The sequence below is a fragment of the Chryseobacterium sp. MA9 genome (assembly GCF_024399315.1).
Classification (GTDB): domain Bacteria; phylum Bacteroidota; class Bacteroidia; order Flavobacteriales; family Weeksellaceae; genus Chryseobacterium.
Genome location: NZ_CP075170.1, coordinates 4267691 through 4475000, shown reverse-complemented (window position 1 = coordinate 4475000; position 207310 = coordinate 4267691). Strand labels below are relative to the sequence as shown.

The 207310-nt window shown below is 36.2% G+C and carries 181 protein-coding genes, 6 tRNA genes and 2 rRNA genes (1 of these 189 only partly in view); 94 read left to right on the top strand and 95 right to left on the bottom strand.

What is annotated here, in order from left to right:
* The 4 genes from KIK00_RS20535 to KIK00_RS20520 all read right to left on the bottom strand — a co-directional run.
* Window positions 1-161: ribosomal RNA gene (locus KIK00_RS20535) — 23S ribosomal RNA — on the bottom strand (it extends 2597 nt beyond the left edge of the window).
* A gap of 153 nt (window positions 162-314) precedes the next feature.
* Window positions 315-388 (bottom strand) — tRNA-Ala (locus tag KIK00_RS20530).
* A gap of 83 nt (window positions 389-471) precedes the next feature.
* Window positions 472-545: transfer RNA gene (locus KIK00_RS20525), tRNA-Ile, on the bottom strand.
* A gap of 196 nt (window positions 546-741) precedes the next feature.
* A 16S ribosomal RNA gene (locus KIK00_RS20520) occupies window positions 742-2258 on the bottom strand.
* Together the 16S and 23S rRNA genes with 2 tRNA genes alongside form the textbook arrangement of a ribosomal RNA operon.
* A gap of 1118 nt (window positions 2259-3376) precedes the next feature.
* Here KIK00_RS20520 and KIK00_RS20515 point away from each other — a divergent pair.
* A complete protein-coding gene (locus KIK00_RS20515) occupies window positions 3377-6244 on the top strand; it encodes a pitrilysin family protein (RefSeq protein ID WP_255814136.1) in 2868 nt (955 codons plus the stop codon).
* An 86-nt stretch (window positions 6245-6330) separates the two neighbouring features.
* On the opposite strand, the gene KIK00_RS20510 is transcribed toward KIK00_RS20515, so the two are convergent.
* The 3 genes from KIK00_RS20510 to KIK00_RS20500 form a co-directional block, all read right to left on the bottom strand.
* On the bottom strand, window positions 6331-7407 hold the full coding sequence (locus tag KIK00_RS20510; RefSeq protein WP_255814135.1) for a GNAT family N-acetyltransferase: 1077 nt from the start codon (window positions 7405-7407) through the stop codon (window positions 6331-6333).
* On the bottom strand, window positions 7404-8405 hold the full coding sequence (locus KIK00_RS20505; RefSeq protein WP_255814134.1) for a polysaccharide deacetylase family protein: 1002 nt from the start codon (window positions 8403-8405) through the stop codon (window positions 7404-7406). The genes KIK00_RS20510 and KIK00_RS20505 overlap by 4 nt, the downstream gene beginning before the upstream one ends.
* A gap of 72 nt (window positions 8406-8477) precedes the next feature.
* Complete coding sequence (locus tag KIK00_RS20500; RefSeq protein ID WP_255814133.1) at window positions 8478-10616, bottom strand: S46 family peptidase; 2139 nt, start codon at window positions 10614-10616, stop codon at window positions 8478-8480.
* Between the two features lie 290 nt (window positions 10617-10906).
* On the opposite strand from KIK00_RS20500, the gene KIK00_RS20495 reads away from it, so the two are divergent.
* Window positions 10907-11395 (top strand): copper resistance protein NlpE, encoded by a 489-nt coding sequence (locus tag KIK00_RS20495; protein ID WP_255814132.1) that lies wholly within the window; start codon window positions 10907-10909, stop codon window positions 11393-11395.
* Window positions 11396-11436: 41 nt separating this feature from the next.
* On the opposite strand, the gene KIK00_RS20490 is transcribed toward KIK00_RS20495, so the two are convergent.
* On the bottom strand, window positions 11437-12084 hold the full coding sequence (locus KIK00_RS20490; RefSeq protein WP_255814131.1) for an MgtC/SapB family protein: 648 nt from the start codon (window positions 12082-12084) through the stop codon (window positions 11437-11439).
* A 148-nt stretch (window positions 12085-12232) separates the two neighbouring features.
* Between KIK00_RS20490 and KIK00_RS20485 the strand changes: the two genes are divergently transcribed.
* The 3 genes from KIK00_RS20485 to KIK00_RS20475 all read left to right on the top strand — a co-directional run bounded on the left by KIK00_RS20485 (window position 12233) and on the right by KIK00_RS20475 (window position 14028).
* Window positions 12233-12790 carry a YdeI family protein gene (locus tag KIK00_RS20485; protein WP_255816689.1) on the top strand — a complete coding sequence of 186 codons (558 nt, stop codon included), beginning with the start codon at window positions 12233-12235 and terminating at the stop codon, window positions 12788-12790.
* 11 nt (window positions 12791-12801) lie between these two features.
* Complete coding sequence (locus tag KIK00_RS20480; RefSeq protein WP_255814130.1) at window positions 12802-13200, top strand: immunity 22 family protein; 399 nt, start codon at window positions 12802-12804, stop codon at window positions 13198-13200.
* A 93-nt stretch (window positions 13201-13293) separates the two neighbouring features.
* Window positions 13294-14028, top strand: a complete 735-nt coding sequence (locus KIK00_RS20475; RefSeq protein ID WP_255814129.1) for a protein phosphatase 2C domain-containing protein — start codon at window positions 13294-13296, stop codon at window positions 14026-14028.
* A 627-nt stretch (window positions 14029-14655) separates the two neighbouring features.
* Here the strand turns inward: KIK00_RS20475 and polA are convergent.
* From polA to tssO, 14 genes are all read right to left on the bottom strand, one after another.
* The gene (gene polA / locus KIK00_RS20470) at window positions 14656-17490 is read right to left on the bottom strand and encodes a DNA polymerase I (protein WP_255814127.1); all 2835 of its coding nucleotides are present in this window, start codon (window positions 17488-17490) and stop codon (window positions 14656-14658) included.
* Between the two features lie 341 nt (window positions 17491-17831).
* Complete coding sequence (gene tssD / locus KIK00_RS20465) at window positions 17832-18245, bottom strand: type VI secretion system tube protein TssD (RefSeq protein ID WP_255814126.1); 414 nt, start codon at window positions 18243-18245, stop codon at window positions 17832-17834.
* A gap of 466 nt (window positions 18246-18711) precedes the next feature.
* Complete coding sequence (gene tssD, locus KIK00_RS20460; RefSeq protein WP_047373784.1) at window positions 18712-19128, bottom strand: type VI secretion system tube protein TssD; 417 nt, start codon at window positions 19126-19128, stop codon at window positions 18712-18714.
* A 345-nt stretch (window positions 19129-19473) separates the two neighbouring features.
* Entirely contained in the window at window positions 19474-20340 is an 867-nt protein-coding gene (locus tag KIK00_RS20455) for a lytic transglycosylase domain-containing protein (RefSeq protein WP_255814125.1), read from the bottom strand.
* Window positions 20341-20397: 57 nt separating this feature from the next.
* A complete protein-coding gene (locus KIK00_RS20450) occupies window positions 20398-22896 on the bottom strand; it encodes an ATP-dependent Clp protease ATP-binding subunit (RefSeq protein ID WP_255814124.1) in 2499 nt (832 codons plus the stop codon).
* 267 nt (window positions 22897-23163) lie between these two features.
* Window positions 23164-23322 (bottom strand): hypothetical protein, encoded by a 159-nt coding sequence (locus KIK00_RS20445; RefSeq protein ID WP_255814123.1) that lies wholly within the window; start codon window positions 23320-23322, stop codon window positions 23164-23166.
* A 92-nt stretch (window positions 23323-23414) separates the two neighbouring features.
* Window positions 23415-24593, bottom strand: a complete 1179-nt coding sequence (locus KIK00_RS20440; protein ID WP_255814122.1) for a hypothetical protein — start codon at window positions 24591-24593, stop codon at window positions 23415-23417.
* A 70-nt stretch (window positions 24594-24663) separates the two neighbouring features.
* Window positions 24664-26511, bottom strand: coding sequence for a hypothetical protein (locus KIK00_RS20435; protein ID WP_255814121.1), 1848 nt, complete (start codon window positions 26509-26511; stop codon window positions 24664-24666).
* Between the two features lie 9 nt (window positions 26512-26520).
* A complete protein-coding gene (locus KIK00_RS20430; RefSeq protein ID WP_255814120.1) occupies window positions 26521-28449 on the bottom strand; it encodes a type VI secretion system Vgr family protein in 1929 nt (642 codons plus the stop codon).
* Window positions 28450-28611: 162 nt separating this feature from the next.
* Window positions 28612-29019 carry a type VI secretion system tube protein TssD gene (gene tssD, locus KIK00_RS20425; protein WP_034697144.1) on the bottom strand — a complete coding sequence of 136 codons (408 nt, stop codon included), beginning with the start codon at window positions 29017-29019 and terminating at the stop codon, window positions 28612-28614.
* A 423-nt stretch (window positions 29020-29442) separates the two neighbouring features.
* The gene (tssR, locus tag KIK00_RS20420; protein ID WP_255814119.1) at window positions 29443-31848 is read right to left on the bottom strand and encodes a type VI secretion system protein TssR domain-containing protein; all 2406 of its coding nucleotides are present in this window, start codon (window positions 31846-31848) and stop codon (window positions 29443-29445) included.
* A gap of 46 nt (window positions 31849-31894) precedes the next feature.
* A complete protein-coding gene (locus KIK00_RS20415) occupies window positions 31895-32806 on the bottom strand; it encodes a PKD domain-containing protein (protein WP_255814118.1) in 912 nt (303 codons plus the stop codon).
* A 48-nt stretch (window positions 32807-32854) separates the two neighbouring features.
* Window positions 32855-33379 (bottom strand): type VI secretion system transmembrane protein TssO, encoded by a 525-nt coding sequence (locus KIK00_RS20410; RefSeq protein ID WP_255814117.1) that lies wholly within the window; start codon window positions 33377-33379, stop codon window positions 32855-32857.
* Window positions 33380-33390: 11 nt separating this feature from the next.
* Window positions 33391-33927, bottom strand: coding sequence for a type VI secretion system TssO (tssO, locus tag KIK00_RS20405; protein WP_255814116.1), 537 nt, complete (start codon window positions 33925-33927; stop codon window positions 33391-33393).
* Window positions 33928-34107: 180 nt separating this feature from the next.
* On the opposite strand from tssO, the gene KIK00_RS20400 reads away from it, so the two are divergent.
* From KIK00_RS20400 to KIK00_RS20380, 5 genes are all read left to right on the top strand, one after another.
* The gene (locus KIK00_RS20400) at window positions 34108-34779 is read left to right on the top strand and encodes a response regulator transcription factor (RefSeq protein ID WP_047373763.1); all 672 of its coding nucleotides are present in this window, start codon (window positions 34108-34110) and stop codon (window positions 34777-34779) included.
* Window positions 34780-35097: 318 nt separating this feature from the next.
* Window positions 35098-35388, top strand: coding sequence for an HU family DNA-binding protein (locus tag KIK00_RS20395; RefSeq protein WP_002984212.1), 291 nt, complete (start codon window positions 35098-35100; stop codon window positions 35386-35388).
* Between the two features lie 366 nt (window positions 35389-35754).
* Window positions 35755-37314 (top strand): ribonuclease E/G, encoded by a 1560-nt coding sequence (locus KIK00_RS20390; protein WP_255814111.1) that lies wholly within the window; start codon window positions 35755-35757, stop codon window positions 37312-37314.
* A 171-nt stretch (window positions 37315-37485) separates the two neighbouring features.
* Window positions 37486-37953, top strand: coding sequence for an OsmC family protein (locus tag KIK00_RS20385; RefSeq protein WP_255814110.1), 468 nt, complete (start codon window positions 37486-37488; stop codon window positions 37951-37953).
* Between the two features lie 213 nt (window positions 37954-38166).
* Window positions 38167-38817 carry a response regulator transcription factor gene (locus KIK00_RS20380; RefSeq protein ID WP_255814109.1) on the top strand — a complete coding sequence of 217 codons (651 nt, stop codon included), beginning with the start codon at window positions 38167-38169 and terminating at the stop codon, window positions 38815-38817.
* 257 nt (window positions 38818-39074) lie between these two features.
* On the opposite strand, the gene KIK00_RS20375 is transcribed toward KIK00_RS20380, so the two are convergent.
* From KIK00_RS20375 to KIK00_RS20345, 7 genes are all read right to left on the bottom strand, one after another.
* A complete protein-coding gene (locus tag KIK00_RS20375; RefSeq protein ID WP_255814108.1) occupies window positions 39075-40586 on the bottom strand; it encodes a carboxypeptidase-like regulatory domain-containing protein in 1512 nt (503 codons plus the stop codon).
* Between the two features lie 11 nt (window positions 40587-40597).
* On the bottom strand, window positions 40598-40801 hold the full coding sequence (locus KIK00_RS20370) for a hypothetical protein (RefSeq protein ID WP_255814107.1): 204 nt from the start codon (window positions 40799-40801) through the stop codon (window positions 40598-40600).
* 39 nt (window positions 40802-40840) lie between these two features.
* Window positions 40841-41962, bottom strand: coding sequence for a CsgG/HfaB family protein (locus KIK00_RS20365; protein ID WP_255814106.1), 1122 nt, complete (start codon window positions 41960-41962; stop codon window positions 40841-40843).
* A 23-nt stretch (window positions 41963-41985) separates the two neighbouring features.
* A complete protein-coding gene (locus KIK00_RS20360) occupies window positions 41986-42396 on the bottom strand; it encodes a curli production assembly/transport component CsgF (protein WP_077414270.1) in 411 nt (136 codons plus the stop codon).
* 11 nt (window positions 42397-42407) lie between these two features.
* On the bottom strand, window positions 42408-43142 hold the full coding sequence (locus tag KIK00_RS20355; protein ID WP_255814105.1) for a curli production assembly/transport protein CsgE: 735 nt from the start codon (window positions 43140-43142) through the stop codon (window positions 42408-42410).
* A 7-nt stretch (window positions 43143-43149) separates the two neighbouring features.
* Window positions 43150-43548, bottom strand: coding sequence for a hypothetical protein (locus KIK00_RS20350; protein ID WP_255814104.1), 399 nt, complete (start codon window positions 43546-43548; stop codon window positions 43150-43152).
* Window positions 43549-43663: 115 nt separating this feature from the next.
* Window positions 43664-44482 (bottom strand): RIP homotypic interaction motif-containing protein, encoded by an 819-nt coding sequence (locus tag KIK00_RS20345; protein WP_255814103.1) that lies wholly within the window; start codon window positions 44480-44482, stop codon window positions 43664-43666.
* A 425-nt stretch (window positions 44483-44907) separates the two neighbouring features.
* Here KIK00_RS20345 and KIK00_RS20340 point away from each other — a divergent pair, with 425 nt between their 5' ends.
* From KIK00_RS20340 to murC, 4 genes are read left to right on the top strand one after another with little or no spacing between them, the layout of a single operon-like run.
* Window positions 44908-45537, top strand: coding sequence for a CoA pyrophosphatase (locus tag KIK00_RS20340; RefSeq protein ID WP_047373747.1), 630 nt, complete (start codon window positions 44908-44910; stop codon window positions 45535-45537).
* A 27-nt stretch (window positions 45538-45564) separates the two neighbouring features.
* Window positions 45565-46371: a 1-acyl-sn-glycerol-3-phosphate acyltransferase gene (locus KIK00_RS20335; RefSeq protein WP_047373745.1), complete on the top strand. Its 807-nt coding sequence runs from the start codon at window positions 45565-45567 to the stop codon at window positions 46369-46371.
* A 16-nt stretch (window positions 46372-46387) separates the two neighbouring features.
* Window positions 46388-46825 (top strand): hypothetical protein, encoded by a 438-nt coding sequence (locus KIK00_RS20330; RefSeq protein WP_255814102.1) that lies wholly within the window; start codon window positions 46388-46390, stop codon window positions 46823-46825.
* Window positions 46826-46831: 6 nt separating this feature from the next.
* Entirely contained in the window at window positions 46832-48169 is a 1338-nt protein-coding gene (gene murC / locus KIK00_RS20325; protein ID WP_255814101.1) for a UDP-N-acetylmuramate--L-alanine ligase, read from the top strand.
* A 44-nt stretch (window positions 48170-48213) separates the two neighbouring features.
* On the opposite strand, the gene KIK00_RS20320 is transcribed toward murC, so the two are convergent.
* From KIK00_RS20320 to KIK00_RS20305, 4 genes are all read right to left on the bottom strand, one after another.
* The gene (locus KIK00_RS20320) at window positions 48214-48822 is read right to left on the bottom strand and encodes a hypothetical protein (RefSeq protein WP_255814100.1); all 609 of its coding nucleotides are present in this window, start codon (window positions 48820-48822) and stop codon (window positions 48214-48216) included.
* Between the two features lie 72 nt (window positions 48823-48894).
* Window positions 48895-49953 (bottom strand): nitronate monooxygenase family protein, encoded by a 1059-nt coding sequence (locus tag KIK00_RS20315; protein WP_255814099.1) that lies wholly within the window; start codon window positions 49951-49953, stop codon window positions 48895-48897.
* A gap of 132 nt (window positions 49954-50085) precedes the next feature.
* Window positions 50086-50790, bottom strand: a complete 705-nt coding sequence (locus KIK00_RS20310) for a DNA alkylation repair protein (protein WP_255814098.1) — start codon at window positions 50788-50790, stop codon at window positions 50086-50088.
* A gap of 105 nt (window positions 50791-50895) precedes the next feature.
* On the bottom strand, window positions 50896-51771 hold the full coding sequence (locus KIK00_RS20305; protein WP_255814097.1) for an aldo/keto reductase: 876 nt from the start codon (window positions 51769-51771) through the stop codon (window positions 50896-50898).
* Window positions 51772-52083: 312 nt separating this feature from the next.
* Here KIK00_RS20305 and KIK00_RS20300 point away from each other — a divergent pair, with 312 nt between their 5' ends.
* Complete coding sequence (locus KIK00_RS20300) at window positions 52084-52518, top strand: GNAT family N-acetyltransferase (RefSeq protein ID WP_255814096.1); 435 nt, start codon at window positions 52084-52086, stop codon at window positions 52516-52518.
* A complete protein-coding gene (locus KIK00_RS20295; RefSeq protein WP_255814095.1) occupies window positions 52519-52986 on the top strand; it encodes an N-acetyltransferase in 468 nt (155 codons plus the stop codon).
* Here KIK00_RS20295 and KIK00_RS20290 read toward each other — a convergent pair.
* Together KIK00_RS20290 and KIK00_RS20285 are read right to left on the bottom strand one after the other, a co-directional pair.
* Window positions 52963-53859, bottom strand: a complete 897-nt coding sequence (locus KIK00_RS20290) for a LysR family transcriptional regulator (RefSeq protein ID WP_255814094.1) — start codon at window positions 53857-53859, stop codon at window positions 52963-52965. The genes KIK00_RS20295 and KIK00_RS20290 overlap by 24 nt on opposite strands.
* 40 nt (window positions 53860-53899) lie before the next feature.
* The gene (locus KIK00_RS20285) at window positions 53900-54646 is read right to left on the bottom strand and encodes a metallophosphoesterase (RefSeq protein WP_255814092.1); all 747 of its coding nucleotides are present in this window, start codon (window positions 54644-54646) and stop codon (window positions 53900-53902) included.
* A 320-nt stretch (window positions 54647-54966) separates the two neighbouring features.
* Here KIK00_RS20285 and KIK00_RS20280 point away from each other — a divergent pair, with 320 nt between their 5' ends.
* The 6 genes from KIK00_RS20280 to KIK00_RS20255 all read left to right on the top strand — a co-directional run bounded on the left by KIK00_RS20280 (window position 54967) and on the right by KIK00_RS20255 (window position 59829).
* Window positions 54967-55584 carry an NAD(P)H-dependent oxidoreductase gene (locus KIK00_RS20280; RefSeq protein ID WP_255814091.1) on the top strand — a complete coding sequence of 206 codons (618 nt, stop codon included), beginning with the start codon at window positions 54967-54969 and terminating at the stop codon, window positions 55582-55584.
* The gene (locus KIK00_RS20275; protein WP_255814090.1) at window positions 55581-56465 is read left to right on the top strand and encodes an NAD-dependent epimerase/dehydratase family protein; all 885 of its coding nucleotides are present in this window, start codon (window positions 55581-55583) and stop codon (window positions 56463-56465) included. Before KIK00_RS20280 ends, KIK00_RS20275 begins: the two co-directional genes overlap by 4 nt.
* 1 nt (window position 56466) lies before the next feature.
* The gene (locus KIK00_RS20270; RefSeq protein WP_255814089.1) at window positions 56467-56754 is read left to right on the top strand and encodes a putative quinol monooxygenase; all 288 of its coding nucleotides are present in this window, start codon (window positions 56467-56469) and stop codon (window positions 56752-56754) included.
* 2 nt (window positions 56755-56756) lie between these two features.
* On the top strand, window positions 56757-57509 hold the full coding sequence (locus tag KIK00_RS20265; RefSeq protein ID WP_255814088.1) for a type 1 glutamine amidotransferase domain-containing protein: 753 nt from the start codon (window positions 56757-56759) through the stop codon (window positions 57507-57509).
* A gap of 167 nt (window positions 57510-57676) precedes the next feature.
* Complete coding sequence (locus tag KIK00_RS20260) at window positions 57677-58660, top strand: aldo/keto reductase (RefSeq protein WP_255814087.1); 984 nt, start codon at window positions 57677-57679, stop codon at window positions 58658-58660.
* A gap of 200 nt (window positions 58661-58860) precedes the next feature.
* Window positions 58861-59829 (top strand): cyclase family protein, encoded by a 969-nt coding sequence (locus KIK00_RS20255; RefSeq protein ID WP_255814086.1) that lies wholly within the window; start codon window positions 58861-58863, stop codon window positions 59827-59829.
* A gap of 245 nt (window positions 59830-60074) precedes the next feature.
* Here the strand turns inward: KIK00_RS20255 and KIK00_RS20250 are convergent, their stop codons facing one another.
* Genes KIK00_RS20250 through KIK00_RS20240 form a run of 3 tightly spaced genes read right to left on the bottom strand, consistent with a single transcriptional unit; the run spans window position 60075 to window position 61593 of the window.
* Window positions 60075-60518, bottom strand: coding sequence for a carboxymuconolactone decarboxylase family protein (locus KIK00_RS20250; protein ID WP_255814085.1), 444 nt, complete (start codon window positions 60516-60518; stop codon window positions 60075-60077).
* Between the two features lie 7 nt (window positions 60519-60525).
* Window positions 60526-60978 carry a DoxX family protein gene (locus tag KIK00_RS20245; protein ID WP_255814084.1) on the bottom strand — a complete coding sequence of 151 codons (453 nt, stop codon included), beginning with the start codon at window positions 60976-60978 and terminating at the stop codon, window positions 60526-60528.
* Window positions 60979-61020: 42 nt separating this feature from the next.
* Window positions 61021-61593, bottom strand: coding sequence for a Crp/Fnr family transcriptional regulator (locus KIK00_RS20240; protein WP_255814080.1), 573 nt, complete (start codon window positions 61591-61593; stop codon window positions 61021-61023).
* A 65-nt stretch (window positions 61594-61658) separates the two neighbouring features.
* Between KIK00_RS20240 and KIK00_RS20235 the strand changes: the two genes are divergently transcribed.
* The 4 genes from KIK00_RS20235 (at window position 61659) to KIK00_RS20220 (ending at window position 65497) form a co-directional block, all read left to right on the top strand.
* A complete protein-coding gene (locus tag KIK00_RS20235; protein ID WP_255814079.1) occupies window positions 61659-62024 on the top strand; it encodes a DUF1304 domain-containing protein in 366 nt (121 codons plus the stop codon).
* Window positions 62025-62561: 537 nt separating this feature from the next.
* Window positions 62562-63812, top strand: a complete 1251-nt coding sequence (locus tag KIK00_RS20230) for a glycine betaine/L-proline ABC transporter ATP-binding protein (protein WP_255814078.1) — start codon at window positions 62562-62564, stop codon at window positions 63810-63812.
* A 1-nt stretch (window position 63813) separates the two neighbouring features.
* A complete protein-coding gene (locus KIK00_RS20225; RefSeq protein WP_255814077.1) occupies window positions 63814-64641 on the top strand; it encodes a proline/glycine betaine ABC transporter permease in 828 nt (275 codons plus the stop codon).
* Window position 64642: 1 nt separating this feature from the next.
* Entirely contained in the window at window positions 64643-65497 is an 855-nt protein-coding gene (locus tag KIK00_RS20220; protein ID WP_255814076.1) for a glycine betaine ABC transporter substrate-binding protein, read from the top strand.
* Window positions 65498-65561: 64 nt separating this feature from the next.
* On the opposite strand, the gene KIK00_RS20215 is transcribed toward KIK00_RS20220, so the two are convergent.
* Window positions 65562-65951 (bottom strand): helix-turn-helix domain-containing protein, encoded by a 390-nt coding sequence (locus KIK00_RS20215; RefSeq protein WP_255816688.1) that lies wholly within the window; start codon window positions 65949-65951, stop codon window positions 65562-65564.
* A gap of 114 nt (window positions 65952-66065) precedes the next feature.
* On the opposite strand from KIK00_RS20215, the gene KIK00_RS20210 reads away from it, so the two are divergent.
* Together KIK00_RS20210 and KIK00_RS20205 are read left to right on the top strand one after the other, a co-directional pair.
* Complete coding sequence (locus tag KIK00_RS20210; RefSeq protein WP_255814075.1) at window positions 66066-67055, top strand: NADP-dependent oxidoreductase; 990 nt, start codon at window positions 66066-66068, stop codon at window positions 67053-67055.
* Between the two features lie 3 nt (window positions 67056-67058).
* Window positions 67059-67535 (top strand): cupin domain-containing protein, encoded by a 477-nt coding sequence (locus tag KIK00_RS20205; protein WP_255814074.1) that lies wholly within the window; start codon window positions 67059-67061, stop codon window positions 67533-67535.
* Between the two features lie 500 nt (window positions 67536-68035).
* Here KIK00_RS20205 and KIK00_RS20200 read toward each other — a convergent pair whose 3' ends face one another.
* Window positions 68036-68314: a hypothetical protein gene (locus KIK00_RS20200; RefSeq protein WP_255814073.1), complete on the bottom strand. Its 279-nt coding sequence runs from the start codon at window positions 68312-68314 to the stop codon at window positions 68036-68038.
* Window positions 68311-70380: a TonB-dependent siderophore receptor gene (locus tag KIK00_RS20195; RefSeq protein WP_255814067.1), complete on the bottom strand. Its 2070-nt coding sequence runs from the start codon at window positions 70378-70380 to the stop codon at window positions 68311-68313. The genes KIK00_RS20200 and KIK00_RS20195 overlap by 4 nt, the downstream gene beginning before the upstream one ends.
* Window positions 70381-70503: 123 nt before the next feature.
* Between KIK00_RS20195 and KIK00_RS20190 the strand changes: the two genes are divergently transcribed.
* The 8 genes from KIK00_RS20190 (at window position 70504) to KIK00_RS20155 (ending at window position 79948) form a co-directional block, all read left to right on the top strand.
* Window positions 70504-71655, top strand: a complete 1152-nt coding sequence (locus tag KIK00_RS20190) for a homogentisate 1,2-dioxygenase (protein WP_255814066.1) — start codon at window positions 70504-70506, stop codon at window positions 71653-71655.
* Window positions 71656-71827: 172 nt separating this feature from the next.
* The gene (locus KIK00_RS20185) at window positions 71828-73339 is read left to right on the top strand and encodes a succinate CoA transferase (protein WP_255814065.1); all 1512 of its coding nucleotides are present in this window, start codon (window positions 71828-71830) and stop codon (window positions 73337-73339) included.
* Window positions 73340-73559: 220 nt separating this feature from the next.
* A complete protein-coding gene (locus tag KIK00_RS20180; protein ID WP_255814064.1) occupies window positions 73560-74834 on the top strand; it encodes an acetyl-CoA hydrolase/transferase family protein in 1275 nt (424 codons plus the stop codon).
* A gap of 138 nt (window positions 74835-74972) precedes the next feature.
* Entirely contained in the window at window positions 74973-75764 is a 792-nt protein-coding gene (locus KIK00_RS20175; RefSeq protein ID WP_255814063.1) for a hypothetical protein, read from the top strand.
* Window positions 75765-75996: 232 nt separating this feature from the next.
* The gene (hppD, locus tag KIK00_RS20170; protein ID WP_047382674.1) at window positions 75997-77127 is read left to right on the top strand and encodes a 4-hydroxyphenylpyruvate dioxygenase; all 1131 of its coding nucleotides are present in this window, start codon (window positions 75997-75999) and stop codon (window positions 77125-77127) included.
* A 70-nt stretch (window positions 77128-77197) separates the two neighbouring features.
* The gene (locus tag KIK00_RS20165; protein ID WP_255814062.1) at window positions 77198-77662 is read left to right on the top strand and encodes a hypothetical protein; all 465 of its coding nucleotides are present in this window, start codon (window positions 77198-77200) and stop codon (window positions 77660-77662) included.
* Window positions 77663-77714: 52 nt separating this feature from the next.
* On the top strand, window positions 77715-78962 hold the full coding sequence (gene fahA, locus KIK00_RS20160; protein ID WP_255814061.1) for a fumarylacetoacetase: 1248 nt from the start codon (window positions 77715-77717) through the stop codon (window positions 78960-78962).
* 161 nt (window positions 78963-79123) lie between these two features.
* Complete coding sequence (locus KIK00_RS20155) at window positions 79124-79948, top strand: flavin reductase family protein (RefSeq protein WP_255814060.1); 825 nt, start codon at window positions 79124-79126, stop codon at window positions 79946-79948.
* 201 nt (window positions 79949-80149) lie between these two features.
* On the opposite strand, the gene KIK00_RS20150 is transcribed toward KIK00_RS20155, so the two are convergent.
* Window positions 80150-80635 (bottom strand): hypothetical protein, encoded by a 486-nt coding sequence (locus KIK00_RS20150; RefSeq protein WP_255814059.1) that lies wholly within the window; start codon window positions 80633-80635, stop codon window positions 80150-80152.
* Window positions 80636-80684: 49 nt separating this feature from the next.
* The gene (locus tag KIK00_RS20145; RefSeq protein WP_255814058.1) at window positions 80685-81527 is read right to left on the bottom strand and encodes a S9 family peptidase; all 843 of its coding nucleotides are present in this window, start codon (window positions 81525-81527) and stop codon (window positions 80685-80687) included.
* A gap of 61 nt (window positions 81528-81588) precedes the next feature.
* Here KIK00_RS20145 and KIK00_RS20140 point away from each other — a divergent pair, with 61 nt between their 5' ends.
* The 5 genes from KIK00_RS20140 to KIK00_RS20120 all read left to right on the top strand — a co-directional run bounded on the left by KIK00_RS20140 (window position 81589) and on the right by KIK00_RS20120 (window position 87100).
* Window positions 81589-82845 (top strand): PKD domain-containing protein, encoded by a 1257-nt coding sequence (locus tag KIK00_RS20140; protein ID WP_255814057.1) that lies wholly within the window; start codon window positions 81589-81591, stop codon window positions 82843-82845.
* A gap of 15 nt (window positions 82846-82860) precedes the next feature.
* Window positions 82861-83634 (top strand): HipA family kinase, encoded by a 774-nt coding sequence (locus KIK00_RS20135; RefSeq protein ID WP_255814056.1) that lies wholly within the window; start codon window positions 82861-82863, stop codon window positions 83632-83634.
* Window positions 83621-84004, top strand: coding sequence for a DUF3037 domain-containing protein (locus KIK00_RS20130; protein WP_255814055.1), 384 nt, complete (start codon window positions 83621-83623; stop codon window positions 84002-84004). The genes KIK00_RS20135 and KIK00_RS20130 overlap by 14 nt, the downstream gene beginning before the upstream one ends.
* A gap of 22 nt (window positions 84005-84026) precedes the next feature.
* A complete protein-coding gene (locus tag KIK00_RS20125) occupies window positions 84027-85064 on the top strand; it encodes an alpha/beta hydrolase (protein ID WP_255814054.1) in 1038 nt (345 codons plus the stop codon).
* Between the two features lie 194 nt (window positions 85065-85258).
* Window positions 85259-87100 (top strand): carbon starvation protein A, encoded by a 1842-nt coding sequence (locus KIK00_RS20120; RefSeq protein WP_255814053.1) that lies wholly within the window; start codon window positions 85259-85261, stop codon window positions 87098-87100.
* Window positions 87101-87174: 74 nt separating this feature from the next.
* On the opposite strand, the gene KIK00_RS20115 is transcribed toward KIK00_RS20120, so the two are convergent.
* Both KIK00_RS20115 and KIK00_RS20110 read right to left on the bottom strand, forming a co-directional pair.
* Window positions 87175-89943 (bottom strand): TonB-dependent siderophore receptor, encoded by a 2769-nt coding sequence (locus tag KIK00_RS20115; protein WP_255814052.1) that lies wholly within the window; start codon window positions 89941-89943, stop codon window positions 87175-87177.
* Between the two features lie 212 nt (window positions 89944-90155).
* Window positions 90156-92486 carry an ATP-dependent helicase gene (locus KIK00_RS20110; protein ID WP_255814051.1) on the bottom strand — a complete coding sequence of 777 codons (2331 nt, stop codon included), beginning with the start codon at window positions 92484-92486 and terminating at the stop codon, window positions 90156-90158.
* Between the two features lie 305 nt (window positions 92487-92791).
* On the opposite strand from KIK00_RS20110, the gene KIK00_RS20105 reads away from it, so the two are divergent.
* From KIK00_RS20105 to secG, 3 genes are all read left to right on the top strand, one after another.
* The gene (locus tag KIK00_RS20105; RefSeq protein WP_255814050.1) at window positions 92792-94105 is read left to right on the top strand and encodes a pitrilysin family protein; all 1314 of its coding nucleotides are present in this window, start codon (window positions 92792-92794) and stop codon (window positions 94103-94105) included.
* Between the two features lie 52 nt (window positions 94106-94157).
* Window positions 94158-96188 (top strand): pitrilysin family protein, encoded by a 2031-nt coding sequence (locus KIK00_RS20100; RefSeq protein WP_255814049.1) that lies wholly within the window; start codon window positions 94158-94160, stop codon window positions 96186-96188.
* A 134-nt stretch (window positions 96189-96322) separates the two neighbouring features.
* On the top strand, window positions 96323-96676 hold the full coding sequence (gene secG, locus KIK00_RS20095; RefSeq protein ID WP_255814048.1) for a preprotein translocase subunit SecG: 354 nt from the start codon (window positions 96323-96325) through the stop codon (window positions 96674-96676).
* A gap of 51 nt (window positions 96677-96727) precedes the next feature.
* Here secG and KIK00_RS20090 read toward each other — a convergent pair whose 3' ends face one another.
* The gene (locus KIK00_RS20090; protein ID WP_255816687.1) at window positions 96728-97567 is read right to left on the bottom strand and encodes a glycosyltransferase family 2 protein; all 840 of its coding nucleotides are present in this window, start codon (window positions 97565-97567) and stop codon (window positions 96728-96730) included.
* Window positions 97563-98174, bottom strand: coding sequence for a recombination mediator RecR (gene recR, locus KIK00_RS20085; protein ID WP_047373685.1), 612 nt, complete (start codon window positions 98172-98174; stop codon window positions 97563-97565). The genes KIK00_RS20090 and recR overlap by 5 nt, the downstream gene beginning before the upstream one ends.
* 252 nt (window positions 98175-98426) lie before the next feature.
* Here recR and KIK00_RS20080 point away from each other — a divergent pair, with 252 nt between their 5' ends.
* From KIK00_RS20080 to KIK00_RS20055, 6 genes are all read left to right on the top strand, one after another.
* Entirely contained in the window at window positions 98427-99032 is a 606-nt protein-coding gene (locus KIK00_RS20080) for a hypothetical protein (RefSeq protein WP_255814047.1), read from the top strand.
* 24 nt (window positions 99033-99056) lie between these two features.
* Window positions 99057-99548: a hypothetical protein gene (locus KIK00_RS20075; RefSeq protein ID WP_255814046.1), complete on the top strand. Its 492-nt coding sequence runs from the start codon at window positions 99057-99059 to the stop codon at window positions 99546-99548.
* A 166-nt stretch (window positions 99549-99714) separates the two neighbouring features.
* The gene (locus KIK00_RS20070) at window positions 99715-101157 is read left to right on the top strand and encodes an aminoacyl-histidine dipeptidase (protein ID WP_255814045.1); all 1443 of its coding nucleotides are present in this window, start codon (window positions 99715-99717) and stop codon (window positions 101155-101157) included.
* A gap of 67 nt (window positions 101158-101224) precedes the next feature.
* Window positions 101225-102190 carry a hypothetical protein gene (locus KIK00_RS20065; protein WP_255814044.1) on the top strand — a complete coding sequence of 322 codons (966 nt, stop codon included), beginning with the start codon at window positions 101225-101227 and terminating at the stop codon, window positions 102188-102190.
* A 1-nt stretch (window position 102191) separates the two neighbouring features.
* Window positions 102192-102773 carry a TIGR00730 family Rossman fold protein gene (locus KIK00_RS20060; protein ID WP_255814043.1) on the top strand — a complete coding sequence of 194 codons (582 nt, stop codon included), beginning with the start codon at window positions 102192-102194 and terminating at the stop codon, window positions 102771-102773.
* A gap of 163 nt (window positions 102774-102936) precedes the next feature.
* Window positions 102937-104070 carry a serine hydrolase gene (locus tag KIK00_RS20055; RefSeq protein ID WP_255814042.1) on the top strand — a complete coding sequence of 378 codons (1134 nt, stop codon included), beginning with the start codon at window positions 102937-102939 and terminating at the stop codon, window positions 104068-104070.
* A 57-nt stretch (window positions 104071-104127) separates the two neighbouring features.
* On the opposite strand, the gene KIK00_RS20050 is transcribed toward KIK00_RS20055, so the two are convergent.
* Window positions 104128-104457: a ferredoxin gene (locus KIK00_RS20050; protein WP_255814041.1), complete on the bottom strand. Its 330-nt coding sequence runs from the start codon at window positions 104455-104457 to the stop codon at window positions 104128-104130.
* Between the two features lie 12 nt (window positions 104458-104469).
* Complete coding sequence (locus KIK00_RS20045; RefSeq protein WP_047373677.1) at window positions 104470-105525, bottom strand: NAD(P)/FAD-dependent oxidoreductase; 1056 nt, start codon at window positions 105523-105525, stop codon at window positions 104470-104472.
* A gap of 153 nt (window positions 105526-105678) precedes the next feature.
* Between KIK00_RS20045 and KIK00_RS20040 the strand changes: the two genes are divergently transcribed.
* The gene (locus tag KIK00_RS20040; protein ID WP_255814040.1) at window positions 105679-106449 is read left to right on the top strand and encodes a DUF3108 domain-containing protein; all 771 of its coding nucleotides are present in this window, start codon (window positions 105679-105681) and stop codon (window positions 106447-106449) included.
* Between the two features lie 278 nt (window positions 106450-106727).
* Here the strand turns inward: KIK00_RS20040 and pheS are convergent, their stop codons facing one another.
* Together pheS and KIK00_RS20030 are read right to left on the bottom strand one after the other, a co-directional pair.
* The gene (pheS, locus tag KIK00_RS20035) at window positions 106728-107738 is read right to left on the bottom strand and encodes a phenylalanine--tRNA ligase subunit alpha (protein WP_047373674.1); all 1011 of its coding nucleotides are present in this window, start codon (window positions 107736-107738) and stop codon (window positions 106728-106730) included.
* A 126-nt stretch (window positions 107739-107864) separates the two neighbouring features.
* Window positions 107865-108524: a YceI family protein gene (locus tag KIK00_RS20030; protein WP_255814039.1), complete on the bottom strand. Its 660-nt coding sequence runs from the start codon at window positions 108522-108524 to the stop codon at window positions 107865-107867.
* A gap of 75 nt (window positions 108525-108599) precedes the next feature.
* On the opposite strand from KIK00_RS20030, the gene KIK00_RS20025 reads away from it, so the two are divergent.
* Complete coding sequence (locus tag KIK00_RS20025; RefSeq protein ID WP_255814038.1) at window positions 108600-109535, top strand: sulfate/molybdate ABC transporter ATP-binding protein; 936 nt, start codon at window positions 108600-108602, stop codon at window positions 109533-109535.
* 289 nt (window positions 109536-109824) lie between these two features.
* On the opposite strand, the gene KIK00_RS20020 is transcribed toward KIK00_RS20025, so the two are convergent.
* On the bottom strand, window positions 109825-110169 hold the full coding sequence (locus KIK00_RS20020) for a zinc ribbon domain-containing protein YjdM (RefSeq protein WP_223601198.1): 345 nt from the start codon (window positions 110167-110169) through the stop codon (window positions 109825-109827).
* Window positions 110170-110498: 329 nt separating this feature from the next.
* Between KIK00_RS20020 and KIK00_RS20015 the strand changes: the two genes are divergently transcribed.
* The 14 genes from KIK00_RS20015 to KIK00_RS19950 all read left to right on the top strand — a co-directional run bounded on the left by KIK00_RS20015 (window position 110499) and on the right by KIK00_RS19950 (window position 124435).
* The gene (locus tag KIK00_RS20015; RefSeq protein ID WP_047373670.1) at window positions 110499-111704 is read left to right on the top strand and encodes an RsmB/NOP family class I SAM-dependent RNA methyltransferase; all 1206 of its coding nucleotides are present in this window, start codon (window positions 110499-110501) and stop codon (window positions 111702-111704) included.
* Window positions 111705-111890: 186 nt separating this feature from the next.
* A complete protein-coding gene (locus KIK00_RS20010) occupies window positions 111891-113558 on the top strand; it encodes a GLPGLI family protein (RefSeq protein ID WP_255814037.1) in 1668 nt (555 codons plus the stop codon).
* A 320-nt stretch (window positions 113559-113878) separates the two neighbouring features.
* Complete coding sequence (gene asnB, locus KIK00_RS20005; RefSeq protein WP_255814036.1) at window positions 113879-115546, top strand: asparagine synthase B; 1668 nt, start codon at window positions 113879-113881, stop codon at window positions 115544-115546.
* 294 nt (window positions 115547-115840) lie between these two features.
* Window positions 115841-116683: a hypothetical protein gene (locus KIK00_RS20000; RefSeq protein WP_255814035.1), complete on the top strand. Its 843-nt coding sequence runs from the start codon at window positions 115841-115843 to the stop codon at window positions 116681-116683.
* A gap of 138 nt (window positions 116684-116821) precedes the next feature.
* Complete coding sequence (locus KIK00_RS19995) at window positions 116822-118225, top strand: MFS transporter (RefSeq protein ID WP_255814034.1); 1404 nt, start codon at window positions 116822-116824, stop codon at window positions 118223-118225.
* A 142-nt stretch (window positions 118226-118367) separates the two neighbouring features.
* Entirely contained in the window at window positions 118368-119243 is an 876-nt protein-coding gene (locus KIK00_RS19990; RefSeq protein WP_255814033.1) for a pirin family protein, read from the top strand.
* 142 nt (window positions 119244-119385) lie between these two features.
* Window positions 119386-119697, top strand: coding sequence for a GNAT family N-acetyltransferase (locus KIK00_RS19985; protein WP_255814032.1), 312 nt, complete (start codon window positions 119386-119388; stop codon window positions 119695-119697).
* Window positions 119698-119755: 58 nt separating this feature from the next.
* Window positions 119756-120655 (top strand): pirin family protein, encoded by a 900-nt coding sequence (locus KIK00_RS19980; RefSeq protein WP_077414039.1) that lies wholly within the window; start codon window positions 119756-119758, stop codon window positions 120653-120655.
* Between the two features lie 21 nt (window positions 120656-120676).
* Window positions 120677-121216: an NADPH-dependent FMN reductase gene (locus KIK00_RS19975; RefSeq protein ID WP_255814031.1), complete on the top strand. Its 540-nt coding sequence runs from the start codon at window positions 120677-120679 to the stop codon at window positions 121214-121216.
* Window positions 121209-121787 carry a TMEM175 family protein gene (locus KIK00_RS19970; RefSeq protein ID WP_255814030.1) on the top strand — a complete coding sequence of 193 codons (579 nt, stop codon included), beginning with the start codon at window positions 121209-121211 and terminating at the stop codon, window positions 121785-121787. Before KIK00_RS19975 ends, KIK00_RS19970 begins: the two co-directional genes overlap by 8 nt.
* Window position 121788: 1 nt before the next feature.
* The gene (locus tag KIK00_RS19965; protein ID WP_047373661.1) at window positions 121789-122007 is read left to right on the top strand and encodes a (4Fe-4S)-binding protein; all 219 of its coding nucleotides are present in this window, start codon (window positions 121789-121791) and stop codon (window positions 122005-122007) included.
* Window positions 122007-122402, top strand: a complete 396-nt coding sequence (locus KIK00_RS19960; RefSeq protein WP_047382583.1) for an OsmC family protein — start codon at window positions 122007-122009, stop codon at window positions 122400-122402. Before KIK00_RS19965 ends, KIK00_RS19960 begins: the two co-directional genes overlap by 1 nt.
* Window position 122403: 1 nt before the next feature.
* Window positions 122404-122691 carry a GNAT family N-acetyltransferase gene (locus KIK00_RS19955; protein WP_255814028.1) on the top strand — a complete coding sequence of 96 codons (288 nt, stop codon included), beginning with the start codon at window positions 122404-122406 and terminating at the stop codon, window positions 122689-122691.
* Window positions 122692-122875: 184 nt separating this feature from the next.
* Entirely contained in the window at window positions 122876-124435 is a 1560-nt protein-coding gene (locus tag KIK00_RS19950; protein ID WP_255814027.1) for a sodium:solute symporter, read from the top strand.
* Window positions 124436-124507: 72 nt separating this feature from the next.
* Here KIK00_RS19950 and KIK00_RS19945 read toward each other — a convergent pair whose 3' ends face one another.
* The gene (locus KIK00_RS19945; protein ID WP_255814026.1) at window positions 124508-126745 is read right to left on the bottom strand and encodes a reprolysin-like metallopeptidase; all 2238 of its coding nucleotides are present in this window, start codon (window positions 126743-126745) and stop codon (window positions 124508-124510) included.
* A gap of 327 nt (window positions 126746-127072) precedes the next feature.
* Between KIK00_RS19945 and KIK00_RS19940 the strand changes: the two genes are divergently transcribed.
* The 3 genes from KIK00_RS19940 to KIK00_RS19930 all read left to right on the top strand — a co-directional run bounded on the left by KIK00_RS19940 (window position 127073) and on the right by KIK00_RS19930 (window position 129528).
* Entirely contained in the window at window positions 127073-127591 is a 519-nt protein-coding gene (locus KIK00_RS19940) for a hypothetical protein (RefSeq protein ID WP_255814025.1), read from the top strand.
* Window positions 127592-127701: 110 nt separating this feature from the next.
* Window positions 127702-128553 (top strand): transketolase, encoded by an 852-nt coding sequence (locus tag KIK00_RS19935; protein ID WP_255814024.1) that lies wholly within the window; start codon window positions 127702-127704, stop codon window positions 128551-128553.
* Between the two features lie 30 nt (window positions 128554-128583).
* The gene (locus KIK00_RS19930; protein ID WP_047382572.1) at window positions 128584-129528 is read left to right on the top strand and encodes a transketolase family protein; all 945 of its coding nucleotides are present in this window, start codon (window positions 128584-128586) and stop codon (window positions 129526-129528) included.
* A 192-nt stretch (window positions 129529-129720) separates the two neighbouring features.
* Here KIK00_RS19930 and KIK00_RS19925 read toward each other — a convergent pair whose 3' ends face one another.
* The 5 genes from KIK00_RS19925 to KIK00_RS19905 all read right to left on the bottom strand — a co-directional run bounded on the left by KIK00_RS19925 (window position 129721) and on the right by KIK00_RS19905 (window position 132445).
* Window positions 129721-130239 (bottom strand): hypothetical protein, encoded by a 519-nt coding sequence (locus tag KIK00_RS19925; protein WP_255814023.1) that lies wholly within the window; start codon window positions 130237-130239, stop codon window positions 129721-129723.
* A complete protein-coding gene (locus KIK00_RS19920; RefSeq protein WP_255814022.1) occupies window positions 130217-130696 on the bottom strand; it encodes a hypothetical protein in 480 nt (159 codons plus the stop codon). Before KIK00_RS19920 ends, KIK00_RS19925 begins: the two co-directional genes overlap by 23 nt.
* Window positions 130697-130769: 73 nt before the next feature.
* Window positions 130770-131321 (bottom strand): hypothetical protein, encoded by a 552-nt coding sequence (locus KIK00_RS19915; RefSeq protein ID WP_255814021.1) that lies wholly within the window; start codon window positions 131319-131321, stop codon window positions 130770-130772.
* A gap of 14 nt (window positions 131322-131335) precedes the next feature.
* Window positions 131336-131872: a DUF4375 domain-containing protein gene (locus KIK00_RS19910; protein ID WP_255814020.1), complete on the bottom strand. Its 537-nt coding sequence runs from the start codon at window positions 131870-131872 to the stop codon at window positions 131336-131338.
* Between the two features lie 39 nt (window positions 131873-131911).
* Complete coding sequence (locus KIK00_RS19905; RefSeq protein ID WP_255814019.1) at window positions 131912-132445, bottom strand: DUF4303 domain-containing protein; 534 nt, start codon at window positions 132443-132445, stop codon at window positions 131912-131914.
* An 886-nt stretch (window positions 132446-133331) separates the two neighbouring features.
* Here KIK00_RS19905 and KIK00_RS19900 point away from each other — a divergent pair.
* From KIK00_RS19900 to gwsS, 5 genes are all read left to right on the top strand, one after another.
* Window positions 133332-133544 (top strand): TIGR04139 family peptide modification target, encoded by a 213-nt coding sequence (locus tag KIK00_RS19900; RefSeq protein ID WP_255814018.1) that lies wholly within the window; start codon window positions 133332-133334, stop codon window positions 133542-133544.
* A 103-nt stretch (window positions 133545-133647) separates the two neighbouring features.
* Window positions 133648-134544, top strand: a complete 897-nt coding sequence (locus tag KIK00_RS19895; protein ID WP_255814017.1) for a hypothetical protein — start codon at window positions 133648-133650, stop codon at window positions 134542-134544.
* Complete coding sequence (gwsG, locus tag KIK00_RS19890) at window positions 134541-135443, top strand: grasp-with-spasm system ATP-grasp peptide maturase (RefSeq protein WP_255814016.1); 903 nt, start codon at window positions 134541-134543, stop codon at window positions 135441-135443. Before KIK00_RS19895 ends, gwsG begins: the two co-directional genes overlap by 4 nt.
* Entirely contained in the window at window positions 135440-135619 is a 180-nt protein-coding gene (locus KIK00_RS19885) for a hypothetical protein (RefSeq protein WP_255814015.1), read from the top strand. Before gwsG ends, KIK00_RS19885 begins: the two co-directional genes overlap by 4 nt.
* A complete protein-coding gene (gene gwsS, locus KIK00_RS19880) occupies window positions 135616-136686 on the top strand; it encodes a grasp-with-spasm system SPASM domain peptide maturase (RefSeq protein ID WP_255814014.1) in 1071 nt (356 codons plus the stop codon). The genes KIK00_RS19885 and gwsS overlap by 4 nt, the downstream gene beginning before the upstream one ends.
* 86 nt (window positions 136687-136772) lie before the next feature.
* Here gwsS and KIK00_RS19875 read toward each other — a convergent pair whose 3' ends face one another.
* The 3 genes from KIK00_RS19875 to KIK00_RS19865 form a co-directional block, all read right to left on the bottom strand.
* Window positions 136773-137150: a hypothetical protein gene (locus tag KIK00_RS19875; RefSeq protein ID WP_255814013.1), complete on the bottom strand. Its 378-nt coding sequence runs from the start codon at window positions 137148-137150 to the stop codon at window positions 136773-136775.
* A gap of 69 nt (window positions 137151-137219) precedes the next feature.
* On the bottom strand, window positions 137220-137690 hold the full coding sequence (locus KIK00_RS19870) for an Lrp/AsnC family transcriptional regulator (RefSeq protein WP_034696982.1): 471 nt from the start codon (window positions 137688-137690) through the stop codon (window positions 137220-137222).
* A 134-nt stretch (window positions 137691-137824) separates the two neighbouring features.
* Entirely contained in the window at window positions 137825-142615 is a 4791-nt protein-coding gene (locus KIK00_RS19865; protein WP_255814012.1) for a translocation/assembly module TamB, read from the bottom strand.
* Between the two features lie 4 nt (window positions 142616-142619).
* On the opposite strand from KIK00_RS19865, the gene tsaD reads away from it, so the two are divergent.
* From tsaD to KIK00_RS19850, 3 genes are read left to right on the top strand one after another with little or no spacing between them, the layout of a single operon-like run.
* Window positions 142620-143636, top strand: coding sequence for a tRNA (adenosine(37)-N6)-threonylcarbamoyltransferase complex transferase subunit TsaD (gene tsaD, locus KIK00_RS19860; protein ID WP_255814010.1), 1017 nt, complete (start codon window positions 142620-142622; stop codon window positions 143634-143636).
* A complete protein-coding gene (locus KIK00_RS19855; RefSeq protein WP_255814008.1) occupies window positions 143633-144028 on the top strand; it encodes a hypothetical protein in 396 nt (131 codons plus the stop codon). The genes tsaD and KIK00_RS19855 overlap by 4 nt, the downstream gene beginning before the upstream one ends.
* Complete coding sequence (locus tag KIK00_RS19850; RefSeq protein ID WP_255814007.1) at window positions 144025-144720, top strand: 16S rRNA (uracil(1498)-N(3))-methyltransferase; 696 nt, start codon at window positions 144025-144027, stop codon at window positions 144718-144720. The genes KIK00_RS19855 and KIK00_RS19850 overlap by 4 nt, the downstream gene beginning before the upstream one ends.
* A gap of 84 nt (window positions 144721-144804) precedes the next feature.
* Here KIK00_RS19850 and KIK00_RS19845 read toward each other — a convergent pair whose 3' ends face one another.
* Window positions 144805-145485 carry a TrmH family RNA methyltransferase gene (locus KIK00_RS19845; RefSeq protein ID WP_370647718.1) on the bottom strand — a complete coding sequence of 227 codons (681 nt, stop codon included), beginning with the start codon at window positions 145483-145485 and terminating at the stop codon, window positions 144805-144807.
* A 161-nt stretch (window positions 145486-145646) separates the two neighbouring features.
* Here KIK00_RS19845 and KIK00_RS19840 point away from each other — a divergent pair, with 161 nt between their 5' ends.
* The 4 genes from KIK00_RS19840 (at window position 145647) to KIK00_RS19825 (ending at window position 148561) form a co-directional block, all read left to right on the top strand.
* Window positions 145647-146663, top strand: coding sequence for an asparaginase (locus KIK00_RS19840; RefSeq protein WP_255814005.1), 1017 nt, complete (start codon window positions 145647-145649; stop codon window positions 146661-146663).
* A gap of 55 nt (window positions 146664-146718) precedes the next feature.
* Window positions 146719-146805 (top strand) — tRNA-Ser (locus tag KIK00_RS19835).
* Window positions 146806-146994: 189 nt separating this feature from the next.
* Window positions 146995-147405, top strand: a complete 411-nt coding sequence (locus KIK00_RS19830) for a hypothetical protein (protein WP_149388399.1) — start codon at window positions 146995-146997, stop codon at window positions 147403-147405.
* Window positions 147406-147643: 238 nt separating this feature from the next.
* The gene (locus KIK00_RS19825) at window positions 147644-148561 is read left to right on the top strand and encodes a DUF2490 domain-containing protein (protein WP_255814004.1); all 918 of its coding nucleotides are present in this window, start codon (window positions 147644-147646) and stop codon (window positions 148559-148561) included.
* A gap of 123 nt (window positions 148562-148684) precedes the next feature.
* Here the strand turns inward: KIK00_RS19825 and KIK00_RS19820 are convergent, their stop codons facing one another.
* The 10 genes from KIK00_RS19820 to KIK00_RS19775 all read right to left on the bottom strand — a co-directional run bounded on the left by KIK00_RS19820 (window position 148685) and on the right by KIK00_RS19775 (window position 168040).
* Window positions 148685-149380: a hypothetical protein gene (locus tag KIK00_RS19820; RefSeq protein WP_255814003.1), complete on the bottom strand. Its 696-nt coding sequence runs from the start codon at window positions 149378-149380 to the stop codon at window positions 148685-148687.
* 254 nt (window positions 149381-149634) lie between these two features.
* Window positions 149635-151167 carry a M20/M25/M40 family metallo-hydrolase gene (locus tag KIK00_RS19815; RefSeq protein ID WP_255814002.1) on the bottom strand — a complete coding sequence of 511 codons (1533 nt, stop codon included), beginning with the start codon at window positions 151165-151167 and terminating at the stop codon, window positions 149635-149637.
* Window positions 151168-151648: 481 nt separating this feature from the next.
* Complete coding sequence (gene map, locus KIK00_RS19810) at window positions 151649-152413, bottom strand: type I methionyl aminopeptidase (RefSeq protein WP_255814001.1); 765 nt, start codon at window positions 152411-152413, stop codon at window positions 151649-151651.
* A gap of 714 nt (window positions 152414-153127) precedes the next feature.
* Window positions 153128-156574, bottom strand: a complete 3447-nt coding sequence (locus tag KIK00_RS19805) for a DUF6443 domain-containing protein (RefSeq protein ID WP_255814000.1) — start codon at window positions 156572-156574, stop codon at window positions 153128-153130.
* Between the two features lie 8 nt (window positions 156575-156582).
* The gene (locus tag KIK00_RS19800) at window positions 156583-159903 is read right to left on the bottom strand and encodes a hypothetical protein (RefSeq protein ID WP_255813999.1); all 3321 of its coding nucleotides are present in this window, start codon (window positions 159901-159903) and stop codon (window positions 156583-156585) included.
* Between the two features lie 5 nt (window positions 159904-159908).
* Window positions 159909-161504 (bottom strand): T9SS type A sorting domain-containing protein, encoded by a 1596-nt coding sequence (locus KIK00_RS19795; protein WP_255813998.1) that lies wholly within the window; start codon window positions 161502-161504, stop codon window positions 159909-159911.
* 277 nt (window positions 161505-161781) lie between these two features.
* Complete coding sequence (locus tag KIK00_RS19790) at window positions 161782-163230, bottom strand: TolC family protein (RefSeq protein ID WP_370647754.1); 1449 nt, start codon at window positions 163228-163230, stop codon at window positions 161782-161784.
* On the bottom strand, window positions 163211-166402 hold the full coding sequence (locus tag KIK00_RS19785; RefSeq protein ID WP_255813996.1) for an efflux RND transporter permease subunit: 3192 nt from the start codon (window positions 166400-166402) through the stop codon (window positions 163211-163213). Before KIK00_RS19785 ends, KIK00_RS19790 begins: the two co-directional genes overlap by 20 nt.
* 21 nt (window positions 166403-166423) lie before the next feature.
* A complete protein-coding gene (locus KIK00_RS19780) occupies window positions 166424-167506 on the bottom strand; it encodes an efflux RND transporter periplasmic adaptor subunit (RefSeq protein ID WP_047377896.1) in 1083 nt (360 codons plus the stop codon).
* Window positions 167507-167653: 147 nt separating this feature from the next.
* On the bottom strand, window positions 167654-168040 hold the full coding sequence (locus tag KIK00_RS19775) for a hypothetical protein (protein ID WP_047377865.1): 387 nt from the start codon (window positions 168038-168040) through the stop codon (window positions 167654-167656).
* A gap of 636 nt (window positions 168041-168676) precedes the next feature.
* Between KIK00_RS19775 and KIK00_RS19770 the strand changes: the two genes are divergently transcribed.
* Complete coding sequence (locus KIK00_RS19770) at window positions 168677-169069, top strand: multicopper oxidase domain-containing protein (RefSeq protein WP_047377864.1); 393 nt, start codon at window positions 168677-168679, stop codon at window positions 169067-169069.
* Window positions 169070-169105: 36 nt separating this feature from the next.
* The gene (locus KIK00_RS19765; RefSeq protein WP_255813995.1) at window positions 169106-169540 is read left to right on the top strand and encodes an META domain-containing protein; all 435 of its coding nucleotides are present in this window, start codon (window positions 169106-169108) and stop codon (window positions 169538-169540) included.
* Window positions 169541-169607: 67 nt separating this feature from the next.
* Here the strand turns inward: KIK00_RS19765 and KIK00_RS19760 are convergent, their stop codons facing one another.
* The 9 genes from KIK00_RS19760 to KIK00_RS19720 all read right to left on the bottom strand — a co-directional run bounded on the left by KIK00_RS19760 (window position 169608) and on the right by KIK00_RS19720 (window position 180200).
* Complete coding sequence (locus KIK00_RS19760; protein ID WP_255813993.1) at window positions 169608-169868, bottom strand: SemiSWEET transporter; 261 nt, start codon at window positions 169866-169868, stop codon at window positions 169608-169610.
* 35 nt (window positions 169869-169903) lie between these two features.
* The gene (locus KIK00_RS19755) at window positions 169904-170938 is read right to left on the bottom strand and encodes an FAD-binding oxidoreductase (RefSeq protein ID WP_255813992.1); all 1035 of its coding nucleotides are present in this window, start codon (window positions 170936-170938) and stop codon (window positions 169904-169906) included.
* 54 nt (window positions 170939-170992) lie between these two features.
* Window positions 170993-171931, bottom strand: a complete 939-nt coding sequence (gldN, locus tag KIK00_RS19750; protein ID WP_255813991.1) for a gliding motility protein GldN — start codon at window positions 171929-171931, stop codon at window positions 170993-170995.
* 22 nt (window positions 171932-171953) lie between these two features.
* Window positions 171954-173546 (bottom strand): GldM family protein, encoded by a 1593-nt coding sequence (locus KIK00_RS19745; RefSeq protein WP_255813990.1) that lies wholly within the window; start codon window positions 173544-173546, stop codon window positions 171954-171956.
* Window positions 173547-173598: 52 nt separating this feature from the next.
* On the bottom strand, window positions 173599-174297 hold the full coding sequence (gene gldL / locus KIK00_RS19740; RefSeq protein ID WP_047377858.1) for a gliding motility protein GldL: 699 nt from the start codon (window positions 174295-174297) through the stop codon (window positions 173599-173601).
* Window positions 174298-174350: 53 nt separating this feature from the next.
* Window positions 174351-175775 carry a gliding motility lipoprotein GldK gene (gene gldK / locus KIK00_RS19735; RefSeq protein WP_047424201.1) on the bottom strand — a complete coding sequence of 475 codons (1425 nt, stop codon included), beginning with the start codon at window positions 175773-175775 and terminating at the stop codon, window positions 174351-174353.
* Between the two features lie 108 nt (window positions 175776-175883).
* Entirely contained in the window at window positions 175884-177737 is a 1854-nt protein-coding gene (gene glmS, locus KIK00_RS19730; RefSeq protein WP_255813987.1) for a glutamine--fructose-6-phosphate transaminase (isomerizing), read from the bottom strand.
* Between the two features lie 38 nt (window positions 177738-177775).
* Window positions 177776-179416: a DUF4270 family protein gene (locus tag KIK00_RS19725; RefSeq protein ID WP_255813986.1), complete on the bottom strand. Its 1641-nt coding sequence runs from the start codon at window positions 179414-179416 to the stop codon at window positions 177776-177778.
* Between the two features lie 13 nt (window positions 179417-179429).
* Entirely contained in the window at window positions 179430-180200 is a 771-nt protein-coding gene (locus KIK00_RS19720; protein WP_255813985.1) for a glycogen/starch synthase, read from the bottom strand.
* Between the two features lie 171 nt (window positions 180201-180371).
* Between KIK00_RS19720 and panC the strand changes: the two genes are divergently transcribed.
* Window positions 180372-181220: a pantoate--beta-alanine ligase gene (panC, locus tag KIK00_RS19715; RefSeq protein WP_255813984.1), complete on the top strand. Its 849-nt coding sequence runs from the start codon at window positions 180372-180374 to the stop codon at window positions 181218-181220.
* 320 nt (window positions 181221-181540) lie between these two features.
* Here the strand turns inward: panC and KIK00_RS19710 are convergent.
* The 3 genes from KIK00_RS19710 to KIK00_RS19700 all read right to left on the bottom strand — a co-directional run bounded on the left by KIK00_RS19710 (window position 181541) and on the right by KIK00_RS19700 (window position 181859).
* Window positions 181541-181613: transfer RNA gene (locus tag KIK00_RS19710), tRNA-Lys, on the bottom strand.
* A gap of 54 nt (window positions 181614-181667) precedes the next feature.
* Window positions 181668-181750, bottom strand: a tRNA-Leu gene (locus KIK00_RS19705).
* A gap of 36 nt (window positions 181751-181786) precedes the next feature.
* A tRNA-Lys gene (locus tag KIK00_RS19700) sits at window positions 181787-181859 on the bottom strand.
* A 115-nt stretch (window positions 181860-181974) separates the two neighbouring features.
* Between KIK00_RS19700 and KIK00_RS19695 the strand changes: the two genes are divergently transcribed.
* On the top strand, window positions 181975-182490 hold the full coding sequence (locus tag KIK00_RS19695) for a shikimate kinase (protein WP_255813983.1): 516 nt from the start codon (window positions 181975-181977) through the stop codon (window positions 182488-182490).
* An 18-nt stretch (window positions 182491-182508) separates the two neighbouring features.
* On the opposite strand, the gene KIK00_RS19690 is transcribed toward KIK00_RS19695, so the two are convergent.
* A complete protein-coding gene (locus tag KIK00_RS19690; RefSeq protein WP_255813982.1) occupies window positions 182509-182946 on the bottom strand; it encodes an RNA-binding S4 domain-containing protein in 438 nt (145 codons plus the stop codon).
* 55 nt (window positions 182947-183001) lie between these two features.
* Between KIK00_RS19690 and KIK00_RS19685 the strand changes: the two genes are divergently transcribed.
* Entirely contained in the window at window positions 183002-183775 is a 774-nt protein-coding gene (locus KIK00_RS19685) for a TrkA C-terminal domain-containing protein (RefSeq protein ID WP_255813981.1), read from the top strand.
* An 86-nt stretch (window positions 183776-183861) separates the two neighbouring features.
* Here KIK00_RS19685 and KIK00_RS19680 read toward each other — a convergent pair whose 3' ends face one another.
* The 5 genes from KIK00_RS19680 to KIK00_RS19660 form a co-directional block, all read right to left on the bottom strand.
* Window positions 183862-185379: an FMN-binding glutamate synthase family protein gene (locus tag KIK00_RS19680; RefSeq protein WP_255813980.1), complete on the bottom strand. Its 1518-nt coding sequence runs from the start codon at window positions 185377-185379 to the stop codon at window positions 183862-183864.
* A 53-nt stretch (window positions 185380-185432) separates the two neighbouring features.
* On the bottom strand, window positions 185433-186779 hold the full coding sequence (mtaB, locus tag KIK00_RS19675; protein WP_255813978.1) for a tRNA (N(6)-L-threonylcarbamoyladenosine(37)-C(2))-methylthiotransferase MtaB: 1347 nt from the start codon (window positions 186777-186779) through the stop codon (window positions 185433-185435).
* Between the two features lie 66 nt (window positions 186780-186845).
* Entirely contained in the window at window positions 186846-187436 is a 591-nt protein-coding gene (locus tag KIK00_RS19670; RefSeq protein WP_255813977.1) for a DUF1572 family protein, read from the bottom strand.
* Window positions 187437-187524: 88 nt separating this feature from the next.
* Complete coding sequence (locus KIK00_RS19665; protein WP_255813976.1) at window positions 187525-189627, bottom strand: T9SS type B sorting domain-containing protein; 2103 nt, start codon at window positions 189625-189627, stop codon at window positions 187525-187527.
* 190 nt (window positions 189628-189817) lie between these two features.
* Window positions 189818-190615 (bottom strand): hypothetical protein, encoded by a 798-nt coding sequence (locus tag KIK00_RS19660; RefSeq protein ID WP_255813975.1) that lies wholly within the window; start codon window positions 190613-190615, stop codon window positions 189818-189820.
* Window positions 190616-190819: 204 nt separating this feature from the next.
* Between KIK00_RS19660 and glgP the strand changes: the two genes are divergently transcribed.
* On the top strand, window positions 190820-192484 hold the full coding sequence (gene glgP, locus KIK00_RS19655; protein ID WP_255813974.1) for an alpha-glucan family phosphorylase: 1665 nt from the start codon (window positions 190820-190822) through the stop codon (window positions 192482-192484).
* Between the two features lie 70 nt (window positions 192485-192554).
* On the opposite strand, the gene KIK00_RS19650 is transcribed toward glgP, so the two are convergent.
* Complete coding sequence (locus KIK00_RS19650; RefSeq protein ID WP_255813973.1) at window positions 192555-192743, bottom strand: DUF6496 domain-containing protein; 189 nt, start codon at window positions 192741-192743, stop codon at window positions 192555-192557.
* Window positions 192744-192754: 11 nt separating this feature from the next.
* Entirely contained in the window at window positions 192755-193228 is a 474-nt protein-coding gene (locus tag KIK00_RS19645; protein ID WP_255813972.1) for a hypothetical protein, read from the bottom strand.
* 126 nt (window positions 193229-193354) lie between these two features.
* Here KIK00_RS19645 and KIK00_RS19640 point away from each other — a divergent pair, with 126 nt between their 5' ends.
* Together KIK00_RS19640 and KIK00_RS19635 are read left to right on the top strand one after the other, a co-directional pair.
* The gene (locus KIK00_RS19640; protein WP_255813971.1) at window positions 193355-193576 is read left to right on the top strand and encodes a hypothetical protein; all 222 of its coding nucleotides are present in this window, start codon (window positions 193355-193357) and stop codon (window positions 193574-193576) included.
* Between the two features lie 94 nt (window positions 193577-193670).
* Window positions 193671-195800, top strand: coding sequence for a S9 family peptidase (locus KIK00_RS19635; RefSeq protein WP_255813970.1), 2130 nt, complete (start codon window positions 193671-193673; stop codon window positions 195798-195800).
* Window positions 195801-195866: 66 nt separating this feature from the next.
* On the opposite strand, the gene KIK00_RS19630 is transcribed toward KIK00_RS19635, so the two are convergent.
* The 3 genes from KIK00_RS19630 to KIK00_RS19620 all read right to left on the bottom strand — a co-directional run bounded on the left by KIK00_RS19630 (window position 195867) and on the right by KIK00_RS19620 (window position 198523).
* Complete coding sequence (locus KIK00_RS19630) at window positions 195867-196679, bottom strand: GLPGLI family protein (protein ID WP_255813969.1); 813 nt, start codon at window positions 196677-196679, stop codon at window positions 195867-195869.
* A gap of 8 nt (window positions 196680-196687) precedes the next feature.
* Window positions 196688-198250, bottom strand: a complete 1563-nt coding sequence (locus KIK00_RS19625) for a vitamin K epoxide reductase family protein (RefSeq protein ID WP_255813968.1) — start codon at window positions 198248-198250, stop codon at window positions 196688-196690.
* Between the two features lie 72 nt (window positions 198251-198322).
* Window positions 198323-198523, bottom strand: coding sequence for a TIGR04149 family rSAM-modified RiPP (locus tag KIK00_RS19620; RefSeq protein WP_255813967.1), 201 nt, complete (start codon window positions 198521-198523; stop codon window positions 198323-198325).
* Between the two features lie 264 nt (window positions 198524-198787).
* Between KIK00_RS19620 and KIK00_RS19615 the strand changes: the two genes are divergently transcribed.
* The 5 genes from KIK00_RS19615 to recG all read left to right on the top strand — a co-directional run bounded on the left by KIK00_RS19615 (window position 198788) and on the right by recG (window position 206939).
* A complete protein-coding gene (locus KIK00_RS19615; RefSeq protein WP_255813965.1) occupies window positions 198788-200443 on the top strand; it encodes a peptide MFS transporter in 1656 nt (551 codons plus the stop codon).
* 132 nt (window positions 200444-200575) lie between these two features.
* Entirely contained in the window at window positions 200576-202330 is a 1755-nt protein-coding gene (locus KIK00_RS19610; RefSeq protein WP_255813964.1) for a peptide MFS transporter, read from the top strand.
* A 275-nt stretch (window positions 202331-202605) separates the two neighbouring features.
* Complete coding sequence (locus KIK00_RS19605) at window positions 202606-204117, top strand: peptide MFS transporter (protein ID WP_255813963.1); 1512 nt, start codon at window positions 202606-202608, stop codon at window positions 204115-204117.
* Window positions 204118-204158: 41 nt separating this feature from the next.
* Window positions 204159-204692 carry a thioredoxin fold domain-containing protein gene (locus KIK00_RS19600; RefSeq protein ID WP_255813962.1) on the top strand — a complete coding sequence of 178 codons (534 nt, stop codon included), beginning with the start codon at window positions 204159-204161 and terminating at the stop codon, window positions 204690-204692.
* A 159-nt stretch (window positions 204693-204851) separates the two neighbouring features.
* Window positions 204852-206939 (top strand): ATP-dependent DNA helicase RecG, encoded by a 2088-nt coding sequence (gene recG / locus KIK00_RS19595; RefSeq protein ID WP_255813961.1) that lies wholly within the window; start codon window positions 204852-204854, stop codon window positions 206937-206939.
* Window positions 206940-207310 lie beyond the last annotated feature (371 nt).

The following is a 207310-nucleotide window of genomic DNA, read 5'->3' as shown; positions in this document are numbered from 1 at the left end:
TCCCCTAAGGGATGACTGGTCTTCAACCAGACGGGTTGCCCCATTCGGACATCTGCGGATCAATTCGTGTGTGCCAATCCCCGCAGCTTTTCGCAGCTTACCACGTCCTTCTTCGCCTCTGAAAGCCTAGGCATCCGCCATACGCCCTTAACGATTTCTTTCCTATTGGTTACTCAAGCGCTTTATGCGCTCGGTTTTCTCTTTGTGATGTCTTTACCGTTAATGTCAATGATCTTAATGTCTTCTTGTTCAACTGATGAACAGATGTTGTTTTTGGCTCCATCCGTAACTTTTAAATCAGTCTTCCAAAACTGTGGAGAATAAGGGAGTCGAACCCTTGACCTCCTGCGTGCAAGGCAGGCGCTCTAGCCAGCTGAGCTAATTCCCCCTCTAGGTGCTGTTGGCGATTTGCTCCTTGCTGTTGGCTTTATTGCCTTCAGCTATAAGCTATTTGCCAGCCGCTTTAATTAGTAGTCTCGGGCAGGCTCGAACTGCCGACCTCTACATTATCAGTGTAGCGCTCTAACCAGCTGAGCTACGAGACTTTGTATGAGTAATGATCCATGAGTAATAAGTAATCCCTTTTCCTCTTCTGCATTTCTCAATCTCTTTCCCTTTACTAATTTCTAGTGGGTTTTGTATTGTTAATATAACCAACCAAACAAAAAACTAAAGCTTTACTTTAAGTAAGTACTTTGTACTTGCGTACTAATTTTGTTTATCGTCCCTAAAGACGCTCTAAAATGAGATGTTCCAGCCGCACCTTCCGGTACGGCTACCTTGTTACGACTTAGCCCTAGTTACCTGTTTTACCCTAGGCAGCTCCTGTTACGGTCACCGACTTCAGGTACCCCAGACTTCCATGGCTTGACGGGCGGTGTGTACAAGGCCCGGGAACGTATTCACCGCGCCATGGCTGATGCGCGATTACTAGCGATTCCAGCTTCATAGAGTCGAGTTGCAGACTCCAATCCGAACTGAGACCGGCTTTCGAGATTTGCATCACTTCGCAGTGTAGCTGCCCTCTGTACCGGCCATTGTATTACGTGTGTGGCCCAAGGCGTAAGGGCCGTGATGATTTGACGTCATCCCCACCTTCCTCTCTACTTGCGTAGGCAGTCTCACTAGAGTCCCCAACTTAATGATGGCAACTAGTGACAGGGGTTGCGCTCGTTGCAGGACTTAACCTAACACCTCACGGCACGAGCTGACGACAACCATGCAGCACCTTGAAAAATGTCCGAAGAAAAGTCTATTTCTAAACCTGTCATTTCCCATTTAAGCCTTGGTAAGGTTCCTCGCGTATCATCGAATTAAACCACATAATCCACCGCTTGTGCGGGCCCCCGTCAATTCCTTTGAGTTTCATTCTTGCGAACGTACTCCCCAGGTGGCTAACTTATCACTTTCGCTTAGTCTCTGAACCCGAAAGCCCAAAAACGAGTTAGCATCGTTTACGGCGTGGACTACCAGGGTATCTAATCCTGTTCGCTCCCCACGCTTTCGTCCATCAGCGTCAGTTGTTGCTTAGTAACCTGCCTTCGCAATTGGTGTTCTAAGTAATATCTATGCATTTCACCGCTACACTACTTATTCCAGCTACTTCAACAACACTCAAGACATGCAGTATCAATGGCAGTTTCACAGTTAAGCTGTGAGATTTCACCACTGACTTACACATCCGCCTACGGACCCTTTAAACCCAATAAATCCGGATAACGCTTGCACCCTCCGTATTACCGCGGCTGCTGGCACGGAGTTAGCCGGTGCTTATTCGTATAGTACCTTCAGCTACCCTCACGAGGGTAGGTTTATCCCTATACAAAAGAAGTTTACAACCCATAGGGCCGTCGTCCTTCACGCGGGATGGCTGGATCAGGCTCTCACCCATTGTCCAATATTCCTCACTGCTGCCTCCCGTAGGAGTCTGGTCCGTGTCTCAGTACCAGTGTGGGGGATCACCCTCTCAGGCCCCCTAAAGATCGTAGACTTGGTGAGCCGTTACCTCACCAACTATCTAATCTTGCGCGTGCCCATCTCTATCCACCGGAGTTTTCAATATCAAATGATGCCATCTGATATATTATGGGGTATTAATCTCCCTTTCGAAAGGCTATCCCCCAGATAAAGGCAGGTTGCACACGTGTTCCGCACCCGTACGCCGCTCTCTAGATCCCGAAAGATCTATACCGCTCGGCTTGCATGTGTTAGGCCTCCCGCTAGCGTTCATCCTGAGCCAGGATCAAACTCTCCATTGTATGTTTGTCTGACTCACTCAAAGTTTTTTAACGCTTTAGTTTTTCCTTACTTGGTTGTTATATTGTATGTCAATGATCTTTATATCTTTCGCTTTGTAACGAAGCACTCTCTTCTGTCAGTGGCGCTCCGTATTTGCGAGTGCAAAAGTAAAACTTTATTTTGATTTGACCAAATGTTTCTGAAGAAAATTTTAAAGTTTTTTAAGTAACCTTAATCCTCTTCCAAAACCTCAATCTCTATACTCCTGCGCTCCCTGTAATTGGGACTGCAAAGATACAAACTCTTTTTAAACCCGCAACTCTTTTTGTGAAAAATTTTAAAGTTTTTTTGCCCGTCTCTTCTGAAGTATATAATGTTTTATGCTTAGCTAAAAGCTCCTCTGCGCTACTGTTATACTCTCGTTTTTCAGTGGGGCAAAGATAGAAACTTACTACACACCACGCAACTTTATTTAACATAAATTTTACCTTTACGTAATATTAAGCCCTAATCAACTGGAACGCAGTGAGAAAAATTTTAAACATTTGTTTGGAGGGAGGAGGGATGCGGGAGAGGCGTGGAGAATGGGTGGGGTGGAGAGTATTTGTAATGGGTAATGAAAGGTATACATATATATAATAGCTAATGCTGTTTTAAAACAAACATGCTTTAGATAAGTTGGGGATAATGTTCCTTCTATTGAATAGAATGAACCCGGTATTTTGTAATCTGATCCTCATAACACGAACCCTGGATCATCATTCATAACTTATCATTCATAATTCGTCTCATACCCTAGCCCTGATAGAAATGATTACCCCGCAGCAGAGATTAGAGAGATGAGGGCATGAAGGGCGGGAGAGCAAAGGCGCGAGGAGTAAAAATGAATAGCAGGATGGAGCTCCTATAAAAGCAAATATAATAATGTATCATAAATGTTATACCTATATATAGTGATGAAATATTATTTGAAAAGAAATTCTTGCCAGGAGCCTTTATTTACTTGTTATTTCATCCTTATGATTCACCTTTTCAACTATAACAATAGATGTAATAGTGATAAAAACTAGTCAACATTTTTTTTGATTCCTTACATTTGTAGCGCATTCCGGATTCTAAGGAGTGAAATGAGTTTTATATGACAGACAGAAAATATAAGGAAACGGTTCATACTGATAAAAGCCAATACGAATATATTACGGTAACCCACGACGAAAATAATGTCAGAATCTATACTTTGAAAAATGGATTGAAAGTTTTTCTTGCTCAAAATTTTGATGCTCCGAGAATACAGACTTTCATTCCTGTAAGAACAGGAAGCAATAATGATCCTGCAGATAATACAGGACTGGCTCATTATCTTGAACATATGATGTTTAAAGGAACTTCAAAAATCGGGACCCAAAACTGGGAAAAGGAAAAAGAACTTCTGGACCAGATATCAGCATTGTATGAAGAGCATAAAGCAGAACTGGATCCTGAAAAGAAAAAAGAGATCTATAAAAAGATTGATGAAGTGTCTCAGGAAGCCAGCCAGTATGCCATTGCCAACGAATATGACAAAGCTATTTCTTCTTTGGGAGCTACCGGAACAAACGCACATACCTGGTTTGATGAAACCGTATATAAAAACAATATTCCAAACAACGAGCTTGAAAAGTGGCTGAAAATAGAAAAGGAAAGATTTTCTGAGATTGTACTTCGTCTTTTCCATACGGAACTGGAATCTGTATATGAAGAGTTCAACAGAGCTCAGGATAATGACACAAGACTTGTAAGCTATGAATTGATGAATGCTCTTTTCCCTACACATCCTAATGGCCAACAGACAACACTGGGAAGACCTGAGCATTTGAAAAACCCTTCAATGAAGGCTATTCACAAGTATTTTGAGGAATATTATGTTCCTAATAATTATGCTATGGTTCTGGTTGGTGATCTTGATTTTGAAGAGACCATTCAATTAGTTGATCAATATTTTGGCACTTTGCCGTATAAAGAGCTTCCACAAAAGACACCGATTATTGAACAGCCCATTACAGAAATCGTTACAAGAACAGTGAAAAGCCCTACTACTCCACGCACTCAGCTTGCATGGAGGACAGAAAGCTATGGAACAAGGGATGCTATGCTTGCGGATGTTGTTGCCAATATCCTTAGTAACAGAGGCGAAGCCGGATTATTGGATCTGCATATCAATCAGACTCAAAAAATGCTTTGGGCTCAGGCTTTTTCTGTAGGTTTAAGACAATATGGATATTTTTCTATTGTAGCCGTACCTAAAGAAAACCAAACTCTTGAGGAAGCAACGAACATGGTGCTGGAGGAAATTGAACTGATAAAGAAAGGCGATTTCCCGGACTGGATGCTTCCAGCAATCATCAATGATTTCAAAATTCAGAGAATGAAGGGTCTTGAAACAGCGGAAGGACTTGCTACTACCCTGTATGATTCTTATATAAAAGGAAGAACATGGGAGCAGGAACTGAATGAGATGGATGAATACGCTGCTTTTACTAAGGAAGATGTGGTGAATTTTGCTAATGATTTTTTCAAAGAAAATTATGTTGTTGTCAATAAAGAAAAAGGAGTCAACGATTTATTGATCAGAGTTGAAAATCCAGGTATTACGCCAGTTAAAATCAATCGTGATACCCAGTCTGAGTTTTTAAATGGAATTTTAGCGGATAAGACTGAGGATATTAAACCTGAATTTATCGACTATCAAAAAGAGATTGCCACTGATCAGCTTAACGGAAAGAAATTGAGTTTCGTAAAGAATAAATATAATGATATTGCACAGCTGCATTTCATTTTTCCTTTTGGGAGTGACAATGACAGAGATTTAGGAATTTCCACTCAGTTGCTGCAATACCTGGGTACAGATACTCTTTCGCCTGAAGATTTAAAAAAGGAATTTTTCAAAGTCGGAATCAGTAATGATTTTAAAACTACGAATGACCAGCTGATCATTTCTCTAAGCGGGCTGGAAGAAAATATAGAAAAAGGTATTGCTCTCCTGCAGCACTGGATGCATGATGTAAAACCAGACCAGGAAATCTACAATCAGTTTGTGGGAACTGTACTGGAAAACCGACAGGCCATCAAGAAAGATAAAAACCGTATTATGACAGCCCTGACCAATTATACGAAATTGGGCGCTCACTCACGTTTTACGGATATTATTTCTAAAGAGGAATTGGAAGGCTGTAATTCTGAAGTCTTCACCGACAGAATGAAAAAGCTTTTCAAATATCCTTATCAGGTATTCTTCTATGGTAAAAATTTTGAAAATTTCAAGGCATATATTGGTCAGTATATAGAAACTGAAAGTCTTCAGATCCCGGAAGCTAAACAATATCCTGAGCCCGCTACCGGAGGAAACGTAAATTTCATCAATTATGATATGGTTCAGATGGAAATGAGCAAGATCGGAAAAGGAAATCTGGTGAACCCGCTTCATTTTGGAAAGATCAATGTATTTAATGAATATTTTGGGCGGGGATTATCATCAATTGTTTTCCAGGAAATCCGTGAAAGTAAAAGTCTTGCCTATTCAGCCTATGTTTCTTACGCAGCCAACTCTGAACTCAACCATCCTGATTATGTGACTACTTATATCGGAACTCAGCCTGACAAACTTATGATAGCTGTGGATACGTTGAATGAACTGATGAATGAACTTCCTGAAGTGCCTATTCAGTTTGAAAATGCAAGAAATGCGGCTCTGAAGCAGATTGCTTCAACAAGGGTTACCCGGAATAATATATTTTTCAATACATTAAGATTGAAGAAACTGAATATTTATTATGATTTCAGGAAAGATATCTATAAGCAGATTCAGGATCTGAAATTTGAAGATATCAGACATTTTTATCAGACAGAAGTCAAGTCCATAGATTTTAATACAGCCATTATCGGTAAAAAAGAAAATCTGAATATGGAAGCCGTCAATAAAATGGGAACATTTAAAGAAGTAAGTCTGAAAGACATTTTCGGACATTAAAAAGCAAACCGCCCGATAGAATTATCGGGCGGTTTGCTTTTTATAAATGATAAATACTGATTGATCAATGATCCTTCATAATTTACTTATGTCATCATACAATCCCCGTCTCCGTCCTGATAGTTGGGGTTAAAATTGTCAGGAAGTAATTCCAACAGCTGTTTATGAAACAGATATTCTCTTTTAAAATCACGGTCATGGATATGAGAAAATGTTTTTGACTGCTGTATTTCCTCATTCAGTCTGGTCTGATAACTGGTAAAACCTTTCACTTTATTGGTAACTATGAAATAATTTAGAAACCGGACAACCTCAGCTAAATCAGAGGTTGAAAAAAGGTAAGGGATTTTGAGGTATCCGTCGCGGAGCTGTAATAGTAAGCAAGATTTGAGTTGATTATTCTTATCGAAAATCTTAATCCAAAAGTATGTAAATGTATCAGCAAAACTTGAAAAGAAATATTTTTCATCTTTTTTCCCTTCCAACACCCACGGATTATCTATAAAAGTATTGATTTCACCTGCATTGCGCATCCCTGAAAATTCAGTCATAAAATCATCACTTTCTTTATCAATACGATGAAGAACTTCATATTTGAAATCCGGTTTCTGTACCGGTAAGTTCTTTATTGAGATTAATAAATTGGCAGCAACATCCAGAGTTTGAAAAAGAGGTTTCAATGGCTGTGTTCCAGGCTTTTTTTCAGGAATCAGTTTAGCTGCATCAGTTTTGAAGTAATACCTTTTCCCATCTTTAGGAAAGACATATTCAAAAACACCCAGAATGTTGTAGAGGGCTTCTGCTTCTTTGGTAAATTCTGTAATGGCAATTCTGCCTTCATATTCTTCAAAAACTTTTTTCAGCAATGCTTTTGCAGGTCTTTTCTTTCTGTATTCCGGGTTTACATATAAGGTACTGAGCCAGGCATATCTGATTTCTTTGCCATCAACAATAAAACAATCCGGAAAACATCCCACATAACCAATGAGCTTTTCTTCAAAAAATGCCAGAATAAGAAGGGTATCTTCCTCTGTCGCTTTAGGATTCTGAATATGTGACAGTGCACGATGTTTTGTAATAGGAAGAAAATCATACTGAAGGAAAGCTCCGGATGATATAAAATCTTCCAGCTCTTTTCTGTTGAATGTTTTCAGTACTATCATTTTCTTAGAATAGTATTTTTATTAATCAGTCTTTTCAGTTTGAAATAAGCAGTTTCTCTTTTCAGTATTTGTTCTCCGCTCTCACCCATTTCCATTGGAATTCTTTGAAAATTTTTCTTCACACTATCCAGCTTTACCCCTGCACAACCAAAGCTGCAGTAGATTTCTTCATTTTTAAAGAGCTCATCAAAAAAGTCTCTCTGTACTTCAAAATCAGTAAACGGAAATGCAAAGCTTTCATAAAGGAAGCCATTTTCTTTTAAATAAGCAAAAGTTTTATCCGTAGTTTCCATCTGTTCTTTCAAAGATAAATCTCCATATTTCGGGTGATCCCAACTGTGAGAAGAGATTCCAAAACCTTTTCTGGTAAGCTCTTTTAAATCTTCTGTACTTAAATAGGGTTTGAATTCTTTTGAATAAGCTTTAAAATCCACTTCAAGTTTTTCTGCAAGCTGATCAAGCATATCCTTTCCCTGATAGTTAACCTGTAAAATATTCTTTTGCAAAACGCCTCTATCTACTTGGTTGTCAAGAGAAAACACATGATAAACCTCAGGATCTATAATTTTGTTCTTTTCAACTGCATCTGCAAGAAGGCTGGCCTTGCATCTGAACATCATGTCTTTATTATCAATGAAAGCCGGATTTACAAAATTGCAGGCATAAATTCCCTTTCGTTCCAAAATGGGAGTGGCAACATCATAAAACTCTCTGAAACCATCATCAAAAGTTAGCAAAGCAATCTTTTTCTTAGGTTTGAAATTTCCGGATGTAAATTCTTTAAACCCTTGCCAGTCTACAAACTGAAAATTCTTTGCTAGATGATCGAGATCTTCTTCAAACTGTTTTGTGTTCTTATAACGGATCACATGTTTTATATGGGGAAGCTCTCTGTCGGAAACACTGTGATAAAGCGGCAAACAGTAATCCAGCGGAAAAGATTTCCCGATATTATCAGATTCGAAAGCTGCCAAAACATTGATGATCCTATCTTTCATCTTATTTAAAATAAAAAAGAATCTATTCAAAACTCAATTCAAATAGATTCTTAAAGGTATAACTTTTAAAAATTATTTTATAATCTTCATTTCATCAACAAGCCACTTTGAGTCAGCGAACTTCTCAATGATGAAAAGGATATATTTTGTATCTACCATGATGTTTCTGCTGAAACGAGGATCATAGTTGATATCACTCATTGTTCCTTCCCACTGTCTGTCAAAATTCAATCCTACAAGGTTTCCGTTGGCATCAAGAGCAGGGCTTCCTGAATTTCCTCCTGTTGTATGGTTTGTTGCAGTAAATCCTACAGGAACGTCACCTGTTTTATCTTTATAGTTTCCGAAATCTTTTTTGTTGTAAAGATCAATCAGCTTTTTTGGAACATCAAATTCATAATCTCCAGGAATGTATTTTTCCATTACTCCTGCCAGGTGAGTCTGGTATCCGTAAGAAACCGCATCTCTAGGAGTAGAACCTTTTACTTTACCATATGTTACACGAAGCGTTGAGTTAGCATCCGGGAAGAATTTTCTGTCTTTATCCGTCTGCATCTGCTGAGCCATGAACTTTTTCTGTAAAGCATCAATTTTTGCCTGCATTGAAGTGTATTGCGGATCTGCAGTTTTCATATATGTTTCTTTCATAGAAACATACAGCTGATAAATAGGATCTTTTTTTAAGGTCTTGATCAACTTATCCTGGTTAGAAAACGCTTTATCGATGTCTGTAGTTAATGTTCCTCCATTCACAGCAGTTCTTCCTGTGATAATAGAGTTTTTAGACATATCTTCTATTACAGGAATATTCTGGTTTTCATCTTTATATTTACTGAATCCTGCCGGCAAAAACTGTGGCGCTGTTTTATTAACGTACAAAGCTAACAGTTTTGCAGTTACTTTAGCATCAAGTTCTGCACTGTAGTCTTTATAGAAAGAAGTTAATTTTGTCTTTAACTTGGAAAGTTCCTTTTCATCCATTCTTCCTGCTTCTACAGAAGCTACGAAATCATAATAATCTCCGGCAAGTTTCAAAGTCTCTGCATTTCTGATTACTTCTGTGTAATAAGCATTGTTTAATGCATAAGGAGCCTGATCATTGTACAGTTTATTCAGCTGATCCAAAGTAGTCTTGATTTCAGGGTTCTTAGCTACCAAAGAACCTTCGTACATTACTTTCTTCTCTACAGCATTGGATTTTTTCAATCCTTCTACTTCACCGATCCATTTTTTCCAATAGTTCGCTACTGAAGCATATTTTGAAGCATATTTAATACGCGTTTCATTGTCAACACGCATTTTTTCGTCTAATGTTTTCAACGCAACATCACGTACAGCAATTCTTGCAGGATCAATATCCTTCATTATTTTCTCTACACCTACTGCAGGAAGATATTCTGTAGTTCTTCCCGGGAATCCGAATACAAAAGTAAAATCGTTTTCGTTTTTATCTTTTATAGAAACCGGTAAGTAGTGTTTTGGAACGTAAGGTACGTTGTCTTTTGAATATTCTGCAGGCTTATTATTCTTGTCTGCATAGATTCTGAACATAGAGAAATCTCCAGTATGTCTAGGCCAAACCCAGTTGTCTGTATCACTTCCGAACTTTCCGATACTTTGAGGCGGAGCTCCTACAAGACGGATGTCTTTATAGGTTTCGATTGTGTAAGCATAGTATTTGTTTCCATAATACATAGGCTTTACCATGATCGACTGGTAAGATTCAATTTTCTGAGCGTTTTTGTAAACCTCAATATTGTTGTTGATCCTTTTAGTAAGTTCCGGCTCTGTCAGATTGTCCGTCCCTTCTAAAATCTGATCAGTAACTTCTTTTATATCTACAATAAAATCTACTTTTACTCCTGGATTAGGCAGTTCTCCTTGTGTATTTTTTGCCCAGAATCCGTTTGAAAGAAGGTCATTCTGAACGGTAGAATGCGCCTGAATCTGACCGAAACCACAGTGATGATTGGTTAAGAGCAGTCCTTTAGGCGAAATAATTTCTGCAGTACATCCGCCGTTAAACTGTACTACCGCATCCTTTATGCTTGGTTTCTGAGGATTGAAAATATCTTTTGCAGAAATCTTCATTCCCAAATCCTTCATTTCCTTTTCATTCAGCTCTGTAGGAATCCACATTCCTCCATATTGTTGTGCAAATGCCATTGCAGCCGGCAAAAGAAATACAGATAAAAGTATCTTTTTTGTCATAATCAAAATTTTGCCCGAATTTACAAAGAAAAATAAGAATAGACCTTATAAAACGGGCGGAAAAGTTGCTAAAAGGTCGTTTTTAAAAAGAGAGATAGTCAATAGTGAATTTTGTTTCACAAATGAAAGGTGAATATTTGTTATTAGACGGCACTTCCAATTAATCATAAATTCATTAAAAATTGACAAGCAGGGAGAATTGTCTATTCACCATTCCCTCCTACCCTATGGCTCAGTTTTTGTTCATTGGAAGTAACTTTATTTATTAAAACATACTTAAATTAATTATTATGATGAAAAGCAAAATGCTCATGTTGGGAATGGGAGCTGTTCTGTTCCTTACTTCATGCTCTAAAAAAGAAACGACTGAAACAACCGGTACAAACACAGATTCTGCAACAGCTGTTCAACCCATTGCTACAGACAGCATCACTAAAGCGACGCCTACTGCAGCTGGTGACACTTCTGAAAATGCATTAGACTGGGCCGGTACTTATGAAGCGACAGTTCCCTGTGCTGACTGTCCGGGCATCAAAACTTCTTTAACACTGAATAATGATAAAACATTCAGCATTTCTGAAGAATATCTTGACAGAAATTCAAAGAATCAGGATAAGGGATCTTTCTCATGGGATGCAACAGGAAGTATGATCACTTTAAAAGGAAAAACAGCAAACTATAAATATAAAGTTGGTGAAAATATGCTGATCCAGCTGGATATGGAAGGAAAAGAAATTGACGGTCCCAACAAGGATCTTTATATATTCAAGAAAAAATAAAAATAAAGGCTCAGGCCTTTATTTTTTTGCTTTTATACCCTCTAAAACTGATAAGCTGTAATCTTCGGATCATCTACCAACCGTTTGATGACTTCTTCATGATGGGTATTTTTGCCTGTTAATCTCCATATTACCGCTAAACTCCCTTGTGAGTACTGCTGTTTGATCATCTGATAGTTTAAATGCTGCTCTTTGAAAATACTTTCACAATATCTAATATCTCCTGAATTGGTAAGTGTTATTCTGTACTCTCTTACTTTGTGATAATTGTCAATAAAATTCTGAAGATAGGTTAAGGCACTCAAAATGATCAGAACCAAAGCTGTTCCTAACAGTGCAATATAAACATATCCGGAACCTACCGCCATCCCTATTGAAGCCGTTGCCCAAATAGTGGTTGCTGTAGTAATGCCTTCAATTTTATTGTCTCCTTTGAAAATCACTCCTGCTCCCAAAAATCCGATTCCGGTAATAATATTGGCTGCAAGACGGTCCGGATTCGCCACTCCTATTTTAATGGAAAGAATAGTAAACAGACAGGCTCCGAAACATACCAGAATGAAGGTTCTGAGACCAGCAGATTTATTTCTGTATTCACGTTCAGCACCAATGAACAGTCCTAAAATAACAGAAATAAGAATAAGCAGCAATTCATTTTTGACAGTGTAATGGTCTTGAAGAAAATCCATTTTTTTCAATTTAAGCGTAGAATAAAATTACGACAAAAAATTTATCTGTAAGGCTATCATTAAACTTTGTTTAAGGCAGGAAGATTTTATTGGACTGAAAAACTTTCGTAATATTACAGATTAAATGGAAAAGGCAAGTACAGGAGTTATGAAACCTACATTTTTTTCGACAAAAGAAGAATTCAGAGAATGGCTTGAGAAGCACCATGAAGATGCAAAAGAACTTTTAACAGGGTTCTACAAAACCGGAAGCGGAAAACCTTCTATGAGCTGGTCTGAATCTGTAGATCAGGCTTTGTGCTTTGGCTGGATAGACGGAGTGAGAAAATCAATAGATCACGAAAGTTATTCTATACGTTTTACTCCGAGAAAGTCTTCCAGCATTTGGAGCAACATCAATATCAAGAAAGTTGAAGAGCTCACCAAAGCAGGACTGATGACTCCTGCAGGGCAAAAAGCATTTGATCTCAGAAAAGAAAATAAATCCGGAATTTATTCTCATGAAAAAGCGGATGTTTCTCTTGATCCGGTTTATCAAAAACAGTTTATGGATCATCATGCTGCCTGGGATTTTTTTGAAGGACAGGCTCCATCCTACAAAAAGGTGATCATACACTGGATCATGAGTGCCAAACAGGAAAAGACAAGGCTTTCACGACTTGAAAAAGCTATCGATATAAGTAAACAATCAAAAAAATTAGAATAAAAAATAGTATTATGGATAAAGAAATTTCACACTTCTGGTTAGGATATTTCAAGAATGAAGAAGATTTTTACAGTTTCGTAGAAGAGGATGAAAATTATTATATAGAGGAAGAAACTGACGATCAGTATGTTTCCAAATTTGCAGAATCCCAGAACATCAAATGGTTTGATGATGATTTCATAGAATATGGCTTTGAAGATGAAAACCTTGGGCTTTATGATAAGTTTGCAGAATATTCTTATGCTGACCAATGGCTTCCGATCCTGGAAAGAAAACTGAATGAATTAAGTCTGGACACTCCTGTGAATGCTATTATTTTTGCGACAAGGTTTGTAATTCCGAATCCGGTTTCTGTAGAAAATGATGATTATTCACTTCACTATGTGGGTGAAATAGAATACAATATTTAATATCAGGAATTTTTTCCATTGATAACAAGTGGCTTCATTTAGGGATGGAGTCACTTGTTGTTAATAAAAGAAATAGAAGTAATTTTGCATCTGATGAAATTATATTCTGCCTTACAAATCGGGGATTATCACATTAATCATTGTGAAGATTATTTGCTTATTAAAAAAGTCGATTCTGATAAAATTGTATGTGCTGTTATGGACGGTTGCTCTACAGCGATGGACAGTCATTTTACCTCAGCACTTTTTGGAAAGCTTTTACGTAAAGTTATCATTGAAAAAGGTTATAAATCTTTATACGACAAAAATATTCAACGCAGCTTAGACGAAGATCTCAAAGAAATAGTTGAAGGCTTATTCAAAGAACTTGTATTTAGTAAAAATTATATGATGCTGGATGAAAAAGAGCTGTTAACCACTCTTATCATCTTGGTTTATAACAAAGCAAAGGACGAAGGAATAATCTTAGCCATTGGTGACGGCGTTATTTGTATCAATGGAAAGATCACGGAATTTGATCGTAATAATAAACCTGATTACCTTGCCTATCATCTTCATGAAAACTTTGAAGACTGGTATTCTCATCAATCTCAGAAAATAATTTTTAATGATCTGAATGATATTTCCATTGCTACTGATGGTATTTTGAGCTTTTCAAAAATTAAAAAAACAGATTCTGATGAAATGATCAATTTTGCAGAATATTTGATGATTGACCGTCAAAATAGTGATACTGAAGAAATGCTTAACAGAAAGCTTAAACAGCTAGAACATCAATATGGAGTAAAACCTACAGATGACTTAGCTATCGTTAGAATCATAAAATAATTCATACATTTTGAATACTATGAAACAATCTAAACCACATCGGTTCTATTCATTCCTGAAAAGGCTGTCCATCAACGCTGTCCTAATTTCCGCGGTCGCATTTGTACAATTTTACTGGTCAATGGGAACCTTTTCAGATCGTATGTCAAGCGGCTGTCTGGAATGTTGGTTTGTTGAAGATGTATTATTTATGTCAATGATAACCGGCATTTTTCTTTCTGTGATCTTTTCTTTGTTTTCCTTTATTAAAAAGGTGTTGGTCAAAATGAGCATTGAGTTCTTATTGCTGTCCTTTGTCTGGTTATTTTGGAATTATTCCATATTTGTAGACAGAGAATCCTCATGGAGTACTTATGAATTCAATACAGAGATTCAATATACACTATCGCTTTCTTTTTTTCCGGTTATCTTTCTGGGATGTTTGTGTGTTTCACTTTTACATTATAAGGAAATAAAAGCTAGATTTATATCTTATAAAAACAAACACCATTGAAAAAACCGGATTATGTTGTCAGTAATGCATACGATTCTGTAGAAAAAAAATAAAGGTATCCTAATTCTAATAAAAATAAAACTTCCGCCCAAAAGACGGAAGTTTTTTATTTAAGGTATGATTTACAGTATTGATTAATGCGCTTCCAGCCAGTTATCTCCTACTCCAATTTCTACTAACAATGGAACCTGCGTTTTTAAAGCGTTTTCCATTTCAGTTTTAATCAGTTTTGAAGCGGCTTCAATCTCATCTGTTGGAGATTCGAATATCAATTCGTCATGTACCTGAAGCAGCATTTTTGTTTTTAGCTGTTGTTCTTTAAGTTCCCTGTCTATCTTAATCATGGCAAGCTTTACAACATCTGCGGCACTTCCCTGAACCGGTGCATTTACAGCATTTCTTTCTGCATGTCCTCTTACCACGAAATTGTTGGAATTAATATCTTTCAGATGACGTTTTCTTCCTAATATAGTTTCTACAAAACCAAGCTGACGTGCTTTATTCACCTGCTCGGCCATGTATTCCTTCAGTTTTGGATAGGTTTCAAAATACGCTTCGATCATCTGCTTGGCTTCTGTACGGGATAATCCGGTCTGTTCTGCCAATGCAAAAGCTCCCTGTCCGTAAATAATACCAAAGTTTACAGTCTTTGCCTGACTTCTCTGGGTTTTGGAAACTTCTTCCAGAGGAATTTTAAAGAGTTTTGCTGCTGTGGAAGCGTGAATATCTTCTCCATCCTGGAATGCTTTGATCATATTATCTTCTCCTGAGATTTCAGCAATCAGACGAAGTTCAATCTGTGAATAATCGGCAGAAATAATTTTCTTTCCTTCTCCTGAAACAAAGGCTCCACGAATCTGCTGTCCTCTCAATGTTCGGATCGGAATATTCTGCAGGTTCGGATTTACACTTGCCAGACGGCCTGTAGCAGCTGTAGTCTGTGAGAAATTGGTGTGTACTCTGTTATCTTCTTTATCAATCTGTGAAGGCAGAGCATCTACATAGGTTGATTTTAATTTCTGGTAGGTTCTGTATTCCAGAATATGCTTGATGATCTCGTGTTTTGAACTTAACTTCTGAAGAACATCTTCCGAGGTTGCATATTGTCCTGTCTTTGTTTTTTTGGCTTTCGGATCCAGCTGCATTTTTTCAAACAGAATTTCTCCCAACTGTTTTGGTGAATTCATATTGAATTCTTCTCCGGAAAGTTCAAAAATTGTGGTTTCTAACTGTTTCAGGTCATTTTCAAGATCTATACTTTCCTGCGCCAGCCATTTTTCATCCAGAGAAATACCTGCCAGTTCCATTTTTGCCAGTACTTCCATCAGAGGCATTTCAATGTTGTAGAAAAGCTCTTCCAGATTTTCTTTTTTCAGCTGTGGGGCAAAAAGCTCGTACAGCTGGAAAGTGATATCTGCATCTTCTGCTGCATAATCTGTCTGTGTTCTCAGATCCGCATCTCTAAAGCTGCCCTGTTTCTTTCCTTTTTTTCCGATGATGGTTTCTATGGATACCGGTTTATAGTTCAGGTATACTTCTGAAAGATAATCCATACCATGTCTTCCGTCCGGATTCAACAGATAGTGGGCAATCATGGTATCAAACATCGCCCCTTTTACAGTGATGTCATATTGTTTTAAAACTTTGTAATCGTATTTCAGATTATGAGCAATTTTCAGCAGGTTTTCTTTTTCAAAAAACGGTCTGAAAATCTCCAGTGTCTGCAAAACCTCGGCTCTGTCTTCAGAAAGCGGAATATAATAGGCAAGCCCTTTTTTATAGGAAAAACTCATTCCTACCAATTCTGCTTCCAGCTCGTTTAATGAAGTGGTTTCTGTATCAAAGCAAACAACCTGTTGCTTCAGAAGATTATCTACCAGTTTTCTCTGTGCTTTCGGATTGTTGATGAACTGATAAAGATGATCGTTCTGCTCAATAGTAGATTTTGTAGAAGTAGCCTGTTCAAGCTCCTCAAAATTGGCAAAAAGATCCAGCTGCATCACCTGACCTTTTATTTCTGTTCCAGTTGGAGTCTGCTTCACTTCCATCTCACTCACAACTACTGTTTCTGCAGGAGCGGGCGCAAAAGCTCTGTAAAGGTTTTCGTACAGCCTTCTGAATTCTATTTCATCAAAGACTTCTTTTACTTTTTCAAAATCAGGAGTTTCAAGGTCATACTGTTCCTGATGGAATTCTACAGGCGCATCACAGATAATGGTTGCTAATTTTTTAGATAAAATACCACGTTCTGCGGATGCTTCTACTTTCTCTTTCAGTTTTCCTTTCAGCTTATCGGTATTGGCTAATAAAGTTTCAATATTTCCGAATTCTTTAAGGAACTTCATCGCAGTTTTTTCTCCCACACCTTCCAGACCAGGGATATTATCTACCGCATCTCCCATCATGGCAAGGAAATCGATAACCTGTTTAGGGTCTTCAATCTCGTATTTGGCCTTTACTTCATCAACTCCTAGAATTTCGATATCACCGCCTTTTAAGCCTGGTTTATAAATTTTAATTTTATCTGTTACCAACTGTGCAAAATCCTTATCAGGTGTTACCATGAAAGTGGTATACCCTTCTTTTTCTGCTTTGCATGCAATGGTACCTATTACATCATCCGCTTCATATCCTTCAACTCCTAAGCGCGGAATATGCATGGCTTCAAGAATTCTGTGGATGTATGGAACAGCAATTTTAATCGCTTCAGGAGTTTCGCTTCTGTTGGCTTTATAATCCGAATAATCATCAGTTCTTACACTAGCCTGTCCTACGTCAAAAACTACTGCCAGGTGGGTAGGTTTTTCTCTTCTGATCAATTCGATCAAAGAATTGGTAAAACCAAAGATAGCAGAAGTATCCAGTCCTTTGCTGGTGAGTCTCGGATTCCTGATTAATGCGTAATATCCTCTGAAAATCATCGCATAGGCATCGATGAGAAACAGCCTTTTATCTTGTGTTGCGTCCATATTTTGAATAATGAACAAATATAAGAAAATAGGAGTAAAAGTTGGTAGTCTGGGGAGGGGATTCAGGATAATGAGGTTCAGATTATGAAATGAGTTATCAATTCGTTTTGCTTTTCAATTTTATGTAACATTAATCATTTACAATTCATTTTCCAGCAGTCATGATTTTCAAAGTTTACCTGTTCCATTTTGTAACTGAAGAGAAAGAAAAGATATAGTCAAAAAGAGAATAAATAGAATTTGTCCGAACCTTTTTGTTTATTTTTTTGATGGTTATTAATTACTGATAAAAAAAGAACAGTATACCAATGGCATACTGTTCTTTTTTAAGTTGTATTGGATTATTTACTTGTAGAAGGCCATAGTCCAGCGTACTGAGAAGTACCGTAGTCAATAGTTTCAGCACTGATTACGAAGCTGATCAGCATACTGTTGCTATCTACTGCATCGAAATCTACTTCGTGCTGGATTACATATCCGTTCTCCCATTTCAAAGTAATTAATGTTCCTTCTTCGTGAGATTTGTTGAATGTGATTTCTCCTACTGTTGGCTTGTATTTACCGTTTAACAAGCTTTCAAGGATGTCAGATTTTTCAGTAGCTTCTACTGTTACCTTGATTAGTGCGTTAGAAGGGTCTGATGCTACACGTCCTGAAACATCTGTAGATCTTGATACACTGTAGTTCATTTTTAACAGTTTCTGTCCTTCACCGTTGTTGAATTTTAAGATTCCTCTTGAGTTTCTTTCTGCCATGATTGTAAATTTTAATCGTTAGTAATAAATTGTTATTCAATAATTATATAACAAAGATAACCTCCTTGGTTTTGAAAAAAAAGCATTTGAACAGAAATATGAAAAAGTGTAGTAATTATACGATTTGGTGTCGTAGTTCTACGATTTCATGTCGTAATTCTACGACAAAAGACTTAAAACAAATCATAACACACTATAAATAAACATATTAAATATTATCAGAAAACAAGAAAGTTTTGCTTACTATCACACCAACAAGAGAAATAATATGTTAAAAAAGTAACTTTAAAGGAATCAAAATCACTCTATTTATTCACTAAAAATACACACAGGTTGAGACTGGGAAATATTTATTATTATTTCCTCTTATAAAACGGTTTGATCTTATATAAAAAAACAGAACAGTAAACCCGGGTGAGTATACTGTTCTGTACCAATTTTATTTTTACTAAGATGATGAATAGGCTTAATTACTACCTGTAGAAGGCCATAGTCCAGCGTACTGAGAAGTACCGTAGTCAATGGTTTCAGCGCTTATTACAAAGCTGATTAGCATACTGTTGCTGTCTATTGCATCAAAGTCTACTTCGTGCTGGATTACATATCCATTCTCCCAGTTTAAAGTGATTAATGTTCCTTCTTCGTGAGATTTGTTGAATACAACTTCTCCTTTTGTAGGCTTGTATTTACCGTTTAACAAGCTTTCAAGGATGTCTGATTTTTCAGTAGCCTCTACTGTTACTTTGATCAATGCGTTAGAGGGGTCTGATGCTACACGTCCTGATACGTCTGTAGATCTGGATACACTGTAGTTCATTTTTAACAGTTTCTGTCCTTCTCCTCCGTTGAATTTTAAGATTCCTCTTGAGTTTCTTTCTGCCATGATTGTAAATTTTGATCGTTAATATTTTGTGATTCGGTGATTGTTTAGCAAAGATAGAGGCTCTTTAGTGCTAAAAAAAACTTTTCAATATAAATCTGAGAAATTGTAGTAGTTCTACGATTTCTTGTCGTAATTCTACTACAATTGATTTAACAAACCCACTAAAACCGGCACCAGTAAAGGATTTCAACTTATTGAAAAACACGAAAAAAATGAAAATTTTCCACATAAGTGAGAAATATTAAGATTCCTTTAATATAAAGTTGGCCTATTTTAACAGATCAATTTTTCAAAAAAATAGCAACCCGTTAAAAACCGATTGCTATTTTATGTATTTGAAGTTATTTACTGCTGAGTACTTGCACCTTCTTTGATGGAACGGACCAGTATTTTATTTTTTCTTAGCAGGAAATCAGGCATCAGATCAACCGGAAGATAGAAAGAGCTTTCTCCTTTTTTCTGCAGTTCTTCTACGATACCGGGATTCCAGGTGAGGATTTTATCCATGTCTACGTTAAGTTCATCAGCGACAACTTTCAGATTGAATCCGGCATTGATTTCCGTTTCTGAAAGAGCGGCAGTGGTGGCTCGCCTGCTCCCATCCTCAAAGAAAATTTTGTTGATCCTTGAAGAATTATAGTTACTTAAAACACTCTGAAGTTCTCCGGTAGCATAGCATGCATTAAGGTATTTCTTCACATGGTTAATGGTTTCTCCGGGAAGGTATTTAGAAAATTCGTGGTATTGGGAGGAGCCTGCAGCTTCCATCGCTTTGGCAATGTTTCCTTCGCCGCAGTTATAAGCTGCAACAACGGTTACCCAATTGTTATATTTTTTATAAAGGTTTCCTAATGAGATAACAGCTGTTTTCGTACTTTTATAAACATCGGTGCGATTTTGTTCTGTAAGTCCGTATTGGTTAGCATGTGCAGTCATCAACTGCCATATGCCTACTGCTCCGGCTCCGGAGGTGCTATTTCTGTTGAAATGGGATTCTATCAGTGCCAGGTTTCTCAAATGCTTGGGAAGACCTTTCTGAAGAAGTAACTGTTCAATAAATTCTACAAGATCTTTATTGGCATTAATGATGCCTTTATATTTTCTCACACTGCTTTCCGAAGTATCAGAAGCGGCAAGAAACTGTCCGTTTACACAAATAACAGTTCCCAATAATAGTATGCCTGTAAAAATATTTCTGACAATGGTTTTCATTTTATTTGTATTTATAATCGAAAAGGTAAATTTATTTTTTGCCTTTTCGCTTCCTAATTAATCTACTTTCCAGCTGGTTTTTTCTTCGTCATTATTCCAATCTACATGAATGGTCTGCCCGGATTTTACTTCTTCTCTAACAATCATTTTAGAGATCGGTCTGGCGAGCTGTGCACGGATTACTCCTGAGATCTGTCTTGCACCATACTTACTGCTGAATCCTCCTAATGCAAGATTTCTTACTGCATCATCACTTATTTTTAAAGCAATTCCCAATCTTGTAAGTGAAGTATGAAGTGATTTCAACTGAATATTGAAGATTCTTTCTGCAATAGATTCTGTAATCGGGGCAAAAGGAATAATCTCTGTAATTCTTGCTAAAAACTCAGGTCTGAATCGTCCTGAATTTGACATAATCTGCATCAGTGAAGATGATTCAGGAACTTTTCCTTCTTCAAACTGTTTTACAATTTCTTCGCTTCCGATATTGGAGGTAAACAGGATTAATGCATTGCTGAAATCTCCTTCTTTCCCCAATTTATCGTGAACTTTTCCTTCATCCATGATCTGAAGGAATACGTCAAAAACTGAATGGTGGGCTTTCTCAATTTCATCAAATAAAACAACGGTATACGGCTGTTGTCTGATTTTATTGACAAGCATACCTCCTTCTTCATATCCTACATATCCCGGAGGCGCTCCGTATAGTAAGGCTGCAGAATGTTCTTCTTTAAATTCTGACATATCAAAACGTACCATAGCCTTTTCATCATTGAAGAGTAGTTCTGCCATTGATTTTGCCAGCTCTGTTTTACCGGTTCCGGTAGGTCCCAACAGGAAGAATGATCCGATAGGCTGCCCCGGTTTATTCAATCCGCTTCGGTTTTCAACAATAGCATCGGAAAGGATTTTTAATGCATGATCCTGTCCTACTACCCTGTTCAGCAGAAGAGATTCCATATTCAGGAGTTTTTCTTTTTCCTGGGCCTGGATCTTTCCAATTGGAATATTGGTTTTGGCGGCCATTACAGCTGCCAGCTCCAGTCTGTCTACTTTTTCTCTTTTCTTCGCGGCATGCTGTAGAAGTTCGGCATATGTATCTTCAATAACCTGCTGAATCTGATCTACCGGCATAGAATTGTCAATGGCAGGCTGTTCACTCAGCGAACCCCATAGAATTGGGCTTATTTTATCTCTCAACAGGTTGTAAGTCCAGATCAGTTCGTCTGCTTTATCTTTGCTGTCTGCATATTCTTCTTTTAAAATAGCATCATAGCTTTCTTTCCAGCTATTGAGTTCTTTTTCTGACAATTCATCAAGCATTTTGATGGCTGCCATTGTTCTGTCTAATAAATCAATAGCGGCATCAGGTAGTTTTTTACCTTTTGCATATCTTTTAGCCAAACGTACACATTCCGGAATTGCTGTTTTTTCCACTTCAATACCGTGGTGTTTTTTATAACCTTCAAGAAGTACGTCAATCATTTTCACACAGGTCTTTTCATCCGGTTCGTGCACCGTTAAAACCTCAAAACGGCGGTTGAAAGCCTGTTCCGGCTCAATAATTTTTCTGTATTCTTCCTGAGTTGTAGCTCCGATTACGGTAATTTCACCTCTGGCAAGCTCAGGCTTCAAAAGGTTGGCTACGTTTCCGATGCTTCCTTTAGGGTCTAAAAGGGTGTGAATTTCGTCAATGAAAAGAATGGCTTTTTCAATTTTCTTGCATTCATTGATAACTTTTTTCAGGCGGTCTTCAATTTCGCCTTTATAAGAAGTTCCTGCTAATAATGCTCCGGTATCCAGTTCTAAAAGGGTACCATTTTTAAGCATTTCAGGAACATTTCCTTTGATGATTTCAGTAGCAAATCCTTCTACCAAAGCTGTTTTACCAACTCCTGGTTCTCCAATGATAATTACATTCGGTTTGCTTCTACGGCAAAGAATTTCTACCAGCATTCTGAGTTCTTTGTCTCTACCGATAATATTTTCAAGGTCTCCTTTTCTTGCCTGTGCTGTTCTGTCTACACAGTAGCTTTTAATGGAAGGAAAGGAAGAATCTGAATAGTCTGAACCATTATTTGAAAATAGTGATGAAAAATCACCATCTTCCGAAACGGTAAACGGTGTATCTTTTCTATACAGATTGAAGATCTCATGTTCTCTCAACGGAAGTGATTTCAGCTGCTGAAGTGAAAATACAACCTGTGGTTTTACGATGGCTGTAAGAATACAGATGGGGGTTATCTCATCCAGTCCTAATTTTAAACGGATATCATCTGCTTCTTCCACAAGGGTATCCACAGCATCATCCTGACCTACTTCATCCGGAAGGTGGTTGGTCTTTGGATATTCTTCAATACGGACATCTGCCCATTCATAGAAATACCCGGGATCTTTATCTATACTTTTCAGGAATTCATTAAGTCCGATATCTTTATGCATCAGAGCCTGCAGAATATGCGGGCCTCCATAGGTTCCATTATAATTTTCTTTTGCTATTGACTGAGCAATGTGAAATAGTTGTTTTACGGTTTCGTTGGTTACTAGTACTCCCATTTATAATTTTCTTATATTAATATATTTGCGTTCTGTTGTATGTGCTTCAGATTTGATGGTATTAATCTGTATTTTTCATCCCTTTCTGTCAGAGAATCAAAAGTTCTTCTTTTTTTGTGTAGCTAAAATTAAATATTTTATTCTAAACGAGATAAAGATAGTTAATTCTTCAATTAGAGAAGTAACAACGGTGTTTTTTTGTTTTTAAACCTGATTCTGATGGCCGAATTTTATAACAAATTACCATCCTAAGTCTTCTTTTTTCTTTTATATATTCAAAAAGTATAATAAAATCAAACTGAACCATTGAAGTCCGATGTAGACATAGAATAACATCGCCGAAGGTTCTGCCAGCTCATGCAGTTTTTCAATCAAAGTAGTTTTAATAATTTCGGAAAAGTCTGCATTATTATCTCCCAGTTTCAATTCGTCGAACTTTATCTTATTTAAAGCGTAGCGGTTTTACGTTGTTTTTTTTAATAGTTAAGGGCTATTTAAATTGTTGTTGAAGATATAATTCAATAATAAAACACTTGTACTTCTGATGTGTTTTTTTGGGTATTATTAATTTCTTTCTGGGTTATTCTTCCGTTATTATCCAGTGTAAACTTGATTTTTTCAGCGTTGGTAAGTTCTTTATTTACTTCTGTTTTACCATTTTTAAAGTGATTGGAAAAATTGTAGGTATTGATTTCTGTAGTAATTGCTTCTTGTTCGTATTTATATTTTTTTTCAATTCCTGACAGCGGTGTTTCAGATTCTTCTTTAAATTTTTTCCAGCCTAATGTTTTCTGTTGTTCAACAGTTATTGGAGTCCATTTTTTATCTACAAGAACCGAAGCATTTACAATCGTATATTCATACTTTTTCTCTTCGCTAATCTGATCTTTAGCATACCTATAGGTTGTCTTCGTAAAATGATTCACCCATTTTTTAGCATCAGATTTATCTGAAGCTCCATAGTATTCAACAACACTCATGAGTGCATTACCTGCAAGGTCATACTGAAATTCAATAATATGATTTTCATTTTCAGTATATTTCCTTACAATTTGTCCTTTATTATTATATTGATAGAGTAAGGTATAAGCTTCATCTTTTACTACTTTTCCGTTAGGTGCTATTTCTTTTTCTTGTATGTTTTCTTTTAGAATATTATCATTTTTATCATAAGTAAATTCTCTTTCTGACTGTATATCTTTGGTATTTTTCTTTTGAGAAATAAGTCTTCCGTTTTCATCATATGTATTCTCTAACAGGATTTTGTCAACCATTTTATCTTCAGCTATCCTCAGTAGCTGCCCATATTTATTGTAGTGATATAAATATTTGTTTTTAGCATCCGGGAGATTTTTTTCAATACTTTTAATGAGTCCAAGTTCATTAAATTCTATGAGTGTAAAAAAATCACCTCCTGCGGTTCCGCTTCTTCCAATAGGATATTTATAAAAGGTAGAATACTTTTTGGGAGAAAAATATTTGAGATGGTTAATCTCCAGCAGGTCATCCGTATTCAGAAACTTTGAATTTTGTATATCAAAAACATGCGATTTCAGATCAACCTTTGCATATATTTCATGTTGTTTGTCGGGTGTGTAAAACAATACAATATCTCCATTTTTTTCATAAGCATTCTTCTGGTTTGGATACAGTTCTTTAACATTAAACTTCTCAACCTCTTTATTATATTCCTGCATATTTTGACTATTTGAATGACAACTTATTACTATGCCTATAAAAACTAACATCTTAAAGATGATTGACTTCTTATTTTTCAGTTTCATTTTTTTTCGATTTATCTATTGCTTTCATATCATCTGTGTCTTGATGAATTCTATCCCATTGCCACTTCCAAAAAGTGATCAGTACATCTCCATAAATATAATCCATTACATTTTCTGTAGTCCCTTTTTTAAACAGGTGCCCTGATTTGAAAGCATCTTCAACGAAGCCTGCGAATTTATTTGATCCCATATCAGGGAAAGAATGAGCCAGACCTAACGAGTGAGCAACTTCATGAGGGATCGTTATCCAATCTTTTTTCGCCATGATGGCAGGGCCTACAATTACATTATCAGCTCCTGCAAATATACTTTCAGATTTACCAAATAAATCATCTATATCAAAAGGAACAAAAAATACAATGGTATCTTCATAATCAGGATTATTTTTCCTGTATATTTTTTCTAAATAGTTTTGAACATATCCTGCATCTCCTTTATCAGAAAATATTCCGTCTTCCATTAATTCCCAGGTAGCACCATTTTTTTTCAAATATAAATCATCATCCATATCATCAAAATCCACCTCCATATACTCATCCTTATCAATTTTGAAATGACTTAATGTCTGAGCAAAGGTATCTTTGATTTTCTGTTCATAGGTCTTCAAAAATGAACTGCTGAATCTAGTTTCCAATGTGTTAAACTCATACGTATTCAGCTCCTGGTTTATTTTTAATCTCGCTTTATTCTGAATATCAATTTTAAGAATGGCTTCTTCTTTTTCTGCAATTTTCTTCAACAATGTTTCTTCACTACTGCTGAACCAGCCTGTTTTACCACTTTGCACCTCTGCTAATTCGGCTTCAAGTTCGGCTTTTTGTTTCTGGAGTTTCTGCTGTCTTTTAATAATATCTTTATCTTCAAAATAATCAGGTGTGGCGGTACCGTTTCTTTTTGACAGATATATTTTCTCATCATATCCATCCACTTTGATCCATCCTTTAAAGTGAACTTTTACATAGCGAACATTCAAATCATATTCGATGCTGTTGTTATACACATTAAGAATTCCCATCAATTCACCTGCAGTTATATAAATAGTTGGCATTGAACTAACTGTTTTCCCTGCAGCCTTGTCTTCCTTCCATTGTTTTTCTGCGGCTTTTTCCTCTTCAGACTTTTTATGAAACGTAATGATTATACATGTATTTTCCGTTATATAATCCAAAAATGTTATTTTAACATTTTTACTAAACTTGTTTGGAGTACTTTCAGAAATCTCAAAACCAGGACTACCTTCATCAGTAAATTCTAATTCTATCCCTTCATTCCCACTATCTATTTCGATTCTTCCTTCAACAGGCTCTTCAATATTGAAAAAAACTTCAAGTTCATAGCTTTTACTGTTTCCTGATCCGTCTTTTGCAAAACCAGAAAACCAAGGAACATAATAGGGTTTTCCATTTATATTTAAACCAGATTTCCCACTGTTAGAACCTGCATTAATATAACCAAATTCTCCTAAAGAGATGTATTTTAAATGAGGTGTGTATTCTTTTTTAAGACTATCAACACCATCCAATACCAGACTTTCATAATTAAGCGGTTCAGTATAGGCAGTCTCATAATTTTCTCCGGCATACCAATCAAACCCAAACTCCGGTTTATTAGCATAATTACTTTTTCTCCGAAAAATAGCCAGTCCTTTTATTGAGTTTTTAAGTTTTCTTTCATCTCCCGGAGGATTTGCGTAAGTAACCCCTGCCTGATCTCCTTTTTGTTTAACGAATCCCGAAGCAAAATTGCTTATAAAGTTTCCGGCATTATTTTCAATCTCCTGGGTTGATAATTCAGATATCTTTCCTCCTGCTATTTCTGTAATATTTCCCATAATATCAGATTAATAGTTAGCTCCTTTTTCTCCGCTATTATTTTTAACTTCTTTCTGGGCGTTATGATGAATGGTACCCTCAGCAGAAATAACTTCTATATCTTTACTTGCGTTTCTTTTCACATTTGTTGATTCAGAAGAGATATCACCTTTTGCTACTTTTAAAATATTAGCTGCCATTAAAGAATAATCCAATACCGCATTCTGCATCATCATCCCTCCTGCGGTACTCATATGATTTACTCCTGCTCCTTCGGTAATATTTAACCCTGCAGTAGAAGTAATATTCTCTGAAGCATTGATATTTATATTTTTTGCATTGATATTAATCGTCTCTGGTGCTGTAATGTTAATATTACTTCCTGTAGTATCCAGGTGAATCTCATTACCACTTTTATCTGTAATAATGATGCTTTCATCTTCTGTGAAAACGATTCTGTGACCGCTTCTCGTCTGGATAGATTTTACACGGTTGTCTGCACCTCCGCCAAGGCCAATTCCTCCATGGAACATTCCTCCCATAACGAAAGGTCTGTCGGGATGGCTGTGTACGAAATTAACCATCACCTGATCTCCTACTTCAGGAATGGCAACATAACCTCGGTTTTGAGTGATTTGATCGGTTCCTCCCGCATCCGGGCTCATTACCCGAACAAAGTGAGTGGTATCATTCATCTGCCAATCAAATCTTACCTGAACTCTTCCCTGTCCTTCCGGGTCTGTATTTGAGATTACAGTTGCGATCTGTGGCTGTGCAGCAGGTATTGTAAATTCCGGTTTGGGTAAAAACCCAGTATCTGCAGCAATAGATTCAAAAGTTCCTGAATAATGTCCGATCGTATCAATTTCGTGAACGGCTTCTGTTACCATCACTTTGGTAAAATAGGACGTTTCATTGCTGTCCTGCTTTCTCATGTGAATATCCACAATACATCCGGGGTGCAAAAACGGAACTGTTGTAGATCCGGAAACAGAAAATACATTTACCGCTCCACTTCCTGAAGTACTTCTTTGGGAGTGTTCTACATCCAGATGGGTAGATGCTTTAATAGGTGCAACCTGAAGCGCGGGAGTTTTATATATTTTATCGTTATGGTTGTATGCTGTACGGGCAAGATCACCCAAATGACTTACAGGAGTTTCTCCGGAAGTCAGTTTTTCATTTTTACTGCTGTTATAGCCATAGTATTGAGGTTTCGTATGCACGGCTTTTAACTCTACTCTAACGTTATCCGCATTGCTTCCGTAAAGCAGTTTTATAGGTTTATTCTGTGGAGGAAGTTTTCCGAAGTGCAATACCTCGCCATCGTAATAGAATTGTTCCCCATAAGCTTCTGCCATTCTTGCCAGATAATTGTAATGGGTTTCATTGTATTGGCTGCTATAAATAATCTGGGAATAATCATTTGTATCAATTCTTATATCAAATCGTTCTTTATCAATTCCCTGTTTGATTACTTCTTCAGCTATTATTCCTATATTAACCGGTTGTCCGCCGCCAAAACTCTGGATATGCGGAGCTCCGTCCAGTAAAATTGTTGGGCTGTAGCCGGAAAGCACTATATTTCCAAGACTCATTTTTTCCTGGCTGAATCCTACTTTGGTAATGATGCCCACAAAGTTTCTTTCAGGGCTTTTCTCAATATCTTTGTAAGAAATAACCGCAGTAAGGCGTTTTCCTAAAAATTTATTAGCTTCTTCAAGGGTATGGCTCTGTCTGTTTCCCAATGCGTCATGGGCAAGGGTAAGACTGAATTCATGGTGGTGGTTAGCTTTTTGTTTAAGAGTGAAGTGCTTGTAGTACTTAATAATTTTACCTTCCACTACCAGTGACAATTTAACCAATCGGTTAATTCCTGCATGATGATTCTCGGATATTCCGTCTGCATTCTGTGACGGGCGGAAGGAAAATCCTTTTGTCTTTGATTCGGTTTTCATATGCTTTGTGTTTGTATTAAAGATAACAATATTTTATATAACAGGTATTATATAAGTATGTTAGAGTAAAATTTTCTGGCTTCAATTTTCATCAGGCAAAAAAAGACCGCCTTAAATAGGGACAGTCTTTTTTCTTATGAATGTTGATAATGTGTGTAAATTTTAGCTGGATGGCCATAGACCAGCATATTGAGAAGTACCGTAATCAATTGTTTCAGCACTTATTACAAAGCTGATCAGCATACTGTTGCTGTCAATAGCGTCAAAATCTACCTGATGCTGGATTACATATCCGTTCTGCCAGTTTAGAGTAATTAATGTTCCTTCTTCGTGAGATTTGTTAAATGTAATCTCTCCTACTGTCGGTTTGTATTTACCGTTTAACAGGCTTTCAAGGATATCTGATTTCTCAGTAGCTTCTACTGTAACCTTTATTAATGCGTTAGAAGGATCTGATGCTACACGTCCTGACACGTCTGTAGATCTTGACACGCTGTAATTCATCTTTAACAGCTTCTGTCCTTCACCGTTGTTGAATTTTAAGATTCCTCTTGAATTTCTTTCGGCCATGATTAGTAAATTTTAATCGTTAGTAATATTTTGTGATTCAGTGATTGTTTAGCAAATATAGAGGCTCTTCTTCGCTAAAAAAAACTTTTCAATATAAATCTGAGAAATTGTAGTAGTTCTACGATTTCTTGTCGTAATTCTACGACAATAGATTTAAACACTACATCTCAACACTCACCAACACAGCAATTTAAATTAAATCCCATTTTTAAGATAAAAAACAGTTTTACACTATGGAGAGAAATAATTGAGAAATTACAGGTGAATGATGAATGATCAATTCGCTTTGCTGTGAATTTTGGGTTCAAGATTCAAGGTTTAAAGTTTAAGGTTTATTCGATTCAACTTTTTTACTTTCGGTTTTGGACAAAAAAAAAGCAGAAGTGTGTACTTCTGCTTTTGATATTATAAAAAATGAATTTCTTAATGCTTTGTATATTCCGGTTGTTCCGTCGGAATTCTTGAAGGAGTAAAGTATTCATTAAGCCAGTAGAAAGTCTGCCCGTTCTGCTGAATCTTTACAGCTGGGTTATTTCTGTTGGCAAGCATTCTGTCTGCTAGATTTTTGTAGTGATAGAAATAGTTTTTCACGGTCTCACTAGGGACAACCTTCGATTTTTTCCAACCTTTCAGTTTGTACTTAGCCATCAGTTCCTCTTCAGAAAGATCAAATCCTGTACTCATTCCAATAGCATAAGACATTGGCTGCTCATAAAGAGCTCCTTTATCCAGGAATTTTATAGTCGGGTTATATTTCTTCAGCAGCTTCACATATTCTTTCACTGCTCTTGCCTGATTAAAGTCTGGACGGTCTGCCTGAGTATTTCTGTATACTTCGGTATAGAAAGCTTTTAAGTTGTCATATTCCGATTCAGAAATAAGGATTCCTTTTTCTATTCCAGGAGTATAATCTTTCAGATCTTTTGGAATGTATCCTTTTACAAGGAATGGGCTTCCGTAGTTGATCAGCTGTGCCGCAATTCCTGCAGATACTGGATTGGTAAGCCCCGGATACAGATATTTATATTTTACATCAACATCTGTTTTTCCTGCTCCTACCGATGAATGGAAATATTCATTAAGTGATTTATCAATATTCTGGTTATCTAAAGTAACCTGTGAAATAAGGCTGTCAACAGATTTTTTCAGGAATCCGGGAGTTGTAATATCACCTTTTTTAGGGAAGATAACAAATCCCTGAGACATACTCTGTTTAGGGTAAGCCAATGAGAAGAATCCTGCATCACCCTCTACCAGACTGAAGTTATTTTTAGTAAGAACATCATACTGGTTGATGATCTTTTGCTTTTTAAGTTCAGCAATATTTTTGGCTGTATTGGTAACAACATTTTCTGCCATCAATACGAAATCGTTGTAAGTATCAGATGATCTTGCACTTGTCTGGAACATGATCAGTCTTGCCTGAGCCTGAGTAAGTGAGCTGATTACACTGTACATATTTCCACTTTGGTTGGCAGAAGTTCCCACAGTGACTACAATATTGGTTTCATCAGATACGTTTGAAAGAAGATTCCCGGCTGCAGTAAGAGCTTCACCTACCGGCTGATATCCGCTATTGCTTGCACAGTTCATCTCATTCGTTTTCTGATCAATAAATGTCGTCATCTTGCTGTAGTCTGCACTTAAGTTGGATACAGAAATATTTTCTCCGCAAGGATTATTTTTATATAAAACCACTCCATATTTAACATTGTTAAAATAAGATGGTTTTTCAAATCTAAGCTGAAGATCCTGCAGTAATGACTTTACAATAGGTGCATAAGGTGCATTCCCTGCACTTACATCCAATGCAAAAACAATATTAATATTTTTATCTCTTTCTGTGATCTCTCTGTAACGGTCAAAATAAATAGGTTCACCCAATACGTTCGATACAAAGTTCTTGCTGTAATCTAAAATATTGGTAAAATATTTTGTTTTCGAATCCGGGGTTGGAGCCTGTTCCAATGGAAGGTTTACAGGAAAGATATTCTCAAGCTGTGTTCTTTTGTTAACATCTGTAAGAAGAACTGCTTTTTTATTTTCGGCATCTGATCCAGATCCTCCCGGATATCCTTCATAGATTCCTAACGTAGAATCGTTGATCCCTGTTGTATTTTTCAGTTTAATTGCAGAACGTTCTCCCCAGCTGGAAATCACGTTAGAGCTTACCCATCCGTAAAGCCCCTTGCCGATGCTGTCTATATCAATTGAAGGTTTTTTACCTACTAAAAATCGTTTGTTGTTTTCAGCCTGTTTGTAGACATATACAATTTGTCCGTTTGGAATCTTTACATTGGCTGTTTCAATAAGACTTGGTGAATTAAACACCATAATAGAGTCATTCTTATAGTATCTTTCGGCATTTTTGATGACTTCGCTGTTACTTGGTACTACGGCTACTCTTACAGGATACCCTGTTTTTTCACTTTTTAAAGCGTTGTTCCAAAGAAGAAGATCAGATTCCGGAATCCATCCATATGTTTTGATAGATTTTGACGAGACTTTTTTCATTAAAGCATCCGGAACATATTCCGCTACTTTTACCATTCCGTCTCTATGTTTTAAAACCATTAAAGGTTCAAGGAATTTTACTTCTTTGTAAGATTTCTCATCATCTTTATCCAGATAAGCTGTATTTCTCGATCTGTCTGAAATAACGATCCATGGCGCTGATTTTTTAGGATAACCGTTAACGACAGGGGAAGCATCCACCTGCCCATACTGTGACGGCTCCGGGGTTTTCTTTGATGGCAGTTTTACCTGGCAACTCGTTAATAATACTGATAACCCTATATAATATGCTGCTAGAGGAAATTTATTTTTCATCCTATTTATCTTTAATGATTGGCGCATCCGTAAAAGCCGGATGATATTATTTGCTTTGGTTGATTTCTACTTTAGTTACACACTCCTGTTTATCATCCAGGTTCACTTTCACAGTCTGAATCACCGTGTTTTTGTCAAACTGAAGGCCTGCACAATACATGTAAAAGTTGTTCACTTTGCTGTCATTTACTTTTACTACTGTGTTTTCATTGTTACACAGATAGGTTTTCAACAGGTAATTGTAATGCATATTGAAACTATTTCCATTGGCGATCTGCTGCAGGTGATATTTGAAATCACTATCTACCCTAGCATAAGAATCTTCTACTGACACTTCCTCTTCTGCAAGAGCATCATAAGCCGGAAGGATCTTGATATGGTGATAGATAGGCTCCTGACTTTCTTCTGTGTATAGCGTTACCACATAATCTCCGGGCTTTTTATAAGAATAGATCGTAAATTTATCTTTAGAATCTGTATTCCCTGTTTCTCCGAATTTCCATGCAAACACTTTTGCATCAGAAATGGCACGGAAAGATACACTTTCATTTTGCATAGCCTGAGCTACAGCCTCAATAGTAGTTGCATTTTTTGCAGTATCTCTTGCTTTCTGAACGCTTCTTGCGCTTACCATTACAGGGAAAGATTTCGTATACTTATTGTCAACGATCAAACTTACCTGATAGTACCCCGGTTTATTATAGAAGTGAATCCCACTGTTTTTATCTGAAGTTGTACCGTCTCCGAAATTCCATCTTTTGGTTTTCGCAAACTGGGTTTTGTCTTCAAATAAAAGTGTGTCTCCTACCGCCAGTGAAGACGGATAAACTACCCCAACAATATCATCGGCTGAATGGATAACTTTTTTCTGAAGCCATAAAGCAACCAATGCTGCGATGAGCAAAGTTGCAACAACACCGATAATAATGTTTTTCTTGTTCTTTTGAAAATAATTCATAGTTAATAATTGTGATGTGTTTTATATAAAATTCCTGGTATTTAGTATTTATTGTACTCTCGCCTTCAAATCCTGCTCACGCTGATAAAGCTTATTTTGTTTATCCTTAAATCCGATTCTGCATTCATCCACCTGTTTCTGAAAAACTTTAATGTCTTCCGAAGTGGTTGAAATAACTTTTTTGTCATCATAGTACATTTTATAGAATTTTGCAATCTGAGGATAGGCATCTTTTCTGATATCAATAACATCGGTACTGCTAAAATAGCTGTTGATATCATTAACCCCTAACTGAATATTATTTTCTATAAAAGGCTGTGGACTGTCATCGGTAAGCTTTGTGATCATCGTATAAGTACTGTCCATAATAGGAATAATAATTTTTTGATGATGCTCAAATTCAGCTTTCTGTTCAAGATTCTGAATCCCTCTTACATCTTCGTCAGAAAATGGAGATACAAAACCTTTTAAAAAGATTACTCCCAAAAATAACATGGCAGTCACAAGCATCAGTATTAAATAAAAAAACTGATAATGCCTTTCTTTCTTTGATAATGTGATTTGTCCTTGCATATCTTTATTTTTTATCTTCTTCTTTTACTTCCTGTAAAATTTCTTGTAGGGTCTTTTCTAAGCTCATTATTGGTTACTTTTATTTTACCCATGCATTCATCCAGATCCCTTAAAACGGTTTTTTTCTTATACTCTACCTCAATGATCTTAGCCTTTAAGGTCATCATAGGCACTATCTGCTTCATTAGTATGGCATAATGCTTAAAGTTCTGCGCACTGTCTTTACCCATAATGTTTTTGGCATCTCTCACGTTATCCATAATGCTGGTTCTGAGGAATAGCTCATTCTCCACCTTATTAATACTAAGCTGGTTCATTTTGTCATAAATATCATCAATGTGATCTTTCAGAACGTCACTTCTAAGCATCAGTTCTTTATAGGCTTCAGCTTCCCGGCTTATCCCCTCACGTTGTATATCATAACTCTTAAAGAAGAGAAATAAACACGTAAAAGTTACAACCGACAAAACAACAAAAGACAGAATAAACTTCCAAATGCCTATTCTGACGTCAGATTTGTTTAATTTTTTTTCCCTGTTAGAAGACATAATTTGCGATTTGTTTGGCCTGTGAAAATATAAAAAAAAAAATTCATGCACAATACGTAGTTTCCCCAGACCTGTTTCGTGAAAACCCTGATTAAATTAATATTAATTTTCACTTTGATAAGTTTTTCATAAATTAGACCTCTAAATTTTAAATATCATTCGCCAAATCGATCATTAAGAATGAGTAAAATATTATCCAATACCGTACGTTTTTCTATTGCTGACAGTGATTTTTATTTTAAAAAAATAATGATCAAAACACTCATGGAGAATCCTTTCTATATGCTTCTGAATGACTGTAACAATGGACACGAGCTGGTAAACAGAATCTACAGAAGACAGGAGGATGTGTTCATCATTGAGCTATTTATGCCGGTTTTAAGCGGAATTGAAGCCATCAAATACATCCGAAAAAACAACACAGAAACTCCTATTATTACCTATTCCGGCACTTACCAGGAAGATATGGCTGAAATTCTTTCAAAAATTCCTAATATATATTACTGTCAGAAAAAAAGCACAATAATAAAAGATATTATTAAAGGAAGTATTGCTTCCGAAGACTTTGATTACCAAACATATTCTAAAGAATGGGAGCAGCAGCCCCTTGCCGTACAGGAATATATGGACAGGCAGAAAAAGGGTCAGGAAGAGCTTTCTCCGGCTGAAATCCAGCTGATGAGATTCTGCTATGAAGGATTCAGCAATAAAGAAATTGCAGAAAAACTTAACCTGAGCACAAGAACTATTGATACTTATATTAACCGTCTTACAGAGAAGCTGGGACTGAAAACCAAGCTTCACCTTATACGCTTCTGCGTAGAAAACGGATATTACAATTCCAGTTTATAAAAATTCTGATTTCAGATTTAAAAATTTAAAATTCCGGATAACTGGTGGAAACTGAGGGGGCTTAAGAATACTTAATACAAAGTAAGAAAACCCTGCAAAACCTATCACTACGGGCATATATTAAATTTTGTTCATTATATTTTTTGTACCTTTATACCGCTAGATTATTTTATTGTTAAATTATTATAATCCCGCCTTAATATAGCATATACATTAAAAGCTCAACGATTTGAATAAAAATATTTTGCCACTAATTTGCTAGTATTCAATTTTTTTAACTAAATTTGCACACCTAAAATTTAAAATTAAAATAAGGAAATGACAAAGGCAGAATTGGTAAACACCATCTCAAATAAGTTGGGAACAGAAAAGAATGAAACACAGAAAGTTGTAGAAGCTTTTATGCAGGAGATCAGAACTTCTATGTATAATGGGGATAACGTTTATCTAAGAGGTTTTGGATCTTTTATCATTAAAACAAGAGCTGCTAAAACAGGAAGAAATATTTCTAAAAACACTGCAATTGAGATTCCTGCTCATAACATTCCTGCTTTCAAACCTTCAAAATCTTTTGTTGAGAAAGTAAAAACTAAAGTTGCAGTAAAATAAGAACATTAACTGAATATTAACTAGTTACTAAAAAATTAAAATTATGCCAAGCGGAAAGAAAAGAAAAAGACACAAGGTTGCTACTCACAAAAGAAAGAAAAGAAGAAGAGCAAACAGACATAAGAAAAAATAATCTCTTCTTCTCGAGATTTACAATATAATAATATAGTTGGTGAATTTAAATTCTTAAAGTTCACTAACTATATTTTTGTTTGCAACTATAAGATTCCGCGGAAAGCAGATGGTTTCAAATATTATTTTGATAAACATATAATGGTTTTCATTCAAAATCCTTATATTTAATAGATGAATTAATCGAGAAAACATCCACTTCCTATAATCTTAACAATTTTATCTTATTAAAAAATGAAGAAAGAACTAATAGTTTCGCATGAAGATGATCTTACAAAGATTGCACTACTGGAAGACGGAAGACTATGTGAACTTCATGAGCAAGAGGACAAAAGCGATTTTATAGTTGGAGATCTGTTTATAGGAAAAGTAAAAAAACTGGCACCTAATCTGAATGCAGCATTCGTCAATATCGGATATGACAAAGATGCATTTCTGCACTACCAGGATCTGGGACCTCAGTATCTTACATACAGAAAGTTTTTAAAAGATACTATTTCTAAAAAACAAAGCACTTCAAGCTTAAAGAATTTCGAGATACAACCCGAAATAGACAAAAATGGAACGGTAGATAAGGTGATCGCCAAGGATGATATAGTTCTTCTGCAAATCACTAAAGAGCCAATTTCTACAAAAGGCCCAAGAATATCTACCCAAATCTCTCTGACAGGACGCTTTCTGGTTCTGATCCCTTTCGACAATAAAGTTTCTATTTCTAAAAAGATCCGAAGCTTTGAAGAAAAGGAAAGGCTAAGAACCCTTATTGACAGCATAAAACCTGAAGGTTTCGGAGTAATTATCAGAACTGTAGCCGAAGGAAAAAAAGTAGCGGATCTTCATAATGACATGAACCAGCTGGTTCAGAAATGGGAAACCACTTTTAAAAACATCCAGAGAAATAAAGTTCCGTCCAAAGTTTTAAGCGAAGAAGACAAAGCTTCAGCTATTTTAAGAGACAATTTTAATCAGGATTTCGTTAATATCTTTTGCGATGACGAGCAAATGGTGAATGAAATGACAAATTACGTGGAAGTAATTGCCCCTGAAAAGAAAAATATTGTCCAGTTTTATGATTCCCATATTCCTCTTCTGGAATATTACAATGTTGAAAAACAGCTTAAGCAGAGCTTCGGAAAACACGTTAACATTCCAAGTTCCAAAGGCGCCTATCTTGTTATTGAACACACAGAAGCACTTCACGTCGTTGACGTCAACTCCGGTAACAATATTACCACCGGAACAGCTGTCAATAAAGAACATGCACTGAAAGTGAACAAAATGGCTGCTACTGAGATCGCAAGACAACTTCGCCTCCGCGATATGGGAGGTATCATCGTAATCGATTTCATAGACATGCCGAATTCTGATCACAGAAGAGATCTCTACGAGCATCTGAAAGAGGAAATGAAGCGCGACAAAGCACGCCACAAAATCCTTCCTCCTAGTAAATTTGGGCTGATCCAGATCACCAGACAAAGAAACCGTCCGGAAAAGCAGATCGACACCAAAGAAGAAAACCCGAACAAAGACGGAGAAATTGTAGCTCCTATTGTTATCGTGGAAAGAATGGGTGAAACCTTAAGAACCATACTGCAGAAAGAAAAAGGAAAAATTTACCTGCACGTACACCCATTTGTGGAAGCCTACCTTACAAAAGGCATCAAAAGTATCCAGATGAAATGGTTTATCAAATACAAAAAATGGGTAACTATCGTTCCAAGGGATTCTTTTAAATACCTAGAATACAAAATCTACAATGCTAAAAAAGAAGAATTGATAGAATTCTCTAATTAAAAAATTTAAAACCTTCAGTTGTACTGGAGGTTTTTTTTATTACTCCTTTGAGAACCTGAAGTATGATTTATAATGTAAGTTTTGGCTAAAGCCGGTGAATTTCTTACTTTTAAAGGTGGACTAAAGCCCACCTCTATTGAATTTTAACAACATATCTTTTATCTTTTAATTATGAAAAACCACCATTACAAAATCACCATCCAATGGACAGGAAACCAGGGAACCGGAACCAGTGGATATAGAAATTATGAAAGAAGCCATACTATTTCAGCAGAAAACAAAGCTGTTATTGAAGGTTCATCTGATCCGGCATTCCGCGGTGATAAAACGAAATACAATCCGGAAGAGATGTTTCTATCCTCACTTTCTTCCTGTCATATGTTGTGGTATCTTCATTTTTGTTCCGAGGCTGGCATTATTGTAACAGATTATACCGATGAAGCAACAGGTATAATGGCAGAAACAGCCGGCGGAAGCGGATATTTTACAGAAGTAACTCTACATCCTACAGTAACCGTTGCAGAAGAATCTATGAAGGAAAAAGCAGAACAGCTTCATCATACAGCCAATGAATATTGCTTCATTGCCAACTCGGTTAATTTTCCGGTAAAGCATATCCCTACCATGTTAGTTATATGATACCACATTTGAAAGCAAACTTCAAAAACAATGATGAATAATACGTTTTAACAATAATAACTCCAAAAAATTCCACCAAAAGAGAATTATTTATTAAATAACTAATAAAAATAACATTTTACCACTAACAAAAACAACATAAATTAAAATTATTTAACAATTTTGTTTAAAATATGAAGTTTTTTTCCTATTTTTATATAAACAAAACAAACCATGATGAAACCAAGATTGACCATTTTTGATGAGCCCATGCTTTATACCGAGGGATTATCAAGACTGCTTACACAAAGCAAAATTTTTAGCACAATTGACATTTGTAATTCTTTAGAAACCCTCTCCAAACACTTAAAAGAAGAACCACCGGAAATGCTTGTCATGAGCTCAAACATGCTCATGCTTACTGAAATCTGCAAGTTGGTAGAAAGCATTATTTCTGAACATAAAAACACCAAAATCATTCTCATAGGAAGCTCTTATGACGTGATAGATATGCGGAAGCTCTTCAACAAAGGCATCAAAGGTTATCTGGACAAAAACTGTACATATGATGAGTTCCTGAAATCCATTAATATTTTACTCCTTAATGAGATCTATATCAGTGATCATGCAAAGGAAAAAATGATGAATTTCATCAGCAGTGAACAGGGAAAACAAAATCCCCACATCAAAGAACCCCTCACCCGCCGTGAAATGGAAATCCTTAAACTGATCTGCGACGGATGCAGCAGTAAAGATATCTCTGAAAAACTTTTTATCAGTATCAATACGGTAGAAACACACCGAAAAAGAATTCTTTTGAAACTCAATGCGAAAAACTCAGTCGGAATTGTAAAATATGCTATTGAGAATCATATTATCGACTGAAATTTCCCAATGAAAAACTCAAAAAATTCCAGACTTTACAGCCTGGAATTTTTTTATGCCTGAACTTGTTCTTATGGATTGGAATCAGGCACAACTTATTATTAATCCTTATTCAAAGATTAGAAGTGAGACATAGAGATCAGAAACTGAGCTATGAAAAAGCTTATATAACTTTGACCGTATTGTTTATCTGCAAACAACTCAAATCTCTAATCTCCGGCTCACAACTGGAACTTTAAACTTTAAAACCCTGAACTCTATTCATAATCCGGCATCTCCCCGTTGCTGAAAAGCACAGTTCGGGTAAGATCTGTCAGACTATTGTTAAGATCAATTACCATTACATTCCTTTGCGAAATATTATCATTGGAGGTGTTCATAAAAATGATCTGTGCATTATTGGGTGAAAACCTTGGGTCAAGGTCATTGGTTCCCATCACTTTTTCGCTTTCAGCGGAAATATCACTTACTACATCTGTGACCAGATTGTAGATGAAAATATGAGAATCAAGCTGTCGGTAATTTCCGCTTCCATCCAGATATCCCGAAACATCTCTGGTAAAGAGAAGAAGCTGTCCGTCTACGGAGAAATTCAATCCACCGCTGGCTCCTGGAGAGCCGGACAAAACGGTTTTAAGGACACTTCCCGTCATGTCTATAACATAAACTTTAGTGTTATAGCCATTATAATCATTGGTTTTCAAAGCTATTTTACTACCATCGTAGCTCCAGTCGCATTCGGATATCATACTTCCGTCTGGGGTGGTATATACCAGACTCAGACCGCTGCCATCTTTATTGATCCTGTATAATTTATTGAAATTAGAATAAATAAGTTCCTTACCGTTTGTACTCCAGGCAAAATCCATTTCATAATTATTAAAACCTGCTACAGCAACAGTGGTTACTTTAAAAGGATTGGAACCGTCAGGATTAGCTGTATAAATATGAGTACTTCCGCCTTCTGTACGAAGGAAAGCAATGAGACCTGCATTATTGTTCTTACGCGGTCGCCAGCTGTTGTAGGAGGAATTGGTAAACTGAAAATTATTTCCCTGATCATCACTGGAGATGATAACAAAGTTCCCATTCTGTTTTTGTGTATAATGATACCTGTTGGCTGGCACTGTATTGGTGGTAAATTTACTGATAGAGCTTAAAACTGGCTGGTGAATGCCGTCCGAAACAGACACCTGCCAGAAGTAACTTACACCAAACTTCAGATTTGAAAGCGTATAATGATTAGCTGTCAAATCATTAACCTGAATCACATTAGTGTCAAGATTATTTTTAATTGCCAAACTGTATTTTAAAACATCCGCTGTATCCGGATCTGTTGCGCTCCAGGTTAATTCGACGCTCAAAGGTTGATTTACTGCGTTATCTATCGGACTTAGCAACTGTGGTGTAGCGGGAGGAGAATTCAATGACGTATCATCATCCATCTCAAAAACTGCTGTTACCACTTGATTTTGATTCTGTATATTGACAGACTGAAAGCTGGTAATATATCCTGAAAGCTCTGCTTTTACAGAATAATTTCCTACCGGCATGGCTGCGATTTCAAAAGAACCGTCTGTACCACTGAAAACCGTCTGAGTTGTAGGATTGGTAAAGATTTTCACATTAGAAAGCGGCACATTACTGCCTCTTTTTACTACTTTTCCTTTTAACATTCCTGTTTGAGCCTGTTCTACAAGGTCTTCATTGCATGAAAACAGACAAAAAGCAAAGATGAATATGCTTAGTATTTTAATTAAAGTTTTCATAATTCGTGTTTTTATTTGTTTCCGAAGTAAAAGTTGATTCCTATACCAAAGCGTAAGGCCTGATCTTTCCTTTTCCCATTCACAAGGCCTTCCCAGTTATCTTTAAAGCCCAGGTCATATTGAGCTGAAGCTCTCAGTGAAACATTCCGGCCGATCATATATTCCAGACCTCCTCCGAACTGTGCTTTATATTGGGGTTTATATTTTGAATACATGGCTCCAGCTCCACCGTAAATGTATGGGCTGAATCTGTATTAAGGAAAAAGCACATATTCCAGGTTCACTTCGGGACCAAAATAGTTTCTTTTCACAATATTTGAATTTTCAAGAGTAAAATAACTGCCATTCACTTCTACATTCAGGTAGGGAGTAAGGAAATATTTGAATCCTATTTTGCCTCCAACGTTCATTTTAGAGCCTACATAATCATCTTTCACTTTCTGTCCTTCAACATTGGCAAATACTGAAACTTTCTGTCTGTAGTTCTCCGGATATTTGCCACCCACTGCTCTTCCGTTATTTTGCTCCTGCTCTCTGTTATATTCATTGATTAAAGTCTCGTATCCTCCATTGGTATCCACTGCTTTCCCCCATATTTTGTCTCTTATTCCTTCTACGATAAGAGATTTTACAGCTTTTTCAATAGCCTCTGTTACAGCAAGCTGAACGGGCTCATTCTGGGTGAGACCAACCTCAGCTTCAAGAAGCCTTTCTGTATCAATATATCTGAAAAAACTTCCGTTGACGCTGGTGGAAAGGATAGTTTTAGAGGTATAAACTGTTTTAAGAATTTCTCCATTAAGGGTAGAGACAGCACGAAGGTAAATAGTAATTCTGTCCTGACGGTATTGTGTAGAAGCACCAATTCCGAAATACCTTGCTCCAAGCCCTCCGGTGAGAATATTGCTGTCATAGGAGATTACGCCGCCTTCAAGAAGAATTCCGGCATACAAAAGAGGAGGAAGTGCCTGACTGTTTTTATCTGCATCCTTTATATATTCCTGTCGTGTGGAACGGATGATTTGTCTTTCATTGAGAAGATTCGCAATATTTTCCCTTTCAATAGGGATAAACCAATGGCTGTCTTCCAGTGCTTTGATAAGAATGGTGGTGGTTCCCTGAGGGACTGCCGTGCTCCAGTTGTTTCCGTTTTCAGAAGGTTTATACTGGCCGGTCTGGTCCCGGAATTTGTAGACCCCTATTACAATTTTCTCTTTGGGAAGGGGAAGGTTTTTCAATTCTGCGGTAGAGGAAGTAACCTCACCCATTGTTGGTTTTTCGGGATCCGAAGGTAAACCAAATATTGAACTACAAGCCTGCAGAATGCATAGCAGGAAACTACAGAAAAAGATTCTGGTGTAAGTGTAGGTTGTCATGGTAAGTTTATTTTTAGTTATTCCTATTTCGGAATTACGATCTCGGACTGATCGCCATTACTGGTATCCAAAATATTGATTAAAAGTCCCTGATTAGTATTGGTAATCTGTAAATAAAGCGATCCGAAAAGATAATTTCCGGGCTTTATATTTCCGTCACCAAACTGTTCATCAAACAGTTTTCTTGAAAGTTCACTGAGAATCTGTCTGTTGAGACTCTGGGTAAAGCTGTCAAGAGAATTTACACGATCCAGCAAATCGCTGAAATCATTTTTTTCGTCAAATTGGTTTTGTGCATTGGCAGAGCTTAAAAGCCACTGGTAATTAAATGTATCTCCTCCAAAAGCCGGATTGACCGGTTTGTAGACGAGCTGCTGAGATTTTCCGTAGAAAATACCCGCAATAAAGGTCAAAATAATGATAAAAGTTTTCATGGCGGACATTTTTAGTAGATAAATTCATTTTTAATAAGGTTTTTCTTAGCGTTAAATTCTTTGATATATTTTAAGCTGTAGACAAGCTGCTCTTTTAAATAATCTTCTGCAGGATTGGTCATAAAACTGTAAATAATTTTATCCTCAATCTGGATATTGATCTGGCCGCTTGTTCCGCGAAGGGGAAGTTCTGTAATCGTAACGGCACTGCTGCTTTTATCCGGAAGCTGGCTGTATTGCATATAAAACAGATCATAAAAATCTTTTCCAACCTTGGTTTTGGTTTCATCAATCGTAAGTCCTCTCAGTTCATAAGCCGCATCTTCTTCAACCTTTGCTGTTTTCTTTTTAAAAAGATCACTGTTAAGCTCCAGGCTGTCTTTAGCAACCAGCTTTTGTGTTTCCTCATCTCTGATATAAAGAAACGCCTTCAAAGCATCTTTTGATTCAAGATTTACACTGATCTCCGATAATATTTTGACTTCATTGGGATTCACAGAAAATTTACCATTCTGCTGATTGTTTGAAAGGTTCCCGCCGTTTCCTTTTTTAATAGAAACCAAAAGATAATTCAGTTCCTTATAAACAGGGGTATTGTTCATTACAATTGCTTTCAGTATAACCTGATTTTCAAGGAGGCTGCTCTCTATCCTTGCGTTTATTTTTTTATCTTCCTGCCCATAAGTCCATACAGACAGGAAGCTAAAAAATGTGCTCAGGCTAAGGGAATATAAAAGTTTCATCATTTGTGTTTTAATAGTTTCTCATGAAAACTGTTTTATTGTCTCCCTTTACATTGATCTGAATTCCATCCGAAATACTGTTGTTTCCCGTGACATCAATAATATTATTGTTTCCTTGTGCAGTAATGGCAGCTTTAGTTTCTTTATCTGTAAATGAATTGATAAAATAAAGCGTATTAAAGTCTCCCAGTTGTTTTACGGCAATATTAGTTCTGGCATTAAGAGAAAGCTCGGCATTGTTATAATCACCCATCTGAATGATATTGGTACCGTATGAAGTCTGATCAATCTGCTGCCTGGCTATAAGATTAAAGATTGTATTGCTGTTGATCTTATCCCAGTCTATTTCTTGTGCCTGTAATGGCAATAATATGAAAAGAGCAAAAACACTCCATCTTAAAGTAAACATGGCCTCTATGTATTAAAGATACTGATGCAAACCGGAGAAAACTGGAGGTAAAAAAGGAGAAACCCTGTAGTTTCTCCTTTACAATTTCTAAGATTTACAGTATGTGTTATAGGGCTTAATTGGATTGATTCACAATCATTGAGTTTCCGTTACCTACCTGAGCTCCTAAGTGGAAATGGCCAGTACCACTTTGAGCTACCCAGGTAAAGTTACCATTACCCATCTGAAGGTCAATAGCTGTATTGGAATCTCCTATCTGGAACTGATAAAGCTGATTGGCACTACCTATCTGTAATCCAGCAGATGTATTATCATCTCCTACCTGAACTGAAGCGGCAATATTACCTGATCCGACTTGAGCATGAGTAGCACTGTTATCATTACCATCCTGATACTGAACAAGGACATTGTTGGCTCCTATCTGAAGTCCGCTGGCATCATTTCTTCTTCCCAACTGAATTTGATAAGCGTCATTACCACTACCTAACTGAATTGCTGAAGCATCATTTCTTCTTCCGTCCTGATATTGAACGACAGAGTTACCTAATCCTACCTGTACCGAAGAAGCATCATTTCTTCTTCCGATCTGAGTTTGTTCTGTAGAGTTAAGAACTCCAAGCTGCCATGTTGAAGCAGAGTTTCTGTTTCCAAGCTGCATTACTTCGTTTGAATTTCCGATACCTACCTGATCTACATCTATAGAGTTTCTGTTTCCGATACTTTGTGCAGTATTAACGTTCAAAATACCTACCTGATCAATGTCTGCAGTATTACGATTCCCTGTCTGTGTCAAAGAGTTGATATTCAAAAGACCAGTTTGATCCACAGTAGCAACATTTAAGTTTCCTGTCTGGGTAGTCACATCAATATTGAATTGTGCGAATCCGAAACTCATGGCGAATAGTGTAAGTACACCTGTAAGTAAATTTTTCATCTTAGTAAAAATTAATTGGTTAATAGTAAGGCAAAGGTAGCCTCTGTATAAAAATGAAAAACCACCATCAAAGTGTAAATTTCAAAAGTCACTGTTTATAGTTGTAAGGGTCACTATTTACCGTTGTACGGAAGTCATTGTTTTCAGTTACGGAAAAATACGGGAGTCTTTTTCAGAACTATAAACAGCTCATTCAGTGGTGAATACTTCATTTTCTCCGGCTGCGATTTTCATTCATTTTTCAAAATTCACCATGAGCATTAAAACTTCACAGTTCCTGGTTTTAAACTCTTTACGATCACCAACAACTCACCTTTCATCTGTGAGCTAAAATTCACAACTACTCACCTTTTCATCCTAATATTACATAGGTTAATTAATGTTAAGGCCCTTATTTCTTCAAGATATATTGTTAAATTTGAGGTATGGAAAATTTTGGAAAAGATTTATTACGAAAAATAAAAAGTGTAGAACTTCCCGGTGAACACGCCCATGGAGTTTTCTCACCTCCCTCCCGCCCTGTTTTTACTTATGATGAAGTATTGGCAAAGAATCCCAAATTTGCAGCTGTTAATATCGTTCTGTATCTGAAAGACAACGAGTGGTATTTTCCATTGATTCAAAGAACGATTAATGAGCACGACAGACACAGTGGGCAGATTTCACTGCCTGGAGGAAAGCGTGAGGAGATGGACAGAGATTTTGCGGAAACCGCAGTTCGGGAAACTTCTGAAGAAATCGGAATAGACAAACATTATGTAAGGATCATCAGAGAAATGTCTCCTATTTATATCCCACCGAGCAATTTTTATGTATATCCCTATATTTCTTATACTAAAAAGAATCCTGCCTTCGTTCTTCAGCAGACGGAAGCTGTGGAAACCATAGAATTTCCTATCACTTCCTTTCTCAACCTGTCTGATACCCCCGAAATCATGGCACTGCCCAATGCAAACGGATATGAGGTTCCTGTGATCAATTTCAACGGATACATTATCTGGGGTGCTACAGCGATGATATTAAGTGAATTCAGCCAGTTGCTGAAAAAAATGTAACTTTGCACTACCGTGTTTAATTGAGAGATGGCGAAGAAAAATATTTTCACCGATGCATTCGGAACACCTTATTTTTTGAAAAGGTTTATTATTTTTATTTTAGGAGTTGTATCATACAGAAGATTCAACGGCTTTAATAAGTTAAAGATAACCGGAACAGAACACCTTGTGGATCTTCCGGACTCTAACGTACTTTTTGTATCCAACCATCAGACTTATTTTGCAGATGTGGCAGCAATGTACCATGCTTTCTGTGCTGTAAATAACGGATATTTAAACACGATAAAAAACCCGATCTACCTATTGAACCCTAAGATCGATTTTTACTATGTAGCAGCTGAGGAAACCATGAACAAAGGTATTCTTCCCAAAATTTTCAAAATTGCAGGTGCTGTAACGGTAAAAAGAACATGGAGAGCTGAAGGGAAAAATGTCAACAGAATGGTAGACATGAGTGAGGTAGACAATATTATGAAAGCATTGGACAATGGCTGGGTAGCGACTTTCCCTCAAGGAACTACTTCCGCTTTTGCACAGGGACGAAGAGGAACAGCCAAATTGGTGAAAAATCAGCGTCCTATCGTAATTCCGATCAAAATAAACGGATTCAGAAGAGCTTTCGATAAAAAAGGGCTCCGCGTAAAGGTAACCGGTGTAAAACCTACGATGGAATTCAAAGCCCCTTTGGATATTGATTATGATAATGAAAAAGCACCGGAAATTTTACTGAAAATCATGACTGCCATTGAGCAGACAGAAGATTTCAACCTATTACACAGTTATGATGAAGAACTTAAAGCTAAAAAATTAGAACAAAAGGACTCAAATAATTAAAGTAATGACAAAAATTATGAACAAAATACTTGGAATCTTATTCGCAATCATAGTATTAGTTTCATGCAACAGCCAAAAGGTATATTCGGATTTTGATATCAGCTATTCGAAAAGTGGAGGCTATGCTCCTATATATGAAAACATGCTTATAAAGGGTAATAACGTACACTACTCTTTTGAAGGACAGGGTAAAAAATATAAACAGGACTTTAAAATTTCTGATGAAGATTTAAAGAAACTGGATCAGGTGCTTTCTCAGAATAATTTCAGAAGAATACAGGAAGACCGAAAAAAATTGTACGACAATATTTCAACTTCCATCAATGTTAAGAAAGGTCCAAATGAAGGAAGTAAATCAGATGCCAGCATGATCATCCCGAATTATCAGACCAACTGGAACAACATTCTTGAAGCTTTCCAGCAGGTCATTAATACTAATGTTAAAAAACAGTAAATACAATTGAAAACCCACTTCATTGCCATTGGCGGAAGCGCCATGCATAATCTTGCGATTGCATTAAAAGACAAAGGATATCAGGTGACAGGTTCTGATGATGCCATTTTTGAACCTTCAAAATCCCGTTTGGAAAAGAAAGGAATTATGCCTCAGGAAATGGGCTGGTTCCCGGAAAAGATCACTCCGGATATTGATGCTGTTATTCTTGGAATGCATGCCCACCAGGATAATCCTGAGCTGGCAAGAGCAAAAGAACTGGGTCTGAAAATATATTCTTATCCTGAATTCCTGTACGAACAGTCAAAAAATAAAACCAGAGTTGTCATTGCAGGATCACATGGTAAAACAACCATTACTTCAATGATCCTTCACGTTTTGAATTTCCACCAGAAAGATGTGGATTTCATGGTAGGGGCTCAGCTTGAAGGTTTCGACTGTATGGTAAAACTGACTCAGGATAATGATTTCATGGTTTTGGAAGGTGATGAATATCTTTCTTCTCCTATCGACCTTCGTTCTAAGTTTTTACTGTATCAGCCGAATATTGCATTAATGAGCGGTATTGCCTGGGATCATATCAATGTTTTCAAAACATTTGATGATTACATAGATCAGTTCAGAAAGTTTGTAGCGAGTATTACAGCAGGTGGAGTTCTGGTATACAATGAAGAAGATGCTGAAGTAGTGAAAGTAGTGGAAAATGCAGAGAACTATTTCAGAAAAATCCCTTATAAAACTCCTGAATATGAAATCAATAATGGTAAAGTGTATTTAAAAACTGAAATGGGAGATGTTCCTCTTTCTGTTTTTGGGGCACACAACCTGTTGAATATGGAAGGAGCAAGACACATCTGCCGACAGCTTGGCATTATGGATGAAGACTTTTATGAGGCTATTATGAGCTTCAAAGGAGCATCCAAGCGTCTTGAAAAAGTAGAAAGAGAAGATAAAGGAACACTTTATAAAGATTTTGCCCATGCACCAAGCAAGGTGAAGGCAGCTGTAAAAGCATTCACGGAGCAGTTTAAAAATGATAAGAAATACGGATTTCTGGAGCTTCATACCTATTCCAGCTTAAATCCGGCCTTCCTTGAGCAGTATGATCATGCAATGGATGGCTTGAATGAAGCTATCGTTTTCTACTCTGAAGATGCTTTGAAGATCAAGAGAATGGAACCTATTTCTCCTGAGTTTATTAAAGAAAAATTCAAGAATGAAAATTTAAAGGTTTTCACAAATGCTGAAGATCTTCATGCCTATTGGAATACATTGGATAAAACGGATGGTGTTTATCTCATGATGAGTTCCGGAAATTTTGGTGGTCTTGATTTAACAAAATAAACAAAAAGCTTCAGAATAATCTGAAGCTTTTTTATTAAATATTATCATTCAATTTTCTTGTTATTGGTCAGTTCAATATTTTTTATGGAGCCCAACGGTGTTATTTTTATTGTTTTATTTCCTTTTGCCAGATAAATATAATACATGCTGTTGGATCCTATCAGATGTACCTGTTCAAACTTATCATCACCATAGTTTAATCTATAGTCATATTTAAGTTTGTTCTCCCTTATCTTTCTGGTAAGCCCAAATCCTTCTCCCAGGCCTATTCCTACAAAGAAAGACAGCAGCATCATGGCCAGAAACTTCACAAACATATTGGTAAAATGATTCTCAATAGCCTCTTTGCTCATATTTTCATGTCCTTTGAGAGATGCCATCTGGAATGCCCAACGTTTATTTTTACTGGCCTGTTTTGATAAAAAAGAGGGAAAAGCAAATGAAAATATAATGATACCGATGAGGAGAATCAATATCACAGGATGAGCCGTTAAGGTAGCAATCGGACTGATTAGGATGTCCATAATTGTTGAGTATTTTAGAATATTAATGCCTATCTGGTAATAGAAGACACTTTCTTTTAATATTCCCATTACGACAAGAAACAGGTAGCCGAACGGAAGTGATCTCTGAATTCCCTCTGAAAATTTCATTTATTTTCGCTGATTTTAGTTTTTATCTTTCACGAAAATAGAAAATTACAGGCAAATTGAAACTATCCTGATCTATCTTTCACATTCTTTGATCAGATTTCCCAAAATTTCTTCTGTAGAAAGTTCACTATACTGATGAATAGACTGCCCAACCCAGATTCCTACAAATTCCGGATTTTGCAAAGATTTTGCTGCTTTACGCAATGCATTGGTCAATTTGTTCTGATAAGGATAGGGTAAAATATATTCTGAATTTTCAACCGTTTCTATAAATTGATTTTTCACTCCTCTGGCATATCTTCCGGAGAAACTTTTTGTTAAAACAATTTCTTCTTCTCTTACTTTTTTCAGTCTTTCCTTTTCAAAAAGCTGTAAAGCACTTTCCTGAGAAGCCAATAGAAGATTTCCCACCTGAAAGCCCTGTGCTCCTAAATCCTTAACAGCTTTCAATGTTTTAATTCCATAAATTCCCCCTGCATAGATCAAAGGAACATTCACATGATCATACACCTGTGACAGCAAAGATAAACCTCCGATCTGCAGAATATGCTCTGCCTCAAAACTTCCTCTGTGGCCTCCAGCCTCTATTCCCTGAACACAGATAATATCAATACCAGATTTTTCAAGTTGCAAAGCTTCATTCACAGATGTACAGGTTCCGATAAGAGTAACGCCGTTATCTTTTAATTTCTGAATACTCTGATCATCAAGATTCCCGAAGGTAAAACTTAAGATCTTACAGTTTTCTTCAATGATGGCATCTACCTGCTCATGATAAGTGTTTATACTGATCGTCTCAAGTTCCGGAAACTCTACTTCAATATTATTTTCTCTGGCCAGCTGCTCAAGAAACTGCTTGGTTCTAATAAATTTTTCTTTTAAAGCATCGGTCACTTCAGGAATGTGATGTACAAATATATTTGCTGCAAAAGGTTTATCAGTCAGTTTTTTCGTTTCCCTGATCAATTCAACAGACTGGTCCGCAGAAAGATCTCCCAGCGCCAATGATCCCAAACAATCTGCTTTTGCAGCAGCAGCCACCATATGTACCGTACTTACTCCAAACATCGGAGCCTGAATAACAGGGTATTGTATCCCTAGTTTTTTACTGATTGTATCTGGCCAAAACATAAGAATTATTTTTATTAAAATGTACGAAGAAAGCAGCAATACTTTTTATTCAATGATATGATATTGCTCAGAATATGCTTTAGGGTTTAAGGTTGTTGATAAACATCCATTGTACATATTACAAAGCAAGATTTATTTTGATTTCCTGAGTTCTTTATAATGTAATTTTGATGTTGGTTCAAGCTTTTCTGTTGCATAAGAAAATGTAATGGCAGGCATTGTTTTCACATAGGTAGTGAGAAAATGATTTAATTTCTTTTTATCTTTTTTTCCAGCTTCTCTTATCCAGCTTCCCACCGCTTTATTCACCAGCTCATTCGGGTCATGAACAAGGACTTCAGCAATGGCAAAAGTATCTTCCACATCATTTTTTCTGATAAATGCATGAGTGCTTACAATGGCTGTCCTTCTTTCCCATGGACTTTCGGAATAAGCAAGTTTATATAAAATATCCCTGGGTTTGTCTATAAGATATTCCCCAATAATATTTCTGGCCGCCCTGTCTACAAAATCCCAGTTATTCAGACGGTCATGGCGTTTCAGATACAGATTAAAAAGGTCTTTTTTCTGATCTTCAGTTGTTTTTTTACTTCTGGCCTGAAAATCCATGATACTCACGGCACCCATTCTTATTTCATAATAATCACTGTCAAGAAGTTTGTTGATCTCATCCAAAGGCATCGCAGAAAACTCTTTAGCAATAGTAAAGACATCTCCGAATTTCACACCGAAGCTCTTTGTAATTCCATCATTTCCTTTGAAAAACTTCTCAGCTTTATTGAGTTCTTTTTCATTTTTAAATAATGAAAGCGTTTCTATGAATTCTGCTGCAGTCATGGGTTATTATTTATTAAAAAAATCCCGCAGGTTTCACAATAACTCAGATTCCTGATCTGTACATTCATGAAAACTGCGGGAGTTATTCTATTTGTATTTTTTAAATTAAATATCCGCTACGGAATTCAACATTTTTTGTTCCCATTCAGGATCTTTAGGATCAAAGAATAGCCTTTTTCCTGTATCTAAAGAACGGACAACATTCATTTCATCTTCTGTCAGTTCAAAATCAAATACATTAAAGTTTTCTTCAATTCTCGATGGCGTCACAGATTTTGGGATCACTACAAATCCCTCTTGAAGGTGCCATCTCAGAATTACCTGAGCTACGGTTTTACCATATTTTTCAGCAATCGCCTGCAGGTCAGGATTGCTTAAAAGTTGGGCGTTTCCATTTCCAAGCGGACTCCAGGGCTGTGTTATGATATTATTTTCTCTGTCATATACCTGTAATTCTTTTTGCTGGAATACAGGATGTAGCTCAATTTGGTTGATTACCGGTAAAACTGTTGAATTGGCCTTTAATTCTTCCAGTTTCTCGATCGTAAAATTACATACGCCTATAGCTTTGATCTTTCCTTCCTTATATAATTCTTCCAAAGCTTTCCAGGTTCCTAAAAAGTCCCCATAAGGCCAGTGGATAAGATACATATCAAGATAATCCATCTGCAATCTGTCTAATGTTCTCTGAAAAGCACTTTTAGCTTTTTCATACCCATGATCCTGAACCCATACTTTTGAAGTGATAAACAAAGCTTCTCTGTCTACTCCACTATTTTTTACTCCAGCACCTACTGCTGTTTCATTCTGATAAATAGCAGCAGTATCAATCATTCTATATCCGCTCTGAATAGCTTTTATTACTGCATTCTCACACTCTTTCAGGTCTTCCATCTGCCATACTCCAAAGCCTAAAGCAGGAATATCCACTCCGTTATTTAAGGTTACCACAGGCTGCCCTGTATAGGTTTTCTTTTGCATAAGTCTTTATTTTAATTATTAATATAAAGTGATAAACAAATTTGCAACAAAAATTTGAAAACTCTGCTTACCAATTTTACTGTTCCTGTTAAAAAATTGTTATTTGATGGGTGATTAATAATGTGTGAAAATTTGTTCCGTTAAACTACCCCGTATTTTTACTTTGCAAAAATCCACCCCTTCAGAGAAGGGGAATAAGTGGTCATTAAAACCTACCATACCCAGTTCTACCTTCCATCTTCCATCCTCAAATTCACTTCCCCCTAGCATCACACCTCTATTTTCCCTATTTTTGTTTAAATTAAAAAAATCATGTCACAATACATCAGACTGGCTACTGCAGAGGATTATCCGAGAATTATGGGAATCTGGGAATCAGCAGTAAAAGCAACTCACGATTTTCTTTCTGAAGAGGATTTCAATTATTTTAAAGAAGTTATTCCAAGAGACTATCTTCCTAACCTGGAAGTTTATTTAATTACTGAAGACAACGAAGCTAAAGGATTTGCCTCCGTTGCAGAAGGCAACCTGGAAATGCTTTTCATTCACAATGATACGCGTGGAAAAGGCTATGGTAAAACATTGTATCAGTTTATGAAAGAGAAAACCGGACTCACCAAAGTGGACGTCAATGAACAGAATCCTCAAGCGATTGGATTTTACGAAAAAATGGGTTTCAAAAAGATCGGAAGATCAGAAAAAGACGGCTCAGGAAAGGATTATCCACTTATTCATATGAGTCTGTAAATGGAATTTTTTTCATTCAACCAATTACATTCTGATTCGGAAATCCCTTATCATTTACTGCTCCTGGCAGATGAAACCAAAGAAGCTATTGACCAATATATTTTCAAATCTGACATTTATCTTTTACATGACGGCATCAAAAACATTGCGGTGATGGCATTATGCAAAATCAGTGATACAGAACTGGAAATCAAAAATGTTGCAGTGATTGAAAGCTACAGAAGCAAAGGAATCGGAAGCATTCTGATGAATAAAGCTAAGGAAATTGCCAAAGAAAACCATTATAAAACACTGACTGTTGGAACGTCGGATACCGGCTTCCAACAGATCAGATTTTATGAGAAAAACGGTTTCATCAAAAGTGGAATTCTGAAAGATTTTTTTATTGAAAATTATCCAGTCCCCATCTATGAAAACGGTTTACAAATGCGGGATATGGTTTTACTAACCCATCACCTGACGGAATAAGCCTTTAATATGCTCTATTTCGGTTTGGTAATTCGTTTTCTTACGACATCCGAAATACAGTGTATTTTCCAGCTTTTTCTTTCCTTCCCAGATCAGTTTCACCTCACCGCTTTCAATATCATTCTTGCATAGGAAATCGGGAACAACAGCTAATCCTGTTCCCCCTTTCAGACATCGGATAATTGAATTCAGGTTGGGAACTATATAATTCGGACGGAAATTCGGTTTATGACCAAAATTCAAGGTCCAGAACTGGAAAAGGTGTTCCATATCTCCGGTGGTTCCGTACCATTTTTCGTTCTTCAGCCATTCTTCAATCTGCTCTGCGTCTTTTGTTTTTAAAACTTTACTGAAAGCTGCAGTATCTACATCCTTCCCACCTACCAAAATAATCTGCTCAGAAGAGAAAGCTTCATGTTCTATATTGGGTGAAGACCCTTTTTTCGGGGTGATAATAAGATCCAGAATTCCTTTATCCAGCTGATCCAGCATTTCAGGATACTCTCCAAAACTGATAATCAGGTTAAAAGGCAATGAAGAAACATATTGTTCCAAAGTCGTCTGAAAAGTTTCAAAACACATTCCAACACTAATGGTAGGCGTATGTTTTTCTGTAGATTTCTGGAAGTTTTTTTCTACATCTTCCAGTTTGGTAATAGGTTCAGCAACGGCATTAAATAGTACTTTCCCACGCTCTGTCGGGATCATTTTTCTACCGGTCCTGTCGAATAATTTGTATCCTACATAAGCTTCCAATGAGCTTAAATGCAGACTCACTCCCGGCTGTGATATGAATAAAGCATCCGCAGCTCCAGTCAATGTCCCGGTTTTATATATCGCCTTAAAAGTACGATACCATTCTAAATTGACCATAATTTAATTATTAATATTCTGATGCAAAATTACAAAATAATTATAATATTAATACATTTTCATTCTTTAGAAATGATGCATAATAATCCGGAATCCCACTTTCACGTATCTGACGGATCGTTTCATCAATCGGATACGGTAATTGTACAATTTCAGGTGTTATTTTTTCTTCATCCAAAGTGAATATGACATAAGAAGCCAGTCTGTTCTCTTCTTTAGAACGGCCCACGGAGCCACAATTGACTGCCCATGTATTATTCCTAAACTGTTTTTTGAATGATAAATGGGTATGCCCCATCACGACCACATCAGCACCAGCACTTTCCAGCATCATCTTAAAAACCTCATCATTTTCTGATTCATACAAATAGGTATCATTGCTTTCAAGACTGGAATGAACCAATTGAATATTCCAGTGTTTCTCCCCTACTTTATAGTTTAATTTTAAATGAAAAGGCAGCTCTGATAAAAATTTTTTATTATCTTCTGTAATATATTTTTTAGAATGATCGATCGCTATAAATCTGGCATTCGTCTCTTCTTCCGAATGTTTGGACAAAGGAACTACTGAAATATCAAAAGCGATTCTTTCATCATGATTTCCCATCAGACAGGGAATGTTCAGGTTTCTTATTTGTTCTATCACTTCATTTCCCCAGGGTGCAAAATCCACCAGATCTCCTAAACAGAACTTCTGTCTGATTCCTCTCTTCTCTATATCTTTCAACACCACTTCCAATGCAGGAAGATTCCCATGCACATCACTAAAAACAGCTACCTGTATCATTGTCCTTCAATTTGTTAAACAAATTTACATGACAGAAGGGTATTTCAGTTCAGATATGATATGACATTTTACCATGAAAACGGAAATGGTCAATGGTAAATTTTTGTTGTGCAGAGTCAATCGTGAATCTATAATTACAAAAATTCACAAGCGAAACGAACTGACTTTTCACCATTCACTCCCAACCTTCAACTTTAAACCCCAAACATTGAATCTTATTAACTATAATTTTAATAATACATACCTATGATTTATATTATTTTTATTATACAATCATCCATCCTAACTTTGCAGAGTAAAATTTAAACAATCATAAAAAAATGAAAAAAGTACTAATCATCAACGGAGGACAGAATTTCGGACATTCCGGAGGAAAATATAATCAGACTATTGCAGAAAATACATTAAAAACTCTTAAAGAATTTGATAACGTAGAAGTAAAGATAACCAATGTAAGTGAAAACTACGACAAAAATGAAGAAGTGCAGAAGTTTGTATGGGCAGATTACATCATTTACCACACTCCTATCTGGTGGTTCCAGCTTCCAAACGGATTAAAAAAATATATTGATGAAGTTTTCACAGCAGGTCATGCAAAAGGAATTTATATGAGTGATGGAAGAAGTGCTGAGAATCCTGAAATAAACTATGGTACAGGAGGAATGCTTGGTGGAAGAAAATATATGCTGACTACCAGCTGGAATGCTCCTGCAACAGCCTTCACGCTTCCCGGAGAATTCTTCAGTGAAAGAAGTGTAGATGATGGACCGTTATTTGGTTTCCATAGAATGAATGCCTTTGTCTCATTAGAGAAAATGGAAAGTTTCCACTTTCATGATGTGGAGAAAAATGCCAATATAGAACGTGATATGAAGCTTTACAGAGAACATGTAAGAAACGTATTTGAAAAAGAATTAAAACCAGAATTAGTATCATGAAAAAAATATTGATAACAGGTATTACCGGCTATATTGGCGGGACTATCGCAAAAAAACTGCTTGACAGAAATTATGAAGTAACCGGCTTAGTTCGTAACGAAGCTCATGTACAGGAACTGGAATCATTGGGAATCAAAACCATTATCGGGAATATTTACAATGAAGATTTAATAAAAACAGCCGTTGATGGTGTTGATGCAGTAATCCATAATGCTGATTCCGCAGATGATGCCTATGCTGTGGATAATTTTATCAAAGCAATGGAAGGAAGCCATAAAACATTCATATTTACTTCAGGGTCTGCTATTTTCGGAGGTAAAGAAAATGGTAAAAGAAATGATTTTGTTTTTACGGAAGATTTTCCTCTAACACCAAGACTGGAAATGGCGTCAAGAGTGCTTATTAACAATTATGTTCTTCAATCTGTTCAAAAAGATATAAGAAGTATCGTTATTGTTCCTACCATGGTTTACGGAGAAGGTCTGGGAATAAAAAAAGACAGCATCCAGATTCCGGCTTTGGTTAATTTTTCCCAGAAAAAAGAACATGGTATTTATTTTGGCGAAGGTGAAAACATCTGGTCCAACTTACATATTGAAGATTTGGCAGACCTGTATGTGCTGGCTCTGGAAAAAGCAAAGGGAGGTTCCATCTATTATGCAGAAAATGGTTCTTCCTCTTTAAAAAACATTGCAGAAGTTATCAGTAAAAAATATAATCTGAAACCAGCACAATCTTTAAGTATACAGGATGCTGTTGACAATTTCGGTCCTGCGGGCGGCTACTTCGGTTTTGCATCCAACAGCAGATGTAATGCGGACAAAGCCAAAACAGAACTGGAATGGAAACCTATCTATAACTCAATTGAAAATTTTATTTAATATGAAAATTCATCTTACAGCAATTATAAAAGCCAAAGAAGAGCATCAGGCAGAAGTATTGGAAGTTCTTCAGAATATGGTAAAAGAAACAAGAAAGGAGGAAGCATGTGAGCTTTACAATCTTCATCAGGGCATTGAAGACAAAAACCAGTTCGTTTTCTACGAAATCTGGAAAAGTGATGAAGGACTGGCTCAGCATAATCAACAACCTTACATCCAGGCTTTCGGAGCTTTGGTGGATGAAAAACTTCAGGAAAAGCCACAGATTTATATCACCAATATTATTTAATAATGAAAAAATTAGCGTTTTTAATGCTGGCGATCTTCATGATAGGATTCGCTCAGGCACAAACCAAAAAATCAAAAAATATGAAAAAGAAAATATTATTCGTCGTAACCAGCCATGATAAAAAAGGCAGTACAGGTGAAGATACTGGATATTATTTGGGAGAAGTTTCCCATCCATGGGAAGTTCTTCACAAAGCAGGATATGAAATTGACTTTGTAAGTCCGAAAGGCGGAACTCCTCCGGTAGACGGCTTCGATTTGAAAGATCCTGTAAACAAAGAATTCTGGGAAAACCAGGAATATAAAAACAAGATTGATCATTCTATGATCCCATCACAGGTGAACCCGAAAGAGTATTCAACCATCTTTTATGCAGGAGGGCACGGAGCCATGTGGGATTTTGCAGACAATAAGGAACTGGCAGATATTGCTTCTAAAATTTATGAAAACGGAGGTATTGTAGCGGCTGTATGTCATGGTCCTGCAGGTTTAGTGAACATCAAATTGAATAATGGAAAATATCTTGTAGACGGAAAGAAAATCAATGCTTTCACCAATGAAGAGGAATCTGAAGTAAAATTAACCAACGTTGTTCCTTTCTTACTGGAAGATAAACTGAAAGAAAGAGGAGCAAAATTTGAAAAGTCAGGGCTTTGGCAGAATCATGTGGTAACAGATCAGAGAGTGATCACAGGACAGAATCCGCAATCTGCAAAAAGCGTTGGAGAAGCAATAGTAAAAGAATTAAACAAATAACATATAATTTTTAACCACAAAAGTCACAACAGTATTCATACACTTAAGTTCTTAAAAGTGTCACCATTGAAACTGCGATAATTCCCCTCCTCCGGAGGGGTGGCGAAAATTCAAATAATTTTTGACGGGGTGGTTTAATATAACAATCAAGTATAAAAACAAACAAAATGGAATATAGAAAATTAGGAAACACCGATTTAGAATTATCAACCATCACCCACGGAGCTTTTGCTATCGGTGGAAACATGTGGGGCGGTAATGAAAAACAGGATTCCATCAATTCTATTCATGCATCATTAGATCACGGAGTAACTTCTATCGATACAGCACCATTCTATGGTTTCGGACTGAGTGAAGAAATGATCGGTGAAGCCATCAAAGGAAAAGATCGCTCAAAAATCCAGCTTTTAACAAAATTCGGACTGGTATGGGACAGAAGCAACAACGGAAAAGGCGAATTTTTCTTTGACGCTGAAGACGAAGGAAAAACAATTCCCATATATAAATTAGCTTCCAAAGAAAACATCATCAAAGAAGTTGAAGAGAGCTTACAAAGATTAGGAACAGATTATATCGACCTTTTACAACTTCACTGGCCGGACAGTACTACTCCTATCTGTGAAACTATGGAAGCCATGGAACTATTAATCCAGCAGGGAAAAATCCGTGCTGCAGGGGTAAGCAACTATAGTGTAGCTCAAATGGAAGAAGCAAACAGAACTTTAAAGCTTGCCAGTAACCAGGTTTCTTACAGTATGCTGAACCGTGCTATTGAAAACGATCTTGTTCCTTATTCTTTGGAAAACAATTCAGGAATTATCGTATATAGTCCAATGGAAAGAGGTCTTTTAACCGGTAAATATTTTAAAGAAACCCAATTAAAAGATAATGACCACAGAAATGGATATTTCTCTCAGTTTGATCTGAATAAAGTAAAAACTTTTTTAGAAAAAATTGAACCTATCGCTCAGGAAAAAGGGGCAAGCCTTTCTCAGCTGGTATTAAGATGGACTACTCTACAGCCGGCAATTACAGTAGTATTGGCAGGAGCAAGAAATGCTCAGCAAGCCATAGAAAACGCAAAAGCAATGTCTATTGACCTTTCTCAGGAAGAATTAAACTTCATCAATTCAGCATTGAGCGAAATTTGATGTAAATGCTGGAAGATGGAGGATGGAAGTCAGAAGAAATAGCAGGATAATAATAGCTGTCAGCCTTTTTCATTCAAATGAAACGATAACTTATTCAGTTGTTATCAGACCTCAATAACCTCCCTCTCCCCTCTCCCCGCTCCCCTCTCCCCGCTCCCCGCTTCCAGCATCCCTCACCTAACCCTCAAACCTTATAAAAAATGAAAAATAATCTGATCAAAATGTTCGGGTTAGCAACTCTGCTGACTATAAACAGCAAGAGTTTAAAGGCTCAGACACTTGTCAATCCGGAAGATAAATCATGGTTTCCTTCTGCTTATGGAGCACAGGACGAAATCGGAGCCGCTAATTTATTGACTCCTGAAGTTGTAAAGCAGGCTCTGAGACTTGTGAAACAGGGTAAAACCTTAGCTCTTGCCGTTCCTATTGATAAAAATCTCCCGGCTTTCAGACACAGAAGCTTCAATTTATACAATATTCAGCCCGGAGAACAGGGTGGAAAAAGCATCGGTCCCAATAAATTTACATTTAATGATGAACTTGTAAATGGATGGACAGGAGTGGGAACACAGCTGAACGGTATTGGACATATCGGAATTGACAACACTTACTACAACGGAAACAAAGCGGCAGATTTTGTAACCGTAGAAGGCGTGAATAAATTAGGAGTTGAAAAAATACCTCCTTTCGTTACCCGTGGTGTAGTCCTTGATATGACAGCTCATTATGGTAAATCAATAGTACCCGGAGGAACAGAATTTACTGTAGAAGACATCAAATCTGTTTTAAAGAAACAGGGACTTACCCTGAGAAAAGGTGATATTGTTCTTTTCAATACCGGATGGCTAGAATTGATCGGTAAAAACAACCAGCAATTCTTAGAAACAGAACCTGGAATCGGAATGGATGCCGCAAAATGGCTTGCCGATCAGGGAATCGTAGCTTTTGGAGGTGATACCTGGGCTTCTGAAGTCTATCCTAATCCGAAAAGTAAAGAAGAATTTCCCATCAACCAGTTTATGCTGGCCAAAAAAGGAATTTATAATCTGGAACTGATTGACAGCCGTCCATTGGTGAAGCAAAAAGCCTGGGAATTTTTATTCGTGCTGGGGCAGCCTCTGTATGTAGGTTCTACTCAGGTGAATGTGAATCCTGTGGCTATTTATTAATTTAAATACTAAAAACATCATCTGAGAAACGAAGAGACAATGTAATTCCGGTTTTAAAAAATAAAATTAACCTTAGAATTTATTTTTAGAATTAATACCAAACTGTGTTACATTGCCACTTTGCATCTTATACTAAAACGGCCTTTCAAAATTTGAAAGGCCGTTTTTAAATAAAGTAAATATCCGTAGATGATGCAGTCTTCATCAACTTCCATCTTCCATCACCCATCTTCACTGCTTTCCAATTACTTTGCAATCGGAAGGTGGGTACTTACTGCAATTCTGTTCCATGCATTGATGGTAATGATAGCCATGATGATCTGAGCGATCTGATTATCATCAAAGAAAGACTTCGCTTTCTGATAAGTTTCTTCGGTTAATCCTTTGTCGCTTATCAATGTAATTTCTTCTGTCATCGCTAATAGTACCTGCTCTTCTTCAGTGAAAAATTCTTTTGCTTCCGTCCATCCGTTCAGAATGAAAATTCTCTGAGGTGTTTCACCATATTTGATAGCATCTTTGGTATGCATATCAAGGCAGAAAGCACATTTATTGATTTGTGAAGCTCTGATTTTAATCAGCTCTTTCTGAATGTGTGTCAAAGAAATAGTTTGTAAATACCCTTCCAATCCAAGCATTGCTTTGTATGCTGCTGAATCTACTGTTGCAATATTCAATCTTGCGCTCATAATATTATTATTTTTTGGTTAATTGATCTATACTTAAAGAATAATGTTGTTGTACCGCCAGTAAAAGCGCTGCAGCACTTCCCACCCATACAGAATAGTTCAGTGGGGCTTTGGGTCCTGATGCAATGGTCATGGATATGGCAAAAATCAACAGCAGGATACTGCTTCCATATGCTGCAATTTTTGTTTTAAATCCAAAAATCAACATCAAAGGAAAAAGAATTTCTAAAAAAGTAGCGGCATACGCTGAGACCGTGCTTAAAGCTTCCGGAAGGAAAAATGTAAGCTGTCTTGTATATTCTTTAAAACTCTCCATGTTTCCCCATGACGAATTTTCTTTGCTCCATAATCCGAACCGGTCTGCTACTGCAGAAAGCATGGTAACCGCAAGAGCAAGTCTTAAAAATAGCTGTGGAAATTTATTTTTGGCATCTGTCATTGCATTGGCTTTTAATAACATGACAAATTTCCGGTTTCTGATCCGTAAAAATCTTAAACTGGTTTAAGATCGTAGCTTCGCCCTGATTTCACTTAAATATTCTGGGGTAAAACCTAAAAAGGAAGCAATTAAATATTGTGGAATTCTCTGTATAAACCAAGGATACAACGTACTGAAATGCACATAATATTCTTCTTTCGTCATCTCATAAATATAACGGATTCTTTTTTCGGCAGCAGCATAAGCTGTTTGATACACCATTCTGAAGTAACGTTCCATAACCGGGTGTTTTTTCAGTAAGATTTCTTGAGACTGAAAATCAATGGCTAAAATGCTGGAATTTTCTACAGCCTGGATGTTAAAGCTCGATTTCATCTGTTTTTCAAAAGCAAAAGTATCAGACATCCACCAGTTTTCTATAGCAAATTCTGTGGTCTGTTCTACCCCTTTTTCGTTGACAAAAAACTTTCTCAGGCATCCTTCCAATACGAAATATTTAAATTTACAGATATCCCCTTCAAACATCAGATTTTCTTTCTTTTTTACTTTTAAAATCTGAAAAAAAGAAATGATAGAAGCAAATTCCTCATCGTTGATCGTAATGAATTTATCTAAATGCGCCTTAAAAGTGTCCATTGTAATATTTAGTAATCAAACTTAACTTTATTTTTTTAGTTTTACAATGAGAAAAATATTTAATCATGGAAATCGTTGCTAAAATTCTGATTGCGGTCGTTGCGCTGGAACACCTTTATATTCTTTGGATGGAAATGTTTGCATGGGAAACCAAAGGAAAGGAAGTTTTTAAAGCGGCTTTGCCTGCAGAAATGTTTAAACCAACCAAAGGACTCGCTGCCAATCAGGGACTTTATAATGGATTTCTGGCTGCCGGGCTGATATGGTCGTTTTTGATTAAAGAACCGCAATGGCAGACCAATGTGGCGCTATTCTTTTTAGGATGTGTAGCTGTGGCTGGAATTTATGGAGCAATTTCTGCCACAAAAAAAATATTCTTCGTACAGGCACTGCCCGCAATATTGGCAATTATTGCCGTTTTACTGAAGTAATTTCCATCACTCATATTGTAAAGATCTCCTTTAAAATATTTACAGTATCATACGCTCTTATCTTTAATGGTAAGGGAAAAGTTTCTTTGTATATCTCATTACCTGACTTAAAACCAGCTTCTTACGTCCAAAAAAATCCATTTAATATAAAATTCGTAAATTTGCATCGTCATAAAAAATTGATATACAGGTTTTTTATGCTGATCTGCATTTTGATGAAATGTAGAAATTCAAGTTGTTCAGTACACATATCTGTAATTACCTCATCCGTAATTTAATTGTAGAATTTATGTAAAAGATTAACCTCTTTTTACATGCTACACTCTTTTTCTAGAGTATAATCTAATTGAAATATTTAAAAATAAACATAAGGCCAGATGGTCTGTATGCTCTTATTTTTTTGTTAAAAGCTTTTATCACTATAAGCTCTGCAAATTATTTTGCACTATCGTCATCAGCAGAACAACAAAGATTAAACGTATATAATGAATTGGTGTACAATTTTTTATAGCATTTATTAATTCAAAAATTCTGAATATGGAAAAAAATGAAAACAGTAGAAAAGTAAAACTTAAAGTTGAAGATCTGACTATTATTTTTGGCAAAAACAAAGAAAAAGCACAGGAACTTTTAGACAAAGGCTTTTCCAAAAAAGAAATTCTTGAAAAAACAGGCTGTACCATAGGAATCAACAAAGCAAGTTTTGAAATCTATGAAGGTGAATTCTTTGTCATTATGGGATTGTCAGGAAGTGGAAAATCTACACTGCTGCGCTGCCTTAACAGGCTGAATGAGCCCACTTCAGGAAAAGTATACATCAATGACGATGATATTACCAGCAAAAATAATAAGGAACTTCTGGAAGTAAGAAGAACGGAAATGAGTATGGTATTTCAGAAATTCGGATTACTGCCTCATCATACTATTTTAGATAATGCAGGTTTTGGATTGGAAATCAGAGGTGAAAGCAAAGCTTCTCGTGATGAAAAAGCACAGAAAGCTCTGGATATTGTAGGATTAAATGGTTTCGAGAACCAGTATCCTTCTCAACTTTCAGGAGGAATGCAGCAGAGAGTAGGATTAGCAAGAGCTTTGGCAAACGATCCCGAAGTATTACTTATGGATGAGGCTTTCTCCGCACTGGATCCTTTGATAAAATCTGAAATGCAGGACCAAATGCTTGAACTGCAGAATACACTGCAAAAAACCATTGTCTTCATTACCCACGATTTGGACGAAGCTATTAAAATCGGAGACCGTATCGTCATTATGAAAGATGGAGTCATAGAACAGATAGGAACAGCTGAAGATATTTTAACCAATCCTGCAAGCGACTACGTGAAAGCTTTCGTAGAGAAAGTAGACCGTAAAACCATTATCACCGCAAGATCTCTCATGTTCGACAAAGCTACGGTAGTACGTTTCAGAAAAGACGGTCCTGAAGGAGCTTTAAGAAAAATGAGAGCTACAGGTCTGGAAAACTTACCTGTGGTAGATTTTCAGAATAAATTTCTGGGTTTTGTAACCCTGAATGATGTTGTCCGTATTGCCAAAAAGAAAGAACCTACAGTGGAATCAATTATCAACAGTAACGTCCCTTCAGTTTACCCGGAAGTTACTGTAGAAGAAATGTTACCATTAATTTCCGGAAGTAAATCAGCCATTGCTGTGATTGATGAAGACAATAAATTTTTAGGTCTTGTTACCCAGTTATCTCTTGTCATAGAAGCTACTAAGTTTAACGAAGAAGAGATTATTGAATTAAAAGAAATCGCAAACAACCAATAAGATGAATAAAACTATAGATATAGGTCAATATGTAGAAACTGCAATCAATTGGCTCACAGAAAATGGAAAACCTGTATTTGATGTCATAAAACATGTAGGAAATTCCTCTATTATGGGAATTGAATGGGTTCTCACAAACACACCCTTTTATGTTATCATTCTCTTTTTTACGCTGCTGGCATTATGGAAAGCTGGAAAAGGCATTGCTGTAGTCACTGCAGCCGGATTGAGTTTAATATTTCTAATGGGACTATGGAAAGAAACTATGGAAACACTGGCGCTTATATTTGTGTCCACCATTACAGCTCTTATCCTTTCTATCCCTTTGGGAATTTTGGCTGCTAAAAGCAAAATAGCAGAAAAAATTATTCGCCCTTTACTGGATTTGATGCAGACAATGCCCGCATTTGTCTACCTGATTCCTGCTGTATTATTTTTCAGTATTGGTAAAGTACCTGGAGCTTTTGCAACAATCATTTTTGCAATGCCGCCCGCTGTACGATTAACAACATTGGGAATTGAAGCCGTCCCAAAAGACATTGTAGAAGCGGCAAGGGCTTTTGGAGCCACCAACCGTCAGATTTTGTTCAAGGTAGAGCTTCCTTTAGCGATGAAAACTATTTTAACAGGGATCAATCAAACCATACTGTTATCCTTATCCATGGTCGTTATTGCAGGAATGATTGCAGCAGGCGGTTTAGGAGAGAAAGTACTGGAGGGAATTAATAATCTGGATATTGGATTAGGATTTGAAAGTGGTTTATCCGTTGTGATTCTAGCCATTATCCTGGACCGTATTACTCAGGGATTTGTAAAGAAAAAGCAATAAGATGAAACAATTAAAATATCTGTTTTTCCCCGTTTTAATGTTCATATTTGCGGCATTAAATTCGTGTGAAAATATAAAAAACTCAAAATACATTACCATAGGAATGGTAGATGGCTGGGCGGAAGATGTTGCAATGACACATGTTGCTAAAGCCATTCTGGACCAGCAAGGGTATCATGTTATTATTCAAAAAGCCTCTACGGATATGATTCTGGCTTCGATGAATAATGAAGATACAGACCTTTTCATGGGAGTATGGCTTCCTTACACCCACGCTAAAAAATTAGCTAAATTTCCGGAATTGACTCATCTTGGAACCAATTACGATAACGGCCGTATTGGATTAGTTGTGCCAGAATATGTTCCAATTAAATCCATTGAAGAACTCAATCAGTATAAAGATCAATTTAATCATAGGATCATTGGAATTGAAAAAGGAGCCGGATTAACAACCGGAACAGATAAAGCTATTATTGATTATAAGCTGGATTATCAACAGATCAACTCTTCTACCATTGCCATGATCACCGAGCTGCAGAATGCCATACAGCGTAAAGAATGGATCGTGGTAACCGGATGGCAGCCCCACTGGATGTTTGGCAAGATGAAGCTCAAGTTTCTTGATGATCCCAAAAAGATATTTGGTGAAGCAGAGCAGATTAAAACATATGCCAGAAAAAGCTTTGGTAAAGATCATCCGGAGCTGGCCAGGTTCTTTTCCAAAGTCCATTTTGATGATGAAAACATGTCTAATCTTTTAATGAAAATGGAACAGAGTAAAAATAAAGAAACCACTGCCAAAGAATGGGTGGAAGATCACTCTGAGCTGGTACAATCGTGGTTAGATAAAAATTAATAAGCAATACAATTGGGTATTACTAAAAATCCTCAACTCTACACGGGTCTGAGGATTTTTTAATTTATATATCAGAAGAACTCATTGATTCTTTGATTTTCTCCCGATGAAGTATCCCCCAATTGACCAAAGTTTCTGTCACAGGAAATACTGATTTCCCATATTCGGTCACAGCATACGTTACAGTGATAGGTTTCGTATCCTGGATGGTTCTTGTGATCAAAAGATTGGTTTCCAGTTCTTTTAATTCTTTGCTCAGCATTTTAGCGGAAATTCCTTCGATGCTTCGCTCCAGTTTTTTAAAATGAATCATCTGATCCGGTCTGTTGGTCAGATACCGTAAAATCATAAGTTTCCATTTTCCTCCCAATACATCCAGGCTGTCCCGCATAGCGAACAGTTCTTCTGTACAGCTGGCTTCTCTTTCGATGCCGTTTTCAATGATTTTTGCCATAATAGTTTCATGAAGGTAACTAGTTACCATTAGTTAACTAGTAGCAAATATAAACTATTCCCTCTTTACATTTGTGTATCAAAATCAGACCTAAGAAAAAATAAACATCAACATATGAAAGCAGTTATTTTAAATGAAAATGGAAAGCTGGAAGACGGATTTGCCAAGCAGCCCCAGCCCAAAAGCAATGAAGTGTTAATCCAGATTAAAGCAAGCGGTTTCAATCCCATAGATTACCAAATGCTGGAAAACGAGCTCGAACGGAAACTGATCAGTTCCCCCATATTAGGAAGAGAATTATCAGGAATCATCGTCGACAAAGGTTCCGAAGTTACGCAATTCAACATCGGTGATGAAGTCTATTGTGGCAGCGGCTCCATGGGAAGCAACGGTACCTATGCAGAATATATTGCTGTCCCAGAAGCTATTGTTTCTTTTAAACCTCATAATATCTCGTTTGAACAGGCGGCTTCCATTCCTTCAGCAGGGCTTACTTCTTTACAGATCTTTAACCGTCTGAAATTAAATCCGGAAAATACACTCCTTATCACTGGTGCAGCTGGAGGCGTTGGTTCATTTTTGATCAAACTTTTATTGGCACATAACATCCGGCAGATCATCGCAACCGTTGGTAGTGAAGAAAACAGACAGATGCTTCTCAATTTAGGATTAAAAAGCCATCAAATTGTTAATTACAAAGATGAAAATCTTATTAAAAACATTTTAAAAGCCAACAACGATCAGCCCTTCGAGTTTGGAATTGACCTGGTTGGAAATTACATGTCGGAAGTGACTGCAGAGGTTTTAAAAATTAACGGAACTTATGTGGATGTGACAGCCTTAGTCACTAAAGATGCTCATGAAACATTGTTCAACAAAGGAACTTTGATTATGAATATCTCCAATTATACTTATGGAATGATTAAAAAGTATGAGTATTATAAAAACAGTTTACTTGAAATAAAAAACCTTATTGAAAATGGAAATATACTTCCACCACAACATAAAGTAATAGGAAATCTTTCTTTGGAAACTGTTCTGCAGGCACATGCTATTTTAAAAAATAATCAAACCCAAGGTCATAAACTTATCATGAAACATTAATCTATGAACACAATACCAAGACGAATCGTAACAGGAATGAAAGACGGAAAATCCATCATCATAGAGGATCAGCAGGTAGAAAATGCAGTGGAACATTTTCCGGGATTGATAATTTCAGACGTGTGGAATACACAAGAGATGCCGGCAAATTTGAACTTTGAAACCAGAATTCCCAATACCGGATTTCCACAAACACCTAAAAATGGCACCTATTTTCGATATGTAGTTGTTCCTCCTGATAAAGATTTAGGGATTGAATGGAAAAAGAATGAACCTCATCCAATGATGCATCAAACGCCAACGCTGGATTATATCATTATTCTTTCCGGTGAACTCTATCTCATCATGGAAGAAGGAGAAACGTTTCTAAAACCGGGAGACATCGTCATTCAGAGAGGAACGAATCACGCGTGGAGCAACCGCTCTGATCAACCTTGCATTCAACTGGCTGTGTTGATCGATGCAAGTGGTCAGGGGTAAAATAATTGAAAGATTTAATTATTTAAAAATTTAAAGAATAGAATAGTTTTCACAAATTAAAAAAATACATTAAGCAAAAAATCTGTGTAATCTGCGAGAAATAAAAAGAAGTCTTTTTAAGTTTGGACAAACGCAAAGACGCAAGGAAAATAAATAATATGTTGTTTTAAGGTGCAAGAAAATCAAAGATTTTCAGCAAAGAATGATCTATAAAGTGTTAGGAATATACAATTTTATCAAAGATAAAATCCTTACAACTTAAAACATAAGAAAGAAAAAAACTTTGCACCTTTGCGTTTCCCAACAAATCACAACTTACAAAGCCGAAATTTCCAACAGCTTCTGCTTCATTTTTTCAGGGTGTCATCTGCCCTTCCTGATAATACACCAGATTCTGATGCTTATCCAGGAACACCCATAAAGGATAAACAGGCTGATTTTTATTCTTAGATAAAGCCATCGCCAACTCATGAATTCCGGAATTTCCATTCTGCAGGTACTCAAACTCCCTGATTCTGGAAATGAATTTTTTCCTTCGTTTTCTCTGCTTCAAAATTGATAAAATAGAAATGATCATTCATCATATCTACCAGCTCTTTATTTTTATTCATACGGAAAGACTCAATCTTACACACCGCACACCAATCGGTATAAAGATGGATCACAACCGGCTTTGGATTTTCTTTCTGCTGAACCTCAAGATCAGAAAAAGTGCCTGTCTTCATCTGAGACAGATAAAAACAGGACACTAACATTAAAAATAAAGTTATTTTTTTCATTTTAAAGTATATTTTATTCCCAGAAAACCTCTGATACGCTGCATTGGGGCATACCCGTATGCTGTATCAAAAGTATAATGATTAGGATTGTTGATAGGATCATCAACATGTTTGTCAAATGGGTCAAACGATCTCATCAAAGGATCTTTAGGGGTAAAATTGAATAAATTTTTAATTCCGCAGTACACTTCAAATCCTGATTTGAAACTCTTGGACACCTGAATATTGGCCAAAGAATAGAATGGTGAATATTCAGGGCGATAATCATTCTGCAGAACAGGAAGCCTCATCGGTCCATAAAATTGTCCTGTAAAATCTATAGTCAGGTTACTTGGGAACTTATATGTAAGGTTATAGGTTCCACTCCATTTTGGAGCATGCAGCTGTTGTATTTTTTGATTTTCGTTATCAAATTTCTGATATACATCAAGATAAGTCACTCCAAGATTGACACTCAAGGGAAATTGAAAACTAAAATCCACGTTCAAAGAAGCTCCTCTTGAAATTCCGTATCCGTGAAGATTATCATAAATAATTTTATTAGGATCGGAATCAAAATCACCTACAATTTTATTGCTGAAATAAGTATAGAATGCAGAAGCATCAAGATTCACCAGACGGTTTCCTACAGGAATTTTCCATATATAATTCAGGTTTCCGTTCACTGATCTTTCCGGTTTAAGATCAGACTTTACCACCACTTCTCTTGAACCTGTCAGTGCAGCATGATCTTCAGTAAATAAATTCACCACTCTGAAGCCCGTTCCAAAATTGAAACGCAGGGTATGATACGGATTGGGTGAAAACTTCCATGCTAACCTCGGCGAATGTACAGAATGATGTACTTTATCATAGTCATATCGGTATCCAAGCAATAAAGTATTTTTATCATTGATTTCCCACTGATCCTGGATAAAGGCACCCCAGATAGGAGATTTCATTGGTGCATTCGTGATACCGTCTGCGGCTAATGTTCCGGGTGTATTGTCATCGTAAAACGTTCTTTTGAAAGTAAGCCCGGCAGTGATATCATGTTTCCCGAAGCTTCTGTCCCAATACGTCTGTACGAAAGCTACTTTTTGTGTGGCATTGAAGGGGTTTGATCCGTAAAATGAGTTCTGGTCATGATAGTTATAGGAAAACTGTGTCACAATATGCTCCTTGATAGGCCATTCATACAATCCGAAAACCTCCGCTCTGTTGGTATAAATGCTTTCTCCATACACTTCATCACTGCCGCGGAAAGATTTATTCCATTGCATTTCTCCTCCAAAACGGTCTTCATACAGATACCTCATTGCAAAACTTGCCTGTCTGTTTTCTTTTCTTTTAAAATTCCATTTGTTGAAAACTGAAATTCTGCTTTGTAAGGTAGCATCTGTAAAATTATCTTTATTCTGGTCTATTCTTTCTTTAAAACTGAAATAATTCAAACTTAATAATGAAGCGGCATTCTTTCCTGCATTGAACTTGGTTGAAAGATCCAGATTATTCTCACTCCAGGTACTCGTCATCATATCTACGCTTAGCTTAGGAGCGGTCAAAGCATTTTTAGTAATAATATTAATTACTCCTCCCATTGCTTCAGAACCATAAATGGATGATGCAGGCCCCTTTACCACTTCTATTCGGTCTACCAGACTGTTCGGAATTCCACTCAATCCATATACCGTAGAAAGTGAACTCACAATGGGCATTCCGTCAATCAGAATCATAGTGTAGGGACCTTCCAGTCCGTTGATATGGATATCTCCCGTATTACACACAGAACAATTCAGCTGAGGTTTTACTCCATTCACCATAGCAATGGCTTCAAAAATACTGGGAGTCGGGTTTTTCTGAAAGAATTCCTGGCTGTAGATCTCTACTGCTACAGGACTTTTTGATCTGCTCATCGGTTTTATGGTACCGGTCACCACTACATCCTCGATGTTACTTGTCTTGATTTCCCTCTTCATAACTTTTGCAGAATCCAAAGTTTTAGATTGTTGTAAGCTTAAACTGTCTGTCTCCTGCGCAAAACAATAGGTTGATAAAAAAGTAATAGAAAATAATATTCGCTTCATGAAATTATAATTGTTAGACAAATCTAACAATTATTTTTTAAATACAAAACTTAATCTTAAAAATATAGGTTGAGTCAATTCATGAAAAATGATTAAATTTGAGAAACTACATAAGAAAGTAAAATGAGATATCATTTAGCGGGAAATATCCCACCAAAAAGACATACGATCTTTAAGTCTCCGGAAGATAAATTTTACTATGAACAGCTCTTCGGTACAGAAGGCTTCCATGGTATTTCTTCTCTGTTATATCATATCCACCGCCCTACGCAGATCAAATCTATCGGTGAACCGAAAGATGTCACGCCAAAAATAGCTGTGGAAAAAAACATCGCTCCAAGAATGTTTAAGGGGATGAATGTTACTCCTGAAGAGGATTTCATGGACAGCCGAAAAATCCTTTTGATGAATAATGATTTGAAAATGGGATTGGCTAAGCCGAGAAAATCGATGGATTATTTCTACAAAAATGCGGAATGTGATGAACTTTTATATGTTCATCAGGGAACCGGAATTTTAAAAACTTTTGTAGGAGATCTTGAATTCGTTACCGGAGATTATCTTATAATTCCGAGAGGAACCATTTATCAGGTAGAGCTGAAATCTGATGATACTGTATTTTTTGTATTGGAAAGCCACTCTCCTATTTATACTCCGAAAAGATACAGAAATGAATTCGGACAGCTTTTGGAACATTCTCCATTCTGCGAGAGAGATATGATTGCTCCTACTTATAAAGAACCTGTTGACGAGAAAGGAGAATTCCTTATTAAAGTAAAAAAAGAAAACCAGATTACAGATTTCATCTACGCAACACATCCGTTTGATGTAGTAGGCTGGGACGGATATTTTTATCCTTATAAATTCAATATTAAAAACTTTGAACCCATTACCGGAAGAATTCACCAACCGCCACCGGTTCACCAAAATTTTGAAGGACACAATTTCGTAGTATGCTCATTCTGTGCAAGAATGTATGATTATCATCCACAGGCAATTCCTGCACCTTACAATCACTCCAATATTGATTCTGATGAGGTATTGTTCTATACAGAAGGGGATTTCATGAGCCGTAATCATATTGACTTGATGGACTTTACCCTTCACCCTGGAGGAATTGTACACGGACCTCATCCGGGTGCTATGGAAAGAAGTATTAGTAAAAAATTTACGGAAGAATATGCTGTAATGGTAGACCCTTTCCGTCCTTTAAAAATCACCGAAGAAGCTTTAAAAGTGGAAGATCCTTCTTACAAAACTTCTTGGCTGGAATAAAACAGTAAAATTTCTCAAAAAGTATTACTGAATAGAGACAAAAGACGCTTTAAATCCTTTATTTAAAGCGTCTTTTTTCGTAAATTTGTAAGGTATGGTTAACATATTTAACCATCATTATTTTTCATGACGCATCCTAAGTAATGGTGGTTTAAAACAAAATCAATATTACATGTTAGAAAGAATCAGATTAGAAAGTTTACACCAAAAGGTAACAACAGCTGAAAACGCTGTAAAAATTATTAAAGACGGTATGACCATTGGGTCCAGCGGCTTTACAAAAGCAGGTGACAGCAAAGCTATTTTGCCGGCACTGGCGGAAAGAGGAAAAACAGAAGACCTAAAAGTCACTTTGATGACCGGGGCTTCACTGGGGCATGGTACCGACGGAAAACTGGCTGAAGCCAATGTTCTAAAAAAAAGAATGCCGTTTCAGGTAGATACTGTCTTAAGGAACAAAATCAACAACGGTGAAATTCTCTTCATCGATCAGCATTTAAGTGAAAGTGCCGAACTTCTTCATACTAAAAACCTTCAAAGCATTGACCTAGCCATTATTGAAGCTGCTTATATTGAAAGAGACGGAAGCATTGTTCCTACTACTTCTGTAGGTAATTCAGTGACATTTGCGGCTTTGGCTAAGAAAGTGATTATTGAAATCAATACCGAAGTCCCGGAAGAAGTTTACGGAATTCATGATATATACCAGGCAGAAGATTATCCTTACAGAAATGTGATTCCTATTGTAGCTCCATGGAATAAAATTGGGAGAAAAAGTATTCCTGTAGATCCTGAAAAAATTGAAGCGATCGTTTTTACCAACCGTAAGGACAGCCCCGCTGATATTGCAGAACCGGACGAGAAAACAACAGCTATCGCCAAACACCTTCTTGCATTCTTTGAAAATGAAGTTCTTTTGGGACGCCTTACAGACAGATTACTTCCTCTTCAGGCAGGTATCGGTAAAGTGGCCAATGCCGTTCTTACAGGATTCAAAGACAGTAATTTTTATGACCTGACGATGTTTTCGGAAGTGCTTCAGGACAGTACATTTGATCTGATAGATTCCGGTAAGCTAAGTTTTGCATCTGCATCTTCCATTACAGTTTCCCAAGAATGCTATGAGAGAGTTTTAGGAAACCTTTCAAAATATAAAGAAAAGTTCGTTTTAAGACCGCAGAATATTTCCAATACTCCCGGGTTGATCAGAAGACTTGGAGTAATTGCCATCAACACAGCAATTGAGTTCGATATCTATGGAAATGTAAACTCTACCCATATCGGAGGAACAAAAATCATGAATGGAATCGGAGGTTCCGGAGACTTCGCAAGAAATGCTTATTTAAGTATTTTTGTAACTCAGGCCGCTTCAAAAGGCAACAATATTTCTCACGTTCTTCCAATGGTCTCTCATACCGATCATACAGAACATGATGTAGATATTCTGGTAACAGATATCGGATTGGCTGATTTAAGAGGATTGGCACCGAGAGAAAGAGCACAGAAAATCATTGATAATTGTGTTCACCCGGATTATAAAGAAGAGTTACAATCCTATTTCGACAGAGCATGTGAAAGAGGTGGACACACCCCTCATTTGCTTGAAGAATCTTTCAGCTGGCATCTGAGATTTTCCGAAACAGGAAGTATGAAACAAAAAACAGCTGTTGAAACCGACAATTAAGATTTTCGACAAGACAATAAATGATATAAAAAGGACTGAATGCCAATGCATTTGGTCCTTTATCTTTTAAATTGAATCTGGATTATTTATATGACAAAAGTCTCTACAATATCCTTAAAATATTTATATGAATATAAAATTATAAAGATTATCTTTGAAAGAATAGAAGTTTTTTATGTAATAAAAAATGCTCTCAACACCCTTTCAAAAAAGACAAAATATGAATAATTACATCAGCGCAGAAGAAGCAATATATACGATAAAAAGTGGAAACCGAGTATTTTTTCACGGCAGTGCATGCACTCCCAACTACCTGATTGATGAGCTCGCAAGACAGTCTCACCGATTGCAAAATGTAGAAATGGTTTCCATTACCCAACAGGGCAATGTGGAAATTGCAAAACCGGAATACAAAGACAGTTTTTTCATCAATTCCTTATTTGTTTCCACTCCTGTTCGTGATGCCGTGAATTCTGACAGAGGAGACTTTGTGCCTGTATTTCTAAGTGAAATTCCTATTTTATTCAGAAAAAATATTCTGCCTCTAGATGTAGCAATTGTTACGGTTTCTCCGCCGGACAGACATGGTTTCTGTACGTTGGGAACTTCTGTAGATATTGCAAGAGCGGCTGTAGATACCGCAAAAAACATTGTTGCAATCGTCAATCCCAGAATGCCGAGAACCCATGGAGACGGAATGATCCATATCAGCAGAATCCATAAACTAGTTTGGCATGAAGAAGAACTTCCTACCGTAGATTATGGCTCAAAAGTAGGTCCTGAAGAAATGCTTGTAGGAAAAAATGTGGCTGAACTTATTGAAGACAGATCTACCCTTCAGATGGGTATCGGGACCATTCCTGATGCTGTTTTAAAATGCCTTACCAACCATAAAGATCTGGGAATTCACACCGAAATGCTGAGCGATGGTGTTATTAACCTAATTCAGGATGATGTGATTAACAATAAATACAAAGGGTACAACGATAATAAAACCATTACAAGTTTCTGCTTCGGAACCAGAAAACTGTATGACTATGTGGATGACAATACTGTATTTGCTTTCAGAGACGTAAGTGAAGTAAACTTCCCAATCAATATCATGAGAAACAAAAAAATGGTTGCCATCAATTCTGCCATCGAAATAGATCTCACGGGGCAGGTATGTGCCGATTCTATCGGAACAATGCAGTACAGCGGAATTGGAGGACAAATGGACTTTATGCGTGGTGCTGCATTAAGTGATGACGGAAAACCTATTATAGCTATTACTGCAAGAACAAAAAAAGGAATTTCCAGAATCGTTCCTTTTCTTAAACAGGGAGCTGGTGTGGTAACCACAAGAGGACATATCCATTATGTTGTTACTGAATACGGAACGGCTTACCTGTATGGGAAAAACCTTCGACAGAGAGCGCAGGAACTCATCAGCATTGCCCATCCCGACGACAGAGAAATGCTGGAAAGAGCAGCTTTCGAGAGATTTAAACACTAATAATCAAATAATAAGGATTTCCAAATTGTTTTTTACTTAAAATCTCAAAACATATTTTGAACCCACATCCACAGAATCATAAAAAAACGCTACTCTTTTGGCAGTATTTTTGATAAAACTCATTCAAAAACAAGGAAATTGAAAACTATATATAATTCGATACGAGAAGAAGTTATAAAGCATTCTAAAGTAAGGAATTCTGTTCTGGGGAATGTGAATGAATGGAAGAGAAGCCATTATATTATTCTTTCCGAAATCATTAAAGATGAACTCTCTGAAGCTGAAGAACTGAAAGGAGGGAAAAAATTTGAAATCGGAAATACCATTTCACATGTTACCCTGCAGCGTTTTTTTGAAAATGATTACCAGGATAAAACCCACAATGATCTCAGGTTTCTTAAAACATTAGATAAAATCTGTATTTTCTTAGGCTACAAAGATCTTAACGATTATATCTTATCTGTAAGATACAAAAGACAGGACAATGAAGATATTGATAATCAATCATATCTTACGCAGATGGTTTACGATTACTGTGCAACAGCTTTTGAGTTTTATAAGCTGTTTCCCACTCACAATACTGAACTTTTAAAAGGTCTTGTATTTGAGGATTCTCCTTTCTTGGAAAGAGCATCACAATTCAGCAAAGAGCTTTGTGACAAAGACTTTCATCTGGTTACTAAAAACAACCGGTCCAATTATGAAGTATTTGATATTCATATCGTTACAGATGAACCAGACAAAAAGATACTGGAATCTCAGGAATTCTGGAATCTTCTGTTCAAGGTAGGAGAAACAGGAGAAGAGCACTTTGTCAATCAGCTGAGTACCCAGATCTACTTCATCCGGAAAATAAATAATACCTGGAAGATATGGGATAATTATAATCCCGATGCCGGAATGTTAAACAGAAAGATTGAAACAATATAAAAGAAAGCCGCAGAGAATCTCTACGGCTTTCATGTTTCGAAATATTTTTTCACTTGTCTTTTGTATTACAAATGTAAGTAGCCAATTTCAAACGTAAGAAACTTAAATATACTTAAGTAAACTCTTCTTTAACGTTATGTTAAATATATTCAATGAATCCAAGGGAATATTTTCGCAATGTCTAAGTTTTTTGTAATTTGCATACCAATAAAATAAAAGTAAAAGAGAAAATATGTCAACACTTACATTTGCCGAGAAAATAGCTCAAGCAGAAAATTTCTTACCGATCAACGGTACAGATTACATTGAGTTTTATGTAGGAAATGCAAAACAGGCTGCCCATTATTACAAGACCGCTTTCGGTTTTCAGTCTGTAGCTTATGCGGGTCCTGAAACAGGAGTAAGGGACCGTGCATCTTATGTGCTTCAACAAGGAAAAATCAGACTGGTATTGACTACCGGGCTTAAGTCTGACTCTCTTATCAGCGAACACGTAAAAAAACATGGTGACGGAGTAAAAATTTTGGCACTTTGGGTAGATGACGCTTATGCAGCTTTCGAAGAAACAACTAAAAGAGGTGGTAAGCCATATTTAGAGCCTGTAACTTTAACTGATGAACATGGTGAGGTAAGAATGTCCGGTATCTACACCTATGGAGAAACCGTTCACATGTTTATAGAAAGAAAAAATTACAAAGGAGCTTTCATGCCTGGATATGAAAAGTGGGAAAGTGACTATAAGCCTGAAGAAGCAGGTTTATTGTATGTAGACCACTGCGTAGGAAATGTTGACTGGAACAGAATGATCCCGACAGTGGAATGGTATGAAAAAGTAATGGGATTTGTAAACATCCTTTCTTTTGATGATAAGCAGATCAATACAGAATATTCTGCATTGATGTCTAAAGTAATGTCCAACGGAAACGGATTTGCTAAATTCCCTATCAACGAACCTGCTGAAGGTAAAAAGAAATCTCAGGTAGAAGAATATCTTGATTTCTACGAAGGAGAAGGTGTACAGCACATTGCTGTTGCTACAAAAGACATCATCCATACCGTAACTGAATTGAAAAAACGTGGTGTAGAGTTTCTTTCTGCTCCACCAGAAGCTTATTACGACATGGTTCCTGAAAGAGTAGGCCATATTGATGAAGATCTTAAAAAACTTCAAGATTTAGGTATACTTATTGATCATGATGAAGAAGGGTACTTGTTACAGATCTTTACCAAGCCTGTAGAAGACCGTCCTACTCTATTCTTCGAAATTATTGAAAGACACGGTGCACAGAGTTTTGGTGCCGGAAACTTCAAAGCTTTATTCGAAGCATTAGAAAGAGAGCAGGAAAGAAGAGGTAATCTTTAATTTTACATTTAAAATATAGGTTTTGTCAGAATACAGTATTCTGGCAAAACTTTTTTATAAAACACAGTATATGAGAAAACTTTTAATTGGGATTTTCCTTTTGGGAACACTCGGGCTTAAGGCTCAATATGGTTCTCTGAATGAAATCCTTAACAGACTTGAACAAAGAAAAGGCATCAATCAGCATCTTGAAAATGTAAATATTGACAACAAAAAGTTCGTTTTCATCAAAGATGAGGCTGATCATACGGAACGGGACTTTATTATTATCAAAGGGAACAATGCCACTTATGTAGAAGTTTTCGATGATAAAGCCACAGGAGAAAGCAGCTCTAATGTTTTCACCGGTGATATCATCAGGAAAAAAAATATTATTTCTTTAAGAGCAGACATGCTTGAAAATAAAAAAATCCCAATGCCTGTTACCAAGACTTTATTGTTGACACAGCAGGATAATATTCTGTACCTTATCGATGTCAATACCAAAGACAGATGGATAGATGAAGCATCTTACTCAACAAAAAAGGCAAAATAAATGTTCCGGGGAAATGCTCTGGATGATATGAATCTAACTAAAATCTAAACTTATGAAATCATTTGTAGACTATTCCTCAAATTCGGATTTTTCTATACACAATATTCCTTTCGGAGTCGCAGTTTTTAACAAAGAATACATCGGATGCTGTACAAGAATCGGTGATCAGGTAATTGATCTTGCTACCTTGTACGATCTTGGTTATTTTGAAGATATTGAAGGATTGGACGACAATGTTTTTGAAGCTTATACCATCAACGAATTTATCGAACTGGGTAAACCTGTTACCAACGCTGTTCGTACTAAAATTCAGACATTATTACAGGAAGGATCAATATTATCAAAAGATCAGAAAACCATCGAAGAAGCTTTCTATGATCTGGATAAAGTAAAAATGATGATGCCTGTTCACATCCCGAATTACACAGACTTTTACAGCAGTATTGAACATGCTACTAACGTAGGAAAAATGTTCCGTGATCCTGCAAACGCTTTATTGCCTAACTGGAAACATTTACCGGTAGGTTACCACGGAAGAGCATCCTCTATCGTAGTTTCCGGAACGGAGATCAACCGCCCGAAAGGTCAGATGAAGCCTGCAGAAGCAGACAAGCCTGTTTTCGGACCATGTAAACAATTGGATTTTGAATTGGAAATGGCTTTCATCATCAACAAAAATACAGAGATGGGAGAAAGTATTTCTACGAAAGACGCAGAAGATGCTATCTTTGGAATGGTAGTTTTCAACGATTGGTCCGCAAGAGATATTCAATCTTGGGAATATGTTCCGCTAGGGCCATTCCTTGCGAAAAACTTTGGTTCTTCTATTTCTCCATGGGTTGTTACGCTTGAAGCTTTAGAGCCATTCAGAACAGCATCTCCAGTACAGGATCCTGAGGTTTTAGATTATTTAAAATTTGAAGGTGATAAAAACTACGATATCAACCTTGAAGTATACATTCAGCCTGAAAACGGAGATCAAAACCTGATTTCTGAAAGCAATTACAAACACATGTACTGGAATATGGCCCAGCAGCTTGCACACCACACGGTAAACGGATGTAATGTGGAAGTGGGAGATTTATATGCCAGCGGAACCATTTCGGGAAGCGATCCAAAATCTTTCGGTTCTATGCTTGAACTGACATGGAGAGGACAAAATCCTTTATCATTAAGCAACGGCGAAGAAAGAAAATTCATTGAAGATAATGATACCGTGACTATGAAGGCGTGGGCTGAAAAAGATGGTGTAAGAGTTGGTTTCGGGGAAGTTTCCGGTAAAATTATTCCTACAGTTTAATATAAAAATTAATCATAAATGCTTCGGCTTCGCTCAGCATGTCATCGCTAGAAATATACTGCTAAACAGTTAGTATTAGAAGTGTCATGCTGAGCGGGGTCGAAGCATCTTTTTAATATCATTTGAATACTTAAGTTGAATTAAGTGTTAAAAGCAAAAACATGAAAACAGTAATCCCTTCCGAGATAACCTCCGTACAATTACAAACCATCATGCAGACGGCTGTTTCACCACGTCCGATTGCATTAGCTTCCACTGTAGATAAAGACGGTAATAATAATTTATCTCCGTTCAGTTTTTTTAATATGTTCAGTACGGTTCCCCCGATTTTGATCTTTTCACCATCAAGAAGAGTACGTGACAATACCACAAAACATACGCTGGAAAATGTTCTTGAAGTACCTGAAGTGGTAATCGGAACAGTGAATTTCCCGATTGTACAGCAGATCTCTTTAGCTTCTACAGAATACGAAACCGGAGTCAATGAGTTTATCAAATCCGGACTTACCATGAAAGAGGCGGATCTTGTACAGCCCAAACTGATTGAAGAATGCCCGGTCAACTTTGAATGTAAAGTTTTAGAGGTAAAATCATTGGGAGATCAGGGCGGTGCTGGAAATCTTGTGATCTGTGAAGTTCAGAAAATTCATATCAGAGAAGAATACCTGAATGAAACCGGAAATCTCGATCAGAAAAAACTGGATATGGTAGCCCGTTTGGGCAGCAACTGGTATTCCAGAAGCAATGAAAACAGTCTTTTCGAGGTACCCAAACCTTTGGTAACAAAAGGAATTGGTTTTGATCTTCTTCCGGATGCCATAAAATACAGTAAAGTATTTACAGGAAATGATCTTGGAATGCTTGCCAATACGGAAGTTTTACCTGCCGGAGATTTCCATGCTGATGAAAACATTCATACTGATGCCCAGAAATTACTTCTGGAAAGCAAAGTTGAAGAAGCCTGGGTTTTACTTACGGTAAAATAAAAAAAGAAGCCTGAAATTTCAGGCTTCTTTTTTTATGCTCGAAGTTGGAGGCTGGGAGCAGGAAGTACATAAAGTCTTATGAATAACTGTTTTCCAAATTAATAACCTTTTGGAAAACAGTTTTATTTTGATTTCAATAGATATGGAAAACCATTAATAACTCCCAACCTCCAGCTTCCCTTCTTATATTTTACTTCGCTTTCAATGATTCTTAAAATATAATTTTCTTTCATCAAAGTTTGTGACTTTACCATTTTTATCAATGGAAACACTTACTTTGTCATTTTTAGCGTCATAGTAAATGCTTGTAGCAAATCCTGGACAATCATGCTGTTTACATCCTGTCAGCTTATAAATTCCGTTTTCTGAAGAAATAGGACTTTCTACATCGAAATTCTTTACCATCTCATCATACTGGGCACCAGTTAGTTTTCTCAGTCTTTCTGTGATCCTTTTATCTTCGAAGAACTTAATATCGTGAGGATATTTACCCACATTTTTAGTGATAATATAGTATGCAGAGGCTGAAGGTATTGCAGTCGAATCTGTTTCAGATGAAGCTATGGAATCCTTAGGTATTACTGTAGCCAAAGTATCTGTACTTATAGAAGACTCTGTTTTCGTTTCTTTTTTACACGAAATAACAAACAATGAAAGCGCGAAAGCGCCTGCAATAATTTTTTTCATAATTATACTGATATGGTGATTAATTTATAATAACGCCGTTTTAAACGTTTTATTTCAATTTTTCTTTGATGAAATCAATACATTTCCCGGTTACAGTATTCAGATCTTTTGGTAAATTATTTTCTGTCCATGGTTCTTTTGCCCCAAAAGTATGATTGGCATTTTCAATCAGAAACAGTTCAGAATTTGGATGAAGAATATGGAGATGTTCGGCCTGCTTTACCTCTACTGCTTCATCATCTGTTCCATGAATAATCAGCATATGAGCTTTTGCCATTTCCGTTGCCCGTTCTACATCAAAACGGTAAACATTCTGCTCAAAATCCTCATAAAACTGATAATAATGGGGCATTTCCTGTTTGGTACGTCCGTTCAGTGCATAATAAACCCCGTTACTTTTCCAGTTCTCAAAAGCTTCCTCTTTTGGAAAACGATCTAAAGTATCAACACTGGCTAAGGTAATCAAACCGTTGATTCTTTCATCTTCAAAGGTTTTAATGATAGAAATTCCTCCTCCTCTGCTATGGCCTATCAGAACGATTTTTTCATCATCCACATGTGGATCTTTACTAAAGTGATCAATCACCACTCCAAGGTCAGAAAGCTCTTTGGAATAATTGTTATTAACAAAGGCTTCAAGATCTCCAAAGTTATATGGATCTTCCGTCGTTGTTCCATTATGGGAAAAATTAAACTTGACGAAGAAAAAGCCTGCTTCAGCAAACTTTTCAGCCATCAGATTCCAGGCTCCCCAATCTTTATAACCTTTATATCCATGAACAAATATTACCAGCGGAAGTTTTTTTTCAGTATTCGGATAAAAAATATCAGCAAGAAAACCTTTTGTTTCTTTATTTTCTAAGTATATATTCTTTTCACTAATCAAATTCATAAAACAAATGGGATTTATTTAATATTATTTATATTTATGGAATCAATTTAAATTGAAATTTATGAAAAAAACTCTACTTTTTTTATTTTTAATTACTTTTTCTTTGATCCTGAGCCAGACAACCAAAAGGGTTTTCTTTATTGGGAACAGCTACACTTATGTTAATAATTTACCCGGGCTCATCCAGAGTATTGCTGCTTCTAACGGCGATGTACTGGAGCATCACAGCCATACACCGGGAGGGTCTACACTTCAGAATCATTCCAACAATCCGGATGTGATTTCAACCATTAATCAGGGAAACTGGGATTATGTTGTATTACAGGAGCAGAGCCAGCTTCCTTCATTTCCGGATTCTCAGGTTCAAAACCAGGTATATCCTTATGCACTTCAGCTTTCAAATCTGATTAAAACGTCCAATCCCTGCGGAAATATAATCTTCTATATGACCTGGGGCCGTAAAAACGGTGATTCGGGGAATTGCCCGGGACTTCCCACTGTCTGTACCTATCAGGGAATGGACACTCAAATTTATAACCGCTATATGGAAATGGCAGCCTCCAATGAAGGTATTGTTTCCCCTGTAGGTAAAGTATGGAGAACGATCAGGGAGCAAAACCCGGCTATTGAGCTGTATGATCAGGATGAATCACATCCGAGTTACATTGGATCTATGGCTGCTGCTTATACATTTTATACTATTTTATTCAAGAAAGATCCTACACAAATCCCTTTTAATGGAAATCTTAATTCGGCACAGGCACAGTTAATCAAGGATATCGTCAAAACAGAGGTTTATAATCAGCCTGCCAAATGGTTTGTAACGAGCAATGATGTTCACAGCAGATTCACCTATCAGCTTACCGGAGCCAATACCGTTCAGTTTACGAATACAACACAAAATGCGGCTAATTATTCATGGGATTTTGGTGATGGTACAACTTCCACTCAGGAAAATCCGGCACATACCTATCCTGCAGGAGGAAGTTATAATGTAAAGCTGACAACAGATGCCTGCGGAGCCACTACCACCAAAACAAAGCTAATTGTCGTAAACACTTTAAATATAGCAGAAACCGCTATTGAAACTCAAGTTCAAATTTATCCTAATCCTGCCCAACACCTTATTAACATTATTTCTAAAAAGAAAATTGAAGTACTTTCACTTACAGATGCTTCCGGAAGAATGGTTCACTATCATCTGAATAAAACAGATTCAGGATATATTCTACCGATTCAGCATTTGACCAGCGGAGTTTATTTTTTACAATATAAAGTAGGTGAAAAGGAATTCACTAAAAAGATTATAAAAAAATAACCTTATTTTTGCTTCATGCAGAATTTAAGAACTGTAACCGTGATGCGTTACATTCTGCCACTGAGAGAGGGAGGATCTCTTCCCGCTCTGGCAGAAGCTGATGATGATTTCAAATATGTATTAAAATTCCGTGGTGCAGGCCATGGGGTAAAAATGCTTATATCTGAACTTTTGGGTGGGAAGATTACCGAAGCATTGGGACTAAAAATTCCTGAACTAGTTTTTATCAATGTTGATGCCGATTTCGGGAGAACAGAAGCTGATGAAGAAATACAGGATCTTCTGAAATTTTCTGAAGGTCTGAATCTTGGTCTGCATTATCTTTCCGGTTCCATCACTTATGATCCGGGAGTAAGTGTAGATCCCCTTCTGGCTTCAAAAATAGTATGGCTGGATGCCTTTATTACCAACATTGACCGTACTTTTAAGAACACCAATATGCTGATGTGGAATAAAGAGCTTTGGATTATCGATAATGGTGCTTCGTTCTATTTTCACCACTCCTGGCAGAATTTTGATACAGCGGCAAAAACACCTTTCAAATATGTGAAAGACCATGTACTTCTTCCCAAAGCAAAAATGCTTGACGAAGCAGATCAATTTGCCCACAAAGTACTGAATGATACACTTTTCAGAGAAATTGTTAATACGATTCCTGAAGACTGGCTGCATTGGGATGATGCTGATGAAACGCCTGACGAAATTCGTGATATCTATTTTCAGTTTATGAAAACCAGATTAGAAAATTCTCAAATCTTTGTAAACGAAGCTAAAAATGCAAGAGGATAAAATATATGAATATGCGGTAATACGCTTGGTACCTAAAGTTGAAAGAGAAGAATTTTTCAATATCGGACTGGTAATGTTTTCCAAAAGGGAAAAATTCATCAGGGTAGAATTTTATTTGTGTCCGGATAAATTTAAACTGATGCAGAGCAAACTGGACTATGAAGATATTATCCAGAATCTTGAAAGCTTTCAGAAAATTGCCAATGGGGATAAAGACGGTGGTCCTATTGCCCTGCTTGATATTCCTGAGCGTTTCCGCTGGCTGACAGCTGTAAGAAGTGCTGTAGTGCAGACTTCCAGACCTCATCCTGGAAAATCCAAAGATTTAAATAGTACTTTTGGTAAACTTTTTGAGGAGTTAGTAAAATAACATACCTTCTAAAAAATTTATTATGAGATCACCTATATACAACATATCAATCTACAGGTTTTTTACAAACCTGTTTTTTGTTTTATTTTTAAGTGTTTTCACATTAAGTTTTTCACAGAACTTTTCACAAGTACAGGTTAAGGCTGCACCTGTAAAAAGTACATTACTCCCGGAAATAGCTAATTTATCTGAGGACATTGTATATAAAGCCAACAGAAAGGGTAATGCCGTTAAACTGGATATTTTTACACCCAAAAATGCTCCTGCAGGCCAATTACTCCCAGTATTGATCTATGTTCACGGAGGTGGATGGATAGAAGGTGATAAGGTGGTTCACGCGGATAATTATCTGGAAACTACCATTGCAAAGCTGATGACAAAGCAATATGCTGTAATCAGTATTAATTATACCCTTTTGAATGACAGTACTCATTTTCCATTACCTTTGGAAGATACCAAAGATGCAGTAAGATGGGTAAGAAAAAATGCAGAACAATATCATTTTGATACCAACAATATTGGGTTATTTGGAGCTTCAGCCGGAGCTCATCTTTCCCTGATGGCAGCTTATACTCCGGATAATACTTATCTGGGCAGCCCGGAACTTTCGTCTTATTCTGCTAAAGTAAATTATGTAATTGATCATTATGGTCCTGCAGACCTCAATAAGCTTTTCTACACAAAGTTAGGTACGATTCCAGTAGCCCTGATCGGATTAATGTCAAAAAAAATTGTCGGTTTACAGGAAAATCTTGTGAAAGGAATTTCAGGATATGATATCAGAAAAGAACAGGACAGAGCCATTGATTATCTAAAAACTATATCTCCTATTAATTTTGTTTCAGAAGGTGTGCCTACTTTAATTGTTCAGGGGAATAATGATAAAATTGTTCCTTTAAACCAGTCTAAAAAGCTTCACAGAAAATTAAACAGAGCGAAAATTCAGAACTCTTTAATTATTGTTGACGGTGGAGTCCATGGATTTGGTACGACTGATAAGGCTTATCTGGATAACCTTACGGATGAGATGGTGGATTTCGTTATTTCACAAAAGAAATAATATACATTTATCTATTTAAATACAAATCAAAATACTATAAATCAACACAATAGATTCAAAATCAACAGTAAATTTGCTAGATTGATATACATATTGATGTTTTTTCATTGAGAATTAATTACCTTGGCTATTGTTTAAATTATTTACAACAAAAATGCTAATAAATTAATTTTTCATCAATAAAAGTAAGAAATATGGAATCTTTAAACAATATCAATGCGCTTACGCTCATATTTGCATCTGTTCTTATTTTTGCAATAGCTTATCGTTTTTATGGTATTTTTATTGCCAATAAAGTACTCAGGCTTAACGACCAAAATATGACCCCGGCTGTAGAATTTGCAGATGGTAAAGATTATGTTGCTACTAATAAAAATGTCCTTTTCGGACATCATTTTGCCGCAATTGCCGCCGCAGGGCCATTAGTAGGACCTGTTCTTGCTGCTCAGTTCGGATATCTTCCGGGTGCATTATGGATTCTGATTGGTTGTGTATTGGGAGGCGGAGTGCATGATATGGTTGTACTCTTTGCTTCTGTAAGGCACAAAGGCCAAAGTCTCGCGACTATCGCCTCAAAAGAAATCGGAAAAGCCACCGGAACTGTGGCTGGTTTTGCAATCCTTTTCATTCTGATTCTTACGCTAGCCGGTTTATCACTGGCCTGTATCAATGCGATGCATGAAGCCTCATGGTCTCTTTTTACAGTAATCATTACCATGCCTATTGCCATTATCATGGGACTGATTATGCGTTATAAAAAGAACAGTGTTTTGTTTGCTAGTATTTTAGGCGGTATACTTTTGATTGCCGGAATCATCGGAGGTCACAGTCTGATGCAGAATCCTACCATGAATAATTTATTTTCCTGGGATATTAAAACAATTTCTATTGCTATTCCTCTGTATGGTTTTATTGCTTCTGTATTACCGGTATGGTTGCTTCTGGTTCCAAGAGACTATCTTTCTACTTATTTAAAGATAGGAACTATTATTATGCTGGCTATCGGAGTAATTGTCATCCATCCTACCATACAGATGCCTGCTATCACGGCTTTTGTTAATGGCGGAGGACCTATTATTGGCGGACCCGTGCTTCCTTTTATTTTTATTGTGATTGCCTGCGGAGCTATTTCAGGTTTCCATGCTGTGATTGCTACGGGAACAACACCGAAAATGCTTAATAAAGAAAGAGAGATACTTTTCGTAGGTTACGGAGCAATGCTTGTGGAAGGTTTCGTAGCATTGATGGCACTTATTGCGGCATGTACACTGATGCCTGGTGATTATTTTGCAATCAATACTCCTAAGGAAGCTTATGATTCATTTCTTGCAGCACATCCTTCCCTGCATGGTGTAGACATCGATTATTATTCACAGAAAATAGGAATTGATCTGTATGGCAGAACAGGAGGTGCGGTATCTCTGGCTGTGGGAATGGCTCATATCTTTAATAAAATCCCATATATGGATCAGCTGACGGCTTATTGGTATAATTTCGCAATTATGTTTGAGGCGGTATTTATTCTTACTGCTATTGATGCAGGAACAAGAGTGGGACGCTTCTTCCTACAGGAGATGCTGGGTTCTGTAGTTCCAAAATTCAATGATAAAAACTGGATTCCGGGAATTATTATCAGCAGCCTTCTTTTCACTTTTGCCTGGGGATACCTGGTATATACCGGAAATGTAAACAGCATCTGGCCTTTATTCGGAATCAGTAATCAGCTGCTGGCTGCCTGCGGACTTATCGTCTGTACAACAATGCTGATAAGGATGAACAGGGGAAAATATGCTTTATGCTCAGCTGTTCCGGGAGTTTTCATGGCAGGAATTACCTTCTGGGCAGGTTATATTCAGGTAACTGCCATCTATATTCCAAAAGGACAGTACTTACTGGCTGCGTTAGCGGCAACAGCAATGATTCTGATGCTTATTGTATTTATAGGAGCTTTCAGGAAATGGTATCAGCTTCTTCGGATCAACACAACGGAGATTGATCATTATGGTGAACCTGTGAAAGAGCTTGTAGAAAGATAAAATTCATATTAAATAAAGAAAAACAGTTCAGAAATTCTGAACTGTTTTTTATAAGCATTATCGGTAATTTTTATTTAAAAATTGAAATTAAGTCTTGCGAAGACATATCTACCATTTTGTCCAAATTGCGAAGTGGAACGTGAATAGATGAATTGGTCGTTATTGGTAGAAGCAGTAAGGTTTTTCGTTGGATAGATATCAAACAAATTATTCACACCTAAAGTTAATCCTACATTTTTAGTAAACTGATAAGCAGCAGACAAATCAGTAATGATCTTATCTCCAATCTGCTGGTGTTCATTAAAATCAATAATTCCGTCTCCGTTTACATCAATAATATCAGCTCCTGTTACTTTTCCAAAATAAGTATTTCTCAAATAGAAAGTGGCACTCTTCCATGAAAGTGTGTGAGAAAGACTCGCTTTTACTCTAGGTACAGCTTCTTCCAGATATACTCTTGATTTTTCAGAGAAGTATACTTTTTCAAGCTGTGGCGATTGTAAAAGCCCTGCAGAATGGATATCTCCTACCTGCTTGGTTTTATTAAGGTTAATGGCAAAGTTGTTATCTAGCTTAAATCCTGAAAATCTTGCATTATGTGAAATCACTATATCCAAACCTTTTGTTTCTGTATCAATAGCATTCGTAAAGAACTGCGCAGCGTTGATTCCCAACTGATCATAAGCTTCCTGTGCTTTCTGAGGAACGCTTGCTCTTAAAAACTGGTCGGTAAGAATAATACGGTTGTCAATTCTTGTGAAATATCCGTCTGCTGTAAAGCTAAGCCCAACTGAAGGAATTCTGTAAGTAAATCCTACACTTGCTGATTTAGAAGTTTCCTGCTTCAGTTTTGGCATATCCAGTAATCCTGCCAGCTGAGAATCATTACTGAAAGTTCCCACTTCCAAAAGCTGATTATTAGTAAACAATGTAGACGTTACATTATAATAAATCTGGTGAATAGATGGCGCTCTGAATCCTGTAGAACCTGCAAATCTCACATTGAAATTAGGGGCAACCTTGATTCTTGAAGCTAATTTATAATTGAATGTCGATCCAAAATCAGAATAGTTTTCATATCTGGCCGCAGCATCTACCAGTAACCAGTTTGTAAAGTTGAATTCAACATCTGCATAAGCTGCCACCGACTGTCTGTTTTTATCAACAGCATTTCCAGGCTTGAATCCGTTGAATACCTGTGATCCTCCCGGAAGCGCTGCTCCAAAGAAATCCGTAGGTCTCACAGAGTTTCCGTTCCATACATTCCCGGAAGCATCATACGTTGCATAGGAAGCTTCTTCACCCTGGGTAATTTTAAAATTCTCGTAACGGTGCTCAGCTCCAAATGCCACGTTGATTCCTTCCCATACATCATATTTTTTAGAGAAATCTAAATTGATTGTATTTTGGGAAAATCTTAGGCCGCCTGCATTAAACTCCCTTGGTGAAGCAAAGCGTAAAGAAGTATTTCCTGTATTTTGGATGTTATAGGTAAATGAGTTTTGTCCGTATGTATTACTGAAATCAATATTCCAGCCGTCCCATTTTCCTTTGATTCCTGCAGCCAGTGAGATATCCTGAATATCTGTCCCAATCTGCGGAAGATAACCATTAGGGTATAAACCTGTAAACGTTCTGCTTTCACTTGGTCTTCTGTAAAATCCTCCTGAAGTTCCGTGTCTTATGCTGTATCCACCAAACGTATACACTTTCCAGTTGTCACTTACAGGGATCTCGGCATTCACAAAAAGTTGGTGATTGTTAAGCTTAGACTGTCCTACCTGCATATTAAAATCCTTTCTCGTCTGCCCTCTGTAAGCCAGTTCCTGATCTGTGATATAATTAAGCTGATCTCTGGTAAAATTCGCAGATTTCAAAACATTCTGTAAAGCAGAAATGGTGTTAGCTCCCTGGATGGAATTTTGCAAATCAGGAGAAAAATAGTTTACTCCCTGTGCATACTGATGTATATAATTCACAAGCTGCTGTGAATTTGGAGTATTGTTTATATTTGTAAAAAGAGAAGAAAGGTTCACTCCGTCATTTAATGCACGTTGTTCAATGGCATTATAAGCGTTGTAAATAGGACCACTTTCTGTTCCTGCTCTGTAAGTTGGGTTTCTGAACTGTGAAGACCAGGTAATATTAAAGAAACCTCCTTTGGCTCCGATTTTATTACCGTAGTTCAGATCCAGCTGAATATTCTGACCGTCAAAATCTCCGGTATGATCATTAGCTGTTGGGGTCAGGTTTCCTCCGTAGCTGATCTGCCCTGCCAGTTTTCCCGTATCTCTTTTCAGATCAAGGTTGATCACTCCGGCAATGGCATCAGATCCATATTGTGCCGCAGCTCCGTCTCTTAATACTTCTATTCTGTTCAAAGCAAAAGAGGGAATAGCATTCAAATCGGTTCCTACAGTACCTCTTCCCGGTGTTCCGTTTACATTTACTAATGCTGAAGTATGTCTTCTCTTTCCATTAACCAAAACCAAAACCTGATCAGGTCCCAAACCTCTCAACTGGGCAGGATCCAAGTGGTCTGTACCATCTGAATTGGTTTGAATTGTAGAAGTAAATGAAGGTGCTACAGCATTCAGAATTTGTCCAATATTGGTCTGAGGAAGAATAATTGAAGATTCTTTTACATTGAATACATCTACGGGAACCGGACTGTCTACTTTAGATCTGGCTCCGGCTCTTGAACCTAATACAACTACTTCTTCTACATTATTGGTTTTTATGGTATCCTTATTTGTTTTTATGCTGTCTTTTTCCTGTCCGTAAGTATATACGCCAAGAAAAAATAAAACAGAGGCCGAAAGAATAGTTTTTTTATTTCTCATATAGTTTAATTTGATTGAACATTTATGTTTTTACAGGGTGCAAATGTAAAATATATTTATTAGTCCACAAAATCAATAGACTTTGTTTTTATAAAAAAAGATTATTGTTTCTTTCTATCCCTCATTTAAAGTTAAGATAAATTAAAGAAATCTCAATAAAAAAACGGATTCAAAAATTGAATCCGTTTTTTTATATCTTTAAATATTTGAAATTAAATCTTAGTCAGTTTAGCATATTTCAGAATCAGGTTTTTCTCTCCTTCATGGATGAAAATAACTTTTGCTTTGATATTCTGAGGATCTGTTCCATCCAGGAAACTAACTTCTCCAATTCCGAAACGGTCATGTCTCACTTTATCTCCTACTTCAATATCCTGGGAAGAAGCTCCGCTTGGATTGATAATTTTAGCTGTACTTACAGGTTTCAGTTTTCTTACTTCAGGCGCCGGTTTTGAAGTATCTCCTCTGTCAATTGTTTTTTTCTCAACCTTTTTGAAAGATTTCATTTCGGAAGGATGTTCATCAAAAATATTGGACTTCACCCCTGAGTTATTGATAAATCTTTTTTCCAAAGCAGGATTAAGGAATTCAATATATTCATCATCAATTTCACTTAAGAATCTTGAAGGTTCCGCATCCGTAATTTTCCCCCATTGAAAACGGGAAACAGCATATGAGAAAAAGACCTGTTTTTCAGCTCTTGTCAATGCCACATAAAATAGTCTTCTCTCTTCCTCAAGATCTTCTCTGGTTGCGGAACTCATAAAACTTGGGAATAGGTTTTCCTCAAGTCCTACTAAGTGAACTACCGGGAATTCAAGTCCTTTTGAAAGGTGAATGGTCATCAAAGAAACCATATCATCTTCCAGATTTTTATCCTGAGTATCTGCTGAAAGTGCAATATTTTCAAGAAAGTTGGAAAGACTCGGATCTCCATCTTCAAGCTGCATCTGTTCTTCAATAAACCCTTGCATGGAGTTCATCAATTCCTGTACGTTTTCTACTCTGGAAATTCCTTCAGGAGTCTGATCATCTTTTAAGAATTTGATTAAACCGCTTCGCTTAGCCACTTCCATAGCCACGCTGTAAGCTGTTTCTGTTTTCAATAATACCTGAAAAGCCTTGATCATGGACCAGAAGTCGTTCAGTTTGTTCAAAACTCCGTTATTCAGCCCTAATTGTGGTGCATACATTGGAAGATTTTCCAATACTTTTGAAACCGCAACATTGTGAGCATCTGCAAAAACGATCAGCTTATTCTGTGTTGTTTCTCCTATTCCTCTTGCAGGATAGTTGATGATCCTCATCAATGCTTCAGAATCGTTTTCATTAATCAGAAGACGCAGATAGCCAATAAGGTCTTTTACTTCTTTTCTTTGATAGAAAGAAAGTCCTCCATATACTTTGTACGGAATATTTTTACGTCTCAGCGCATCTTCAAAAGCACGTGTCTGAGAGTTTGTTCTGTATAAAATTGCAAAATCACTGTATTTTCTCTGGTCACGGTTACGAAGTTCCCAGATATTTCCTGCTACGAAATTGGCTTCATCAGCATCAGAAAGAGACCGGTAAATTTTGATCTTATCTCCTTCTTCATTGTCACTGAAAACATTTTTCTTAAACTGCTGTAAGTTTTTTGCAATAACTACATTAGCTGCATTTACAATATTCTGTGTAGAACGGTAATTCTGCTCCAATGATACCGTTTTAGCATCCGTGTAATCTTTTTTAAAGTTTAAAATATTGTAAATATTTGCTCCACGGAAAGAATAGATAGATTGCGCATCATCCCCTACCACGCAGATATTCTCAAATTTTGAAGCTAATGCTTTTACAATAAGATACTGAGAATGGTTGGTATCCTGGTACTCATCTACCATGATATATCTGAACCTGTCCTGATATTTTGCAAGCACTTCAGGAAAACGGGTCAGCAGCTCATTGGTTTTCAACAATAGGTCATCAAAATCCATAGATCCGTTTCTGAAACACTGATCCACATATTTCTGATAAATCTGCCCGATGAATTTCATATTTGCCTTTTCATCCGCTTCCATCAGTTCCGGATTGTTGAAGTAAGCTTTTACCGTAATCAGATTATTTTTATAAGTTGAAATTCTTGCCTGAACTTTTTTAGGTTTATAAAGATCTGCATCGATATTCATATCCTTCAATACTTTTTTGATCACATTCAGGGCATCCTGCTGATCATAAATGGTAAAATTGGAAGGATACCCAAGATAATGAGACTCAATTCTTAAAATTCTTGCAAAAACAGAGTGGAAAGTCCCCATCCAAAGGCTTCTTGCATTGCTGTCTCCTACTACTTTTGCAATACGGTCTTTCATTTCACGAGCCGCCTTATTGGTAAAGGTAAGCGCCAGGATATTGAAAGGGTCTATTCCATTATGTATTAAATGAGCAATACGCATGGTAAGTACACGCGTTTTCCCGGAACCTGCTCCGGCAAGTACCATCAAAGGCCCTTGTAAAGAGGTAACGGCTTCATATTGTGATTCATTAAGTCCTTTCAAATAGTCCATACAGCAAAAAATTTTGGGAACACAAAATTAATGTATTCAGAGGAGAATTCAAACTTTCATAGAGAAGTTCGAAATTTGAAGTACTGAGATTGAATTAATAGTATGAGCAATAGCCAATTTTGCTTCACAAATTTAAGTCTGAATAGATTGATTTAAATTTATCCATAGACATGATTTTATATTTACCACCCCGTAACACGTAACCAAAATCTCTAAAAATTTCCCCTTTGCAATCATATATTTCTGTAAACTTTGTAACATTTAATTCACTTTTCGTACTAATTGATAAACAATTTCTAAATTTTATGAAAAAGCGACTTCTTTCTGCTGCTGCCGTAGCTTTCTTCGGGCTAATGCTGAATGCACAGCAAATCAAATTCGAAGAGTATGACCTTCCCAATGGTCTTCACGTAATTCTTCATCAGGATAATTCGGCGCCGGTTGTAACGACAGGTGTAATGTACCACGTAGGTGCAAAAGATGAAGTAAAAGGCAGAACAGGTTTTGCTCACTTCTTTGAGCACCTTTTATTCGAAGGAACTCCTAACATCAAGAGAGGAGACTGGTTCAAGATTGTTTCTTCAAACGGAGGACAGAACAACGCCAACACTACCAATGACAGAACTTATTACTATGAAACATTTCCTTCCAACAACGAACAGCTTGGACTTTGGATGGAGGCTGAAAGAATGCGTCATGCTGTCATCAACCAGATTGGTGTAGATACCCAGAGAGAGGTTGTAAAAGAAGAAAAAAGATTAAGAATGGATAACCAGCCTTATGGAAATCTTTTCACAACGATTCAGAAAAATTTATTTACCAATCACCCATACAACTGGCCTACAATTGGTTCTATGGAAGATCTGAACTCTGCTAAATTAGAAGAATTCCAGGCGTTCTACAAAAAATATTACGTTCCGAATAACGCTACTTTGGTTGTTGCAGGAGACATCAAACCTGAGCAGACTAAAAAATGGATCGAAACCTACTACGGAGGAATTCCAAAAGGAACATTATATCCAAAAGACTTCCCGAAAGATACTCCTATCACTCAGGAAAAGGAAGTTACTGCAACAGATCCGAACATTCAGCTTCCGGCTTATGTTTTCGCGTACAGAACTCCGGCTAACAAAGAGAAAGATGCTTATGTTTTAGATATGCTTTCTTCTTATTTAAGCAGTGGTAAATCTTCAGTTTTATATAAAAAATTAGTAGATCAGGATAAAAAAGCGCTTCAGGTAGCTGCTTTCAACCAAGGGCTTGAAGATTACAGTATTTTTGCATTCTTCGCGATCCCAATGGGACAGACTACAAAACAGGCTTTGCAGACTGACATTGATGCCGAGATCAAAAAGCTTCAGACTACGTTAATCTCTGAAGACGATTATCAAAAACTTCAAAACCAGTATGAAAACCAGTTTGTAAACGCCAACTCAAGTATTCAGGGAATTGCTGCTTCATTGGCAACCAACCACGTATTGATGGGGGACACGAATTTGATCAACAAAGAAATCGACATTTACAGATCTATCACAAGACAGGATCTTCAGAATGCTGCTAAAAAGTATCTTAATTCTAACCAAAGAATAATCATTAACTACGTACCTGAGAAAAAGTAATCATTCAACTTTTTAGGTTACAGTATGATTATTAAAAATTAAATTTTTACAAATGAAAAAGCAATTAACATATATAGCTGCAGCATTTTTCTTTACGGGAATGGTTTCAGCACAAAAAATAGATCTTAATGCAATGCCGAAGCCGGGACCTACTCCTGCCATTAACATTGCTAAGCCAAAAACTTTCCAGCTAAGCAACGGTCTTACGGTAATGGTGGTTGAGAACAACAAACTTCCAAGAGTAAGCGCAAGCCTTTCTATGGACAGACCTCCGTACAACGAAGGAGCTGTAACCGGAGTAAGCGAAATTATGGCTGAACAGTTCGAAAACGGAACAACCAATATCAGCAAAGATGATTTCAACAAAAAAGTGGATTATCTTGGAGCGAATCTTAATTTCTCTTCAGGAGGTGCTTCTGCCAATTCACTTTCAAAATATTTCCCTGAAGTTTTAGGCTTAATGGCGGATGCAATTATCAATCCTAAATTCTCTGCTGAAGAAATTCAAAGTTCTAAAGAAAGAGCTATCGAAGGATTAAAGTCTGAGGAAAAAAATGCATCTTCTATTGCGGAAAGAGTTTCCAACGCTTTGATGTATGGAAAAAATACTTCAAGAGGTGAGTTTGAAACCATTGAGTCTATCAACAAAATCCAGCTTGCTGACGTTCAGAATATTTACAAAAAATACTACGCTCCGGACAATGCTTATTTAGTTATTGTAGGAGACGTAAAATTTGATCAGGTAAAACCTTTGATCGAGAAAGCTTTCAGTGGCTGGAAAAAAGCGAACACTCCTGTTGCACAGTTAGAACCGGCTTCTAATGTTGCTAAAACAGAAATCAATGTAGTGGATGTTCCTTCTGCAGTACAGTCTGTTGTTTCATTAAACAACCTGAACAACCTGAAGATGAAGGATGCCAACTATTTCCCTGCAACAATCGCTAACTACATTCTTGGTGGTGGTGGTGAAGCAAGACTTTTCATGAACCTTCGTGAGAAAAACGGATTTACTTACGGTGCGTATTCTAGTATGGTTGCCAGCAAGTATTCTCCACAATTCTCTGCAAGTGCGAGCGTAAGAAACGAAGTTACAGACAAAGCCGTTAAAGAATTCATGAATGAACTTAACGCTATTTCTACTGTGAAGCCGGAAGAACTGGCCAATGCTAAAGCTAAGCTGAAAGGATCTTTCATCATGTCTTTGGAACAGCCGGCTACTATTGCAAGATTTGCTTTAAATCAAAAAGTTCAGGACCTTCCTGCTGATTTCTACACCAATTACTTAAAGTCTATCGATAAAGTAACCGCTGCAGATGTTGCAAATGCTGTAAAAGCTACTATTTTACCTAACCAAAGCAGAATTTTCATTGCAGGTAAAGCATCTGATATTTCTGAAGGATTGGAAAAACTAGGCTACCCTGTAAAATATTTCGATAAGGAAGCAAATCCGGTCACTAAACCTGCTACACAGAAAGTAGATGCAAGTGTTACCATTGGCTCTGTTGCTGATAAATACATCAACGCGATCGGAGGTCTTGCTGCTGTTCAGAAAGTAACTTCTATCACGACAGATGCTACTACAAAAATCCAGGGTATGGATATGACGATGAAACTGATCCAGGCTAAAGGAGGAAAAATGGCAATGGATATGAAAATGATGGGAAATACCGTACAAAAAATCATTTTTGATGGGAAAGACGGATACATGGAAGCTCAGGGACAAAAAATGCCTCTCAATGAAAAACAGAAAGCTGAAATGTCAAATCCGGAACTTTTCCCTGAACTTACTTTTGCTAAAAGTGCAGAATACAAACTGGCAGGAATCGAAAAGTATAATAACGAAGACTCTTACGTAGTAAAAGGAACTAAAGACACTTACTATTACAGTGTAAAAACTGGCCTTAAGACAGGTGAAGTGAAAGCTGGAGAAGGTGGATCTATTCCTACAAGCTATGCAGACTACAAAGATGTTTCAGGAGTGAAACTTCCGTTTACCATCATCCAGAATATGGGTGGAATGGATATCAACCTGGCTGTAAAATCTTACCTGATCAATCAGGCTAAAGATTCAGATTTCAAATAGGAACCTCTTATTTTTATAGAAAAACGGCAACAATTGTTGCCGTTTTTCTATTTTTATCAACATTTGGCGACATCTTTCTTTGTCATTCAGTAAAAAAAGATTAAATTTGCCCATTCAAAAAGATATAAGAATTAATGGATACTATATTTACACTATTGATGGTTCTTGTTATGGTTGCCAGCGTTTTATTGGTAATTATCGTTATGGCACAAAACCCAAAAGGAGGAGGCCTTTCCAGTACATTCGGAGGTGCATCATCTGCACAGTTCGGAGTACAGAGAACCAATGATTTCATGGAAAAAGCAACATGGACTCTAGGCGGAACTATCATCGTTCTTATCCTTTTAAGCGTTGTTATTACAGGAAAGCCTTCTCAGGTAGCTCCTACACAGAAACAACCAGTGAAGAAAGAAGCTCCTGCAAAACAGACAGCTCCTGCTTCTTCTACAACAACTCCGGTAAAAGCTCCTGCAGCACCGGCAAAATAAGAAGAATATCATCTTATATAAAACAAGAGCAACTCAAATTGAGTTGCTTTTTTATTTTAGCTTGATCTTTTCAATCTTATGGCGCAACTTCAGTCCTGCCTTTAAAAATGAATATTGTACAGGCTTTGATTCTTTATAATATTTATCAATAAAGATCTGCATAGCTCCATAAAACCTGTTGAGATATACTTCATTCTTAATGGTGCTTTCTCCTTTGTGATGAAGAATTGAAACTTTACCATAATAGAAGTTTTTGTAGCCGTTTCTTAAGAATGTATAGCAAAGATCAATATCTTCTCCATACATAAAGTAAGCTTCATCCAGCCCTCCTATTTTTTCATAAACATCTTTTTTAGCCAGTAAAAAAGCGCCTGTCATTACTTCTACTTCAGCAACCGCATTTTCTTCAATATCATTTCTGTAATAAGACTTAGAATTATTCTTTTTGAAATTCGTAAACAGTTTTTCAAAAGAGTTAAACATATCCGGAACAGAACGCTTACTTTCAGGAAGAAAATTCCCTTCTGAATCATGCATCCTCACTCCCAGACATCCGAATGAAGGCTGAGCGTCTGCAAAATCCAGGAGTTCCTTCATATAAAACCCTTCCAATTCAGTATCAGGATTCAAAAGTAAAATATACTCTCCTTTCGCTGTTTGGATCGCCTGATTATTGGCTTTTGAAAAACCACCGTTTGTTTCAGAAGCAATAAAGTGTACGTTGGGAAACTCAGGAATAAGATCTCTCCAGGAATTGTCTGTAGAAGCATTATCAATAACAATCACTTCATAGTCTATCTCCTGTATATATTTCTGAAGTGACAGGAGGCAGCTTTTGAGCAATTGGCCAACATTATAATTAACAATAATAACAGACAGCTCCATATTAATCCTTTTCGTTGTATGGCAGCCTATTGATAATGGATCTTCCTAGAGAAATTTCATCAGCATATTCCAATTCATCTCCTACTGAAATTCCTCTTGCAATACTTGAAAAATTCACATTGAAACTTTTAAATTTCTTGTAAATGTAATATGCTGTTGTATCTCCTTCCATGGTAGCACTCAAGGCAAAAATAAATTCCTTCACCTTTCCCTCATTCAACTTCTTTTCAATACTTGAAATATTTAACTGCCCAGGGCCTACTCCTTCCATTGGAGAAATTTTCCCGCCAAGGATCAGATACTTGCCCGTGTATTTTCCGGTATTCTCAATAGCAATCACATCCCGTACATCTTCAACGATGCAGATCAGTTCACCATTTCTCTTTTCGTTACTGCATATTTCACAGATGTCAAAATCTGAAAAATTATGACATTCTTTACAGTATTTTATTTCATTGACAAGGTTAATCAGGGAATTTCCAAGACTTACAGCTCTGGAATTAGGCTGTTTCAACAAATGTAGTGCTAACCTCAAAGCCGTTTTTCTTCCAATCCCGGGCAATCCCGAAATCTCATCTACCGCTTTTGCCAATACTTTACTTGGGTAATCCATAGGTACAAAAATAAGGATTAAAGTTGATAATTGATAGTGAATGGTGAATCATCAATTTGCTTCGCTTGTGAATTTTTATTGAGTGATCATTGACTATTGACTTTGCTTAGCAAAAATTGACTATTGACCATCAGCTATAAATCCAGTACCATAATGTCCCGTTATGAGATTTTAAATTTCTCCCATACCTGAGAACTCTAAAAAAACCTCTATATTTGCGGCTTAAATTAAATATGAAAAAAATTAACTAACATGGTACTTAACAATCTCAATTATCCTCTGGATTTCAAATTCAAAATCACTACTTTAGCAAGTGACTTCAATATTACTGACAGAAACGGAAATTATGTAGCGTATGTTCGTCAGAAAATGTTCAAGTTGAAAGAAGATGTTATCGTTTTCAATGATGAGAGCAAGTCTAAGGAACTTTTCAGAATCAGAGCAAATAAATGGATAGATTTCAACGCTTCATATTCTTTGAATGATCTTATTGACAATAAAAACTTTGGGAGATTAGCCAGAAAAGGAATGCGTTCTATCTGGAAAGCAAGCTATGATATTCTGGATGCTCATGATCAGCCTAAGTTTAAAGTTCAGGAAGACAGTGCATGGGTTAGATTCTGGGACAGCTTTGTAGGGGAATTACCTATCATTGGAATGTTCACTGGGTATTTCCTTAATCCATCTTATACAGTAACAGGTATTGACGGGAAAGCTTATTTTAAACTGAAAAAAATGCCTTCATTCTTCGGAAGAAGATTTCAGCTGGACAGGCTGATTGATATTGATGATGAGGAAGAAAGTTTAGTAATTTTATCCTTATTAATGATGACACTTCTTGAAAGAGCAAGAGGGTAAGAAAAATAATAAAACCACAAACACATGAAATATTTAATCATTTTATTTTCCGCATTTTTATTGGTAGCCTGCAAAAAGGAAAAAGAAACGGTTTCAGGTTCTGCTTCTGCCGATTCTTTACACATCACTAAAGATTCTGCTTCAACAGATCCTTCTTCCGGAAATATTCTGGTAGGAACAATTCCGTTCCCTAAAGAAATCAAAGAATGCTCCTGCTATTTTGCTGTAAGCAAAGCTGATTTTGAAAATGAAAAATACATCTACGCAGATGATGCCGGAAAAACAGCTTACATGATGCTGGATGGCAAAAGACTGGCTCTAAATCTCATTTCTTCAAGTGATATGGAGGCAGATGAATTGCTTACCAAGGAAATAGAAAATGATAATTACAAAATTTCTGTAAAAGGTAAAAAAATAAAAAACGAAGAAGCTTTACTGTTTGAAGGTACTTTAACTATTGAAAAACCGGATGGTACTATCTTCACAACTCCAATCTATGGAGAATGCGGATGTTAATAAAGATAAAATAGTAAAACAACCTAAAAGACGGAACAGAAGAAGGTAAATAAGCACATTTGTGATTTTACCTCTTCCCATTTTCCCCTTTAGCTAATGATAAAAAATGCTTCTGTATCCCACGGAAGCATTTTTTATTTCGTAAATTTGAGAAAAATAAAATTCAATGGAATTATCTAATATAGAACCGCAGATCATCTGGAAAAATTTCTCCAAATTAAATGCTGTTCCAAGGCCTTCAAAAAAAGAGGAAAAAGTAATTGCTTTCATCAAAGGGTTTGGTGAAGATTTAGGACTTGAAACTACTGTAGATGAAGTAGGAAATGTTATCATTAAAAAACCTGCGACTGCAGGAATGGAGAACCGTAAGTCTATCGTGCTTCAATCGCACCTTGACATGGTTTGCCAGAAAAACAACGATGTTAACTTTGATTTTGAAACTGAGGGAATCAAAATGGAAATTGACGGTGATTGGGTAAAGGCAAAAGGTACTACTCTGGGAGCAGACAATGGTTTGGGAGTAGCAACTATTATGTCTATCCTTGAAAGCTCAGATATTCCACACCCTGCATTGGAAGCTCTTTTCACTATTGATGAAGAGACAGGAATGACAGGTGCTTTAGGATTAAAACCAGGCCAGCTTACAGGACAAATTCTATTGAACCTTGATACTGAAGAGGATGATGAGATTGATATTGGCTGTGCAGGAGGTGTTGACGTAACAATCACTCAAAACTATGCTGCAGAAGCTCCAAAAGGACAAATTGTAAGAATTGAAGTAAAAGGTCTTCAGGGAGGACACTCCGGAATGGATATTCATAAAGGTTTCGGAAATGCAAATATCATTTTGGGAAGGCTCCTTTACAGCGGACTGGAAAACCAGAATATTGAATTGGTTTCTATCGACAGCGGAGGTCTGAGAAATGCGATTCCAAGAGAAGGTGTAGCCATTATTTCTGTGAGAAATGCTCAGGAATTTATAGAAAATATAACTATTCTTAAGAAAGATATCTTAGAAGAATTTGCGACTGTAGAGCCGGGAATTCAGATCAATATTGAGAATTCCACGTCTTCTGACAAAGCAATTTCAGAAGGAGATTCTAAAAAGGTAATACTTACTTTAAAAGCCCTTCACAACGGAGTATACAGAATGAGCCCGGACGTGGCTGATCTTGTAGAAGCTTCCAACAATGTAGCAAGAGTGGAACTGAAAGGCGGAGAACTTAAAATTTTAAATCTTACGAGATCTTCTGTAGATTCTTCAAAATATTCAGTGGCAGAACAATTGAAATCTGTAGCAGAATTGGCTGGAATGAATGTTGAATTCAGTGGTTCATACCCTGGATGGAAGCCAAAACCAGGTTCAGAAATCGTACAGCTGATGGAGAAGCTTTATACAGAGAAGTTCAGTGAAAAACCTCATGTAGTAGCTTGCCACGCAGGTCTTGAGTGTGGTATCATCGGTGCCAACTATCCAGAAATGGAAATGGTAAGTTTTGGGCCAACCATCAGAGGAGCCCACTCTCCTGATGAAAAAGCGAACATTCCTTCAGCACAAAAATTCTGGAGCTTCCTAAAAGATATTTTAGCGAATATTCCTCAGAAATAGAACATTAAAATTACTATATTGAATATCCAAAGTCTTATGATTTTGGATATTTTAATTTTTAAATAGGATGAAAAAAATATTATTTATACTTTATCTGATAATCTGTATTAAAACTTTCTCTCAATCACAGAAATTAAAAGGTGAATGGATTTTAGATAAAATTGTACAACCTGACGGAAAAAATTTAGAAATAAATAATTCCAAATATTCCTTCAAGCTTTTTTACAGAATTAATCAAGATGAATTGGTTATTTATAATCAAAAGTTCAAAGCAAAATTTTATAATGATAAGATAAATCTTGAAAATCGTATGTTCAAATATTGGTTTGAAGATAATTATCTGGTTTTACAAGAAGGAAATGAAATATCATTATTATTAAAAGAAGAAGATTTTATAAAAAAGTATCCGGAATTTAAACCCAAAATTGAAGTAAGAAAGAATGATAGCTTATTGGTTGCCAACCAGGTAATTCGTCCGATATTTAACCATGAAAAAACTTTTGACGACTTCATAATTCCCTTAATGAAGCAAGAAAACTCAAAAGATATGGATGACTTATATTTTAAAATTGAATATATTTTAACAAAAGATAATAAGATTACTAATATTAAAATACTTGACAAGCGTACTCCTCAATATGATACACAATTTGTACAAGCATTAATGCAGGCAGAAAAATATTTTAAAAATCCATATGGAGTAAACATGTTAGTAACCGAAGAAAAACATTTTTTAAAATTTTTTCAAGATTTGAGTGACAAATCAGAGAAAGATTTATACCACATTATTGGAAATGGTTTTGAATACTATAATAACAACCAATTTGATAAAGCGATTGAAAACCTCAGCAAGCTGGATAAATTACAAATTAAAGACAACCGCTTCATCTCAAGATTTCGTGACGGATATATTAAACTAGGAATATCATATCTTGCTGTTGGAAAAAATGAACAGGCATGTACCAGCTTCAGAAAAGCTGGAGATTTAACAACTTTTGAAGTTAGAAATTATTTAAAAGATTTTTGCAAATAATATGAAAAGTATCACCGTATTCTGCGGCTCAAGCTTTGGCACAGATAAAATTTATGAAGAACAGGCATTCCTGCTTGGGCAAACCCTAGCAAAAGAAAATATGCAACTGGTTTATGGCGGCTCGGAAACCGGCTTAATGGGAACGGTAGCTAATGGAACTTTAAGTGAAAAAGGTAAGGTAATAGGAGTTCTGCCCCAATTTTTACAATCCAAAGAAATTGCCCACAAAAATCTGACAGAGCTCATCATTGTGGAAACCATGCATGAAAGAAAGACCAAAATGAATGAACTTTGTGACGGAGTCATTGTTCTGCCAGGCGGTTATGGAACACTGGAAGAACTTTTCGAGATGATCACATGGGCGCAGCTTGGCCTTCACAAAAAGCCTATCGGGATTCTGAATATTGACGGGTTTTATGATGACCTGATCAAACTGGTTCAGACTATGGTGGACAAAGGATTTTTAAAGCAAATAAACAGTGATATGCTGCTGATCAGTAATACGATTGATGAACTGCTGGAAAAGATGAGAAATTATCAGGCTCCTACGGTTGGAAAGTGGATTTCTAAGGAAGAGATTTAATAAGAAAAAGAGGTATTCATGAATATCTCTTTTTTATTGAAAAAAAACAAATAAAAGACTAATTTTATCCCAATATTCAGAACTATTTTAATTGATAAACAGTCCGCTGAATACCAGAAAAGACGTTCTGAAATACATCTGCAACATCACAATAATCTGATATATGAAAACAATTACAAATTTCTTTTGTCTGGCATTATTTCTCAGTTTCTTTTGGAGTTTTTCACAGAATCAAAATATTCTGCAGGATAGAAATACCATAAAAACAGACAATCCATTAAAATCAGAACTTGATCTGGAAGTAGATCAATATGTAAAAAAATACTACGAAGACCCAAAAGCGGTAGGACTTTCTATTGGAATCACAATAAAAGGCAAAGATTATTACTACAATTATGGACAGTTAGAATATGGAAAACAAGTGCTTCCCAATAATAAAACCATCTATGAAATAGGTTCCATTACCAAAACATTTACGGGAATTCTCACTGCCCAGGCCATTTTAGATAAAAAAATAAGAACAGATGATGATATCTGGAAATACCTTCCTGAGAAGTATCCTAATTTACAATATAATAATCATCCTATTAAAATAATACACCTGGCCAACCATACTTCAAGAATTACAAGAATTTTTCCTAATCTTTATGAAAGACAGGACTATATAGAACTTAATCCATTTAGCAACTACTCTAAAAAAATGTTCTACGAAGGACTGAAAAATATGAAAATGGATACGCTTCCAGGCGTAAAATATACGTATTCTAATATGGCCGTGAATTTATTAGGATATATTCTTGAGGATGTTTATCATGAAAACTATTTTTCATTGGTAAGAAAATATATTCTAAAACCGCTGCAAATGAACAGTACAACTGTAAGCCTTGAGGACGCTGACAAAAATAACATTGCCAAAGCCCATAACAATAACAGAGAGGTAACACCCTATTGGGACTTCTCTGAATTGGTAGCCACGGGAGAATTAAGATCAAACACCAACGATATGATTAAATATATCAAAGCCAATATTGCCGAAAAACAATTGAATATTTCATTATCTCATAAGTATACATTTGAAGGAGAAGAAGGCTCTCTGGGGCTCAATTGGTTCTTTCACACCACTAAAAACGGAAATATAATGTATGAGCATACCGGTGGAACAGGTGGATCAAGAAGTTCTCTGGAATTCTTTCCGGGGCTTCAGTCAGGGTTTATTATTTTAACCAATAATCTTGCTAACAGAAAAATCTTAGAAAAGGATCTGTCTGCGTTTGTTGAAAAAATATCTTCAAAATAAATAAAAACCCGTCCGGAAAATCCAGACGGGTTTCTTATTAAGATAAAAAAATATTTTCTAAGGATAAGGAGCAATTTCCACTTCGAGCCCTTCCATGGCATCGGCAATATGCAGCTGACATCCTAATCTGCTGTTATCTTTCACGTGGAAAGCTTCACCCAACATTGCATCTTCTTCATCTCCCATTGGTTCCAGACCAGGATCATTAATTACATATACCTGGCATGAAGCACACATTGCCATTCCTCCACATACCCCAATAGTACCTTCTTCTGCCAATTCATAGGAACGGATAATTTCCATTAAGTTCATGGACATATCCGTAGGAGCTACGACATCATGGGTTATCCCTTCTCTGTCGGTAATTTTAATATTAACATCTGACATAATTCTGCAAAATTAGTCAATTTTTTTCACAACTGCCTTCTCTGCTTCTTTACGGCTTCCATCGAATCCGTCAACACCACTTACCGTTGTATATTTCAATACGAATTTTTTACCCGGGTTCAATCTGTTGTAAACACTCTGACACATCAAAGTAGCCTCATGGAAACCACAAAGAATTAATTTCAGTTTTCCAGGATATGTGTTGATATCTCCGATTGCGTAGATACCATCAATGTTCGTCTGATAATCTAAGGCATTATTTACAACGATTGCATTCTTTTCGATATTTAATCCCCAGTTTCCGATCTCCCCTAGTTTTGGAGTCAACCCGAATAATGGAATAAAATAATCTGTTTCAATATCGTAAGCTTCCTCACCGTCTACTTGTACCGTAATCGCTTCTACTTTTCCATCACCTTTAATAGCTGTAACTTCAGCTGGAGTGATTAATTTGATCTTTCCTTGATTCTTCAGATCCTGAACTTTTTCCACAGAATCCAAAGCTCCTCTAAATTCATTTCTTCTGTGAATCAATGTAACTTCGCTTGCAACATTTGACAAGAAAACACTCCAGTCAAGAGCAGAATCACCACCTCCGGCAATCACTACTTTTTTATTTCTGAAATGCTCAGGCTCTTTCACAAAGTACTCAAGACCTTTTTCTTCATAATCTGCAATATTATCCATTGTAGGTTTTCTTGGTTCGAAAGTACCCAAACCACCAGCAATGGCAATAGCTTTACATCTGTGAACAGTTCCTTTGTTAGTAATTACTTCAAACCACTCATCATCCACTTTAGTATAAGAGACAGCTGTTTCTCCCAAAGTAAAACCAGGCTGAAACTGCTTGATCTGTTCCATCAAATTATCTACCAATTCTCCAGCATTCACTGAAGGATAACCCGGAATATCGAAGATAGGTTTTTTAGGATAAAGTTCCGCCAACTGCCCTCCCGGCTGTGGAAGCGCATCAATAATATGGCACTTCATTTTTAACAAACCAGCTTCAAAAACTGCAAAAAGTCCTGTAGGTCCCGCACCTATGATCAATATATCTGTGGTTATCATAATATTTAAGATAATTTAATTATACATGTAACTGCAAATTTACTAATTTTAATGCGAAGCATATTTAATTGATTCTAAATAAAAACCTGAGATTTGTCAAATATCTATCATTTAAGATTTTAAATTTGGCAATGTTTTTGTAAATGTCTTGTTATGAAGAAAATTTTAAACCTTTTTGCAGTATTTATATTCTTTTTAGGCTCGGCCCAGATTGATAACATCGCAGACGGCGAATCTATCACTCTCAGAATACATTACGGCTTCCTTAATGCAGGAACAGCAAACCTTACTACAAAACAGACCAATTACAAAGGAATACCCCATCTGTATGTAAAAGGAACAGGGCAGACTACCGGCGCCGTAAAAGCATTCTTCAAAGTGGAAGATTTATATGAAAGTTTCATCAATACCCAAACGGGATTACCAAGTTTTTATGTAAGAAATGTACGTGAAGGAAGCTATCGCCAACATTTTGAAACGGTTTTTAATCACGATAACAATACATTAATTTTAACAGATAAAAAGACTCCAGCTAATGGTTCTAAAGTTTTAAAATCAGTAAAAGGAGTTCAGGATATGCTTTCTTGTTTTTACTATTTAAGAAGTAAAAGCCCGGATGAATTGAAAGTGGGAACAGTAATCAATATGAACGTATGGATTGATGATGAGATGTTTCCATTTCAGTTAAAAGTAACAGGAACAGAAAACTTAAAGACAAAGTTCGGCACCATTAATTGTTTGAAAATTATCCCTTCGGTAAAAAGCGGAAGAGTGTTTAAAGAAAAAGAAGGTGTAACCATGTGGGTTTCCAATGATGCCAATCATATCCCAATGCTGTTGAAAGCTGAACTGGCAGTAGGTTCATTGAAAGCCAGTATTGATGATTATAAAAATGTGAAATTTCCTTTAAAGTTTAGTAAATAACAATCATCATTTTTTTAAAAATACAGCCTGTAAATTTTACAGGCTTTTTTATGTTCAATGTAATATAATGTTAACATTGATTGTCTTAATTATAGAGGCAGACAAAGAGCTGCAGCATGTCAATACTTCAAGAGGTACCTATCGGATTTGAACCGAAGTATGGACATAAGGAACAGACACGTGTAAATTTTTCAATAAGATCAGTTTTTAATTACGTTTTGTTTCTTAGGTCAGTAATTAAAAACAAAAAACCTCCGGAGCTCCGGAGGTTTGATTTTTTATAGTGTTTTGAACTGTTCCAGTGTTCTGATATCGTTCTCAAAGAACATTCTGATGTCACTCATCTGGTAAAGAAGCATTGTAATTCTTTCAATTCCCATTCCGAATGCATATCCTGAATATTTCTCAGAATCAATATTCACATTTTTCAGTACGGCAGGGTCTACCATTCCACATCCCATAATTTCCAGCCATCCTGTTCCTTTCGTAATTCTGTAATCTGTTTCAGAGTTTAATCCCCAATACACATCAATTTCAGCACTTGGCTCTGTGAACGGGAAAAATGAAGGTCTCATTCTGATCTTAGATTTTCCGAAAAGTTCAGTAGTAAAGAACTGAATGGTTTGTTTTAAATCTGCAAAGCTTACATTCTCGTCAATATACAATCCCTCAATCTGGTGGAAAATACAGTGAGAACGTGAAGAGATTGCTTCATTTCTGAAAACCCTTCCCGGAGATAAAATTCTGATTGGCGGCTGGTTTTCTTCCATAAAACGAGTCTGTACGGAAGAAGTGTGTGTTCTCAAAAGAATATCAGGATTCTGCTCAATAAAGAATGTATCCTGCATATCTCTTGCCGGGTGATATTCCGGAAGATTAAGCGCCGTAAAGTTATGCCAGTCATCTTCAATCTCTGGTCCGTCTGCTACTGCAAAACCAATAGATTTGAAGATTTCAATAATTCTGTTTTTTACCAGATTAATCGGGTGTCTTGAACCCAATTCCAATGGAAATGCAGGCCTTGTAAGATCTTCTTTTTCTACGACAATAGAAGATTCAGAAGAGTTTTTCAAATCTTCCAATTTTACAGCAACTGCTTGCTTCAAAGTATTGATCTTCTGTCCGAATTCTTTCTTTTGGTCGTTAGGGACTTCTTTAAATTTTTCAAAAAAATCATTAAGAACCCCTTTTTTACCGTTGTACTTGATTCGGAAGTTTTCGATATCTTCCTTAGAGGTAGCATTGAAGCCATTTACTTCGACCAGTAATTCTTCTATCTTTTCTATCATTGTTTTACCCTTTCAAAATGTTTTGCAAAAATACGATTTTAAGTTGAATAATAAGTCCGTCAAAAAAAAATCTGCCTCTTTTTCGGGAGGCAGACTTCAATCACTTATTTCACTTAAATAAAAAAATTATTTCTTTTCTAAAGCTTTAACGTTGATCTGAAGAGTCACCTCGTCTTTAATCACACCGTTTTCAGCAGGAGCCTGGAACTTTACACCAAACTCTTCTCTCTTGATATCTTTCGGTTCAGTAGCTACACTTACTACTCCATCTTTCACAGAAACATTAGCTTTAAACTGAACGGTTTTTGTAATTCCTTTAATCGTTAAATTACCATCCAAAAGAGTATTGTAATCACCTTCTGTGGCCGGAGTAACTTTTGTAATCTCATAAGAAGCTGTTGGAAATTTTTCAACTTCAAAGAAATCACCGCTCTTCAGGTGGCCATTTAATTTTCCTAAATCTTCCGGACTGTCTTTCAAATCCACAGAAGTTAATGAGTTCATATCAGCAACGAATTTTCCGCTTTCCAGTTTTCCGTCTTTCACCGTCACATCTCCACTTTCAAACCTGATTATTCCAAAATGGCTCGTATTTTCAGATTTAAATACTTTATATCCCTTCCATTCAACCTTACTGTTTAGCGTATCCAAAGTGAACTGGCTACCTTCTTTAGTAGTTGTCACCTCATTACTCTCACTGGTAAGCGGTTTATCTTTTTTACAAGAAACCATTACAGCAGCAACGAATAAAGCAGGAATCGCTATCGAAAACAGTTTTTTTCTCATTTTTGATTTATTTTTATTAGTTCCGCTAATATAATAAAAAAAATTATGTTTTCATAAAAACCTTACATTTGTAATATGCTATTAGAAATAAACAATTTATTTTTCTCTCACAACAAAGAAAATCCCCTGTTTCAGAACCTTAATCTAAGGTTTGAAGAAAACAGAATTATAGCTCTTGCCGGTGAAAGCGGATGTGGAAAATCCACTCTTCTCAGCCTGATTTATGGTCTTCTTGATTGGGAAAGCGGAGAAATTATTTTTAACGGAACAAAGCTTTTGGGACCGAAAGGAAATCTTGTTCCCGGAGAGCCGGAAATGAAATTCGTGGCACAGAATTTTGATCTTATGCCTTACGCTACCGTTGCTGAAAACGTAGGAAAATTTATTTCTAATATCAATTTAAAACAAAAAAAAGAAACCGTAACGGAACTTCTGGAAGTGGTAGGTCTTCAGGAATTTGCCAATGTGCTTCCCAAATATTTAAGTGGCGGGCAACAACAGAGAGTGGCTATTGCCAGAGCATTGTCTGTGCTTCCAAAGCTCCTGATTTTAGACGAACCATTCAGTAACCTGGATTTTCCGAGAAAAATTGAGCTTAGAGAAAGACTTTTCAGATATGTAAAGCAGCATGGAGTTTCTTTGATCATCTCTACTCACGAACTCCAGGACATTATGCCATGGCTGGATCAGATTGTTATTCTTCAGGACGGAAGACTGATTCAGAATGACAGTCCGGAAGAAACCTACAAACACCCTTACAACTCTTATGTTGCGAAATTATTCGGAGAAGTGAATATTTTCAGTGAAACCGAAGCCGAAGATTTTCAGCTTCCCCAATTCTCCTATTATCCTAAAGAAATCAAAATCACAGAAACCGGTCTCGAAGCCGAAGTTCTGGAAAGCAGATTTGCAGGAAATTATTATTGGAATAAGCTAAGAACAAAGGAAAAAGAACTTGTAGTTTATACGGATGAGAGAATATCCGGGTCTATAAATATTTCATTTATTTAAAGGCAAAAAAGGTAAGATCATTATTATAAACGGGACATTTTCCCTTTTCTCTATGCTTCATATAACTTATACATTTACTTACACTTATCTATAAAAAAATACAAACATAAGAATTGGTTATTCAAACTTTTTCTTACATTTGTACTTCCAAAGCTTAAGGAAATTTTTGGTTATTTCTCTTTCTGCCTTCCAGACGGACATTAGCAATCTTGCAATTAAGTCTTAGAAAGATTACACTGTCCAATTTTTTCCTTTTCTTATTTTTAGAGTATAAGAAAACAGCATTTTCTTACGCCTTCTTTACAAACTCTGATTTAAGAGCCATTGCCCCGAAACCATCAATTTTGCAGTCAATATTGTGATCACTTCCTGGTCTCAGACGGATATTCTTCACTTTGGTTCCAGCTTTCACCGGTTTTGGCGCCCCTTTTACAGGAAGATCTTTTACTACGACTACAGAATCTCCATCCTGAAGTTCATTTCCGTTTGAATCCAATATTTTCCCTTCATTTGCTGCTTCAGAAGCTACTTCTGCAGGGTCCCATTCGTAGAAACACTGGGAACATACCATCATATTATCACTCGGGTAAGTAAACTCCGAGCTGCATTTTGGACAAAGTACTGTATCACTCATATTTTTATTTTTTGCAAAGGTAGAGCTTTTTGGAGGTTGAAGTCAAGAGGGAATAGCAGGACTGGCAATAAGTCAATTTTTGCTTCGCAAAGTGAATGGTGAATGAGCAACCTTTCATTAGAAAATTTCTCTGTCATAATATCTTGATTATTCATAATCTCGGACCTCGGACCTCACACTATGCAACCCAAATAAAAAAATTAACACTCGAAGCGGATTGACCATCCACGATCCACCACCACTCCTCCTATTCTCAAACTCTCTCACCCAAATCCTCAACTCTCAATTAAAAGTCGTATTTTTGCAGATTCAAACAGCGAAGCAAACTTATGGAACTTATTCACAGAAACTTGGCAATCGGAATTCACGATGCCTTACAGGAGACATTTTTTGAGAAAAACAAATATGCAGATAAAGTTATTGAAAGACTTTTGAAAGCAAACAGAAAATGGGGAAGCCAGGACAGAGCCGTTGTTTCTGAAATTTTTTACAATATTATCCGTTGGAAAAAACGCCTTGAATACTATATGGGTGAAGGTGTGAAACCCAACAATATCTACAAACTGATCATTGCATATTTACTTTGGAGTAAAACCAATTATAAAAAATTTGAAGAATTTGACGGAATCAAAATTGCCGACATTCTTACCAAGCTTAAAAAGAATACAGTTCCTACAAAAGCAATAGAACATTCTATTCCTGAATGGCTTGCTGAAACTCTTGAAAAAGAACTTGGAGCCAAATGGGAAAGAGAAATGACTGCTTTGAATGAGCAGGCACCCACCGTTTTAAGAGCAAATTCTTTAAGAACAACAACAAGGGAACTTATTTCTGACCTTTCTGATGAGGGTGTTGTTGCTTTCCCTATTAAGAATTATCCTGATGCTGTTCAGTTGGAAGAGAAGAAAAATGTTTTTCTTACAACAGCTTTTAAAGAAGGATTATTTGAAGTTCAGGATGCTTCTTCTCAAAAGATCGGTTATTTCCTTGATGTACAGGAAGGACAAAGAGTAGTAGATGCATGTGCCGGTGCGGGAGGAAAGACACTTCACTTGGCAGCATTAATGAAAAACAAAGGTCAGATTGTTGCCCTGGATATTTTCGAGTGGAAACTTGCCGAATTGAAGCGTCGTGCCAAAAGAGCCGGAGCTCACAATATTGAAACCCGTATGATTGCCGATAATAAAGTAATCAAACGTCTTCATGAAAAAGCTGACAGACTTTTGATTGATGCACCATGTTCTGGTCTTGGAGTTTTAAAAAGAAACCCGGACAGTAAGTGGAAAATTGATCAGGACTTTATTGACAGAATTAAAAAAGAACAACAGCAAATCCTTCAGGACTATTCTAAAATGCTTAAAAAGGGAGGGAAAATGGTGTACGCAACATGTTCCATCCTTCCATCTGAAAATAATCTGCAGGTAGATGAATTCATCAAAAACAATCCCGGATTCAAAATGATTAAGGATGAAAAAGTAATGCCTAGTGAAGGTTATGACGGATTCTACATGGCTTTGATTGAGAGAATTTCTTAATCTAAACCCAACTACAATACATAAAACTACTCTATTTTCTGGAGTAGTTTTTTTTTGTTTAAAATCTTTTCTAAAAAGTGTAACATTTTTTGTAACATTTAAAGCATATTGTCTACTAACTGTATAGCTTAAACCGTTTTGATGCTGTGGAAACTTTAGAATAACTTTGCAGCAAACTCATTTTTTATGCATACAAGAACTGTTTTCAATTTCCTGACCGTCTTCTTATACTGTCTGTTTTCTGCACAGACCTATGAAATTCAGTATACCAGTTCATATAACGGAAAAACAACTGCTGACCAACCCTCCACCATCATTTGGGTTAATGAGAAAGAAAATTATATTCTCAACAGTACCATCAAAGCGCAAAAGAGCAGCTTCCCTTACGAAATCACTAAGGTAGAAAAGCCATCAAATACTATTGTTTCGTATGCTTTTTTAAAACCTGAATCCATTATTTCAACATCAGATGCCGAGTCTGTAGGAAAACAGGATTTTGAACTTACCAATGAAACTAAAAAAATTTTAGGATACAACTGTAAAAAGGCTGTAACAAAGGTCAACTCAAACACCATTGAAATCTGGTATACAAATGATCTGAAACTAAAAGGTGGCCCTTCTGTTTTAGGACAGAATTTAGGGCTGGTTCTGGAAGTCGAAAGAAATAAAAATTCCTTAATTACGGCCAGTTCGATTAAAAAAATCAAGAATACAGGAATTGAAAATATTGTAAAAGGAAACATACAGACAACGGATCAGTTGGGATATAAAGATTTGCTTTGGAAAAGCAGATTTACTACGCTGAATGTTTTTGAAAATGAAACCATCAATTTCTCTGATGCCTCAAAATCTGATGACCAGATAAAAAGATATGCCAACGGAACCATCATTCTTAAAAAAGTAAAATTCCCTGCGATTACAGAAGGAGAAAATATTTTTGTAGAACTGAAACAACAGTCGAACGGAGACGCCTATGACAGAACCGGAACTGTATTTTTCATTCCTCAGGATAAAGAAAAATCTTTTTTTGATGGATTGGAAAAGGGAGCAAAAACACTTCCTGTCTACGAAAATGGAAACGGAAAGCAATATTACGGAGTAACAACCACGGACAGCTATAGTCCTGCCGTGGAAATGATGAGATTCTTTACCGCTTTTGGAATCCAGAAGTTTAATCACATTCAGCTTAAAGGAAAAAACTGGCAGACCATCAACCCTTACCGACAAGATATCACAGAGCTAAAACCTGCATTATCAGGAAAAGAACTTTGGATAGGTACATTTATTGGCAACTATGACAAAGGAGGACATAAAGTGAGTCTTGATATCACCATTCACAAGAGTGATCAGGCAGTTAATAAAAATAATACAGCGATACCATTATTCAATACTTTAAATATTATGGAAATGGCCGGACAGGACTACTCAACAATGTTCAATCAGGATAAAGGGCTTCTCGTTAATTTCACTTTGAATAAAGATTTAAAAAACGCTCAGCTAAGATATACCACTACCGGACATGGAGGTTGGGAAAATGGGGATGAATTTGTTCCTAAGGCCAATTCTATTTTTGTTGATGGAAATCTGATATTTTCATTCACCCCATGGAGAACAGACTGCGGTTCATACCGTTTGTACAATCCGGCTTCAGGAAATTTTCAGGACGGACTTTCTTCATCAGATCTCAGCAGATCAAACTGGTGCCCGGGAACGGTTACCAATCCTAACTTCATTCCTCTTGGAGACTTGAAAGCAGGAAAACATACAGTTCAGATAAAAATTCCTCAGGGAGCTTCCGAAGGCTCAAGTTTCAGCTCATGGAATGTTTCGGGAACGTTACTTGGAGTACAATAAAAACAAAACCTTCTTGCATGAGAATTGCAAGAAGGTAAAAACACAAATGATGAAAAAAAATTATTTCGAGCCACAAAGTAAGGGTTAAAATTCATATAATTAATTACCATAGATTAATAAATATGTCATTTTTATTTTGTATGAACAAATCATCAATTTTGGCTCAACGAAAAAAATTAATCAAAAACATGTTAATTTCAATAAATAATTAAAATTTTTAATTTTAAAACACTTATTAATTAAAAATTTTCGTTTTTAAATATTTTTCATTGTTATTTATAAACATCCCTTCTACTTTTGTTCCATAAATAATAAAAATCATGTGTGGAATTGTATGTTTATTTGATGCCAAACAGAAAACTGAAGTATTAAGACCTCAGGTTTTGGAAATGTCAAAAAAAATCCGTCACAGAGGACCGGATTGGAGCGGAGTTTTTCAGGACGAAAAAGTAATTTTTTCTCACGAAAGACTTGCCATTGTAGATCCTACTTCTGGTAAACAACCTTTATTTACAAAAGACGGAAAAGTAGTATTAGCCGTAAACGGTGAAATCTACAACCATAGAGAATTAAAAGAAGAATTTCCTGATTATGAGTTTCAGACTCAGTCTGACTGCGAGGTAATCCTTGCACTTTACAGAAAGTACGGAAAAGATTTCGTTGAAAAACTGAACGGGATTTTCGCATTCGCATTATACGACACTGAAAACGATATCTACCTTATTGCCCGTGATCATATGGGAATCTGCCCTCTTTATCAAGGTTGGGATAAAAACGGAAACTATTATGTAGCTTCCGAATTGAAAGCCCTTGAAGGAGTATGTAAAAAAATAGAAACATTCTTACCGGGACATTTCGTTTACAGTCCGGACGGCGCTGAGCTTCAGCAATGGTATACAAGAAACTGGGACAGCTTTGATCAGGTGAAAGAAAATGAAACAGACATCGCAAAATTGAGAAAAGGTCTTGAGGATGCTGTTCACAGACAACTGATGAGTGATGTTCCTTATGGCGTACTTCTTTCCGGAGGTTTAGATTCATCAGTGATTTCAGCGATCACTGCAAAATTTGCCCGTCAGAGGATTGAAAGTGGAGATACACAGGAAGCCTGGTATCCAAGACTTCACAGTTTTGCTGTAGGACTTGTAGGTTCTCCAGATCTGGCTGCTGCACAAACAGCTGCAAAACACATCGGATCTGTTCATCATGAAGTTAACTTTACCGTTCAGGAAGGGCTGGATGCTGTGCGTGATGTAATTTACCACCTGGAAACCTATGATGTAACAACAATCAGGGCATCCACCCCAATGTATCTTCTCGCAAGAGTAATCAAGTCTATGGGGATAAAAATGGTACTTTCAGGAGAAGGTTCTGATGAATTATTCGGTGGCTATTTATATTTCCATAAAGCTCCCAATGCAAGAGAATTCCATGATGAAACAGTAAGAAAATTAGGTAAACTTCATCTTTACGACTGCTTAAGAGCCAACAAAGCGCTAATGAGCTGGGGAATTGAAGGCAGAGTACCTTTCCTTGACAAAGAATTTATGGATATTGCCATGACTCTTAACCCAAAAGATAAAATGATCAATATGGCTGAAGGGAAAATCGAAAAATGGGTATTGAGAAAAGCATTTGAAGACATTCTTCCTGATTCTATTGTTTGGAGACAGAAAGAACAGTTCTCAGATGGTGTTGGATATTCATGGATCGACACTTTAAAGGAAGTTGCTGAAAAAGAAGTGACGGATGAAATGATGGCTAATGCAAGATTCAGATTCCCGTTGAACACTCCTCAAAATAAGGAAGAATACCGATACAGAACTATTTTTGAAGAACATTTCCCAAGCGAAACAGCAGCGGCTACCGTACCATCTGTTCCATCTGTAGCATGCTCCACTCCTATCGCTTTAGAATGGGATGAAGCATTCAAAAAAATGAATGATCCGAGCGGAAGAGCAGTGAAGGTACATGAGACTTCATATTAGAAAAGGGATTGATTATGCTGCGCTTGTCAATTTGTTACGTGGTTAGAGTTGCGTGATTCGAGGTTATTAACAATCAATATAGAGAAGTTTTATAATCAGCAGTTAATCATTCACCATTCACTTTGCGAAGCAAAAATTGACTATTGCTATTTAATTTCATCACTTCAAACCCCTAACTTCCTCAGTTATAATTTATCAATCCTGTAGCAATACAGGATTTTCTTTTGAATTAACAATAACAATATGGCATAATTTAACTGACAATCCAAAATAATATCTAATAAATAATTATATTTGGAAAACGAAAATATCAATTATAAAAAAATGAGAAGAAACCTTACTGTTTTATTTGCCTTATTAGCCATAAGTTTTGCTTTTGGACAAGGAAAATATGGCAAATATCTGAATTCAAAGAAGCTTGCTTTGGCTTACAAGAGTGTGAAAGATCAAGATAAAGATGATTACTACCAACAATTCTACTGGCTTGTAAAAGCAGAGCAGCTAAAAACGTATCCTCACCTTAAAGATATAAAACCTGTCGTTTTATATGAATTTGTAAAATATGTAAACCCTCAGAATCCAACAAAAAAATTGGATGCCAGAGGCAAAGAGCTTAGAGCAACTGCAGAATTATCTTTGAATCAATATTTTAAAAATAAGAAATTTGAAAACAATTCTGTTTTGATGTATAATCTTGAAACTTATGTAGATCCTTTAAAGGGCCAGTATTATACTAAGGTTGATCCTGAGAAAATCAAGGAACTTGTACCGAAAGAATTGTTTGCTTTCAACTCTTTCAACAGAAATATGGGAGAAGAAAAGACTTACTACCTTTGGATTGACAAGAAAAAAGATGATTTGAATATTGTAGATATCATTCCTAACGAAAAAGAAGACAAAGCTTTCTACGCAAGACTGAAACAATATCTTCCAAGCTATAAGTTTTCAAAATATGTTCCTAGTGTAAAAAAAGGAAACAAATCTGATAAAACAGATATCGAATATTATTACATCATGCCGTTCGAGCAGAACACTGATAACATCGAATACAAAACAAAGGATTTTAAAACTTTCACTTTAAGCCAGTATAGAAAAGCCGGTGATGAATGGAAGGGAGTAGAAAAACCTAGAAAATAAATCAAAAAGTCCTGTGAAATCTCACAGGACTTTTTTAATTTTATATGGATTTCTTTATCTAAGGATCAAACCGCTTAAAGCAAGCAGTTATTCAAATCAAATAAGTTTGGGAATTTTTTACGACCCAGCCGATACAAAATGACAGAAGCAAATACATCACAGACATCCATAAAAAAAATACTTCCCTTAATTCTGGCCACTGCTATTTTTATGCAGATGCTGGATTCCACAATCCTTAACACTTCCCTGCCCGCTATTGCAAAAGACCTGCACGAGTCTCCGCTTAATATGCAGAACGCAATTATCAGTTATGTTCTTACATTAGCTGTTTTCATGCCAGCCAGCGGATTTTTGGCAGACCGGTTCGGGACCAAAAAAGTATTTATATTTTCGTTGGTATTGTTCAGTCTGGGCTCTCTGTTTTGTTCCATGTCTCAAAATCTTACTCATTTAGTAATTTCAAGAGTCATCCAGGGAGTTGGTGGAAGTTTAATGACTCCCGTTGGAAAGCTGGCATTAATCAAAACGTTTGATAAAAGTGAGTTACTTAAAGCGATGAACTTTGCCATTATTCCGGCACTTATTGGGCCCGTACTTGGGCCTTTAGTGGGTGGTTATATGGTAGATTATCTTTCATGGCACTGGATATTTCTGATCAATATTCCGATCGGTGTTTTGGGAATTCTTTTAGGATTAAAATTTATGCCTAACTATAAATCCAATGATGTAGATTTTGATTTAAAAGGCTTTTTAATTTTTGCAGCCGCCTCTCTCCTGCTTTCGGTTTCACTGGAACTTTTTGGAGATATGCAAAATATCACTCCTGTTTTACTTGTATTTATCATGGGCTTCCTGTTCCTGTATTATTATTACAAACATGCAAAAAGAGGAGGAAATCCTATCTTTCCATTAAACCTTTTTCAGGTAAGAACTTTCCGGGTAGGTATTGTGGGAAACCTCGCCACCAGATTAGGAATAAGCTCAGTTCCTCTACTGCTTCCATTGATGATTCAGATTGCCTACAAACAGTCTGCAGTAACTTCCGGATGGATTATTGCGCCTATGGCTTTAACTGCTATCTTCGGGAAATCATATGTGATTAAAATTTTAGATAAATATGGCTACCGTCAGACTTTAATGATAAATACGTTCATCATCGGAACACTGATCTGCCTTCTTGCCATTCCTGATATTCACACTTCTCTGTATTGGTTTGTTCCAATCATCGCAGTATTGGGTTTTTTCAACTCTATCCAGTTTACTTCCATGAACACGATTTCCATTGCTGACCTTCGAAACTTTCAGACGAGCAGCGGAAACTCCTTACTCTCCGTCAATCAACAATTAGCGATCGGTTTCGGAATTGCATTTGGACTGATTGTTTTAAAGCTGTTTGAAAATACAGATCTGATCAAAGGAGAAATTCACAATGCCTTTCGACTTACATTTCTCATGGTAGGAATATTAACGATTTTATCAGGATTTGTTTTCAGAAGACTGCACATTTCGGATGGAAAGAATATGAAATCGAAGGAAGATTAAATACACAAAAAGATGAAACTTCAAAGGACAAATATACAGTTTCACTCTTTACACTTCGTCTTTTCACCTTCTACGAACTTAACACAGATCAATGCTTTTCGCATATAACTATGGTAATTTTGTTTACATAATCAACAATGTGATGGCAACTAAAAAAATAGAAATCGTAGTATCTCCAAGACCTGCACACTTTGTAGGCGATGGATTCAGGGTTCACAATTTCATTCCGGGAGTACCTGGATTGGATATGAAAAGAATGGACCCGTTTATTATGCTTGATTACAATTCAAAATTTCATTTCAATGGTTCCGACAGACCAAGAGGAGTTGGAGTTCATCCGCACAGAGGTTTTGAAACAGTAACAATAGCGTATAGTGGAAAAGTAGAACATCATGACAGCGCTGGCGGCGGCGGCGTTATAGGAGAAGGTGACGTTCAATGGATGACCGCAGCAAAAGGAGTTCTTCATAAAGAATACCATGAAACGGCATGGGCAAAAGAAGGAGGGATTTTCCAGATGGTTCAGCTTTGGGTGAATCTTCCCGCAAAAGACAAAATGAGCTGCCCGAAATATCAAGCTATTGAAAACTCTAAAATGGAAAGAGTAGATTTAGGTGAAAATGGTTTCGTAGAAATAATTGCCGGCGAATATGACGGTCATAAAGGCCCTGCAAGTACTTTTACTCCGGTTCATATGATGAACGCCAAACTTAAAGCAGGTGGAAAAGCTGATTTTAATTTTCCGCCTCATTTCAATACCGCTGCTTTGGTTATTGAAGGAAGTATTATCATCAATGGTGAAGAAACGGTGAAGGCTGATCATTTTACATTGTTTAAAAATGAAGGTGAAACTTTCACTATTGAAGCAAAAGAAGACACTGTAGTTTTGATCATCAGCGGTGAGCCTATCAATGAACCTATCTATCCTCACGGCCCTTTTGTAATGAATTCCAGAGAGGAAATCATGCAAGCTTTTGAGGATTTCAATACCGGAAAGTTCGGATACCTGGAAGATTAAAAGAATTAAATTTATCTTAATCTTAGATAATTCCTTTTTTATTAACTTTATATAATAACAAACCTTCCTGGTTTTGACAACCTGGAAGGTTTAACTTTTAATTCTGTTTATTGAAGAAAACAGCCCCTTAATGCAAAATATTATGAAACCAGAATTTGAAAATATACCTCTCGTAAAAACCGAAAAAAGATTTAAAATAGAGTTCAACGGAAATTATGCATTTATAGATTACCGTGAGACAGCACATCAGATTGCTTTGGTACACACTGAGGCAGATCCTGAACTGGCGGGAACAGGTGCAGCAGCTGCTGTGGTAGAGAAAACCCTGAATTATATTGAAGAAAGCGGGAAAAAGCTTCTTCCATTCTGTCCTTATGTTTTTGCTTTTATCAGGAAGCATCCTGAATGGAAACGTATCGTAGATGAGAAATTTGAAGGATATGACAAGCTTTAAACCTTCAGCAGAATCACTCAGTTTATTTAAATAACATTAAAAAAAGTATCACATCATCATGTCAAATATTGGACTTATTATAGAAGAAAAAGCAGCAGATATCGGAAATTTCCTGGTAGGAAGACTTCTTCCTTTCCGTGAGAAAAGAGCAGTTGGCCCTTTCGTTTTTATCGACCACATGGGACCTTCAGAATTAAAGGATTACCAGAACCTTGATGTTCCTCCACATCCGCATATCGGTTTATCTACGTTAACTTATCTGCTGGAAGGCTCTATTTTCCACAGAGACAGCATTGGAAGTGCTCTTGAGATAAAACCGGGCGCTGTGAACTGGATGACTGCCGGAAAAGGAGTTGTACATTCAGAAAGAACTCCTGAATATTTAAGACACACAGATAAAAGACTTCACGGATTCCAGATCTGGGTAGGGCTTCCGAAGCACCTTGAACAGTCAGAACCTACGTTTCATCATATTGAAGCAGATGAGATTCCGGTTTGGGAAGAAGATGGTATTCAGTATAAATTAATTGCCGGTGAAGCATTTGGCAGAACATCTCCGGTTCCTGTACACAGCAAGTTATTTTTTATCGAAATAAAAACAAAAGAAGCTAAGAAAATAAGCATTGGAAAAGATCTGTATGGAGAAGCGGCAATGTATGTTCTGGATGGAACTGTTACCACAGAAGGAAATTCCTATGGTTCAAAACAGCTGATGATTGCTAAAGATACTAAGCTTTGCGAATTCGATATGAGCGAAAACGGAACAGTTTATCTTTTCGGAGGCGAGCCATTCGATGAAGAACGTTTTATCTTCTGGAATTTCGTTAATTCTGATAAGGAATTACTGGATCAGGCAAAAGTAAACTGGAATGACCAGAATCATGAAGCATTTCCTTTGGTTCCGGGCGATGAAAATGAATACGTTCCGCTTCCTAAGGCTATTTTAAACAGAAAATAATTTCAGTTCAGATTATCAAACATGAAAATATTAGCATTTGCCGGAAGTACATCTTCCACTTCTATCAACAGAGAACTGGTAAAATTTGTTCTGAAAGATTTTCAGGATGAGGAAATCAATCTGATTGACCTCAACAATTTTACTATGCCCGTTTTTTCTGTAGACCTTGAAAAGAAAGGTTTCCCGGATGAAGCTCATCAGTTTTTGAAAGCTATTGAAGAATGTGATGTGATTATCTGCTCCCTTGCGGAACACAACCGTTCTTACAGCTCAGCGTTTAAAAATCTTTTTGACTGGTCTTCAAGGATTAATGTAAAAGTGTTTCAGAATAAACCGATGCTTCTGATGAGCACCTCTCCAGGAGGCTATGGCGGCGGAAATGTAATGAATACGGCAAAAACATTTTTCCCACAGTTTGCAGCAGATATCAAGGATACTTTTTCACTGCCTAAGTTTTATGAAAATTTTGATATGGAAAGCGGAGTCATCAATCCGGATATGCTGAATGATCTGAAGGCTAAAATACAAAACTTTAAAAATCAGGTTAAAGCGAATGACTAAAGGAAGATTAGAGGCATTCAGTGATGGTGTCCTTGCTATTATTATCACCATTATGGTACTAGAATTGAAAGTACCGGAAGGAAATAGCTGGGCCAGTCTCAAACCTCTCCTTCCTAAGTTTCTGGCTTATATTTTCAGTTTTATTTATGTAGGAATCTACTGGAACAATCATCATCACTTGTTTCAGACAGTAAAAAGAGTAAATGGCAGCATTCTTTGGGCCAATCTCCATCTGCTCTTCTGGCTTTCTCTGATGCCTGTTGCTACGGAATGGATAGGAACCACCGGTTTTGCTAAAAATCCTGTAGCTGTGTATGGTATCGGACTCATTATGGCGGCAATTGCCTATACTATTCTGGAGCATGTCATTATCCGGTGCGAAGGAGAAGATTCAAAGCTGAAAGAAGCCATTCATTCAAAATATAAGGAATATATCTCTATTGTATTTTATGTTCTGGGAATCGCCACTTCATTTTTTTATCCTTATATTGCCATAGGTTTTTATTATATCGTGGCTCTCATATGGCTGATTCCGGACAGAAGAATCGAAAAATCATTAAAAGAAAATTGATATGGAAACACACGAATATCCCAACGGTAACATCACCGTCATCTGGCAGCCTCAAAAGTGTATCCACTCGGCTGTATGCGTAAAATTGCTTCCCAAAGTCTATAATCCAAAAGAAAGACCTTGGATAAAAGCAGAAAATGCAAGCCCGGAAGAACTCAGAACACAGATAGACCAATGCCCTTCAGGTGCATTAAGTTATAAATTCAATACAGAAAAATAATGGCGGTAACGGTAAAAGCAAGTTTAGGAAAAACAAAATATTATACAGAAGTAACAGCCGGCGAAAATAAGATCATTACGGATGAACCGATTGATAAAGGCGGACAGAACAAAGGTCTTAACCCAATGGAAATTCTGGCTACCTCATTGGCAAGCTGTACAGCAGCTACATTGAGAATGTATATTGAAAGAAAGGAATGGGATGTAGAAAACATCAATGTAGAAGTAGAGCTTGAAAATTTCCCATTAACAAAAAGAGCGGTTTTCAAAAGAGACATCAGCTTTGAAGGTATCCTGGATGATGAGCAGCTGAAAAGACTGCACACCATCGCTGATGCATGCCCGGTTCATAAAATATTAACCAACGACATAGAAATACTAACTAAATTCTCATAACATGATCGAAGTAAAACAAAACAACGACGAGAAACACGGAAGTTTTGAAGCTTTCATAGATGGAAAACGCGCAGGAGTAATGACATATACCTGGGCCGGAGAAGAAAGATTTATTATAGACCATACCGAGGTGGAAGAAGCCTACAACGGAAAAGGTGTAGGCAAGGAAATGCTTCTGGCAGCGGTAGATTTTGCCAGAAAAAATGAAAAAAAGATTATTCCCCTCTGCCCTTTTGCTAAGGCAAGTTTCCAGAAAAGTGAGGAACTTCAGGATGTTTTAGTGAATTAGCCACTGTTTCCACCCTTACAATACAATCCTTTCAGAGATCTCTCTGGAAGGTTTTTTATTTTTATGCAAATACAGACTGTAAAGCAAATTCATAATCATAATTTGTTTTGAAACCAACAGTATTTCAAATTCATGATTCACGACTGATCTTTTTTATATATTTGCTAAAATTTAAAAATCAAGCATGAATTCAGGAACTATCCTTTTGCTATTTGTTTTCATCTATTTTATCGGCCTTTTGGTGATTTCTTATTTCACCAGCCGGAATTCTGATAACCAGTCATTTTTTATCGGTAACAAAAAGAGTAAATGGTGGCTCGTTGCATTTGGGATGATAGGAACCAGCTTAAGCGGGGTTACTTTTATTTCTGTTCCGGGTACGGTAGGAAAGATGACCGGTTCCGAATATATCTACGGAGGTTTTGAGTACTACATGATGGTAATCGGGTTTTTCATCGGATATTTTATTGTTGCAGCAATACTGCTCCCGCTTTATTATAAGATGAACCTGACGTCTATTTATACCTATCTGGGGAAAAGATTCAATGTGGAAGCTCATAAGATTGGTTCTATCTTTTTTATTATTTCAAGGGCAATTGGTGCTACAGCAAGATTATACCTGGTGGTGAATGTTTTACAGATATTTTTACTGGAAGGGCTGGGAGTTCCGTTTTGGGTAACTTCTCTTGTTCTTTTGCTGATGGTACTTCTGTATACCTTTGAAGGGGGTGTAAAGACGATTGTCATTACAGATACACTGCAGACTTCTTTTATGATTATCAGTCTTGTTGCATGTATCGTTTATATTTTATCAAACCTGAATTTATCATTTGGGGAAGCTTATACTATTCTGGAACAGAAAAACTATACTCATTTCATCAATTTTGATCCTAATTCCAAAACCTTTTTCCTGAAAACAATTCTCGGCGGAATTTTTATTACAATTGCTATGACAGGGCTGGATCAGGAAATGATGCAGAAAAATATCTCTGTAGATAATCTTCAGAATTCAAAGAAAAACATGCTGACTTTTGCAGGAACACTTCTTATCGTGAACCTTGCATTCTTATTCCTGGGAGGATTATTATACCTTTTTGCATTGCAGCACGGAGCAGAATATGGAACACTAAAATCTGAAACTGTAACGAATATTTTCGGATTTAAAGATACTGCAGGAAATATTAAAAATATAATGGGAGACGACCTTTTCCCGGCTTTATCACTTCAGGGATATTTCCCAATGACAATTTCTGTTATTTTCATTATCGGATTGATCTCAGCATTATTCCCTTCTGCTGATGGTGCTTTAACAGCTGTAACAAGCTCGTATTGTGTAGACTTATTAAACCTTAATGAAGATAAAACCAAAACTGAAAAAGAGAAGAAACGCCTTCGTATGAAAGTGCATTTGATTTTCACAGTAGTTTTCTTTATCCTTATCATGGTTTTCAAAGCATTAAATGACAAATCTATTGTTTATCTGATCATGGAAATTGCCGGATATACTTATGGACCGCTTTTAGGCCTTTTTGCTTTTGGAATTTTCACGAAGTTTCAGATCTCCAGAAAATACTCCATCCTTGCTGTGACTATTTTAGCACCTGTACTCACTTATCTGATCAACCTTGCAGTTACAACTTATACCGATTACAAAATCGGTGTGGAATTGATTGTTCTTAACGGATTGCTGACTTTTATTGGTCTGTGGCTGGTAAAAAACAAAAACTATTTAAGAGTTGTTTAATCAATCTTTATAAAAAAATAAAAAAGGCTGTCCTCAATTGAAGACAGCCTTTTTATTTTAGTGAATCTATTTTTATTCTTTAATCCACTTGATTGTTTTCTCTATATTCTTAGATTTAACTTTAATCAGATAATCACCTTTAACCAATCGTGACAAATCAAAAGTACCTACTTTATCATGGTTCAATTTATTATTAGCCTGGGTAAATACTAATTTTCCGCTTACATCATATACTGTTATATCATATACTTCATTTGAATTGGTAAATTTAATATTCAGGAGCCCTTTACTTGGATTAGGATATACTACAAATACATCTTTATTTGAAGCTGTTTCGCTCACTCCCAAGGTCTGAGTGATAGTAAAGTTAATAGGGTTAATATTGTAAAATACATTCGTCTCTGCTGCCACCATAATTCTGGCCTGCGTGGTCGTTACATTAGGAATGGTAACGGTCTCGGAGCCATCATTTGCAGTGGAGCCTAAGATAAGTGTAGGATATGTAAGACCTCCATCTGTGGAAAGGAAAATATTTACAGTAGCACAATTTACAGGGAAAGCAGTTGTATTCGCTACGTCCCATGTTATCGTCTGAGTAGAATTACCCGCCCAGTTTACAGCTGTAGTAGGTGCTGTTACATTGAACGGCCCTGAATTTCCATCAACGGTAATAATAGCATCATCATTAGTAACTCCTGCACAACCTGGATTATTATCTCTTACAGTCAGCCTGAACTCCATGGTTCTTGCATAGGATGGCTTAAATTCTCCTTTAGATACGGTTCCATTGATCACGTCTGTAAGTTTTGGGAAATATCTGTAAGGAACGGTTACAGGTACATATGATCTGAATATAGCAGCATTACCTGTTGGAGCATTCCAATCACCTGCCGGTCCCACATCATTTTGTTCCCAGCTGTAAGTAAGTGGATTGTTATCTATATCTGTAGCAGATCCTTCTAATCTAAACGGCGTACTCTTAGGTATGGTAAAATCACCTCCGGCATTTACAGAAGGCGGAAAATTGTTAGAAGGAATTGTCACCTGACATGTTGTTGACTGAACTTTCGCTGTAATAGACTGGAATGATTTGGTATGGAAAGTAGGAATACTGTTAGCAGCTAAGTTATTGGTACTTCCACAGATTCCTGCATACGCCATAATGGTAATTCCGCTTCCGGGTTCTACAGCGTTGGCAGCACTGCGGTTTCCTCCCCCACAGCTTCCTGTAGTTGCATTAAAAGTATGTGGACCACCAAACTGATGCCCTACTTCATGAGCTACATAATCAATATCATAAGGGTCGCCAACAGGGTTAGGGGAACCGGTAATTCCTCTACCTTTATTGGAATTGTTACAGATTACTCCCAGTCCTGCTAATCCACCTCCTCCGGTACTGAAGGTATGTCCGATGTCATAATTGGCGTTTCCGATCAATGCATCAATCTGAGTCTGGCTTTCATTAATTAATGTACCGGCACTATCATTTCCGGTAAAAGGATCTGTTGCAGAATTTGTAAAGATTACATTGGTTTCATTATCCACTAATACCAATCTTGAAGCTACTTCCTGCTCATACACTCCATTTACTCTGTTTACAGAAGTTACAATCGCTGACAAAGTCTGGGCAACAGTAGGTGTTGCTGAGCCTGTTGCCGCTTTTGCATACTGATTGGTACAAGCCACAGCAAACCTAAAAACTCTAATTTGAGTTCCTACGCTTGGACTTACGGTTTTTTGAGCGTTTTTTTTTCCCAGCGGAGAATCGTCCTCATCTTTTACTCCGCACGATCTTGGATTTTTGTCAATTAAGTCACTTTTTTGATAAATGATATAATTGTTAATATCCTGTTTTGCATAAGGATCAATGTAAGTATCACCAGCTACCACAGATTTTATCTGCGCGTGGAAGCCAAGCTCGGTAAAATCAAGTTTTATAGTAGCATATTGGTCATCAATTCCCTGCCCTGTAAAAGTTATAATCTGTGGAAACTGGCTGGCTAATCCAGGAGCCATTACCGAAGATTTCCAGATTCTGAATTTCGCTTTCTTACCGTCAGGCATTGGCAGCACAATAATGGGTGCGTTATCTTTACGGTCGCTGTCCTTCAATTCCGGAACCGAATTAAAATAACTTTTCATTCCAGCCACGTCCAATGTATAGGTCAATGACTTTTCCGGTTGTACGGTCCTGTTTTTAGGATCTGCTTTGATGGACCTCTCACTGATCACTGTAAAAAAGTCCTGTGCTTTCCCTGAGGAAATGGATATAACAAATATCCCCAGATAAAATAATTGTTTAATTTTCATATATAATGGTTTGCAATTTTTATTAATTCAACTAACAAGACCAAAAACTAAAAAATAATCAGTTAAAGGTTCATAAATCAAATAACATTGAATTATAAAATTAGTTAAATTTATTCAAATATTATATATGAAAATTTAAAAAAAGTATGTTTTTTTTGTACAAACAGCAACAATCATGCTACCACAAAGCCTTCAACTCAACAAGTAAATTTTCTTTATTTAAATAACTAATTTTATAGACTTTTTCATTTTAATTATCTTTGATGCGAATGATATAAATTCAATAAAAAAATTAACAAAATAAAAAGAAATAAAAATCAAAAAACTATGAAAAAAATTATATCAATCTGTGTGTTTGCATTAACATTTGGGTGTATGAATGCTCAGGAAAATTTTGAAGTATCAACATTAAGAATCGGGCCGTTTAAAGTCTTTATGCCCAAGGTTGAAGCTGAAAAAATAGCAGGAACAAAACTTACGAACTCTAGCGGTGAGAAAAAAAATATAGTAAAGTATAATGGAGAAACGATCCAGATTGATCTTTTCGACAATTATATCAATGAAGCCAATCCGAGTGTTCCTTCTATTACTTACATGACAACAACGAGTAAAAAATTTAAAACCAAAAGTGGAATTGGGATTGGAAGTACAAGAGATGACCTTATCAATGCTTACAGAAACTATTCTAACTTCAGTGTGCGTCCGGATTGGGATGACAATAGCAAACCTATCAAAGATTCCGGTTATTTTAATATTGAAGACAGTCAGGCAGGAACTCTATTAAGCTTTAAATTTGTTAATAATATTGTTACAGAAATATCCGTTTACCTCAATGAAGGCTGCTAAAAGCGGGAAAATAATCAAATCAATCAAAATCCGGGTTTTTAGATCCGGATTTTTACATTTCCATAAGCCGGTAAAAAATTGTAAATTCGCGTGCAAATAAATCAGACATAATGAGTAAAAGTATTGAAGAGCTAAAATCTCTTACTACGCAGATCAGAAGAGACATTTTAAGAATGGTTCATGCTGTAAATTCAGGACACCCGGGCGGAAGTTTAGGTTGTACAGAGTACTTCACAGCCCTTTATGGAAAGGTAATGAACTATAAACTTCCTTTCACAATGGAAGGCAAAAATGAAGATCATTTTTATCTATCAAACGGACACATTTCTCCGGTATTCTACTCTACACTGGCAAGATTCGGTTTTTTCCCTGTTGAAGAACTGAGTACTTTCAGAAAATTAGATTCAAGATTACAGGGACACCCGACTACTCATGAGGGACTTCCAGGAATCAGAATTGCTTCAGGTTCTCTTGGACAAGGACTTTCTGTGGCTCTTGGTGTGGCTCAAGGTAAAAAATTAGATGGTGATCAATCTCTTGTTTACTCTCTTCACGGAGACGGTGAACTTCAGGAGGGTCAGGTTTGGGAAGCATTGATGTATGCTGCTGCTAAAAAAGTAGATAATATCATCTCTACTATAGACTATAACGGCCGTCAGATTGATGGGGATACAGATGATGTATTAAGCTTAGGAAATCTTCATGCTAAACTTGAAGCATTTGGATGGATTGTTTTGGAAGAAAAGAACGGTAATGATCTTGAAGCTGTGATTGCAATCCTTGAGAGAGCAAAAACAGAAACAGGAAAAGGAAAGCCGGTAGCCATCCTTCTTCATACAGAAATGGGTTACGGAGTTGATTATATGATGGGATCTCATGCTTGGCATGGTAAAGCACCTAATGATGAGCAGCTAGACACAGCATTCAAGCAATTGTACCTAGAAGCTCCGGCTGATTACTAATATCTTAATATCTCGATTAATACAATAAAAATGAAATATACATATACAGAAAAAAAGGACACTCGTTCAGGATTCGGAGCAGGATTAGCAGAACTAGCGGACAAAAATCCTAATGTAGTAGCACTTTGCGCAGACCTTATCGGTTCTTTGAAAATGGAGAAATTCATTGAGAAGGCTCCGGAAAGATTCTTCCAGATAGGGATTGCAGAAGCTAACATGATGGGAATTGCAGCAGGTCTTAGTATTACAGGGAAAATTCCTTTTACAGGAACTTTTGCTAACTTCTCTACTTCAAGAGTATATGATCAGATCCGTCAATCTATTGCTTATTCTAACAAAAATGTAAAAATCTGTGCATCTCACGCAGGTCTTACTTTAGGAGAAGATGGAGCTACTCACCAGGTTCTTGAAGACATTGGTATGATGAAAATGCTTCCTGGAATGACGGTTATCAACACTTGTGACTACAACCAGACTAAAGCTGCTACCTTAGCGATTGCAGATTTTGAAGGTCCTGTATATTTAAGATTCGGAAGACCGGTAGTTCCTGTTTTCATTCCGGAAGATATGCCTTTCGAGATCGGAAAAGGAATTATGCTTCAGGAAGGAACTGATGTAACGATTGTTGCAACAGGACACCTTGTATGGGAGTCTCTTGTAGCTGCTGATGAGCTTGAGAAAGAAGGTATTTCTTGTGAGGTAATCAACATTCACACGATTAAACCTCTTGACGAAGAAATCATCTTAAAATCTGTTGAAAAAACAGGTAAAATTGTAACAGCTGAGGAGCACAACTACCTTGGAGGTTTAGGAGAGTCTGTTGCAGGTATGCTTGCAAGAAAAAGACCTACAAAACAAGAATTTGTAGCGGTAAACGATACTTTCGGAGAGTCTGCAACACCAGCAGAATTGATGAAGAAGTATAAAATTGATGCTGCTGCAGTAAAAGAAGCTGTAAAAAGAATTTTAGCTTAATATAAGCTATTTTATATAGAAAAAATCCGGCGGTTTCTTCGAAACCGCCGGATTTTTTATTGAGTAGTAAAAGTTGATTTTTTGCTGCATATAAACCACCCCGTCAAAAATTCTTTGAATTTCTGTCACCCCTCCAGAGGAAGGGAATGGTTATACCTGAATTCTTCATCGTATTAGTTTTTATCCTTCTTATTATTGTTCTTCACTGTTGAGAGGAATCCCGATAGCAATTAAAACCGGACACAATATTTCTTTGATGTATTCATCCTCTCTTCTTTCTGAAGCTTTTGATCCTGAAAAATAATTGCTGATCCTGTAATTTTTCACAAACTGATTTCTCTTTTTTCCTATTGAATAATAGTATGTTCCTCTTTCATCATTCACAAAATAGGTCATTTCATCAAAATTCATCAGTTTTTTGGAGAGTAGGAGCTTTCTGTAGATACACTTCTCTGATTTATCAAAAATAAATTTTACCGGAACTCTGAAAACCAGGTCAAACAGGAAGTAGATCATGTAAATTGCCCATAATATCATTGCAATTTTGAATTGGTCTCCGGACATTTTATCCATAAAATAATAGATGATCACAGGAAGAGCAATCACACCCAATACCAGCCACCATACCAATGTACGCAGGAAACTGTAATTGGGCATAAAGCTTATTTCACTTCCGTTTTCTTCAAATTTATAGCGGTCTCTGATGTCCATTCTCAGGATTATTGATGTTCATAATATCTTCTGTTTCGTTTACCATTTTCTGTATCCCTTTTTGAGTAATGGCCTGCCCTATCGTAAGCTTCTTTTCTTTACCCTCTACTTCAAAATAAATAGACAGTATTACATTGGTGGTAATAAAACCCATGTATTTTGTTGCCAGTACATGAAAATTTCTGAAATTTTCTATCGGATAGGTTCTCGCCGGAACAAAAATGGTGTGTTTTCCTGTAATGGTCATTCGGTCCATATCAATGATGAATTTCTTGGTGAAAAAATTAATCAAAATAAGTACTACCACTGCAATAAGGACATAGCTAAGAGTTCTTACACTATTAAAAAGTAATCCTGCTACGATCAGAAAGAAAATACAAAGCACCATTACAAATACAGGCTGGTTTTTAAAGATATATTGGTTTCCTTCTTGTTTGTAAAATTTGTAATTGTTCATAATTAATATAATTGTTGTTGATAATTTGATTTGGAGTTTACTGCTATAAAAATAGATTTATCAAAGATTCCATCTATTCAAAACGCTGGTCAATTTCATCCTCATTAAGGGTTTTCAGAGTATTCAGATCTGTTTTGAAATAGCTGTCATGAATGGAAAAATAGGCATCCATTTGTATATTGGTCTGTTCTGATGCTTTTTTCCAGCATGTAATAAACCATTGTTCAAACAGGCGGTACTTTTCATCATTATATTCATCCAGAATTTCATCAAAATCATCCTCTTCATAATCATCCTGAAAATCTGAAGCTTTCTGCCATATTTCTTCTGGAATCAATGCAGTCCACTTTTCATCATCATTCTTGTTCTTTTTTGCTGGCAGGGAGATTGTTTCTGTTTCGATTTTACCTTTACTGTTAACACCCCAGAAGATGATATTCAGATATTCAAATTCATATTCAAAATAAAAAGCTTTGATATCGGATTGAGTATTGCCGCTAAGGTAATTAATTCCTTTACCTTCCAACAAGTGAATCAGATCTTCAGTAAGCGGTACGCTAATTTCATCCAGATAGTTTTCAAATTCAATATTAAGTTTCTTAAGGTCTTCCATAACTCTATTCATTTAAGAATTCAATATTATCTCTCGATTTCCCTTCCTACCCATTTCTCAAGCTCTGAAAACATGTCATCGATAGTCAGAACTTTCAGATCCGGATGATTTTTTAACCATTGGGCATGAAGTCCTGTTAAGTTTTCCTCAAGGTCGTAAAATGAATCATTTTTCAAGGCATCTCTTGTTGGATTGGAACCAAAATATTCGCTTTCCAAAAACTTTTCCAATTCCTTCTTATTTAAGCTCTCCACCTTTAAGGACTGTTCCAGAAACAAATCCAAATGTTTTTGAGCTCCTATTTTCTTTAAACCTTCTTCAATGATCTTATTAAGTTCTGCTGACCATCCTGAATTCCATACAAACTGTGAAAAGTTCCCGTTTTTATACTGACTGATGTAATAATCCACATAGTAACTGGTGATTGAATCTTCATGCATATTCTCTTCTTCTATTCCTTCTTCGTCTAAGAGGCTTACCACAGAGATATTGGAGCGGATTATATCATAAGGCTCACTGCTTTTATAAGAGGCTTCTGAGACAATTATTTTATCTGGCTTCATACGTATATATTTAAAGTGTTTTTTTTATTCGTCATTCTTTTAATTGCCCCAGGTAGCCATCCAACCCAAATATTCACTTTTGTATTCATTATTATTAAGTCTTGTGATAAGATTTTTCAATTCTTCTTTCTCAAACTCATAATCAGAAACGGTGAAAATCAGGAAAATATCTTTGCCAGTGATCTTTGTGAAAAAGTTTTCATTTTTAAGTTTTTCCAATACTTCAATACAAATGGAATACAACTTAGCCTGAAAACTTTCAAACCATTGATCATCGTCATCATGTTTATCCAGTTCTGCTCTCAGCTGAGTACAGATTTTATTGAATTCTTCATCAGCTCCTTCCATTTCATAGGCCCATTCTGCCGGTTCGTATTTATAATAAAGAGCATCATCCTTATCCACAGTTTCCATTACTTTCATAGTATTGGCTGCAGGACAAACCGTCATTGCACCTTCATCACTATACAATGCAAAGCTGTAAATCTCTTCTCCTCCATGTTTATCATACACTTCTAAAAAAGCTTTCCTGGCAGCATCTTCTATCTGCTGTTTCAAAATTTCAAAATCCATACTTCTTTTCTTTTTTAAAATGGGCGGTAAAATTACCTTTATCCTGTCAAATCAGCTCATTATATTCTTTAGAAGTACAGCCAAATTCATGATTATAGCTATTGTATTTTAGAATTTTATGATCAGCTGTTTGGATCATTCCCACATATAGCCCCTGTTTTCGATTAATCCGCAATGCACAAGATAGAAAAGTATAGAATGACCAAATATCCATTAAAAAGAAGTTTGGTCTCAATTAAAATATGGTTTCAGACTTTTTTCAAGAGTATTTTCTGAATAAACAGTGACTGCGTTTTACGGCTATACTTTATTTTCTCCTTAGGTCAAAAGCTTCATTTTTATGACTTATTATAGCCTCTTAGACACGAATAAGCATAAAATCAGAACTTTTTTTGTGAAAATTTATACGATTTCATGATCATTTTTCATTCAAAACCATTACTTTTTTACGAACAACATCATTAGAAAGATACAAATTCCTTTCAAAATGAGTTCGCTAACCTCTTATTTTCAGTATAAATTTGATTATTCTTCTGTATTGTACAATAGAAAATATTACTTTACAACATGCTGTTATCTTTTGATATTTTCTTCATGCGGTCAAACTTTCCTTTATACTTTTTTAAGTTTCAAATATTTCACTAAATCCTGTGATGTATTCCCTGTTTCCATATGTATTTGTGTACAGAAAAAAAACAAATCACTTACATATTTTCCCACTGAAGTGATGTAATAATTTTTAGTTTTGAACCATCAACGTTGACGAAATACATTCTGCATTTTTAAATTGTATGTGTACAGTACATGATAAATATGAGAATTATTTACCCCAATGTCAGGGATTACATGACATAAATGATCTATATAAATTTAAAAATTTACCAACATGAAAAAATTAAATGGAATGAAGAGAAACTTCTCTTCTTTAGAAAACAAGAAAATGAAAAACCTGCAAAACATTCACGGGGGAGCTGATACAGCAAGAACTTCAGAGCCTACTCAATGTGGCAATAATTGTTCTGATACAGCTTATTACAAAGATGGTGTTAAGACAATGACTTTAACGATTGAAGGTCCTAGTACAACCACTCCTTATTAACAGGAAATAAAATCAACAGGACTGTATATAATCAATCTACAGTCCTGTCTTTATCAGTTACTTCATAATTAATAAATCCTTCTGCTCCCAATAATAACGCAATATGAAACAAAATCAAAATCTTCATTTAAAATATATAAGCTATTTGATTCTTTGTTTATTCTTTAGTTCCTGCAAAAATCGAAATTATATTCAATATTATAATAAAGTAAACGAGATTGATAGTATCTACAGGATTGCAAAACAACCTGAAAAAGCTGTAGTCTTATATAAGAAGCTGTTTAGAAGATATCGCCCTTTGAACCAAGAACGTATTGAGGAATATGAAACCTATATCAGACTTGCAAACAAATACCATAAAAAATTTGGAGGCAAAAAAAATCTTTACAAATTAATTCCTTTAGTAGCACCTTATTGGAAATATAAAAAACAAGATGCGCATTTCATCAAGCTTTATAAGAAATATAATATTGATAGTCTTGAAATAGAAAAACATATTGCAAAATGGGAAAAAAGTCTCAATAGAAAATTAGTTGATTCCTTTACTGTTGCATTCAAGCGTGACCAATATGGAGGACGAACAAACAAATTGGATATTTTTAAGAATGATAAAAAGAATGCAGAGCTTCTTCAATGGACATTTGAAAACCATGACTTCCCAACGATGCAAAAAATAGGTTTATGGAATGGAGATGTTTTTATGCCTATGGGTGTATTATTACTACATATGGCAGATTATGATGAATATTATACTTATTTCAAAACTAAAATATTAGAATATGTAAAATCAGGTAAATGCAGACCTCGAGACTATGCTGCTATGATAGATCGAAATAACTTACATCATAAAGTTCCTTATACCTATGGAGTTTATCAGGGATATGAAAATATAAAAGATTCATCAAAAGTAAACCATAACCGAAAAGGTATTGGACTTCCAAGTTTAACATACCGAAACAAATTAGCAAAAGATTTAGCCGATAGTTTAAAAACCAAATGATACTGATTTTCTCAAATGATAATGACAGAACAGCGATTGAAGTTATGCGTTATCTCACTTCAATGAATAAAGACTTTATTCATATTCATGAAGATGAAGTTTTTGTAATCAAAATTCTAAAAAAAAGGTTCTTTTTACAAAGTCAGAAGAACAGTTTTTTTCTTGATGATATTTATAGTGTATGGTATAGAAGAGGGGGATTACAATTTAAACGTTTACAATACAATAATACCTCTATAAATATTCATATGAATGAAGTCCAACATTGGCTTGAAGACTATGTACTTCGTACTTTAGAATCTAAAAACCATGTGAATAAACAAACTAGAGCTCATATTAATAAGCTTTTAGTATTGGAGTATGCCCAGAAAACAGGTTTTGATGTACCCTCTTATTTCCTAGCTGAAAGTACCGACGAAATCCCAATAAACCAAACAATTACAAAAGCAATTACGGGAAATGTAATATTAGATAATATATTAAATAACCAGAATGGCATCATGTATACAACTATAGTAAAGAAAATGGAGAGACAAAGTTTTTTCGTTTCTTTTTTCCAAGAGAAAATAGAAAAGGATTTCGAAATAAGGACATTTTATATCAATGGTGAATGCTTCTCAATGGCTATTTTTTCTCAAAATGATGAACAAACTAAAACTGATTTCAGGAAATATAACACAAAAAAACCTAATAGGAACATACCATATAAACTTCCTCAAGATATTGAATTAAAAATTCATAAGCTTATGCAAATATTGGATCTAAATTGTGGTTCACTAGACTTCATTAAAAGTGATGATAGATATTATTTCTTAGAAATTAATCCTGTGGGACAATTTGCTAATGTAGATTATCATTGCAATTACCCCCTATTTAAAAAAATAGCAGATTACTTATGAAAATTAAAGTTAAAGAAAAAAACAAGCTTCCGCTTACCTTTAAACATATTGAAACCTTCGCCGATCAGAAACTTAAAAAACCTAATGATGTTGTTTATGTTTTAGCCTGCGAAAAATATCAGACGAATTTCTATATAAGAGAAAAGCCGGTGAAATCCCTTAATCGATTATTATGAACTATTTTAATCTATTCAGCAACATTCTGATCACCAAAGGAGCAACCAGAATTCTTATTTCGGATCTACAGAGAAATGTATCTGAACTATATCCCTTGGAATTGTACGAGATTATAGAAGAAATGAAAAATCACTCTCTTGAAGACATACTAAAAGTTTATGATAAAGAATCCAGATCAATTGTTCAGGAATACATTAATCTCCTGCTGGAAAAAGAATACGGATTTGTTACTGAGAACGATTGGGACAGGAACTTCCCTCCTCTTTCTTATGAATATCATGAGCCCAGTATCATTACAGATCTCTTTATAGAAATGGAAGATATCGAGTTACTGAAAAAAATAAACCCTTCTATAGAAAACCTTGGAATTAAACATTTGGTCATTTACAGTTTAAAACCATTAACAATACATGAATTCATAGAAATTGATGATGTATTTAAAACCTCCGTGCTTTCGGGAATAGAAATATTCTCTCCGTTTCACAAGGAAACCAATCTATCTTTTATACAGGCTCTTCAAAAAAACACAGCAAGAATATACAGTCTCATTTTTTACAATTGTTCGAAGCCTCCTTTCAAAGCTAAAGATGAATATCGATTCTCACTTAATTTCCTGAAAGATGAACTGAAAATATCTGCCTGCGGAAAAGTGGAACTGAAATACTTCAATACCAACATCAGTAAAGTATTGGAAGCTATCAACCATAATTCCTGCCTGTATAAAAAGATAGGTATTGACCGAAACGGTGCCATTAAAAATTGCCCGCTGATGAGTGAAAACTTTGGAAACATCCGTAATAACAGCCTTGAAGAAGCTATAACCCAACCTAATTTCAAAAAATATTGGAATCTGACCAAAGACAATATAGAAATCTGTAAGGACTGCGAGTTTCGTTACGTCTGCACAGACTGCAGGGCGTACACCGAAAATGCAGAAAAAAGCAAAGAAGGTCTGAATATATCAAAACCTCTAAAATGTGGCTATAATCCCTATACAGGAAACTGGGAAGATTGGAGAAAAAATCCTTTAAAGAAAAAAAATTTCAATTCGTTGGAACTCAGATAATGTTTTTTACTCTTTTTTATTATTCAAAAACCGCTTTTAAATAGTATTTAAAAGCGGTTTGTTATATGATAATAGCTAATTTCTGTTTATTTAAAAAACTTCCATTTCGGGATAATGGCAAGCATACCAAATCCTGTGAAAAGGAAAAGATTGGTAACATCCGTATACAAAAATGTAGACAGGTAATAATTGTGCATAAAGAAGTGCATCACCAGTAAAGCAGGGAACATGAAGATTCCTATTTTTCTGTAGAAAAACATCAGTATCAGTCCAATCATCATCAATACATCAATTGAAAAAATAACATAGAAATACCACCTTGGGATCTCCAGGTATTCATGCTGCAGATATTCATCCACATCTATTCCAAGCCCCATTATAGTAAACAACATTAAGGCTGCAAATGCCAGTACAAATCCCCATCCTTTCTTCGGATCTTCGTCAAAATAGCTGTATTCTTCCATACCTACAAAAATAAAGAACTTATGAGAGATTTCATAAGTTCTTTTATAATTATTCGTTTAAAATTTGACTTATACAGAGATAGCGTTGATCAGTCTGTTTTTGTCACTTAAGAATTCTTCCATAGAAATCATACTTTCAGTTCTCATTACATCCTGAATGTCATCTATCTGATAAATAATTCTTTTAGCATCATCCGTATTCTTAGCTCTTACTTTGCAGAAAATATTATATTTTCCTGAAATAACGCTAGCTTCAATGACGTTAGGTAAAGTTGACAATTCTTTCAATACTTCCTGAGTACGGTTTGATTTTGTCAAAAGGATCCCTATGAAAGCTGTAAAGTGATAATCCAGCTTACCATAATCGATATTAAGAGATGATCCCAAAATAATACCTGCATCTTCCATCTTTTTCACTCTTACGTGAATTGTTCCAGCAGAAACATCCATCTGCTTTGCAATTTCAGTAAAAGGCATTCTTGTGTTTTCTACTAAGAAATCAAGAATTTTCTTGTCTATTTCGTCCAGTTGATAGTTCATATTAGTTAAATTACAATTTCTTTAAAAAATCTATGTATTTTTTGCAAATTTACGAAAAATAATTTAACTAAAAAATATATATCAAATATTAACAATAATTAACACAGATGATAAAAATCATTAAAATATTCTAATTATTTACCATTCGATTTTATAGAATCTGTTTTTATTTCACCTTTTGCATCTGAAGTTTTTTTGTCTTTTTTCTTCTTTTTAAACAAAGAATTGAAGCTTTTACTCCACACAACTCCTCCTCCATAGGCTTGATTTGCAGAACCGTTTGTACTCACCATTCCGATGTTCGTAGGCTTGGAATAAGCACGTATAACCAGCGTACCGTCGTTCTTTTTAGATAAATCATACTCTACAGAGCCTTCTGTAGACAAATAGTTGTTCTGGGCACCATCTGTTTTCGATAATGGAATACCCAAACCTGTTTTTATATTGATTCTTGGGGAAAGAGCTACACTCAATCCCGCATTTGCTCTGTCTCCAAAGTTTGAATTCTGGTCACCTTTTACGTAATTAAGGTCAATCTGGAATTCATTACTCATCGTATTAAGAACAGATCCCAATTGTTTCAGAAGCATATTATATCCGGATGACTCTGCTACATTTCCTACATTCACATCTACCCCGCCAGAGTTTGAGACGTTGAAAGTACTCAACAGCAGAACAGATCCGAACTGAAGAACCTTTTCTCCTTCCTGGCTCATTTTGGCAGCAAGTGTTTCCCTTACCTGGCTGGAAACATCCATAGCAGTTACATTAAGGTCAATATTAGGGTCTACCAACGACTGGGTAATGTGGGCCTGCAGCAAAATACTGATAGGCTGCAGTTTTCCCATGCTAAGGTACTCCCCGGCATTAGAAACCATTCTTACATAGTTGGCATTAATGTCTAATGCAGGCTTCATAGCATCACCATCCCATCTTATACTACTGTTCCTCTCTATCTGGAAAGTTTTATTAAGAATTGCCTTAGAGACAAATGTTCCGTTATCTACTTTATAAGTACCGCTCATGGCGATATTCCCCTGTCTGTTCATGTGGAACCTCAACGGATCGGCAGAGCCTTTTACTGTAATATTTCCTACATCATCTCCTACCAGTACATTTACGGTAGTTCCTTTATCTACGGCCAGATTGAAATCAATATTCATATTGGCTCCTGTTTTCTTCTTTTCTTCCAGTGTAATCAGACCATCTTTTCCTTCTTTCAGGAATCTCAGCATCTTGAATTCTTCAACATTGGATGTAGAACTGGAATTAAAGGTAAAGGTACTTCCGTTAAGCGCCTTCATATTAGGAGTTGTAATACTTAATCCTGAAACAGGTCCGTCTACGTAAAGATCTCCCTGCCCGTAAACTCTTCCCCAGAACAGATCAAAATCTTTTTGAGTAGTATTAAGCATCAGCAGATTGTCTGCCCTCATTACGAGAGATACTCCCATCGAAGAAAGAGTCTCAAACTGGATGGCCCCAGAAACATTTCCTTTAGAATTGGTTCTTCCATCATGCACCTCAATATTGTTGAGGATGGCTAGCCCTTTGGTCAGCTGAATCACAGTATCATCAAACGAATAGTCTACTCCGGTAAATAAAAGCTTTAATCCGAAATCTTTTAAAGCTATATCACCGTTATAGTCCAGATTGTTGAGCTTTCCGTTAATTTTAAGATCTCCGGTTGCTTTTCCTCTAAGATTTCCAAAAACAGTCTGTACAAATTGTTGTGTAAATGCCAAATCAAAATCACGCATTTCTGCCGTAAGGTCAATGATTGGAGAAGAGGTATTATTATTAACGGTTCCTGTCAGATTAAGACTGTTATTTCCAAGGACTCCTGCAGAGTGAACTTTTACATCTATATCATAAACGTTCAGTGAGAAACCATTGGTAGCAGAAATAGAGATATCCCCCATATCGTTGCCATTCATCTTAATATCATCAATAGTAAGATCTACCAGTGGCTGAAGGGTACTTTTATCCATTTTGATCTTAACACTTCCGTTGGCAAGACCTTTTATATCCATTGTATTTCCCCCTGACTGCATTTCCAGGAGCTTTTCTACAGAAAAATCATTGATATCAGCATCTACATAAAAATCTTTTGCCGATTTAAATTGTGCTTCTTTAATAAACAAAGCACTTTTATCTGAATAAACCCTTAGGTTTCTGATATCAAAATCTCCCGTATTTCTTCTATAAGTAATGGAGTGATTCAGTTCCGGGCTTGTATCTATAGCCCAGGTCACTTCATTAAATTTCACTTCGGTAGGTTCAAATCTGAATACATAATCACCAGCCGCATCTGTAGACTGATCTACATTAATAGCGTATTCCTTAAGCTTTTCATTAATTTCATCATCAGGGCTTCCATGCTTAAATACGGTAGCTAAATGAAGGGTATTTCCATTCTCATTATTCCCTTTAAGCTCAAAGTCTTTGATTACATTTTTGTTATAAACTACCCTATTGATCTTTGCATACAACTGCTGGTTAAGATCAGCCGTGTTAATTCTCACTTTAACACTATCCACCATTGCACTGTCTCTGTTAAGATTTTTTCGGTCATTAACTTTATAATCAGGATTGGAATCTGCCAGCGCTTTATCAGCATCTGTAATTTCTTCCTCCTTCGTCATTATATATTTCAAAGAAGCAGCATCCAGATTCAGAATAAGGTTGTTTGAATTTCCGTCATATTCTCCTTCCACAATAGCTCCCTGTGGTAGTTTAAGTTCCGGTAAAAAATAATTTACCAATCCCTGCTGAACATCAAACTTCAATGCAAAATTCTGTCCGCGGTATAATTTTCTCGGAGGCGGTCCCACCAATATTCTTCCTACTCCGTTTTCTACCATTCCTGCGAGATCTGCCAGGTTATATCTTCCCGATATCTTTCCTGTAGCAGCTCCCGGAGCATCTACATCAATCACACGGCCTCCTGCTTCCACAAAGGTTTTTAATTTGGCATTCGGAATATTGTATTTTTGAGTTGCTGTAGCAAAGTGTAAATTATTGGCATTAACATCCAGCGTAAGATCATTAATGGAAGACATTGCCATCTTTCCTTCAACCTGACCGCTTACCACCTGACTGCCTGGTTTATTGGTAAAATAGTTCATATTCAGGTAGGTAACATCCGCGTTGACATCCATAGCAACTCTTGAAGTACTGAAATCTATTAATCCTTTGATGGTAGCTTTTGCCTGTTCATCATTAACGGTAATAAGTCCGTTGTATTTTTTATGATCCAATAATCCGTCCAGATACAGGTTATTGATCGTTTTATCCATAATTTCAATGCTTGCAATCTGAGATTTAGTCGTCAGACGCATTGTATTAACATCAAAGCTTTGACCGTTAAGATCAAACTTACCAGAGATTAAACCCACCGTCTTATTCTTTGTGATAACAGATGTATTAAGGTCTTTCACATCAAGATAACCGGAATATTTAGGCATTGCAGTGCTGTAACCGGATAAGGTAAGCTTGGATATTTTAGCCTGCCCTATTCCTGTCATTAAGTTTCCGCTTTCTACATAAATCTGATCCGGATTTACTCTTGCAGTTCCGTTATACTTTAGTTTCCCAAAATCATCAGCAAAATTCTTCATCTTTTTGGAGATAAAGGAAGGCATCATTGCTTTTAAATCCTTGTAAGTGAAATCTGCGGAAAGATCTTTGGTCTCAATGGCAAAATGTCCTTTCAGCAGGTTATCAACCTTCATTGTTTTGGTTGCAATATTAACATCCGGGTTTCTGATCAGGAAATTCTCCAAATGGAATTTATTTAAAGGTCCCGTCATCGTCCCTGAAAGATTGAACGGCTTGATATTATCCCAGTTCGTCACAAAATAACTGATATCATAACCACTTATCTGGCTTCCCTGTTGAATGTTCATATCCCAACGTACCCTGTCAGCAAAATCTGACCAGGATCCGTCATGAAGATTAAACTTAATATCCCCCTGAAGTAATGTATGATCTGTATTCAGTGTAAGATCTTTTAATGATAAAAACTGTTTCGTTAAAGACAGTTCTGTTGAAAAAGTGTCCACAAAATGAGATTTCCCCCATCTTGAGGTCACAAATGACATATTATTGATCAATGCCGAAACATTCGGTCCGTTGACTTTTACATTAGGTGCTTTTAAGTTGAATTTTGTTGCTGTAAGCCATTTTCCCTGTTCTCCGGGGGAGTTTTCATTGATGATGGAAACTTTAGAATCAATAATCTGTACTCTGGAATTCAGCTGAAAAGGAGGTTTTTTCGGGTCTCTTTTCTTACCATCATCAAAGAGTTCTGTAAATCTGACAAAATTGGATATACTGTCTCCTTTATAGGTAATTACTTTTACTTCGGCATTAACGAGAGTCAGGGAATTGAAGCTTAAAGAATTGCTTTTTCCTGAAATGGCATTCACAGCCAGCGATATCCAGTCTGAATCTGCACGGAATTCACGGGCTTTAATAAAATCGAATCCTTTATAATCTTTTACTTTTAAGCCTTTTATAGTCACATCTCCAAAGTAATTGACATCTACACTTTCTGTGGAAAATCCTGATTTGAAATCTTTATTTACGATCTGAAGAGCCTGATCTGCTGCCCACTGTTTTGTCACCGGAAGATTGATAACAACCAATATTCCTCCTATCAGAACTAAACCCAACCAAAAGAGAATCAAGAGAAGTTTTGCCCACCAGGTATAGCTGGTAACATCTTTCATCGCCTGTTTCCCAAACTCTTCAGCCGTTTCCACAGGATGATGTATGGCATCTGAAGCCAGCTCAGATGCTTCTTTTACTGTCTCCCGAACTTTTTCTTCTACATTTTCGACAGTTTTCTGTACCTGATCACCTAGGTTTTCAGCTACCGATTTTTTATTCTCATTCTCGTTATTATTCTCTAACTTTGCCATTATTATGAGCGACTCTATAATTTTAGGTATTGAATCGTCCTGCGACGACACCTCAGCAGCTATCATCAAGGGAAATTCTATTCTTTCAAACATTGCCGCGAACCAGGCCATCCACAAAGAATATGGTGGTGTTGTCCCTGAGTTGGCTTCACGGGCCCATCAGCAAAATATTATCCCCGTTGTTGAAAAATCTTTTTCTAAAGCAAATATACAACAAAATGCTATCTCTGCTATAGGATTTACTCGCGGACCGGGACTTTTAGGATCTCTTCTTGTAGGAACATCATTTGCTAAGTCTTTGGCTATGAGCCTGAATGTACCTTTGATTGAAGTAAATCACCTTCAAGCCCACATTCTGGCCCATTTCATCGAAGATGCAAATCCTGTGCCGCCTACTTTTCCATTCTTATGTCTTACGGTAAGTGGCGGACATACCATGATTGTAATGGTAAAAGACTATTTCGACATGGAAATTATCGGGAAAACTATTGATGATGCCGCAGGAGAAGCTTTTGATAAAATCGGAAAGATTTTTGACCTTGACTACCCTGCCGGACCTATCATCGACAGATTGGCCAAGGAAGGAAATCCTGATGCGTTTAAATTCAACAAACCGAAACTGGAAAACTATGATTATTCTTTCAGCGGTATTAAAACTTCCGTATTGTATTTCATTCAGAAAGAAGTCAGAAAAAATCATGATTTCATCAAGGAAAATCTAAATGACCTATGCGCATCTGTACAGAAATCCATCATCGAAATCCTGATGAATAAACTTGAAAAAGCAGCCAAAGATCTTAACGTAAATGAAGTTGCTATTGCAGGTGGTGTATCCGCTAATTCTGCGCTGAGAAAAGCAATGGAAGACAACAAAGAAAGACTGGGCTGGGGTATTTATATTCCAAAATTTGAATATACCACAGACAATGCTGCGATGATCGCCATGGTAGCGAAACTGAAGTTTGAGAGAGGTGAATTTACGGATTTGAGAACTTCGGCAACGGCAAAATATGATTTATGAAAATACTCTTAGAAGAAAAAGTACTGGGTACACATTCTAAAAAAAACTCAAAATATTACTGGATATTAGAAACGATTACAGGAAAAAATGATAACACTGAGACTTCTTTAGATTATTTTCCATCAAGTTCTGAAACTGGATATATTCAGGATATTAAAGAAGAAGTTTTAAAATTAATCAATTCCGAACATCTTTTTAGTTTTCCTTATACTCCAAAAGAAGGAGATTATTTATCAATCAAAAATAATTTGAGAAAACAGGAATATTTAAATCTGATTTTTATTAATAATATCTGGATAGAAGAAATATACATGTGTTCTTACAGGGAGTGTGATACGGACATATATACAACCATTAAAACAGGAGTTGCATTTATAAGTCAGGATATATGAAATTATTTTACGGAGAAATAACAGATCACCAAGTCATCATCAATGATGAAGAACAGCAGCATATTGTGAAAGTACTTCGTATGAGAGATGGCGAAGACATTCATGTGACGGATGGAAAAGGGAAACTTGCTTCCGGAAAACTGTTTATAGAAGGTAAAAAAGCAAGTATTGAAGTTTCTGAGATCAAAGAAAATCTACCGGAATTCACCCCTCAACTTCATATTGCTATTGCTCCCACCAAGAATATTGACAGAATCGAGTTCTTTGTGGAAAAGGCTGTGGAAATGGGTATTTCGGAAATTAGTATTATTGTAACCGAGAAAACAGAACGTAAAAACATCAATATTGATAAAATCAGAAAACAGGCAGTTGCTGCGTCGAAACAAAGTCTGAGATTTCATTTTCCGGTCATCAATGATGCTGTAAAACTTACAGACTTCCTGAAAAATACTGATTCTGAACATACTTTTGTAGCCCACTGTCATGAAAATCTGGAAAGAATTGATCTTAAAAATATTCCTCAAATGGAACAGCTTACATTTTTAATAGGTCCTGAAGGTGATTTTTCTGAAAAGGAGATTGCATTTCTGGCAGAAAATAAAGTAAAAGCAGTCTCTCTAGGAAATCAAAGACTAAGAACCGAAACTGCAGGAGTTTTTGTAGCCGCATGGAATTATTATAATATGATATAGACATATGACTGAGAAAATTATTGTTTCTCAGCTATTATAAAAAAAGAGGAGGTTTGCGAACCTCCTCTTTTTTATTCTGATTAATTATTTCCAATCAATATTATTTTCTTTCAGATATTTCTCAAAAATTTGCTGTCCGCTTCTCATGGAGTTGACCGCCCAAAGGATTTTCATTCTTAAAAGCTTTTCTTCATTCAGCTTGTAATCAATATCAGATTTTATCAGCTTCTGTTTCAATTCATACATACAGATTGAAGCAGCTACAGAAACGTTGAAACTTCTCGTAAACCCATACATCGGAATGGCCAGCGTTTCATCTGCAAAATCTAAAATTTCCTGAGATACTCCTTCCATCTCTGTTCCAAAAACTAAAGCAATGGGTTCTGTAATTTCATATTCAGGTAACATTTTAGCATTATTTTCCAATGAAACCACCACAATTTTGTACCCTCTGTCTTTAATACTCTGAAAGGATTCCATATTTCGGGGAAGCTTTTCTACTTCAACCCAGGTATCTGCGCCCTTTGTTACCCGAAGATTAGGTTCAAAACTGTATTCTTCCTGCAAAGCCACCACTTTATGAAAGCCGCAGGCTTCCACAGAACGTACAATTGCCGCTGCATTTCTAAACTGGTAGACATCTTCTACTACCGGAAGTACAAAGTCTGAACTCTCCTGAGAGAAATGTTCAATTTTCGCGAGTCTTTCTTCGGTTAAAAACTGTTTTAAATATTCAAAAGTTTGCGCTAAGTCTTTCATCCGCATTTAGTTATTTTTTCAATAGCCCTATGAAACGTCTGCAATTATCATCTTATTCTTATAAAATTTTGATCTAAGCGTTTCATTCATTTTCAAATCTTTGCAAATTAACGTAATTTTGACCTATGAACCCTAATCGGGCTCCAATTCTTAATTAAAAATAGTACATGAAGCGAAAAGTCCTGCTCATCTATACCGGTGGAACCATCGGGATGGAAAAAGATTATGAAACCGGAAGTCTCCGTGCCTTTGATTTTGGTAATATATTTGAAAAAATGCCTGAAATGAGGCTCATGGAGTGTGAAGTCTTTGTTCATCCTTTCGCCAAACCACTGGACTCGTCAGATATGGGACCTGAAGAATGGAAGATCATCGCCAATTATATTCTTAAAAACTATAATGACTATGACGGATTCCTGATTCTTCACGGGACAGATACTATGTCTTATACAGCATCAGCATTAAGTTTCATGCTTAAAGGATTAAGAAAGCCAGTCATCATGACCGGTTCTCAGCTTCCGATTGGTGACTTGAGAACAGATGCAAAGGAAAATCTTCTGACCAGCCTTTATTACGCCAGTCTTTATGAGAATGATGAAGCAGTGATTCAGGAGGTTGCCATATACTTTGAATATAAATTATTAAGAGGAAACAGAACCTTGAAATATTCTGCGGAGTATTTTGATGCTTATGCAAGTCCGAACTATCCTATTTTGGGACAATCCGGAGTTCATTTGAATATTCTTAAAGACAACCTTTTCCGTTGTGACCCTGAAGTTGAATTCCATGTAGATGAACATATTTCTGAAGATATTTTATTCTGGAGAATTTTCCCAGGTATGCATCTGAGTCATTTCAGAGAAATCCCTAAAATGAAGGTTCTTATTCTTCAGGTTTTCGGTTCAGGAACGATTTTCAGCAGTGCAAAAACTCAGGAAACACTTCAGGAAATCAGAAATAACGGAACGGAAATCGTAGTGGTAAGCCAGTGTATTTCAGGAGGTATCTCATTCGGAAAATATGAAAACAGTAATATTTTCTCCAGGATCGGAGCAATCAGCGGAAGAGATATGACTGCGGAAACAGCGATTACAAAAGCAATGCACCTTATTGATAATCCAAGCTACTCCGGAAGCTTTGCTGATAATTTCACCAGAAGCCTTTGTGGAGAAATTACGGATTAAATTGCAAGAATAATTTGGATATTAAAGAAATTACACTATTTTTGCAATCTCAAAAAGAGAGGTGTCCGAGTGGTTGAAGGAGCTACCCTGGAAAGGTAGTATACGGGTAACTGTATCGAGGGTTCGAATCCCTTCCTCTCTGCAAAAAAATTACAGCCTGTGCTTCATTAGCACAGGCTTATTTTTTTGTCAAAATTCTTGATTCATATTCAATTCTCTACTTCATAAGTATTTATACTCAAAATCATAATTGGTAATTTATACTATATCATATAGTCTCTGTTCTTCGTTACTTTGAAATACAATCTAACCATCTAAAATCCAAATCGATATGACATCAACAAGTGTAAATGCAAATTCTTCCGGTCAGGTAGTACTTGGAAACGGAGCACAATTTTGGGTATATCTTTCACCTCAGAATGACACTGCCAGAATGATATCTACATGGCGGGTAACATTTTCACAGGGAAATTGGAGCGATACCATTTCCAGTGAAAATCCGACCAAGCAAATTCAGACTCCTAATCTTTCAGGGATCTTTGAAATTAAGGTAGAATTACTAAGTGGATCTACCGGTACATGGCGCCAGATTCCGCCTCAGAACGGAAGCCATAATGAGATAGGCTGTAACTCTAACTGTGCTTCAATGGTAGGTATTGTTGCTGACAGCACCAATCCTCCTATCGGAGCAATCAATGCTCATTTCTGGACGACCTGGGATGCCATGTGTAAAGCAGGATAGAATCATAACAAACAAGTTCCATAAATTTTAAATCGCCGCAATATTGAATATTGCGGCGATTTTGATATTGTGTGCATATATAACTTTTTCAAGTTATCCATAAGTTATCAACATTTTATCCACAATTGATCTTAATGCAAAAAAACATCGAATATTTTTATTCCTAATTCTATCCTAAATCAGGTGTTTATTTTGTCATGTTTTTAAACAGTATTAAAAGATTTTGAATAAACATTCTATGAACAAAGCTTATAATTTTGCGATCACGAGGTATTCTCTCTGCGTTTCAACGGTATTTTTTAGCATCTCATGGTTTCGCAGTCATTTAAAATTTACAGTAAAGCAGCTATCCATTATGTTGAGTACGAAGAAAATTTTTGCAGGATTATTTTTATTAGGATGCATAGGAACATCTCTAAAAGCACAGATCAGCCCACCGGGATTAGGTGACGCCAATAATGCATTCTGGGGAGCCTTTGGAGTGAAACGACAGCTGGATTCTCTGGGAAAGAAACAAGCGTTGAGCTACGTTGCAATCGGGAGAAAAAGCGCCCCGGATACTCATAATTTATTTTCTAAACAAGCTATTATTGTCTTGAATCATGAAGTTTACCATTCCTTTGCGCCACACCAGCAGTATAGTTATGCTTTGAGTTACCGCCGGCAGCCACAATACGAAAGTACGGCTCCCTATGATAAGGAAAATACGGAACAGGAATTCAGAATTTACGGAAGATATGCGTACACTTTTGACCTTGGAAAGAAATGGAAACTAAAAAATACGGTGCGACAGGAATTCAGAAAGTTTTTTGATGCAGATTTTCATCAAGTAGAGGAAGATTTTCAATTCAGAACTCGTATCAAAAGCCAATTAACCTATAATTTATCTCCTAAAAACAATCAGAAACTGGCGTTGAGTGCAGAAGCGCTGTTTTCCATCAGCCACCTCAACGAACCTGATCCTCAGTGGGGTTCGTTCGGATATCGTGAAATGCGAATTGCGGCTTATTATATGTTTACAATTCCTAATTCGCCTTTTACAGTAGATGTAGGATATATGGATGATCTTATCAGAGACAGCAGAAGTATTCATCATGGAGGTGTTCATTATCTGGCGGCAGACCTGATCTGGAATATTCCTTATAAAAAGAAATAGCAGGAAGAATATTTCTATAATAATATCACATACAAAATCCCGGTCATCGCTGACCGGGATTTTTGGTTGAAAAACATAAGTTTTTCCGCAATATAATTAAGTATGAATGTTTGGTGTAAAATTTTAGTTGCACAACGTCAAAAACTGTCGGCTCAACTGCACATTGAATTTAGCTTCTGCTTTTGAACGGGCATAAATGGTCTGTTTAAATGCATGTACCGTCTTCAGTTTCTGATCTATGAATTCAGCAATCTGGACAACAGAAAAAAGAAAGTCTCTGTATACCGCCATATTGACTGTCTGACCATAATACGGAAGGTAGGCTTTTAAAAAAGGAATTGCTTTCTGATGACGGTTATAGCTGATACAATACCCTACTCCTTCCATTGACGTAACAATAGCATAGTTATTAATGTAATCCTGAATATTTTTATTACCATCAAGTGCTTGAGGGTTTTTTGAACAAAATTTATTGATCTTATCAAGAATATGCTGGGCATACTCCATCATGGAAATATTCTTAAATTCAAAAACCTGATTCATCCCATTGGCTGGTGAAGTTCCGTTTTCATAATCAATACAGAAAGAAAGGCCAATTTTTTCATGATAAGGAAAAAAGCAGTCTTTCACTTCAATGGAAGCATCCGGCTTTAGCATATCATCAGTAAAATTATAATAGACATACGGACTGTAAAGTTCAGCAAGAGCATTCAGATAGTCTGTTTCGCTGGTATTATGATATTCTTCAAACCATTTTTCAAGGTTGTCGTAATAATTACTTTCAAAGTCGTTAAAGTTTAAGTAAAATGGCAATTCCATAGCTCTGTAATTTTGATATGACAAAGCTATATCCGTAAAGCGACAAAACTTGACGCAATATATTTTTTGTAAAAAATTTTGGATAATTGGTTAGTCAATAGTCAATTTTGCTTCGCAAAGTCAATGGTCAATCATAGATTTGAAATCTAATCTGTATAACGAATGTATTATCTACAAACCTGAAATATATAGCATGTAACCCGAAACTCAAAAAAATTCACAAGCGCAACGAATTGATCATTCATTATTGACATTTATTTATCATAATTCTTCATCACGTACTCAAAGTAGTGGATCATTTTAAGATAGTTTTCAATGCTGAGATATTCATTGGTACTGTGGATACTCTGCTGTTCTGCACTGTTGATTTTAATCGGCATGAATCTGTACACATTTTTGCTCACAATCTCATATTTTCCGGCATCTGTTCCAGCCATGGTAAGATATGGGGTAACAATTGCTCCGGGGTGAATTTCCTTGACTCCGGCTTCTATGATTTTAAAAGCTTTCGTATTAGTTGGGGAAATTGCAGAAGCTTCTCTTGTATTGTCAATTTCTTCTATCTCAACATCAAAACCTTCAGTTGCTTTGGCAATATGATCACGCACATCTTTTACAGAATTTCCGGGAAGTAATCTGAAATTAACAACAAATTCAACTTCAGGAGAAAGAACATTGGTACCGTCACTGCCTTTCATCATCGTCAGGGCTGTGGTTGTTCTTACCAATGCATTGGTTGTATTATTTTTGGTAAGCTGGGAAATCAACACGGGTTTTAAAAGCCATTGATTGGCCAGTGCCATTCTTGTTGTAAAAGGCATTTCACCTCCTATATTGTTAAAAAACTCTTTGATTAACGGAGTGATCACAGGTTTCATCTGATCATCTTCCAAACGCTGCATGATGACAGCTGCTTTCCCAATGGCACTTTCCATAGGAGGCATAGAAGAATGTCCACCCAGTCCTTTTACTTTTATTTTTGCAGAAAGAAAACCTTTTTCTGCACATCCTACGACAGCCACATCTGTATCGATTCCTGCGACATTTCCTTTTCGCATAATCAATCCACCTTCGTCATAAACAGCATCGAACTTCAATCCTTTTTTCTTAAAATAATCTGCAATCTGAATAGCTCCTTTTTGCCCGCCTACTTCTTCATCAAAACCAAAAGCAAGATAAATATCACGCTGCGGAATCTGCTTGTTTTTAATCATAGAATTCATAGATTCCATTAAGGAGAACAGCATTCCTTTCATGTCTATTGCTCCTCTTCCATAGATTCTTCCATTGGCTACAGCTCCGGAAAAAGGGGCAAAATCCCAGTCTTCCGCTACTTTTGCAACAGGTTCTGCCGGTTTATCATCCGGACGGAATATATTTTCTTCATTATTTTTAATGTCAGCATCTCCGGGAGGAACAACATCCATATGAGAAAGAAATAAAATGGGTTCCAAGGCAGGATTGCTTCCTTTAAGTCTGAACACCAGCCCATATTGGTTCACCTCAACATTTTCTGTATTCTGGTAGACTAATGGATAGGATGTTTTTAAATAGGTTTTGAACAGATCGAACGGTGCATAGTCAAATTCTCCTAAACTACCTGTAGAAACGGTTGGAACTTTTATACCTCCGGAAAGCCTCATGACTGCAGAGTCATTTTTTATAGGCTTCCATCCCTCGCCTGCTCCAATATTATTTTTCTTAAACGGATAGGTATAAGTTTTAATCAATACTACAGCAGCCAGAATAATAATGATTCCCAAAAGGATTAAAAGAACTTTTTTCATAGCAGATAAGTTTTGTGAGGTGGTTTGATCCTATAAATATAGCAAAGTATTTGGTGCCTAACAATTTAAAACCGTTCTTTTTCAATCAAAGAAACTATTGAATACTGCTGTTTAAAATTTTAATCTGATAAAAATGAAACATCATGTCCCCATAATGAAAGTCTAATCATCATTAGAATAAAAAAAAGAGTTTAATTCTGCCGATGAAATGCTTTAAAAGCAGATTTTATTGTAAACGCAAATTTTCTATTCTTAATGCTGAATATAAGGGTGCGAAGAAGGAATCAACAAGTTGATTGGATGAAACTTGGTGATTTTAGCAACGTTATTATTTTGTTTTTAACGCTAAGGCGCTAAGGATTTTATCCTGGTATATATTTTAAGGCGCAAGAAAATCAAAGATTTTCAGCAGGGGAATTACCATAACATTCTTGTGCCTTAAAAAATGATTATGATTGTTTTCGCAGTGATGTGATTTATTTTAATTTAGGATTTCGTTCATTTCGGTTAAAATGACTGGTTTTCCATCAGTGATTACAATGGTATGTTCGTGTTGAGCCATATAGCCGCCTTTATTTCCTACCATTGTCCACCCGTCTTTCAATTCTACTGCAAGATTGGAATCAGTGGAAATAAATGTTTCAATAGCTACCACAGAGTTTTTCTTAAAACGTCTGGAATCATAGCGGTTTTTGTAGTTCAGCAATTCATCAGGCTGCTCGTGTAAGCTTCTTCCTACTCCATGTCCGGCAAGATTTTTAATGACCTTAAGACCTCTTTTCTTTGCTTCTGTTTCCATTAGATGTCCTATGTCAGCAATTTTAACTCCACCTTTTATATTGTCAATGGCTTTTCTTAAAATATCTTTAGATGCCTCCACCAGTTTTTGATGTCCATGAATATCTTTTCCAATGACAAATGAGCCTCCGTTATCAGCCCAATATCCACCAAGTTCAGCAGAAACGTCAATATTGATGAGATCGCCTTCTTTCAAAATCCTTTGATCAGTCGGAATACCATGGCAGAATTCATTATCCACGCTGATACACGTCCAGCCCGGGAATCCATACGTCAGATAAGGAGCAGATTTTGCCCCGAAGCCTTCCAGTATTTTGGCTCCATACTCATCAAGATCTTTTGTGGTCATGCCTGGTTCAGCGTAATCCATCATCTTTTTCAAAGTATAGGCAACGGCTTCGCTTACTTTTTGCATTCCGAGCATCTGATCTTCGTTGGTGATTGACATAGTTTTGTTTTGATTGTTATTGAGAACTACAAAGTTAGGAAATTAAAATATTCTGATACGATTTGTTTTAATTCCCAAAGTTCGTGTATTGAAAAACGAGATTATCAGGTACTTTAATATTCTTCTACCCCCTTCACCAACCCCCTCTACCCCCTTGGGTAAGGGGGTATACCCTGTTATATAAGGGGCTAGAGGATGTTCATTAACGGTCTCCAGCCACTTTGATAAGTGGGTAAAGGGGCTTATAGAACGGCCTGGAGGCCGTTAATGAAGTAGTTCGAGGCTGTTCCGAAGGGGTTCCAGCCACTTGATGAAGTGGCTGAAGATACTTACTATAGTGGTTAGAGGTACTTTCTAGGTGGCTGGAGGTTGTTTATAAAGTGATTCATGGTATTTTGATAAGGATGTACGAGGGCTTTTTAAAACAAAGTCATGGACTTTGTGTAGTGGGTTTTATATTTGTGGACACGAGCGAGGGAGGCTTTTATTTATGAATACTCAGAAGAACAAAAGTTCAAAATACTATTTTGGAAGTCTCCCCAGAAAAAATAAATAATATCCAATATAGAAAACCAAAAATAACATCAAATATTATGTTAGCTGATTTTAATTGATGAGAAACTATAATATTATATATAATATCAATTACTATGATAATTCCACAAAATTTCAATAAATATATAATTGCTCTTATAACAATTTTACTATTCATAATTACTTTTTATTTTGCATTCTGTTTTTTTCTGCATTTTCATCATGTTCTCTTATTGAATTTAATTGATTAAAAGTTCCTGAATAAAAATTATAAACAAACCCAATTATAACACCTTGTATAGAAGGTTTTTCAAATTTTCCTTTCTCTATTGAAGATAAACCAATACCGGTTGCTAATGCCTTTAAATCCATTGTATAATCAAAAATAGTTTTTAAGTTATCATTATAAATGGCACGATCTACTAAGGTAATAGAATTGTAAGTTGAATAAACTGATCCCATTCCTCCAGCATGAAGAGCATTTGCATCAACCATTTGACCAGATAATTTAACCCAATGATTATTATTTAATTGGTATTTATTTCCATCATTGGAATTAAATTGGTCCCCATTTTTATTATAATCACCCGTAGGTCTATCATCCACAGCAGTCACAGATTTACCTGTTCCTCCTAATTTTTCTGTTGAACCAGCATCAATGTTTTTACCTAAAATATTATCAGTCACCGAGCCATCATTATTTAAATTATAACTTGAAGTAATTTTCTGATTATCTTTTCCTAAATTATACCCAGAAATAGCTGTCCCATTTGCTGCAAAATATTTTGCACCTTCAATTTTATTGTCTTTAAAGAATTGATTTGCATTATCTTTAGTAAGGTCGGAATTATATTGGTAATTACCATCTTTATCGGTGTACCAATCTGCTCCTGTTGGATCTGTTCTAATAATAGGGTTATTACCAACATAATTATAGGGAGAATGAGAATAATAAAATTCACTCAACAAATCTTGAACACCCCATCTTCCCAAATCCGGCATATACATCCTCGCACCATAATCATACATCCCGGTCTCTTGCAGCTCCTTGCCATTATACTTATAATTATACGGAACCCCTCCAAAAGGAGCAGGAACTATCAGTCCCTCCTGATGTTTTAATCCAAAAGGATAATAATTGTTGGCATCAATGATCTCTGTTCCACCACTGCCATTGCTTCTGTAACTCACTCTTACATTTCCTAAATGATCGGTGTAATTGTAAATATACTTATTTTCAGTAAAATCATAATACCCTTCTGAGGTAGGTACAAATTTCAATACAGGAATGGTATAAAGAGAAGCTGCAGTGTCATAGGCATGTCTGTTATCATATTGGAAGCCGTCAAGGTAATTGGTTTCTATAGGTCCGTTATGATCGTATACCTTAGATACTTTCGTGCCATCTGCCCTATAGATATAGCTGGTGTTGGAACTGTCCATAATCCCTGCATTAACCGCAATATTATTGGGGAGATTCAGATAATTATAAATGATCTTCATTTTTCTGTCAGGATGATCGGTCATATTCCCGTTAAGATTATAGGCCATAGTTCCCTGCAGAGCATCATATCCTGAACGGTTGTTAATAACTCCTGGAGGAAGGGTAATTTTGTCTAGTACATTACTTTTGTCCCCATTTTGGTAATTATAAATCAGATCATCAATCTTCTCTGCGGTAGTTCCTCCGGAAACAGGCCATGAAAATCTTTTTAAGGTTTTAATATTCCCATTGAGATCATAGCTCAGCTCTTCATTAAAATAGTTATTTTGTGCTAAAGAAGCATTGGGCTGGGAATAAGCTCCTTTCAACACCCTGTTTAAAGAATCATACTGATAATTGTATCTTTTCAAACCCTCTGCGCTGGAAATATTCCAATCAATCTCAGCAATATTCCCATTAAACCGTCCTGTTGAAGTGTTGGTATAAACAGGATTGTTATACTTCATCTCATACCCAAATAGCTTCCCGTTCAGATTAGTCGGATCATTGACCTTTGTCATCCAGCCACGGATATTGTATTGGTAAACAATATTCTGTAACGGGGAGGCTGCAGCTATTCCACCTACTTTTTTAGATTCCAGCTGGGAAAGTTCATTGTATTTATTCTGAGTCAGGTATTCAACAGGACTACTGCCGATCTGATGGGTGTGGGTCAGAAGCCTGTTCTGGGAATCATAGGTGAATTTTTCTACAATAATCTTTTCAGTATCTGTACCCAGTCTTTTATGATAGGTATTGGTCTGAAGAATAACCCCGGTATAGTCAAGCTTATTATTAATTACAGTATAGCCTCCAAGATAATTACGACTTCTTGATCCGATATTTCTTCCCTTTGTATCATACCAAAGGAAATTCCTGGTCCAATTGTCATCTTCTATATTCTTTACATAAGAAGCGGTAAGAAGTCCTTTGGTTGTCCTTTCCTGAGCTGGATCATCCGTAAGAAGAGGCTGGGCAAAGACGTTAGTAACCGCTGGAGATCCTGCCGGATAAGTATCATAATAATTAACGCTTAAGACCTGGCTAGCACCGGTAGGAGTCGAAAGATTAGTATAATATACAGGCATACCATTTAAGGTAAGTCCTGCGGTAGCGGTCCTGGTTTCATATAAATTCGCATTGGCATTAACACTGTTTTGCATTGATGCCCGGCTGGCTGCATTATTTGTGATTCCGGTATAAATGGTTCTTCCAAACTGGTCATATTTGGTAAAGAGCCATTGTCCTTTTCCTTTAAGCTCAGTATCCTGAGTCAGAATAAGCTGATCAGCTTTATTATACACCATATATTCCCAGCCTTTGCCAGGAAGTTTCTTTTCAACTAAACGATTTCTTCCGTCATATTTATACTGATAACATAAATCATTAAGTACAGTATTGGGATCTGCCTCTACTGAAGCTTTGGGAGGGATCACATAAGAGAGTTGGTTATAATCATTGTAAACATAATACGTATCTGCATTTTCTGTAGCACTGATTACTTTTCTTACTAATACCACCTGGCCCTGCCCGTTTTTGAACTCAATGGTTGAGTTGCCATCTTCATCGGTAACTGTATTTTTATACAGCTGTCCTACTCCGTAGGAGCCAGAGAATGTCAGACTGGAGGTAAAAGTGGTATAGTTAAAAGTGGCTGTGTATTTTTTAACTTCACCATCTGCATTGGCATCATACCCAAATTGTACAGGTTTGTTATCCCATGCGGTTCCCACTTGTTTCTGGCTTAAAATACGGTCTAAAGGTGAGTTTTCCAGAATCTTCTCAGAGTAGATTTTTTCTGTTCCATAAGGCGTACTGCTCACATTTGATAATGGATCAGGGGTAATAGCACCGTTGAGAGTTCCTGCCTGGGGAACAGGAAGATATTCCTGAACCTGTCTTCCGAACTGATCGTATTTAATGGGAATAACTACATCTTTTCCTAATGGAGAAGCTTTTACGTTAACGATTTGTTTAGGTCTGCCCAGTCCGTCAAAATACTGAACCGTTTCCGAGGTTTTAACATTGGTAAGCGTAGGATCTGACAGATACGTCTTGGAATAGACATAGTTTTCTGTGCTGGTAAGCTGCGCATGGGCTGTTCCCATGAGAAGAATCCCTATTGGAATTATAAGTTTTTTCATGATCGTGTTTAGTTTTTATAATTGTATTTCATCTCCTTAAGCACTTTGCCATTTACATCAATCACCTTTTCAAGTCGGCCTGCGGAATCATAGATATAGTTTTCTCTGATGCCGGATGGTGGCGTAATGCTTCTTACTCCTACTAAAGGATCATAGCTGTAAGTGGTAACAAGTGGTTGGAATCGATCTATAATAAGTTTCATTCTAAATTTTTGTAAAGCAGCTAAAAAAGATGTTTCATCATTGTTTACTCCTGCATTTGCATCTATATCTGAAGTATTAATAATTTCTAAAGTATCAGGATAGTTTTGGGATAAATGTAAATAGGTAACTCCTTCTACTTTCGCAATAGGGACCGTCTGGTTATACCCCCAAATGATTGCCACAGGGACTCCTTCTCTTGTCGTATATTGAAGTAAATTTCCTTTATTGTCATACATATCATAACTGATTGCAGCTTCCATCACTCCGTCGGAAAGATTTTGAGATAATGATGAAATAGGAAGTGGTAATCCGGTTGTTTTGTTATCAGCTTCTGCCTGAGTGTATGGATATAATATTTCTGTTTTAGAAATTACCTTTCCATTTTTCTTTGTTTCCGTTTCAAGTGGAATACCAATCATATTTTTACCGGTTAGGTATTGATTGTTTTTTTCCGGAGCATACTTATAATTCGTTTCTAATAAAGACTGATCAGAAAAAGTTGCTTTAACATCCGTCAGTTGTTTGTCAGTACTATTATACTGATAATCGCTGGTCTGTACAATTTTCTTAGCATTCACATTTATTGTACCATTAAGAAGATCTGTCAACGGAACACCTTCCATAAAATCCGTTTCTGTGGTTTTCTTTAAAGTATTAGAATAAGTAGTTATTGGCAGCATACCTATAATTCTATTAAAAAGCTGAGTTCCCGGTGTTATGTTTGGAGGATACATTGTAGGAGTATAAACTTCCAATCCTACCAGGCTGTATATTTTATTTGTAGTATTCACTTCGTAATCATTCTCACTCATTTTTAAAGCAAAAAAATTATTATTCTTCTTAACAAATGAATAGTGTTTAAGAAGTGTTCCATTATATTTGTCATAGAACAAAATCCTTTCAAGGTTTTTCGTCATCATACCAATAATATATTCAATATTCTTCGGGGTATAAATAACAGTTCCATCCGGTTCTCGTAATGGTTCAAATTGGTCAAACTCAGGCGCAGAAAAAATCTTTACTTCACCTCCTTTTTCAAAATCATCACCACCGTGACTGATTGTAACATTAGGATAAAAATTATCATTATTAATATCTGAGAAAGAATAATTATTTATCCCAGACGTAAGACACAGCTTTATAAGACTATACGGAAATCCTGAGTCGTCACAAATACCTTCAGAATACATATTCCCTAAAAGAAAATTTTGATAATTAGCTCTCGATAAAGGAAGGATATCCGCATTATGAATATTTTGAAAATTACTATAATATAATCTTCTGATATTAGAAATAGTACCTTCAACTGTTTTATCAAACATTTTCTTCAACCTTAGACCATGATCCTCAGCTTTTGTATATCCAATATAGTAATCTGCGTTAACGGATGATTCAAACGTAATATTGGGTCTTAAACATGTAATAACGATTCTATATTGACTATTAGGATTTGTATTGATCTCGATGATTTTATTAAAATCCATCTGAGTTTTTGGGAGATAATAGTTTTGGTTAATCAATATCTGATTTGAAGTAATATCAATAACTTTTAAATTTGATGCTCCTTGATTATTAGGAATAGTAGACGGATCATCCTGATGGATATTGAAATTTAATGTTATTTTATTATCCAGTACAATATTTCCGTGAATAGTCATTGAATCTTTAACAATTACAGGATAGTAAGGATCTGTATTTGTTGCAACTGTTTTGTTGTCACGTGTAGGTTTTTTAATACCTAGTGATTCATATTCAAAATGTGTACTCCCTTTTGTCGGGTAAGTAATGGATGTCAGGGTCCCTTTTTTAGCAAAATTAAAGTCTGCTCTTCGGTCTGCAAAATTAGAAGCACCGAAATTCACATTAAAGTTCGCTCCCAATAAGTTAATATCAGGGATTGAGGTTGTGTTTGCTTTCCCATTATTATATCCAAAAGTATCTATAGAAAAAGCATCTTTCCTAGGAACATTATTGGCTTCATCATACGTAAACACATATTCATTTTCAAAAGTTTTTGAGCCCTGAGAATAATTATAATTTTGAAGTTTATTCAGGAAAAATTTATCATATCCATCAATGTAAGTAAAATCTATTGTTTTTCTTTTTTCATTTTTATAAAATACATCAATGGAGGTCAGTTTATCATAAAATGAAAAATTATTCGCCTGGTAATAGAAATTTATCGAAATATTATTTGAAGTAATCTTTGATATTTTCAACGGATTCATAAGCCTTAAAGTATTCACTGACGTTGGAGGATCTGGCTCATTTTGAGGATGACAACCTGCAGATGGACCGATTAAGGTTATTGATTTGTATAGAGTAGTAGACAATATAATACTTTTTGTATAGGTCTTTTCATATTGAAAATTAATTGTATTGCCATCCGGATATTCTATTTTTGTCAGGTAAAAACTGGTTATTCCCGAAGTATTAAGAGACTCTCTACTAGCAGTAGTTTCCACAGCATTTTCTCCTCCCAGATAAAATTTCACCCCTTTATTTGTTGTAATGACAAAAGCATAGGTTTGTGAAAAGTTTCCTACAGTACTGATTTTATATAAATGTTCATCCGTTATCAGTACAGGATTAAGATTTTTGTCAAGATAAAAGCTTCCTGAATATCCGGGAACTGTAAAATTGAAAATATCGACCTGAGTATCATTTATATTACCATTAAGATAGGATGCTAATTCGATAGCCTGTGGCGAGCCTTCATTTGCATTCACTAGATTAGTAGCAACCTGATAATCATTAAAATACACTCTCCTACTGCTATCTACTGTTTCATCAGCCTGTCCATATATTGTTCTATTGATAACTCCACTGGATTCAAGCACCCAGCTCATTCCTACACTTGTAGGAATATCATTGACCTTGACTCCAATTTTTGCGTAATTAAGATTTACAGAATGCTCTACTCCTTTGCTTTTTAGATTATACACAGGAATGCTAATTGAAGCCATACCTCTGTATTCATTTAATGGTGTCTTCCCATATTCTGTCCTTAAAAATGATTCAGTGGAAGGAGGAACTACTTTTGGAATATCAAAAGGTTCAGGATCAGTCTGCCCTTTAATAAATATAATAGGGATAAATAATAATAAGTTTAAGAAAAATTTCATGCTGGTTATTTTTTTATCAGTTTTGCATTCGCCATTTTGTTAGTATCAGTTTTTATAGTAATCAGATAAGCTCCCTGAACCAAAGCCTGCGTATTAATCTTTGTCACTCTGTTCTTGGTTTTCAGATTCTGAAGCTGCCTTCCAGACATATCATACAAAAGAATATCTGCATCCTTAAAATCAAAGCCAATTTCTACATAAGCATAATCAGATACAGGATTTGGATAAATCTTGATATCATATTTTTCAATTAACTGATCCACCTGCTTGTCTCCCAGTTTGATTATCTTCCAGTTTTCTTTACCCAGTTCTTCTGCGCTGGTTCCTGCCAGAACAATAGAACCATCTCTGTTTAGTTTCAAATCAGAAAGTCTCTCTTCTTTTTGTCTGGATTCTCCTTTCACATGTTTTCTCCACTGTTCATTTCCATTTTGGTCAAGATATAACATCCAGAAGGTTTCATCATCGGTTTCTATTCTTCCTTCAGCCTGGGTATAGCCTCCTAATAAAATTCCTTTGGAAGATTTATCATCCGCAGAATGAATTACGCTCATCCCCATCAGGATATCACGGTTCTTAAAATTGTAAGACTTCTGCCACTGTTCATCGCCTCTTTCGTTTAATGAAATCAACCAAAGGTCAGTTCCTTCTTCCAATCCAACCGTTTTGTTTCCTGATCTTTCGGATCTTGATTCTCCTCCAATGATGAAACCATTTGAAGTTAAAGCCAGAGTTCTGATATGATCATCCCCCTTACCTCCAAAGTTCTTTTCCCATTCTACTTTTCCGTTTTTGTCAAGCTTTACGATCCAATAGTCGCCTTCGCCGAAGTTGCTGCTGTCTTTGGAATAAGAGTCGTTCTTCATACTACTTCCAGCCTCCATCTTCCCGCTTCCCGCCTTTACTTCAGAACTTCTCGAATAAATTCCCAATAATGCTCCTCCATCTTTCGTTGGAATCATTTTCTCCACTTCGTCTAACCCTTTTCCGCCTAAGATTAATTGGGAGAGCTCTTTTCCGTTTTTATCGATTCTGGTAATTAAGACATCTTTAGAGCCGTAGCCTTTTGAAGAATTCTGTACATTTCCGGCAACAAAGAATCCTAAATCAGTAGTTTGGATCACAGCTCTTGATTCTTCGTCTGAAGAACTTCCTAAAGTTTTCTGCCACAATTCATCTCCGAATTCGTTGATTCTGATCAGCCAGATATCTGATCCTCCTTTAGAATCTTCTTTTTTATCTAATCCTTTTCCTGAATAAGAGGTTCCGGCTAAAAGAAATCCACCATCCTGCGTGGTAACTGTTGCTGATAAGTAATCATGGTTTTGTCCTGAGAAATATTTTTCCCAGACTTCATTTCCTTGTTGATTTAGTTTTACAAGATGAAAATCGTAACCATTATTTTGCTTGCTGCCTGAAGCTTGCTGCTTATCGCTTTGGATAGAGCTTCCCGTGATAAGATATTGCTGGTCGATTGTTGTGATAACTTGGCTTAGAAAATCCTGAGTAGAGGATTTGATGTCTTTCTGCCACACCACTTCCTGAGCAGAGATACTCAGAATAGCGCATAAACTTAGCGCTCCGAGATAGATTTTTTTCATTCCCGTGTTGTTGTTTTTTTGAGTTAGTAATTAGTTTCTTAAAACTTCGCGAATTTAACACTTTTTAAGACATGAAAATTATTTTAATGTGGTATGCTGTAAATCATACTATTTATTATTAAATCTCCTTTATATAATATTAGTTTTATCTTATTCTGTTGCAATATTAACTTTGTACAGCGACAAAACTTGTCGTATAAAAAATAAAAAAGGGCCAACTCAAAAGAATTGACCCTTCCAAAAAACATTAACTGTTTATTGATAGAATTATGATGTTTTATTTCCAGCCTCCACCTAAACTTTTATAGATGTCAACTACTGTGCTGAGCTGTTTCTGTTTTGCCTCAATAAGTTCCATTTTAGCATCCAAAGCATCTCTCTGGTTCAAAAGAACTTCAAGATAATCTGCTCTGGAATTACGGAATAACTGGTTGGCAATATCAATAGACTGATCCAGGGCTTTAGTTTCCTGAGATTTCAGTTGATAATACTGATCTATATTTTTAACCTTCGACATCAGATTGGCAACATCCAGATAAGCGTTCAAAATAGTTTTATCATATTCGTACAACGCTTGAACCTGTTTTGCATCTGCAGCCTGGAAATTAGCTTTTATCGCACTTTTGTTAATCAGTGGTCCCGCTAATTCGCCTGCAAGATTGTAAGCAATTGATTCAGGTAATTTAACAAGATAGGAAGGTTTGAAAGCTTCCAGTCCTAATGTAGCAGAAATTTCCAGAGAGGGATAAAACTCTTTTCTGGCTGCTTCTACATCCAGCTTTGAAGCTTTTAATTCCAGTTCTGCCTGCTTGATATCAGGACGGTTTGCCAGTAGCTGAGATGGAATTCCTGTATACACTGTTGGAGGAATCGTAGACATAAAGTTTTCCTTTGTTCTCACGATGGGCTGTGGATATCTTCCCAACAGCGCATTGATTCCGTTTTCTTTCTCAGTGATCTGCTGGCGGATTGTATATTCTGCAGCCTTAGATTTCGCCAATTCTGCTTCAAATTTCTTCACTGCCAGTTCCGTTGCAGCTGCAGCTTCTTTCTGAATTTTGGAAATTTCCAATGCTCTTTGCTGAAGCTTGATATACTGCTGTATGATATCCAACTGATTATCAAGAGCCAGCAATTCATAATAATTATCAGCAACTTCTTCAATAAGATTAGACAGGACAAAGTTTTTGCCTTCTACGGTAGAAAGATAATGGGCAACTGCAGATTCCTTTTCGGTTCTGAGTTTTTTCCAGATATCAATTTCCCAGCTTGCATTTAATCCTGCTTCAAAATTCCCAAGTGGATCCGGCATTTCTTTTCCAGGCTCTATTTCTGTAGTAGCATCTCCAGCCCCTTCACTGGTATAACGTCCTGCTTTTTTTAGTCCGGCTCCTATTCCTGCTGAAACAGTTGGTGTAAGTCTTCCTTTTTTAGCTAAAACACCACTTTTCGCAATTTCAATCTCCTGAAGGGTAATTAATAGTTCCTGATTATTTTTTAAAGCAGTTTCAATCAGCGTTACCAGGTTTGGATCCGTAAAGAACTGTCTCCATGGAGTTGTTCCGCTATTGTTATTGGCATCCTGCTGCTCTTCCTGATTAAAGTTCTGAGGAATATTTTCTTTTACCTCGTCTTTTATGACAGTCGCCATCGGCGCCTTACAGCTTGCGAGTACAAGCGATAAGGCAATGGCTGTGATTATATTTTTAGTCTTCAAATTTTCCATCATGTTCGTAAGGTTCAGTTTGTTCTGTTAAAGGATTCTCTTCTTCATATTTTGCCAGTCTGGACTTGTCTGCAATCGTTCCGAAGATGTAATACAATCCAGGGATAATCATCAATCCGAAAATGGTTCCGATCAACATCCCTCCTGCCGCAGCAGTACCAATTGTCCTGTTACCGATTGCTCCCGGCCCTGTGGCGATTACCAATGGAATCAATCCCGCAATGAATGCAAACGATGTCATTAGAATCGGACGGAAACGGATTGCTGCTCCTTCAATAGCTGCTTTTGCTACAGGAATTCCTTCTTCTGCTTTTTTCTGTACGGCAAACTCGACAATCAACACCGCATTTTTACCTAAGAGTCCGATGAGCATGACCATGGCCACCTGTGCATAAATGTTGTTTTCCAATCCTAAAAGCTTTAAGCATAAAAATGCTCCGAAAATACCTACCGGAAGGGATAAAATTACCGGAAGCGGAAGGATGAAGCTCTCATATTGTGCAGAAAGAATCAGATAAACGAATCCTAAACATACCAGAAAGATAAATACCGCTTCATTTCCACGGCTTACTTCGTCTTTGGAAATACCCGCCCAGTCAATACCAAAACCTCTTGGAAGTGTTTTATCTGCAACTTCCTGAATAGCCTTAATCGCCTGTCCACTACTATATCCAGCTGCCGGAGTTCCACTCACCTCTGCAGAGTTATACATATTGTGTCTTGTGATCTCAGACAGTCCATATACCTTTTCCAATCTCATGAAGTCTGAGTAAGGAACCATTTGATCTTTATCATTTTTAACATACAGTTTCAACAGATCCGTTGGTAAAGCACGGTATTGAGGCCCTGCCTGAACAATTACCTTATAAGGTCTGTCAAAACGGATGAAACTCGTCTCATAATTGGACCCGATCAGTGTAGATAAGTTGTCCATCGCTTTTTCAATGGTTACTCCTTTTTGTTCTGCAAGATCATTGTCAATCTTAAGCATATATTGTGGAAAACTCGCGGAATAGAATGTAAATGCCGATCCCAGTTCCGGACGCTTCTTAAGCTCTTTCACAAAGTCATTACTTACCTGCTCCATTTTATGATAGTCTCCACTTCCCGCTTTATCCAGCAGACGAAGTTCAAATCCTCCGGCAGCTCCATATCCAGGAACGGAAGGTGGTTGGAAGAATTCTATATTGGCTCCCGGAATATTTTTAGCTTTTTCTTCCAGTTTTTCTATGATCTCCGTGGCAGATTCTTTACGTTCTTCCCAACTTTTAAGGTTGATCAGACAGGTTCCTGAGTTGGATCCGGTACCTTCTGTCAAAATCTCATATCCTGCCAGGGATGAAACAGACTGCACGCCGTCAATATCTTCAGATTCTCTTAAAAGTTCTTTAGCAATCTGATTAGTTCTTTCTAATGTAGATCCTGGAGGAGTCTGGATAATGGCATAGATCATCCCCTGATCTTCAGCCGGAATAAATCCTGATGGCAAAGAATTACTCAGGAAAAATGTACAGGCACAAAATGCTAAAAGTAACGGCAATGTGATTGTTTTCTTCGTCACTGTTTTATTCAGCATCTTCTCATATTTCCCTGCTCCTTTTGTAAAGATATTATTGAATTTATCAAGGAAAATCGTAACCGGAGTCTTCTTTTTAGGTTTTCCGTGGTTATTTCTTAAGATCAATGCACATAATGCAGGTGTTAAAGTAAGTGCCACAACTCCAGACAAGATAATAGACGAAGCCATTGTAATAGAGAACTGACGGTAAAATACTCCTACAGGTCCGGACATAAATGCAATCGGAATAAATACGGATGCCATTACCAATGTAATTGCGATAATTGCTCCACTGATCTCATGCATTGCCTCTTCTGTTGCCTTCAATGGGGAAAGATGTTTTTCTTCCATCTTAGCGTGTACAGCTTCAATTACTACAATCGCATCATCTACTACAACCCCGATCGCCATTACCAGGGCAAAGAGCGAAATCATATTCAGGGTAATTCCAAATGCGGACATCACCGCAAATGTTCCTACTAATGAAACCGGAACAGCTAGTGCCGGAATCAAGGTTGAACGCCAGTCTCCAAGAAATAGAAATACCACAATAGCAACCAAAATAAAAGCTTCAAACAAGGTATGAATTACTTTCTCCATAGAGGCATCCAGGAATCTGGAAACGTCATAACTGATGTCGTAATGCATTCCTTTAGGGAAGTTATTTTTTTCAAGATCCTTCATCAATGCTTTTACGTTTTTGATAACGTCGCTTGCATTAGATCCATAGGATTGTTTTACCGTAATTGCCGCAGAAGGCTTTCCATTTAATGTAGAATAAATATCATACATGGAACTTCCGAATTCTATGTCTGCAACATCCTTCAGTCTTACAGATTCACCATCCGGTTTTGCTTTTAGGATAATGTTTCCATAATCTTTTTCATTGTTGAAACGACCCGGATATTTTAATACATATTCAAATGACTGAGAGCGTTTTCCTGAACTTTCTCCTGTTTTACCCGGAGAAGCCTCCAAACTCTGCTCATTCAGAGATTCCATTACTTCATCAGCTGAAATATTATAAGCTGTTAATCTATCCGGTTTAAGCCAGATACGCATTGCATATTCACGGGTTCCCAGGATATCGGCAAAACCAACACCGCTTACCCTTCTCAATTCAGACATTACGTTGATATCTGCATAGTTGAAAAGGAATTTCTGGTCAGCTTTAGGATCATCACTGTACAAGTTAATATACATCAACATGTTAGGCTCCTCACGAGTGATCTTTACCCCTTCACGTACTACGAGAGGCGGCAGTTTATTCACTACTGAAGATACACGGTTCTGAACGTTTACTGCAGCTACGTTGGGATCTGTTCCCAGATCAAATACGATCTGAATGGAAGCTTCCCCATCATTTCCGGCATCCGAGGTCATATATTTCATACCCGGAACTCCGTTTAATCCTCTTTCTAAAGGAATAACTACAGATTTAATCAACAGTTCGTTGTTAGCTCCGGGATATTCTGCGGTAATATTTACTTTAGGCGGAGAAATGGATGGGAACTGAGTCACGGGAAGTTTTACCAGTGACAAAATCCCTAAAAATACAATAATCAATGAGATTACTATAGACAGAACTGGTCTGCGAATGAATTTCTTAAACATACTACTTCATTTTAGAGACCACTACTCTGCTTTTAATTTCAATGATTGAAGAACTTTCTTAGGATCCTGGAATTTTGTTTTCACCTTTTGATCATCCTTCACTTTCTGAACTCCTTCCAAAAGGATCTGATCTCCTTTCGATATTCCTGAACCTACTACATAAAGATCCGGAAGTTCATAAGCTATTTTGATATTTCGGGATTTCGTTACTCCGTTTTTATCAACGACAAATACGTATTTCTGATCCTGAATTTCATAAGTAGCTTTCTGAGGAATAATTAATGCATTATGAACAGGCATTGACATCTGTATTTTCCCTGTTTCTCCATTTCTCAAAAGCTTATCAGGATTTGGGAACTTGGCACGGAAGGCAATATTCCCTGTTTCGTTATCAAATTCTCCTTCTATGGTTTGGATTTCACCTTTCTGCGAATAGGTTTCTCCGTTCGCTGTGATCAGGGATACCTGATTGCTTCCTCTATCTGCAGCGTGAGTCTGATAACTTAAATATTCCGGTTCTGAAACGTTAAAATAAGTATAGATACTTGTGTTATCTGACAATGAAGTCAGCAAATCACCTTCATCTACAAGACTTCCCAGTTTCAAAGGAATTCTGTTGATAACACCTGAGAACGGTGCTTTGATATCAGTAAATGAAAGATGGATCTGAGCCAGTTTCATTTCAGCATTAGCAGCATCCAGCTTGGCTTTTGCCATTGCTTTTTCATTTTTAGAAACAATATTGTTTCCTGCTAATGTACTTGCATTTTTCAGTTCGATAGAAGCCTGTTCTACCTCTGCTTTTGCTTTTAACAGTTCTGCCTGATACAGTTTAGGCATAATTCGGAACAATGTCTGTCCTGCCTGTACGTATTGTCCTTCATCTACAAAGATTTTTTCCAGGAAACCTTTTTCCTGAGCCCTTACTTCAATGTTTTTTACAGATTGAATCTGGGCTACGTATTCTTTGTTGATTACAGTGTCCATTACTACAGGAGATGTAACCGGATATACGGTAACTTCTTCTTTTTCTTCTTTTTTCTTATTGCAGCCAACCGCCAATAGAAGGGCACTCAGCGCAATTCCCGAAGCAACTCTCTTTATCATAATTCTAGAGTTTATATAAATCGTTAATGTTTTGATAGAAATAAAAACGGTAATAAAAGAGGTTACGATGTGATGATTACCAGCATACACAACGCAAAGTTTTCTACCCGGAATCAGGCAGAAAATGAATAGATCGATGAAATTTTAAATTCTAATGGAACGGATAAGAATAAATCTTTTGGTGGCAAAGCCAAGAATAAAGCCATGAATATCAGGTCTAAACCTTTTATGGCTTTTTAATCCAAAAATATAAACCAGGCTGAAAACTCCTGCAAAAACAACAATAGCCTGCCATACATCAGACAGCTGGAAATCATTTTCAGCAAGTTCTAATGTGGAATTGTCTACGGTATCGGCCATCTGCTGAACGGAGAGTTTTTCAAAAGTCTGATTAAGACGGTTGGCTCTTTTCGGCAGATGATGAGAAACATGACCTGAATAGTCATTTCGAAGAGTTTTAACGTTGAGTCTGCTTTCTACTACAAAGAGCAGAAAAAGACCGGTTAAAAAGTATACTATAAAGTTTCTCATTTTGAAGTTGCAAATGTACACCCAGATTATGATATTATCATCATGGATTAACAAAATTTAACTCTTCTTTAAAATACCTGAATGTGAAAAGGTAATAAATATTAAATTTCTCTTTTATTCAAGCATAATTCGGGCAATCCTGATATCTCATCTGTGCAGGTTTCAATTTTCAAAAATTAAGCCATTTTTGTTGATTTAAGGAAATTTTAATTTTAAAGTTGTTGCGTTTTTGAACATTTAAGTGACTTGATACTCTATTTTGAAAATTTCTATACTCTAACCTAAACTTTATCATAAATTAGAATTATTAACATTTACTTATTGTTACTCTCTTCTTTTTGAATTATTTTTGCCGAAAATTTACACAACAAATGAGAAATGAAAAAAAAGCACTTTATGCTATTGAAAATAAGATGCTTAAAAATCCAGCGTTAACAACCATTATCCCTACTTTTCTACAATAATTATTACTTTCAGTTTTGTGAATAATGTTTCAAAAAACAGTGAGTTAAAATAGCGCAAATTTAAAATTACTGTTACTTTATGTAAAATTAACATATATTTATTAAAAATATTTGTAAATTTATATAGTATTAATATCATAATTCATGAAACACTTTAAAATCACTTATCACTATGAAAAAATTATTAACACCAATCCTTTTGGGATTGACTATTCTTTCCCTAACAGCGTGTAAACATCCCGGAAAAGAAGCTGAAACCATTACCGCTGCTACCCCCGAAAACACAGACGAAATTTTCAAAGATGTGTATGTTGACAGCTATGGAGAAAAGATAGAAGTAACCATCAACAACACTAAAAATACCGCAACAATACATTTAAACGGTAAAACTTTTGACCTTAAAAAAAGTGATGCCTTACCTGAGTATACGGCCTCCAATGAAGAGTATCAATATTCTGATATTAAGGGGAATATAACTTTCCTTAAAAAGAATGTAGACATGGTACTGTTCCATCTTAAACAGGCAAAAAAAGAGTCTGGACCGGCAAAAATGGCATCGTATTAGCATAAGGAATAGCATTCAACTAAAAAAATAAGCATTATGAAAAGTTTATATTATTATTTATCGGCACTTGTTATCGCAACATTTCTTGTTGTTTCATGTAAAACACAAAACGCACAGAAAGCGACTAATGATATTACTGGAAAAACATGGAAACTAACAGAGCTTAACGGGAAACCGATTGATCTTAAAAACCCTAAAAACAATCCTCATTTCAAACTTAATATGGATGGAATGAGATATGAAGGCCATGCCGGATGTAACGGATTTGGAGGAACTTTCGAGATCAAACCTGAAATCATGAGAATAAAATTCAATCAGGGAATGTCTACGATGATGGCTTGTGAAGATCTGGATATTGAAAACCAGTTTACAAAAGCAGTCCTTGCTGCAGATAACTACTCTGTAAATGGAAATACGCTTACTTTAAACAAAGCAAGAATGGCTCCTTTAGCTAAATTTGTTCTTCAATAATCGTATTTCACTTAAATAAAAAAACAAAGACGCTTCATTTCTGAGGCGTCTTTTTTTGTGTTAGATTTTATTTCTTTTTATTGTAAATAAAATAACAGACAAGAAGGCTGATATTGACCAGAACGGCAAATCCATTGGATAAAATAATAGGCAGTTCGTCTTTTTTTATCCCGTACCAGACCCACAGCGAAAGTCCCGAAATAAGAACCAGAAGCATGACCAGAGAAATATCTTCCACATTCTTTTCTTTGATCACCTTTACAAGCTGCGGAATCATCGAAACCGAAGTAAGAAAACCGGCAATGATACCTAATACATTTACGTCCATAAGTTTTGTGGTTTTGAATCTCTAACTAAGATATACTATTGAAACCTTTTTGATGACACTTCTTCATGCAAAGGGATATCGTTTTCAATGAAACGGAATAAATCGCGTGAGAAATAACATCCATTCAGAATACCCCGGGCCCCCATTCCATTAAAAACATACAAAGTGCCCCACGTTTCATGTCTTCCGATGATTGGCCTTCTGTCTTTTACAGTAGGACGAAAGCCAAAATGTACTTCCTCGACTTCAAAATCATAGGGATAAAATTCAGAAAGCCCATTGACCAGTTGAGTGACCGCTGATTCATCAATATGGTGATGAAGCTGATCCCTGTCGTAAGTTCCACCATAAAAATAAAGTCCGTTTCCGGTTGGAAATAAAAAATGTTTCTTTTTAATGGTGATATTCTCCGGAATTGGTTGGGAAAGTTTTACTTTTATATGATGTCCTTTGTTGGGAACTACTGCAATTTCTGAAAAGTAAGGATTATCTTTCACTCCCATTCCTTCGCAGAAAATAATATTTTTGAAATAAAAATCTTTATAAACCGATTCCGAAGGGTTCAATTTGGCATAATCGAATCTTTCTTTTACTAAATGATCGTTTTTTTCCAAATAATTGAATAAACCACTAAAAAACCTATTAACATTGAGTCTTGCAGACTGATTCACCTTTCCGGTCTGAAAATCGTTTTTTACCCCATTTAAATGATCAAAATTTTTATCAAGAAAAGCCAATAATTCTTCATTTCCTGATTTCTTTAACCAAAGATTCTGTTCATTCTCATCATGAAAAATTCTATGAATGGGAGCATTGATAAGATAATTTTCTCCGGTATAAGATTCTATTTCTTTAAGACTCTCTTTAAGAAAGTCTATTTGTTCCTGTGCTTTCCAGAATGTGGTAAACTTTTTAAGAACAACAGGATTAATAATTCCGGCCGAAATCTGTGAAGCACTTTTTCTTCCTTCAGAAAAAATCACAAACGACTTATTGTTCATAATTAGTTGATGAGCCAGGAAAAGCCCTGCATATCCGTCTCCTACAATAATATAATCTACATTTCTCATAATAAAAAAACCTGAGTAAAAATACTCAGGTTTTCTATAAATATCAAGTGAAATCTAGTAATTCCACATATCATTTTCCATGTCAAGAATCTGTGATTTGATTCTATCGCTTTCTTCCAGCTGTTCTTCAGCATTTTTAGGAATATAGTCTTTGATCGTACCATCTCCTAAGCCGCTTGAAGACTTATAGATAATAGAAGAGAATCTTCTTGCATTGATGATATCATCAAAAGATAGGTCAGCAGAAGAATTTTTTCTATTGAAAACATAATTGTTTGCTAAAATATCACGAGCACTTGGATAATAAATCCAGAATAGGTCGATCAATTCATCAGCACCAGCTAAAGGCTGACCGTCAGGACCAATTCTTCCAACAGATGTAGGATCTGGTCCCATAGCTGCGATACCTAAAGGTCTGTATTTCATTTGACCATCTCTCTTATCGATAAACCACATACCCATCACTTTAAGAACTTTCACTTTATCAGTAGTTGTTCTGATGATATCTGTTAATCTTTTTTTCTCGTCTTCTGTAAGTGTTCTTCCAGAGTTAAGAATATCGATTGCTTCTTCGTCAAGTCTTATACTTTCCAATCTTTTCTGAATGGCTTCAGGTGAAAGTCTTGTCACAAAGTTTTCGTCATCATAAACTTCCTTAATATCTCCTTTAAGAGCTCCATCAAGTAATAACTGATATAAAGATCTTGTAGAACTTGAAAGAAGACCATCCGGATTGTCATAATAGAATGGCTGGTTGATCTTATCATTCATATCAATGATTTCCCAGACAAACATACTTTTGTAAATATCCTTGTCATCAACGAAACCATATTCAAGAGGCTTTACTTTATTGCTGATAACAGTATCCCCTGCTTTTCTCATTGATTCAGATCTCATTTGTCTAAATTCCTCGGGAGAAGCAGCATTCAGAATAGTCTGGGAAAATGCGAATCCCGAAACTAAAACTAAAAGGGTGCTAATATATTTTTTCATAATATGATTTTACAAATTAACCTTATTGTACATTAATAATTACAGGTGAAATCTCCTTAAGTCTCTGGTTTCCAAGCCCTGTAGCCGTAGCCTGAATATCATAGATCTGCACTACATCACCAGGTCTTAGGTTTCTAAGCATACCTTCTGCTCCTGATAATGAACTACCTTGAATCAGAGTACCTGCCTTACCTGGCAGCTTGATAATGAAGCTATTTACAGTAAATGAAACAGGGAAGTCAAAGTCAGGTAAAGTAGCTGATACAATCTGATTAGGTATAGAACCTGCCGGCATAAAGTTTACAGCCTTACCTCTGATCTGACCCTGAGGTCTAGGAATATTCTTAATTCTGTATTCAAATACCTGAGAAACTGTCTTACCATATGGATCTGTTCCTGATAATGTTAACTTAACTACATTTCCTGTAGTAGGAGTTACATCCCATTTACCCGGACCTTTACCTTTCACAGTAGCTCCTGCAGCAGATAATGAAAGTTTAGAATTGTCTGCACCTAAGATTGATCCTGAAACAGGGTTCTCAAGTCCTCTATACATTACATTCATTTTGTCTGCAGAAAGTAATAGTCCTTTTTCAAGTTTTACTTCTCTTGGTCCTGCAATTACATTATAAGTATGTGTCCAAGGGAAAGATTGTGGCTTCCCTGAAGCATCTGTTAATGTAATAGTACCTCCTAATTTATGTTCACCAATTCCAGAACCTGAAATTTGAGTAATACCTTTACCATTCTCTACTCTGCTTACACCAGAGATGCTGATCTTATTACTGTTAGAATAAGTTCCTAACATTACTTTTACTTCAGCTTGTTTTCCTGCCTGGATATCAACCGGACCTGAAACGATAGGCTCGTAGCTTGAGAATTTAATATTCGCATCTACTTTTTCCTGAAGTAATAATGCTAATGCATCAGACTGAACGTTTCTGGCATCATTTTGGATAATCTCCAGGTTAGATATTGCAGCAATTAGCGGCTGATGATAAAATTTATTCTGGAACCAAGTCTTTTCATTTGGAGATGTTCCTTTAGGATACTCCGCAATAAGAGACTTGTTAGCTCTTGCCACTAAATCCTGTAACTGGCCATTGCTTCCAAAAGTAGTATTGATGTAGTTTCTTACGTCATCTATTTTAGCTTTCAGATCTAATGCATTCTTTGATGGAGTATTTTCATCTCCTTCTTTGAAGAAATATTCAGTAGTTGCTTCGTTGTTGTTAAGTGCAGCAAAGTTTTCACTTACATCAATATCTTTTCCTGTTTTAGGATCTTTATCATGAAATTCAGATTGTTTTTTCAACAAATCTTTAACATCCTGAGCAGATTTCACCAATGCATCAATTTTGGTTTTCAATACTTTGTACTGAGCCCAAGGCTGTGCGTAGGTATCCGGAACTTGCTGAGCCTTAGCTTCCAGCGTTCTTTCAAAGATCTTCTCGTTCTTTTTTTCTGTTAAAGTTCTGGTTTCATTCAATGCTCTGGTAGAGTCATAGTATGATCTGATGATTTCTGCATCAATATTTAGGGCCATCATCGCGATGAACACCAAATACATCAGGTTGATCATCTTCTGACGAGGGGTCTGTTTTCCTTGTGCCATTCTCTTTTCTTTGTTTTTTGATTAAGTAGTTAAATTTAGAAATGGTTAGGAATTAAGACTTCATAGCAGTTAGCATACCACCATAAACTCTATTTAAGTTATTAAGATTAGAAGTTAAACCTTGTAGCTCTTGATTGAATTTCTCAGATTGCTCTGCAGATTTCTGCATATCTGCTACATATTTATTAGCAAATTCAGATTGTTTTTTACCGCTTTCAAGTTGCATTGCATAAAGAGCATTCATGCTTTCCATATGCTGAGCAGCTTTATTTAATTGATCATTATATTTATGAGTAGAAGCAGATACGTCAACTGTTTGATTGATCTGATCAACAGAGTTTGAGAATTTATCAATTCCTGTTCTTAATCTTTCAAATAATTGAACATCCAATCTAGCGTCCTCAAGCATTTTATCCAATTTGGTAGAAAGAGAATTTTCTAATTCAGCAAATTGAGCTGCAGCATTGTTATTTCTAGAAGATACATTAGAGTGTAATGGATTAGGATTAGCATGCTTATCTAATAATTCAGGATAAACATTTTCCCAAGCATAAGACTCTTCAGATTTTGGAGGGTCAAATGCAAAAATGATAAAGATAATCGCCTCAGTAATAAGTCCCACGGTAAGAGCGATATTACCGTTAATTGGTCCCAAGGTAATGTGAGTAATTTTAAGCCAAGCTCCAAGAATTACAATTGCAGCACCGAATGAATAAAAGAAATTCATCCAAGCATCTTTAGTCTTAAACATATTGAGTTAGTTTTTTTAATGTTAAATAAAATTGTTATTGAAAAATTGTCTGATTAATTTCTGTTAACTCTTCTTGGTTTAACAGCTGCTTCAGGAATATCCTGTACAGTTCTAAATCCGATATAGCTTCTTGCAGAATCTTTTCTTTCCCAATCTCTAGCACCTGTCATTAGTGCATATCCTATATCTTTCCAAGATCCACCTCTTACAGATTTCTTCGTATCTTTTTTATCCTTAGTAGAAGGATTTAATGTAGAAGTGAATCCAGCTGATGAATTGTTAAACGAAGATAATGTCCATTCAGAAACGTTTCCAGCCATATCAAATAACCCAAACCCATTTTTCTTAAATTTCTTAACTGGAGCTGTATATGTATAAGTACCTTTTTTCTCATCTTCCATGTAGTTACCTCTCTTCGGTTTGAAGTTAGCAAGGTAACAACCTCTGTCATCCATTAAATATGGACCACCCCAAGGATAAGTAGCATTTTGCATTCCTCCTCTGGCAGCATATTCCCATTCTGTCTCTGTTGGAAGACGGAATTCTAATGGTCTTTGTTTTTTTCTTTTTAAACTTTCGTTGTAATCTGTTTTCAATTTAGATCTGAAGTTACAATAAGCCCTTGCCTGATCCCAGGTTACCCCAACAACAGGATAGTCTTTGTAAGCCTTGTGCCAGAAATACTGTTCAAACAATGGCTCATTGTAAGCAAAGTGGAAATCTTTTACCCAAACTGTAGTATCAGGATAGATCGCGATACTTTCGCTTTTCAGGTAATTAGCTCCTCTTTCGTTATCTGCAACCGCAGCGTCCATATCTCCCCAACGGTAAGTATATTTAAGCTTGCTTACATCTAAAATTCTTTCGTTTCCAATTCTGGAAGAAGAAGGTAGATACATAGATTCTAAAACTTCTGCGTATTCTACATCCGGATATTTTGTTGTGCTCCAGTGCAAAGGAATTTTCCAATCTAATCTTTTGCTGGCATCATAACTTCCGTCTTCTCGGCCGCCCTGGCCTTCCATATATTCTTGATAAGGTGTTAAATTTTCTTCTTTTTTAGCAAGGTATGCATAATCCCCTATGCTAGCTCCTTTACGTCCGCCTTCATCACCACCTTCTCCGGCAGCTTCAGCAAGTAAAGTTCTCGCAATAGAGTCTCTTACATAGTTGATAAATACTCTGTACTCCGAGTTGGTAGTCTCTGCTTCATCCATGAAGAAAGAAGAAACAGTAACTGTCTTCAATGCTGCTTTTTCAGGAGTATTTGTTGGATCCTGGTCTGCTAAACCAGCAACAAATGAACCTGCAGGAATTGCAACCATTCCGTATGGTCTTTCCGCAACAAATGATTTAGTTTTTTCTCTTGGTATCAATTCTCCTTTTGTTCCTGGCTTCCCTACAGAAGAGCTGCCACCACCTGAACAAGATACCGATGCTACCGACGCAGACAATAATAAAAGAAATATCCTTTTCATGTTAATTTTTATAATTAAGCCGTAAATATATAATTTTTTTAAGAAACTTTTAAGATTTTTTTTGAAATAACGGAAGAAATCTAAATTTATTTTATTTACAACTACTTTTTATTCCACGGTAACAGATTTTGCAAGGTTTCTCGGTTGATCTACGTTTGCCCCTCTATATACTGCAATGTAATAAGCAAGCAGTTGCAGAGGTACGGAAGCAACGATAGGTGAGAAACATTCTGAAGTTTCAGGGATTTCAATAACATAATCTGCCATTTCACTCACCTGACGGTCTCCTTTATTTACTACAGCGATAATTTTACCTTTTCTCGCTTTAATTTCCTGAACATTACTTACAATTTTATCATAGTGTCCTTTTTTAGGTGCTATAATTACAATTGGCATGTTTTCGTCGATCAGGGCAATTGGACCGTGCTTCATTTCTGCAGCCGGGTATCCTTCTGCATGGATGTAAGAAATTTCTTTTAATTTTAATGCTCCCTCAAGGGCAGCCGGATAATTGTATCCTCTTCCTAAATAAAGGAAGTTTGTAGCCTTCACAAAGTCTTTTGCAATATTTTGAGTCAGCTCGTGGGTCGTATTCAACACATCTTCTATTTTCTTAGGGATAGCATCAAGCTCAGCAATTAAGCTCATAAATTCAGCGTTTCCTAAGTTTCCGTTGTGTTTTCCTAATTTAAATGCGATTAAAGTAAGAATAGTAAGCTGTGCCGTAAATGCTTTTGTAGAAGCAACCCCGATTTCCGGACCGGCATGTGTATACGAACCAGCATCAGTAATTCTTGCAATTGAAGAATCTACAACATTACATATACCATATATAAATGCACCTTTTTCTTTTGCCAGCTTTAAAGCAGCCATCGTATCAGCTGTTTCTCCGGACTGAGAAATGGCAATCACCACATCTTTATCAGTAATGATTGGATTTCTGTATCTGAATTCTGATGCGTATTCTACTTCAACAGGAATTCTTGCATATTCTTCAATCAAGTATTCTCCGATAAGACCAGCATGCCATGAAGTACCACAAGCAATAATAATAATTCTGTTGGCATTTTTAAACTTTTCAACATGATCCCAGATCCCTGCCATTTTAATTACTCCTTCATCTACAAGAAGTCTCCCTCTCATTGTATCGTGTACAGACTTAGGCTGTTCAAAGATTTCTTTAAGCATGAAATGCTCGTATCCACCTTTTTCGATCTGCTCCAGGCTCATTTTAAGCTCCTGAATTTCCGGCTCAATTTTAGAGTTTTCATTGATAGTTCTGATATCTACTCCATTTTCAAGAGAGATTGTTGCCATATGCCCTTCTTCAAGGTAAATAGCTTCTTTTGTAAATTCTACGAAAGGAGAAGCATCAGATGCAATAAAATATTCTTTGTCTCCGATTCCGATAGCAAGAGGAGAACCTAATCTTCCTACTACCAATACTCCAGGATAATCTTCATGAAGTACAGTGATTGCATAGGCTCCATATACTTCATTCAATGCATATCTTACTGCAGTCGGGAAATCAGTTTCAGGATTAATATCCATAAAATACTGGAAAAGGTTTACCAATACTTCTGTATCAGTTTCTGATTTGAAAGTAAATCCTTTTTCCGTAAGCATTGTTTTAATAGTATCATAGTTTTCAATAATACCATTATGTACAACTGCTATTTTTCCATTGTTTGACAAGTGCGGATGGGAGTTTCTATCACTTGGAACTCCGTGGGTTGCCCAACGCGTGTGCCCCATTCCAATTTTATATTTCCCTTTTAATTCTTTCGAAATATTCACCAAATCCTCAACCTTACCTTTTGTTTTTTCTACTTCAAGCTTATTGTTTGAACCTTCTAAAACAATTCCGGCACTGTCATACCCTCTATATTCTAATCTTCTAAGACCATTAATTACAATTTCGTAAGCGTCTTGAAAACCTGTATATCCTACTATTCCGCACATATTATATTTTGTCTAGTGTATTTTGTATTTATTGTATTTTATTTTTTCGTCGCGTAAGTCACCAGCAGCTGGATTCTTTTTGGATTGGTATTCGCTTTATCTATACCTGTAAGAATAATTCTGTTCATATCAAATGCTCTTGTTGTATTACGAACTCCTAAAAGGGTTCCTGTAGCATTTGCTGCAAATGTTCCAGCACTGATTACCAATGGTTTATTAACAATTAACTTCCCATCAGCATCTTTTGCTTCTTCAACAAGATCCTTGACTGTTTTTGTTACTACAATGTCATAGTAATCTTTATCCTTATTATAATTATATAGCCCAAGTCCTGTTGACAAGTCTGAGGTATAAGCTAATTTTGAGAAATCAATAGTATTACTAACCAATGGATTCGTTAAAATTGTAAATCTACGGTCTTCCGTTGAGTTTGTATTCTTCCAGCTTAAAGGATCTACGTATACTCTTATCTTAGCACTTAAAATACCTGCTTTATTTTCGACATAGAGCTTCCTAAGTTTTGCAATGGTCTCATCCTGAATTTTCATTACTACAGAAGGACCACCCATTCCCTGAATATACAGCTTTTCATCACCTACAGAAGAATTGCTTGCTGCTACTGCATTGTCCGCAGGAGTCCCGGCATTGTTATATTCATAAAGTCCGATATGAGCATTAGCACCTCCTAGGTTGAAAGCAAGATTTGTTTGCGGCCTTGTTGTTGTTCCGTTTTCTGTTTTATCATATTTATAATACATGATAAGCTGAAGGTCATTAGGAGAGAACTGATAAAGATATCTATCCGTTTCATCCACAGAAATTTTTATTCCTTTAAAATATCTGATAAAGTTAGAAGCATCCTGAAGTTCAGGTTTTCCTTTTTTATCAAGAATATGGGTCTGGAAAAAGTTTGTATTGCTAAGTTTCATTCTGAAACCAAGATTCCCTGTAAATACAACTGAATTATCAGATTTCTTGGTAACAGATATAGAATTAATGTTACCATCAAACACTCCTGATCCTAATAACTCACCAGTACTTATACTTGTACCCGCATTGGAACGTTTGAACTTATCATCATTTGAATCTAAGAACGTAGTTACTTCGTGTACATTAATTTTCATTGATTTTGAAGCGCCACCTATTTTACCGTATTTACGAACAGGATATGTTTTCTTCTCAATTGAAACGGCTGTAGCCACTCCATCTACCGGAAAATCACTTTTCTCAAATGTATTTGTTTTTATGGAGTCACTTTCAAAGAAATAGGTATTAGAAGCGGTATTCACCGGTGGTCTCACTACAAGAACAACGGAGTCTACTTTTGGATTGGCTCCATTAAAGTCATAATTATCAACCGGCATTCTTAGCTGAGTAACATAAGAGGCTCTCTGCATTCCAAACTGACTTTCAGTAAAAGCTCCAAGAACACCAACAGTAGAGACTGCCCCTGTTTCGCTCAGTCCGCTGATTAATCTGGCAGCATCACTTCTGATTGAATCATTGTTGTCATAATTGTATGCGATAACTGGATATGCAATTTCATTACCTTGTGCTGCATCATCATTGAACAACTGTTCACCAAGAGAATCCGGATCCGGTTCACAGTTATAAAGGATTGTACTTCCGAAAATCGCCAATAAAAGCATGGCGAAGGTCCTTTTAAGATTATGAGTCATTAAAAATGTGTTTTTAATAAAGTTGATTTATAGAATCTATGTCAAGATATTCCGACTTCTCAGTAGCGGTTTCATTGAAAGCCTTATCCAGGTCTTCATCCAGAAACTCGTCACCTTTCACAATAGCATTTACATAGTTCATACTTTCGATAACAAAACTTTTGATTGTTGGGTTATCTAACGCTTTTAATCCTGAAATATTATCAAACTGTAGTTTTTCGGCGATCTTTTTATCCAGGTCCGTATCTTTCTCATTGTAGAGAGAAAGTACAATTTTCGCGTCTTTGAAATAAGTATCTGATTCGTAGTAAGTTTTAAGATAAATTGGGACAAAAGAAGCCATCCATCCATTCAAATGGATTACATCCGGCACCCAATTCAGTTTCTTAATAGTTTCAATAACTCCTCTGGCAAAGAAAATAGCTCTTTCGTCGTTGTCTTCGAAAGGATTTCCTTCATCGTCAAAATAGTATTGTTTTCTTTTGAAGTATTCTTCGTTGTCAATAAAGTAAACCTGAAGTCTTTCCCCCGGAAGAGACGCTACTTTAATGATAAGAGGCTGGTCCAGGTCATTGATAATAATATTCATTCCTGAAAGACGGATCACCTCATGAAGCTGGAATTTCCTCTCACTTATTTGTCCAAATCTTGGCATAAAAACTCTTACATCATTGCCTTCATTGTGCATCTTAAGTGCCATTTTGTTTACCACTGCAGCCATATTGGTATCTTCCTGATATGGATACATCTCTGTAGTAATGTACAGTATTTTTTGATTCGGCATAAACTTTCTATCTAATTTTTGTAAAAATGCTTTAATGTGCAAAATTACAAAAAAACATCCAACATTATTTTAATTAACATTTTTTTACGAAAATTCCCTTTTCCAAATTATTAAAAGTGCATATTATTATACGATATTTTTACTATTTTTGAAATAGCATTAAAATAAACTATGGAAGTTATAAAAAACAGGAAAGTCCTTCAGGATTTCATTGAAAGACAGAAAGAAATGGGGAAAAGAATTGGCTTTGCACCTACTATGGGAGCTTTACATAAAGGCCATCTTTCTCTGTATGAAGAGGCAAGAAAAGAAAATGACCTTGTAATTTCTTCAATTTTTGTAAATCCAACCCAATTTAACAATTCTGAAGATCTTGAAAAATACCCACGAGATGTTAACAGAGATATTCTTATTCTTCAAACTTCAGGCCTTGTAGATGCTGTTTACATCCCTGAGGTAGCAGATATCTACCCGGAGAAAACTGAAAGCCAGCACTATGATTTTGATGGATTGGAAAATGAGATGGAAGGAAAATCCAGACCGGGACATTTTGACGGTGTAGGAACTGTTGTAGAAGAGCTTTTCAGACAGATACAGCCCGATAATGCTTATTTTGGAGAAAAAGACTTTCAGCAGCTTGCTATTATTAAAAAGATGGTAGATAAAAAACATCTTCCCGTTAAGATATCAGGAGTTCCTATCTACAGGGCAGAAAACGGATTGGCATTAAGCTCAAGAAACCAGAGACTTCATGAAGACCGAAAAGAAGCTTCTAAAATCATTTATGAAACTTTAAAAAAGGTAAACGACTGGTTCAGAACCGTTACAATACCGGAAATAAAGGAAAGGGTAACAGATATTTTTGATAACCAGCAGGGAATGAAGCTGGAATACTTTCTGATTGCCGATGAAAACACTCTACAAGAAACTGATTTCTTCTATAAGGACAGAAAATTCAGAGCCTTTATTGTAGTGGTTGTAGATGGTGTAAGGTTGATAGACAACATGCATTTGGATTAATATAAAATACATATATTCTTTATAAAACAAGAACTCTGATGGCAATGTCAGAGTTTTTTTGATTTATTGGAATAAGAATCAACCAAATAATTGCAGGAGAGAAGGATAATATAACAAAGAACATCCCTGTTACAATATTTACAACAATGTCACTTTCTATTGTAAGAAATAACAGGCAAAGAGTTCAAAACCCATTATGAAATTCCTGCAGACATCATTAGATGATTAAATACAAAAATCAAAGGCCTCCTGAAGGAAGCCTTTGAAACACCAAATCACAAAATATTAATATGAAAAAAATTTACTTTTCAGTAAACTTGTGACCCGGCTGGGATTCGAACCCAGGACCCATACATTAAAAGTGTATTGCTCTACCAGCTGAGCTACCGAGTCGGCCACAATTAAAATGAAATAAATTTCAATATTAATTATAAATTTTCTTTGCAGTGCCTGCGACTGGACTCGAACCAGCACATCCTTAGGAAACCACCCCCTCAAGATGGCGTGTCTACCAATTTCACCACGCAGGCAATAAAATTACAAAATTTAGTAATTTTTATTGCTTGTGACCCGGCTGGGATTCGAACCCAGGACCCATACATTAAAAGTGTATTGCTCTACCAGCTGAGCTACCGAGTCGGTCACTTACTTATCAAGTTTTCATTTAAGTAATGTCCCTTGTTTTAAGTGGTGCAAAGATATGACTTTTTTCTTTATCTCAAAACTTTTTCGCAAATTTGTTTAAAAAAAATTCATGGTAATTTCATTGATCGGATACATGGGAAGTGGCAAATCTCACATTTCCAAAATATTAAGCGAAAAAATCGATTTTAAATTGATTGATCTCGATAAAGAGATTTCCAGAAAAAATAAATTAACCATCCCGGAAATTTTTGAAAAGAAGGGAGAGATTTACTTTAGAAAGCTGGAAAGAGAGGCCCTGGAAGAGATATTGGCTTCGGAAGAAAATGTAGTTTTAAGTCTTGGTGGAGGAACTCCTGTTTATTACAATAATATGGAGATCATCAATCATAATTCCAAAAGTGTTTTTTTAAGAAGCTCTGTAGGAACATTGGTCGAAAGGCTTTCAAAACAGAAAGAAAAAAGACCGCTTATTGCCAATATATCTGATGAAGACCTCCCGGAATTCATCGCTAAACATTTATTTGAAAGAAATCAGTTTTACAGTAAGGCTCAATTCACTGTAGGTACAGATTCCAGAGAACCGGAAGATATTGTGAACGAAATAATAGAAAAGCTCTATCTCTAGAGCTTTTTTATTTTTATTTTAATCTTCGTTTTCTTCTTCATTATTTGTTTCTCCAAAGAAATCATCCCAGTCTGTAAAATCAGAAGCGATATCATTTCCCACATAATCATCCATCTCTCGTCTGTCTTTTTTGGTAGGTCTTCCCTCTCCTTTGTTTCTGTAATAATCCTGTGACATTTTACGAAGTTTCAATAGCTCGTACTGTTCTTTATCTGTAACATCCTGGATGTGAAGCGGGACTAATTTGGCTCCTATTCTGCTTTTAGGAATCTGAATTATTTTTATTTTATAATCAATCTGATTCTTACGGATTTTAATAGTATCTCCTTCTTTTACCTCTTTAGATGACTTTACGGCAGACGTTCCTATAGAAACTCTGTTCTTTTTAATCTCCTCTGCTGCAATACTTCTCGTCTTATAAAAACGAATGCTCCATAAAAATTTATCTATTCTCATAATTTTTTATACTTTTGCCGTTATATTATTTGTAAAGTAATTAAAGTTTTTTGAAATGAAAAAAATATTTTTATATATCCTTGCAGGATCTTTGTGTTTTTCTGCTTGTAAGAAAGATGATGATGTGTCACCCTATGTAGAACCGGAAGACATTACTACACAAAACACGTATGATGATCAAGCCATTAAGAAATTCATGGATGAGAATTATCTGGATGCACAAGGTAATATAAAGGCTTTCAGTTCTACGGATACTGCGGATGATAACGAAAAGAAGTTATCTGAACTTGATTATAAGACGCTTCCTTCAGGAACAATTTATATTATAAGGGATGGAGCGCAGCCTGTTAATCCCACACCAGAACAAACAATTACAAGTACCGATATTCTTACTGTAATGATGAAAGCTACTACTTATCTGGCAATTAATACAGATGGAAAATCTTCATTTACTGCTGCTACAGATTTCATGAATACAATAAACGGAACCGGAATCCCTGCAATTGACCCTAAATTCTATTATATTTCTGATGTAGAGGGCAAAGAAGATCCATTGATCAAAAATGCAACTACTGATGTTGCAAAAAAAAGAAGTTACTACGAGATCGAAGGGTTTAGTGAGGCGATGCAGAAATTTAAAGCATTCAAAGACTACTCTAGCGGATCACCATATAATTTACAAGGAGTAATTATTGTTCCTTCAAGAGCTGCTTTTGCAAGAGATCCTTATTTCCCATACAATTACCCAGGGTACGGCCAGGTGATCTCGTTGAGAAACAAAACTTTTGTTTTCAACTTCCAGGTGTATGGCAGATCAGCAAGACCATAAAACAAACATTAAAGTTTAAATAAAATAACAAATAAACCCCACAATGATTATTGTGGGGTTTATTTATATCTGTATGGTTATCAGAATCAGGTTCTTGCCTTCTGTTTCACATTTCCTAAAATATCCGGAAAGTAAAGGTCTGCAAGGTGATCAAATTCATCTCCTCTCATAAACATGGTAGCATCTACTTCTTCATAAGAACTTCTTCCCGCAGCAGCAATCAGTTCGTTGCAGGTATGAAGTGTATTTTTATGGAAATGATATACTCTTTCTGCCTTATCCGTTACATCAAGTCCTTTAATAAGCATTTTATCCTGTGTAGCAACCCCTGTAGGACAATTGTTTGAGTTACATCTCAACGCCTGGATACATCCTAAAGAGAACATGAATCCTCTGGCATTATTACACATATCTGCTCCCATTGCAATAGCTCTAAGAATATCTAAGCTTGTAAGAACCTTACCACTTGCAATAACTCTTAATTTATTTCTTAAATTATAGTTATTAAGCGTTCTGTTCACAAATATCAAAGCTGGTTCTAATGGCATCCCCACTCCATCTGAGAATTCTGGTGGTGCAGCTCCTGTTCCTCCTTCAGCTCCGTCTATGGTAATAAAGTCAGGATAGATTTTCAAAACATTCATTTGCACACACACATCCTCAAATTCTTTGGTATCTCCTATACAAAGCTTAAATCCTACAGGCTTTCCTCCTGAAAGCTCTCTCAGCTGCTGTACGAACCTCAGCAATCCTGCTGCATCAGAGAATGATGTATGTGATGGTGGTGAAATAACGGTCATTCCTGGTGTTACATGACGGATCGCTGCAATTTCCGGAGTGTTCTTTACCCCCGGAAGCACTCCTCCGTGTCCTGGTTTTGCTCCCTGTGATAATTTAATCTCTACCATTTTAACATTAGGAAGTGTAGCATATTTTTCAAAAAGCTCCGGATTGAACTTTCCTTCTTCGTCACGACATCCAAAGTATCCTGTTCCGATCTGCCAGCATAAATCACCTCCTTCCATATGGTGCGGTGAGATTCCTCCTTCTCCTGTATTGTGATAAAAGTTTCCTTTTTTGGCACCTCTGTTCAGGGAAATCTGAGCTCTGTCACTCAAAGCCCCGAAACTCATGGCTGAAATATTAAATAAAGAAGCATGGTAAGGCTGTGTACACTGTTCTCCTCCCACCCATACTCTCGGAAGTTCTTCTGATGGTGATTTTGCATAAATAGAATGCTTGATCCCTTCATATTTTCTGTGATTCACCTCCAGCTGTGTACCAAAAGCTACGGTATCACTTAAATTTTTCGCACGTCTGTATACTGCAGAACGCTGATTTCTTGGAAACGGTTTTCCGTCTGTCTCCCTCTCAATAAAGTATTGCTGCATTTCAGGTGAAATACTCTCGAAAAAATACCTGAAGTATCCCAATACAGGAAAGTTCCTCAAAATAGCATGTTTCGACTGGTAAGCATTGTATACACCTAATGCATAAATTGCGGATAACAGCGTTGGTATCCAATAATGCGTTCTGATCAGCAGTGCTATAATCCATGTAGCAACTACTAATACAATTCCCCAAGATAAAAACTTATCTCTCATGAATGTAGTATTTAAAGTTTAAAAATAAATTTAGTGGAAATTTTGCAAAGAGCCTATGCTTTTGCTAAAAAATTTTGGTAGGAAGATTGCACTGAAACCGTGCCATCTGACAGGATTTTTTCTAAATTTAGAAATTCGATTTTGTTTACTGATGCAGGGTCAAAGTCTTTCTGAACTCTCACATAGTTTTCTGTGAAGCCAAACATTTTCCCGTCTTTATTTTCATGCTCCCAAAGAACAGGAAGCGATTTTCCAAGTTGTGTCTGATAGAATGCCATTTTCTTCTTTTCAGAAAGAATTCTAAGCATTTTATTACGTTTTTTTCTTTCAGCTATCGGAACAATACCTTCCATTGCAGCGGCTTCCGTATTTTCTCTTTCAGAATAGGTAAATACGTGAAGATAGGTAATAGGAAGTTCATTAAGGAAATTATAGGTTTCCATAAATTTTTCCTCTGTTTCACCCGGAAACCCTACAATAACATCTACACCAATAGCTGCATGAGGCATTACCTCGCGGATCTTGTTTACTCTGTCGTTATAAAGTTTTGTCAGGTAACGGCGTTTCATCTTTTTCAAGAGATCATCGCTTCCGGACTGTAACGGGATATGAAAATGCGGAACAAAGCTTTTACTTTTCGAAACCAGTTCAATACTTTCATCCTTCAAAAGGTTGGGTTCAATAGAAGATATACGGATTCTTTCAATCCCTTCTACTTTATCCAGTTCTGAAATAAGATCAAGGAAAGTATGCTCGTGTCTTTTATTTCCGAATTCTCCTTTACCATAATCACCGATATTCACCCCTGTAAGAACAATTTCTTTGATGTCTTTTGCGGCAATTTCTGTGGCATTTCTGAGAACGTTTTCAATAGTATCGGAACGTGAAATTCCTCTTGCTAATGGAATCGTACAATACGTACATTTATAGTCACAGCCATCCTGTACTTTAAGGAAAGCTCTGGTTCTGTCTCCAATAGAATAACTTCCGATAAAGAAGTCCGTTTCTTCAATTTCACATGAGTGAACTACTCCTTCATTCTCAGATTTCTCTAAATCGTCAAGGTAGCTTAGAATATTGAATTTTTCTTTTGCTCCTAAAACAAGGTCAACACCTTCAATTTGTGAAATTTCTTCAGGCTTCAATTGTGCATAGCATCCAACAATTACGACTAGTCCTTCCGGATTGGCCTTCATTGCTCTTTTTACGTGCATTTTACACTCACGGTCAGCATTTTCTGTCACAGAACATGTATTGATAACATATACATTTGCTTTATCATCAAAACTTACCTTATCATAACCTGCATCTGTTAATTGACGGGCAATAGTAGATGTTTCTGCAAAGTTTAATTTGCAGCCAAGTGTATGAAACGCGGCAGTTCTATGAAAAGTAGACATTTGTTACTCCTGAATTTTATGGGTGCAAAGATAGTAATTTTAATAAGAATCCAAGATTGATTCAATCTATTGTTTATATTCATCCCTTACTTCAGGGCTGTTTTGAAAGCAGACAGGTGATGAATTGGCATCCGGTTTACTGTTTAAAAACTTAGTTTTCATTTCTGTATTAAATTCCTGAGACTTGTTTCTGGCAATAGACAGTGTATTCCAATCTTCATTTTTTATCATCTTCGCTATATAAACCATCTGACCGATATGGTAGGGATAGTGAGCCAGCTGACGGAGAACAGCATCTATAACCGGGTGAGCTTCTCCTCTGATATAAGTTGTTGAATACATATTATCATCATTTATCTTTTCAAGAGCATCAAAAAAACATACCCATCCTTTTTCCCAAAAATCCAGTACCTGTTCTTTAGTAGTAAATGTATTGACAAACTCTCCATCACGGTTTCGCCAGGATTTTTCTCCATCTTCAGTCAGAAAATTGGTCCATCTTGAAAGCATATTTCCTGCAATATGTTTCACAATGACAGCAATAGAATTACTCTCATCATTATACTGCCAGAACATCTGTTCATCTGTAAGCTGGTCAAATGTTTTATCTCCCAGGGATTTATAATATTCAAAACGTTTTACAAGCAGGTCTTTCATTTTTTTTATTTTGATAACTAATTTAAAAACTTTTAAAAATAAAAACCACTTCGTTTGAAGTGGTTTTATCTATGTATTATATTTATTATTATTCTCTGTTTTTTACCAATACCCAACCTGTAAATTTGATTGCTGTATTATTTTTATCATTTTCATTCCATGTGATAGAATACCAGTAAGTTCCGGTAGGCACTCTTCTTCCTCCCTGGGTGCCGTCCCATTTATAGCCATTTGATCTATCAGCCTGGAAGATTTTGTTTCCATAACGATCAAAAATATTCATGATCAGGTTTTGTTTGCTGGCCAATGCTGAATAATCAATCACATCATTCACTCCATCTGCATTCGGGGTTATCACGTTAATCAAATTAGGTACTACCACTCCTATTTCTATTGGATCACAGTCATAAGCATCTTTCACAAATACTTTATGATCTCCTCTTGAAAGATTATTGAAAACATTGGAATCCTGCCAGATGATATTGTCTATTGAATATTTATATGCCGGATTTCCTCCCGTTACAGATACCGTAATTGTATTATTCGAAATATCAATACCAGAAACAACCGGCTGTTCAGAAGGAAGTACTTTTACTGTTTGGGTTGTAATACATTCTCCGGTTTTAAGTTTTACCCAGTATACTCCGATTCCTGCTTTGATCGTTTGGGTAGTTGCCCCTGTACTCCATTCGTAACTTTTGAATCCTGCACCTGCATCCAGTGTGGTCTGATCTTCTGCACAAATGGTTACATCTTTAAGAGTAGCAGAATATACCGGCTCAATAACTACTAAGGTAATTCTGGCTACCGCATAACATCCCTGAGCATTGGAAACTCTTACATATACAAATCCATTAGGAGCAATATAATTATTAGCATTCAGAATCTCATTAGTCTGATTAACAGCATCCGTCAATGAAGGGTAATATTTCTTGGTCGGATTGGTCTGACTTGTTACAGAAGCATTTACAAGATTGAAAGATGCAGTAGATGGATTCGCCTCAATGAAACATGATCTTAATGTCGCTTCATTCACAACAACAACCGGATAAAATTTCAAAGTGATCTGCGCCACTGCAGTACAGCCAAATTCTGAGATGACTTTTACATAAACAATCCCTTCTGCAGATACAAATGCCATAGGTGTAGTAATCTCATTGATTCCAGCATTGAGATCTGCCATTGTGTGATAATATTTTTTAGTAACATTTGGGTTTGCAATAACATCTGCTGTGGTTAAATCAAATAAAGCTGTACCTGCATTATTATTGTTACATTCGGTTAATGTTACATTCTTAACTGTAATAGAACCGTTTTTGAATTTAAATGTTCCAACCTGCTTACACTTATTAAGCGGATTGGTGGCATTGGTAGGATCGGTATAATTGATACTGTAATAGTAAATAGTAGTTGTATTTACTGTAATTGGAGCCGTAATAGGATTATTCCCCGTTAAAGCATCATTCTGACTCAGATGATAACTTACATTAAAGTTTTGATTTCCATTAAGAATTCCTGTAGACAATGTAGAAAAATCAAACAGAGCCGTACTTGAGCATATTACCACTTCTCTTGGATCAGCAGGATTAACCGCCGGAATTCCAGGAGGATTAAACGGCTGCGTCTGGATATTAGGATCGGTAAACGGTGAAGCCAGTGTGGCAGTTCCACCCCATGTCAAAGAAAACGGAGCTGTTGTAGAACTGGTGCTGCTTACCCAGTTGTCAATAAACAAATAATACGTTTGTCCTGGTAAAACATCCATATATCTGCAATAAGGAGTCAGAGAACCTCCGGCAGCACTTAAAAGAGTACTTGTCATATTTAATCCTGTAGCAGGACCAGGCCCGATAACTGTTGCTGCATTACAACGTATTGGTGAGCCCAAGCTTCCACAGGTTACATTAGGACCAAAAATAGCCCAGTCATAATCGGCATCCGGATTATTTGGAACCAGGTCAAAAGTAAGGGTCCCTCCTGTAGCGATTGTAATTTTATACCAAATAGAATTGTGCTCTCCGGTAAAGTCTATACAACTTCCCGAGTTGACTAATTCCTTTATGTTACCATATCCTGTAGGACTGTAAGTGATATTTGAGTTTCCACAGACGGACAATGCGGTAGCACAATCTGCCTGAGAATAATAAGTATGAGAGATGCACAGAAGTATGAAAAGTAAAAGTTTTCTCATAGATTACATGTTTTTATGGTTTATTAGTTATACATCGTATTGATATTCAACGTACACCAAATATACCCATATTTTAATTACAAACAATAAAATCTATATAATTTTAAACTATTTTAAATTAAAACACCAAATAATTTAAAATTATTCATATTATTTCAAAATAAAACAAAGAATAGCCAAACACAATATTTTATTTTATGCTTGTAAGATTACCACACAGATTTTCCAGGTGAAATATTTTATGGAAAGGGCTTTTCACTTCTGTTAAGTGTTCTCTATCCTGAATAAAGGTATATCTTGAAGCAATAGAATTCATATCGGATACAATCACCAGCCAGCATTCATCCACCGAGGTATCGTAGTAAGGAAATTTTTCGTTTTTCTTTTCAATGAGTTCCAGAATCTTTTCCGAGCAGAGTTCATCAAAAAGGTTCATGTTGTATTCGTGGGTGATGAAGACATTTCTTCGGTGAAAAGATTTTCTTATGCTTTTTACACAGCCCACGGCTTTATTTCTTTTGATGCTTTTATAGATATTAATGATATTTTCCTGCTGTACTTCCAGATTATCAAATTTAGTTTCCGGGTGAAATTCTAAAAAATAAACACCACGATATTTCGTAGTGTCTTCCTGTTCTAATAATATTTCTGCCTGACGGAACATCTTGTTCAAAGTACTTTCCACTTTCTTCATTTCCAGATGATTGATTACTTCAGTCAGTTCTATTCCGATTTTTTTGTCGTTTAACTTTGCGATAAAGTCTGGGCTCTCGCAGGTAAGGTTTTCAAATTTCACTTCGGGGAAGTGATGCATAAAAGAATTGAGAAGCAGAATCTCGGATTTTTTTCTGTATTTTTCACGGTCATGAAGCGGAGATTCGTCTATGGTACGGTGATACTTCTCCATGGGCTTTTTTTTCAAATGCCTGTTCAGGTAATATAAACTTAGATTCTTTATCAGATCTTCCTCAGAAAACGTCTTTTTCATGTGTGATTTTTTTATTTAATTAAGAACACATGCGGCCATGGGCTTTCATCGTTAAAAGTTTTTGATAATCAAAATTTTACACACTTAAAGGTAAGTAAAAAAACAATTCAATGCTTAGTTTTAAAATTAATTTATCTATTAATTAATGTAAAGTTTATTTTCATAATTAATACCTTTGTCTTTTTCTAACACAAACGCACATTTATGGATTTTAGGAATTTCAGAATACCCTACAATATCAATCCTCAATATTCCAAAAAAACAGCCTATTTCTCAATGGAGTTTGCTCTTGAGCAAGTACTTAAAATATATTCGGGAGGACTTGGCTTTCTCGCAGGATCTCATATGAGAAGTGCTTATAATCTTAAGCAGGACCTTATAGGAATCGGTATTCTATGGAAATTTGGTTATTATGATCAGGCAAGAAATCATGATCAGACCTTACAGCCTGTATGGACGAGAAAAATGTACAGCTTTCTGGAAGACACCGGAATAAAATTTCAAATTGAAATCCACAGTGCTCCGGTTTGGGTAAAAGTATGGTACCTTGATCCTGAAACTTTCAATACGGCACCTATGTTTTTTCTTTCCACAGATGTTCCGGAAAATGACCACGTTTCCAAAACAATCTGTCACAAATTATATGATGCCAATGAATCTACCAAGCTTGCTCAATATATTTTATTAGGAAAAGGAGGAGCCAAGCTATTGGATGAATTGAATATTGAAAGAGATGTTTACCATCTTAACGAAGCTCACGGACTTCCGGCAGCCTTTTACCTGTTGAAAAAATACAATGGAGACCTCAATAAAGTTAAGGAAAAACTGGTTTTCACCACGCATACACCCGAAGAAGCAGGAAATGAAAAACATAGTTTCAGGCTATGTTATGACATGTCCTATTTCTCCGGCTACAGCATGGAAGAAGTAAAAAAGATTGAAGGTTCCGATGATGACCGTTTCAACCATTCCCTTTGTGCATTAAGGATGGCCAGAATTGCCAATGGAGTTTCTCAGCTTCATGGTGTGGTTTCCAGAGCAATGTGGAATAAATATTCCGGCATCTGTGAAATTACGTCTATCACGAATGCACAGGAATTTAAATATTGGTCTGATAAACCTTTGTACAATGCCAAAGACGAAAATGATGCAACCGTTTTTGACTACCGTAAAAAGTATTTAAAGAAAAAACTGTTCAGTATCGTTGCAGATCAAACGGGAAATTTATTTAACCCTAACATCTTTACCATTGTCTGGGCAAGAAGATTTGCAGGCTACAAAAGAGCGGAACTTCTTTTACACGATAAAGAAAGATTCTACAGGCTTCTGAACAATCCGAAATATCCGGTGCAGATCATTTGGGCAGGAAAACCTTATCCAATGGACTATTCCGCCATTTCTACATTCAATACTTTGGTTGAAGAAAGTAAAAATCATAAAAGTATAGCTGTTCTTACCGGATATGAACTTTCTTTAAGCAAATCTTTAAAACAAGGTTCGGATCTATGGCTTAACAACCCTAGAGTTCCAAGGGAAGCTTCAGGAACTTCCGGTATGACTGCTGCAATGAACGGCTCAGTAAATTTATCCACTGATGATGGCTGGATCCCGGAATTTGCCAAACATAGAGAAAACTCTTTCGTAGTTCCGAAAGCAGATTACCTGAATATGAGCATCTATGAACAGGACAATTATGATTTAAACAAATTATATGAAATTCTTGAAAACGAAATTCTTCCGACCTATTATGATCATCCTGACCAATGGAGAAAAATCCAGCATAATGCAATGAATGATGTAAAAGATCACTTCAACAGCGACAGGATGGCAGATGAATATTATAGAGTACTTTATAATGAAATGAAATAGAGAAAATACGAATTCACAATTTTACATCTCATAAAAAAGCCCGGAAAATTTCCGGGCTTTTCTTTATGGTTTATTTACTTTTCTTCTTTGCAGGCACTTTCAGTCCTTTTTCTTTTGCTTCAGAAATACCGATGGCTACGGCTTGCTTTCTGTCTGTCACTTTCTTTCCGGAAGAAGATTTCAGTTTTCCTTCCTTGAATTCGTGCATAACTTTTCCTACTTTGTCCTGTGCTTTTTCTGAATATTTAGTTTTGCTCATAATCACATTTTTTAAGATTTTGGCAGGGATACCCCTAATTCATAAACGCAGGCATGTTTCAAATACTTTGAACGCTCTCTCGATGTTACCGATTCAAAATGATCATTTTTGATCACAATAATTGGGTCTTCTATATTTTCAATTTCAAAATTGGCAAAATACCGCTCATCCGGACTGGTTTTATCATTGCTTGCTTTAATTTTCTGCAGCTCATCCGCATATTTTCTGAACCCCGGATCTGAAGAATGGATAAATTTATATTCATCACCTGCATACACATGGTAATGAATTTTTTTCTCTATCAAACCCGCTTCATCAGTAATTTCAGGATTATCATTCCCATCTCTAAACACTACTTCCACCAATGTTCCTCCTTTTTTATGAGCGCACTCTTCTGCGTCATTAAAACTGGAAAAACCTGTATAAACAATCTGATCGTTTAATACATAACGGTTCAGTTTCTGGTTATATGCATTCGTTTCCATAATTATCATTTGATTTGATTTATACTTATTATATATTCAATTTTTCTGCCAAATTGCCTTTTTTAAGAAATTTCATCAATGAATATTTTTATTACTTTGGATTCGAAAACTAAAAAACTATTTACCATGAAAAATTTCAAAAAAATATTAAAACTACAATTAAAAGAAGTACACGGAGGTGTTTTACCAGGAATGAAAAGATGTGTAGACGAAGTTACCTGCCAACTCAGAATCTGGTGGATTGGAGGCGGACCAGGTTCTACCTGCACCCATGCATACCCTTTCTGCGCTCCTGAAGAATATTATCCACCAGAAACAGAAGATCTGGGAACAATACATGAAGCTTAATTAAGATACAAAATCAGAATATCAAGTCCTGATTTTGTATTTTATATGGTTATATAAGTAAGAATTATTAAATTTGGAATCATTAAAATTGAAAATGAAAAAACTCCTATTAACTCTTACTGTTGCTGCTGTATTCCAAAATGTATCAGCACAGGAAATTACTTTAGATAAAATATATTCAGGATATTACCGTGGAAAAGGAATCGCAGGAATTACTTCCATGAAAAACGGTGATAACTATCTTGTGATTGAACCATCAGGAATTGCAAAATATTCTTATAAAACTTCACAGAAAGAAGGAAATCTTGTGGACGGAAAGTTTGAAAGCTATATTTTTTCTGATGATGAATCTAAAATCCTTTTACAGGTAGGCAGCCAGCCTATTTACAGACATTCTTTCTTAGGAAAATTTGATGTAAAAGATTTAAAATCCGGAAAAGTAATCAGCCTGAATGAAGGTAAAACAGTTCAGGAGCCAACATTTTCACCTGATGCTACAAAAGTGGCATTTATTTCTGACAACAATTTATTCTATCAGGACCTTACTTCAGGGAAAATCATACAGATCACTACTGACGGTAAAAAGAATTCAATCCTGAATGGTTTGGCAGATTGGGTTTATGAAGAGGAATTCGGACATGCAAGACAGTATGAATGGACCAAGAATTCTGATGCAATCGTATTTGTAAAATCTGACGAAGGACAGGTACCGGAAATCTATATTCCTATCTACGGAAAAAGCTTGTATCCAGCTGAAATGCGTTATAAATACCCAAAAGCTGGCGAGAAAAACTCTGTGGTTTCCGCACAGCTATACCGTCTTGATAACGGAAAAACGATGCAGTTGAACTTAGGTTCTTTCAAAAACTACTATATCCCGAATGTATTTCAGACTGCAAAAGCAGATGAGATTGTTTTAATTACTTCTGAGAGAGTTCAAAATGCTTCAGATATTTTAAAAGTAAACACCAAAACAGGAGCAGTTCAGAAATTATTTACTGAAACTGATGACAAATGGATTGATACGGACAGTCCTACTCTTGAATTCCTTGAAGATGATTCTTTCCTTTGGGCTTCTGAAAGAGATGGAAACCGTCACCTTTACTGGTATGATAAAGATGGTAAGCTTAAAAAGCAGATCACAAAAGGAAACTGGGAGGTAACAGACTATTATGGTTTCAATCCAAAATCGAAAGAAGTTTATGTTCAGACAACAGAGAAAGGAAGTATCAATAAGGTTATTTCCAAAGTAAATATTGAAAACGGAAAATCTCAGCTGATTTCCAATGCAGAAGGAAACAACTCTGCCAATTTCAGCAAGAACTATAATTATTTCATTGAAACCTCTTCTACAGCAGCGAAACCTTACACTTATGTTTTAAAAGACGGGAACGGGAAAGCGGTAAAAGAACTTCAGAACAACAATGATCAGTTACAGAAATTAAAAACGGATAATTTTGTTGAAAAAGAATTCATCACCATTCCTAATGCTGTTGGTGATCAGATGAATGCATGGATCATGAAGCCTAAAAATTTTGATCCGAATAAAAAGTATCCTTTATTTATGTTCCAGTATTCCGGGCCAGGATCTCAGCAGGTTGCCAACTCCTGGGACAACGGAAATGCAATGTGGTTTAATCACCTTGTACAAAAAGGGTATATTGTAGCTTGTGTAGACGGACGTGGAACCGGGTACAAAGGAGCAAAATACAAGAAAGTAACGTATATGAATTTAGGTAAATATGAGATTGAAGATCAGATCACTGCAGCCAAGTGGTTTGGAAACCAATCTTATGTTGATAAAAGCAGAATCGGAATGTTCGGATGGAGTTTCGGTGGTTATATGACCAGCTTAGCAATGACTAAAGGAGCAGATGTTTTCAAAATGGGAATTGCTGTAGCACCGGTAACCAACTGGAGATATTACGACTCTGTATACACAGAAAGATTTATGAGAACTCCTCAGGAAAATCCTGATGGATATGATAAAAACTCTCCTACAGAATATGCAAACCTGTTGAAAGGTAAATTCCTTCTGATTCACGGAACAGCTGATGATAATGTTCACTTCCAGAATTCTATGGAATTCTCCGAAGCTTTGATTCAAAACAAAAAGCAGTTTGATTTCATGGCTTATCCCGATAAAAACCACGGAATTTATGGTGGGCAGACGAGACCTCAGTTATACCAGAAAATGACTGATTTTATTTTGAATAATCTATAATATCAAATTTAGATCTAACAAAATCCCTTTCAGAGGTTCTGAAAGGGATTTTTATTAGCATATTCATCAAGGATATTTTACCGCTTTATCCAGTTCTATAGGATTATTAAAGGCTTTTATTTTTTTTCTTTCATTGGCTTCAGCAGGTTTCAGCTCTTCTTTTGTAAGAATTGTACCGTCATCAAGCAGTAACTTTTTTCCTTCAGGAATCGTCAAAGTTCCATTTAAAACATATTTAAAAGGATTGGAATAAAGATCTAATTTTAATTTATCAAGTTCTTTCTGAGTAATAGGGACTGCTCTGGACATAGAGTTTTTCAATGAAATACGTTGATAACCTTCCGTAATTTTTTCACTTTTGATAACTTTAAAGTAATAATCTTTTTTTGTGTCATAGAGCTCCATGATCAAACCAGGTAAACCATTAAATTTATAGGGTCCGTAAGAAACTGGGATATCTTTGGAAAACCATGCTACCCAGCTTCTTCCACCAAACTCCGTTACAGCTTTTTGAACCTGATAACCTCCAAATATTTTAATACTGTCTGAAATTTTCCAATTTTGCTCTGCTTTTTCGTTAATTTTATAGAAGTTCACATCACCAATGTATTCATAATTTTGATATGAATTATTATTTTTCTTTTTAATGAGAAACGAAGTTAACCTATAATCTTTAAAACCATGAAGATCTAATGAATCATTAATAAAATACAATCTATTATAGTAAGCTATATCCTCTTTTGTGATATCCAAATAATGATTTTCTTTGGTAATATACTTTGAAATTGAATCTTTCTTATATTTTACCTCATAGATGAACCTGTTATTCTGGGAAAACATCATGCATGTTCCCAGTAGTATAAATAGTAAATTTTTCATAATTAATTTTAATTTTCAGATAAAAATTCAGGAATAAAAAACTCCAGATCTGCTCTCTCATACTGAAGCGGATATTCCATATCGTTGATAAAAATATTAGGTGTAAAATGCACACTATTGCTGCTTACCCATTTTTCGTGTCCTTTTAACAATTCAAGCGCATTCTCTGAATTTCCAAAATATTTAGAATATTTTTTATACCATTCATTTTTATTCTTACTATACCCCTGAACGTCATACCAATTACTTAGAGCTTCTAAAAATTCTACTTTATTTTCGCTGTTCATATAAATATTGGTAAGATTTAAGTGAACCGTTCTATTATCCAAATCCTCTCTGCTAAGATCTACATCAAAGTATATATTGATTCTCAGTTCGTCAGAATACTTTTTAACCAGCTTTAGAAAAACAGGATAAAATTCTTTACAATGTTTGCAAAAAGGATTGGTAACAAAGGTCAAAGTTTGATCTGCCTTCTGATTACCAAACACAAAAGCACTTGAAAAATCTTTATCTATCAACCTTTTCTGCAAAGACAGATTATTTTTGAAAAACTGATAATTTCTCCTGAATTTCAAATTCTTTTTAAGGGTATTTTCATCTTTCTGTGCATTCCTATTTTTCATTCTAAGGTTCAGCAGAACGATGAGTGACCCCAAACAACCAATTAAAAATAAGGCCACAGCACTACCTTCAATTTTTTTACTCATAAAGAAAATAAGATTGGCAGTTATCAGCTGAATACATACAGAAACTATGATTACCAGGCAGACAGGACAATATTTTTTAACAATAAATATCTGATAGAATAATGATAAAAAAGCAACTGGTAGGAAGGCAAATAACCCATATCGATAGATATCAAAAAAGAATTCAATATTCTTTATCAGGCTAAATAAAATAAAACACACTATTTGACTGGTAAAAAACAGCAGTGAAACTTCTGACAAATCTATTTTGTTAAAAATCTTCCATTTTTTTGAATTAAAAACCAAATCACAATCGGTATTCAGGTAATTACTTTTACAAACTCCAACCGGTATAAATGTTCCTTTTCCATGAGTTTTTTTATATGCTTCACAGGCAAAAATAAATCCGATGAGACCAGTAGCCACAAAGATCAATTTCAAAACCAGATTAGATGAGTCATATCCGAAAAGAAGCAGAAATAACAGAGCTACAATTCCCCAATTAATATAGGTATACTCAAATTTTGATTTTGTGAGGGGCTGCTCCTCAGAGTGATATACAACCAGTATTATATTCTCCCATTCTGAAAAAAAATCTTCTGTTGGAGAACCATTGACTGTTATTTTGTTATTTTTATTGTTTACAATAGCCAGTTCTCCTTCTACTAAAGCCAAAAAATTCTCAGGTAAAATATCTTTTTCATCATTATCAATTCTGTAACTGTAATTTTCAATATTGAAAAAGTGTAAAGCATCAGAAAATGCCAGAAGACTTGGAAAATCAGGATGCCCTTCCAATTGAAATTCAAACTCATCCTTATCAATACGTATTTTATTATCATCCAGATAATTGATAACAGCAGTATAACTTTTGCGTGTCATTTTAATATATCTTTTTATATTTCAAAAAAATAGCAACAGTTTCCTGTTGTCATTTTAAAAAATTTACACTGATTACCCACAACAAAAAGTACCATTGCAATATGAATCACCATTACCATTATGAGTATTTGCACAAGCGGCGTTTGTACATCCACATCCCATATCTACTGATGAATCGTCTACAGAACTTTCAAATCTTAGACCTCCCTTAATTGTTTTTAGCTCATTTCTGGATAAGCTTCCTTTCAATTTTTTTAAATTGATTTTTTTCATAAAAATGTTTTTTTTATAATGATATGTCACTATTGACATTGGCGAAAATAGAAAACAAATATCACTCAGAAAGGAAATACATATGCATGTTTTATGTTTATTCATTGTATTTTAATTTGTGAAATATGTACAAGTTTTTAAACAGAGAAAACCCTTATGCACATTCATATTTCTTATTTATTTCATTAATCATTCACGCCCGTATTATTTATTTTATCAATTAAAATTAAAAACCTATTTTTGGGAAATTTGAAAATTGAATATATGAAGACTAAACATCCTAAAGGGCTGCCCTTCCTCTTTTTTACAGAGATGTGGGAGCGTTTCGGGTATTACCTGATTCTTGGAATCTTTGTTCTGTATGTTATTGAGCCTACTGGTATGAAAGGCGGACTTGGACTTCCGGATAAAACTGCTGATGATATTTTCGGAACTTATATTGCCTTAACTTATCTGACTCCCTTCATTGGTGGATTCCTGGCAGACAGAGTTTTAGGATATATTAAATCTATTTATCTGGGAGGCTTTTTAATGGCTGCCGGATATATAGGAATGGGAGTGTTTAAAGATTTGCCTCTGTTTTATGCATCATTGGCATTAATTATTATTGGAAATGGTTTCTTTAAACCTACTATCTCAACACTATTAGGAAACCTTTATTCTGAAGAGCCTTATAAAGCTAATAAAGACTCCGGATATAATATTTTCTACATGGGAATCAATATCGGAGCATTTATCTGTAACATTATTGCTGCATTTATGCGTAATAAATTTGGCTGGGGTGAGGCCTTCATCACTGCCGGAGTGGGAATGCTTATTGGTATGGTGATTTTTACCATCGGAAGAAAGCATTATATCCATGCGGCACAGATGAAACCTGTACAGGAAGGAGATACCAAACTTTCGGAAATTATGCTTAAAGTATTTGTTCCTGCCATTATTGCCGGAGCCATAGGCTGGTTTGTTCCTAACAATATTTTTGGAAGTGACAGTACGGATGCCTTTATTTTTGCCTGTATTCCTGTTATTTATTTTTACGCCTCTCTTTACTTTAAAGCTAAACCTGATGAAAAAGCTTCTATCGGAGCATTACTTTCTGTATTCCTGATCAGTATGTTCTTCTGGGCTGTTTTCAAACAGAATGGTACAGCTTTGACAAGATGGGCGAATTATTATACAGACAGAAGTGTTCCTGCTTCTATTGAAAAACCATTGGAAGATATTTATATGGTGGAAGGTAAGAGCTATGAAAACAAAGAAACTCCGGTTTATGACAATCAGTTCAGATCTCAAAAGGATGACAAGGGAGAGACTAAGAAAGAAATGGGGAAAGATGTTTATTTTAAAAACATATCTCCTGAACAGCGTGCTACCCTTGAGAAAACCCCTGAGAATAAAGTATACCTGTACAATACGGAATTATTCCAGTCTATCAATCCATTCTGGGTAATTGCCCTGACTCCAGTGATCGTAGGGTTCTGGGCATTGTTGAGAAGAAAAGGAAAAGAGCCTTTGACGCCTACCAAAATTGTTTTAGGACTATTTATTTCAGGGCTTTCCTGTCTGGTAATGGTTTTAGCAGTGATGGCCGGAGATAACGGAGCTGTAAAAGTATCTCCTCTATGGCTTGTTGCCAGCTATGGAGTAATTACCATCGGGGAATTATGCTTGTCTCCAATGGGACTTTCCTTTGTATCCAAGCTCTCTCCTGCAAGGATTACTGCATTGATGATGGGAGGATTCTTCCTGGCCAACTCTGTGGGAAATAAGCTTTCCGGAATCCTGGCAAGTACGTGGTATAATTACGAAAACAAGACGAATTACTTCCTTGTTAACTTCGGTTTGTTAATATTTGCTACACTTTTAGGTCTTTCTATGTTAAAAAGACTGAACAAAATCATGAAAGAAAAAGGACATTAATCCTTGATATGATAAAGATTAGAAAGCTGCGGAACTATTCCGCAGCTTTTTTATTTAAAAATAAAATTAAAACCTTGCCAAAAACCCAAAATAAACTATATTTGTCAGTCTTAACAAAAATTAACAATAGAAATGGATAATATTGAAGCATTGAGTCCGAAACCGGATGAATTTGTAGAGAATAAGAATTCCAGGCATCCTAAAGGATTATGGGTTCTTTTCGGAACAGAAATGTGGGAGCGTTTCAACTTTTATGGGATGAGAGCACTTTTGACGCTCTTCATGGTAAATTCCTTATTAATAAAAGAAGCTGATGCTGCAATCATCTATGGTGGATTTCTAGCGTTATGTTATTTAACACCTCTTTTAGGAGGATTTATTGCTGATAAGTATATCGGAAACAGATTCGCTATCATCATTGGTGGATCATTAATGGCTATTGGCCAGTTTTTATTATTTATCAGTGCTTCAACTTTCTCAGCAGACATTGGAAGTGCTAAACTGATTATGTGGCTGGCATTATTCGTTATCATTTTTGGTAATGGATTCTTCAAACCGAATATTTCCTCAATGGTGGGAAGTCTTTATCCAAAGCAGGAAAAATCTAAACTGGATTCTGCTTTCACCATTTTCTATATGGGGATCAACATTGGAGCATTCTTGGGTCAGTTTATCTGTCCATACGTAGGAGACGTAAAAGATGCTGCGACCGGAGTAAGAGATATCTTCGCTTTCAAATGGGGGTTCTTAGCAGCTTCTATTGCGATGATAATCGGGACAATAACATTCTTTATCCTTAAAAACAAATATGTAGTAACCCCTGAAGGAAGACCTATCGGAGGATTACCAAAAAACAATACAAGTGCTGACTTCGAAGAAGGAGAAACTCAAACAGCAAAATTCTCAGGGATGTCCTTAGGAATTACTGTAGGTATATTTGTTGCTCTATTCTTTGTATTCAGATATTTACTTGTAGGAGAACTTGGGTTCAATTCAGTGGAAATGGGGCAAATGATTAAAGGAATTATCTACCCATTCATCTATGCAGCAGGTATTTCCCTAGCATTCCTGATTATGTCCTCTGCTGAAAACAAGATTGAGAGACAAAGAATCTGGGTAATTTATATCGTTTCATTCTTTATTATTTTCTTCTGGGCCGCATTTGAACAGGCTGGATCGTCGTTAACATTTATCGCAGATAACCAGACAGACAGAAACATTTTCGGATGGAATATGCCTCCTTCAATGGTTCAGATCTTTAACGGGATTTTCGTAGTTCTATTAGCTGTTCCTTTCAGTTTGTGCTGGGATAAACTAAGAGCAAAAGGAAAAGAACCGGTATCTCCATTCAAACAAGCAATGGGATTGGCATTAATCGCTCTTTCTTATTTCATCATTGCACACAATGTAAAAGATCTTGGAAGCTCAGGATTATTAGCGATTAAATGGTTAATGTTATTATATTTCATCCAGACTTGTGGTGAGCTTTGTCTTTCTCCAATTGGTTTATCATTGGTTGGTAAGCTTGCTCCAAAAAGATTTGCTTCATTACTATACGGTGTTTTCTTCATTTCTAACGCTGCTGGTTATGCATTGGCAGGTTCATTAGGAGCACTTATCCCTGCAACAGGTGATAAATTCAAGAAAGCTGAAGAATTGGGAGTTAATCTACAGGATGTTCTGGATAAAAAAGTAACGCTGACAGCTGATCAGGTAGCTGCTTTTGATAAGGCTCAGCTTCCATTACACAACCCAACTTTTGTAGGATTTGAAATCCACAATCTATTCGAATTCTTCATGGTATTCGTAGTACTTTGTGGTATTGCTTCTGTAATTTTAGGTTTAATTTCACCTATCTTAAAGAAAATGATGCACGGTGTGAACTAATTGTATCAACAAAATATAATAAAACCTCTGCTAAGTCAGAGGTTTTTTTTATTTTCGTATGATGGAAATATGTGAAGCATTTCATCACAAATTGAGTCGGATCCATCACAAAATTTTCCCACTCAAAATGATAAAAACAATTTATTTACCAGCAAATACCTGCTGTACCTCCCCAAAGAAGAAGAATTAAAACAAATTATTGATCAGGACAGAATCTGTTTTGAACTGGATCAGAAAAATAAAAACCCTTAATTAGAACTTAATCATATATCATTATGAGCTTAACTTTAGATGAAATACAAAATTTCAAAGGAAAGTATCCCAGACAAATCTGGAGCCTGTTTTTCTCTGAAATGTGGGAACGCTTTTGTTTCTATGGAATGCGTGGAATGCTGGTTTTCTTTATGATCTCACAGCTTAATTTCCATGAAAAAGAAGCCAACCTTCAATATGGTGCGACCCAGGCCTTCGTATATGCCTTTACTTTTATAGGAGGTCTTTTTGCCGATAAAATTTTAGGATTCAGAAAATCCCTGTTCTGGGGTGGTCTCCTAATGATCGTAGGAAGTTTAATTCTTGCCACAGATCCTCACAAATTCTTTTTCTTAGGAATAGCATTCACAGTAGTAGGTACAGGTTTCTTCAAACCTAATATTTCATCTATGGTGGGACAACTTTATAAACCTAATGATTCAAGGGCTGATGCAGGCTTTTCGCTTTTCTATGCAGGGATTAATCTTGGGGCATTATTAGGAGGTTACTTGTGTATTGCTATTGGTAAAGGAGAATTCCTAAATAATGTTATTGCAGAAGAAATGAGATGGCATATTGCTTTCGGGCTGGCTTCGATAGTAATGGTAATAAGCTTGATTAACTTTGTGTTCACTCAAAGAACATTGGGTACTATTGGTCTACAGCCGGGACATCCTCTAGCAGAAGAAAAAACAGCTCCAATACCAAAATGGAAAGAATATGGAGTATACGTTTTGTCTTTAGTTTTTGTGCCTATCATTATGACCATGGTTGCTAAGACAGAATATACAGATTATTTTATGTGGACTATCGGGCCATTAACTTTAATCTATTTATTCTATGAAATGTCCAAAGTAACAGCTTCAGAACGTAAAAAGCTTTGGGCAGCTCTGGTTTTTATTATTTTCTCCATCATATTCTGGGGAATCTATGAACAAAGTGGAGGTTCTTTAAGTATTTTTGCCGCTAAAAATCTAAACAAAGACCTTTTAGGATTAGACCCAAATGGAGTGAATAACTCAGGGGGAGCTTTCTTCATTATTTTCCTGGCTCCATTGATCGGGCTTCTTTGGATCTGGCTGAACAAAAGAAAAATTGAACCCAACACTATTATTAAATTCGGATTAGGATTTATTTTCTTAGGATTAGGATATTATGTTTTATTTGCTACCCGTCTGTTTGCTGATCTTCAGGGAATCACTTCACTGAACTTCTTTACACTGGCATTGCTAATCATCACTCTTGGAGAATTATGTCTCTCTCCTATTGGATTATCCATCATGACCAAACTTTCTACCAAGAATCTTCAGGGAATGATGATGGGAATGTGGTTCCTTGCTTCGGCCTATGGACAGTATGTTGCAGGGATTATCGGAGCCAGTCTTGCTACTGCAAAAAAAGGTTCTAGCAACTATGATGAATTGATCACTTATACTGATGGATATAAACAATTGGGTTTATATGCGGTAATTGCCGGAGTGGTATTAATTTTGATATCTCCGTACGTGAAAAAATTAATGCAAGATGTAAAATAAAAAATAAGTAATTATGCTTATTTTTACCTAAATATCACAATATGAAGAAAATTTTAAGCATAATACTCTTATTTTTATTAAATTTTAGTTTTGCCCAGGTAAAGTGGATAACCATTGAAGAAGCCTTAAAAGCTCAAAAGGAAAATCCTAAAAAAATACTTATTGATTTTTATGCAGACTGGTGTGGCCCATGCAAAATCATGGACAAAAAAACTTATGGACATCCTGTGATTGCTCAGAATCTGAACGAGAATTATTATTCTGTAAAGTTTAATGCAGAAGAAAAAAAGAGTATGGAAATCTTTGGACGAACATTTTCAAACCCTAATACCGAGCATAGAAAAGGAAAAAATTCACTGCATGAGTTTACACAGTATATGAATGTAGGCGCAGTTCCAAGTACTGTATTTCTGGATGAACATGGAGATCCTATCACCATTCTTCAGGGAGAATTATCGGCCAAAGAACTGGAGCCCTATCTGGAACTGATCTCAAAAGATTTGTTCAAAAAAATTAAAACCAGAGAACAATGGGAAGACTACCAGAAAAAGTTCAAATCTAAAATCAAAGATTAATGTATAGATCCGGATTTTCGGTTTTAATTATAAAAATTCACCATACAGACTTCCAATTTTTTGGAAGTCTTTTTAATTTTACCGAAATTCGAATCTTTATTTTTTTTGTCAAAAAATAAGGATCAAAAAATTCAAAAACCCGTATCCTGAAACCTGAAAATGAATCTCGAAACCTCCATAGAATACGTAAAAGGAATAGGTCCGGAAAGAGCCAAACTCATTAAAAGTGTATTGGGCCTAACCACTGTTGAAGATATGCTGAACTTCTACCCTATCCGCTATCTAGATAAAAGTAAAATTTATACTGTTTCTCAGCTTCAGGAAGAAAGCAGCCAGGAAATACAATTAAGGGGAAGAATCACTCATGTTCAGGAAATCCAGACTGGGAAGACTAAAAGATTATCTGCAAAATTCAATGATGAAACAGGCAGTATGGATCTGGTATGGTTCCAGTATTCAAAATGGCTGAAAGAGCAGCTTCCTATCAACAAGGAGGTTTATATTTTTGGGAAAATTAATGTCTTCAACCGTCAGTTTTCTATGCCGCATCCGGAAATAGAAGCTGAGGAAAATAAAGAAGGAGATACAAGACTTAAACCTATTTACCCGAGTTCGGAAAAGCTGACTAAAAGAGGATTAAGTCAAAGATTTTTTCAGAATGCACTGAGAAATATCTGCAAAGAAATTCCAAATCTTATTGAAGAGAATTTTCCGGAATACCTGATGAAAACCTTTAAGTTCATGTCCAGACAGCATGCTTTTCTGAATATTCATTTTCCAAAAGATAAAGAACATTTTGATAAGGCTGATTACAGATTGAAATTTGAAGAATCATTTTTTTTTCAATTAGGGTATGGCTTAAAAAAGCTTCACCATAAAACACAGTCTCATGGCAACCCTTTCCCTATTATTGGGGATCATTTCAATGATTTCTATGAAAAGCACCTTCCTTTTGAGCTTACCAATGCACAGAAAAGAGTATTAAAGGAAATCCGTATTGATATGAAAAGGCCGATTCAGATGAACAGGCTTTTACAGGGTGATGTAGGATCAGGGAAAACGATGGTAGCATTGTTAACCATGCTTATTGCTATGGACAACGGTTTTCAGAGTTGTTTGATGGCTCCAACAGAAATTCTTGCCCAGCAGCACTATAACGGGATCAAAGAACTCTTAGAAAAAACCGGAATCAATATCCGTATTCTGACGGGTTCTACCAAAGCATCAGAAAGGAGAATTATACATGAAGAACTGGAAAACGGTATGCTTTCAATTTTGGTAGGAACACATGCTGTTTTGGAAGATAAGGTTAAATTTAAAAATCTGGGATTAGCAATCATTGATGAGCAGCATAGGTTTGGAGTTGCTCAGCGTGCTAAACTTTGGGCTAAAAACAAAATTCCGCCTCATATTCTGGTGATGACCGCTACTCCTATTCCAAGGACTCTGGCAATGAGTTTTTATTCAGATCTGGATGTCTCCGTTATTGATGAAATGCCCGTGGGAAGAAAGCCTATCATTACTGCTCACAGACGTGAAAAAGACAGACTGTATGTATATAATTTCTGTAAAGATGAAATTAAGAAAGGCCGGCAGGTCTATTTTGTATATCCGCTAATTGAGGAATCAGAAACCTTAGATTACAAAAATCTGGTGGAAGGTCTGGAACATGTCATGGATTATTTCTCAGAATACAATGTGACCATGCTTCATGGGAAGATGAAACCGGATGAGAAAGATGCTGCAATGGCTTATTTCGCTTCGGGAAAAGCTGAAATTATGGTGGCAACTACAGTAATTGAAGTAGGAGTAAATGTCCCCAATGCTTCTGTAATGGTCATTGAAAGTTCGGAAAGGTTCGGACTTTCACAGCTGCATCAGTTGAGAGGACGTGTAGGAAGAGGTGCTGAACAGAGTTACTGTATCCTGATGACTTCAGATAAATTGTCTAAGGAAAGCAGAACACGTATCACGACCATGACTGAAACCAATGATGGCTTTAAAATTTCTGAAGTAGACATGCAGCTTCGTGGTCCGGGAGATATTCTGGGTACCCAGCAAAGTGGTGTGGTAGATTTTAAGAGATTAGACCTTATTAATGATTCCGTGATCATCAAAACGACAAAAAATACGGTAGAAAAAATTCTGGAAGCTGATCCAATGCTGTCCAGGCCTGATAATCTGATAATCAAAAACTATTATATCAGATACTACAAAGGAAAAAACAAATGGAGTAAAATTTCATAAAAAAACCGCAGAAAATACTTCCTGCGGCCCCCTTATAAAACTGTTATTTAGAAGAAATTACTTTGATATGTTCAAAAAAATTTATTTAATAGTTAAGGCTTAATATTTTGTGATGTGGTGTGAAAATATCTATATAACAATATAAGATCTGGATAAGCTAAAACCTTAACTATTAAAATAAATTATGAAAAACAAAATGAATTATTTTTTTCCAACTTGCTTATTATAAAAACTAACTGAGTTTCGGTGGAGATGAGGGAATGAAACGAATAAAAATATCTCCAACTACTTTTGAGTTTTCATGATTGTACCGTTTTGTTTAAAGATCTTCTGTGCTTTAAAATTGGAAAATTAGTATAATTCATTTTGTT

Excerpts from the sequence above, each read along its gene's own strand:
- KIK00_RS20320 (WP_255814100.1), bottom strand. The coding sequence starts at position 48,822 with ATGAAATTTTCAGAGGGAATTCAGAGATCACTTCCGTTCGGCTACCTG.
- KIK00_RS20310 (WP_255814098.1), bottom strand. The coding sequence starts at position 50,790 with ATGACTGCAGCAGAATTCATAGAAACGCTTTCATTATTTAAAAATGAA.
- KIK00_RS20500 (WP_255814133.1), bottom strand. The coding sequence starts at position 10,616 with ATGACAAAAAAGATACTTTTATCTGTATTTCTTTTGCCGGCTGCAATG.
- pheS (WP_047373674.1), bottom strand. The coding sequence starts at position 107,738 with ATGATAGAAAAGATAGAAGAATTACTGGTCGAAGTAAATGGCTTCAAT.
- KIK00_RS19925 (WP_255814023.1), bottom strand. The coding sequence starts at position 130,239 with ATGGACATCAGAGACCGCTATAAATTTGAAGAAAACGGAAGTGAAATA.
- fahA (WP_255814061.1), top strand. The coding sequence starts at position 77,715 with ATGAAATCATTTGTAGACTATTCCTCAAATTCGGATTTTTCTATACAC.
- KIK00_RS20395 (WP_002984212.1), top strand. The coding sequence starts at position 35,098 with ATGACAAAGGCAGAATTGGTAAACACCATCTCAAATAAGTTGGGAACA.
- KIK00_RS20055 (WP_255814042.1), top strand. The coding sequence starts at position 102,937 with ATGAAAACAATTACAAATTTCTTTTGTCTGGCATTATTTCTCAGTTTC.
- KIK00_RS20505 (WP_255814134.1), bottom strand. The coding sequence starts at position 8,405 with ATGAAAGATAGGATCATCAATGTTTTGGCAGCTTTCGAATCTGATAAT.
- KIK00_RS19600 (WP_255813962.1), top strand. The coding sequence starts at position 204,159 with ATGAAGAAAATTTTAAGCATAATACTCTTATTTTTATTAAATTTTAGT.
- KIK00_RS20295 (WP_255814095.1), top strand. The coding sequence starts at position 52,519 with ATGGAATTTTTTTCATTCAACCAATTACATTCTGATTCGGAAATCCCT.
- KIK00_RS19950 (WP_255814027.1), top strand. The coding sequence starts at position 122,876 with ATGAATTCAGGAACTATCCTTTTGCTATTTGTTTTCATCTATTTTATC.
- KIK00_RS19960 (WP_047382583.1), top strand. The coding sequence starts at position 122,007 with ATGGCGGTAACGGTAAAAGCAAGTTTAGGAAAAACAAAATATTATACA.
- KIK00_RS20255 (WP_255814086.1), top strand. The coding sequence starts at position 58,861 with ATGAAAAATAATCTGATCAAAATGTTCGGGTTAGCAACTCTGCTGACT.
- KIK00_RS20215 (WP_255816688.1), bottom strand. The coding sequence starts at position 65,951 with ATGGCAAAAATCATTGAAAACGGCATCGAAAGAGAAGCCAGCTGTACA.
- KIK00_RS20350 (WP_255814104.1), bottom strand. The coding sequence starts at position 43,548 with ATGTTTACTTTAAGATGGAGTGTTTTTGCTCTTTTCATATTATTGCCA.
- KIK00_RS20365 (WP_255814106.1), bottom strand. The coding sequence starts at position 41,962 with ATGACAACCTACACTTACACCAGAATCTTTTTCTGTAGTTTCCTGCTA.
- KIK00_RS20120 (WP_255814053.1), top strand. The coding sequence starts at position 85,259 with ATGGAATCTTTAAACAATATCAATGCGCTTACGCTCATATTTGCATCT.
- KIK00_RS19920 (WP_255814022.1), bottom strand. The coding sequence starts at position 130,696 with ATGAACAATTACAAATTTTACAAACAAGAAGGAAACCAATATATCTTT.
- KIK00_RS20495 (WP_255814132.1), top strand. The coding sequence starts at position 10,907 with ATGATGAAAAGCAAAATGCTCATGTTGGGAATGGGAGCTGTTCTGTTC.
- KIK00_RS20275 (WP_255814090.1), top strand. The coding sequence starts at position 55,581 with ATGAAAAAAATATTGATAACAGGTATTACCGGCTATATTGGCGGGACT.
- KIK00_RS20335 (WP_047373745.1), top strand. The coding sequence starts at position 45,565 with ATGGCGAAGAAAAATATTTTCACCGATGCATTCGGAACACCTTATTTT.
- KIK00_RS19685 (WP_255813981.1), top strand. The coding sequence starts at position 183,002 with ATGAAAAAAATATTTTTATATATCCTTGCAGGATCTTTGTGTTTTTCT.
- KIK00_RS20060 (WP_255814043.1), top strand. The coding sequence starts at position 102,192 with ATGAAAAGTATCACCGTATTCTGCGGCTCAAGCTTTGGCACAGATAAA.
- KIK00_RS19965 (WP_047373661.1), top strand. The coding sequence starts at position 121,789 with ATGGAAACACACGAATATCCCAACGGTAACATCACCGTCATCTGGCAG.
- KIK00_RS20315 (WP_255814099.1), bottom strand. The coding sequence starts at position 49,953 with ATGTTTTGGCCAGATACAATCAGTAAAAAACTAGGGATACAATACCCT.
- KIK00_RS20165 (WP_255814062.1), top strand. The coding sequence starts at position 77,198 with ATGAGAAAACTTTTAATTGGGATTTTCCTTTTGGGAACACTCGGGCTT.
- KIK00_RS19630 (WP_255813969.1), bottom strand. The coding sequence starts at position 196,679 with ATGAAAAATTTACTATTTATACTACTGGGAACATGCATGATGTTTTCC.
- KIK00_RS20155 (WP_255814060.1), top strand. The coding sequence starts at position 79,124 with ATGAAAACAGTAATCCCTTCCGAGATAACCTCCGTACAATTACAAACC.
- KIK00_RS19820 (WP_255814003.1), bottom strand. The coding sequence starts at position 149,380 with ATGGAATTGCCATTTTACTTAAACTTTAACGACTTTGAAAGTAATTAT.
- tssR (WP_255814119.1), bottom strand. The coding sequence starts at position 31,848 with ATGAAAAATAAATTTCCTCTAGCAGCATATTATATAGGGTTATCAGTA.
- KIK00_RS19805 (WP_255814000.1), bottom strand. The coding sequence starts at position 156,574 with ATGAAAAAACTTATAATTCCAATAGGGATTCTTCTCATGGGAACAGCC.
- tssD (WP_255814126.1), bottom strand. The coding sequence starts at position 18,245 with ATGGCAGAAAGAAACTCAAGAGGAATCTTAAAATTCAACAACGGTGAA.
- glgP (WP_255813974.1), top strand. The coding sequence starts at position 190,820 with ATGGATTTTAGGAATTTCAGAATACCCTACAATATCAATCCTCAATAT.
- KIK00_RS19980 (WP_077414039.1), top strand. The coding sequence starts at position 119,756 with ATGTCAAATATTGGACTTATTATAGAAGAAAAAGCAGCAGATATCGGA.
- gldN (WP_255813991.1), bottom strand. The coding sequence starts at position 171,931 with ATGAAAAAATATATTAGCACCCTTTTAGTTTTAGTTTCGGGATTCGCA.
- KIK00_RS19760 (WP_255813993.1), bottom strand. The coding sequence starts at position 169,868 with ATGGACGTAAATGTATTAGGTATCATTGCCGGTTTTCTTACTTCGGTT.
- KIK00_RS19935 (WP_255814024.1), top strand. The coding sequence starts at position 127,702 with ATGAGTAAAAGTATTGAAGAGCTAAAATCTCTTACTACGCAGATCAGA.
- KIK00_RS19895 (WP_255814017.1), top strand. The coding sequence starts at position 133,648 with ATGAAACAAAATCAAAATCTTCATTTAAAATATATAAGCTATTTGATT.
- KIK00_RS20180 (WP_255814064.1), top strand. The coding sequence starts at position 73,560 with ATGAATAATTACATCAGCGCAGAAGAAGCAATATATACGATAAAAAGT.
- KIK00_RS20340 (WP_047373747.1), top strand. The coding sequence starts at position 44,908 with ATGGAAAATTTTGGAAAAGATTTATTACGAAAAATAAAAAGTGTAGAA.
- KIK00_RS19875 (WP_255814013.1), bottom strand. The coding sequence starts at position 137,150 with ATGGAAGAATACAGCTATTTTGACGAAGATCCGAAGAAAGGATGGGGA.
- KIK00_RS20305 (WP_255814097.1), bottom strand. The coding sequence starts at position 51,771 with ATGCAAAAGAAAACCTATACAGGGCAGCCTGTGGTAACCTTAAATAAC.
- KIK00_RS20510 (WP_255814135.1), bottom strand. The coding sequence starts at position 7,407 with ATGATAGTACTGAAAACATTCAACAGAAAAGAGCTGGAAGATTTTATA.
- KIK00_RS19670 (WP_255813977.1), bottom strand. The coding sequence starts at position 187,436 with ATGAAAGACCTGCTTGTAAAACGTTTTGAATATTATAAATCCCTGGGA.
- KIK00_RS19870 (WP_034696982.1), bottom strand. The coding sequence starts at position 137,690 with ATGAACTATCAACTGGACGAAATAGACAAGAAAATTCTTGATTTCTTA.
- KIK00_RS20185 (WP_255814065.1), top strand. The coding sequence starts at position 71,828 with ATGTTAGAAAGAATCAGATTAGAAAGTTTACACCAAAAGGTAACAACA.
- KIK00_RS20230 (WP_255814078.1), top strand. The coding sequence starts at position 62,562 with ATGGAAAAAAATGAAAACAGTAGAAAAGTAAAACTTAAAGTTGAAGAT.
- KIK00_RS19650 (WP_255813973.1), bottom strand. The coding sequence starts at position 192,743 with ATGAGCAAAACTAAATATTCAGAAAAAGCACAGGACAAAGTAGGAAAA.
- KIK00_RS19800 (WP_255813999.1), bottom strand. The coding sequence starts at position 159,903 with ATGAAATTTTTCTTAAACTTATTATTATTTATCCCTATTATATTTATT.
- polA (WP_255814127.1), bottom strand. The coding sequence starts at position 17,490 with ATGGACGCAACACAAGATAAAAGGCTGTTTCTCATCGATGCCTATGCG.
- KIK00_RS19770 (WP_047377864.1), top strand. The coding sequence starts at position 168,677 with ATGAAAAAATTATTAACACCAATCCTTTTGGGATTGACTATTCTTTCC.
- KIK00_RS20025 (WP_255814038.1), top strand. The coding sequence starts at position 108,600 with ATGCTATTAGAAATAAACAATTTATTTTTCTCTCACAACAAAGAAAAT.
- KIK00_RS20105 (WP_255814050.1), top strand. The coding sequence starts at position 92,792 with ATGAAAAAGCGACTTCTTTCTGCTGCTGCCGTAGCTTTCTTCGGGCTA.
- KIK00_RS19865 (WP_255814012.1), bottom strand. The coding sequence starts at position 142,615 with ATGGCAAAGTTAGAGAATAATAACGAGAATGAGAATAAAAAATCGGTA.
- KIK00_RS20020 (WP_223601198.1), bottom strand. The coding sequence starts at position 110,169 with ATGAGTGATACAGTACTTTGTCCAAAATGCAGCTCGGAGTTTACTTAC.
- KIK00_RS19620 (WP_255813967.1), bottom strand. The coding sequence starts at position 198,523 with ATGAAAAAAATCAATTTAAAAAAATTGAAAGGAAGCTTATCCAGAAAT.
- KIK00_RS20015 (WP_047373670.1), top strand. The coding sequence starts at position 110,499 with ATGGAACTTATTCACAGAAACTTGGCAATCGGAATTCACGATGCCTTA.
- gwsG (WP_255814016.1), top strand. The coding sequence starts at position 134,541 with ATGATACTGATTTTCTCAAATGATAATGACAGAACAGCGATTGAAGTT.
- KIK00_RS19660 (WP_255813975.1), bottom strand. The coding sequence starts at position 190,615 with ATGAAAAAGACGTTTTCTGAGGAAGATCTGATAAAGAATCTAAGTTTA.
- KIK00_RS19695 (WP_255813983.1), top strand. The coding sequence starts at position 181,975 with ATGGTAATTTCATTGATCGGATACATGGGAAGTGGCAAATCTCACATT.
- KIK00_RS19840 (WP_255814005.1), top strand. The coding sequence starts at position 145,647 with ATGAAGCGAAAAGTCCTGCTCATCTATACCGGTGGAACCATCGGGATG.
- gldL (WP_047377858.1), bottom strand. The coding sequence starts at position 174,297 with ATGTTTAAGACTAAAGATGCTTGGATGAATTTCTTTTATTCATTCGGT.
- KIK00_RS20440 (WP_255814122.1), bottom strand. The coding sequence starts at position 24,593 with ATGCAGGAATATAATAAAGAGGTTGAGAAGTTTAATGTTAAAGAACTG.
- KIK00_RS20110 (WP_255814051.1), bottom strand. The coding sequence starts at position 92,486 with ATGGACTATTTGAAAGGACTTAATGAATCACAATATGAAGCCGTTACC.
- KIK00_RS20065 (WP_255814044.1), top strand. The coding sequence starts at position 101,225 with ATGAAAAAAATATTATTTATACTTTATCTGATAATCTGTATTAAAACT.
- KIK00_RS19940 (WP_255814025.1), top strand. The coding sequence starts at position 127,073 with ATGAAAAAAATTATATCAATCTGTGTGTTTGCATTAACATTTGGGTGT.
- KIK00_RS19910 (WP_255814020.1), bottom strand. The coding sequence starts at position 131,872 with ATGAAGCCAGATAAAATAATTGTCTCAGAAGCCTCTTATAAAAGCAGT.
- KIK00_RS19830 (WP_149388399.1), top strand. The coding sequence starts at position 146,995 with ATGACATCAACAAGTGTAAATGCAAATTCTTCCGGTCAGGTAGTACTT.
- KIK00_RS20415 (WP_255814118.1), bottom strand. The coding sequence starts at position 32,806 with ATGAATTATTTTCAAAAGAACAAGAAAAACATTATTATCGGTGTTGTT.
- KIK00_RS19680 (WP_255813980.1), bottom strand. The coding sequence starts at position 185,379 with ATGAGAGATAAGTTTTTATCTTGGGGAATTGTATTAGTAGTTGCTACA.
- KIK00_RS19615 (WP_255813965.1), top strand. The coding sequence starts at position 198,788 with ATGAAGACTAAACATCCTAAAGGGCTGCCCTTCCTCTTTTTTACAGAG.
- gwsS (WP_255814014.1), top strand. The coding sequence starts at position 135,616 with ATGAACTATTTTAATCTATTCAGCAACATTCTGATCACCAAAGGAGCA.
- KIK00_RS20040 (WP_255814040.1), top strand. The coding sequence starts at position 105,679 with ATGAAGAAAATTTTAAACCTTTTTGCAGTATTTATATTCTTTTTAGGC.
- hppD (WP_047382674.1), top strand. The coding sequence starts at position 75,997 with ATGTCAACACTTACATTTGCCGAGAAAATAGCTCAAGCAGAAAATTTC.
- KIK00_RS20195 (WP_255814067.1), bottom strand. The coding sequence starts at position 70,380 with ATGAAGCGAATATTATTTTCTATTACTTTTTTATCAACCTATTGTTTT.
- KIK00_RS19815 (WP_255814002.1), bottom strand. The coding sequence starts at position 151,167 with ATGAAAAAAGTTCTTTTAATCCTTTTGGGAATCATTATTATTCTGGCT.
- KIK00_RS20140 (WP_255814057.1), top strand. The coding sequence starts at position 81,589 with ATGAAAAAAACTCTACTTTTTTTATTTTTAATTACTTTTTCTTTGATC.
- KIK00_RS19985 (WP_255814032.1), top strand. The coding sequence starts at position 119,386 with ATGAAACCAGAATTTGAAAATATACCTCTCGTAAAAACCGAAAAAAGA.
- tsaD (WP_255814010.1), top strand. The coding sequence starts at position 142,620 with ATGAGCGACTCTATAATTTTAGGTATTGAATCGTCCTGCGACGACACC.
- KIK00_RS19915 (WP_255814021.1), bottom strand. The coding sequence starts at position 131,321 with ATGAATAGAGTTATGGAAGACCTTAAGAAACTTAATATTGAATTTGAA.
- map (WP_255814001.1), bottom strand. The coding sequence starts at position 152,413 with ATGTCAATCACCAACGAAGATCAGATGCTCGGAATGCAAAAAGTAAGC.
- gldK (WP_047424201.1), bottom strand. The coding sequence starts at position 175,775 with ATGAAAAGGATATTTCTTTTATTATTGTCTGCGTCGGTAGCATCGGTA.
- KIK00_RS19720 (WP_255813985.1), bottom strand. The coding sequence starts at position 180,200 with ATGCCGAATCAAAAAATACTGTACATTACTACAGAGATGTATCCATAT.
- KIK00_RS19605 (WP_255813963.1), top strand. The coding sequence starts at position 202,606 with ATGAGCTTAACTTTAGATGAAATACAAAATTTCAAAGGAAAGTATCCC.
- KIK00_RS20080 (WP_255814047.1), top strand. The coding sequence starts at position 98,427 with ATGGTACTTAACAATCTCAATTATCCTCTGGATTTCAAATTCAAAATC.
- KIK00_RS19825 (WP_255814004.1), top strand. The coding sequence starts at position 147,644 with ATGAACAAAGCTTATAATTTTGCGATCACGAGGTATTCTCTCTGCGTT.
- asnB (WP_255814036.1), top strand. The coding sequence starts at position 113,879 with ATGTGTGGAATTGTATGTTTATTTGATGCCAAACAGAAAACTGAAGTA.
- KIK00_RS20100 (WP_255814049.1), top strand. The coding sequence starts at position 94,158 with ATGAAAAAGCAATTAACATATATAGCTGCAGCATTTTTCTTTACGGGA.
- KIK00_RS19955 (WP_255814028.1), top strand. The coding sequence starts at position 122,404 with ATGATCGAAGTAAAACAAAACAACGACGAGAAACACGGAAGTTTTGAA.
- KIK00_RS20145 (WP_255814058.1), bottom strand. The coding sequence starts at position 81,527 with ATGAATTTGATTAGTGAAAAGAATATATACTTAGAAAATAAAGAAACA.
- KIK00_RS20455 (WP_255814125.1), bottom strand. The coding sequence starts at position 20,340 with ATGAAAACCATTGTCAGAAATATTTTTACAGGCATACTATTATTGGGA.
- KIK00_RS19610 (WP_255813964.1), top strand. The coding sequence starts at position 200,576 with ATGGATAATATTGAAGCATTGAGTCCGAAACCGGATGAATTTGTAGAG.
- KIK00_RS19775 (WP_047377865.1), bottom strand. The coding sequence starts at position 168,040 with ATGAGAAACTTTATAGTATACTTTTTAACCGGTCTTTTTCTGCTCTTT.
- recR (WP_047373685.1), bottom strand. The coding sequence starts at position 98,174 with ATGGATTACCCAAGTAAAGTATTGGCAAAAGCGGTAGATGAGATTTCG.
- KIK00_RS20070 (WP_255814045.1), top strand. The coding sequence starts at position 99,715 with ATGGAATTATCTAATATAGAACCGCAGATCATCTGGAAAAATTTCTCC.
- KIK00_RS19745 (WP_255813990.1), bottom strand. The coding sequence starts at position 173,546 with ATGGCACAAGGAAAACAGACCCCTCGTCAGAAGATGATCAACCTGATG.
- KIK00_RS19975 (WP_255814031.1), top strand. The coding sequence starts at position 120,677 with ATGAAAATATTAGCATTTGCCGGAAGTACATCTTCCACTTCTATCAAC.
- KIK00_RS19845 (WP_370647718.1), bottom strand. The coding sequence starts at position 145,485 with ATGCGGATGAAAGACTTAGCGCAAACTTTTGAATATTTAAAACAGTTT.
- panC (WP_255813984.1), top strand. The coding sequence starts at position 180,372 with ATGGAAGTTATAAAAAACAGGAAAGTCCTTCAGGATTTCATTGAAAGA.
- KIK00_RS19625 (WP_255813968.1), bottom strand. The coding sequence starts at position 198,250 with ATGACACGCAAAAGTTATACTGCTGTTATCAATTATCTGGATGATAAT.
- KIK00_RS20030 (WP_255814039.1), bottom strand. The coding sequence starts at position 108,524 with ATGAGAAAAAAACTGTTTTCGATAGCGATTCCTGCTTTATTCGTTGCT.
- KIK00_RS20135 (WP_255814056.1), top strand. The coding sequence starts at position 82,861 with ATGCAGAATTTAAGAACTGTAACCGTGATGCGTTACATTCTGCCACTG.
- KIK00_RS19755 (WP_255813992.1), bottom strand. The coding sequence starts at position 170,938 with ATGAGAAATGTAGATTATATTATTGTAGGAGACGGATATGCAGGGCTT.
- KIK00_RS19640 (WP_255813971.1), top strand. The coding sequence starts at position 193,355 with ATGAAAAATTTCAAAAAAATATTAAAACTACAATTAAAAGAAGTACAC.
- KIK00_RS19995 (WP_255814034.1), top strand. The coding sequence starts at position 116,822 with ATGACAGAAGCAAATACATCACAGACATCCATAAAAAAAATACTTCCC.
- KIK00_RS20205 (WP_255814074.1), top strand. The coding sequence starts at position 67,059 with ATGAACACAATACCAAGACGAATCGTAACAGGAATGAAAGACGGAAAA.
- KIK00_RS20130 (WP_255814055.1), top strand. The coding sequence starts at position 83,621 with ATGCAAGAGGATAAAATATATGAATATGCGGTAATACGCTTGGTACCT.
- KIK00_RS20410 (WP_255814117.1), bottom strand. The coding sequence starts at position 33,379 with ATGCAAGGACAAATCACATTATCAAAGAAAGAAAGGCATTATCAGTTT.
- mtaB (WP_255813978.1), bottom strand. The coding sequence starts at position 186,779 with ATGTCTACTTTTCATAGAACTGCCGCGTTTCATACACTTGGCTGCAAA.
- KIK00_RS19930 (WP_047382572.1), top strand. The coding sequence starts at position 128,584 with ATGAAATATACATATACAGAAAAAAAGGACACTCGTTCAGGATTCGGA.
- KIK00_RS20490 (WP_255814131.1), bottom strand. The coding sequence starts at position 12,084 with ATGGATTTTCTTCAAGACCATTACACTGTCAAAAATGAATTGCTGCTT.
- KIK00_RS20475 (WP_255814129.1), top strand. The coding sequence starts at position 13,294 with ATGAAATTATATTCTGCCTTACAAATCGGGGATTATCACATTAATCAT.
- KIK00_RS19970 (WP_255814030.1), top strand. The coding sequence starts at position 121,209 with ATGACTAAAGGAAGATTAGAGGCATTCAGTGATGGTGTCCTTGCTATT.
- KIK00_RS20430 (WP_255814120.1), bottom strand. The coding sequence starts at position 28,449 with ATGAAAACCGAATCAAAGACAAAAGGATTTTCCTTCCGCCCGTCACAG.
- tssD (WP_047373784.1), bottom strand. The coding sequence starts at position 19,128 with ATGGCAGAAAGAAACTCAAGAGGAATCTTAAAATTCAACGGAGGAGAA.
- KIK00_RS20190 (WP_255814066.1), top strand. The coding sequence starts at position 70,504 with ATGAGATATCATTTAGCGGGAAATATCCCACCAAAAAGACATACGATC.
- KIK00_RS20330 (WP_255814102.1), top strand. The coding sequence starts at position 46,388 with ATGAACAAAATACTTGGAATCTTATTCGCAATCATAGTATTAGTTTCA.
- KIK00_RS20050 (WP_255814041.1), bottom strand. The coding sequence starts at position 104,457 with ATGTCAGATGTTAATATTAAAATTACCGACAGAGAAGGGATAACCCAT.
- KIK00_RS20370 (WP_255814107.1), bottom strand. The coding sequence starts at position 40,801 with ATGTATTCAAAATATAAACCCCAATATAAAGCACAGTTCGGAGGAGGT.
- KIK00_RS19790 (WP_370647754.1), bottom strand. The coding sequence starts at position 163,230 with ATGGAAAATTTGAAGACTAAAAATATAATCACAGCCATTGCCTTATCG.
- secG (WP_255814048.1), top strand. The coding sequence starts at position 96,323 with ATGGATACTATATTTACACTATTGATGGTTCTTGTTATGGTTGCCAGC.
- KIK00_RS20010 (WP_255814037.1), top strand. The coding sequence starts at position 111,891 with ATGCATACAAGAACTGTTTTCAATTTCCTGACCGTCTTCTTATACTGT.
- KIK00_RS20385 (WP_255814110.1), top strand. The coding sequence starts at position 37,486 with ATGAAAAACCACCATTACAAAATCACCATCCAATGGACAGGAAACCAG.
- KIK00_RS20150 (WP_255814059.1), bottom strand. The coding sequence starts at position 80,635 with ATGAAAAAAATTATTGCAGGCGCTTTCGCGCTTTCATTGTTTGTTATT.
- KIK00_RS19785 (WP_255813996.1), bottom strand. The coding sequence starts at position 166,402 with ATGTTTAAGAAATTCATTCGCAGACCAGTTCTGTCTATAGTAATCTCA.
- KIK00_RS20290 (WP_255814094.1), bottom strand. The coding sequence starts at position 53,859 with ATGGTCAATTTAGAATGGTATCGTACTTTTAAGGCGATATATAAAACC.
- KIK00_RS20390 (WP_255814111.1), top strand. The coding sequence starts at position 35,755 with ATGAAGAAAGAACTAATAGTTTCGCATGAAGATGATCTTACAAAGATT.
- KIK00_RS20450 (WP_255814124.1), bottom strand. The coding sequence starts at position 22,896 with ATGGGAGTACTAGTAACCAACGAAACCGTAAAACAACTATTTCACATT.
- KIK00_RS20240 (WP_255814080.1), bottom strand. The coding sequence starts at position 61,593 with ATGGACACTTTTAAGGCGCATTTAGATAAATTCATTACGATCAACGAT.
- KIK00_RS20245 (WP_255814084.1), bottom strand. The coding sequence starts at position 60,978 with ATGTTATTAAAAGCCAATGCAATGACAGATGCCAAAAATAAATTTCCA.
- KIK00_RS19635 (WP_255813970.1), top strand. The coding sequence starts at position 193,671 with ATGAAAAAACTCCTATTAACTCTTACTGTTGCTGCTGTATTCCAAAAT.
- KIK00_RS20265 (WP_255814088.1), top strand. The coding sequence starts at position 56,757 with ATGAAAAAATTAGCGTTTTTAATGCTGGCGATCTTCATGATAGGATTC.
- KIK00_RS20360 (WP_077414270.1), bottom strand. The coding sequence starts at position 42,396 with ATGAAAACTTTTATCATTATTTTGACCTTTATTGCGGGTATTTTCTAC.
- KIK00_RS20345 (WP_255814103.1), bottom strand. The coding sequence starts at position 44,482 with ATGAAAAATTTACTTACAGGTGTACTTACACTATTCGCCATGAGTTTC.
- KIK00_RS19850 (WP_255814007.1), top strand. The coding sequence starts at position 144,025 with ATGAAATTATTTTACGGAGAAATAACAGATCACCAAGTCATCATCAAT.
- KIK00_RS20210 (WP_255814075.1), top strand. The coding sequence starts at position 66,066 with ATGAAAGCAGTTATTTTAAATGAAAATGGAAAGCTGGAAGACGGATTT.
- tssD (WP_034697144.1), bottom strand. The coding sequence starts at position 29,019 with ATGGCCGAAAGAAATTCAAGAGGAATCTTAAAATTCAACAACGGTGAA.
- KIK00_RS19690 (WP_255813982.1), bottom strand. The coding sequence starts at position 182,946 with ATGAGAATAGATAAATTTTTATGGAGCATTCGTTTTTATAAGACGAGA.
- KIK00_RS20125 (WP_255814054.1), top strand. The coding sequence starts at position 84,027 with ATGAGATCACCTATATACAACATATCAATCTACAGGTTTTTTACAAAC.
- KIK00_RS20235 (WP_255814079.1), top strand. The coding sequence starts at position 61,659 with ATGGAAATCGTTGCTAAAATTCTGATTGCGGTCGTTGCGCTGGAACAC.
- KIK00_RS20220 (WP_255814076.1), top strand. The coding sequence starts at position 64,643 with ATGAAACAATTAAAATATCTGTTTTTCCCCGTTTTAATGTTCATATTT.
- KIK00_RS20375 (WP_255814108.1), bottom strand. The coding sequence starts at position 40,586 with ATGAAAACTTTAATTAAAATACTAAGCATATTCATCTTTGCTTTTTGT.
- KIK00_RS20400 (WP_047373763.1), top strand. The coding sequence starts at position 34,108 with ATGAGTAAAATATTATCCAATACCGTACGTTTTTCTATTGCTGACAGT.
- KIK00_RS20225 (WP_255814077.1), top strand. The coding sequence starts at position 63,814 with ATGAATAAAACTATAGATATAGGTCAATATGTAGAAACTGCAATCAAT.
- KIK00_RS19795 (WP_255813998.1), bottom strand. The coding sequence starts at position 161,504 with ATGAAAAAAATCTATCTCGGAGCGCTAAGTTTATGCGCTATTCTGAGT.
- KIK00_RS20380 (WP_255814109.1), top strand. The coding sequence starts at position 38,167 with ATGATGAAACCAAGATTGACCATTTTTGATGAGCCCATGCTTTATACC.
- KIK00_RS19905 (WP_255814019.1), bottom strand. The coding sequence starts at position 132,445 with ATGGATTTTGAAATTTTGAAACAGCAGATAGAAGATGCTGCCAGGAAA.
- KIK00_RS20075 (WP_255814046.1), top strand. The coding sequence starts at position 99,057 with ATGAAATATTTAATCATTTTATTTTCCGCATTTTTATTGGTAGCCTGC.
- KIK00_RS19885 (WP_255814015.1), top strand. The coding sequence starts at position 135,440 with ATGAAAATTAAAGTTAAAGAAAAAAACAAGCTTCCGCTTACCTTTAAA.
- KIK00_RS20260 (WP_255814087.1), top strand. The coding sequence starts at position 57,677 with ATGGAATATAGAAAATTAGGAAACACCGATTTAGAATTATCAACCATC.
- KIK00_RS20270 (WP_255814089.1), top strand. The coding sequence starts at position 56,467 with ATGAAAATTCATCTTACAGCAATTATAAAAGCCAAAGAAGAGCATCAG.
- KIK00_RS20200 (WP_255814073.1), bottom strand. The coding sequence starts at position 68,314 with ATGAAAAAAATAACTTTATTTTTAATGTTAGTGTCCTGTTTTTATCTG.
- tssO (WP_255814116.1), bottom strand. The coding sequence starts at position 33,927 with ATGTCTTCTAACAGGGAAAAAAAATTAAACAAATCTGACGTCAGAATA.
- KIK00_RS19855 (WP_255814008.1), top strand. The coding sequence starts at position 143,633 with ATGAAAATACTCTTAGAAGAAAAAGTACTGGGTACACATTCTAAAAAA.
- recG (WP_255813961.1), top strand. The coding sequence starts at position 204,852 with ATGAATCTCGAAACCTCCATAGAATACGTAAAAGGAATAGGTCCGGAA.
- KIK00_RS20515 (WP_255814136.1), top strand. The coding sequence starts at position 3,377 with ATGACAGACAGAAAATATAAGGAAACGGTTCATACTGATAAAAGCCAA.
- KIK00_RS19645 (WP_255813972.1), bottom strand. The coding sequence starts at position 193,228 with ATGGAAACGAATGCATATAACCAGAAACTGAACCGTTATGTATTAAAC.
- KIK00_RS19945 (WP_255814026.1), bottom strand. The coding sequence starts at position 126,745 with ATGAAAATTAAACAATTATTTTATCTGGGGATATTTGTTATATCCATT.
- KIK00_RS19900 (WP_255814018.1), top strand. The coding sequence starts at position 133,332 with ATGAAAAAATTAAATGGAATGAAGAGAAACTTCTCTTCTTTAGAAAAC.
- KIK00_RS20435 (WP_255814121.1), bottom strand. The coding sequence starts at position 26,511 with ATGGGAAATATTACAGAAATAGCAGGAGGAAAGATATCTGAATTATCA.
- glmS (WP_255813987.1), bottom strand. The coding sequence starts at position 177,737 with ATGTGCGGAATAGTAGGATATACAGGTTTTCAAGACGCTTACGAAATT.
- KIK00_RS20115 (WP_255814052.1), bottom strand. The coding sequence starts at position 89,943 with ATGAGAAATAAAAAAACTATTCTTTCGGCCTCTGTTTTATTTTTTCTT.
- KIK00_RS19725 (WP_255813986.1), bottom strand. The coding sequence starts at position 179,416 with ATGACTCATAATCTTAAAAGGACCTTCGCCATGCTTTTATTGGCGATT.
- KIK00_RS19990 (WP_255814033.1), top strand. The coding sequence starts at position 118,368 with ATGGCAACTAAAAAAATAGAAATCGTAGTATCTCCAAGACCTGCACAC.
- KIK00_RS20355 (WP_255814105.1), bottom strand. The coding sequence starts at position 43,142 with ATGATGAAACTTTTATATTCCCTTAGCCTGAGCACATTTTTTAGCTTC.
- KIK00_RS20285 (WP_255814092.1), bottom strand. The coding sequence starts at position 54,646 with ATGATACAGGTAGCTGTTTTTAGTGATGTGCATGGGAATCTTCCTGCA.
- KIK00_RS20045 (WP_047373677.1), bottom strand. The coding sequence starts at position 105,525 with ATGATAACCACAGATATATTGATCATAGGTGCGGGACCTACAGGACTT.
- KIK00_RS19765 (WP_255813995.1), top strand. The coding sequence starts at position 169,106 with ATGAAAAGTTTATATTATTATTTATCGGCACTTGTTATCGCAACATTT.
- KIK00_RS20250 (WP_255814085.1), bottom strand. The coding sequence starts at position 60,518 with ATGAGCGCAAGATTGAATATTGCAACAGTAGATTCAGCAGCATACAAA.
- KIK00_RS19665 (WP_255813976.1), bottom strand. The coding sequence starts at position 189,627 with ATGAGAAAACTTTTACTTTTCATACTTCTGTGCATCTCTCATACTTAT.
- KIK00_RS20300 (WP_255814096.1), top strand. The coding sequence starts at position 52,084 with ATGTCACAATACATCAGACTGGCTACTGCAGAGGATTATCCGAGAATT.
- KIK00_RS20480 (WP_255814130.1), top strand. The coding sequence starts at position 12,802 with ATGGATAAAGAAATTTCACACTTCTGGTTAGGATATTTCAAGAATGAA.
- KIK00_RS20280 (WP_255814091.1), top strand. The coding sequence starts at position 54,967 with ATGAAAAAAGTACTAATCATCAACGGAGGACAGAATTTCGGACATTCC.
- KIK00_RS20485 (WP_255816689.1), top strand. The coding sequence starts at position 12,233 with ATGAAACCTACATTTTTTTCGACAAAAGAAGAATTCAGAGAATGGCTT.